The following is a 230,686-nucleotide window of genomic DNA, read 5'->3' on the forward strand; positions in this document are numbered from 1 at the left end:
CTACGAGACCATTCCGGCGCCTTGCGATCGCACGCACCAGACCCCGCGAGGCCCGCCCTCCGGGCGGACGACGCTACTTTCGAAACACGCCCTAGCAGTCCGAGAGGGAGTCGCGCTTCATGTCCGGGGTGCCTGCGGCGCGGCGCGGTGATGGGGGAGTGGCCGACCCGCCACGGGGAGGCCGGAGTGTCAGGGCCGCCGCGATCCCCGTGGCCACCGCCATCACGAGGAAGCCGGTGGAGAACGTGGCCACTTGGGCCGCGAGGCCCAGCAGGAGTGAGCCGAGGCCGGTGCCCGCGTCGAAGCCGATGTTCCAGGCGACGGAGGTGGTGTGTCGGTGCTCCGCGCCCGCGCGGTTGAGCGCCTGCACGAGGGTGACGCTCTGCAGCCCTCCGTACGCCGCGCCCAGCAGCAGAAGTCCGGCCAGCAGGCCGGGGAGGGCCGCTGTACCGGAACGGACGGACCAGGCGACGAGGCCGAGGCCGACGCACGCCGCGAGCAGCAGGCCGAAGTTGAGCGGCCGGGCACTGAACCTGTCCGCCAGGACACCACAGCCCCAGCGGGTCACCGCCGCGGTCGCCGTGAACGTGACCAGCGCCCCGGCGGCCGCCCCCGGCGTGCCGGCGAACTGCGGGGTGAAGGTCAGGATCGCGCCGCCGGCCACGGTCACGAGCAGCAGCAGGATCACCGGCGTCAGGATGCGCCGCAACGTGGCGCCCGCCGCCGTGCGGGGAGCGGAAGGGCCCGGAGCGGGGGTGTCGGCGTGTGCGTCGAGGGCGCGTCCCAGGGCGGGCGCGAAGGGCAGGGCCAGCACGGGGAGGATGCCGCACGCGAGGATCGCGGGCAGGGCGAAGGCCGCGACGAGGGCGGGCGCCGCCGGGGTCAGCACCATCTGCGGCAGCGCGATCGACAGGCCGTACAGGCCGATGGCCGCGCCCTGACGGCCACGCGGGGCAAGCGCCGCCACGGCGGTGGAGCCGCACACCGTCATGATGCCGAAACCCGCTCCGCGCAGCGCCGTGGTGGCCAGGATCGCCCACAGGTTGTCGCTGAGCGCCTGCAGGGGCGCGGGCAGACCGAGCAGCAGGGCGCCGAGCGCGAACGTACGCGCCCACCCCAGCTTGCGGAGCGTGGCTTTGACGCACAGCTGGGAGGCGACCGTCATGGCCATCAGGACGGCGGTGACGAGTCCGGCGCCGAACTCGTCGGCCCCTCCTTCCAGGGCCCACTGGGGGGACACGGGCAGCAGCAGCGCGAACCCCGAGAAGCAGCAGAGCACCACCACCATCAGTGGCGGGACGCCGGGCGAGCGTATGACGGACGGTCTCGTTCCTTCAGCCATGCAGCTCAGTCCTCTTTTCCGTCGGGGTTGGCGGGCCAGAGGACGAGCGTAGTTCCGCGTCAGTGGCGGCGGACCAGGGGGAAGGGCAGGGTCTCGCGGATGGTGCGACCGGTGAGGAACATGACGAGCCGGTCGACGCCGATGCCGAGGCCGCCGGTGGGCGGCATCGCGTATTCGAGGGCGTCGAGGAAGTCCTCGTCCAGCTCCATGGCCTCGGGGTCGCCCCCGGAGGCCAGCAGTGACTGGGCGGTGAGGCGGCGGCGCTGCTCGACCGGGTCGGTCAACTCGCTGTATGCGGTGCCGAGTTCCGTCCCGAAGGCGACGAGGTCCCAGCGTTCGGCGAGTCTGGGGTCGCCGCGGTGCTGCCTGGTCAGCGGCGAGACGTCGGTCGGGAAGTCCTTGTAGAAGGTGGGCAGTTGGGTCTGCTTCTCGACGAGCCGCTCGTACATCTCCAGCACGACGTCCCCGCGGGACTCGTCGGGCGCGCAGGGGACCTGGGCCCGCTCGCAGAGCCGCAGCAACCGCGGCAGCTCGGTGTCCGCGTCGACCGTCTCGCCGAGCGCCTCGGAGATGGCTCCGTACACCGTTTTCACCGGCCAGTGACCCGAGATGTCGTGCTCGATGCCGTCCTTGCGGGCGACGGGCGAGCCGAAGGCGGCGACGGCGGCGCCCTGGATCAGCTCGCGGGTGAGGTCGAGCATCACGTCGTAGTCCGCGTGGGCCTGGTACGCCTCCAGCATCGTGAACTCGGGGTTGTGTTTGTAGGAGACGCCCTCGTTGCGGAAGGTGCGGCCCATCTCGAAGACCTTCTCCAGGCCGCCGACGCAGAGCCGCTTCAGGTAGAGCTCGGGCGCGATGCGCAGGTACAGGTCGAGGTCGTAGGCGTTGATGTGGGTGGTGAAGGGGCGGGCGTTGGCGCCGCCGTGGATCTGCTGCAGCATCGGCGTCTCGACCTCAAGGTAGCCGCGCTCCAACAGGCCCTGGCGCAGCGCCTGCACCGCCACGGACCGGGCGCGTACGACGTCGCGTGTGTCGGGGCTGGTCACGAGGTCGAGGTAGCGGCGCCGGACCTTGGCCTCGGGGTCGGAGAGGCCGTGCCACTTGTCCGGCAGCGGGCGCAGACACTTGCCGGTGAGTCTCCAGTCGGTGACGAAGACGGTGACCTCGCCGCTGTCACTGGCTCCGACCTCGCCGGTGACCGTGAGGTGGTCGCCGATATCGGTGTCGGCCGTGAACGTGTCGATGAGGTCCTGGCCGGCGCGGTCACGGCTGAGCGCGAGCTGCCGGTCGCCCGACCAGTCGCGCAGCACGGCGAAGACGATGCCGCCGAAGTCGCGTACCAGCATCAGTCGGCCCGCGACGGTGACCCGTTCGCCACCGAGGTCGGCGGTCACCTGGTCCAGTGTGTGGGTGTGGGCGAGCCCCGCCACGGGGTAGGGGTCGACGCCCTTCGCGAGGAGCCGGTCGAGCTTGCGGTGACGCAGGCGCACCTGCTCCGGCTGCCGCGAGGACCTGCCGTCCCCGGTCTCGTCCGGGGTCAAGTGCAGGGCCTCGATGGGCGGCAGGTGTCCGGTGGTCGCGGGGGCGGTGACCACGGAGGCGTTGCTGTGGCCCTTGCCCCACAGGCGGCGAAGGGAAGGGACGGAGACGAAGCCCTCGGCGATACCGGAGGCGAGGCTGATCCGGGCGAGGGCGGCCGCGTCCGCGTAACAGATGAAGCGGGGGTACCACTGGGGGCGGAATTTGGCGTTGGAGCGGTACAGACTCTCCAACTGCCACCAGCGGGAGGTGAAGAGGAGCAGTCTGCGCCACAGCCGCAGCACCGGGCCCGCGCCGATCCGCGCGCCTTCCTCGAACGCGGAGCGGAACACCGCGAAGTTGAGCGAGATCCGGCGGATGCCGAACCGGGCGGCGGCCTCGCAGAGTTCGGCGACCATGAACTCGGTGACGCCGTTGGGGGCGCTGCGGTCACGGCGCATCAGGTCCAGGGACACGCCGTCCTTGCCCCAGGGCACGAAGGACAGCAGCGCCAGCAGCCGGCCGTCCGTGCCGAGGGCCTCGACCAGCAGACAGTCACCGTCGAGTGGGTCGCCGAGCCGGTCGAGGGCCATGGAGAATCCGCGTTCGGTCTCGGTGTCCCGCCAGGCGTCCGCCTTGTCGACGACCTCTCGCATCTCCTGTTCGGTGAGGCTGGAGTGGCGGCGGATGCGGCACGTGGCACCGCTGCGGCGCACACGGCCGACCGCTTGCCGGGTGACGCGCATGTCCCGGTGGCCGAGGTCGAATGCGGAGGTGTGCAGGATGGCTTCGTCGCCCAGTTGCAGCGCGCCGAGGCCGGCCCGGGCGAAGGCGGTCGCCCCGTCCTCGGAGGTACCCATCGCCGCGGGGGACCAGCCGAACCTGCGAGCCACGTCCAGCCATGCGGCGATCGCGTGGGGCCAGGCCTCCCGGTCACCGACGGGGTCACCGCTGGCGAGACAGACACCTGCTTCCACGCGGTAGGTGACGGCTGCCTTGCCACTGGGCGAGAACACCACTGCCTTGTCGCGGCGGGTGGCGAAGTAGCCCAGGGAGTCGTGCTCGCCATAGGCGTCGAGCAGGTGACGGAGGCGGGGCTCCTCGTCACCGTGCAGGGCCGCTTCCATGCGCTGCGAGCGGAACAGGACCGCGCAGGCGTTGAGAAGAACCAGGGCACCGAGGAGCCCGAGAAGGAAGGTCAGCGGGCGGGGCGGAGTGCCGTCGTAGTGGCTCGCCGACACCAGTCCGCCACAGACTTTGTCGGCCGCCCAGAGCAGACGCTGACCGGCCCGGAGCGTGCCGGGGAAGACCGCGACGAGCCCCCAGCCGGTGAGGACGGCCACGACGAGTCCGAGCAGCAGGGCCGACAGCGCCCGGCGCAGTGACCCGTGCCGTGTCCTCGCGTAGAACTCGCGGCGAGCCAGGAGCAGCACGACGAGGATGAGCGCGCACACGATCAGCGAGGGAAGCGACTCGGCGAACAGCCCGAAGCAGACACCCAGCACGTCCACCGCGACCAGCAGCGCGAGGTAGACCACGACCAGCCACCAGGCGACCTTCTTGCGGGCCGCGGTCGCACCGGCGAGCAGCAGCAGGAAGGCCGCGTACGCCAGGTTGGCGCTGACCGGGACGGTGAGTGTGTCCAGGAAGCGCGTGACGGGGTGCAGGAGGCGGCGCAGCGGCGCGACGACCGAGATCAGCGCACAGTAGACCGCTACGACGGCGAAGGCGGCGGAGACGGCCCTCGGTACCTTCCGCGTCCACTGTCCGGAGCTGTCACCCTCGGGCGACGCCGTGGTGTGGGGCTCGGTCGAAACACTGGATGCCATGCGGGGTATCCCTTCCGTCCCTTTGGCTGGAATCCCCCGGTTATCTGGAATCCCGGTTAACTCGAATCCCCGTTACCTGGAATCCCCGTCCGTCTCACGTGGCGGCTGCACGGGTGCCTGGTTGTGTTTGCCCGCGAGGAGTTCCTGCACTGCGATCTTCTTTTGGTTGACGGGCGTCCACCACAGGGCCTCCCGCCTACGGGAAGCGATGGCCTTCCGGGAACCCGGGGCATAGCGCGACCGGCCCCACGGAGAATTCGGCCGTGCCAGGCGGATGGCGCCCACAACGAGGAACAGGCCGATGAACACGCCGATCAGGCCGGTCCACAACTTGCCCTTGAGGAGCGTGATCACGGCGAGAGAAGCCTGTAGCAGCCAAAAGACGACTGAGATCGCCATGGACGTGGCGTCGCCAAGGTCGTCTTCTTCGCTGATGATCCCTACCGGGCGGAATCCCAGAAGCATCAGACTGATGGCCGCGACGGCCACGAAGATGGCCTCGACGGAGGCCCGCCCCTCACGCTGCCAGTAGACATCGCGAAGATGCAGGATGAGCGCGAACTCATCGAGCACCAGAGCGGCCCCGATGCCGAAGAGGACGGCCAGAGAGGACTGCACCGCGGTCGAGGGGCTGCGGACGGCAATCAAGCCCGCGCCGCCCAGCAGCATGAACACCACACCGAAGACCACGTGGTGAATGTGGAGGCCGCCCGGCGTCACGTTGCCGGGCCACCACCGCACCTGGGCCCGGATCATGCGCACGCTGAACCGGATGAACCCGAAGGTGACGATGAACGCGGCCAGGAGACAGAACAGCGGGAGCTGCCCCTGGTCGACGATTTCATGCGTGAACCATGATCCCACGGTCGCTCCTCTCGGCCGGCGGCGTGTGCATGGTCATCCGATCCCTTGCCGGTCCGGAACGGCGGCGAAGAGCCGTCGCTCGGGGTCGGGGAAGACGCGCTCCACGTGCTGCTCCAGGCGTTTCCGGTAGCCCGTCACCACCTCGCGCCGGTCGGGCGGAGTGAGGGCCTCCAGGTCCCGCAGGAGGGCCGCGAAGCGTCGCGTCACCTGGGGCGCGGGACCGCAGTGCAGGAGCATCTCCTCGCACCCGAGAGTCACGAGGTCGTCCCACGAGGGAGAGATTTCGACGAGCCGGACGACGCCCGCCTTGTCGCGGTGCTCGATGCTTCCCCACGACGCTTGTACACAGGCGGTGAGAACGACCTGGATGCGGTCGAGTACCTGCACGGCGGTGGTGGGGTCGTTGACCGAGCCGGACAGTGCTCGCAGTCCGATGTCCACGAGCTGCCGAAGTCCGAAGGCCACGTCCTCCACCGAACCTCGTTCGCTGCCGATGCGGATGTGCCGCCGAAAACGTTCCGGTCGGGGAACCGCGACGTGCTCCGTTTCGTGCACCACGAAAAGCGGACTGCCAGGTACGAGATAGTCCCCTGTACGGGCCAGCAACCGCAGTTGGCATTTACTTCTGGCCGCTTCCTTGACCATCGCTTTCCTGTGGAATCCGTTCAGCACGCCTGGGAACGCGGCATGCGGCACCTCGTGTTCCACGACGCGGGTTTCCGCTCGAGAGGACTCTTGTTTCCTGCTCAGTGTCTGGACCAGGCGCACGCTCTTGAGCGTCTCCCACATCAGCAGGTCGATGACCTCGTTCAAGCGCATCAGCCGCAGCGTGTGCTGCACGTATGCGATGAAGGCGAGGACGCAGCAGGTCACCAGCACCATGGTGAAGAAGCCGGACAGAAACGGGACGAATTCGTTCTCCCGTCCCTTCCTGTCCTCGACGTGCAGGGAGAGATAACGAACCACGAGCGTGTAGAAAAACGTTCCCAGAAACAGCGCCAGGGCGGTTTTTGTCACGCGGCTCTGCACGAACAATCGAACTACGCGAGGCGTGAGGTTCTCGGCGGCCATCTGAACGGCCACCAGGGTCAGGGAGAAGACCACGCCGATGAACGTGAGCATGGGCGGCCCGACCGATTCGATGACCGCCCGGCTCGGATCGCGGAACGCCTGAAAATCCGGGTCGCCTGAAAGGCCGGAGGACAGGAACTGGTCGATTTCGGTGGTGACCACTCCCCATACGCCACCCGCGAGAAAACCCAACAGTGGCACGAGCAGGGAGAACCGTGGCACATGCGAAGTCGTATTGAGGCGCCATCTCTGGGGGCGCATCACCCGCCACCTGCCCCTCTCGAAAGCCGGCCGGTTTCCGAAACGTATCGCGGGCAAGATCATGCCGCACATCGGATTGGACGGGGCCCGCTCCGGTACGTCACCGCTACGGAGACCCAGAGGGTCGGGCGGCCCGTCGCACCGACCACACACCGGCCGCGACGATCAACGCGGCGGCCCCCAGTTGCCTCCCGGTCAACTCCTCGTGCAGCAGCGCGAACCCGACGCCGGCCGCCACCGCGGGGCTCAGCGCCAGCAGCACACCAAAGGCACGGGCGTCGATGCGCCGCAGTACGGTCATGTCCAGCGAGTACGGGATCAGCGAGGACAGCAGCGCCACGAGGAGCCCGGTGAACAGGACGGACGGATGGGCCGCCACCCGGCCCCCGTCGGTGACGGCCGTGAGCGGCGTCAGCACGCAGGCGCCCACGGCCAACGCGAGCGTCAGCCCCGTCCAGTCCGGGAACAGGCGCCCGACCCGCCGGCTCAGGACCACGTACGCGGCCCGGCACACCGCGGCGACGCCTCCCAGGAGAAGCCCGGTGGCGGGCAGCGAGGCACCGGGGGTCGCCAGCAGCAGTACGCCCGCCAGCGCGAGCAGTGCCACCACGAGGTGCTCGATCCGGCGGGACAGGGCGATCGACAGGGCCAGCGGGCCGAGCAGTTCGAGGGTCGCGGCCACGCCGATCGGGAGCCGGCTGATGGCCTGGAAGTACGCCACGTTCATGGACGCGAGGATCAGGCCGAGCGCGACGGCCGCGCGCCACTGCGCGGCCGTGATCCCCCGCAGCCGGGGCCGGACGAGCAGCCACATGATCACGGCGGCGAAGAACAGGCGCATACCGGCCACCGCCGTCGGGCCCACGGACGCGTACGCCCCCTTCGCGACCGCCGAACCCACCTGAAGGCTGGCGATCTGCGCGAGCATCAGCACGGGTGCCGTCGCGGCTCCCCGGGGCCGTCCGGGGCGGGAACTCTTCACCGGCACGTCCATTCGAGCCTTCCGCGTCGTCGGCGCCCTTCGCGATCGTTGGCACCCGTCTCGCCCCACGGTGCTGTAATGCCCTTATGCACTTCAACCATTACGGCGGCGAGGCCGCCCGGCTGGCCGCCGACCTGGTCAACCTGACCGAACCACCACGCCCCGAGAGCCTGGAGGCGCTGCTCGCCGCGCACGGTGTCGTGAACCGCGCACTCACCACGGCGCAGGCCGAGTCGGTCTGGGACTGGAGCCGGCGCCTGGCCGTGTGCTTCGGGCGCCAGGACCTCGGAGAGCGCTCCCACGCGGTCAACGCACTGCTCGCTGACGCCTCGACCAGTCCCCGGATCTCCCTGCACGACGGGCGGCCCCACCTGCACTACAGCGCGATCGGCGCCGACGCGGCCGCACACCTCCGCGCCGTCACCGCGGCCGGACTCGCCTACGTCATCTGCTCCGCCGACGCCGACCGGCTTGGCCGCTGCGCACGCCGGAGCTGCGCGCTCGCCTTCGTCGACACCTCCCGGAACGGCCGCCGCACCTACTGCTCGGTGCGCTGCGCCAACAACGACGCCGTGGCCCGGCACCGCGAGCGCGGCCGAACATCTCAGGAGCGCGGCCACGCATCACAAGACAGAACACATTCCTAACACGAGGGGTGTTGTGTTTGAGGGGTCCGCTGTTAGCTTGTCGGGCGACGGCAGGAAGGAAACGCTGTGGCCCCCGACGAACTCCCCAATGGTTCAGCCGAGTTGCTGAGCCCGCAGGCACGCCAGGAGCGCATCCGTGACCGGGTGCTCGAATTGGGCTCGGCCCGGATCGAGGACCTGGCGCGCGAGCTGGGGGTCAGCGTGATGACCATCCACCGCGACCTGGACCGCCTCGCCGACGAGGGATGGCTCCGCAAGACCCGCGGGGCGGCCACGGCCCAGCAGTCCGTGCTCTTCGAGAGCAACGTCCGCTACCGGACGACCCAGCAGGGCGAGGCCAAGAAGGCCCTGGCCACGGCCGCGTTGGAGCACATCGACCGCGGTCAGGCGATCCTCCTGGACGACAGCACCACCTCGCTCGCCCTCGCCCGCGCGCTGCCCGAGAGCGGACCGCTCACCGTCATCACCAACTTCCTCGCCATCGTCAACGCACTGGCGGGCCGGCCCGGTATCGAGCTGATCTCGCTCGGCGGCAGCTACGACCCGCACTACGACGCCTTCCAGGGCATGGCGACCTGCGACCACATCAAACCCCTGCGCGCCGACACCGTGTTCATCTCGACCTCGGCGGTCGCGGACGGACACTGCTACCACCAGTCGCAGGAAGCGATCCTGGTCAAGCGGGCACTCCTGGAGGCGGCCCAGCGGCGGATCCTGCTCGTCGACCACACCAAGTTCCGGAAACGGGCGCTGCATCGGGTCGCCCCGCTCTCCGACTTCGACCTTGTCATCGTCGACGAGCGCATCTCCGGGGTCGAGTTGGAGGCGCTGCGCGAGGACGGAGTGCGTGTGCAGGTCGCCGCGCTGCGCCCGGGATCGCCCGAGTCCTGACACACCTCAACAAGCCGCCAACACCGCGAACCCACCGGATCCATCCCCACACGGATCCGTGTCCCCAACCGCATCTCATCCGCGCAAGAGCCGACTGCCAATGGAGGTAGTAGTGATCAGTGTGCCGAAGCGAATGCAGGCCGTGGTCGTCCACGGGCCCGAGGACTATCGCCTTGAAGAAGTCGATGTCCCCACGCCCGGTCCCGGCGAACTACTGCTGCGGACCGAGGCGGTGGGGGTGTGCGCGAGCGACCTCAAGTGCTACCACGGCGCCCCCAAGTTCTGGGGCGACGAGAACCGCCCGGCCTGGGCGCAGCGCGGCATCATCCCCGGTCACGAGTTCGTCGGCGTGGTGGTGGCGGGTGACGACGCCGCGCTGGCCGCCCAGCGGGTGAGTGTCGGCGACCGCATCGCCTGCGAGCAGATCGTGCCGTGCGAGGAGTGCCGCTACTGTCGGCGCGGTCAGTACTGGATGTGCGGACCGCACGACATGTTCGGCTTCCGCAACCACCACGGAGCCATGGCGCAGTACATGGTGGTTCCGCCGAAGGCCCGCGCCCACAAGGTCTCGCACGACCTGAAGCCGCACCACGCCGCGTACGCCGAGCCGCTCTCCTGCGCGCTGCACGCGGTGGAGCGCGCCGACATCCACTTCGAGGACGTCGTCGTGGTCGCCGGCTGCGGGCCGATCGGCCTGGGCCTCATCGCGGGCGCACGGCAGAAGAACCCGCTCAAGATCATCGCGCTCGACCTGGACGACAACAAGCTCGAACTGGGCCGTCGCACGGGCGCCGACATCGTACTCAACCCCGCCAAGGAAGACGTCGTCGCACGCGTCAAGGAGATGACCGACGGCTACGGCGCCGACGTCTACCTCGAAGGCACCGGCGCGACCCCCGCCGTCTCGCAGCGCCTCAACCTGCTGCGCAAGCTGGGCACTTACGTCGAGTACTCGGTCTTCGGCTCGGACGTCACGGTCGACTGGTCGATCATCTCCGACGACAAGGAACTCGACGTCCGCGGCGCCCACTTGGGCCCGCACTGCTGGCCCGCCGCCATCCGCCTCCTGGAGGAGGGCAAGGTACCGGTCGAGGACATCTGCACCCACCAGTTCGGCCTGCGCGACTTCCAGAAGGCGCTCGACCTGGTCGCCGACACCTCCGGCGCCTCCGTGAAGGTGTCCATCCTGCCCAACTCCGAGGCCGACGCGGTGATCGCGTGAGCGCCGCGGCCACTGGGCCCGCGCAGGCCCACGAGACCCGGCTCGACCGCATGGGCATACCCCACCCGCTGCGCTGGGGGTTCGTCGCCGTCCTGGTCTTCATGACCGGCAACGGCACCGAGTCCAACTTCATCGCCCCGCACATCGAACACGTCCTGGGCAGCACCACCGCCACAGCCAGCACCATCATCTCCATGTACGGCGTGTCCGTACTGGTCGGCAGCTACCTCTCCGGAGCCCTCACCGACCTGTGGGGCCCACGGCGGGTCATGCTGCTCGGCACCGTCGTGTGGGTCGTCTTCGAAGCGCTGTTCCTGGCGGGCCTCGCCGCCGGCAGCATGCCGATGGTCTTCCTGACCTACTTCCTGCGCGGCTTCGGCTACCCGCTGTTCGCCTTCGCCTTCCTGGTGTGGGTGAACCTCGTATCGCCGAAGGAGCGCAACGGCGCCGCGGTCGGCTGGTTCTACGTCATGTTCACCGGCGGACTGCCCACGCTGGGCTCGCTGTTCGCGCTCGGGATGATCCCGGCGTTCGGTGGCTCGACCGGCGGCGAGACCGGCGCCATGGCGGCCTCCACCGCGCTGGTGGTGATCGGTTTCCTGATCGCCCGGTTCGCCGTCAAGGAGCCGCACGGATCGCAGCGGGTGGCCCCGGACGACAAGACCTCCTTCGAAGTCCTGTCCGCAGGACTGCGCCTGACGGCACGTCAGCCCAAGGTCCTGATGGGCTTCCTGGTCCGCCTGATCAACACCGCGCCGCAGTACGGCATGTTCATCATCCTGCCGGGCGTGATCGCGGACGACCGGGGCTGGGGACAGAGCCGCTGGCTCACCATGACCGTCCTCGTCTACGCGACGAACATCCTCGTCAACGCCCTGTTCGGCGCGATCGGCGACCGCTGGGGATGGCGCCGCACCGTGCAGTGGTTCGGTGTGTTCGGTTCCTCCATCGGGCTGCTCGCCTGGTGGTACGTGCCGCAGCTGGTGCCCGCCGGTTCCACCTGGGGTTTCTGGGTGTCCGTCGTCGCGGGCTGTGTGTTCGGCTGCCTGCTCGCCGGGTTCGTACCCATGGGCGCGATCATGCCGGCGCTCGTACCGGCGGAGTTCAAGGGCGCGGCCATGGCCATGTACACCACGGCGGCCGGTGGTGCCTCGTTCCTCGGCTCCGCGGTGGTCGCCGCCGTGCTGTCGGTCGGGCTCGGCAACGCCGGAGTGGTGTGGGCGTTCGTCGTGCTGTACGGCGCGGCCTTCGTGATGGTCTCGTTCCTCAACGTCCCTCAGAGCGAGCCGAGTTCAGAGGACGAGCAGGCCGCGACCGCCATGGCCCGCTGATCCGACCGCGTACGCACGCGACGCACTGATGCTGTTTTGGGAGGTTCCCTCGTGACCAGACTCTTCGACGACCCGGCGAACTTCGCCGAGGACCAACTGGCCGGCTTTCTCGACCTGTACGCGGACCGGTTGCGCGGAGTACCCGGAGGCGTCGTCGCACACCGCGGCGAACGGCCGCAGGTGGCGGTCGTCATCGGCGGCGGCTCCGGCCACTACCCGGCGTTCTGTGGAACGGTCGGCCCCGGCATGGCAGACGGCGCCGTGGTGGGCAACATCTTCACCTCACCGTCGGCGACCCAGGTCTACTCGGTCGCCAAGGCCGCCGACCAGGGCAGGGGAGTGATCCTCAGCTTCGGCAACTACGCCGGAGACGTGCTGAACTTCCAGATCGCCGCCGACCGGCTGTGCGCCGAGGGCATCGACACCCGCGTCGTCATCGTCACCGACGACGTGGCATCCGCGCCGGATGAGGACCAACGCCGGGGCATCGCGGGCGACTTCACGGTCTTCAAGGTCATGGGCGCGGCGGCGGCCGAGGGCCTCGACCTCGACGAGGTGGAACGCCTCGGCCGGGCCGCCAACGCCGCGACGCGCAGCCTCGGCGTCGCCTTCTCCGGCTGTACGTTGCCGGGCGCGGGGGAGCCGCTCTTCGAGGTGCCCGAGGGACACCTGGGCCTCGGCCTCGGCATCCACGGCGAACCGGGCATCGAGGACGTACCGATGCTGAGGGCCGACGAGCTCGCAGCCCTCCTGGTCGAACGCATCCTCCAGGAGACACCTCCCACCGCGGGCCACCGGGTGGGCGCGATCCTCAACGGCCTCGGTGCCACCAAGTACGAGGAACTCTTCCTCCTCTGGGGCCGGGTGTCCGGACGGCTGCGGGAGCGCGGGATCGAGATCGTCGACCCCGAAGTGGGCGAGCTGGTGACCAGCCTCGACATGGGTGGCTGCTCACTCACCCTGATGTGGCTGGACGAGGAACTGGAGCCTCGCTGGCGCGCCGACGCCTACACCCCCGCATACCGCAAGGCACGCGCGCCCCTGTCCGGCCTGCGCGCCACCGACGCTCACAGCGGCACGGCCGCAGTCACCGAGATCCCCCAAGCGTCCCCCGCCGCAAGGGAGTTCGCCGACGGGATCCGCGCCGCCCTGTCGACCATCCACCGCACGATGGTGGCCAACGAGGAGGAGCTTGGCCGGATCGACGCGGTCGCCGGCGACGGCGACCACGGCCGTGGCATGGTCCGCGGCGCCCGGTTCGCCGCGGAGTGTGCCGAGCAGGCGAGCCGCGAGGCCGGCGCCGGATGGCTGCTGCGACAGGCGGGCCAGTCCTGGGCCGAGTACGCGGGCGGCACCTCGGGTGTGCTGTGGGGCGCGGCGCTTGAGGCGTTCGGCCGCACACTGGACGACGTCGCGGACGTCTACACGGCCGCCGACGTAGCCACCGGCGTACGAGCGTTCGCCGACGCCATCGGCGACCTGGGCCGCGCGACGCCCGGCGACAAGACAATGCTGGACGCCCTGCTCCCCTTCGCCGACACACTGCAACACGCGACGGACTCCGGCGCCGACCCGGCCGAGTCCTGGCGCTCGGCGGCCCTGGCCGCGACGGCCGCCGCCGAGGCGACGAAGGACCTGCGCCCCAAGGTGGGCCGGGCCCGCCCGCTCGCGGAACGCAGCGTGGGCACCCCCGACGCGGGAGCGACCTCACTCGCCCTGATCGTGACGGCACTGGCCGAGTCACCGCACACACAAGGACAGCCGCACACACAGGGCCCCGCACACGAACAGAACCGACAAGGAGTGACAACGGCATGACGGACCGGCTGCGTCTGGTCGTCGGCTGCGACGACGCCGGCTTCGAGTACAAGGAACGCATCAAGGCCGATCTCCAGGCCGATGAGCGCGTGTCCGAAGTACTCGACGTCGGCGTGGAGGCCGACGGCACGACCGCCTACCCGCACATCGGCGTGGCCGCGGCCCGCCTCGTCGCCGAGGACCGCGCCGACCGCGCCCTGCTCATCTGCGGCACGGGCCTCGGCGTGGCGATCTCCGCGAACAAGGTCCCCGGCATTCGCGCGGTGACTGCCCACGACGCGTACTCCGTGGAACGCTCGGTGAAGAGCAACAACGCGCAGGTGCTGTGCATGGGCCAGCGCGTGGTCGGCCTGGAACTGGCCCGCAAACTCGCCTCCGAATGGCTGCAACACCGCTTCGACCCGACCAGCTCCTCGGCTGACAAGGTGGCGGCGCTGAGCCGCTATGAGACGGATCTCGGCGGGGTTGGGGCGGAGGGGGTGGGGTTCACGGGGTGTTGAGGCGCTGCCGCCTATGACGTCGACCCGGACAACCTCTCCAGTGAGCGCCCCTTCGTCGCGGTCGACAGCGTGAGGGTGATGACGCAGCCCGCGGCGAGGACCGCGCAGATGAGGGTGAAGACGCCGGTGAAGCGGAGGGAGGCGTACATCGTGCCGATGAGCATGGGGGCGACGATGCCGCCGATCCGGCTGAAGGCGTCCGACGTGGCTGCTGCCATGGAGCGCAGCTGCGTCGGGTAGACCTCCGGGAGGTAGGTGTACAGCGGTGCGTAGAGGCCGTTGAGGAAGAAGCCGAGGAGCAGGCTGAGGACGAGGACCGACAGGTTGGTCTCGGCCTGCGAGACGAGGAAGGCGCAGAGGGTGGACGCGGCGAGGCAGGTCACGATCGACCACTTGCGGTCGGTCCGGTCGGCCAGCCAGGCGGCGGGGTAGTAGCCGAGTACCTGGGCGACCTCGACCAGGAGCGTGTACGTGAAGCTGTCGGTGATGCTCATGCCCCGGTCGAGCAGCATGCTGGGCAGGAACGTCAGGAACCCGTAGTAGGCGAAGCTCGCGACGAAGAACATGCTCCACACCACGATGGTCTGCCGCAGGTACGGTCCGCGCCACAGGCCCGCGAACTGCGCTGCCGCGCCCAGGTCCTCGTCGCGCGCGGCGGTTCCCGGCGGTTCGGGATCGGGCAGGGGCGCGCCGGTACGTGCGCGGACTGTCTCCTCCAGTCTGGTGACGACCGCCTCGGCCTCGTCGTCGCGGCCCTTGAGCAGCAAGTAGCGCGGTGACTCCGGCAGATTGCGCCGCCACCACAGGGCGAGGATCACGGGCAGGCCGACGAGGACCAGGCCCCAGCGCCACCCGTGGTCGACCCGGGCCACGACGAACGTGCCGATCAGCGCGGCCAGTACGTACCCCAGGCCGAAGAACCCGGCGAGGGAACCGACGTACGTGGCGCGTTTTTCGCGGGGTGCGAACTCGGCCAGGTACGGGATCACGATGTTGACGTTGACACCCACGCCCACACCCGCGAGGAAGCGCAGGGCCAGCAGGAACCCGAAGTCGGGGGCGGCGGCCGACAGCAGCGTGCAGCCGCTGTAGAGGACCAGGGACCACAGGAGCAGTGGCTTGCGGCCCACGCGGTTGCCGAGGAGGGCGAGTGACAGGTCGCCCACGAGCGCGCCGGCGAGCGTCGCGCTCGCGATCAGGCCCTGCTCGCTGCCGGTGAGGGCGAACGCCGTGGTGATCAGCGGCAGCAGGAAGGACATGATGCCCAGGTCGAGCCCGTCCAGGGTGGTGCTGAGGCCGCCCTGCGTGAGGATGCGGCCCTGCACCCATGTCATGGGGAGCCGGTCGATGCGGGCGGTCAGCCGGGCGGCGCGTTCGTCCCGGTCGTCCGAGGGTGGCGCGGCTCCGGACGGGTCCGGGCCCTGTGCCGGTTTGCGTGGCATGTTCGCTGTCTGCTCAGATGTCATGGCCCGTCGGCCTTTCGCTCGGAGGGCGGCCCGTCCATTGCCGTGGAGCAGGGGCCGCCCGAGGTGGGCGGGTTGTGGGTCGGGCGGACCGTTGCAGCGGGCCGCCCGACCGTGTGGCTCAACTGCCGTCGCCGCCCTCGAAGACGGTGGAGTAGAGGCGCAGCCAGTTGCCTCCGGCCACCGCGTGCGCCTCCTCGGGTGCGAAGCCGAACTCGACCAGTCGGCCTGCTACTTGGGAGAGGCCGGATGCGTCGGCAAGCCACTCGCCGGTGTCCGTGTCGGAGCCCGGAGACGTACCGAGGTCCGCGCCGCGTTGTTCGCCGCGTGTCCAGCGCCCCTTGCGCATCCACGCGAACTCCGCCGCCCCCGCCTTCGGGCTCAGGTCCGTCCCGATGGCGACGTGCCGCACACCGACGAGGTCGACCGTGCGAGCCACCATCGCGCACCAGTCGTCCAGGGTGCGCGCATAGTGCCCGCAGATGGAGCGGTACGTGGCGAGGCCCACGACACCGTCCCGCGCGGCGAGCGCCTTGAGCGTGGTGTCGTCGGCATTGCGCGGATGGTCGTACAGGGAACGGGGGTTGGCGTGGGTGAGGGCCACCGGGAGCGCGGAGTGCTCGATGGCGTCCCGCCGGGTGCGTTCGCCGGAGTGCGAGAGGTCGACCAGCATCCCGGCCGCGTTCATCTCGCGGACGACCTCGCGGCCGAAGCGGGTGAGCCCCGGGTCCGACTCCTCGTAACATGAGCCGCCGAACTCGGTGTTGTTGTTGTACGTCAGCTGCATCACGCGCAGCCCCATGTCGTGGAAGAGCCGCACGAATCCGAGCCGGCCCTGGAGCGGGCTGGCGTTCTGCGCCCCCAGGAGGATGGCGGTGCGGCCCTGCGCCTTCGCCTCTTCGATGGCGGCGGCGGTGCGAGCGGGGACGACGAGGTCGGCGTTGGCGGCGAGCAGGTCGTGCCAGGCGGCGAGCGCGTCCATGGTCTCGACCGCGTCCTCCCAGAACGCGACCGTGGCCGTCGCGCAGGTGACACCACCGGCGCGTAGTTGGAGGAAGACGTCGCGGTCGTAGGGGCCGCATTGCAGGCCGTCGATGAGGAGTGGTGTGTCGCGGGCGGGGGTCGGCGCGGTGGTGGTCACGAGGCGACCTCCACCGGCTCGTCCTCGCCGACCTCCGCGAGGATCTCGCCGCCGGGGCCGAAGAGGGAGTCACCGGCGTGTGTGCGGGACAGTGCGGTATCCGGGGTCAGCGCGGCCTCGGCCTCGGCGACGTAGCGCTGCCACAGTGCGGCCGCGACCGGCACCCCGTATGTCAGGGCGCGCAGCTCGGCGGCGTCGGGTTCGGGATGTGGGCCGTCGAGGGCGGGCCTCGCGGTGACCGTGGACCCGGTGAGGGTCAGCTCCACGCCGTGGCGGCGGGCCAGGGGTGGCAGGGCGCGGACGGTCCAGTCGTCGCCGGGGGCGGTGAAGGACGCGGAGCCGTCGGTGTGGGCGGTGGCTACGGCGAGGTCGAGGAGGTCGGCGGCCGTGGCGAGCGCGGGTTGCGTGTCGGGGGCGGGGAACTGGGCTGTGGTGCCGTCCAGTTGGGGCCGAAGGTGCCGGGCGCGCAGAGCGGGCAGTGCGTCCAGCAGACCGGCCAGGCCGCCGAGTCCGTGTGTCTCGGCGCCGACGACGATGTCCCGGGTCGCCGCCACGGAACCGAACGGGATCGCGGTGGTCAGCAGCACCCGGCCGGTCATGAGGCGCAGCTCGCGGACCGATACGCGCAGGTGGGAAGGGGTGGAGGTCACGCGTTCTCCTCGGTGCGGGCGGGGGCGGCGGCGGCCGGTCGTGCGGGCAGCGTCCAGTCGTCGTGGGTGTTTCGATGGATGGCATGGCGCGTGGGCGCGCCGTGGAAGAGCAGGCCGAGAACGTTGCGCCCCGCGGAGTCGGCGGTCTTGTCCAGGCCGTGGACCGCCGAGTTGAGGAACCGTACGAGGTGTGCGGGCACGAACGCGTCGTCGGCGATGTTCATGTGCGGGCTGTGCAGGGCCAGATCGGCGAGTCCTTGCACCCGTGCCACGGTGTCCCGGTGCTCGGGACGGCGCACGCAGAACGCTCCCGTGGTCTCGCGCGGATCGGCCGCCCTCAGGTCCGCGTACAGGGCCTGCACCGAACGCGGCACGTTGAGCTGCCAGTCGAGGCCTTCGGCGACCTCCTCGCGCGGCCCGCGTCGGGGCTCCTCCGCGGCGCGGGACTTGTACCAGATGTGACGCAGCGCGCCGGGCGCGGACAGGTCCAGGTCGAGCGCCCAGCGGTAGGCGGTGTCGAGGTACTCCAGGAGGGCCCCGGCCGTCTGCTGCGGCGTGGCGGTGAGTGTCTCGTCGACCCGCTGCGCCTCGACGAGTGGATCCGTGAGGTCCGGCACGCTGTCGATGAGCACACCGGCCAGGGTCTCGACGGCCCGCTCGTCCAACTCCGCGTTCCACAGGGCCCACAGGCGGGGGAGCGCGTCGTCGTCGCCCGGCCGCTCCAGACCGTCCAGGAGGGCAAGGGCCCGGTGCAGGGAGCGGGCGAGTGCGGCCGGCGGGTCGAACTGGTCGTAGACGGTGGGGTCTTGGGCGTGGAAGCGCGCTGTGCGTTCGATGAGCTGTCGTACGGCGGCCAGGTGCGGCGTGCCGCGCCGCGCGTCGAGGGCCTGCGCGAGGGCCTGTTCGCGCAGGCCGAGCAACCGGTCGACGAGCCGGGGGTGGTTGTTGGCGAAGAAGACGAGGCCGAGCGCGGACGCGTTGCCGAGACCCAGACGGCGTCGCAGCTCCGGGTCGAGCGCGGGGGCCTCGGGGTTGCGGTGCCGGGCCAGGTGCTCCGCGAGGTCCGCCGCGAACTCGCGCATCAGGTACGCGGCGAGCATCTGGGCGTGCAGCGGCGCGGCCAGCGGGTGGTTGTCGGGCAGCGCCGCGAAGGAGCGGGTGCCGAAGGTGCCGTTCCCGTCGAGGCCGGTGTTGCGCATCAAGTACCCGACGTCCCAGAGGCGTTGGGCGTCCGGCTGCCGCCCGTCCGCGAGGCTGGAGACGACGTCCTCGAACAGTCGCAGGCTGCGGTTGGAGCGGCACCACACCAAGGTGTGCGCGGTGGCCCGGCCGCCGTACAGCTTCGGCATCTCCCGTTCGGTGTGCGCGAGTTCACTCTCGTCCGCGGTGCCGTCGAAGAGCGCACCCGTCATGTCCCAGTCGGTGCCGACGATGCGGCTGGTACGTCCCTCGAGGCGCGGCCTGAAGGAGAAGGCGACGAAGTCGATGGGTCCGCCCGGCGTCCAGACGCGGTAGCGGGCGCGGCCGCGGGCCTGCTCGTCGATGGCGAACTCGATCCGCTCGACCCGCCACGCCTGCGTCACCATGCGGTTGACCAGGGCGCGGCTCGCGCTGAGCCGGGTGGGCGGGATCTGGGCCAGGCGCTCGGGCCGCAGGAGCTGGTCCGGGAGCCGTCCCGGGAGTCGGTCCGGGGTGCGCCCGGCGGGTTCGACGACGGAAAGGGGCACGTTCATACGCAGTCCTGATCGTGTGTGGGTGGTACGCCCGACGGGCCCGGGGAGTGGGCGGCCGGGAAATGGCTGGGGGAGGGGCTGAGGGGTCAGCCGTGCAGGCCGAGGGCCCCGCTGGTGTCGAGCCGGAGCAGCTGCTCGATCTCGTGGGCGGCCGGTCGCAGCACGGCGAGCGCGTCGGCCGTGGTGATGCGCTCACGTGGTCCGTGCACGCTGAGGGCCGCGACGACCCGGCCGCCGGGGCGGCACAGCGGGACGGCGAGCGCGGCGATGCCGTCCTCGTCGTCGTCGGTGGACGTGGCCCACCGGGTGCCGTTGATGACGGCGAGTTCGTCGGCGTCGGGCAGGGTGACACCCCGGGTGCGCAGCGGCTCCGTGATGTCATTGGCGGACAGTGCCGCGAGCAGCCGTCCGGACGCGCTGGTGGTCAGGCTCAGCCGGTCGCCGAGGAGCAGCGTGGCGTGCAGGGACCGGCCCGGATCGGCGCGCTGGACGACCCGCGCGGTGTCCGTGTCGAGCACGGTGATGCTGACGACCTCGCCCGCCTGCCGCGCGGCGCCCTCGACCAGCGGAGCCGTACGCTCACCGATGCCGGCCTGGCGCAGGGCGGCGTGTCCCAGATGGGCCGGGCGCAGTGTCAACCGGTAGGCGCCGTCCGGGAGTTGCTCCATCCAGCCGGCCACCTCCAGGGTGACCAGCTGGCGGTGTGTCTCGGCCCGCGATGTGCCCATGGCCCGGGCGAGGGACGAGACCCGGACGGGTTCCGTCGCGTCGGCCAGCGAGTCGAGCAGGGCCAGCGCCTTCACGACCGTGGCCAGGGGAGGAGTGGCGGGCCGTGGTGGCCCCGGCGTCGCGGCGCTTGTCACAGTATTCATGACACCGTCTTTCTTTGAGAGACGGCGGGACTTTAGGGAGCGGCCGGGGGTTGCACAAGGGGTTGGCGCATTAATTCCGGATCGGCCGGCGTGTGGGCCCTTCTGGGGCCCGGACGGGCATCCGGGGCATTGTAATTATATTAGGTTAGCCTTGCCTAATATTTACTCATTGAATCGGCAGGGAGACCTCACCCATGTCCTCGTTCAACAGACGTGTCCACCGCACTACGGCGACCGCTGCCGCCCTCGCGGCCTGCACCGCTTTCACGCTGACGGAGTCCGCCGCCGCGGCCGAATCGACGCTCAGGTCCGCGCCGCTCGCCCCCGGCCTCTACCAGTCCGCGTACTCCGAGAGGAACGACGTGCTGTGGGCGACCAGTTCGGTGGGTCAGCCGCCGGCGCCGGTCACGGACTCGCGGTTGGTGCGTCTCGACCCCGGCACGCTGGAGGTGGAGGCGACCCACCCGATGTCCCTCGACGACACCGATGGCACTGTCGAAGCCGCCTACGGCATCGACGTGGACGACGAGCACAACACGGTGTGGGTCACGAACACCCGCAACGACAGCGTCGCTGTATACAGCCAGAGAACGGGCCGCCACCTCGCGACCGTGCCCGGCGTCGCGCACGCCCGCGAGATCGTCGTCGACGAGAAGCGGGACACCGTCTGGGCCACGGCGTTCGGCACCGGTTCCGTCGTCGCCTTCAACACCCGTACGTACAAGGAGACCCGGCGCGTCACCGTCGAGGGGTCGGGCCCGGCGGGCCTCGCGGTGAACGAACGTACCGGAGCGGTCCACGCCACCGACTTCACGCACGACCGCATCATCCAGATCACCCCCGGCTCCTCCGAGCCACGCCTCCTCCCCACAGGAGACGGCCCCTTGTCCATAGCCCTGTCCGCGGACGGTCGCACCGCGTACACCGCCGACCAGGGTGCGGGCGGTGTGTCGGTCGTGGACCTGCGCAAGGGCGCGGTCGTCAGGTCGACAGCCACCGGCGTGGGGGCCAAGTCCCTTGCTGTCGTGGGGCGTTCCGCATGTGTGCTGGTCGTCAACCGGCTCGACGACAGTGTGTCCGTCGTCGACACACGTTCCGGGGCCGTCAAGGAGACGATCAACACCAACGCCCTGCCCAACCACGTCCACATGAGCGACGCGAACACCGCCTACGTCCTGGACAAGTCGGCCGCCGGGCCGAACGGCGAGGATCATGTCAGCCGGATCGACGTGGCCGGCTGACGTCAGCGGCCCGGAAGCGCGCCCGTGCGCTCCGCGTTCGTGCGCTCCGCTTTCGTGTCAGCGCATGGTCGACTCGATGCGTTCGACCTCCTGCTTGGCCTCCACGAGCCCCGCGCCGGTCGCCTCGCGGTAGGCCTTGACGGCCGGGATCTTCTTGCCGTCCCGCAGCAGCTCCCGCACGCGGTCGAGCGGCGGTCCTGCCGCGCCGGCCTCGATGCCCAGGTGCTCGATGACCAGGTCCAGCTTCCGCTCGACGCGGGCGGTCCTGCGGTCGGCGCGGTCGACCTTGCGCTCGATGGTGCCGACCGCGATGAGCACGCCGACCAGGAGAATGAGTATTGCTGCGATGTCCATAACCGGAGATCCTAGGCAACGACCGGTGAGCCTAGGCAACGACCGGCGAGTCCAAGGCGACGCGGATGGCACGAAAGCTACGCGGACACCGCCACGCCGTTGGATCCTGAGGTCATGACCGACCCGACCCAGGACCCCCGTTTCCTCCGGGACCCCTATCCGGCCTACGCGGCCATGCGGGCCACCTGCCCGGTGCAACCCGTACCCGCAGGCACCGGAGGCCGCACCAACTACGTGGTCACCGGCTACCAGGAAGCCAGGGAGGCCCTCCACGACGCCCGGCTCTCGAAGGACACGGCCGCCTTCTTCGCGGGCAAGGAATCGCGGCGACGACTGCACCCCGCGGTCGCGCACACCATGCTCGCCAGCGACCCGCCACGGCACACCCGGCTTCGGCGACTGGTGACGAAGGCGTTCACGACGGGGGCCGTCGCGCAGCTGCGACCGTTCATCGCCCGCGTCACGGAGGAGCTGTTGGACCAGTGGCACGCCGGTGAACCGTTCGACTTCGTGGCAGGCCTGGCGGTGCCGCTCCCGGTCACCGTGATCTGCGAACTGCTCGGAGTCCCGCCGACCGACCGGCCCGACGTGCAGCGCTGGTCGGCGGAGCTCTTCGCGGCGGGGGAGCCCGATGTCATCGACACGGCCTCACGCGCGATGGCGCAGTACATGGCGGACCTGATCGCCGCCAAACGCCTGGACGCCGGAAGCTCCCTCCTGGACCGGCTCATCGCTGCCCGCGACGGCGAGAACCACCTGGATGAACACGAACTCGTCTCCCTGGCGGTCCTGTTGCTCGTGGCAGGACACGAAACCACCACCAACGCCCTCGGCAACGCCCTCCTGGCGCTGCTCCAGCACCCGAACCAACTGGACCGCCTCCGCCGCAATCCGAACGAGATCCCCGCCACCCTGGACGAACTCCTCCGCTTCGACTGTGCGGTGAGCACGTCCACCTTCCGCTTCACCACGGAGACCGTCACACTCGGCGGGACCGACATCCCCGCCGGTGTCCCGGTGTCGGTGGCTCTCGGAGCGGCGAACCGGGACCCGGCACGCTTCCCGGAGCCGGACGAACTCGACCTGGACCGCGACGCCGCAGCCCACCTCGCCTTCGGCCACGGCATCCACCGCTGCGTCGGCGCACCCCTGGCCAAGGCCGAGATGGAGATCGTGCTGCGAGCGGTGCTGGCGCGGTTCTCGGTGCTGCAGCTGGCGGTACCGGCAGACGAGTTGGTGTGGCGACGCACCCGCCTCGTACGCGGATTGTCGTCGCTGCCCCTCGTGGCCTCGGAGGACGCCCGAATCCCGCTGGTGCGGTCCCGCCCCACCCAGTAAGGTCGGGATCTTCGGACGGCGGAGGCCGTCCTGGCCGAACTCGCGACGGTCTTCCACGGAATGACCGCACACCCGGACGAGTCCAACTGCGAGTGTCACTGGGGGAGTGCGGAGGAGCCGTCCCTGCTCAAGACGCCCTGACGTAGAGCTGGATCCGGACCTCCTGAGCCGCACGTGGCAGGCCATCGACTGGACGGATCGCGGGTCGGTGCTGGGCCGCATCCTGCCGCAGTTCGCCCCTGCCCTGGTGGCCGGTCGCGTCGATCCGCTGTTCGGGCTCGAAGAGGCGGGGGCTTCCTTCGCCCGCGGCCGCTGGTGGCGGTGGCCCGCCGAACAGGCCGACGTGGTGAGTGAGTTCCTGCACGCCTGGTGGGTGCAGAGCCTCACGGACCCGGACGCGGCCGTCCCGGCGCACCAGGTTCTGGCGATGTGCGCCGAGACGTCCGGCACGGTCGCCCCCCGGCTCGCCGAGTGGGAGCGGCAGACCGGCCCCCTCAGCGACCAACGGCTCGCGGAGTCCGCGGAGGAGTGGGAGTACGCGCTGTTGGGCGACCAACTCCCCTGGTACGTCAACTGGTACGAGAACGACGAGGGCCGGATGCGCGCCGAGCTGTCGGCCTGGCTCCACGGTCACGCTGGACGCACCCGCACTGGCCGGGGCGTCGCTACTGACACGGCATCAGCCCGGTGATGACGCTGACATCAGCCCCGTGACGTACGCGTCGAGGCGCCTCTCCACGACCCGCGTGGTCAGCTCCGTCCGGCCCGCCTCCCGCCACGGCCGCGCCACCACGTGCACCTCTTCGGAGAACGCGAGGGCGTCCCGCACCCGCCAGTACAGCCGCTCACCCGCATCGGGCGCGAGCACTCCACCGGCCTCCTCGTACGCGTCGGCGAACCGCTGCCCCCACTGCGGGCTGTGCAGCAACGCGAGGTTGGTGCAGCAGTGCGCCACGTCGAGGTCCGTCGGACCCCATGAGGTGCCGGCCCAGTCGACGACGCCGGTGATCCGGGTCAGAGGTGTGTCGAACAGTACGTTGGCGAGGTGGAAGTCCCGGTGCAGGAAGCGCCCTTCGTAGGGCGGCGCGGGCTCCCGGATGAGGTCGATCGCCGCGGCCCATGCGACGGAGTCGGCGCTCTCAGGGACCACGACGGTGTCGGCGGTGGTCAACGCCTCGTACTTCGGGGGCCGTTCGCCGGGACACACCGCGTGAATCGCCACGAGTTGGCGCGCGAGCAGCCGGACCCGTTCGCCCAGCCCTGCGTCGCCGAGCAGCGCACGGCCCGGCAGATGTGTCATCAGGAGCGAGGGGTACTCGCAGTGCGCCGCGGTCGGATCAGCGCCGATCAGCTCGGGCGCCGGTACGTCGGTCGCCCCCGCGAGCACGGCCAGCGCACCGGCCTCCCTGTCCAGCGCCTCCTCGGCACGGTCCACGAAGAACGGGTCCACGTAACTGCGCAGCACGAGATCACGGGTGCCGCCACCGTGCGCGGCGACGGTCAGCCTCCGCATCTCGGCGGTGACACCACCGTGCAACGCTTCGACACGGACGATCCGTTCACCCGCGTCAAGGAACCGCCGCACCCACGCAAGCGTCAACGGCCGGACCGTGGCCGACCTGTCGGCTGCCTCATCGCGATTGATCACCGTGTCACCGCATCATCCGGAAGAGGCCCCGCACAAGCGCATTTCGCGATGGCCGCATCGAGGGCCCGGCGTCGCGTACGCCGAGGAGACGCGGCTCCGGTAAGACGCGCGCCCCCGTAGAAGTGGGGCGCGGCCCCGTGAACGAGGAGCCGCGCCCCACCGCCTCACTTCCCGGCCATCGCGGGGGGCGCCGCGTTCGTGCCCCACGTCGTCGGCTTGTCCGAGAGCTTGACGCCGATCGTGCCGGCGCCGAGCAGGTCCTTGTGGGAGAGCCAGCTCTGGCGCAGCGGGGTGCCCTTGCCCGTGGTCACGGACGAGACGTACTGCAGCTTCGACGCGTCCGCGCCCGGTGCCGAGATGCTGATCTTGCGGCCGTGCGCCGGACGGATCTCGACCTTGTCGAACATCGGGGCCGACAGGACGTACTTCGCCGAGCCGGGCTGGACCTCGAAGACGCCGGCCATGGCGAAGACGAGCAGCGACGACGTGGCGCCGAGGTCGTCGTTGCCGGGCATGCCGTACGGGTCGTCGGTGAACAGCGTCCGCATGGCCCGCAGCACCGAGGAGGTCTTCCACGGGGTGTCGGTCCACGCGTACATCCACGGGGCGTGGAAGTCGGGCTCGTTGTTCGGGTTGAACGCGAAGTTGTTGTGGTAGTCGTACGCGCCCGTCACCCAGGAGTCCTTGGCGGCCTTCGCCGGGTCGCTGAGCACGGTCGGCATGTCGAAGAACTTGTCGAGCCGCTGCTCGGCGGCCTTCTTGCCGCCCATCAGGCCGTACAGGGCCTGCGGGTTCTGCTGCGCGAGCCACTGGTACTGCCAGGCCGTGCCCTCGTGGAAGGCGCCGGACTTGGTCGGGTCGGTGTCACCGGCGGCGCTGCCGTCCGCGTTCCTCGTCACGGGGAACCCGGTGAAGCCCTGCGAAGTGACGTCGGAGTCCCACAGCTTGGTGAAGTTGTCGCAGCGCGAGGCGAGCGTCGCGGCCTTGTCCTTGTGGCCGAGACCGTCCGCCATCGTGGACAGGGCGCAGTCGCCGAGCGCGTACTCGAGCGTGGCGGAGCCCGCCTGGCGGGTGTCGCCGAACTTGTAGCCGGGCAGGTCCTGGTAGCCGACGAAGCCGTTCTTGACGTACGTCGGGTTGCCGTCGCGGCCACGGAAGGTGGACTGGTCGGCGGGGACCTCGTTGACGTTCTTCCAGAGCGCGTCGAAGAGCTCGCGCGAAGTGCGGTGGTCGAGCAGTCCGCGGTTGTAGAGGTCGACGATGAACGGAGTGACGGGGTCGCCGCTCATCACGTTCGTCTCACCGTTGCCGAGGCTCCAGCGTGGCAGCCAGCCGGCGTCCTTGTAGATGCGCAGCAGGGACTTGGCCATGTCGGCGGCCTTGTCCGGGTGCAGCAGCGCGATCAGTTGGTTCTGCGAGCGGTACGTGTCCCACAGCGAGAACATCTGGTAGTACGTGGACGCCGAGCGATGCACCTTGTCGTCGAGGCCGCGATAGCGGTTGTCGACGTCGGATCCGATCGACGGGTGCAGCAGCGAACGGTACAGCGCGCTGTAGTACGTGCGCTGGTCGGCGGTGGAACCACCGGCGACGCGCATCCGGTTCAGCTCGCTCTGCCAGTCGTCGTGCGCTGCGGAGCGGGCCCGGTCGAAGGAACTCGGCTGCTCGGCCCCGCGGTTGAGGCGCGCGCCGTCGACCGAGGTGTACGACATGCCCACCGAAGCGCCGACCTTGTCGCCCTTCGACGGGTCGAACGACAGCCAGGCACCCGCGCGCTTGTCGCCCCGCGAGGCCGCACGCTGGTTCGGGGTGAGGGTGCCGTCGCTCCACGTGCCGAACGTGGAGAACGACCGGTTGAACTTGGCGCTGAAGTAGACCCGGTAGCGCTCCTTGCCGGTCTCCCCGCAGAAGTTGCCGCCCTGGACCCAGCCTTCGACGGTGTTGTCACCGACGACCTTGATGTCTCCGGCGTACGTGCTGCCGTTGCTCTCCCCGGCCTCGATGAGGACGTTCTCCGCGCCCGAACCGCTGGGGAAGGTGTAGCGGTGCTGGCCGGTCCGCTTGGTCGCCGACAGCTCGGCTTTGATGCCGTTGTCGAACTTCACGCCGTAGTAGCCCGGCGAGCGGGTCTCGTTGTCATGGCTGAACTTCGCGCCGTACTGCGCCGGATCGGACGACGTGACGTCGCCGGTGGTCGGCATGAACCGGATGTTGCCCATGGTCTGGCAGCCGACACCCGAGAGGTGCGTGTGGCTGAAGCCGAGGATCTTGTCCTGCGCGTAGTCGTACGAGGCGTACTTGTTCAGCTGTGTGTCGGGGCTCAGCTGGACCATGCCGAAGGGCGTGGTCGCACCGGGGAAGGTGGTTCCGTCGCCGTTGTTGCCGATCGACGTGTCGACCAGGCCGGTCGGGTCGGAGGCGAAGCCGGGCCCCGCCTCCTTGGCACTCGCGACGCCGGGGGTGAGGGACGCGGCGGCCACCGTGGTGACTATGAACGCGGCGGTGAAGGTGCGGCTCAGCGACCGCAGTGGGTTGAGCGACCTCAGCGGTCTGCGTGCGTTCTGCGGGTTCGGTGATGGCGACGCTCTCATCGCGGCCCTCTCGTTAGACAACGTTGTCGACGTGATGCCTGACGATCTTTGTCTTGGGGGAGGGGATTCGTCAATGGATGAAGGTGCGGGGCCTGTTGGGGTCGGTGGGAATGGAGGGCATGCGCTGCGCGCCACGGTCGAGCAGCACACGGACCAGCCGGCGGCGGAGCCGTGGCGAATGCTGGGCGCGGCCGACACGGAGCGGCTGTATGGGACGGAACAGGGCCCCCACCAGTGACAGCGTCTCCTACGGCCCAACTTCTGTGCCGCCTATGGGCGTTCGGCCGCGCCACGCGCGTCCCGGGGTGTGACCCACGTCACGTTACCAACGGTATCTGAAACAGCGTGTCGCAGGTAAATTGCGGGTACCGCGCAGATGAGAACCACGTGTCTGAGTACCGCCGACGCCCCGAGTGGCGTCGAACCCTCCGTCCCTGTCTCTCTCAGGGGCTCACGAGCGAGAGCGAGGACCCTCCGCGATGGAGCAGCAGCACGTCGACGTCCTGGTCATCGGTGCCGGAATATCCGGCATCAGCGCCGCGCGCCATGTCCTGCGCGACAACCCCAGGGCCTCGCTCGTCGTACTCGAGCGCCGTGCCCGCGTGGGCGGCACCTGGGACCTCTTCCGCTACCCCGGCATCCGGTCCGACTCCGACATGCCCACCTTCGGCTTCGGATTCCGGCCCTGGACCGACGCGCGCATCCTCGCCGACGGCGCGCGGATCCGCCAGTACGTGGAGGACGCCGCGTCCGACGCCGGCATCCTGGAGCGCACCCGTTTCGGCCGCCGCGCCATAAGCGCCGACTTCTCGCACGAGAGCGGGCGTTGGACCGTCGAGGTCGAGGACGAGGGCACCGGCGAGCACGAGTCGTACAGTGCCGGCTACGTCGTCGGCGCGACCGGCTATTACGACTACGACAAGCCCTACCGCCCCGAGTTCCCGGGCGAGGTCGACTACCAGGGCACGCTCGTGCACCCCCAGCAGTGGCCCGACGACCTCGACTACGAGGGCAAGCGCATCGTCGTCATCGGCTCCGGCGCCACCGCCATCACCCTGCTGCCCGCGATGGCCGACAAGGCCGCGAGCGTCACCATGCTGCAGCGTTCACCCACGTACGTCCTGGCCCTGCCGGAGGTCGACCCGCTCACCTCCGTCATGAGGAAGCTGCGCGCTCCCGCCCGGCTGACCCACAAGGTCGTCCGGGCCCGCAACATCGCGCTGCAGCGCGGGAGTTACGCCTTCTGCCGCAAGTACCCCCGCCTCGCCCGCAAGGCGCTGCTCGGCCTCGTACGGGCGCAGGCCGGCAAGGGCGTCGACATGCGGCACTTCAGCCCGAACTACAAGCCCTGGGACCAGCGCCTCTGCGTCGTCCCCGGCGGCGATCTGTTCAAGGTGCTCAAGCGCGGCAAGGCGGCCATCGCCACCGACCACATCGACACGTTCACCGCCGACGGCATCCGTCTGAAGTCGGGCGAGGAGCTCAAGGCCGACATCGTCGTCACCGCGACGGGCCTGAGCGTCCGCCTCATGGGCGGCATGGACGTGACCGTCGACGGCGAGCCGGTGGACGTCACGAACCGTGTCCTCTACAAGGCCGTCCTGCTCGAGGGCGTGCCCAACATGTCCCTCGTCATCGGCTACACCAACGCCTCCTGGACCCTGAAGGCGGACCTGGCGGCCGACTACACCGCCCGCCTGCTGGCACACATGCGGCGGCATGGACACGACATCGCCACCCCGGTGGCCTCCGACGCCGACCGCTCCGAGTTCTCCGTCATGGGCGAGGCGCTGACCTCCGGCTACATCGCCCGCGCCGACAAGGTCATGCCGCGCCAGGGCACCCGCGACCCGTGGCGGCTGTGGAACAACTTCTACCGCGACCGCGCCATGCTTCAGAAGGCCCCCATCGACGACAGCCCGCTGCGCTTCGACAAGGCCGGCCGGCCCGCCGATGTCAAGGAACCGACTCGCGCCGCCTGACGGCTCGCTCCACCCCTACCACCGACAATCGAGGACGAAGATGACCCCGAACCTGTCCAGGAAGGTCTACGACGAGCGCCTGCGGACCCTGTCCGAGGGCTCCGTCAACGTCAACTTCAACGCCTTCATCGACATCAAGTGGGACGACCCCGAGTTCGCCGTGGACACCAGCGACACCCGCTGGGTGCTCACCTCCGCGGACGCCCTGGGCGCCCACCCCTGGTACCAGAAGCAGCCGTTGGAGACGCAGATCCGGATCGGGATCTGGCGCTGGGCGGTGATCGCCAAGGTGGGGATGCAGTTCGAGAACCTCCTGATGCGCGGGGCACTCGACTACATCTACCAACTGGGCAACCAGAACCTCGAGTTCAGGTACCTCACCCACGAGATCACCGAAGAGACCCACCACACGCAGATGTTCCAGGAGCTGGTCAACCGCACCGGCGTGGACACCGCGGGCGGCAAGCGCTGGTTCCGTCAACTCAGCCGGGTGCTACCGCTGTTCGGCTCCCTCTACCCCGAGGCGTTCTTCACCGGCATCCTCGCCGGTGAGGAGCCCATCGACCACCTGCAGAAGGGGGCTCTGCGCAGCGGGGAGCCGGTGCACCCACTGCCGCAGCGGATCATGCAGATCCACATCGCCGAGGAAGCCCGGCACATCTCCTTCGCCCACGAGTTCCTGCGGCTGCGCGTCCCGCGCTACGGCAAGGCCCGCCGTGCCGCCCTGTCCGTCCTCTTCCCGCTGATCATGCGGATCCTGTGCGACGTCATCATGATCCCGGACAAGAAGTCCGCCGATCTGGTCGGCATCCCGGACTGGGTGATCAAGGAAGTCTTCTGGAAGTCCGAGGCCGGCCAGAAGATGCTCCAGGAGCTCTTCTCCGACGTGCGGATGCTCGCCCGGGACATCGGCCTGATGAACAAGGTGTCCCGCCCGCTGTGGAGGGCGCTGCACATCGACGGCCGCCCGGCACGCTTCCGCGGCGAGCCCGCACCGCTCACCGACTGACCGCCTCGCAGCCCCGCACCGCTCATCGGCTGATTGCCTCTCAGTCCAGCTCCGCCTTCTGCTGAACGTCCCAACTTCTGCTGAACGCCCGAACGGAGACCAGCCCGCCGTGCCGTACGCCGTCACCCGATCCTGCTGCGCCGACGCCTCCTGCGTGCTGGCTTGTCCGGTCAACTGCATCCACCCCGCGCCCGGCGAGCCTGGATTCGCCACCGCCGAGATGCTGTACGTCGATCCGCAAACCTGCGTGGACTGCGGCGCCTGCACGTCGGCCTGCCCGGTCGACGCGCTCAAGCCGCACACCGCCCTCAGCGAGGCGGAGTTGCCGTTCCTGGAGCTGAACGCCTCCTACTACAAGGACAATCCGCACGACGACCGTGCGCCGATGTACGTCGTCCCAAAGCAACGCACACTCCCTGCGGGCGAGTTGTCCGTCGCCGTCGTCGGCGCCGGCCCCGCCGGGCTCTTCGCCGCCGACGAGTTGCTGCGCCACCCCGGCGTCCGCGTCACCGTCCACGACCGGCTCCCCACCCCGTACGGTCTCGCGCGGGCCGGTGTCGCACCCGACCACCAGGACACCAAGCAGGTCACCGAGCTGTTCCGCACCATCGAGTCGCAGCCCGGCTTCAGCTACCGCCTCGGCGTCGAGGTCGGCACCGACCTCACCCACGCCGACCTGCTGCGCGAGCACCACGCGGTGATCTACGCTGTCGGCGCCTCGACCGACAAACGCCTCGGCATCGAGGGCGAGGATCTGCCCGGAAGTGTCTCGGCAACGGACTTCGTCGCCTGGTACAACGGCCACCCCGACCGCGCGCACGACGACCACCGCCTCGACACCGAACGCGCCGTCGTCATCGGCAACGGCAACGTCGCCCTCGACGTCGCCCGCATCCTCACCGCCGACCCCGACGCACTGGCCCGCACCGACATCTCCGACCGCGCGCTCGCCGCGCTGCGTACGAGCAAGGTGCGCGAGGTCGTCCTCCTCGGCCGCCGGGGACCCGCACAGGCCGCGTTCACCGTGCCCGAACTCCTCGCGCTCTCCGCCCTCAAGGACGTGGACGTGAGCATCGAGGGCTGGCCCGAGGGCCTCGCTCATGACACCAACGACAAGACGCGGCTGCTGGCCGAACTGGCCGCCCGCACACCCGTCGAGGGCCGCCGCCGGATCGTGCTGCGCTTCCTCGCGGGACCGGCCCGGCTCATCGGCGAGGACCGCGTACGCGCCCTGGAGGTCGCTCCGACCAGCCTGCACACCGACGAGGACGGCACCGTGCGGGCCCGGCCCACCGGCGCCACCGAGACCCTGGAGACCGGGCTCGTGCTGCGCTCCGTCGGCTACCGCGCCCGGCCCGTCGCCGGCCTGCCCTTCGATGAGGCCAGCGCGACCGTCCCGCACGGGGCCGGCCGCGTCGAGCCCGGTGTCTACGTCGCGGGCTGGATCAAGCGCGGCCCGACCGGGTTCATCGGCACCAACAAGACCTGCGCCCACGAAACGGTCGAGTCCCTCCTCGACGACTTCGCCGCGGGCCGCCTCCCGCAGCCGGAGCCCGCGGCCACGGCTGCGCCCGACGCCCTGGGCCTGGAGGCATGGCAGGCGATCGACCGCGCGGAACGGTCGGCGGGCAGGTCCCAGGACCGCCCCCGTGTCAAACTCACGGACATCGAGTCCCTGCGGCAGGCGGCGCAGGCCACTCCGGCCATGACGGGCTGACGAACAGTGCTGCCGGTCGCAACACGACCGGCAGCGCCGTCAGGCCCCCTCCACGTCCGCCACGCGTTGCTGCGGCGTCAGCTCCACGCCGAAGTCCCGCAGTGCCGCCTCCAGTACCGCCCAGACCGAGCGGCACAGCATGGCGCGCAACTCGTCCTCGGACAGCTCGCGTTCGGGATCGCGCATCCACTGGTTGACCGCGGTGTCCACGAACCCCACGATGCCGACCGCCACCGAACGGATCGGTGCGCCCTTCAGCCCAAGAGCCGCCAGTACGTCACCGAACCGCTCGCTGAGCATCAGCGCGATGGCCGTCTTCGTGTCCGCCACCAGCGAGCCGTCACCCATCGCGTGCTCGGGGACACCCATGTAGGCGTACAGGCGCGGATGTTGGGTCACCCAGTCCAGATGCGCGCCCACCACGCGGTGCACGGACTCCTCGACGGTGCCTTCGAAGCTGAGCGTGGGTTCCATCCGCTTCACGAACGACTCCACGACCCGCCGGCGGATCAACTCGTCGAACGAAGCACGGTCCTTGAAGTGCCGGTACAGCACGGACCGGGGCAGGCCCACGCGCTCCGCCAGGCGCTGCATCCGGAAGTGCGCGCCCTCGTCCTCGATGAGCGCGACCGCCGCGTCCACCAACTCGACCTGACGCTGTGCCTTGTGCCCGTCCCAGCGGGTGGAGCGTCCATCGATCTGCGGCTCACCGCCGGTTCTCTCCGCCATCCCCACAGGATATCGGCCCGATCCGAACACATAACCAGGGCCACGGCCGAAGTCGCGGATCGGAGGACGATCCGGACTCTTTGGCCCGAACGGCGCGCTTGCGCCACTCCGGCCACCCAGTGTGGAAACGTTCCTTCCGCAAGGTGGCCGCCGCCGGGGACCTTCCGCCCCCCTCCTGGGCCCCGGCGGCGCTTGCGTTCGTGCGGTTTAGTCCGCGGCCTGGAGCTGCGTACGCCCTCGCAGGAATGTGCGCTCCGCGTGTTGCTCCTCGTGGAGGTCGATGCGGCGGGCCTCCAGTAGCTGACTCAGGCTCAGGATGCCTGCCACGCGGTCCGGTTCTTCGCGTGGTGTGACGAGGACGCGGGTGATGTGGTGGGCGGCCATCCGGTTGGCGACCGTACGCAGGGTCTCGTCGGGGTGGGCGATGACAGGCGGCACGGCGAGCGCGTGCAAGGGGCGGGTGTCGTCGGGGGAGACGCGTAGTACCTGGTCCGAGGTGACGACGCCGGACAGTGTGCCGCTGCCGTCGAGAACGGGGAAGAGGCGCTGCGCGGCCACGCCCGACACGTCGCACTCGTCGCGCAGCGTACGAAGCCGGGCCGCGGTCGTGTCGACGCTCGCGTCGGCGTGCAGGGTGAGGACGGACGGCGGGGTGTCGAGCTGGCGCACGAGGTGGACCTCGAGCGGGTCGACGGAGTACTCGCGGGTGAGGTGCAGTCCGCGGCGCGCGATCTTCTCGGTGAGCACGGATCTCTTGAGGATGATCACGGAGAGCAGATACGCCGAGGACGCGGTGATCACCATGGGGACGAGCGCGTTGACCTCATGGGTCAGTTCGAGGCAGAAGACGATGCCGGTGAGCGGGGAGCGCATGACGCCGCCGAGCACACCGGCGAGGGACACCAGGGCCCAGAAACCGGGGCTGACGGCGGGGAAGACGAGTCCCTCCGCGGCCCCGAGCGCCCCTCCGATCATGAACATGGGGGCCAGGACGCCACCTGACGTGCCCGAGCCGAGCGAAAGCCCCCAGATCAGGGTCTTGACCACGAGGATGCCGATGATCAGGCCGACGGTCGCGCGGCCGGTCAGGAGCTGGTCGATCACGTCGTAGCCGACGCCCAGAGCGCGCGGCTCGACCAGACCGCCGAGGCCGATGACGGCGCCTCCGATGGCCGGCCACCACATCCAGTGCAGCGGGATCCGGGCAAACATGTCCTCGGAGAAGTAGACGAGCCAGGTGGCGACCAGGGCGAGGAGACCCGCGCCGATTCCGGCGACGACGCACAGCCCGTACGCGGACAGCGGCAGCCGGTCGGGGACATGGGCCCCCGCGAAGAGTGGAGCGGTGCCGAGGATCGGGCCGCGCACGAGCGTCGCGGTCACGGCGCCGACCGCGACCGGTATGTAGGAGCGCGGGCGCCACTCGAACAGCAGGAGTTCGACGCCGAGCAGGATCGCGGCGAACGGGGCGTTGAACGTGGCGGCCATGCCCGCGGCGGATCCCGCCACCAGCAGGGTCTTGCGTTCGTCGGTGGTCACCCGCAGGAACTGGGCGAGGATCGAGCCGACCGCGCCACCGGTCATGATGATGGGGCCCTCGGCGCCGAACGGGCCGCCCGTCCCGATGGACACCGCTGACGAAACCGGCTTCAGGAAGGCGATCCGGGGCTGGACCCTGCTGCCGCCGACGAGGATCGACTCGATGGCCTCCGGCATCCCGTGCCCGCGGATCTTCTCCGATCCGTAGCGCGCCATCACGCCGATGGCGAGCCCGCCGATGACGGGCATGAACAGGATCAGCCACCAGTGCGTGGTGGTGGCGGGTGTGGTGTCACCGAAGGAGAAGCGGCCGTGGAAGCAGAGGTTGGTGAAGAGGGCGATCAGCTTGAGCAGGCCGACCGCGACGAGCGCCGCCACGGCCCCGACGGGCACGGCCAACGCGGCGATCACCGCCACCCTCGGCATGACGTGGAAGTCACCCAAGTGCGGAATCTTGGAGTGGGCGTGGGGAGTCGGTTGTGCGGCGGCAGGCTCATGGGGAGCTGCGGCGGCTGTGGGCGTGGCCACGGAGCCTCCGTTTTCATGGTGCGTGAGCGGGCAGGGACCTGCCGCCGTGCGGGCGCGCGGGAGCGGCCCGTCGGCTCGTGGCCGGGCGGGGGCAGGGGTGGGCGTCATTGCCCTGGGGAGGAGCGGAAGGTCGAGAGCTTTCGGGTGTGCGCGGGCGAGGAGGTCAGTCAGTCCTCGCGTCGCACACGGGCGGAGTCCACCCGCCCGGGGCGCAGGATGCGCACGTGGTGGCTCTCGCAGGCCGGGCAGCGCGCATCGCTGAGCGGCGACGGTACGCGACGCTCATCGACGTAGTACGTGGCGTGCAGCCTCCCGTAGTCGTCCGTGGCAAGCCGAATGGCGAACTCGGCCTCCCATCCATGACCACAGCTCAGGCAGACGAACGAATATCCTCGATGTACGAGTTCACTGCTCACGGTCATCACTTCCTCGAACCGGCCCCGCCATGCCGATGCGGGACGAGCTACGCCGAGAGTAACATTGCAGACTGCAATGGTGAACATGGGTGATGTGGAGAGAGTGGCAGCGGTGGACGGTCTGACCAGGCGTGACGACGAGACGGAGCACGTCGACGGAGCGGTCCCACAGCGCGTGGACGAGGAGACCAAGGAGGTCACCGAGACCGTGATGGCCGCCTCGCGGCTCCTCGTCGCCCTGTCGGCCCGTGCTCTCGCCTCCGTCGACGCCACGCTGACGCTGCCGCAGCTGCGGACGCTGGTGGTGCTCGACCGCTGCGGGCCGGTCAAACTCGCGGTGCTGGCGGCCACGTTGGGGGTGAATCCCTCGACGGCCCTGCGCATGGTGGACAAGCTGGAGGCCGGCGGCCTGGTCGACCGCAAGGCCAACCCGGCCAACCGCAGAGAGGTCGTCCTCCGGCTCACGCCTTCAGGTGCCTCCCTGGTACGTCAGGTGCTGGACCACCGCCACCAGGAGGTCGCCGCACTCGTCGGCACCCTCCCCGTCGGGGTCCGCGCCGGTCTCGTCGAGGGCCTGCGCGCCCTGACCGAAGCGGCGGACGACCTGGCAGTGGGACCGGGAGGCACGGCGCGGACCGCGGACGGCCTGCCGTCGGAGCCGGGCTTCTGAACCGGCGGGGCGTCGGTGTCCGCGTTGGAGGAGCGCCGCGCGGTCCTCACCCCCCGGTGCCTGCCGTCGCGAGTTTCACCGCGATGCGGTTGCGGGAGCCGATGCCGATGCCGAGTTGAAATGCCGGTCGAACTCGTCCGCCGCCTTTACGTACCGGGCCAGATGCCGGTCACGCGCGGCGCTCTCCTCGCCGGAGGTGGCCAGCTTCTCCGCCCCGTACTCGCGCAGGGTGTACAGCATCCGGTAGCGGGTGGCGCCGTCGGCACCGGTGCCGGGGCCGAACTCGTCCACTCGCTGCGCCATCGACTTGTCGACGAGGTCGATGAGCACCTCCAGCACCTCGTCCGAGCCCAACTCACCGAAACCGCACACCTCTTCGGTGGTCGCGAGGTCGAAGACGTCACCGAAGACGGAGAGCCGCGCCCACAGCCGCTGCTCACGGGCGTCGCACAGGTCGTGGCTCCAGTCGATGGTCGTACGCAGGGTCTGGTGGCGCGGCAGCGAGGTGCGGCGGCCGCCGGTCAGGAGCCGGAAGCGGTCCTCCAGGCGGTCGATGAGCTGGTTCAGCGGCACGGCTCGCAGCCGGACGGTGGCCAGCTCGATGGCGAGCGGCGTGCCGTCCAGGCGGCGGCACAGCCGCACCACGGCTACCCGGCCGGCGTCGGTGACCTCGAAGCCGGGGACGACCGCCGCAGCCCGCTGCTCGAAGAGGCAGACCGCCTCGCCGCCGGCGTCCGACACGCCGAGCGGCGACAGCGGGAAGGTGTGTTCGCCCGGCACATCCAGCGGCTGCCGGCTGGTGGCCAGGACGCGCACGCCGTCGGTCTCGAGCAACAGCACGTCCACGAGCTCGGCGCAGGCGTCCACCAGGTGCTCGCAGGTGTCCAGGACGACGAGTGCGGGCCTCTCCCGCAAGTGGTCGAGCACCACATCCAGTTGGGGACGCCCCGCTGCCTGCTCGGGAAGGTCGAGGCAGGCGGCGAGGGAGTGCGGCGGCAGGCCGGGGTCGCGCAGCGCGGACAGCTCCACCAGGCACACCGGCGTATCGGCCCCGGTGGTGCGGCCCGCGAGCGCGCGCAGTGTGCGGCGGGATGCGCGCAGGTCCATACGAACCGGTGAAGCTCGGCGTAATATCCGTTGCCGCGGTCAGGGTCATGGGCTCATCGACGGTCGTCCAAGTGGTCGGCGATCGCGTCGTGGCACACGTCTTCGGGGTCGACCTGAACGCTCGTGAGCGCGAAGACTCCGCTCTCCTTTTCCTTCTTCTCGCGCGCGGCCATCCACTTGTCGAGCTTCGCGATGCGGGCGTCGCAATCGGCGTGCGTGGGCTTCTCGGCCTGCCGCTCCGGAGCCGAGGGGGCGTTCAGCGCGAAGGTGGCGGCGAGCCCGCCCAGGCACAACACCGCCCACGCGGCGATCAGCACACGGCGGTTCATCGGCTTCGGCACCCCGGCATCCTACGAGGACATTGGCTCTGGTGTGCGAACAGTCGAACAGGATGCGTGGGAATGATGTTCATCGGGGACTATGCCAACGGCACTTCTGACTCCAGATCTAGCTTTGTTCGAGCGCCGTTCCGTGACATGTCGTGCCATCCACACCTGTCGGCCGGGGGCGGCGCGTCTTAGGGGAAGGGGATGGTCGGGGTGGGTCCTGACAGCGGGAGCGAGCGGCGACTCGAGGCAGATGTACGGGGGTTCGTCGTCGACGCGGCCGAGTTGGACGCGGCGGACGATGCGGTGCGGGGGCCGTGCGACGTCACGCTTCTCTACTGCGTGGATGATCCGCTGGTTGTCGAGTTGACCGTGTCGATGGTCGGGCTCCGGGACCAACACTGGGTGGTTTCCAGGGACTTGCTGTCCGACGGCCTGTCCGGCGGGGCGGGCATCGGTGACGTGACGGTGCGCCCTGTCGTCGACCCCGACGGCCCACCCGGTGTGGTGCTGCGGGCCCGTGACGCGGGACGTGCGCTCCACATCCGTATCGGGCACCAGGCCCTGCTGCTCTACCTTGCGCGCAGCCACGCGCTGGTGCCGTTCGGCAGCGAAGTGCAGCCCTCCCGGATCGACAAGGCGATCGAGGGGCTGCTCGCGCGCGGGTGACGGAGTCGGCCGTCATGGTGTGCGTGGTGTACCTGGTGTGGTCAGGTCGCCTGCGCGTACCGTCAGGACATGGACCCCGCCGCCACACCACGCGTTCTGGTCATCGGGCTCGATCCACGTCGAGTGCCAGGCCCGTGGGATCCCGAACCGGTCGTACGGGCCATCGAGGCGGGACTCGTCAAGTTCGCCGAACACGGCGTGGGAGTGGAGACGTGCCTGATCGGCCTTGACGGTACTGACGACGTGGCAGCCGTCGTCGGGAGTGCGCTGCGTGCCCGTGCGTGGGAGTGCGTCACTCTTGGCGGTGGACTACGGCACTCGGACGACGAGACCGAACTCCTCGAGCAGATCGTCAACTTGGTGCGAGAGTACGCGCCCGCCGCGGCCATCGCGTTCAACAGCTCCCCGGACACCACCTACGAGGCCGCCGCCCGCTGGCTCGAGTGAGGTGACACCTTCACCACCTCACCGTCCGGGAACGTGACGGCGACCCCGCCCGCCGCGTCCACGGCGCACGTGATCGCCTCCCGCAGCGCCCGCGGGTGCACCGCGTCGCGGGTGAGAACCACCAGGGTTACGTGGACGGTGGCGCCGCCGGGGTGAGCGAGGGAGCGAAGATACGGGGTCGCCGAGTGGGGGCCGAAGGCGTTCGCCTCCACCTCGCGGGCGACCCCGGCCTCCGTGTCCCAGCCGTGCAGGGCGACCACCGCGCTCGTCAGCCCCGCTTCCGTACGTGCCAGGGACCAGCCGGGGCCCTGGTCGGTGTGCGGCCGCACGGTGTCGGCGACCGCGTGCCCGCCCTCGCGGACGGTGACGTCCGCCGGGGCCTGCACCCGGTGCACGCGCAGTTCCCACGGGCCGTGCAGGACACTCGTCGACTCGATCGGGAACTCGGTGTCACTGTCGGGGAGTTGGGCATGGTGGCGGGATGACGCCCGGCGGCCCTCGCAGGTGAGGGGGTGGATGCGGCGGCGGCGCGACGGCGTGCCGCCGGGGGCGAGCAGCGCTATGTGGTTGTCGACGGTGCGGGACCAGGCGTGCGGGGCGGCCTCGGGGGCGGTCGCGGTGGAGTGGGCGAGCTTGGCGTAGTGCGGGTCGTCGTCGGCCGGCCCTTCGAGCGGGTTGTGGTCACTGCCGTGGTTGACCAGGCGGACGATGCCGTCGTGCGGAGTGCCGTGCAGCAGCCAGCCCGGCGCGGGCAGTGCGGTGTACTGCGTCTCCCGCTCCACGGGCAGGGGGAGCTCAGGGTCGGTCCACACCGGGTGCTCGGCGGGCAGGAGGAGCCCCAGGAAGCCCTTGCTCGACCAGTACGGTGAGGCAGGCCCTGAGTACGGCTGCGTGGTCGGCAGGTGTGTGTCGTACCAGCCCAGCGGCTGGAGTCCCCGCTCGTCCGGTACGCCGCGCTCGGCGAAGTGCCTTGCCGTGCCCGAGGCCAGACGGCGCGTCAGGCCGGGCGCCAGGGGGGTGCAGTCGGCCAGTGCCCCCAGCCACACGGGCGCGGCCGTCGCCATGCGGTACGTCAGGGACCGCCCCTGGTGCACGGGCGCGCCGTCCGCGCCGAAGAACTGCGGGTACGTCTCCAGGAACAGCGAGAGCCGTTCCCGATAGGTCCTCGCGCGGCCGCCGTCGACGTCCGCGCCCGCGATCCTGGCCCACAACAGCGGGTAGAGGTGCAGGGCCCAGCCGTTGTAGTAGTCGAAATTGCGGCCGTCGCCGTCGCTGTACCAGCCGTCGCCGACGTACCAGTCCTCGATCCGGTCGAGTCCGCCGTCGATGTCGCTCTGGCGGTACGGAGCGCCGACCGAGGCGAGGAACTGCTCCGCCACCACCTGGAACAGGCGCCAGTTGTTGTCCCACGTGCGGGCGCCCACGAATCCCGAGAGCCAGTCGACCACCTGTTCCTGGACCCGGCCGTCGAGCCGGTCCCAGATCCAGGGGCGGGTCTCGTGCAGGCCGATCGCGATCGAGGCCGCCTCCACCATCTGCTGGGAGCAGTCCGTGAGTTCGGGCCAGGCCTCCGCATGGTCACGGTCCGTGCCCGTTGTCAGACCCTGCGTATACCTTTCCATCAGGTAGGAGATGGCCGGGTCCTCGGTCCCGTTCCCCGACCCCGCCGTGTCCTTGCCCGCGCCCGCGATCCGGAATGAGGCCAGCAGAAATGTCCGAGCGAAGCCTTCGAGCCCGTCCAGCACCACCCCTGACCAGCTGCCCCGCCCCGGGAGCCGGTACTGCGCGAATCCCGGTGTCGCGTAGGGGACCAGCGCCGCCAACTGGCGGTCGGCGAGGGCCTCCCAGTGGGCCCGGGTCCACCCCGTCAGCGGGGAGCGGACGCGGTCGGTCGGCGGCAGGGAGAGGTACGGGGCGGGCATGGTGGCTCGACGGCTCCTCGGTCGGGTCGGGCTGGGCGGTGGGCTGCTCTACGCGAGGTCGGCGGTGTGCGTATGGCCGTGCGAGCCCGCGACGCGGACCGTGACCACCGGGCGGCGGCCCAGTGTGACCGAGACCGTGTCGTCGGCGCGGACCACGCGCCGTACGGCGAAGGGGAGTTCGACGGACAGGGTGGTCCCGGTGCGTCCGGGGTCGGACACGGCGACGGTGGTGCCGTCGTCCCGGCGACGGACGAGCACGGTGCCCGGGCCGTCCGAGCGCAGCCCGTCGACGGATCCCGCCGCCCAGAAATGCGCGGCGAGCAGCCCGACCCGGGGTGATGCGACGGCCTGGACGGTCGTGCTGTTCGCGAGGACGCGCGCGGGTGTGGAGCGGGACCAGGCGGCGGTGGCGGCGGCCGTCGCGCCCGGCAGCAGGACGTAGGCGTAGGAAGCGGATTCGGGGGAGGGGCCGTGATCGAACCAGAGGGTGGCGTAGCGCCGGGTGACCGGGGTGGTGGAACCGCCGGTGTCCGTGCCGGTGTTGAGGGAGCGCCAGGCGCCGGTGCGTTCCTCGCGCAGTGCGCGCAGGGGGCCGCCGGCCGGAAAGACGTAGCCGCCCGTGCCCTCCAGGTGTGCCCAGCGTGCGTCGATGAGCCGTGCCGACCAGCCCGGTTCGCTGGGCCGCGGGCGGTTGTCGACGGTGAGCAGGGGAGCGCCGTCGGCGTGCAGGTTCCGGTTCTCCACGACGGTCTCGACGGTGCGGCCGTCGCTCGCGGTGATGCCGGAACCCAGCGCGAGGACCGCGTTGTCGAGGAAGAACCACGCCTTCTTGGCGCGCAGCGTCGACCCGTCGGCGATCAGCTCCATCGCCGCCGCCCCGTACCGGAAGTCGAGCACCGCGCCGCCCGCGACCGCGTTCTTCGGGCGGAAGGTGCCGGTCCCGGGCGCGGTGCCGAGGTCGGCCCGTCTGCGGGTGTCCACGGTGGTGCCCGGCAGCCGGTAGGGGTTCACCGTCGGCCAGAAGTCGTCACCGAAGGCGTCGAGGTCGTCGCCGTCGTACAGGTACGTCATGCCGTCGCCGGTGTACCAGCCGTGCAGGTTCTCGCCGTTGCCCGCCTCGTACGCCGCGATGCGCTTGGAGGACAGGGACAGGGCGCACGACCAGCCGGGCCGCCGGTGCACCACACGGTCCATGTCGGCGAACACGTAGTGGCCGGTGAGCCGCTCCGCGGGGCGTACCGCCGTGTCGGCGAGGAGGGCCTTCGCGCGGGCCAGGGCGGGCACGTCGACGAGATGCAGGTACGGGGTGTCCCGGTTGCGCAGGATCCAGCCCTTGACGGTCGAGCGCCAGCGGTCCGCGTACGACTGCGGTGCGCCATCGGCCAGTTGGAGGATGAACGAGGCGGTGGCCGCCCCGTCGGTGTGGTCGCGGGCCCGTTCGCGCGAGATGGCGCGGCCGCGCAGCGCGTCCATCATCACGCCGTCGAAGAGCACGGGCACGAAGGACCGCTCGACCGCCTCGTACAGCACCTTCACGGCCGGGTCGGTGACGGACCACTGCGAGCCGGCGAGCAGCGCGATCAGCTGTCCCGCGCTGCCGAGCAGGACGCCGCCGTAGGTGCCGGTGTAGGCGACCGAGGAGTGCTGGACGAACGAGCCGTCCTCGTAGAAGCCGTCGCCCGAGGTGACGTACTGGAACAGGCTGTTCTTGCCGTCGTCGCGCACGTCCGAGAGCCCGTCGCGGGCCAGCGCGACGGCATCCGGGTCGCCGGCGAGCAGTCCGCGCAGGGCGACGATGACGGCCTTGTCCGCGCGGTTGGCGCCCGTCTCCGCCAGCGTCGGGGAGTTCGTGCGCCGGTCGGCGTCGGGCACGAACGTGGCGACCGTCTTGAGGTACGAGGACAGATCGTCGGCGGGTAGGTGTGCGCGCAGCAGGACACATGTGTCGAGCAGGGCTCGCGGTGCGCCGATCTCCCAGAACCACCAGTTGCCCGATTCGGAGCGGGCGTCGTTGTAGCCGGTGGTGTGCAGAAAACGCAGCGCGTCGAGGATCCCGTCGCGCACGGCGGTGTCGTCGGTGAGGGAGGTACCGGGGCTCGCCCAGGCCGTGGCGATCGTACGCAGCCGGGTGTAGCTCTGGCCGAACATGCCCGGGTCGGAGGCAGGAGCCAGATCGGACCACAGGGCTGTGCGTCCCGTGGAGTGGTCGACGTTGTGCCACCAGTCCGCGGCCTGCTTGTCCAGGGCGGCCAGCGCGGCGGCGACATCGGGGTCGTCCGGGTCGACGTCGCCGCCGGTGAGCTGCTCGGCCGCCCGCGCGAGCAGCGGCCCGTAGGGGTCCTCGGCCGCGGCGGCGGCCACGGCGCCGAGACCGAGGGGAAGCGTCGTCGCCACGGCGCCCGTGCCCATGAGGGCGAGGGTGCGGCGTCTGCTCAGCTGCATGGTCGGTGTTCGCCCTTCGGGTCAGTCGGTCAGTGTCGCCGGGTCGACGGACGGCTTCGGGAGCCCGAGCGCGGCGAGCTCCGCGCGCCCCTGCGCGTCGATCGGCAGCGCCCAGGTGGTGATGAAGAAGTCCGTGAGGTCGCGCCCCGCGATGCGGCTCGCGTAGAGGGCGAGGGCCCGGTAGCGCCCAGCGTCGTCCGAGGAGTCCGACTGCGGGTTCTCCTCGCGCACCAGCCGGTGCAGCCGCGGCCAGAACGAGTCGCCGAAGGCCAGCTCCAGCTGCCGCAGCGGAACCAGCTTCTCGTAGGCCCCGAAGGACTTCTCGTACGTGAGCCCGTCCGTGCCGAACTTGGCGCGGGCCGACTGGAAGGGGTTAAGACCCGTCGCCGCGTCGACGGTCAGCAGATTGGAGGGCTGACCCAGGGCACGCTGCACGGCCAGGGAGTAGACGTTGACGGTGACCTCGGTCATCGCCCCGGGCTTGTAGGCGAACTGCTGATGCAGATGGCCGAGTTCGTGGTATAGGCCCCAGCCGCGGGTGCGCAGCCCCTGCACCGTCGTGGCCCGGTCGAGGTAGGCGCGCGGGAAGCCGTTGTAACCGTGGGTGGCGTACGCGCCGACGCCGGACGGCACCACCGACACCTCGGTGAAGTGGTAGCCGCCCGCCTTGGGCCGGTGCACGGGCTTGGAGCCGTCGAGACCGCTGATCGCGGACTCCGCGTCGATGATCTGCTCAAGGAGGCGCAGCAGCTCCGCGTGGTTCTCTTCGCGGTAGAGGAGGGCGCCTTCACGGGTCAGCGTCACGATCGAGCGCGGGCCGTGCAGTTCCACGACCGGCGCATCGGTCATGGTGGCCAACTGCCGCTGAAAGTCGGCCTCCTCGGTGCTCCCGAGCGTGAACACGGGCATGGGAACGCTGCCGCTCTTGAACGAGGCCGTGGCTCTCTCCCCGGCGCCTTCCAGGGAGAAGTAGACGGGCCCGCCGTGCGGGTCGGTGACCGTGTTGGCGCCCGCCTTGAGCGGGTAGCTCCGCGGAGCCTTCAGCGTGGCGTAGTAGTCCCACCGGCCGATCCACATCGTGGGCAGTACTCCGTCGTGGGGCTGTACGTCCAGGCGCAGCGGGGTGCCCGCGGTGACGTAGCGGCCCGTCGGCTGGAACTCGGAGGCGCGCAGGGCCTGCCCGAGGCGCAGCCGTTCGGCCTCGCCGGAGGGGCGGGCGGTCAGCCGCACGGTCGCGGAGGTGGCGGCCTGCGCGGTGCCCGCGCTGAGGGTGAGGCCGAGGCCGGCGGCGGCTCCGACACCGGCGAGCGCGGTGAGCACCGTGCGCCGTCCGGGCCCGGGGTGCATCTCGGGGCGGTCGGCGGGGGCGTGGTCGAGGGACGTGTCGGCAGGGCGCATGCAGGGACTCCCCAGGGGACGAAGGACGTCGGAAGGATGAGTGGGACGTGGTGCGTGCGAACTGGGTGCGTGCGAACTGGGCGCCAGCATGTAAGCGTTTGCTGCCGTGAGGCAAGGTCTTGGCGAGATTTACTGCTCGTTACTACGCCAAGTGGCCCCGAAACAAGCAGAATCGAGCAGATGGGTGGGGTGGCCCGGTGTGCCGGCCCGCGCGGCTCAGGGCCGGCGGCGGCCCCCGCGCTCGCGCGGAGCCGCCGCGGGAGGTGCCACGGAGTCGCGGACCACGATGTGCGTGCCCAGGCGCAGCGCTCCGGTCGTGGGGGCGCGCCAGTCGTCCTCGTCCCCGCCGTTCAGGGCGACCCGCACGGCCTGCCGGCCCATCTCCTCCAGCGGGATGCGGACCGTCGTCAGGCGTGGCCGCAATTCCTGGGCGACCGGGATGTCGTCGTAGCCGACGAGCGACACGTCCTGCGGCACGCGGAGCCCGGCCTCTTCCAGCGCCTGCGCCGCGCCCGCCGCGACGATGTCGTTGGCCGCGAAGACTGCCGTGAACTCCGGCCCGTCCCGCAGCAGTTCACTCATGCGCCGGTAGCCGAAGGACCGGCCGAAGGCGCCCGGCTGCTCCAGCTCGGGGACGCGGTCGATGCCGCGCAGTTCGAGCGCGCGCCGGTGGCCGGCCAGCCGGTCGCGCGCCGTCGACAGGGCGGGCGGGCCGCCCAGGTAGAGGATCCGCCGGTGCCCTTGGGTGATCAGGTGATCGGTGATGGCGAACGCGCCGCCCTCGTTGTCGTACTCCACGTCCACGGTGGGCACCCCTGCGCCGAGCGAGGGGCGCCCGCACAGCACGAGCTTCGCACCGTCCGCCGCCAACTCGTGGGCCCTACGGGAGAGTTCCTCCTGATATTCGGGGTCGTCGACGCTCCCGCCGACCAGCACCACCGCGTCCGCCCGCCGCTCGTGCATCAGCTCGATGAAGGCCAGCTCGCGCTGCGGATCGCCCTGCGTGCAGCACACAAGGCACAGTCGATTGCCCGCGGTCGCCTCGCGTTCGACGCCGCGTGCGATGTACGCGTAGAACGGGTCGATCAGTTCGCTCACGATGATGCCGACGGTGCGCCCGGAACTGCCGGCGAGGGCGCGGGCATGGGCGTTGGCCACGTAACCCAGTTCGCGCGCCGCCGCCTCGACGCGCTCGCGCGTGGCGGCGGCCACCGGGTAGTTGCGGTTCATCACGCGGGAGACCGTGGCGGTGGAGACACCGGCGCGCTTGGCGACGTCGACCACCGTCGCGCGGCGCTGCTCACGGTGACCGGAGCCGCCGGGCGCCGTCGATCGTTGCCGGGCCATTCGGCCCACCCCCTGGTGATCCTGCCGTGCCGTTCCTGCTCCGCCCGCCCCAGAGCTTATGCCGTGCGGGGTGGGCCCGGTCACGCGATGTGCTCCAAGTCGTCGAGGCGGACCGGGTGGTCGAGCGGGGCGCCGTGCGCGTACCGCGTGAGCTCGTCGACGGCGAGCGCGCCGAGCCGGCCCACCTCGTTGCCCTGGGCGCCCGCCATGTGTGGCGTGATGAGGACGTTGGGCAGGTCCCACAGCGGGTGGTCGGCGGGCAGCGGCTCCGGGTCCGTCACATCGAGCACGGCGTCGATCCGCCCGCTGACCAGATGCTCCACCATGGCTTCCGTGTCCACGAGGGGCCCGCGCGCCGTGTTGACCAGCAGGGTGCCCGGCCGCAGCAGGTCCAGGCGGCGGGCGTCGAGCAGTTGCCGGGTCTCATCGGTGTCGGGCGCGTGCAGGGTGACCACGTCGCTCGTGGTGAGCAGGGTGTCCAGGTCGGTGCGGGTGACACCGAGCAGGACGGCCTCGGTGTCCTCGATGTACGGGTCGTACAGGAGGACCTCGACGTCGAGCGTGCGCAGCAGCCGCACCACCCGGCGGCCGACGTGCGAGGCGCCGACGACGCCGACGGTGAGGCCGCGGGTGCCGAGCCAGTGGTGCCGGTCGAGGTCGGCGTCGGTGCGGTGGGTGCGCCGTGTACGGAAGAGATGCGCGAGCGGGAAGGTCCGCTTGGCGCCCATGATGATCGCCGCGAGGGTGAACTCGGCGACCGGCACGGCATTGGCGGCGGCGGCCGACGACACGGCGATACCGCGCTCGTAGGCCTCCCGCCCCAAGAAGGGCTTGACGGTGCCGGCCGCGTGGATGACCGCGCGCAGCCGGGGGGCCCCGTCGAGCACGGTGGTGTCGATGGGCGGGCAGCCCCAGCCGGTGAGCAGCACCTCGCACTCGGCGAGCGCGGAGCGCGCCTGCGGGCTGGTGAACTCGCGCAGGACGTGCGGCGGCCGGATGTCGGCCGTGTCCTCGAGCCGGACCCGCACGGCGGGAGGGAAGACGTCGTCGACGACCGATGAGTGCATCGCCAGAACCGTACGGGGCCGCCGTGGGGGCGGTGTGGTGTCGGTGGCCGCGGCCTCGGCCCCGGTCGACACCTCGTCAGTGGTACGCACCCTGCCTCCGGACAGTAAACGTGTTCTATCAGATGACCGAACGCTAAGGACACCGTCGTGGGACCGTCAACCCAAAGATCCGCCTCAATCGGTGAGTTGGCAGGTCACAGCCTCAAATCCCGTTCAGAAAAGTCATGTTGGAGGGCCACCACCGTGCAGGGCTTGCCCGCATCTCTTGACGACAGGGTTAAACGCTTACTAACTTGCCGCCGCAGTAACGCAGTTCTTGCGCCACCCGGCCGAACAGGACCGCCCCATGACTGCTACCGCGCCACTCTCAGTACCCCGCACCCTCCGCAGAACCCTGTGGCAGCGCGTCAAGCGCGACAAGGTGATGCTGCTGCTCTGCCTGCCCGGCTTCCTGTACTTCGTGGTGTTCCACTACGTGCCGCTGCTCGGCTACATGGTGGCGTTCCAGGACTACCAGCCCTACCTGGGCTACATGCACAGCGCCTGGACGGGCTTCGCCAACTTCGCGAGCGCCTTCGCCGACCCCGACTTCTGGTCGGCCACAGGCAACACGCTGAAGATCGCCCTGGTTCAACTGGTCCTGTTCTTCCCCGTGCCGATCGGGCTCGCGCTGCTGCTCAGCAGCATCGTCAGCGACAAGCTGCGGCGCTTCGTGCAGAGCGTCGTGTACCTGCCGCACTTCATCGGCTGGGTCATCATCGTCTCGATCTTCCAGCAGATCCTCGGTGGCGCCGGGGTGGTCCCGGACCTGCTGGAAGCGGTCGGCCTGCCGCACTACGACATGATGACCGACCCGAACGCGTTCCCCTGGCTGCTCGCGCTGCAGGTCATGTGGAAGGACGCCGGCTGGGGCACCATCATCATCCTCGCCGCCCTGCTCAACATCGACCGAGGCCTGTACGAGGCGGCCGCCATGGACGGCGCCGCGCGATGGCGCCGGTTCTGGCACGTGACGCTGCCCGGCCTCGCCCCGGTCCTCGTGCTGCTGCTGATCCTCAACCTCGGCAACATTCTGACCGTCGGCTTTGAACAGATCCTTTTGCAGCGTGACGCCGTCGGCCCCGGCGCCGGCGAAGTGCTCGATACGTATGTCTACTTCCACGGCATCAAGGACAACCAGTGGGGCACCGCGGCCGCCGTCGGCCTGGTGAAGGCGGTCATCGGCACGGCCCTGGTCATCGGCGCCAACAAGTTCGCCCACCGGCTCGGACACGAAGGGGTGTACAGAGGTGCTGACCGCTGAGACGACCGCCGTGCGGACGCGCCGCAAGGCCGCGCCCGCGACACAGAGCACCGGGGACGGCGAACTCCGCCCGTCGGGTGCCCGACCGCCCTGGATGGAGCGACCCACCAGAGCGGGTCTCTTCCTCAAGGGCCTCGCCCTGGTCGTGGTCGTGGCCCTCGTCGCGTACCCGCTGCTCGGTGTGATCGGGACGAGCTTCGCCTCGCAGACCGACATCATCCACGCCAACGGGTTGGTCCTGTGGCCCGACCACCCCAACCTCGACGCCTACCGCACCGCCTTCACCGGAGGCCGGGTCACCCGCGCCCTGTTCGTGAGCGTCGCGGTCACCCTCGCGGGCACCGCGTGCAGCCTGCTCGCCACCATCGGCATGGCGTACGGGCTGTCGCGGCGCGGCATCGTCGGCGGCCGCTTCCTGCTGATGACGGCCCTGTTCACGATGCTGTTCAACGCGGGCGTCATCCCCAACTTCCTGCTGGTCAAGGAGCTCGGCCTCTACAACACCTTCGCCGCCCTGGTCCTGCCGACCATGGTCAGCGCCTTCAACCTCGTGGTGATGCGGGCGTTCTTCATGAACCTGCCGGAGGAGCTGTACGACGCCGCGAAGGTCGACGGCGCGGGCGACTTTCGCACCCTGACACGCGTGGTGCTGCCGCTGTCGAAGGCCGTCATCGCCGTCGTCGGCCTCTTCTACGCGGTCGCCTACTGGAACGCGTACTTCAACGCCCTGCTCTACCTCGGCGACAACGACAAGTGGCCGCTGCCCATGGTGCTGCGCACCTTCATCCTCCAGGGGCAGAACCTCGACACCGCCGCGGCCGGTGAGGCGATAGCCCCGCAGCAGGCCGTGCAGATGGCCGTGCTCGTGATCGCGGTCGTGCCGATCCTGCTCGTCTACCCGTTCCTCCAGCGCTACTTCACCAAGGGCGTCCTCACCGGCGCCGTCAAGGGCTGAGACGCCCCGGGGCCCCGCACACCGGCCGCCACCCCCCGACTTCCCGTGTGCCCCTTCACGTTGAGGAGACTTCGCATGCCCGGCACCACGACCATGAACCGCCGCACCTTGCTCCGCTGGGGTGCGGGCGCCGGGCTCGGCGTCGCCGCCGCGCCCCTGCTCGCCGCGTGCGGCGACGGCGGCACGGCCGCCAAGGCGGAGGCCAAGAGCGGCAAGCTGCTGCCGGCCACGGCGATGCGCAACATCGGCATCGAGGCCGACCTGCCCGGCACTGCCGCGGGCGTCCCCGCCGCGTTCCTGAAGTACCCCACCGAGTTGGCCCGGGCCACCAAGGGCACCCCGCTCAAGGGGGCCAAGAAGATCACGGCGGTCACCGAGACCTTCGCCCCGCTGCCCCCGGACCGCGGCAAGAACGTCGCCTGGCGGGAGATCGAGAAGCTGCTGGGCGCCAAGGTCGACTTCACGGCGGTACCGGCCGACGACTATCCGGCGAAGTTCTCCACGATGGTCGCCGGTGACCAGCTGCCCGACATCTTCATGTACCCGGAGACCGGCGGCGTCGACAACAAGGCGGCCTTCCTCGCCTCCACCTGCGCGGACCTCACCCCGTACCTCGCCGGTGGCAAGGTCAAGGAGTACCCCAACCTGGCGGCGATCCCCGAATACGCGTGGCAGGAGGCCATCTTCGGAGGCAAGCTCTACGGCATCCCGATCGCCCGCTCCGGCAGTGGCGGCGCCGGGTTCTACCGCGCGGACCTGTTCAAGCAGGCGGGAGTGTCCAGCCTCGACGAGATCGACAGCCTGGAGCGGCTCGTCGAGCTGGCCAAGGAGCTGACCGACACCAAGAAGAAGCAGTACTTCTTCACCGGCGGCAGCATGAATCTGCTCGCCCAGTCGGCCGGCGCCCAGTACTTCTGGACGCACGACACCAAGTCCGGCACGTGGACGTACCAGTTGGAGGACGAGGCCTACCGGCACGCCATCGAGACCGCCGCCAAGCTGTACAAGGCGGGCTGCTTCTACCCCGGCACCGTACAGATGTCGGGCGCTCAAAAGGCCCAGTACACCGACCTGTTCAAGAACGGCAAGGCCGCGTACGTGTACGACGGCATGCCCTCCTACCTCACCACCGGCACCGGATACGTCGACGCCATGTCCGCCATCGACAAGTCCTTCGACGTCCGCCCGATGGTGCCGGTCGGCAAGGACGCGGTCGCCTGGAGTGACAACCCCTCACTGGAGAACTGCCACATCACCAAGGCGAGCCGGAGCCGCGTCGAGGAGATCCTGCGCCTCGCCGACTTCGCCGCCGCACCCTTCGGCTCGCTCGAATACACGCTCATGAACTACGGCGTCGAGGGCACCGACTACAAGCGCGACAAGCACGGCACCCCCGTCCTCACCAAGCAGGGCACGCAGGACGTCACCGTGCCCTGGACGAAGCTGGCCTCGGCCGCCCCCGCGTTCTTCAGCGCCACACACCCCGAAGCGGCCCGCTACGCCCACGAGGCGTACACGAAGATCATTCCGATGCTGGCCGAGGACCCCACGCGGGGCTACACCTCGCCCACCTGGGACTCCAAGGGCCTCGGCAGCCTCTACACGATGCACCTCGACGGTGTGAAGGACCTCGTCACCGGGCGAAAGCCCCTCTCGTCGTACGACGACCTGGTGAAGAAGTGGCGCAAGGCGGGCGGCGACACGTGCCGCGCCGAGTTCAAGCAGGCGGCCGAGCAGAACGGGAAGAAGGGGTCCAAGTGAGCGCCGGCAGACGCACGTTCCTTACCGCAGCGGCCGGTGCGGCGGTCGCCGTCCCGTTGCTCGGCGCCCCGGCGCACGCCGCCGGCTTCGACCCCCGGCCCGGCTCCGACGGTGTCGGCGACCCACTGTTCCCGACGCTCGGAAACGGCGGATACCAGGTCGACCACTACGACCTCACCTTCGACTTCACCCCGGACACCTACGACTTCACGGCCGCGGTGACCCTGCACGCCCGGGCCACCCACGACCTGGCGGCCTTCAACCTCGACACCGACGGACACACCATCGACTCCGTCTCCGTCGAAGGACGGCAGGCGCGCACGGCCCTCTCCCTCGGCCAGTCCGGCCAGGAACTGACCGTCACCCCGGCCGCCCCGCTCCACAAGGGCACCCCGTTCACGACCACAGTCCGCTACCACGGCAACGGCAAGGCACCACGCGCTGGGCTCACCGGCTGGCGCTTCGGGACGGACGGCGGATTCGCCTCGGCCGTGCAGTCCTCGCGCGCGGACACCTTCCTGCCGTGCAACGACACCCCGTCGGACAAGGCCACCTGGGCCTTCCACATCACCGCGCCCAAGGACTACGTCGCCGCGGCCAACGGAGAGCTGACCGGCAAGGACCACCGAGGGGACGGCTCCACTGTGTGGCACTTCGCGCTGCGCGAGCGGATGCCCACCGAGCTGCTCGGTATCGCCGTCGTCAAGGGCACGTACCTGTACGGCAGTTCGCACGCTGGGCTGCCTCTGCGGCACATCGTCCCGCAAGGGCGCGAGGACTTCTACGCGCCGATCGTCGCCCGCACCCCGGACCACCTCGCCTGGCTGGAGGCGAAGTTCGGCCGGTACCCCTTCTCCGTCTACGGCGTGCACATCTACGACGGGTACACCGACGCCCTCGAGAACACGACGCTCACCCTGATGGGCACCAACTGGTTCAAGGACGACGCGGCCGGTCACCCCACGTACGAGAACACCATGGTCCACGAGTTGACCCACCAGTGGTTCGGCGACAGTGTCACCCCGCACGACTGGCAGCAGGCCTGGCTCAACGAGGGGCCCGCGGTGTACTACGCCGCCCTCTACAGCGAGGAGCGCGGCTGGTCCCGGATGGCCGACAAGATGAAGACCACGTACGACAAGTTGGATGCGATCCGCGCGAGCGACGGGCCTCCGGGGCTGCCGAAGGCGCTCGGCGGCACCAACATCTATGACGGTGGGGCGCTCGTGCTGTATGCGCTTCGGCTCCATGTGGGGCAGAGCAAGTTCGACCGGGTGATGGGGTTGTGGCCGCGGCGCTTCCGGGGGCGGACCGTCACGAGTGAGGACTTCATACGGCATGCCGTCGATGTGACGGGGGAGCGGGGTGTCGACCCGTTCCTGCGGGACTGGTTGTTCGGGGCGAAGAATCCGCCGATGCCTACGGGCGTTTGACCCGTGGTGGGTTCAGCCCAGCCCTCGTCGACGTCACGGGGCTCCGCCCCGGACCCCGCTCCTCAATCGCCGGAGGGGCTGGATTGTGCACAACAGTCCTATAGGAAGGTTCCGTATGAGATCCGGTATCCGCTCGACCCGTACCGCCGCCACGGTGTTCATGTCCGCCGTCGCCCTCTCGCTCGCCCTCCTGCCGGCGGCCCAGGCGGGAGCCGCCGACCCGGCGGTCCTGCACGCCGCGCCCCACGGCTCCGGTTCCGTGTGCACCCGCGTCGCCCCCTGCTCGCTCGACGGCGCCCGTGATGCCGCGCGGGCCGTCGCCGGTCGGAGTGTTCGCGTGGAACTGGCGGGTGGCACCTACGCGTTGAGCCGACCGCTCGACCTCGACGGCAAGGACTCCGGTGTCACGTGGGCCGCCGCCCCCGGCGCCCGGCCCGTGCTCTCCGGAGGCCGCGCGGTCACCGGCTGGTCCGCCAATGCCGACGGCACCTGGACGGCGCCGGTCCCGGAAGGTGTCACCCCGCGACAGCTCTTCGTCGACGGCGTACGTGCCGTCCGCGCGCGCGGCGACTCCTGCGCCGCCTCCGTGTGCGACGCCACCAAGACGGGCATGACCGGCGCCCAACGCACCGGCATCGACCAGTGGGAGCGGCCCACCGACGCCGAGGCCGTCATCCGGGTGCGCTGGCGCAACTACCACTGCCGGATCACCTCCGTCAGCGGTGACGACATGACGTTCGCCCAGCCCTGTTGGACCAACTCCTCCTCCGGCACCGGCCGCACCGGCCCCTCCTGGGACTCCACCACCGTCGACTCCGGCCGCTACACGAAGGTGTCCTACTTCGAGAACGCCCGCGAACTCCTCGACAAGCCGGGCGAGTTCGTGTGGGACTCGGCCGCGCGGACGGTCACGTACCTGCCGCGCGAGGGGGAGAACCCGCGCCGTTTCCAGGCGGTCACCCCCGCCACGGAAGGGCTCGTGAACCTCGACGGCGCCCAAGACATCCGCCTCACCGGCATCGGGTTCGCTTACTCCGCCTACCGGCAGCCCGACACCGACGAGGGCTACGCGGGCACCCAGGCCGGGCTGACACTCACCGGTGCCACCGGGCCCGTGGACCACGCCGGCCGTCACTACACCAAGCCCGCCGCCGCGCTCACCGTCCGCGGGGGCCGGGACGTGGTCGTCGACGACGCCTCGTTCACCCGGCTCGGCGGCGCTGGTGTGATCTTCGAGCGGGGTACCCAGGACTCGACCCTCACCCGCTCCCGCTTCACCGATCTGTCCTCCGGCGCCGCCTACATAGGTGACACGGAACCCCGGCCGTCGGCCGAACTCACCGGAGCCCGCAACACGGTGTCGTACAACACCGTCCGGCACGCCGGCGTGGAGTACACGGACGCCGTAGGCATCTGGGCGGGCTACGAGGCGGGCACCGCCATCGACCACAACACCCTCGACGACCTGCCCTACTCCGGCATCTCCGTCGGCTGGGGCTGGAACCAGCCCGAGGTCCAGAAGTCCGTCCTGCGCGACAACCGCATCACGAACAACCGGATCACCAACGCCATGCGCGTCGCGTACGACCAGCACGACGGCGGCGCCATCTACACGCAGGGCGCCCAGCCCGGCACCGTGATCTCCGGGAACTACCTCAACCGCAGCGCGTACGGGAACACCGAGCGCGACGGCAACGGCATCTACCTCGACGAGCAGTCCAGCCACATCACCGTCACCCGCAACGTCCTCACCCGGCTCGGCTACAAGTGGGTCTCCAACTGGGCGGACTACGGCATCGACAACCACGCCACCGGCAACTGGACCGACACCGACGCCCTCGCCCTCGCCGGCACCGGTTCGACCATGACCGACAACCACACCAAGCTCGACCGACTGCCGGCCGAGGCGCTGAAGGTGGCCGGTTCCGCCGGGGCGGATCCCCACGGCAAGGTCGAACAGCTGCGCCGCGACCTCGCCCGCACCGGCACCGCCACCCAGTCCTCCACGGACGGCACCGCCACCGCGGCGCGCGCGATCGACGGTGACACCTCGACCGACACCCGCACCCAGTCCGAGCCGGGCGCCTGGTGGCAGGTCGACCTCGGCGCCCTCCGGCACGTCGGCCAGGTCGAGGTCTGGAACGACGCGTCGACGACAACAGGCGACTTCGACGTCCAGCTCGCCAGGTCTGCCGACTTCTCCGACGCGACGACCGCACACATCACCGGCAAGGCCCTCCGTCCCACCGTCCTCGACACCAACGACGAAGCACGCTACGTACGCATCAAACTGGAGGGCACCGGCTCGGTCGGCCTGAGCCATGTGCTGGTGCACCCCTGACGGGATTCCCCCTCACCTCGTGGGTGGTCGGCCGCGCCGCCGCAGCCGACCACCCACGCAACCCGAACACTTAGGCTCGACCCATGGACCTCAAGGAATGGCCGCCGAACGGGACTTCGGCATGACCGAACAGCGCCCCGTCCAGCCGCTCAACTTCGTCGTCGTCCTCACCGACGACCAGGGGCGCTGGGCCATGCCGCACCGGATGCCCGAGCTGCACATGCCGCACCTCGCCCGCCTCATGGACGACGCCGTGGAGTTGGACCAGTTCTACTGCGCGTCCCCGGTCTGTTCCCCGGCCCGCGCGTCCCTGATGACCGGGCGGATGCCCTCCGCGCACGGCGTGCACGACTGGCTCGTCGGTGAGCGCCATCCGGACGCCAAGCCCGACCACTACCTCGCCGGACAGCCCACCACACCGGAGGTCCTCGCCGACGCCGGCTACGCGTGCATGATGAGCGGCAAGTGGCATGTCGGCCACTCCCAACGGCCGGCTCCCGGTTTCACCGACTGGTACGCGCACCGCTACGGGGGAGGGCCGTATTACGACGCCCCCGTCTGGTCACCCGACGGCGAGCCCATGGCCCAAGAGGGCTACCTCACCCACGCCATCACCGACAGCGCCGTCCGCTTCCTCCGCGAGCGGGACCGCGACCGCCCCTTCTACCTCCAGGTCAACTACACGGCCCCGCACGACCCGTGGATCGACAACCACCCGCGCCAATACCTCGACCGATACGCCGACTGCGACTTCCCCTCCGTGCCTCGCGAACCACGGCACCCCTGGACGAAGCCCCGACGGCGCGCCTTCCAGGCCGCGTTCGACGACCCGGCCGCGAGCCTCGCCGGCTACTGCGCCTCGCTCAGCGCGGTCGACGACGGCCTCGCCGACCTGCGCGCCGAGCTGGAGGCCCAAGGCGTATGGGAATCAACGGTGTTGCTGTTCACCGCCGACAACGGTTTCTCCTGCGGACACCACGGCCTGTGGGGCAAGGGCAACGGCACCTTCCCCCTGAACTTCTGGGACAACTCCGTGCGTGTCCCCGCCGTCGTACGCGTCCCGGACGGTATCCGCGGCGTGAGTGACCGCCTGATCAGCGCGGCGTCCTGGCACGCCACCGTGTGCGAACTCGCAGGAGTCCGCCCGCCGGACGACCGGTGGGGAGTCAGCGAGTCGTTCGCCGACCTACTGCGCGGACGCCCCGCGTCGCGGCCGGAGACGGTCGTCGTCCTCGCCGAGTACGGCCAGGGCCGCATGATCACCGACGGCCGCTGGAAACTCGTCGTACGCTCCGAAGGCCCCGGCGAGCTCTACGACCACGCCGACGACCCGGACGAACGCACCAACCTCTTCGGCACGCCCACCGCCCGCGGCACCCGGCACGACCTCACGTCCGCGCTGCACGACTGGTTCGCCCACCACGAACGCGCGGGCATGTCCGCCTACCACCACCGGGTCACCGGACACGGCCAGGTGCATCCGATGTCCCGGGGACGCGACGACGAGGCCACATACGTACAGAGCGACGCCCCCTGAGCCCACCCCGCCTGTCAGAACTTCAGCGGTCCCGCTGAACCGGCCCCGCTGAACCGGCCTCGGACCCGCCCGAGAGCTCCCACGCCCCGATGTCCTGGTAGCGCCTCGGCGTGGACGCGGTCCCGGGCATGCTGGCGACCAGGTGGAGACGGTGCGCGCGCCAGTGCCGACCGGTGAACGCGTCGAGCGCGGCGGCCGCCTCCGGGACGGACGTCGTGTCGTGGCGGCGGGCGCGCGCCAACGTCAGGTGCGGACGGAGCGGACGCTCGGGGAAGTCGACCCCGCAGGCCCTGACCTGCTTCCGGACCGCGTCGGACAGCAGATGCAGATCGTCGAGGTCACCCTCCACGCCGGTCCACAACACCCGATCGTCGAAGTGGCCACCGCCGCGCAGCGCCAGCTCGGGGGAGGGCTGTACGGCCGCGATGTCGGCCAGCGGCCGCAGGAGCCGCTGGACCGCTGCCGCTGACTGCTCGCCGAGGAACGCCAGCGTGATGTGCCAGTCCTCGATGCGGTTCTGCCGCAGGCGGGGGTGGGCGGCGTGGACCGGGCGCAGGGCGAGCGCCAGTTCCTCTTTCGCGTCGTCGGGCGGGGCGAGGGCGATGAACGCGCGCAGGGTGGCGGCGGACTCGGTCGGATCGGTCACGTGTGCTCCAGGATCTCGACGTACCCGTCCGCCCCGTGCACACGGACCTGCTGGCCGTCCCGGATCAGCCGAGTGGCCCCGTCCACACCCACGACCGCCGGCAGACCGTACTCCCGGGCGATCACCGCGCCGTGCGTCATCAGCCCTCCCACCTCCGTGACAAGCCCCGCGACCGCCACGAAGAGCGGCGACCAACTGGGATCCGTATAGGCCGTGACCAGGATGTCACCCGCCTCCAGATCGGCCTGCGCCATGTCGAGGACGACGCGGGCCCGGCCCTCGACCGTCCCGGCGGACACCGGCAGACCGATCAGCGCGCCGTCCGGGACGTCCTCGCGCCGATACGTTCCCCGGACGGCCTCGCCGTCCGAGGTGAGCACGCGCGGCGGGGTGAGCGACTGATGTGTACGGAAATCGTCCTTGCGGCGCTGGATGAGTTGGCGGTCCACCCGGTGCGAGCACGCGACGTCATGAAGCTCCTGGAACGTCAGGTAGCAGACGTCCTCGATGTCATCGAGCACACCCGCCCGTACCAGCCGCCCCGCCTCCTCCCACAACGCCCGCTTGTAGACGAAGTACCGGCGGATGATGCCGTACTTGGGGTACTCGCGGTAGCCGATGAAGGTGCGGACGCGCTCGATCATCCGCCGGGTCTCGTCGGCCTTCATGTCCCCGTCCACAGGCAGGGCGCGCAGGCGTGACAGCACGTCCGATTCCTTTCGGTGTGCCTTCTCGAGGCCCTCCTCGAACTGCCGCTCCGCCGCGCCAGGTTGGAAGTTCCGTACGTTGTCGAGGATCACCGGCACGAGCGTGGTGGGGCGTTCGCTCCAGCGCGGCCGCGTGATGTCGATCTCGCCGACGCAGCGCATGCCGTACCGGCCCAGGTAGCCCTCGACGGCGTCGCGCGCCTCGGGTCCGCCTGCGCGCTTCGCCAGCTCGTCCAGGAAGGTGTCGTCCGAGAGCCGCCCGGCGTCCTGGAGGAAGGCCACCACCTCCGGCAGCGGACGGATCAGGTCCGCGACGTCGAGCAGCGCGAGACCCATCTCCGAGGTGATGTTGCCGGGCGCGGACAGCGTGAGCGTGTCAGCGGCGTTCTTCTCGCCCAGCCACTCGTACAGCTTGTCGTTGAGCCACCACGTGGCCTCCATGCCCGCCATGATCGCCTGCATGCTCAGCCGGTCGCCGAGGGCCCGCTTGTGCTCCTCGAAGGCATCGAGCAGGAAGTCGAACAGGGCAGGACCGGTCTTCGTACGGATGTCGCGCTCCAGGGCCGCGATGGACTCCTGGCTCCGCTCGGTCAGCCCGGTGACGACGGCCGGGTCGGTCTCGATGGGGGCGGGCGGACCGCCGCCGTCGGCCGGTGGTGTGGCGGGGGCCGGGTCCGGGAGCGTCGGGACGAAGTCGCCGCGGTCGAGGACGGTTTCGAGGGCGTCCCTGATAAGCGGATCGCCTCGTCCGACCATGCCGAGGAGACCCGCGCGGGCCGTGGGCGTGGCAAGGCGTTTGGTGGCGTCGACGAACAGCCGCCCACCGGCCTCGTGCATCGGCGCCATCGCCGTCAACTGCCATACGGAGATGCCCAGCGGCCGCATCGCGTCGGTCATCATCTGCTGATGGCCGACGGAGAGGTAGACGTGGTTGTCCTCGTCGTCGCGCTCGGGGACCGGGAACAGCGTCGTGATCGGCCGGCTCTGCACGATGTGGAACTCGGCGCGGCCACCGGCATCGGTGGCGGCCTCTGTCAGGCACCATTCGATGTCCTGCGGCCTCCCGAAGTGTGCCTCGACGCGGCGCCCGAGCTCGACGAGCCGGACGACCTGCGCATCGGTCAGCGCCGGCTGCGTCTGCCGCTCCGCGTCGACCGTCACCTGCTCCGTGCCACCGTCCGGGAGCGCGTACACGGCACGCAGCTTGGCGGCGATGGTCCGCTCGACGACCTCGCCGCCGCGCACCCGGAAGACGTCCGGGTTCACCAGGCCGGAGACAAGGGCCTCGCCGAGGCCGAAGCCGGCGTCCACGGTGGCGACCTTGCGGTTGCCCGTGACGGGGTCGGCCGTGAACAGGACGCCGGACGATTCCGGGCGCACCATCCGCTGCACGACGACGGCCATGTCGACCGTACGGTGGTCGATGCCGGCCCGCTGACGGTAGGTCACGGCCCGCTCGGAGAACAGCGAGGCCCAGCACCGGCTGACGTGCTGAAGGATCGACTCCGGCCCGACGATGTTCAGGTACGTGTCCTGCTGGCCGGCGAAGGAGGCCGTCGGCAGGTCCTCCGCGGTGGCGCTGGAGCGGACGGCGCAGGGGGCCCGCTCACCCAGGTCGCGGAGCGCGCCACCGATCTCGGCCGCGAGCCCGTCCGGAACACCGATCCCCTCGACGATTCGGCGGAGTTCCGCGCTGAGCGCCCGGATCGCCTCCCGGTCGTCCGGATCCGTACGCGCCAGCTGATCGAGCCGCTCGTCGAGCGACAGCGTGTCCGCCATGACCCGCCGAAAGGCATCCGTCGTCACACAGAAGCCGGCCGGGACCCGGACGCCCTCGATCCGCGCGAGCCCGCCCAGCTGTGCGCCCTTGCCGCCGACGAGCGCGACCTGCGTCTCATCGACCTCCCGAAGCCCCACTACGTACCGCTCGCTCACTGCGCTGCCTCCCTGGCGGCCGTCCGCCCACGTATTACGTATGACGCATGACGGATCACCGATCACGAACTATGGATTATGACTCCAGGGCTGCTCGGCGCAGGTGCCCGGCGAGCGCCTCTGCGGCCGGCGAGGCCGCGCCGTCCTTGGCTCCCCACGCCAGCAGATGGCGCCTGCGAGCCCACGGGTCCTGCAACGCGCATACGTCGAGGGGGTGGCGCGGGTCGATGGCGCGCCGCGGCACGACGGCGAGGCCGGCGCCCGCGGCGGCGAGGGAGACGAGGACGTTCAGGTCGGCGACGGTGGTGCGGTGGCGCACCACGGGGGCGTGCGGCCCGAGCCGCTTCTCGATCCAGCGGCGCAGCGAGGAGCCGGCGTCGAGGCCGACGAGCGGGTGCTCGGCGACCTCGCTGTACGTCAGTGCGGTCCGCCCGTCGAGGACTCCTCCGGCCTGGCCGATCACGACGAGGGAGTCGTCGCCCAGGGGTTCCATGTGCAGGCCGCTGTCGCCGGCCTCGTCGTCGATGACGACCCCGAGGTCCGCCTCGCCGTCGGCGAGCCTGCGTACGGTCCGTGGTGTGCGGCTCTCGGACACGGTGACGTCGGTGTCCGGATGGGCGCGCAGGAACGGGACGAGGGCCTGCGGCACGAGCCGGTGCATCGCCGATCCGCCGCCCAGCAGGGTGAGTTGGGCGTGCGGGGACCGGGTGTAGCTCGCGACGGCGCTGTCGAGGCGTGCGGTCCTGTCGAGCACGTCGCGCGCGTGGCGGGCCAGCGTCGCCCCCGCGGGAGTGGGCCGTACGCCCCGGCGGCCGCGGATCAGCAGTGTCACCTCGGCGTGGTGCTCTAGGGAGCGCACCCGGGCGCTGGCCGAGGGCAGGCTCAGGTGCATGCGCCGGGCGCCCGCCGTGATCGAGCCCTCCGTGACGATGTGAAGGAAGAGCCGCAGGCCGTCCAAGTCGTAGCGCACCGGCACATCCTAGGACACGCTCTCAGCAGCAGCCTAAGGAACAGACGTAGGCTGGGAACGTCGATTCCGCATTGTGGAGCCGCTTGTCCACGGGTGATGCTCTGCGGGTGATGGAGCCTCTTCTTGTCCTGCTGGCCGGCGTCGCCGCCGGAGCCCTGAATGCCATCGGCGGTGGCGGAACCTTCGTGGCGCTGCCCGCACTCGTCGCCGTCGGCCTGCCGCCGGTGGTCGCGAACGCGGTGTCACGCGTCGCCCTCGTACCGGGCGCAGTCACCAGCGCGTGGGTCTACCGACGCGAACTCGCCCCGGTGGGAACGACGTCCACCAAGGCGCTGACGGTGATCAGTGTGCTGGGTGGCGCTGTCGGCGCGACCCTTCTCCTCGTGCTCCCCGCGTCCTCCTTCGACGCCGCCGTGCCCTGGCTGCTCGCGTTCGCGACGGTGGTCCTCGCCTTCGGGCGGCACCTGTCGAGTGCGTTGACCCGTGCGCTGGGCCGCCCGGTCGGCATGAGTGGGGGCGCCGTCCTGATCGGTCAGTTCTTCCTCGGTGTGTACGGCGGTTACTTCGGCGGAGCCGTAGGCATCCTGATGCTGGCGCTGTGGGGCATCGGCTTCGGCCTCGATGCCGCGGCCGGCAATCCGATGCGGGTGACCCAGCTCGCGGCCATGTACCTCAGCGCGACCGTGCTCTTCCTCCTGGCCTCGGACGCGCTGACCGCGCCGCTCCTCCTCACGGCCATGCTGGTCGGTGCGGTGGTCGGCGGTTTCGCCGGCGCCCACCTGGCGCGCCGCCTGTCGGCCCGACTGCTGCGGGGCGTCCTGCTGACGACGGCGGTGGTCACGACCGTGCTGTATTTCCTGCGCGGCTGACCAAGCGGGCAGGCGGGGCAGGGGGTGCCTTATGGCGGTCCCGTCCGCAGTTCGATAGAAACGGTAACCATGGAACCCCGCCCCACCGGCTACACCCCCGCGGCGTACGGCGCCGTCACCGTGCTCGTCGGCGCCTGCAACGGGGCCTACCCGTACGGTAATTCGCTGCTCGTGCGCGGTACGATCGCCTCGCTGGTCGTCGACCCCTCGCTGTCGCTCGTCGACGACGCGCCTCCCGCGGACCTGGTCCTCGTGAGCCACGCCCACGAGGACCACATCGCGGGCCTCGGACGCTACGACGTGCCGGTGCACGTGCACCACGGCGACCTCGACGCGCTGCGCTCGCGCGCGGCCCTCGTCTCCGCGCTCGGACTGCCCCCGGACTCGGTCGACGCCGTCGACGCGGCGATGCGGGACGAGTTCCACGTCGAAGGCCGCCCGGATGCGCAGGCGTTCAAGGACGGCGCCGTGTTCGACCTGGGCGGGCGGACGGTGACCGTGGTCCACCTGCCCGGACACACCGCGGGCCACAGCGGCTTCCTGGTCGAACCCGACGGCTTCCTGTTCGTCGCGGACATCGACCTGACGTCGTTCGGCCCGTACTACGGCGACGTCGGCAGCAGCCTCGTCGACTTCGAGGTGTCGATGCGGCGCTGCGCGGACATCGACGCCCGCTGGTACGGCACCGCCCACCAGAAGGGTGTGATCGAGGGAGCGGCCGAGTTCCGCCGCCGGCTCGACGCCTATGCCGGCGTGGTGGAGAGGCGGGACACCGAACTGCTGGCCTTCCTGGGCGAACCGCACACACCGGACGAGATCGCCGACCACCGGCTCGTGTACCGGCCGCATGTGGAGGGCGCGCACATCCGGGCCGTGGAACTGCGCACGGCGCGGCGGCACTTGGACCGGCTGATGGGGCAGGGCCGGGTCGAGGAAGTGGCGGCCGGGCGCTTCCGCGCCGCGTAGTGACGCGGCGCGGAGGGGAGTTCTCGTCGCCCCACGGACTCAGACCAGCGCCGCGACCAGCACGGCGAACGAGGCGACGATGACGGCGACGCGGACGTAGTGGTAGCGGTCCCAGCGGCTCATCTGCTCCTTCCAGTCCGCGGGCCGGTTCTCGGCGGTCCACGTCTTGCCCTGGTTGTTGATCGGGACGAGCAGCAGGAGCGACATGACCACGCTGACGACCAGCAGCCCGCCTGCGACGACGACGAGGCGCGCGCCGTCGTGGTGCCACCCGGCGACGGCCCAGATCGCGATGAGGACGAGCGATCCGATGTACCAGAACGGCATGACGGCGCCCAGCATCCGGCCCCCGTGGGAGCGGGCCCGCTGATTGGCGTCGTCGGGGAGGCCGCTGAAGATCGGGTTCATGACGAAGGCGACGGAGAACTCCACCCCCACCATCACGCCGAGAACCACGGTGGTGAAGACCTCAAGTGCGTTGAGCATGACGATCCCTCCGGCAATATCTAGCGGCGCTAGATGGTGAGGCAACGCTAGTACTGCTGCCGCTCGATTGTCTAGCAGTGCTAGGATCGAATCATGTCGGTACAGGAACGCAAGGAGCGCGAACGTGCGAGCCGCGAGCGCCTCATCGTGGCCACGGCCCGTGAACTCGCCGAGCAGCAGGGCTGGGACGCGGTCACCACCCGCAAGCTGGCCGAGCGCATCGAGTACAGCCAGCCCGTCCTCTACAGCCACTTCCGCGGCAAACGGGAGATCATCGGCGCCGTCGCCCTCGAGGGAGCCGCCGACATGGCCGTGACGCTGTGGGCCGCGACCGCCGCCGCGGACGGCCCGCGCGCCCGGGTCGCCGCCCTCGCCCACGCCTACCTCGACTTCGCCGAGCGGAACCCGGCGGTCTACGACGCCCTGTTCCAGCTCGACGGCGGTCTGGCGTTCGCCCAGGAGGAAACGCCCGAGCCTCTCAAGGACGCCTTCGCCGCGCTACTGGAGACACTCTCCGAGGTCGCCGGCGACGACGTCCACCCGGGGCTTTTCACCGAGGTGTTCTGGGCCGCCCTGCACGGACTCGCGACCCTGGGCAGGGCGGGCCGGCTGCCATCGGAGTACGTCGAGCAGAGGGTGGGGCTACTGGTGGACCGGCTCGCCGTGCTCTGACGGCTCGGCGAACCACGTGCCCGCCGTGTGAAGACGGCCGGGGAGTCCGGTGCAGTTCGTCAACTCGGCGCCGCGTGGCAGAACATGGCGGATCGCGGCTCGTTACGTCCAGTGGAGTCGGCTGCGGTACCTGTCGCGTGATGAGCGTACGGGGGAGTGCACACCCCGCAGCCGGCCTCTTCCCCTCGGGCCGGCCCCGCTTCCTCGAACCAGCGGGGTCGGCCACCCCCTCCCCGAAGTGCCTCGATTCAGCGGGTCAGCGGGTCGTCACCCAGCGTGCTCCGCGGCGCCGGGGCCGCGGTGATCGTCCGGTACGCGGCCCGGGCGTGGGTCACGCGGGCCCACAGGGTGCCGACGAGGGTGGCGGTCAGGAGGCAGGTCAGCCAGAGCGTGTCGCGGTGGCCGATCCAGCTGAGGGTGCCCGCCGGCGGAATCGCGAAGCCGTTGAGGAACAGCCAGCACAGCACGGCGGTGCCGGGCGCCGCGGTGAATCTGGCGCAGAAGCCGAGGCCCGCGGCGAGCAGCGCGAGCGCGGTGAGCGCGAGCCAGGGGCGGCCCGGTCCGAGCAGTATGTTGATGAGCGCCACGAGCAGCAGGGCGGTACCGCCGGTCAGCGCCCACACCAGCGGAGTGGCCACGGGCCGGGGTATGGGACGCGGTTCGGTACTCTCGATGGACACCCACTTGATCACGCGCACGCTTCCTTCCCGTCGGCTTCGGAGGCCGGGGTCGTATTCTCCCTCACCGGTCTTCGCGCCCGGAAGTCCCGGGCAGGTTGGTCGAAATGACGCGGTATGCGCGATTTGTTCAGGTCGGGTGGCCGTGCGCGCAGGCCCACACCGTCCGGAATCCGGATGCCACTGGTCAAGGGGTTTACGTGCGCGTAACACTTACCCTGTCCCACGCACGGCAATGGCGCCGCGCGCTCATCGAACGACCGGACCCGAGCGAGCCGCACCCGCAGGGAGATGGCGACTGCCGAGCCCGAAAGGCTTTCAGTGACGACGCGATCCAACACGCAGGACATCCTCGACAACCTCCTTGCCGAGATCGAAAAGCGGAACCCCGCGCAGCCCGAGTTCCACCAGGCCGTGCACGAGGTCCTCGAGACCCTCGCCCCGGTGCTCCAGGCCCGCCCCGAGTACGCCGAGGCCGCCCTCGTGGAGCGGCTGTGCGAGCCCGAGCGGCAGGTCATGTTCCGGGTGCCGTGGCAGGACGACCGCGGCCGGGTGCACGTCAACCGCGGGTTCCGCGTCGAGTTCAACAGCGCGCTCGGCCCGTACAAGGGCGGCCTGCGCTTCCACTCCTCGGTCAACCTCGGTGTCATCAAGTTCCTGGGCTTCGAGCAGATCTTCAAGAACGCGCTGACCGGTCTCGGTATCGGCGGCGGCAAGGGCGGCAGCGACTTCGACCCGCACGGGCGCAGCGACGCCGAGGTCATGCGGTTCTGCCAGTCCTTCATGACGGAGCTGTACCGGCACATCGGCGAGCACACCGACGTCCCCGCGGGCGACATCGGCGTGGGCGGCCGCGAGATCGGCTATCTCTTCGGTCAGTACCGGCGCATCACCAACCGCTGGGAGTCCGTCCTCACGGGCAAGGGGCAGGGCTGGGGCGGCTCGCTGATCCGCCCGGAGGCGACCGGGTACGGCAACGTCCTGTTCGCCGAGGCCATGCTGCGCGAGCGCGGCGAGGACCTGGAGGGGCAGACGGTCGTCGTGTCGGGCTCCGGCAATGTCGCCATCTACACCATCGACAAGCTGCACGCCCTCGGTGCGAACCCGGTCACCTGCTCGGACTCCTCCGGGTACGTCGTGGACGAGAAGGGCATCGACCTCGAACTGCTCCAGCAGATCAAGGAAGTTGAGCGCGGCCGGGTCGACGTGTACGCCGAACGCCGCGGCGCCTCCGCCCGGTTCGTGCCCGGCGGAAGCGTCTGGGACGTCGCCGGTGACGTGGCACTGCCGTCGGCCACCCAGAACGAACTGGACGAGAACGCCGCCGCCACCCTCATCCGCAACGGTGTCAAGGCGGTGTCCGAGGGCGCGAACATGCCGACGACGCCCGAGGCCGTGCACCTGCTCCAGAAGGCGGGCGTCGCCTTCGGCCCCGGCAAGGCGGCCAACGCCGGCGGCGTCGCCGTCAGCGCGCTGGAGATGGCGCAGAACCACGCCCGTACGTCGTGGTCCGCGCAGCGGGTCGAGGACGAGCTGGCGGGCATCATGAAGGACATCCATGACACCTGCCACGAGACCGCCGAGCGCTACGGCGCCCCCGGCGACTATGTGACGGGCGCGAACATCGCGGGCTTCGAGCGCGTCGCCGACGCGATGCTGGCGCAGGGCGTCATCTGAGCCCGTTGGCCGTTTGGCCTCTCGGGACGAAGGCGGTCACCCGCTTTCGTCCCGCGAGGCCTGCGCCGCCTCGTCCCACGGGGCCTCCATCGCGTCGAGCGCGCTGATCGCGGCCCGGACCCGCAGCGCGTCCGGGCCCGCCGTGACGTCGAGCCCCGTGATCTCGGCGGCCCGGCGCAGCCGATAGTCGACCGTGTTGGGGTGCACGCACAGCGCGTGCGCGGCGTGGCGGCGGCTGAGCCCGCAGCGCAGGTACGTACGCACCGTCTCCAGCAGTTCGGGGCGTCCCGCCAACGGCCGCATCAGGTACGCAAGTTCGTCCCGCGCGGGACCCGGACGCATCAACTGGTACTCGAGAAGCACGTCCGGGAGCCGGTACATCCCCGGAGGGCGCTCCGAGGCCGCCGCCACCCGGCGGACCTCCTTGGCGAGGGCCACCGCGGCGGGCACACCGGCCGGGGCGGCGGACGCCGCGCCCGCCATGATGTCGACCCCGGCGACCCTTCGCATGTGCGCGACCGCGTCCGCCAGCCGCTTCCACTCCTCGTGCGAGACATCATCGGGCGCCGTACGGCACGGGACCAGCGCCAGACCGCCGTGACCTGACAGCGCGGACAGGACCGTGCCGTCGACATGGCGGTCCAACTCCACCCGCAGGCGCCGCAGTTTGCGCCTCCCCGCGATGACCGGACTCACCCCGTCGAGCGCCTCGTCGGGGTGGGCGCCGATGGCGAGGTCGAGGACCAGGAAGCAGGGCGGGACGTCGAGACCCCAGCGGGCCGCGGCGCCCTGCACATCCGTTCCCTCGACCAGCGCCGTCAGCAGGTCCTGGCGTGCGGACTGTTCCTCGCCCAGGACCGCCTGACGCTCGGCGGTGTACCCCGCGACCACGGTCACCGTCATGCGTTCCAGGAACTCGAGGACCAGCGTCGTGGCGGTCCGTACGTGTTCCAGATCGCCCGCCGTGGCATGGCGCAGCATCTGCTGCAGGCACTCCTGCGCGCCGATGTGGTACGCCCGCAGCACCGCGTCGACGGGCACGCCCTCCTCAGCGCGTTTGGCAGCCGACTGACGCAGCGCCAGAAGCCTTCCCTCGTCCGGGAGTCGGCTCGTACGCAGCATCGTCGCGAAGGAGGCTATGCACTGCTCGACGACCCGCTGGATCTCGCCGCGGAGCTGCTCTCGCGGCATGGTGTCGTACACCGGCACCCGGTCGACGAGGCGGTCCAGGACACGCCCGGTCAGCTGCGGCAGCGCCTCGCTCAGGCGCTGGTGCAGGAGAACGCCGTCAAAGGACAGCGGCGCCGACGAGCCGGTCATGTCGCCTCCCCACGGACCCCGAAGTTACCTACGCGTAGCGGCACCCAAGATCGCTGTCCGTGGGAGGGGTGTCAAGAGCGGGTCCAGGGGCTGGGTGGGTTCTCCGGGAGGCGCGCCGCTTTGTGACGGCTCACAATCGGCGCTGTTGATGTCTGGACGTCAGCCGGGGTCGCCGGCGCGTTCGGTGCACCAGTCTTCCTCGGGACATCAGAAAGGCAGGACACACATGTCTGTGACCGATCCGCCCACGCGCACGTCGAGGACCTCCAAGGGCCTGGCAGCCGCGGCGCTCTGTGCTTCCGCCGTCCTCACCCTCTCGGCCGCGCCACCCGCACACGCCGACGACGCGCCCAAGCTTCCCGAAGGCGGGGTGGCCCAGGCCCTGACGAACTACGCGACCTCGCCGGGGGCCGTCGCGGGCGCCAACGACTGGTCGTGCAGACCGAGCGCCGCACACCCCGACCCGGTCGTCCTGCTGCCCGGCACGTTCTTCAACATCGGTGCCAACTTCGTGAAGGCCGCGCCCCGCCTGAAGAACGCGGGCTACTGCGTCTACGCCATGAACTACGGCTTCACCGCCCTGTCCGCCGGACGGGTCGGCGGGCTCGGCCCGAACCGTGAGTCGGCGGCCCAGCTCGACGCGTTCGTGGACAGGACGCTCGCCTCGACGGGCGCGAAGAAGGTGGACATCGTCGGTCACTCGCTCGGCGGAAACGTCCCGATGTGGTGGATGAAGAAGATGGGCGGCGCCAAGAAGGTCGGCAAGTACGTCGGCTGGGCGCCGAGTTCACACGGCACGAACCTCAACGGCATCACCGATCTCGGCAACGCGCTGCACCTGATGGGCTTCCTGACCGGCCTGTCGAAGGTCGGTCAGTTCCCCGGTGTGATCGAGCAGACGAACACCTCCGAGTACACCCGCGAGATGTGGGCGGACGGCGACACCGTCCCGGACGGGCCGCACTACACGGTCGTCATGACGAAGTACGACACCGTTGTCACGCCGTACGCCTCCCAGGCGCTCAAGGGCAAGGACGTCGACAACGTGGTCCTTCAGGACGCCTGCCCCGGCGACCGCGCCGGGCACATGGGGCTGTTCAACGACAGCCCGACGCTCCAGATCACCATGAACGCCCTCGCCGACGGCCCCGCGGACTTCAAGCCCTCCTGCCGGGACTACGGGCTGCAGTTCCTCTGACCCGCGACACCGCGCGCGGGCGTCGCGTCATCCGGACAGCCCCGGGATGACCGGGGACGGGGCGGCCTGCCCGGTGCGCAGGGCCGTGAGAAGGGAGCGCAGGGCGGCGTGGGCCTGCGGTGCGCAGGTGGCGGAGTCGGCGTCGGACACCGCGCGGTGGGCGCGTGTCCAGGCTCTGGCGGTACGGCCGTTGTGGTGGTCGACGAGGGCGAGGGCGTAGCGGGCGCGCATGCTGGACCACACGTCGTCACGGAGTCCGGGCTGGGCGAGGGCGGCGAGGGCCGCGCGGTGTGCGGTGCGCGGCTCGGTGTCCCGCCGGGCGCAGGCGAGGGCCGCGAGGTAGACGGCGCGGCCCGGCCCGCCGGTGGTGTGGTCGGGCGTGAGGACACAGGCCTGTTCGAAGAGGTCGACCGCCTGCCGGGGGTCGCCGAGGGTGAGGGCGACGAGGCCGTGGACGTGGGCGATGCGGGCCAGCAGGGTGTCGTCGCCGTCGAGGACGGCACCGGGCCAGATCCGGTCGAGCAGGGTGAGGGCCGTGTCCGGGTCGGTGCGCGCGGAGAGCCAGGCGGCGAGCCAGGCCGCGGGGGCCGCTGACGGGTGGTCCTCGGGGCAGCGGGCCAGGAGCTGGAGGAGGTAGCGCAGCCCGGCCGTGCCGTGGCCCGTGACCCACCAGAACCACAGCCGGGTGGCGGTCTCCAGGGCGGCGACGACGGCCTCGGGACGGGGGTCGGTCAGCGCGTACCGCAGGACGGCGTTGAGGTTGTGCTGCTCGTCGGTCAGCAGGCGTACCGCCTGGGTCTGATGTCCGTGCTCCCACAGGTGTTCCGCGAGGTGGACGGTCCTTCGGCAATGCCCGGCCCGGCGTTCGACGGCGATGTCCAGCTCGCCGGCCTCGGTGAGCCGGCGCTCGCCGAACTCCCGTACGGCCGGGGGCATCCGATAGCGCGGTTCGGCGGGGCCGTGCGGGTCGTTCTCGTGCTGGAGCAGGCCGAGCGAGGCCAGTTGGGTCAGTAGGCCCGGCACCTGGGGCGGGGCGATCTCGCCGCCGGCGCACAGCAGGACGGCGGCCGCCTCGCCGAAAGGACCCGCCAGAATGCTGGCGCGACTCCACACCATCCGCATCCACGGGGAGCACAGCGTGTGGACGGAGCCGATGGCCTCCTCGACGGACCGGTGCCGCCGCAGGTGCGGCCGGGGGCTGTGCAGCCAGGACTGCCCGTGCTCCACGAGTTCGGCCAGGTCGTGCAGGGAGTACGACCTCAGCTGGGCGGCGGCGAGTTCGACCGCCAGGGGCAGTCCGTCGAGGGTACGGCAGATGGCCTGGACGCGTTCGAGGGTGGCCGGATCGCGGTGCCGCAGCGCGCCACCGGCCGTGGCCAGGAACAGTCGCGCGGCGGGCGAGGGGGAGCCGTCGTCCGCCGACTCGGTGCCGAGCGGGCCGAGCCGCAGCACCGCTTCGTCGCCGAGCCCGAGGGGGCGGCGGGCGGTGACCAGGACCTGGAGCGTCGGGTGGTGCAGGAGATGTCGCTGGACCACTCCGACGCACTCGTCGTGGACCGGGTCGATGTCGTCCAGGAACAGCAGGACCCGAGGGGCCGTCCGCCGCCTCGCGGGCGGGCCGTCCGGCGAGATCGGGGTGCCGAGCAGCGCCTGCCGCACGGCGTCCCTGAAGGCCCCCGGCCGACCGGCCGCCTCCGGCCAGGACACCCGCGCCACCTGTCGCCGGGACAGCCGGGCCCGCTGCGCGGCGACATCGCTCAGCAGGCTCTTGCCGACCCCGACCGGGCCGGCGACCGTGACCAGCCGGTGGCCCGCCAACAGGCTTCGCAGCTGGGTCAGTTCCGTCTCCCGCCCGATGAGGGAGTCGTCGGCCCTGCTGTCCGCGACGAGCTTGAGAAGCGTGCCGACCTCGCCCGCTTGCTTGCGCACCTTGTGTCCTTTGCGGCCTCGATGAATGGAACGAAGGGGTGGTGAGCGAAGATCAGCAGAATCGTTACTGTCGGCAACTCCCGGCAGCTTCAACGCCGGTGGCGCGCGCCGGTAGTGCGCGTGGGCGCAGGCGTACCCGCAGGGCAGACAAATCGGATGCACCCGATGACGAACTCCACGGAAAAACCCCACCAGGAACACTTTACGCACACATTCACCTACAGGACCTCCATATTGGGGCGCCCCCTCCGTGCGGACGCCCGTGAGCGTCCGGTCATGACACCGTATTCACTGCGTATACATGCCAAATCCGCGTTTGCGGTGGTTGGTTGCGTCGGCCGGCGCAGCAAATGCGTGTCTCATAGCGGCAATTGGTGCGCCACCTGTTGCCCCAGCGGCTCCAGCGCCTTAGCGTTCTGGCACTCAACCGCTTGAGTTCAGGGCAGTTGGGTTTCGGGCCGTTCCGTTCGGGGCGGCCTGCCGGTAGGCGTGGCAGGAGATTCCATGCGCCGTACTCCCTCCAGACGCTCGACCCTGAAGGACATCGCCGAAGAGGCGAGGGTGTCCGAGTCCGCCGTGTCCCTGGCGCTCAACGGGCGGCCCGGTGTCTCGCCGACGACCCGGCAGCGGGTGCGCGAGGTCGCCGACCGGCTCGGGTGGCAACCGAGCGCGGCGGCACGGGCGTTGAACGGGGACAGTACCGCCACGGTGGGGCTCGTCCTGGCCCGCCCCGCGCATGCCCTGGGCGCGGAGTTCTTCTTCCTGCAGCTGGTGTCCGGGATCCAGGAGGCGCTCGCCGGGCGGGGCATCGGGCTGCTGTTCCTGGTGGTCCCCGACGTGGACGCCGAATGTGCGGCCTACCGTCGCTGGTGGGCCGAGCGACGGGTGGACGGTGTGCTCGTCGTCGACCCGAGGGGCGGCGACCCGCGTCCCGCGCTGCTCGACGAGCTCGGCCTGCCCGCCGCGTTCATCGGATCCGTGCCGGGGAGCGAGGGCGGCGCGGCGTACCCGGGCATCTCCAGCGTGTGGGCCTCGGACACCCGGGCGATGGCCGGCATCGTCCAGCATCTGCACGGCCTCGGACACCGCCGCATCGCGCACGTCGCGGGACTGCCCCATCTCGCCCACACCCAGCAGCGGATCGGCTCCCTGCGGGACGAGACGGAGCGGCTCGGCCTCGACCCCGCCGACGTACGCAGCATCCCCACCGACTACTCGCGGCAGCAGGGCGTCGCCGCCACCCGACAGCTGCTCGACACACATGCGCCGCGGCCCACGGCGATCGTCTACGACACCGACGTGCTGGCCGTCGCCGGGCTCGGCGTCGCCGCCTCGCTCGGCATCGAGGTGCCGGGGGCGCTGACGCTCGTCGCCTGGGACGAGTCCGTGCTCACGGGCTCCACCCATCCGCCGCTGTCCGCCCTTGTCCGTGACACCCCGGCCTTCGGGCGGCACGCCGCCGAGGAGTTGCTGGCGCTGATCGACGGGGGGCCCGCGCGCACCGTCGAGGACGAGACCCCGCGGCTCGTCCCACGCGGCAGCAGCGGCCCGGCCCCCACCGACCGCGGCCGAAACCCCACCGGGCGTGCCCCGACCGGTCGCGCCCCCACCGACCGGGGCCCCACCCCCGGCTGAGTCACCTACCACGGCTGATCCACGCACCACGGCGCCGCACCACTGCGCTCTGACAACGATGTCGAACCTTCTGCCGCTTCACCCCACCCCCCCCCGCGCGATGTCCCCGCCCCCGACACCCCTCCGGAGAGCCTCCGATGAACCCGAAGCTCCGTGTGACCTCGAACCCCCGCCCTGCCACCGCGCGTATCGGTGTCCGCGTCGCCGCCGTCGGCGCCGCGGTGCTCTCGCTCGCCCTGTCCGGCTGTTCGGCCGCGCCGTCCCCGGCGGGCGGCTCCGCCGGTGGTGGCGCGCTCACCACGAACCTCGGTTTCGCGGGGACCACCATCAACCGCAACTTCAACCCGTTCGCCCTCAAGCCGACGCAGGGCACCTTCGGGTTCCAGTACGAGGCGCTCTTCGACTTCAACATCCTCGAAGGCGGCAAGTTCACACCCTGGCTGGCCAAGAAGTACGAGTGGGCCGACGGCGGCAAGAAGATCACCATCCACCTCGACGAGCGGGCCAACTGGAGCGACGGCTCCAAGCTCACCGCCCAGGACGTCGTGTTCACCCTGAACTACGTGAAGAAGAACAAGCTGCCCCCGACCTGGGCCTTCGCCTTCAGCAAAGCATCCGCACCGGACGCGCACACCGTCCAGATCACCTTCGACGAGCCCGCCTACTCCAAGATCGACAGGATCGGCGGAACCACCCCCGTGCCCGAGAAGATCTGGAAGAAGAAGGACGGCGCGAAGGACACCAACCCGAACCCGGTCGGCTCGGGCCCGTACACGCTGAAGCAGTACACCCCGCAGCAGCTCACCTTCGAGGCCCGCGACAACTACTGGAAGCAGAAGAACGTCCCGGTCAAGACCGTGAAGGCGCCCATCATCACGCAGGCGTCCGAGGTGCCCAAGCTGCTCAGCGGGGAACTCGACTGGAGCGGCGGCGTCGTGCCCGACGTCAAGAAGCAGTACATCGACAAGGACCCCAAGAACCACCACGCCTGGTACCCCACCTACGGCGGCCAGTTCCTGTTCTTCAACCACACCAGGAAGCCGTTCGACGACGTCCACGTCCGCAAGGGCCTGTCGCTCGCCGTCGACCGCAGCCAGCTCTTGAACGTCACCAACCCGGGGATGTTCAACACCCTCAACCTCACGGGCCTCGACTCGAAGACCCAGGGCAAGTGGATCGCCGACGAGTACAAGGACGCAGAGCAGCCCAAGGCCGAACTCTCCAAGGCGATCGCCGAGTTCAAGAAGGCCGGCTACACGAGGAAGAACGGCAAGCTGGTCGACGGCAGTGGCAAGCAGCTCAGCTTCTCCATCATGGAGGTGCAGGAGTGGGGCGACGCCGTGCAGTTCGACAAGGTTGTCGCCTCGCAACTGAAGAAGGCGGGCGTCGACGTCAACGTGAGGCCGGTCGCGGCGGCGCAGATCGATGCCAAGCGCAAGGACGGTGACTTCGACGTCACGATCGGCGGCGGGGTCTACTACTCCACGCCGTACAACTTCTTCGAGGACATGCTCTCCAGCGACAACGCGGGCATCTGGACCAACTACGGCCACTACAAGAGCAAGAGGGCCGACGCGCTGCTCAAGGAGATGGCGAGTGCCAACGACGACGCGAGTGTCAAGAAGTACGCGGCGAAGTTCGAGAAGATCATGGTCGAGGACGTGCCGGCCGCCCCGCTGATCACGATCGGCGTCTCCTCCGAGTACAACAGCAAGAACTGGACCGGCTGGCCGAGCGAGAAGAAGCCCTACGCCCAGCCCGCACCGTGGGGCGGCGGCGTCGACGCCATGAGCATCCTGCTCAACCTGCGCCCGGCGAAGGGCTGACCGGCATGGCCACCGCACCCGTCCTCACCCCCGCCACGGCACAGGCCCCGCCACCCGCCCGGCGCACGGCGGCCGGCCGGTTCGGCGCCGCCCGCTACTTCCTGCGGCGCCTCGGCTTCTACATCGGCGCTGCCGCCGTCGCCGTCACCCTCAACTTCCTCATCCCACGCGTCATGCCGGGCGACCCCGCCTCCGCGCTCATCTCCCAGATGCAGCAGAAGCAGAACCTGTCCGCCGACCAAGTGACGAGCATCTACCGGCTGTTCGGCGCGCCCGGCGCACCGCTGTGGGACCAGTACGTCACCTACCTCGGCCAGATCGTCCACTTCGACTTCGGCGCGTCCGTCGCCTACTACCCGACGCCCGTGTGGGAAGTGATCCGCTCCGGCCTGCCCTGGACGATCGGACTCGTCGGCCTGACCGCCGTGATCGCGTTCGTCATCGGCACCTCGATGGGCGTCCTCGCGGGCTCCCGCGTCGGGTCGCGCTTCGACTCCTTCATCACGCCCGCCTCGATGTTCCTCGGCGCGCTGCCGTTCTTCTGGGTCGCGCTGCTGCTGGTCATGGCGTTCGGTGTGCAGCTCAACTGGCTGCCGATCAGCGGCGCGTACGACGGTGACATGGCGGTCGCGTTCAACGGACCATTCCTGATGAGCGTCCTGGAGCACGGCATCCTGCCCGCCGTGACGATGGTCGTCGCCTCGTTCGGCGGCTGGCTCGTCGGCATGCGCAACATGATGGTGACGACCGTCTCCGAGGACTACGTGCTCCTCGCCCGCGCCAAGGGCCTGTCCAAGGCCCGCGTGATGTTCCAGTACGCGGCCCGCAACGCGGTCCTGCCCAGCGTCGCCGGCTTCGCGCTCACCATCGGCTCCGCCGTCAGCGGCCAGATCCTCGTGGAGATCGTCTTCTCCTACCCCGGGGTGGGCTACCTGCTCTACCAGGCCGTATCCAGCGTCGACTACCCGCTGATGCAGGCCCTGTTCCTGATCGTCTCGCTCACCGTGCTCGCCGCGAACTTCGTCGCGGACTCGGTGTACGGACTGATCGACCCGCGCGCGAGGGAGACCCGCTCATGACCAAGTCGGTACGCGCCGGGCGGCTGCCGAAGCTGCCCGGGAACGTCAAGGTCCGCGTCGGGATCGCGATCATCGTGTTCTTCGCCCTGGTCGCGGTGTTCGGCCCGTTCGTCGTGGAGAACCTGATGGGGCTCAGCCCCGACGGCGTCGACACCAGCGGCGCCATGCAACCGCCCTCCGGGGCACACCTGCTGGGCACCACGGCCAACGGCGAGGACATCTTCGCGCAGCTCGTCGTCGGCAGCCGCGTCTCGCTGCTCGTCGGGCTCGTCGCGGGTGTCATCACCACGGTGCTCTCGGTCCTGGTCGGCGTCGCGGGCGGCTATCTCGGCGGCCGTGCCGACTCGCTCCTGACCGTCGCCACCAACATCTTCCTCGTCATCCCCGGCATGCCGCTGCTCATCATCGTGGCGAGCTATGTGCAGGGGCGCGGCGGCTGGCTCACTGTGGCCCTCGTCATCGGCCTCACCGCGTGGCCGTGGGCCGCGCGGCAGAAGCGGGCGCAGACACTGTCGCTGCGGCACCGGGACTTCGTGGCCGCCGCCGAGATGACAGGCGAGAGCCGCTGGGGTGTCATCACCCGCGAACTCATCCCGTCCCTCGCGCCGTTGATCTCCGTCAGCTTCCTCGGCGCGGTCGTCGGCTCGATGTTCGCGGACGCGGGCCTCTCCTTCATGGGCCTCGGCAACATCAACATCACCAGCTGGGGCTCGATGCTGTACTGGGCTCAGAACGGCTCCGCGCTCACCCGCGGCGCCTGGTGGTGGTTCATCCCGCCGGGCGCGTGCATCGCCCTGGTCGGGGTCGCCGCCGGACTCATCAACTTCGGCATCGACGAGGTGTCCAACCCCCGCCTGCGCAAGCCCTCCAAGCAGGTACGCATGCTGGCCCGCGCGGCCCGCCTACGCACGGCCGACGCCCCCGTACCCGCCCAGGCCACGCCCGTGAAGGAGGCCACCTCATGAGTGGGACGCTTGGCACACCCTTGCTCACCGTTCGCGATCTGCACGTCGACTACTTCGACCAGGAGAACCCGGTGCACGCCGTCCGCGGCGTCGACCTCACGCTGCGCCGCGGCGAGACCCTCGGCATCGTCGGCGAGAGCGGTTGCGGAAAGTCCACCCTGGTCACCGCCATGACCCGCCTGGAGCGGCCACCGGCCGTCACCACCGGCGGCTCCGTGATCCTGCACGGCCACGACGGCGCCGACAACACCGACATCCTCCGCCTGACCGAGCGTCAACTGGCCGCGCTCCGCTGGGAGAAGGTCGCCATCGTCTTCCAGAGCGCGATGAACGCCCTCAACCCCGTGCTCCGCCTCGGCAGCCAGTTCGCCGACGTGCTGCGCAAGCAGCGTGGTTTGTCGAAGAAGGAGGCCTGGGAACGGGCAGGGGAGCTGCTCGGCATGGTCGGCATCCCCGCCGACCGACTGCGCTCCTACGCGCACGAACTGTCCGGCGGCATGCGCCAGCGAGCCACCATCGCCCTCGCGCTCGCCTGCGAACCCGACCTCGTCGTCATGGACGAGCCGACGACCGCGGTCGACGTCGTCATGCAGCGCCAGATCCTGCGCCAAGTAGCGCGCTTGAAGCGCGATTTGGGGTTCTCGGTCGTCTTCATCACCCACGACCTGTCGCTGCTCATCGAGATCGCCGACCGGATCGCCGTGATGTACGCGGGCAAGATCGTGGAAACCGGGCCGCCGCGCCGCCTCTACGAGGACCCGCAGCACCCCTACACCACCGCCCTGCGCGGCGCCTTCCCTCCGCTGCACGGCGAACGCCGCGAGATCACCGGCATCCCCGGCTCCCCGCCCGGCCTTCGCACCCCGCCGCCGGGATGCTCCTTCCACCCGCGCTGCGCCCAGCGGCTGAACGCCTGCGACCGCGAGGAGCCGGTCCTGCTTCAGCTCGGCGACGCGGGCGACGTCGCCTGCCACCTCCACCGGCACCCCGCCACGACGACACCGGAAGCCGAGGCCAGCCATGCCCGCACCTGACACCACCCTTCCGGTCCTCGAGGCCCGCGAGGTCGTCAAGCGCTTCCCGATGCACGGTCCCGGCGGCCACGGCAAGGAGGTCAAGGCCGTTGAGTCGACCTCGCTCGCCCTGCACAAGGGCCGCATCACCGCGCTCGTCGGCGAGTCCGGCAGCGGAAAGTCGACGCTCGCCCGGATGCTCGCGCTCGCCTACCCGCCCACCGAGGGCGAGATCCGGCTCGACGGCGACGTAGTCAAGAAGGCCCGCACGGCGAAGGCGAAGCGCGCGTACTACCGCCAGGTCCAGATGATCTTCCAGGACCCGTTCTCCTCGCTCAGCCCGGTCCACAAGATCCGCTACATCCTCAGCCGCCCCCTCAAGCTGCACGGCCTCGCATCCGGCGCCGAGGACACGGAGCGGCAGATCCTCCAGCTCCTCGAACGCGTCAACCTCACACCGGCCGACCAGTTCATCGACAAGTTCCCCTATGAGCTCTCCGGCGGCCAGCGCCAGCGCATTGCCATCGCCCGCGCGCTCGCCGCCCGCCCCAAGGTGCTCCTCGGCGACGAGCCGATCTCCATGCTGGACGTCTCCATCCGCCTGGACATCCTCAACCTGCTCGGAAAGCTCCGCGACGACGAGGGCCTGGCGATCCTCTACATCACCCACGACATCGCCAGCGCACGCTACTTCGCCGACGAGATCAAGGTCCTGTACGCAGGCCAGCTCGTCGAGTCCGGACCGGGTGACGAACTCGTGGCGAACCCCCAACACCCGTACACCAAACTCCTGTTGGAGTCGGCTCCCGACCCCGACCGCGGCGGCTTCCTCGACGAGCCGGACGTAGCCGACTCCACCGACGACGAGACCCTCGGTGAACCCCCGAGCCTCGTCGACCCGCCCTCCGGCTGCCGCTTCCGCACCCGCTGCCCCGTGGCCAAACCGGTGTGCGCCACGGCCTTCCCGGCCAGGACCCACGTCGACGACACCCACTGGGTGCACTGCTGGGCGCAGGACGAGCAGTACGCCTGAACCCGGCCCCGGACCACCCGAAAGGACCCGCGTTGCTATCGGAGGCCCCCATCCCACCGACCCCCATCCCACCGACACCGCACCAACTCGCCTGGCAGCGCGCCAACATCGGCGCCTTCTTCCACTTCGGCATCAACACCTTCCACGGGCAGGAGTGGAGCGACGGCACCCTCCCGGCGTCGTCCTTCGACCCCACCGACCTCGACGCCGAGCAGTGGGTCGAGGTCGCCCGCACGGCCGGCGCCCGCTACGCGATCATCACCGCGAAACACCACGACGGCTTCTGCCTCTGGCCGACGAGGACCACCGACTACTCCGTCGCCTCCTCGCCGTGGAAGGACGGGCAGGGCGACGTCGTCGGCGAACTGGCGACGGCCTGCCGGGCGGCCGGGCTCGGCTTCGGCGTGTACCTCTCCCCGTGGGACCGGCACGCGCCCGAGTACGCAGACCCGGCCGCGTACACCAAGCTCTACACAGAGCAGATCCGCGAGCTGTGCACCTGGTACGGGCCGCTGATGGAGCTGTGGTTCGACGGGGCCGGATCGGACGGGTACGCGTACGACTGGGCCGCCATCATGGCCGAAGTCCGCAAGCATCAGCCGGACGCCATGGTGTTCAACATGGGTGACCCGACGATCCGCTGGGTGGGCAACGAGGACGGGCTCGCGGCCGACCCCGTCGAGTACGTCGTCGACCACACCCAGATGAGCAACTACACGGTCGTCACCGCCGAGTTCGCCGAGGCGCTCTACCTGCCGCCCGAGTGTGACGTGTCGATCCGGCGCGGCTGGTTCTGGCACCCCGACGACGAGCCCAAGTCCCTGGAGCACCTGCTCGCCATCCACTACCGCTCCGTGGGCCTCGGGGCGAACCTCCTGCTCAACCTGCCGCCCGACACACGCGGCCGGATCCCTGACGCCGATGCCGCGCGGGTGGCGGAGTTCGGTGCCGAGGTGGCGCGCCGATTCGGGACACCGGCTGCCACCGCCGAGCTGACACGCGGGGACACCTGGACGGCTTCGTTCGGGGAACCGGTCACCTTCGACCACATCCGGCTGCGCGAAGATCTCACCGGCGGGCAGCGCGTCGTACGCCATGTGGTGCGGGCCGGTGACCGGGTCCTGGCCGAAGCGCTGAGCGTGGGCGCCGGACGCATCCACCTCACCGAGCCGGTTACGGCGGCCGAACTGGCCGTCGAAGTCGATGGTGACGGCGCGGTGTTGGAGTCCGTCGAGGTCTTCGAGACGGGGGTACGGGAGCTGCCGCAGGTTCCCGAGGGATATCGCGCGCCGACGGATCGGCCGGACGCATGAGAGGGCACGGAATCGTGGAACTGACGGGTGAGGGCTGGACGCTGCGAGGTACCGATGGCATCGAGGTACCGGCGGTCGTACCGGGATGCGCACACACCGACCTGATGCGGGCCGGAGTCATCGCCGACCCGTTCCTCGGCACGAACGAGGCGCAGGCGCAGTGGGTCGGGCTCGCCGACTGGGAGTACAGCAGACGGTTCGACCTGGCCGTCCGGCCCGACGGCTCGCGCGTGCACCTCGTCTTCGACGGGCTCCAGACGATCGCGACGATCCTCGTCAACGGCACGGAGGTCGGTAACACCCGTAATATGCACCGCCGTTACCGCTTCGACGTGACCGACGCCGTACGCCCCGGGGCCAATGAGCTGGCCGTGCGCTTCGCCTCGTCCGCGCGGGCCATGGTAGAGGCGGCTGGTGACGACCCGCTGCCGTACGACTGGACGTATCCGTACAACGAACTGCGCACGATGGCCTGCGAGGGCGGCTGGGACTGGGGTCCCACGCTCGTCACCGCCGGGATCTGGCGGGACGTACGGCTTGAGGTGTGGGACACGGCCCGCGCGGACGTCGATGTCACCACGACCCTGGACGAGGACCTGCGACGCGGAACACTCGCCGTGGGGCTCGACGTGGAGGGCGGCCCGTGCGCGGCCGAGGTGAGCGTCGCGGGGCACACGGAACGTTTCACGATTGACTCAACGGGCCCTAGCAGGCTGGCTGTTGACCTCCCGAACCCGAGCCTCTGGTGGCCGCGCGGTTACGGCGCGCCCACCCAGTACGACGCGACCGTGCGACTGCTGGACGAGGGCGGCTCGGTCCTCCAGGAGACCCACCACCGCGTCGGCTTCCGGCACATCTCCATCGACACGACGCCCGACGAGCACGGCCGCGCGTTCACACTGCGGGTCAACGGCCGACCGGTGTTCTGCAAGGGCGCCAACTGGATCCCCGACGACCTCTTCGTCTCCCGCCTCACCCCCGCCCGCTACGAGACCCGCGTCGACCAGGCCTGCGCCGCCAACATGAACACCCTGCGCGTGTGGGGCGGCGGCATCTACGAGGACGAGGCCTTCTACGCGGCGTGCGACGAGCGCGGCGTCCTGGTCTGGCAGGACTTCATGTTCGCGTGCGCCGCCTACCCCGAGGAGGAGCCGCTGCGCTCGGAGGTCGCGGCCGAGGCCGACGACGTCGTACGCCGCCTCGCGGCCCACCCGAGCGTCGTCGTCTGGAACGGCGCCAATGAGAACGTGCTCGGACACGAGGACTGGGGCTGGCAAACGCAGATCCGGGACCGCACCTGGGGCGAGGGCTACTACCGCGAGCTGCTCCCGGCCGCCGTCGAGGCCCACGCGCCCGGCGCCGTGTACGTCGTCAACAGCCCCGTGGCGAGCGAGCCCGGTGTTCACCCGCAGGTCCCCGGCGACGGCCCGACCCACCTCTGGGACACCTGGAACCTCCTCGACTACGCCCACTACCGCGACCAGATCCCGCGCTTCGCCGCCGAGTTCGGCTGGCAGGCCCCGGCCACCCGGGCCACCCTGACCGAGGCGCTCGGCACCCTGCCCGGCCGCCCCGACGACCCGGCCCTCCTCGCACACCAGAAACAACCCGGCGGCGAGCGTCACCTCGTGGACCGCCTGAAGGCCCGCTTCCCCGACCCGGACCACATCGCCACGGACACCGATGGCTGGCACCTGGCGACCAGCCTCAACCAGGCCCACGCCCTGCGCACCGCCGTCGAGCACTTCCGCTCCTGGTGGCCGCGCACGGCCGGGGCGCTGATCTGGCAGCTCAACGACGTGTGGCCCGCCCTGTCATGGTCCCTGATCGACCACGGCGGCCGCCCCAAGCCCGCCTGGTACGCGGTGCGCGGCGCCTTCGCAGACCGCCTCGTCACGCTTCAACCGAGGGAAGCGGGCCTCAGTGCGGTCCTCGTCAACGACACGGACGAGCCGTGGACTGGCGAACTCGCACTGCGCCGTGTCCATGTACGCGACGGTGAAGTCGCCCGTACGACAAGGGAGTTCACCGTGCCGCCGCGCAGGGTCCTCACCATCCCCGCCGGGCCACAGATCACCCAGGCGCGTCGGCGCCGCGAGGAACTGGTGGTCGCGGACACCGCGGGAGCCGACCGCGCCGTCCACGTCTTCGTACGCGACGACGGCGTTCGCTGGCCCACCCCCGACGTCAAGTACTCCGTCGAGTGGAAGGAGGACCACGCGCTCGTGCGCCTCACCGCGGAAGTCGCGATCGGTGACCTCATCGTCGAGGCCCCCGGCATGCGCGCGGACACAGCACTCCTCACGCTGCTGCCGGGGGAGACCGGGACGGTCGTACTGCGCCCGGAACGTGCCGGAACCCCGCTGCCCAAGGACGAGGAGGTCACCCTGCACACCCGGAACGACTTCTTCGCGACGTGAGGTTGTGAGGTTGTGCGGGCCTCACCCGTTCACATGCCGCCCGAGCGCCCCGATGAAGTCACGGAAGTACGCCCGGGTCACGCGGGCGTCCGGCACCATGTCGTACGCGTGGAACGCCCCCGGATACACGTGCAGTTCGGTCGGGACCCCGGCGCGGATCAGGCGTGTGGCGTACGTGACGTCCTCCTCCAGGAACAGGTCGAGCGCGCCGACGCTCAGGTAGGTCGGCGGCAGGCCCGCGACCGACTCGACGCGGGCCGCGGCGGCGTACGGCGAGACATCACCCTCGCCGGGCTCGTGGCCGAGGAGGGAGGCCCAGCCGAAGCGGTTGTCGGCCGGGGTCCAGATGAACTCGCCCGCGTGCGGGTGGGCGTCGACCGTGCTGGAGGTACGGTCGTCGAGCATCGGGTAGACGAGGAGCTGGAACGAGACGGGTATCTCGCCGCGGTCGCGGGCCAGGAGCGTGAGGGCGGCGGCGAGTCCGCCGCCCGCGCTCGCGCCACCGATCACGATCCGGTCGGGGTCGACGCCCAGGTCGGCGGCGTGGGCGTGCACCCAGCGCAGCGCGGCGTAGCAGTCGTGCACCGGTCCCGGCGCCGGGGTCTCCGGGGCGAGCCGGTAGTCGACCGAGACGATCTGGATCCCGGTCTCCGTGGCGATCCGGCGGCAGAGGATCTCGTCGGCGTCCGCCGCGCCGAGTACGTAGCCGCCGCCGTGGATCCACACGAGAGCGGCGGTGGTGGTGGCTGACGCGGGGCGGGCCTTGGGCTCGTAGTGGAGGACGCGCACCTCGGGGTCGCCGGTCTCGAAGCCCGGTACCCACCGCTCGGTCGTGGTGATGTCCGGGTGGAGCGCCTGCGGATCGGGCGCGTCCGGTACAGGCGCCCGCCCGGCCTCGCGGGCCAGTGGCAGCGTGTCCGGGCCGAGGCCGAGCGGCGGGAACACGTCCAGGAGTGGTGCGATCTCCGGGTCGACCAGGTGGCGGGTGCCGGCCGGACGGGGGTGTGCGGCGCGGGTGAGGGCGAAGCCGCGGTAACCGTCCTCGGCGACCTCGTCGCAGATGTCACGGTAGGGGCCGACCCCGCCGACGTACGGCATGAAGATCCGGGGCTTTCCGGGGATGTTGGCGCCCATGTACCAAGACGCGGCCCGCGGGTACAGGGTCTGCTGCGCCACCTCGTTGACGTGGTCCACCCACTTGTCCTGGGCGTCGCGCTCGGCCTCGAACCGCACGACGCCGGTCCGACGCGCGTGGTCGATCGAGTCGGTGATCCAGTCCACGTGCTGCTCGATGGAGACGATCATGTTGCTGAGGACGGACGGACTGCCCGGCGCCGTGATCATGAACAGGTTCGGGAACCCGGCCGAGGCGACCCCGAGATACGTGCGCGGACCGGCGGCCCACTCCTCGCGCAGCGCGGCACCGTCGAGCCCGCGGATGTCGATCGCGTCGAGCGGCCCCGTCATGGCGTCGTATCCGGTGGCGAACACGATGGCGTCCACGGTGTGATCGACGCCGCCGACCCGCAGTCCGTGGGGTGTGATGCGCTCGATCCGCTGGTCGTGCAGGCTCACCAGGGTCACGTTGTCGCGGTTGTACGTCGCGTAGTAGTCGGTGTCGACGCAGATGCGTTTGGTGCCGATGGGGTGGTTGGTGGGGCAGAGGAGTTCGGCGACGGCCGGGTCCTCGACGACGGCGCGGATGCGGTCGCGTACATAGTCGGCGGAGACGTCGTTGGCCGATGCGTCGATCCCGGTGTCCTCGAAGGCGCCCATGAAGGAGGTGCCGCCGAAGGCCCAGCGCTGGTCGAGCTCGGCGGTGCGGCGGGCCTCGTCGAGGTCGAGGGCGTTGCCGAGCGGCGGCGGGACGACGACTCCGGAGGCAGAGGCGCGGGCCTCGGCGCGCAGCTCGCGGTAGCCGGCCTTCACGCGACGCTGTTCGTCGGGCTCGAGCGGCCTGTTGTGCGCCGGGACGGAGAAGTTCGGGGTGCGCTGGAAGACGGTGACGTGCGCGGCCTGCTCGGCGATCACCGGGATGGCCTGGATGCCGGAGGACCCGGTGCCGATGACGGCGACGTGCCGCCCGCTGAAGTCCACGCCCTCGTGCGGCCAGCGACCGGTGTGGAACGTGGGCCCGGTGAAGGAGTCGAGCCCCGCGAAGTCCGGCACACGGGAGGCTGACAGGCAGCCGACGGCGGTGACGAGGTACGCCGCGCTCGCCCGCCGCCCGTCCTCCAGCGTCACGGTCCAGGTGTCGGACCCCGCGTCGTAGTCGGCGCCCCGCACCGAGGTGTTGAACTCGATGTCCCCGCGCAGGTCGAAGCGGTCGGCTACATGCTCGGCGTAGCGGAGGATCTCGGGCTGGGACGGGTAGCGCTCGGTCCACTCCCACTCCTGCTGAAGTTCCTCGGAGAAGGAGTACGAGTAGAACATCGACTCGACGTCGCACCGGGCGCCGGGATACCGGTTCCAGTACCAGGTGCCGCCGACGCCGTCGCCACGCTCGTAGACCCGTACCCGCAGGCCGAGTCCGTCGCGGAGCCGGTGCAGGAGGTACATGCCGGCGAACCCGGCACCGATCACGATGGCGTCGTACTGGTCGGTCTCGGGGGCCTGCGGGATCTGCTCGGTCTGCGGGGCCTGCTCGGTCTGCGGCATGGGCGTCACCACTCCTTCCCCGGCGGCGGGGCCGGGCTCGGTCGGGCCGATCATCAGCAGCATCACCAGCGCGTGCGAGGCACGTCATTGGGCAGGTGGCTCGGTTGACGCGCCATCTGTCCCGCCTGCCGTGCCATCGGCCCGAAAGAGGTCCCCGGACTCCTGAAGCCGCCGCAGCACCAGGGCCAGGAAGAGCCGGGTGCGGCCGTACGGTTCGGTGAAGCTGAACCCGAGGTAGCGCTGGGCGCGTTCGACCCGGTACGCGACCGAGTTGTGGTGCCGGTGCAGCAGGCGGGCGGCCTTGCGCACGGAGTCGGTGGCGGCGACCGCTTCGAGGCAGACCAGCATGTCGTCCCCGTGGTCCTCGGCCAGCCGGCCGAGCTGCCGCACATCGGCTACCGGGGCGATCTGCTCGGCGCTCAACGTCTCGGCGAGCAGCGCGTACCCGCCGAGCCCCGCCGCGTCGACGAGCATCGCCTCCTCCACCGCGTACGGTCCACGCGCCCGCGTGCTGGGGCGGGCGAACCGCAGCGCGGTCCTTGCCAATTGCCATGCCTGTGGCGCGTCCGCGGCGGCGCAGGGCCCGGCGTACGCCGCGCGGGCCCCGACCGGCACACCGGGAACGTCGCCGGGGTCGAGCTCCTTCGCAACCACCAACTCGGCGGCGCCGACGGTGGCGTGGAGCACGACGGGCGTCAGGCCCCGCAGCCCGTCGACGAAGGCCCCGGCCGCCCCTGTCAGCGCGAACACCGTCACGACGGACGTTTCGCCGATCCCGAACCGCAGCCACGTACGGGCCCGCTCCGCCGCGTCCACGTCGGCATCGACAACGGACCGGAGCGCGACGCCTTCGTCTACGGGATTGGCCGCCGGACCCCGCCCCAGCAGGGCGACCTTCGCCGCGATCCCGAGCCGACGCAGCAGCAGCGCGGTCTCGGCACCGGTCAGCGACAGGCCGTCGGCGTCGACCCAGACCTGCCCGGTGCCGGGCAACTCGCGCGTCACCGGCCGACCGGGAACGGCCTGGTCGGGCGGAGGCCCATGGGGAGCCGCCGTCCAGACCTCGCCCTGCACGGTACGGAATCCCACGGCGCGCCCGAGGGCGCAGGCGGTGCGGTCCACGAGAACGTCCAGGTTCGCGTCGGACTCGGCCAGCTCGTCGATGAGCCGCAGGATCGCCTCGAGGTCGAGCGTGTGCGACACGGCGCCCCCTACTCCTTCACCGCCCCGCTCAACATCCCCTCGATGAACTTCCGCTGCAAGGCCACGTACACGACCACCACCGGCAGGGCGATCAGCACCGACGCCGCCGCCAGCAGTGTCGTGTCCGCGCTCTGCTGGCCCTGGAAGAAGGCCAGGCCCAGGGGGACCGTGCGCAGGGACTCGTCGCTGATCATGACCAGGGCCATCAGGAACTCGTTCCACGTCCACATGAACGTGATCACGATGAGCGTGGTGATGGCCGGGCGGCCCATCGGGACGAGGATGCGCCACAGCGTGGTCCACGATCCCGCGCCGTCGACGCGTGCCGCCTCGATGACCGAGCGGGTGCTGTTCCTGAAGTACGTCCGCATCCAGAACACACCGAACGCCAGGGACTGCGCGGTCTGGGGCAGGATCAGCGCCCAGTAGGTGTCCGTGAGGTGGAAGTACCGCAGGTCGAAGTAGAGCGGGACGACCAGCGCTTCCTGGGGGAGCGTGAGGCCGAGGACGAACAGGTAGAAGAGGAGCGTCGAACCGGGGAAGCGCATCGTGCCGAAGGCGTACGCGGCCAGGATGGACAGGACGGTGGCCGCCGTGACCACCGCCAGTGTCACCAGGAGCGAGTTGCCGAGGTACGTGCCGAAGTGGGCGCGCTGCCACGCCTGTTGGAAGTTGGACCAGTGGACGGTGTCCGGCAGTGTGAAGCCGCCGCCCACCGCGTCGGGGGAGGAGAACGCGGTGGAGAGGATGCCGACGACCGGGGTCAGCGCCAGGGCCGCGAAGAGCGCCAGGATCGCGTACGTGGCCGTGCGTTCGATGCGGGAGGTCATGTGCGGCGCCCTTCGACGAGACGGGAGACCGTGACGGTCAGGGCGAAGATGAGCACGGTGAGTGCCACGCCGATGGCGGCCGCCGAACCGACCTCGTTCAGCTCGAAGGCGCGGTGGTAGACCTCGTAGGCCGGAACGGAGGTGGCGTTGCCGGGGCCGCCGCCCGTGGTGATGTAGATGAGGTCGAAGTTGCGCAGGCCCGCGATGATCGTGAGGGTCAGGGCGACCGAGATCTCGCCCCGCAGAGCGGGCAGCGTCACCGCGAAGAACTCCCGCACCGCGCCCGCCCCGTCGAGCCGCGCAGCCTCGTACAGCTCGCGCGGGATGCGCTGCGCTCCGGCGAGGAAGAGGACCATGCACAGGCCGGTCATGACCCAGGTGCCGACGACGCCCACGGCGGGCAGCGCCCATGTGTCGTCGCCCAGCCACGGGCGGGCCAGGCTGTCGAGGCCGACGCCCCGCAGCACGTCGTTGAGCAGCCCGTCGGGCGCCAGGATCGAGCGCCAGGCCACACCGACGACCACCATGGCCAGGACCTGCGGCAGGAACAGCACCGTACGGAAGAAGGTCAGTCCGCGGACCCGGATCCGGGACATCGTCGCCGCCAGCAGCAGGCCGATGGCCACCGGCAGCGCCGCGTAGAACAGCAGCAGTACCAGCGCGTGGCCGAACGGGGCGCGCAGGGTCGGGTCCGTGAAGAGTGCCGAGTAGTTGTCCAGGCCCGCCGACGTGGCCCGGGTCAGTCCGTCCCAGTGCAGGAAGGACAGGCCGACCGCCTGGCCGAAGGGGTAGAGGAGGAACAGGCCGTAGACCGCCAGCGCGGGCAGGACGTACAGGTAGCCGATGGAGCGGGGTTCGCCGGGAGCCCGGTTCGACGCATGAACACTTTTGGTCACGAGCCCGACGCTCCCGAACTGCCCTTGCCACGCTGTTTGTTGATGAACGGCGCGTAGTCGGCCTGGAGTTTGCGCGCGAAGTCCCGCGGTGAGGTCTTGCCCGCGATGAGGTCCTGGAGGGCCGCGGAGCTCGTGTCGTAGAACGTGGGCGTCGCGTAGTCCAGGTACGGGACCAGGCCGTCCGCCGACGTCAACTGGCGCCATCCGTCGACCATTTGACTGTCCGGTGACTCCGGGTCGAGGGCGGCGGCCGCCTTTCCGGGGACCGCCGGCAGCACGCCGTTCTCCGTCATCACGTCCGCCGCGTGCTCGCTGGTGATGAAGTCCAGGTACGCGGCCGCGACGTCGGGGTGCGCGGAGCGCGCGGTGACCGACCAGGCCAGGCCCTGGCCGCCCGTGGTGACCGGCTTGCCGCCCTCGGTGGGCGGTGGCGGGGGCATGACGCCGAGGTCGTCGCCGAGCTTCTTCTTCAGGTCGGCCAGCATCCACGTACCGGTGATCGTGTACGCGCCCTGCCCGGCCATGAACTTCTTGTTGGCGTCGTCGTAGCCGAGCCCGTTGGCGTCCTTGGGGAGATAGCCGCGGTCCAGCCAGTCGGTCAGCGTGGTGGCCGCCTTCGTCGTACGGGAGCCGGTGAAGCCGTCGCCGGTCCCGAGGACGGTGTCGCGGGCCCGCTCGGCGCCCTGCTGGTCCTGGAGCATGCCGAAGGTGTGGATCGCGGGCCACTTGTCGAGGTTGCCGAACTGGATCGGGAGCTCGCCCGCCTTCTTGAGCTTCGCGAGGCCGTCGACGAACTCCGGCCAGGTGCGCGGAGGTTGGAGGTCGGCCGCCTTCAGGACCTTCTTGTTGTAGTAGAGACCCACGAACTCGCCGGTCTGCGAGATCCCGTACAGACGGCCGGTGCCGAAGCGGCGGGACGTGCCCGGCTCCGCCACGGAGACCCGGTTGAGGTTGAGGAGCGTCGCCGGGTAGCGGGTGTTCCACTCGTAGATGCCTGCGTAGTTGTCGAGCGGTGTGAGCAGGCCCGCCTCGACGAACGCCACCATGTCCGGGTAGCCCTGGTTGGCCTGCACGACATCGGGCGGGTTGTTGCCGGACAGGGCCAGCTTGAGCGTCGTCTTGAGGTCGTCGAAGCTCCGCGAGACCCGCTTGATCGTGACGTTCGGGTACTTCCGCTGGAACTCCTTGTTGAGCTGTTCGATCTCGGCGTTGGTGCCGCCGCGGGTCTCCTGGTCCCACACGTGCAGCGTCACGTTCCCGGCCTTTGCGGGGTCGGGTATGCCGTTGCCGCCGCCCGGCGCGGCGCTGCCGGTCACGGCGCCCGAACCGTCGGTGCCCGGTGTGCAGCCCGCGGCGCCGACGGCGAGGGTGGCCGCGAGCACCGACCTGCGCGTGAATCTTGAGCTCATGGTGGTGTCTCCTACGCGGCGCGGAAGCCCAGGGTCGGCGTGGCCCGGCGGCGGGCCACCTCGTGCAGGCGGGCGGGGACGAGGTCGTGCAGGAAGCCGTAGTGGCGGGCCAGTTCTGAGGCGGCGGCGTCGCCCGCCTTGGCTCGTACGGTCAACTCGCCCCACCAGGCGGCCACTTCCACCCAGCCCGGAGCCGACAGCGAACCGCCGAAGTGCTGCACGGACAGGGCGGCTGTGAGGTTGGCGAAGGCCAGGCGGTCGGCGAGCGGCCACCCGGCGAGGGTGCCGGTCACGAACCCGGCCATGAACACGTCGCCCGCGCCGGTCGGATCGAGCGCCTCCACGCGCAGGCCCGGTACGTCGGCGTGCTCCCCGGTGAGCGAGTCGACGGCGACCGCGCCCTCGGGGCCCTTGGTGACCACGGCGATCGGCACGAGGTCGGCCAGCCTGGCCACCGCGTCCTGCGGGGTGTCGGTGCGCGTGTAGTGCAGCGCCTCGGTGGCGTTGGGCAGGAAGGCGTGGGCGTACGGGAGTCCGGTCAGTGTCGCGGTGTCCCAGCGGCCCGACTCGTCCCAGCCGACATCGGCGAAGATCCGGGCGCCCTGGTCGTGCGCCTGCCGCAACCAGGCGTCCTCGCGGTCGGGTTCGAGCGAGGCCACTCCGGCGCGGGCGCGCGGCACGGTGTGCTCCAGCGGGGGCGCCGGGTGCTCGTGCGTGACCATGGTGCGCTCGCCGTCGTACGCCATGGAGACGGTGAGCGGCGAGTGCCAGCCGGGGAGGCGCTGCGAGTGGGTGAGGTCGACGCGCTCGACATCGGCCAGCGACTCCCAGCAGTAGTCGCCGTACAGATCGGTGCCGAACGTGGCTGCCAGCGTCGTGCGCAGGCCCAGGCGGGCGAGCGCGGTCGCCATGTTGGCGATGCCGCCGGGGCTGGAGCCCATGCCGCGGGCCCAGTTCTCGGTGCCGATGCGCGGGGCGCCGTCGAGCCCGGTGAAGACCAGGTCCATGAAGACGGTTCCCGTGAGGAACACGTCGTGCTCGGGGTCGCCGGTGGCACGCACCTCCGCCAGCGGATCGATGCAGTCGCACACCGCCCTGCTTGGACTCACCGTCGTACCCTCCCTGTTCGCGGCCGTCGGCCGATTCAACGCGACGATGATCGATACCATGCACTTCCGGCCAGGCAGTTGCAAGAAGTTGCTCACCTTTGCGCGGGCTCTCCCTCTGTGTATGACTCCGCGTATGACGAAGGGGCGTCCGCCCTCCGGCCGTGCGGCGGGAGGGCGAACGCCCCTGTCTTCAGGCTCCGGTCTAGGGCGGGTTTCGAAAGTCCCGTCTGCCTCGCGGGGTCTGGCACGCACGCTCGCGGCGTTGCCGAAATGCCCTAGTAGCTCCGCTACGAGACCATTCCGGCGCCTTGCGATCGCACGCACCAGACCCCGCGAGGCCCGCCCTCCGGGCGGACGACGCTACTTTCGAAACACGCCCTAGCTCAGCGTCTTGAGCGCCGCCGCGTCGTACGGCTTCAGCTCGTCGAGGCGTCCGGCGAGGACCTTCGCCGCCCACTGCGGGTCCTGGAGCAGGGCGCGGCCGACCGCGACCATGTCGAACTCGTCGCGCTCCAGGCTGTCGAGCAGGTCGTCGATGCCCTTGAGGGGGGAGCCCTCGCCCGCGAAGCCGCGGAGGAAGTCGCCGTCGAGACCGACGGAGCCGACGGTGATGGTCGGCTTGCCGGTGAGCTTCTTGGTCCAGCCCGCCAGGTTCAGGTCGGAGCCGTCGAACTCCGGGCGCCAGTAGCGGCGGGTGGAGGCGTGGAAGACATCGACACCGGCCGCCGACAGCGGGGCGAGGACGGCCTCCAGCTCCTCGGGGGTCTCGGCGAGCCGCGCGCGGTACGCCTCCTGCTTCCACTGCGAGTAGCGGAAGATGATCGGGAACTCGGCGGACACCCGCTCGCGGATCGCGGCCACGACCTCGGCGGCGAACTTCGTACGGGCCACGGCGTCGCCGCCGTAGGCGTCGTCACGACGGTTGGTGCCCGACCACAGGAACTGGTCCAGCAGATAGCCGTGCGCGCCGTGCACCTCGACGCCGTCGAGACCGATCCGCTCCGCGTCCGCGGCGGCCTGCGCGAAGGCGCCGATGACATCGTCCAGGTCACCCCGGGTCATGGCCCGGCCCTCGCCCTCGGTGCCGTCCACGCGGATCCCGGAGGGGCCGACGGGCTCGGCGTCCGCGAAGGGCGGCTGCCCCGCCTTGCGCACCATGCCGATGTGCCACAGCTGCGGAACGATCGTGCCGCCCGCCGCGTGCACGTCCTCGGCGACCTTCGCCCAGCCGGCCAGCTGCTCCTCGCCGTGGAAGCGCGGCACCCGGTCGCTGTCACCGGCCGAGTCGTGACCCACGTAGGTGCCCTCGGTGATGATCAGGCCGACGCCCGCGGCGGCCCGGCGCGCGTAGTACGAGCGCACATCCTCACCGGGGATGCCGTCCGGCGAGAACATGCGGGTCATCGGAGCCATCGCGATGCGGTTCGGCACGGTCAGGCCGTTCAGCGTGATGGGGCGGGAGAGTATCTCGGCGGCGCGGGACGTGGGGTCGGCCACGGGGTGCTCCTCAAAAGTACGGACATACGCGATTACGGGCGTACGGGTCATCGGTACCGGTCGGCTGTGCGGCGCTGCACAAACGGCGATCTTCGGTGGCAACCGCGTCACCTCCTGCGCGCATTCCGCGAGCGGGCCCCGGCCCGGTGTGATCCGGGCCACGGACGGCGAGCGGACCTGCCTCTCACCTGCGCCGATCACTCCCGTAACGTCCGTGGACGGGGCCGGTCTCCCCCCTCCCGGCCTCGTAGAGGGAGTGAGACTGGTGCGTACGGTCGGCACGAGTGTGGTGGTCGTCGGAGCGGGTCCCGCCGGGCTGACGCTCGGTGTGTTGTTGCGGCGTCGCGGGATCGACTGTGTGGTGGTCGACAAGTTCACGCGGGAGCAGTTGCCGGCGCGGTCGCGGGCCGGGTTCCTGGAACGGCGGACCGTGCAACTGCTCGACCGGCACGGGCTTTCCACCCGGCTGCGCGCGGAGGGCCTCGCGCACACGCGCTGTGAGATACACGCAGAGGGCGAGCGGGGCACCGTGGACTACGAGGCGTGGTGCGGCGACGCGCGCGGGCGTACGTCGACATCGTCCGATGCGAGAAACTGGCGGCATGGAATTCCTCTGCTACCACCGGGACCGCAAAGGCTCCCTGACGTTGCGTCATGAAATGGTGCAGGAGCACTGGTCCTACATGGACCGGTTCGCGAAGGGGATGATCGCCCGCGGGCCGACGTTCGCGGACGACGGCGAGACACTCACCGGAAGCGTGCACATCGTCGACCTGCCGGACGCCGCGGCGGCCCGCGCGTTCGCCTTCGACGAGCCCGGCTACCAGGCGGGCGCCTACCGGGACGTGCTCCTGCGGCGCTGGCGCAATGTGCTGGGGCGCACCATGTGGGACTTCCCCGGCGGCCGGACCGGCGGCAACCGCTACCTCGTGCTCGGCCTCGGCGCGGCCCCCGCCACCGTCGACGTGCCGGCCGACGAGCCGGGCGTGACCTGCGACCGGGACGAACTCATCGCATGCGGACCGCTGTTGTCCGACGACGGCACCGTCTGGCTGGGTACGGCAGCGCTGCTCCGGGCGCCGGACGTGGCCACGGCTCGCGGGGTCCTCACGCCCGGCCGGTACGCCGACATCGAGGTGCACAACTGGGAGTTCGGTGGGCGGCAGTGATCGCGGTCTTCCGCCGCGTCGATCTCAAGGGCTAAAGTCGCGGCGCGTACCGGGGCGAACCCCTGAGAACACCGAGAAAGGCGACGCCCGTGTCCGCACCGAACATCGTCCTCATCTGTGTTGACCAGTGGCGCGGCGACTGCCTCTCCGCCGCGGGACACCCCCACGTACGCACCCCGCACCTTGACCAACTCGCCGCCTCCGGAACGCATTTCACGTCCGCCTATTCCGCAACGCCCACCTGCATCCCGGCCCGCGCCGCCCTGTTCACAGGCCAGTCCCAGGAGCGCCACGGCCGCGTCGGATACGTCGAGGGGGTGCCGTTCGAGACCGCCCACCCGGTCACCCTCGCGGGCGAGTTGCGGCGCGGCGGATACCAGACGCAGGCCATCGGCAAGATGCACGTGTGGCCCGAACGGGCACGCGCCGGGTTCGATGACGTCGTCCTGCATGACGGGTTCCTGCACCACGCCCGCCGTGAGGGGCGCCGCAACTTCGCCTTCTTCGACGACTACGTGCCGTGGCTGCGCCGCCAGCCGGGCGTGAGTCCCGACGCCGAGTACAGCGACCACGGGGCGGGCTGCAACTCCGTCGTCGCCCGCCCCTGGGACAGGGCGGAACATCTGCACCCGACGAACTGGGTCGCCACGCAGACCACCGAATGGCTCTACCGCCGCGACCCCTCTCGGCCGTTCTTCCTCTACCTGTCCTTCCACCGGCCGCACCCGCCGTACGACCCGCCCGCCTGGGCCTTCGACGAATACCTCCAACTCCCGCCGTACGAACCCGTGGTGGGTGACTGGACGGACGACTTCGCCGGACACCGCAAGGACGGTGACCACGAAGCCTTCGTGGCGAGCATGGATGCCCGGACGCTGCATCGCGCGAGGGCCGGCTACTACGGGCACATGGCCCACATCGACCTCCAGATCCACCGGATCCGGATGGCCCTGGAGGACTTCGGCCTGCGCGACGACACGGTCATCGCGTTCACCTCGGACCACGGCGAGATGCTCGGTGAACACCACCTGTTCCGCAAGGGCTTCGGCTACGAGGGTGCGGCCCGCGTCCCCCTGCTCTTCGGCGGACTGCCGGACGGGTACGCGGCCGGGAACGTCGCCGACGAGGTGGTCGAGCTCCGCGACATCATGCCGACCCTGCTCGACCTGGCGGGGCTCCCGGTCCCCGACACGTGCGACGGACGCAGCCTCGTACCGCTGCTGCGCGGCGAACAGCCCGATGTCTGGCGGCCGTTGCTGCATGGTGAGCACGTGCTCCTCGGGCAGTCCCTGCAGTGGGTGACCGACGGACGCACCAAGTTCCTGTGGATGTCGGGCGACGGCCACGAGCAGCTCTTCGACCTCGCCGCCGATCCGCACGAACAGCACAACCTGGTGGCCGATCTGGCTGCGGAGGACCTGCTGCACACCTGGCGCGGACACCTGATCCAGGCGCTGACGGGACGTGAGGAGGGCTTCGTCGAGGACGGCCGACTCGTCACCGGACGCCCTGTGGTGGCCATGCTGCGGCCTGCCCGCGAACGCGTCGAGAATTCAAGCCCCGCCGGCGATTGAGGCGCGGGGTATGGGGCAGAGCCCCGGCCTTACCCCGCTCGGCGCCGCCCCCGCACCTCCCGCGGTGACGCGCCCAGTTCCCGGCGGCACGTCTTGTTGAACGCCTGGAGGTCCGGGATGCCCACCGTGGCCGCGACCGCGGTGATCGCGAGGGTCGAGGACTGCAGCAGGTGCCGGGCACGCTCCATCCGGCGCCGGCGGATCCACGCCACCACGGTGTCTCCCGTGTCGGCGCGGAACAGCCGGGTCAGATGGCCGGGGGAGACGCCCGCCGCGGCGGCGATCCCCGGGACCGTCAGCGCAGTCGCGAGGGACCGCTCGATGTGCTCCATCGCCGCCGCAAGCGCCGGGTGGGGTTGGCCGGTCCGCTCGGGCGTGCCCAGTTGGGTGGTGTGCCACAGCACCGTCCACACCTCGGCGGCGGCCCGGGCCCGCGCCAGCGGCATCGCCGCCACGGCGCTCCCCAGCAGCGTTCCGAGCAGCGCCGCCTGCGCGCCCGCGTCCTGCATCACCGGCACCCGGCGCAGCCCCTGCGGATCCCGTCCCGGCAGCCGGAAGTGCGCGTACAGGTGCTCGCTGCGCCGTGACGCGTACCGGAAATGGGCCTCGGTGTCCGGCCGGATCAGGCTGATGTGTCCCGGCCGGATGGGGTGCCGGTGGGCATCGACCGTCAGCTCGCCCGCGTAACTGTAGAGGTGCAGTTGCCACAGGTCGGGCAGCCGGAAGGACTCGCTCAGCGCCTGCCCGCCGTGCACGCCGACGCCCGCGCTGACCACCTCGGGCGGCTGGTCCAACGGCAACGCGACGCTCTCGATCATGCCGGGAAAATACCAGTAGAGGCCTGATACAGCCCACGACGAACGGCCATCGGCTGCCTACGTTTGCCTCATGCCAACCAGTGAGCAGTTGCTGAGCTCCGTACAGATGGCGCGCTTCGTCGCCCACGGATCACTGCGCCTCGACGCGGTCGTCCCGAAGGAATTGAACGACCAGGCCGTCGATGTCTTCGACGCCGGGATTCCGGCCGCGCCGTACGGCACGCCCGTCCCGAAGGCTTACCCGGACGACTCCTTCGCCCGCCACCTCCTCGACCTGCCTGCCGTGGCAGGGGCGTTGAAGAGTCTGGTGGGTCCGGATCCGACCGTCGACCATCACGCCGTGCATGTGCGCGAGGCCAAGGACGGCACCGCCCAGCCCTTGCACGGGGACGCCATCATCGACGTGCGGCCGGACGCCTTCGACGTCCAACTCATGTACTACCCGCAGGATGTGACGCTCGACATGGGTGGCACGCTCAGCGTTCCGGGCAGCCACCTGCGGCACACCAACGAGACCGACACCGGCCGCTACCAGAATCTGCGCGGTCAGAACCGGCTGACCTGCGATGCCGGCACCGTCCTCCTCATGCACCACGGCATCTGGCACGGCGGGCGCCGCAACGACAGTCACATCCGGCGCTACATGTTCAAGATCCGGTTCAACCCGACCGTGCCGCAGGTGCGCCTGTGGGACACCACCGACCTCGACGACCCGGCCGTCGGCGACGAGCTCCGCCACGTCTTCCCCTGGTACGAGCCCGCCACCGGACGCCTGGAGATCCACAACCGGATCCGGCTGTGGCGCGCGCTGACCGGCGACGACACCTTCGACCTCGACCACTGGGTGACCCGGGTCTCCAACCGTCCCACTATCGGGAGCCACGCATGAGACAGCAGGTACTCGTCCTCTACCTCGCCAACTCGGCGCTCGACGCCAAGGTGGTCGGCTGGGCCCGCTACGACGGCACCGGGACCACCGACCACACCACTGGCGACAGCGACGACCCGCCGTACGAGACGGGCCTCGAAGCCCTCCTCGACGGCTGGCGCCTCTTCCAGGCCGCGCAGCTGCTCCCGCCGCATCCGGGCCACGAGTACGACACGTCGTACCTGAAGCACGAGTTCTTCTTCGAGAAGCTGCAAACGACACCCTGAGGCATGGGCCTACGTGCCTACGCCTTCGGTGACTCCTGCCCCGGCTCCCGCGGGGGCGGAGTCACCGTCTCGCCCTGGATGACCTGGGGCGGCGTCCGGGGCTGGTCGTGCGCCGGGTCGTCCTGCTCCTTCAGGGCCTTCGCCTCGGCCTTGAGGATGCGGGCCGACTTGCCCGCGCTGCGGGTCAGTTCCGGCAGTTTCTTCACGCCGATCACGACGGCGATCACGATCAGGACGATGGCGATCTCGCTGAGTCCGAACATGGTCAGTCCTCGCCACCTTCGTCGTCGCCCTCGTCCTCGTCCTCGAAGAAGTCCCCGACCTCGTCGACGATTTCGGCGGCCACCATGCCGCCGACCACACCCACCGCGAGCCCCGCGGCGCCGACCGCCACCGCCGTGCCCAGGCCGGGCCCGGAGCGGTGTCCGCCGTCGTGCCCGTACGAGGCATGGGTGTCGTAGGCCGAGTGGTGCTCGACCAACTGCCGTACCCAGCCGTCGACGACCGCGTTCCAGTCCAGGCGTCCGACCTCGTCGTGCGCCACGGTGAAGCGGGTGAGCGCGTCGTGGCCGCCGGAGAAGGGGCCGCCGCGCTTGTCGGCCTCCAGGACCACCTCCGTGCCGCCCGGCGTGGCGAGGAAGGTCAGCTCGATCTCCTTGATGGCGTGCGCGTACCGCGGCGAGGGCGCCAGCTCGATCTCCTGGTAGAAGGGGAGTTGCTGGCCGGTGCCGCCGATGTGTCCGTACTCCAGGTCCGCCGACGTGAAGCCGAAGCCGAGCTGCCCGAACGCCTCGAGGATCGCCTCCTGTACGGGGAGGGGGCCGACGGCGAGCTGGTCGAGGTCGCCCTTGTCCTTGGCGCCGGCGACGGAGAGTTCGGTGCGCACGCCGAGCGCGATGCCGAGCGGTTGCCCGTTCAGCTCGGTGATCGGCGTCTCCCACGGCAGCGTCACCGTGAACGGGACGCTGTGCTCGGCGCCCGCGACGAGCCGGAAGCCGCCGCCGACCACGAACCGGTCGAACACCACGGTGCCGTGGCCCTCGCCCTCGTCATGCTCCGCCTCGGCCCGGGCGACGAGCTCCAGGGTGATGTGCTCGATCTCGAAGTCGCCGCTGCCGCCCTGGAGATGGACCCGGCCGGAGACGGTGCCGCCGGGGGCGGTGGTCCAGTCGGGCAGCACTGTGTCGACGGTGGGCCCGCCCACGCCGAGCGAGCCGAGCAGTCGTTTGAACACCATCGAGGCGTGAACTCCCTTGTGGGCGTAGGAGATGTTCTACAGGAGTGTAGAAGTATATCCGTGAGGCGGAACTTTCCCGGACCTTCGCCAGTTTCTACAGTGCTGTAGAAGTGAGTGCTGATGAAGGCAGTGCTGCAGATGTTCGGGCACGTGAATAGCGCGGCACGAGATCACAACCTGAGGAGTACCCGTGGCCCTGTGGGACCGCATCAAGGATTCCGCGTCGACGATGCAGACGCAGTTGGTGGCGAAGAAGAGCGACCTGAAGTCCGGGGCCTTCCGGGACGCCTCCATGGCGATGTGCGCACTGGTGGCCGCGGCCGACGGCACCATTGACGCCTCGGAGCGCCGCCGCGTCGCGCAGCTGATCATGAGCAATGAGGTGTTGCAGAACTTCGACGCCACGGACCTCCAGAAGCGCTTCGAGACGAACCTCGACAAGCTGACGGCCGACTTCGACTTCGGCAAGGTCAGCGTGTTGCAGGAGGTCGCCAAGGCGAAGAAGAAGGAGGCCGAGGCGCGCGCCGTGATCCAGATCGGCATCGTCATCGGCGGCGCGGACGGCGACTTCGACCAGACCGAGCGGGGCGTCGTGCGCGAGGCGTGCCAGATGCTCGGCCTGGCCCCGACCGAGTTCGACCTCTAGGGCCTGTATTGGGTCGATGGGCCCGTCAGAGCGGGGTCGCCGCGTGCAGCGTCGCCGCCAGGGTGAGCGCGGAGTTGGCGGACGACATGGCGGAGGCCGCTGTGCCGAAGCCCGCCGTCCACGTGGCGAGCCCCACGGGCGTGAACGCCGTGGCCCGGCCCTGCTCGCCGGGCGGCGGCGCGAGCAGCGCGGCGACGCGGCGGGGCAGCGGGCCTGGAGCGGCGAACGCCGCGAAGAGCGGTTCGCGCGCCCCGCCCGAGGACAGGGCCGCCTTGCCGATGGCGCGGGCGACCACCTTGCGGTCGCCGACCTGCGCGGCCGCCTCCTCGTCGGCCCACCGCTCGGCCGTGTACGCGACGGCCGAACTCAGCGGGCGCAGAAAGGGGTTGGCGCGGGCGGCGAGGCGCACGGTCAGCAGCAGCCGGTGGTGGCGGGCCGTCAAATGGGCCCGCTCGTGAGCGAACAGGGCCCGCCGCTCCGCGGGCGCGAGCCGGTCGAGCAACGCGGTGCTGACGACGATCCGGCCGTGGGCGTGATCGCTACTGGGACCGCGACCGTGCGCGTGGCCGCGACCGTGACCGTGAGCGTGACCGCCACCGAGACCAAGGCCGAGACCGAGACCGAGACCGGGGCCGCGACCGTGCGTGTGACCGGGACTGGGACTGGGACCGGGGCCGCGACCGGTACCGCCGCTGGTGCCCCGACCCCCGCCGGGCAGCGCGTACGCGTACGCCTGTGTGTCGGGCAGCACCGCGACCTGCGCGGCGGGCAGTCCGGCGAGCGCGGCATGGGCGCGGCGGCGCACCGCGAAGTGGCGCCAGAGCGTGCGGGCGCAGGCGGCGACGACGGAGAGTAGCGCCGGGATGGCCGCCTTGCCCACGATCTCGTCCTGCGGCACGGCGGCCCGTACCTCGGGATCCGACCAGCCGTCCGGCAGCGGGTTGCCCGGCAACTGTGCGGTGCCGACCACCATCAGCAGGGCCAGGCACACCGTGCTGCACACCGCCATCACGGCGGCCACGCAGGTAAGGAGCCGGGTCGCGGTGCGCGGATGCAGCCGGTGCGCGGCGAGCCGGGCCACCGGCCAGGCCGTCAGCGGCAGCACGAGGGGCAGGAAGACGAAGATGCCCACGGCTCAGTCCGCGCCTTTCTCGTCGCCCGCCGCCGTCCCCTCGTCCCCGGTGGTTCCCTCCGCGCGCCGCAGCAGATCCCGCAGCAGCCGCTCGTCGCCCTCGGGCAGTGAGGTGACGAAGCTGGCCAGGACGGCCTCCCGGTCCACCTCGCCGTCCAGCACCTTGCGCATCTTGAACGCGGCGAGCCCGGCCTCGTCGGCCACGGGCGTCCACACGAACGAGCGCCCCTCGCGCCGCCGGGTGACCGCGTCCTTGGCCTGGAGCCGCGCCAGGATCGTCACCACCGTGGTGTACGCGAGGTCGCCGCCCATCCGGTCGCGCACCCACCCGGCGCTCACCGGATCCTCGGCCGTGCGCAGCGCGGCCAGGACCTGTGCCTCCAGCTCGCCCTGGGCGCGTCGTGGGGTGCTGTGGCGGGACGTCGTCACCGGCTCCTCCTGGTGGCTGGGTGTGAGGGCCAGTCCATCATCCCTGTTCGCCCCCGGAGGTCCGAAGGCCCGACGGCAGGCGCGGTGGCGACGCGTACAGGCCCGACGGAGAGTGGTCGGGAACGGCGGCGCCGGGCCGTGCGTTGTCGTCATGAAGGCAGAGAGCAAGTAAAGTGCGAAGGAGTAGCCCGTTGTCCGCCAGACCGACGGACCCAGCGGGGCACAGTCCCCGACCACCCCGTCCCTTGATCGGTGAGCACGGCACGCGGCGAGGTGGTGGCACATGCTGAGTGCCGTGCTCGGCCTCCTCGCGGTCCTTGTGCTGACCGCGGGGACCGGCTACTTCGTGGCCCAGGAATTCGCGTACGTCGCGGCGGACCGGCTCGCGCTCGCCCGTGACGCCGACGCGGGCGACAAGAGGGCGGCCAAGGCCCTCAAGGTCCTCGGGCGGCTGTCCTTCATGCTGTCCGGTGCCCAGCTCGGCATCACGGTCACCGGCCTGGTCGTCGGCTTCCTCGCCGAACCGTCCGTCTCGACCCTGCTGCGCCCGGTACTGAACGGCATCGGCCTGCCGGACGCCGCGGTGACCGGCATCTCGGTGGTCCTCGCGTTCGTCGTGGCCACCGTCGTCCAGATGGTGTTGGGCGAGCTGGCCCCGAAGAACCTCGCCCTCGCCGTCCCCGAACGCCTGGCCAAGTCCCTCGCCGGCTCCACCCTCGGCTACCTGAAGGTCGTCGGCCCCCTCGTGCACCTCTTCGACAGCGCCGCGAACAAGCTGCTGCGCAAGGTCGGCATCGAACCTGTCGAGGAACTGCACCACGGCGCCACCCTGGAGGAACTCAGCCACCTCATCGGCGAATCCCACCAGCAGGGCGAGCTGCCCCGCGAGACCGCCACCCTCCTCGACCACGCCCTGGAGTTCAACGAGCGGACCCTGGACCAGGTGATGGTGCCGCGCGCCGACGCGATCTTCGTCCGCAAGGAGGCCACGGCCGCCGACGCGATCGAGCTGATCGCCAAGCACGGCCACTCCAACTACCCGGTCATGGGGGACCACCCCGACGACGTCACCGGCGTCCTCGGCGTGCGCGAACTGATGCGGCTCCAGCAGTCCGCGTACGCGAACACCCCGGCCGGGACCGCGGCCCGCCGCCCCCTCCTGCTGCCGGACACACTTCAGCTCCCCGCAGCCGTCGACCGGATGCGCGAGGCCGACGACGAGTTCGCGGTCGTCCTCGACGAGCACGGCGGCGTCGCGGGTGTCGTCACGTACGAGGACATCGCCGAGGAACTCGTTGGCGACATCGCGGACGAGACCGACCGCGAGACACAGCTGGCGGTCCAGGACCCGGACGGAACCGGCTGGGTGATCGACGCGGGCCGCCGCATCGACGAGATCGCCGAGGCCACCGGAGTCGAGCTGCCCGAGGACGAGGGCTACGACACCGTGGCAGGCCTGATCGTGGACCGGCTCGGCCGCTTTCCGGCCATCGGCGATCGCGTCACGATCGGCCTGGGCGACGACGGCGAGCACGCAGTCATCGACGTCCGCACCCTCGACCGCCACGTACCCGAACTCGTCCACCTGACCCGCGAACCCGCCACCGCGGACATCGAGGAGGAGCCGCGCCCATGAGCTTCCCCATGGCCCTCTTCATCACGGTCCTGCTGTTGATCGGCAGCGGATTCTTCGTAGCCGCCGAGTTCGCGCTGGTCGCCGCCAAGCGGCACCGCATGGAGCAGGCGGTCGCGTCCGGCGCCCGCGGCGCCAAGGCGGCGCTCGCCGGCATGCGCGAACTGTCGCTGATGCTCGCCGGCGCCCAACTGGGCATCACTATCTGCACGTTGGGTCTCGGTTCGATCTCCAAACCTGCCATCTCGCACGAGCTGGACCCGCTGCTGCACAGTTGGGGCCTGCCCAGCGGCCTCAGTTACGGCGTCTCCTTCGCCTTCGCGATGATCGTCGTGGTGTTCCTGCACATGATCGTCGGCGAGATGGCACCCAAGTCCTGGGCCATCGCCCACCCCGAACGCTCGGCGATGCTCCTTGCCCCGCCGTTCCGTGCCGTGGTCAAGGCGGTCCGCCCGCTGATCCGGGTCCTCAACAAGGTCAGCAATGCGCTGGTACGGATGTGCCGTGTCACCCCGCGCGACGAACTCGCCGAGGTCCACAACCGGGAGCAACTCACGCACCTCGTCGCGGAGTCCGAGCGGCTCGGCCTGATCAGCAAGGACGACTCGGAGCTGATCACCAGCTCGCTGGTCGAACCCCTCACCCCCGTCGGCGACCTCCAGACCCCCGCCGCGCGGATCACCTCCGTCCCGGCGGACGCGGACCTCGACGCGATCCTCGCCACGGCGTCGGCCCGCGACCGCAGCCGCCTCCTCGTACGGGCCGGGGACAGGGTCGTCGGCTCCGTGCACGCGCGCGACGCCCTGATCGCCCGCAGCCGGGGGCGGGCCACCACCGCGGGTGAACTCGCGCGCCCGGTACCGGAGTTGCTCGCCTCCGACACGGTCGGCCAGGCCATCGAGCAACTCCGCCTCCGCCGGGCCTCGTTGGCCGTCGTCCGCGACGACACCGGCCGGCTGACCGGCCTCGTCGCCCTCGACGACCTGCTGGCCCGGCTCACCCACCCGCAGGCGGCCGCCTGAGCGCTGCGGCGTGACGCTCAACCGTCGCCGGGGGGACTGCGTCCCTCATGCCGGGGAACACGTGAATCGACATTCGACAGCTGTGTCGAAACGTCGAAGTGTCGGATCAAGGAGGCAGACAGGCATGGAGATCTCCGGCATCTTCACCGCGATCGTCATCGGCGTCGTGATCGGCGTGCTGGGACGGCTGGCCATTCCAGGCCGTCAACGCATCGGCATCCTTTGGACGCTCCTGGTCGGCATCGCCGCGGCACTCGTCGGAACCGGTCTCGCCGGCGCCTTCGATGTCGCCGAGACCGACGGCGTCGACTGGATCGAACTCGCCATGCAGATCGGCCTCGCCGCGGTCGGTGTCGCGGGCGTGGAGAGGCTCAAGGGGCGGCGCTGAACATCGGGGACGCGTGAGGAGGGAGCAACCTAGGTAAGCGGCAACGCAGTTGATCGGCCGCGCCCAGGTTGTTCCTCGTCCCAATGCGCATGTTCAAAGGAGCCTGCCGTCATGTCCGAGTCCGCACCCCGCGATCCCGCCGCCGACCCGCTGCGGACGGGTGTCTCCCACTCCGCCCGGATCTGGAACTACTGGCTGGGCGGCAATGACCACTACGCCGTCGACGCCGAGGTCGGCGGGCAGATCCTCTCCTTCGTGCCGGAGCTGCCCCGCTCGGCCGTCGCCGACCGGCGTTTCCTGGCCCGCGCGGTGCGCTACTTGGCAGCCGAGGCGGGCATCCGGCAGTTCCTGGACATCGGCACCGGCCTGCCCGTCGCGAACAACACCCACGAGGTCGCGCAGGGCGTCGACCCGAGCTGCCGGATCGTCTACGTCGACAAGGACCCGGTCGTCCTCCACCACGCCCAAGCCCTCCTCACCAGTACGCCTGAGGGGGCCACGAACTACATCGAGGCGGACGCGCGCGACCCGGAGGCGATCCTGCGGGGCGCCGCGGCCACCCTGGACCTCGAACAGCCGGTCGCGATCACCATGCTCGGCGTCCTCAACTTCGTCATGGACACCGAGGAAGCGGTCGACATCGTGCGCCGCCTCCTCGACGCCGTCCCGCCCGGCAGCCACCTCGTCGTCTCGCACCCCACCACCGAGGTCGACGGCGAGGCCATGCGGGCCGCGGTCGACCACTGGAACAGCCAGGGATCCGCTCCCATGACACTGCGCGACCGCAAGGACCTCGCGCGCGTCTTCAGCGGCGTCGAACTCCTCCCTCCGGGCATCGTCTCCTGCTCCCGGTGGCGCCCCGAACCCGTAGACGGGGACGCGGACGGCGACGGGGATGTCGAGGTCACCCATTTCGCGGGCGTCGGCGTCAAGCGCCGCTGAGGCGTCCTCACACTCTACGTAGGTGTGGCGCTACGTCGACGAAACGTAGCGTGATTCGGCTACTCTGGCACAACGCCCAGCGGAGGAGCCCGGATTGACCAGGCCGACCGGATCGGGGAGCGCGCGCTCCCTCCTGCTCACCGTGCTCGGTGAGTACGTGCTGCCACGGGACGCCCCCGTCTGGACCTCGACGCTGTTGCGCGTGATGGACGGTCTCGGTGTCGAGGAGAAGGCGGCCCGCCAGGCGCTGAACCGGCTGTCGGCGAGCGGCATCGTCACCGCCGAGCGGTCCGGGCGGCGGGTGCGCTGGGCGCTGACCGAGCACGGCAGGACGCTGCTGAGCGAGGGCGCGGAGCGCATCTACTCCTTCGGGCGGGCGCGGTCGAGCTGGGACGGCCGCTGGCTGGTGCTGCTCGTCAGCGTCCCGGAGTCGAAGCGCGAACTGCGCCACCGGCTGCGCACCCGGCTGACGTGGGTGGGTCTCGGCAGCCCCGCGCCGGGCCTGTGGGTGGGCCCGCACACCGCACGCGAGGCGGAGGCCAAGCAGGTTGTGGAGGAGCTGGGTCTCGGCCCGGACGTGTCGTCGTTCTGCGGGCCCTTCGCGGGGATCGGCTCCGAGCGGGACATGGTGGAACAGGCGTGGCGGCTCGGCGACCTGGCCACGGAGTACGACGAGTTCGTGCGCGCCTTCGCCGGGATGCGCTCCGAACCCGGAGCGGACACGCTCCTGGCCCAGGTCCGCCTCGTCGACGCCTGGCGCCGCTTCCCGGCCCTCGACCCGCAGTTGCCCCTGGAGTTGCTGCCCCCGCACTGGATCGGCGTGCGCGCCGCGAACCTCTTCACCGAGCTGCACGAGAGCTGGCACGGGGCCGCGCAGGATGAGTGGGACCGGCTGACCGCCCCGCTCACCCCTCCGGCTTGAGCCGGTACACCTGCGCCGCGTTCCCCGCCAGGACCAGGCCCGTGGTCGTCTCGTCCGGGCACAGGGCCGCCACCGCGCGGGCGTTTCGCGCGATGCCCGGGACGCCCGGCCAGTCGGTGCCGAAGATCATGCGGCGGGTGAGGCGGGCCCAGTCGTGCTTGCCGTAGTACGTGTGCAGGCGGGACGGCGGGAGGCCGGAGAGCTCGATCCAGACCCGTTCGTTCGAGAGCGCCATGAAGGCCGCCGCGTCGTACCACCAGCCGCGCCCGCCGTGCGCGAGCGCCACGTCCAGGCGCCGGAAGTCGCGCAGCACATCGTCCAGGAACAGCGGGTCGGCGTACTTGTTGAGGGCGCCGGGGAACGTGCTCGTGCCGCAGTGCACGACCAGCGGGATGCCGGCCGACTGGCAGAGTTCGTACGCCGGGTAGAGGCGCCGGTCGTTGGCGGCGATGCCCGCGTGCACGGGATGCAGCTTGCAGGCGACCGCGCCCAGGTCGAGCTGGCGCTGGAGCTCCTCCTCGATCGGGTAGTGCAGATGCGGGTTGATGTTGGCGATCGGCTTGGTCCTCGACGGGTCGTAGGCCGTGATCGGCAGCAGGTCCTCGATCGGCTGGATTCCGGTCGCCCGCGGGCTGTACTCGGACAGCAGCAGCGCGATGTCGACGCCCTCGGAGACGAGATGGCGGTGGAACGCCTCCGGGTCGACCGTGTCGCCGTCGTAGATGCGGGCGAGGAGATCGTGGTCGGCGACACCCTGGGTCCACTCCTCGTACGTGGGTTTCAGCGTGGACAGGCGCGCCGGGTGCAGGTGGACGTCGATCAGCGGGTGGCCGTCCAGCATCAGGTCTCCTCGTGCTGTTCTCGGGAAGCGGTCACGTCGTCGGCCGCGCGGGCCCGCAGCTCCACGCGGCGGATCTTGCCGGTGGCGGTCGTCGGCAGCGCCTCGGTGAACAGCACGTGCCGGGGCCGTTTGAACGAGGGCAGCCCGGTGCGGCAGTACGCGATGAGTTCCCCTGCGGTGGGCTGCTGCCCGGGTGATGTGACGACGTACGCGACCGGCTTCTCCAGGCCGTCCGTGTCGGTCGCCGCGACGACCGCGGCCTGGGCGACGGCGGGGTGTTCCAGCAGCCGCGCCTCGACCTCGGCGGGGGACACCCAGATGCCACCGGCCTTGAGCATGTCCCCGGTGCGGCCGAGACACGTGAAGTAGCCGTCCTCGTCGCGTACGTAGGTGTCTCCGGTGCGCAGCCACTCGCCGCGGAACACCTGGCGGGACTCGTCGTAGCGCGACCAGTAGCCGGTGGCGACGGAGCGGCCGCGCACATGCAGCGTGCCCGGTGTGCCGGTCGGTGTCTCGCGGTCGTCCTCGTCGAGGACGCGCAGTTCGTAGCCGGGCACCGGGCGGCCCGTCGTGCCCGGCCGGATCGCTCCCGGCGCGTTCGACAGGAAGATGTGCAGTGTCTCGGTCATGCCGATGCCGTCGATGATGTCGACGCCGAAGCGTTCGCTCCAGCGGTGCTGGAGTGCGGCGGGCAGCGGCTCGCCCGCGGAGGCCGCGAGCCTGACACCGGCGAGCGCGTCGCCGGGCAGATCGGCGTGCAGCATGTTGGCGAAGAACGTCGGGCCTGCGAAGAACAGCGTCGCGCCGAACTCCCGGGCCCGCGAGGCCAGCAACTCCGGGCGCACAGGCTCCGGTTCGAGCACCGTCGCCGCCCCCGCCGCGAGCGGGAACAGCAACGAGTTGCCCAGGCCGTACGCGAAGAACGCCTTGGCCGCCGACAGACACCGGTCACCGGGGCGGATGCCGAGGACCCGGGTCGCGTACGTCTCGCAGACCTCGGCGACGGCGCCGTGCCGGTGCATCGCGGCCTTGGGGGAGCCAGTGGTGCCGGAGGTGTAGAGCCAGAAGCCGGGGGAGTCGGCCGTGGTGGCGTACACACCGGTGTCCGGCTCCGCCTCGGCCAACTCCCGCAGCCGGTGCACCGGGAGGTCGCCTGTGAACGTGACATCGGGCCCGGCGAGCAGCCCGCGCAGCTCCGGGGCGTCCGGCACCGCCTTGTCGGCCACCGCCGCGTACGCGGAACCGACGGCCAGGAACGTCGTCCGCGCGTCCCGCAGCAGCTCGGCGAGGTCGCCCGCATGCAGCATCGTCGACACCGGCACCGGTATCGCGCCGACCCGCAGTGCGGCGAGGAAGACGGTGACGAAGTCGGGGGAGTCGGCCATGAACAGCATCACGCGCTGCTCGGGCCGCAGGCCGATCGCGCGCAGGCCGCCCGCCGTGCGGCACACCCGGTCGTGCAGTTCGGCGTAGGTGAGGTCACCCGCGGGGCCGGTGAGGGCGGGGCGGGCGCCGTCCCCGTGGTGGAGCCGGCGGTCGAGCAGATAACGGCACGCGTTGAAGGGTTCGCTCATCGTCGGCTCCCCGGTCATCGGCTTCGGGCGTCCTCAGGTCAGGTGCACGTACGCGTAGTCGAACGGCTTGCCGTTGATGCCCTGACGTGGCGGGGAGATCCAGGAGGCGATCCGGCCGGGCTCGTGCACGGGCCGCATCAGCGAGCGGATGTACGTCTTGTCCACCTCGGTCGGCAGCCAGGCACCCTTGCCCTCCTCCCACGCGTCGGGGTTGAGGACCGTGCCGTCGGGCGCCGTCTCGACCGCCGCGAAGGCGCCGACCTGCCGGTTGAACGCGATGTGCGGCAGATACAGCCGCCGGTCGATACCCGCCTCGTCCAGCAGTCGGTTCCAGCGGTTCAGGCCGCTGTGGCAGTCGCGGATGTACTCGCGGCGCAGATCGGTGTTGAGGCCCACGAGCGCCGCGACCTCCCGCTGCCCGATCGCGCCCTCGACCAGCGCGTCGACCAGGAACGAGTCATCGGTCAGCGTGTGGTCGTCCTTGCGGCGCTCCTCGCCCCAGCGGCCCTTGAGGCCCGTGGTGTAGTAGTTGGCCACATTCGTCGACGTCTCCGAGCCGAACAGGTCGAGCGAGACCGAGTAGTGGAAGTTGATGTACTTCTGGACGACGTCGAGCGGGATGCCACCGGAGGCCGTCACGTCGTCGGTGTCGTGCTCGCGCATCAACTCGGCCGTACGCAGCACCACCCGGTCGATACCGGTGGTGCCGACGAACATGTGGTGTGCCTCTTCCTTCAGCATGAACTCACATGTGCGCGACAGCGGGTCGAAGGCCGACTCCTTGAGCGTGCCCAGCTGGTACTTGCCGTCGCGGTCCGTGAAGTACGTGAACATGAAGAAGGACAGCCAGTCGGGCGTCTCCTCGTTGAACGCGCCCAGGATGCGCGGCGATTCGTCGCTGCCGGAGTTTCGGTGCAGCAACTGCTCGGCCTCCTCGCGACCCTCCCGGCCGAAGTAGGCGTGCAGCAGATACACCATCGCCCACAGGTGCCGGCCCTCCTCCACGTTCACCTGGAAGAGATTGCGCAGGTCGTAGAGGCTGGGCGCGGTGGCACCCAGATTGCGCTGCTGCTCGACGCTGGCCGGTTCGGTATCACCCTGGATGACGATGAGGCGCTGCAGATCGGCCCGGTACTCGCCGGGCACCTGCTGCCAGGCCGGCTCGCCACGATGTGCGCCGAAGGCGATACGGCGGTCGGGTTTCGGCTCGGCGAGGAACACACCCCAGCGGTAGTCGCGCATGGCTACGTGCCCGAACTGCGCCCAGCCGTCCCGTCCGACGTCGACCGCGGTGCGCAGATACACGTCGTCCATAGGGAGCGTGGGGCCCATGGAGTCCCACCAGGTGAGGAAGTTGGGCTGCCAGGACTCCAGCGCCCGCTGGAGCCTGCGGTCCTCGTGCAGGTCCACGTTGTTGGGAATCTTGTCCGTGTAGTCGGCGGTGAGCGCCATCGTCACACCCGCTTCCGGTCGAATTCGGCGCGCTGTCCTGTGCCGTACCTGCGCAGAGCCCCTTCCGGGCCCGAGGCGTTGGGACGGTTGAAGATCCAGTTCTGCCAGGCGGTGAGGCGCCCGAAAATCTTGGTTTCCAGTGTCTCGGGGCCCGCGAAGCGCAGATTGGCCTCAAGGCCCGTGAGGGCGTCCGGGCTGAACCCGGCCCGCTCCTCCAGCGAGATCCGCACCTCCTCGTCCCAGTCGATGTCGTCGGGGGCGAAGGTGACCAGGCCGAGCCGCTCGGCCTCCGCGGCTTCCAGCGGTCGGCCCGCTGCCTCCTGCGCCGCGGCCAACGCGGGAGCGTCCCCGAGGAAACGGGTCTCGAGCCGGCTGAGCCCGTTGCTCATGGCGAGTGCGCCGAGGTTCATCGGGCCGACGACGAGTGCGGCGGGTTCGGCGTCCGGGTCGATCTCCTCGAAGACACCGGCCAGTTGGAAGGAACGGTCGGCCGCGAGCACGGTCTCCAGGAGCGTCCCGGCGAAGCAACTGCCGGGCTCGATCAGGGCGATGAGGCTGCGGCTGCTCAGGTCGAGGCGCTTCAGTGTGCGCTTGAGATAGAGCGTGATCTCACGGGCGAGCCAGTCGTCGCGGTGGGCGTGCAGCAGTGCGTCGTGGTCGAGGACGCGGGAGGCGTCGCCCCGGCTTCGTAGGACCCAGGTGCCCAACTCCGGTTCGTTCGTACGCAGATCGAGGACGAGGTCGTCGAGCTCGCGGGCCAGGGCGAGCGGCCAGCTGGCGTCGCCCTGCCGGTGCAGGGCGGCGAGGTCGGTCGGCGCGTCCTCCCGCGGGCCGTCGAGCGTGATGTCCACGGTGCGGCGGGCGTGGTCGAGGGCCGCGTGCACGTACCGGTACTCGACCCGGTCCTCGGTGCGGTTCTTCTCCAGTGGGGTGAGACGGACGCCCTGGGACTCTCCGGCCGGGCGGTCGGAGTGGGCGGCGGCCTCGGTCGCGCGGGCAGCGATGGTGTGCTCCCACTCCCTGCGCGGCACGGCCTCGTCGACCAGGCGCCACCGCACGGCCCGCTTCCCGCCCACGCCCTCCGGCTTGGTCGCGAAGTAGTCGGCGCGGTCGCGTCGTACATGCCGCTTGTCGACGAGCCGGGTCAGACCGCCCGTACCCGGCAGCACCCCGAGCAGCGGCAGCTCGGGCAGGGACACGGCCGACGAGCGGTCGTCGACGAGCAGGATCCGCTCGCAGGCGAGCGCCAGCTCGTAACCGCCGCCCGAGGCCGTGCCGTTGAGGGCGGCCAGGTAGGTCTGGCCCGAGTGTGCGGAGGCGTCCTCGATGGCGCCGCGCGTCTCGTTCGTGAACTTGCAGAAGTTCACCTTCCACGCGTGACTCGATCCGGCCAGCATCCGGATGTTCGCCCCGGCGCAGAACACCTTCTCCTTGCCGCTCGTCACCACCACCGCACGCACCTCGGGGTGCTCGAAGCGCAGCCGCTGCACGGCGTCGTAGAGCTCGATGTCGACGCCGAGGTCGTAGGAGTTGAGCTTGAGTTCGTAGCCGGGAACGAGGCCGCCCTGTTCCGCCACGTCCATGGTGAGCGTGGCGACGGCCTCGTCGACCTTCAGCGACCAGTGACGATAGTGCGTCGGGGCGGTCCGGAACTCAACGCGCATGGCAGTCCCCTTGTCCTCGGATGAGCCCTCGGATGACACAACACTCCACGCTCTTCTGGAGCAGCGTCAATATCCCGTAGCACGTTTCCTGGGACCTGGTCAGGGGCCGGGCGGGGTCTGGACGGGCGGCCGGAGGCGAAAGGTATGGTCGCGACCATGACGGCCTACAAGACGGTGAACCCCGCGACCGGCGAGACCCTCGAGGAATTCCCCGAGGCGACCGCGAAGCAGATCGAGACGGCACTGGCCGACTCCCATGCGGCATACCAGAGTTGGCGGACCTCGCCCGTCGAGACCCGCTCCGCGGTGCTGCGCCGCGTCGGCGAGATCTACCAGGAGCGCAAGGACGAGCTGGCCCGCATCATCAGCCTGGAGATGGGCAAGCCGCTCGCCCAGGCCAAGGGCGAGGTCGACATCGTCACCAGCATCTACGAGTACTACGCCACCCAGGGCCCCGGCTTCCTCGCCGACGAGGAGCTCTCGGTGAGCGGCGGCGGCACCGCCACCGTGCGCACCGCCCCGCTGGGTTCGCTGCTCGGGATCATGCCGTGGAACTACCCGTACTACCAGGTGGCCCGGTTCGCCGCGCCGAACCTGATGCTCGGCAACACGATCCTGCTCAAGCACGCCCCCAGCTGCCCGCAGGCGGCCCTCGCGATGGAGCAGATCTTCGTCGACGCCGGCCTGCCGAGCGGCGCGTACCTCAACGTCTTCGCCACCAACGACCAGGTCGCCGACATCATCGCCGACCCGCGCAACCAGGGTGTCTCGCTGACCGGCAGCGAGCGCGCCGGTTCGGCCGTCGCCGAGATCGCGGGCCGCAACCTCAAGAAGTGCGTCCTCGAGCTGGGCGGCTCCGACGCGTTCATCCTCCTGGACACCGAGGACGTCGCGAAGACGGCCCGCAAGGCGGCGGGCGGCCGGCTCGGCAACGCGGGGCAGGCCTGCAACTCGCCGAAGCGCTTCCTCGTCCAGGAGGGCCTCTACGAGGACTTCGTGCGCGAACTGACCGCGAATGTCGGCGCGGTGCAGTCCGGCGACCCGCTGGAGCCCGACACCAAGTTCGGCCCGCTGTCCTCGCGCGCGGCCGCAGACCAGCTCCTCGAGCAGATCAAGGACGCGGTCGACAAGGGCGCCACGCTGCACACCGGCGGCGCCCGCGGCGAGGGCCCGGGCGCGTACGTCCAGCCGACCGTGCTGACCGGCATCACGCCCGAGATGCGCGCCTACACCGAGGAGCTGTTCGGCCCCGTCGCCGTCGTCTACCCGGTGGCCGACGAGGACGCCGCCGTCGAGCTGGCCAACAGCTCGCCGTACGGGCTCGGCGGCGCCGTGTGGAGCGGCGACATCGAGCGCGCCAAGCGGGTCGCCGACCAGCTCGACACCGGCATGGTGTGGATCAACGGCTTCGCGGGCACCCAGGCGGACCTGCCCTTCGGCGGCGTCAAGCGCTCGGGCATCGGCCGTGAGCTGGGCAAGTACGGCATGGCGGAGTTCGCGAACAAGAAGCTGATCCGCGTCCAGGGCTGACAGGGCTGATCACGGACCGGCCGTACGCCCGCCCCCGCGTGTCAGGGGCGGGCGTACGGCCGGGACGCTATTTCCGGCGGCGGAGGAACAGCCACACCCGTGTGGCCATGAGGCCGAGGATCACCACGGCCGCCGTGATCTGCAGCCAGCGCGGGATCGCGTCGAGCCGGGGCAGGAACAGGGCGAGCGGTGTCATGGTCACCACGCCTCCTCATGTGCGACATTTCGGCATCCAGGCCGCGAATGTACCAAGCCCGCCTCCGGCGGGTTCCCGTCCCGCGGCCAACGGTCCCCGCTTGCGACGGCGCACACACGTAACGTGTGGTCCGGCGAGTAGGAGACGTACGTGGGAGAGGCCCGCACCCCGATGGTGAACGAATCTGTCGATCCGGACGTGGACCTGCGTGTTCCCGTCCCGCGCAAGGCCGTGTGGCGAGGGCAGGGGCCCGTCGTCGCCGTGGTCTCGCTCGGCGGGGCGGTCGGCGCGTCCGCCCGTTACGGGGCGTCCCTGCTGTGGCCCACCGCGGCCGGCGCCTTCCCCTGGACGACGCTCGTCGTCAACGCGATCGGCTGCGCCGTCATCGGCGTCTTCATGGTCGTCATCACGGACGTGTGGGCAGCCCACCGCCTCGTCCGGCCGTTCTTCGGCACCGGCGTCCTCGGCGGCTTCACGACCTTCTCCACGTACGCCGTGGACATCAGGAACCTGATCGACGGAGGCCACCCGCGCACCGCCCTGGGCTACCTCGCCCTGACGGTGTGCATGGCGCTCGCGTCGGTGTGGACCGCGGCGCACCTGACCCGCCGCGCCATCGAATGGAGGCAGCGGTGACAACCGACGACCGGGTCCGCCTGAGCGGCACCGCCCTGCGTGTCACGATCTTCATCGGCGAGAACGACACCTGGCACCACAAGCCCGTCTACGCCGAGATCGTGCATCGCGCGCACGCCGCGGGACTCGCGGGGGCCTCGGTCTTCCGCGGCATCGAGGGCTTCGGCGCGTCCTCCCTCATCCACACCAGCCGGCTCCTCTCGCTGAGCGAGGACCTGCCGGTGGTCATCGTCATCGTCGACACCGAGGAGCGGATCCGCGCCTTCCTGCCGGGGATCGACGAGCTCGTCACCGAGGGCCTGGTGATCCTCGACGACTGCGAGGTCATCCGGTACGTGGGCCGCGAGGCGAAGGACGGGGACGAGGCGTGAGCTGGCTTTTGGTGGTCGTGGGCGCGATGGTCGGCGCCCCGCTGCGCTATCTCACCGACCGCACCGTCCAGTCCCGGCACGACACCGTCTTCCCCTGGGGCACGTTCGCCGTCAATGTGACGGGCTGCCTGATCCTCGGCCTGGTCACCGGCGCCGTCGCGGCGGGCGGCGCCTCGTCGCAAGTGCAGCTGCTGCTCGGCACCGGCCTGTGCGGGGCGTTGACGACGTACTCCACGTTCTCGTACGAGACGCTGCGCCTGGCCGAGGACGGGGCGCGCTTCTACGCTGCCGCCAACGTCGCCGGCAGCGTCGCGGCCGGACTCGGCGCCGCCTTCGCGGGCGCGGCGCTCGCGACCGCCATCTGGGCATGAGGAAACGGAACGACCAACGTCACGGCAGACACCGGCTGTTGGGGGGCGGACCCCTCAAGCCCCGCCGACGATCGCGGCTGCTCCCCTTAGGCTCCGCCGACGATGCGGCTGAACCCTTTAAGCCCCCGGCGATTAAGGCTGCTCCCCTTGAGCCCCACCGACGATCGCGGCAGCTCCTCTTAGGCCCCCCGGCGATTGAGGCTGCGCCACTTAAGCCCCCCGGCGATCGCGGCTGCGCCACCTAAGCCCCTCCGGCGATTGAGGAGCGGGGTATGGGGCAGAGCCCCAAGCCCAGCCCCGGCTACCCGGCGAGCGCCCGAGAGCCGGACGTACTCAGGCGGCGACGGCCAGCCGCCGCACAGGGTCCGGGTACGACCGGTGCGGAGCCACAACGCCCCCATCGGGCCGCAGCTCACCCGTGTCGTCGAAGACGATCGTGCCGTCGCAGCACAGGCTCCAGCCCTGCTCAGGGTGCGCGGCGACGACGTGCTCGCGATTCGGGCACGTGGGGCGGTGGAAACACATGGCGAACCTCCGGGTCGGCCGGAGGGGCGGTCCTGGAGGGCTGCCCCCATGTGTCGACGATGCGCCCGCCGCGCCCCGCGAACCAGGGCAGGGCGCCGAATGTGACAGCTCCCGGACACTCCCGGAACCGTTCCACGACCGCCGCCCGAGACCGCTCGCGTAAGAGACGCGTCAAGGGCGCACAGAGCGGCGTATGGGAGCCGTCAACGAGCCTCGAAACCCGCCCTGACCGGGGGTTTCCTCTCAGTGTCAGTTCCGAATCACGACTTTCACCCAGGGAGCTCACGATGGCCGACCTGGCCTTCGTCGTCACCACGATCGCGGTATTCGCGCTGGTGGCACTCGTCGCCAAGGGGGTGACCAAGCTGTGACCGCCGAGAACATCGTCGGCCTCGTCGTGGCCGTCGCCCTCCTGGGCTATCTCGTCCTCGCCCTCATCTACCCCGAGAGGTTCTGAGTACAGATATGAGCCCCGAACTCGCCGGAGTGCTCCAGCTGCTCGCGCTCATAGCGGCGCTTGCACTGGCGTACCGCCCGCTCGGCGACTACATGGCCCGGGTCTACTCCTCCGGGAAGCACCTCCGGGTCGAGAAGTGGATCTACAAGGGCATCGGCGCCAACCCGGACGCCGGGATGCGCTGGACCGCCTACCTGCGCGGCGTCCTCGCCTTCTCCGCCATGAGCGTCCTGTTCCTGTACCTGATGCAGCGGATCCAGGGCAGCCTGCCGGGCTCGCTCGGCTTCAAGTCGATCGACCCGGACCAGGCGTTCAACACGGCGGCGTCCTTCGTCGCCAACACCAACTGGCAGTCGTACTACGGCGAGCAGGCCATGGGCCACGTCGTACAGACCGCCGGACTGGCCGTACAGAACTTCGTCTCGGCGGCCGTGGGGATCGCCGTCGCGGTCGCCCTCGTGCGCGGCTTCGCCCGCTCCCGCACCGGTGAACTCGGCAACTTCTGGTCCGACCTGGTGCGCGGTGTCGTCCGGATCCTCATCCCGATCTCCATCGTTGGCGCGCTGATCCTGGTCGCCTGTGGTGCCATCCAGAACTTCTCCGGCATTCACTCGGTCGGTCAGTTCATGGGTGGATCGCAGCAGTGGAACGGCGGCGCCGTCGCCTCCCAGGAAGTCATCAAGGAGCTGGGCACCAACGGCGGTGGCTACTTCAACGCCAACTCGGCCCACCCCTTCGAGAACCCCACCGCGTTCTCGAACCTCTTCGAGGTCTTCCTGATCCTCGTCATCCCGTTCGCGCTGACCCGTACCTTCGGCACCATGGTGGGCTCGGTGAAGCAGGGCTACGCGATCCTCGCCACGATGGTGACCATCTGGGTCGGCTTCATCGCCCTGATGATGTGGACCGAGTTCGCCCACCACGGCCCGGCCCTCCAGGCCGCGGGCGGCGCGATGGAGGGCAAGGAGACCCGCTTCGGCATCGCCGGATCGGCGATCTTCTCGGTCTCCACGACGCTCACCTCGACCGGCGCCGTGAACTCCTTCCACTCCTCCAACACCGGCCTCGGCGGCGGCCTCAACCTGCTCGGCATGCAGCTCGGCGAGATCGCGCCGGGCGGCACCGGATCCGGCCTCTACGGCATGCTCGTCATGGCGATCATCGCGGTGTTCATCGCCGGCCTGATGGTGGGCCGCACCCCCGAGTACCTCGGCAAGAAGATCGGCACCCGCGAGATCAAGTTCGCGGCCTGCTACATCCTCATCACACCGGCTCTCGTCCTCGTCTTCACCTCGGTGTCGATGGCGCTGCCGACCCCGCCGAACTCGATGCTCAACTCCGGCGCGCACGGCTTCTCCGAGATCCTGTACGCGTACACGTCCGGCGCCAACAACAACGGTTCCGCCTTCGCGGGCCTGTCCGCCGACACCCAGTGGTTCAACACCACGATCGGCCTCGCGATGCTGCTCGGCCGCTTCCTGCCGATGGTGTTCGTGCTCGCGCTCGCCGGTTCGCTGGCCGAGCAGCAGCCGATCCCGGCCACCGCGGGGACCCTGCGCACCAACAAGCCGCTCTTCACCGGCCTGTTGGTCGGCACGCTCCTGATCATCACCGGCCTGACGTACTTCCCTGCGCTGGCGCTCGGCCCGCTCGCGGAAGGGCTCGCGTCATGACCGTACGTACCGAACGTTCCGAGGATTCCTCACGTTCCGAGAATTTTGAGGACACGATGTCCACTGCCACACCCACCAGGGCGCCCCACCAGGACGTGCCCACCGGGCACAAGCCCGGCGGCGGCAAGGTCGGCGGGGGCCTGTTCGACCCCAAGCAGCTGCTGAGGTCGCTGCCCGACGCCTGCCGCAAGCTGCACCCGCGGATCATGGTCAAGTCACCCGTGATGTTCGTGGTGCTGATCGGGTCCGTGCTGACGACGGTGTTCTCCTGCCTGCACCCGTCCGACTGGTTCGGCTGGACCATCAGCGCCTGGCTCTGGCTGACGGTGATCTTCGCGAACCTGGCGGAGGCCGTCGCCGAGGGCCGCGGCAAGGCGCAGGCCGACACACTGCGCAAGGCGAAGACCGACACCGTGGCACGGCGCCTGGCGGGGGACCGCGAGGAGCAGGTTGCCGGGACGCAGCTGACCATTGGTGACCTCGTCGTCTGCGAGGCCGGTGACATCATCCCCGGCGACGGTGACGTGGTCGACGGCGTGGCCTCCGTCGACGAATCCGCCATCACCGGCGAATCCGCCCCGGTCATCCGCGAGTCCGGCGGCGACCGGTGCGCGGTCACCGGCGGTACGAAGGTCCTCTCCGACCGCATCGTCGTCAAGATCACGACGAAGCCCGGCGAGACGTTCATCGACCGCATGATCAACCTGGTCGAGGGCGCCGCCCGGCAGAAGACACCCAACGAGATCGCGCTCAACATCCTGCTGGCCTCGCTGACCATCGTCTTCCTGCTGGCCGTTGCCACACTGCCGCCGTTCGCCGACTACGCGGGCAAGCACCTCAGCATGGTCGTGCTCGTCGCCCTGTTGGTGTGTCTGATCCCGACCACCATCGGCGCGCTGCTCTCCGCGATCGGCATCGCGGGTATGGACCGGCTCGTGCAGCGCAACGTACTGGCCATGTCCGGCCGGGCCGTCGAGGCGGCGGGCGATGTGTCCACGCTGCTGCTCGACAAGACAGGCACCATCACCCTCGGCAACCGCCAGGCCGCCGAGTTCGTGCCCGTACGCGGCACCGTCGAGGCCGAGGTCGCGGACGCCGCGCAACTCTCGTCGCTGTCCGACGAGACACCTGAAGGCCGCTCCGTCGTGGTTCTCGCCAAGGAGAAGTACGGGCTGCGCGAGCGGCACCAGGGTGAGCTGACGGGCGCCGAGTGGATCGAGTTCACCGCCCAGACACGCATGTCGGGTGTCGACGTGGACGGGCGCAAGATCCGCAAGGGGGCGGCCGGTTCGGTCATCGCCTGGGTCAAGGAACGTGGGGGCGAGGTCGCCGAGGATGCGCAGGAACTCACCGACGCCATTTCGCAGGCTGGTGGCACGCCGCTCCTTGTGGCTCTGGAGGACGCTGAGGGCGCCCGCGTCCTCGGTGTCATCCACCTCAAGGACGTCGTCAAGGACGGCATGCGCGAGCGCTTCGTCGAGCTGCGCCGCATGGGCATCAAGACCGTGATGATCACGGGTGACAACCCGCTGACCGCCAAGGCGATCGCCGAGGAGGCGGGCGTCGACGACTTCCTCGCGGAGGCCACGCCCGAGGACAAGATGGCCCTCATCAAGCGGGAGCAGGCGGGCGGCAAGCTCGTCGCGATGACCGGTGACGGCACCAACGACGCGCCCGCCCTCGCGCAGGCAGACGTGGGTGTCGCGATGAACACCGGTACGTCGGCCGCCAAGGAGGCCGGCAACATGGTCGACCTCGACTCGAACCCGACGAAGCTCATCGAGATCGTCGAGATCGGCAAGCAACTCCTCATCACCCGGGGCGCGTTGACGACCTTCTCGATCGCCAACGACGTCGCGAAGTACTTCGCGATCATCCCGGCGCTCTTCGCGGCGGTCTATCCCGGCCTGGACAAGCTCAACATCATGAACCTGTCCAGCCCCGACTCCGCGATCCTCTCCGCGGTCATCTTCAACGCGATCATCATCATCGCGCTGGTGCCGCTCGCCCTGAAGGGCGTCCAGTACCGGCCGGTGAGTGCGGACAAGCTGCTGCGCCGCAACCTCGGGATCTACGGGCTCGGCGGGCTGGTCGCACCCTTCATCGGCATCAAGATCATCGACCTTCTCATCTCTCTCATCCCCGGAATCGGCTGAGGCACTGTCATGAACAACTCGGTAGCAAACACGGGCCGGTTGCTGTGGGCGGGGCTGCGCGCCCTGATCGTTCTGACGATCGTCTGCGGCGTGATCTACCCGCTCGCCGTCACCGGCATCGCCCAGGCCGCCTTCCACGACAAGGCCAACGGCTCGGAGGTCAGCGCCGACGGCAAGGTCGTCGGCTCCTCCCTCATCGGCCAGAAGTACCTCACCAAGGACGGCAAGCCGGACCTGAAGTGGTTCCAGCCGCGGCCCTCCAACGGCCTCGGCGAGAACAGTGTGAACACTCAGTACAAGCTGATCCTCTCGGGCGCCACCAACCTCTCCGGTGACAACAAGGAGCTCGTGAAGCAGGTCGAGGCCGCCCAGGCCGCCGTCGTCAAGGACAACTCCACGGCGACGTACGAGGTGAAGGCATCGGGCATCCCGGCCGACGCCGTCACCTCCTCGGGATCGGGCCTCGACCCGGCGATATCCCCCGCCTACGCCGACCTCCAGGTGCACCGGATCGCGGAGCGCCACCACCTCTCCGTCGAGCGGGTCCAGAAGCTCGTCGACACGCACAAGGACGGCAGGGACCTCGGATTCATGGGGGAGCCGCGGGTCAACGTCCTCGAACTCAACGTCGCATTGCAGCAGTTGACCCGCTGAGCGGCCGCATTGCCCCCGCCGTCACAACTGGCCGGGAATGATGAGGATGACCCAGGTCGCGAGCGGGGTGATCAGGGTCATGCTCAGGCCCCACGTCATCAGCCGTCGGAAGACGGTGTCCCGCATCTCTTCCGGTGCGCTGGCCACGGTCAGCGCACCGCTGGTGGAGAACGGTGAGGAGTCCACCACGGAGGACGAGATCGCCAGGGCGCTGATCATCCCGATCGCGCCGATCTCGCCCCCGGCGAGGAACGGGACGGCCAGCGGAATGAGGGCGCCGAGGATGCCGGTGGTGGACGCGAATGCGGACACCACGCCGCCGATCACGCAGATCAGCAGCGCCGACACCAGGGGAGTGCCGAGGTCGCTGACGCTCTCGCCGGCCCACTTGATGGTGCCCATCTTGTCCATCAGGCTGACGTACATCACGATGCCGCAGACCAGCAGGACCGTGGGCCAGGCGCAGCGCTCGACCGCTCCCTTCGCGGAGGCGGGGGAGACGAGGCACAGGACGGCCGAGACGACGAAGGCCATCAGGCCCACGTCGAGGTCGAAGGCGAGCGAGCCGACGGCCAGGCTGATGACCCCGAGGACGGTGAGCGCGCGGACGGGGGTGAGGCGGTGGACCTCTTCCCCGGTGCCGGTGCCGGTGCCGGTGCCGGTGGCCGTCCGGGCGGGTGCGCGAACTCCCGTGGCAGCGGCGGCCGTTGCGGTACCGGTGCCATCACCCCCGCGCGCCGGGGGCACCCCGCCGTCCGCGGAGGGAGTGGGGGCGGGCACCGTCGCCAGGCCGCCTTCGACCGGTTCCCCGGTGAGGGGCTCCGCCCGCCGGCCCAGCAGCTTGCGACCGCCGAACAGGAAGAAGACGACCACGCTCAGCGCCAGATTGAAGAGGAACGAGGTCAGGAAGAGCATGCCCTCGCTGCCGGGCAGGTCCTCCCGCTGCACCACGCCGTTGGTGATGGTGCCGAAGATGCTGATCGGCGAGAAGCCGCCCGCGCTGGCACCGTTGATGATGAGCAGGCCCATCAGGACCGGGTTGATCTTGTGGCGCACGGCGAAGCCCATGCCGATGGGTGCCATGATGCCCACCGCGCCGGGGACGACCGCGCCGGAGGCCGTCAGTGCCCCCGTGATCAGAAACATCACCCACGGGATGAGGGCGATTCTGCCGCGCACGGCACGGGTCGAGGCCTGCACGAGCCAGTCCACGGTGCCGTTGTTCTTGGCGATCGCGAACAGCAGAGTGACGCCGACGAGCACCACGAACAGATCGCCGGGGAAACCGGCGAACAGCTCATCCGCCGACTCCCCGGCGACGGCGGTGCCGACGACGAACGCGGCGACGATGGCGATGACGCCCATGTGCACCTTGGAGAAGGTTGCAATGACGAACACGAGCACAAGACCGATGATGGAGATGACTTGATCTGACACGAGGCTTCCTCGCCTTCGGTCGGTGGCCACCACACATTCAGGACGTTCCGGAATCCGGAATCTGGGTTTCGGGTTGGGGCGAGAGTATGGAAGCCGCCTGATGACTCGTCAAGACACCTTGCGCATCAGGAGATTCGGCCCGCACATCAGGAGATTCGGGCGCTGATGGTCCGCGCCGCCTCCTGCACCAGGTCACCGAAGGTGGCGGCCGTGCCCTCGGTCATCCGGCTCGTCGGTACATTGACGCTCACACTCGCCACCGGCAGGCCCCCGGCCCCGAGCACGGCCGCGGCCACCGCCGAGACATCCGCGCGCCACTCGCCCGAGTTCGTCGCGTAGCCGCGCGCCCTGATCTCCCGTACTTCCGCGAGGAGTTGCTCCCGGTCGGTGACGGTGGTGCCGGTGTAGCGCGGCAGCCCCTCGTCAAGGTAGCGCGCGACCGCGTTGTCGGGGTCGGCGGCGAGTACCGCCTTGCCGTTGGCCGAGGCGTGCATCGGCAGATCCTGGCCGAGCGGCAGGATGATGCGCACGGCCTTGCTCGTCTGAAGCCGCTCGACCAGCAGCACCCGCCCGCCCTCGCGGACCGCCAAGTGCACTGTCTCGTCGGTCCGTTGGCGCAGCTCCTCCATCACGGGCAGCGCGGCGTCGCGCAGCCCCAGCTCGTCGGTGGCGTGCCGCCCGACGTGCAGCGCCTTGGTGGTCACCACCCAGCGGGTCGGGGTTCCTTCGGCGGGGCGGATCCAGCCCGTGGTGTGCAGCGTGACGAGCGAACGCTGGACGGAGCTCTTCGGCAGGGCGAGGGCCCTGGCCAGGTCGGCGACGCCGACGGGCTGGAGGGCCGCCACTTCCTCCAGCGCCCGCAGGGTGTTGGCCACGTTCTGCATCATCGCGAGTCCTCACGCATCCGTTGATCTCGGTCGACGGCCCGTACGCGTGATCCCAGCCATCGACGCATACGCCGAATCCCAACCCGCGACCCGTACGCGGCCGTTGACGCGTCGGTGACGGGAAGCCTACGCTCCATGTGCCGCTTCACGGTACGGCGTACCATCTCACGGCACAACATTCTTGAGGAGTCGACCGCATGACGCTCCGCACCGGCCGCCACTTCCTGCAGATCCCCGGCCCCACGAACGTCCCCGACCGGGTCCTGCGCGCCATGGCGGCGCCCACGATCGACCACCGCGGACCGGAGTTCGCCGAGCTGACGAAGCGTCTGCTAGCCGCCTTGAAGCCGGTGTTCGGCACGGCAGGGCCCGTCGTCGTCTACCCCGCCTCGGGCACCGGCGCCTGGGAGGCCGCGCTGGTCAACACGCTCAGCCCTGGCGACCGGGTGCTGTCCTTCGAGACCGGGCACTTCGCGGCGCTCTGGCGCGAGATGGCGCGCGGCCTCGGCCTGGACGCCGACACCGACGCGATCCCCGGCGACTGGCGGCACGGCGCGGACCCGGAGACGCTCGCCGAGCGGCTCGCCGCTGACACCGACCACCGCATCAAGGCGGTCTGCGTCGTCCACAACGAGACATCGACCGGTGTCACGAGCCGCATCCCCGAACTGCGCGCGGCGATCGACGCCGCGGGACACCCCGCGCTGCTGCTCGTCGACACCATCTCCTCACTCGGCTCCATCGACTACCGGCACGACGAGTGGGGCGTCGATGTCACCGTCGCAGGCTCGCAGAAGGGGCTGATGCTGCCACCCGGCCTCAGCTTCAACGCCGTGAGCGACAAGGCCCTCGCCGCCTCCCGGGCCGCCCGGCTCCCCGCCTCCTTCTGGCGCTGGCAGCCGGTCATCGACGCCAACGCCAAGGGCGCCTTCCCGTACACCCCGGCCACCAACCTCCTCTACGGCCTCGACGAGGCGCTGCGCATGCTGGACGAGGAGGGCCTGGAGAACGTCTTCGTCCGGCACGCCCGCCATGCCGCCGCCACCCGCGCCGCGGTGCGGGGCTGGGGTCTTGAGGTGCTGTGCGCCGACGATCGCGAGCACTCCGGCTCGCTCACCGCCGTCCTGATGCCCGAGGGGCACGACGCCGACAAGCTTCGGAAGGTCATCCTGGAGCGCTTCGACATGTCACTCGGCTCGGGGCTCGGAAAGCTCGCCGGCAGTGTCTTCCGCATCGGCCACCTCGGCAACTTCAACGACCTGACCCTCGCGGGCACCCTCTCCGGAGTGCAGATGGGCCTCGAACTCGCCGGAGTGCCCGTCCAACGGGGCGGCCTCGAAGCGGCGTTGGACGTGCTGCGGTGACGGCCCCCAGTGAGGCCCGCAGCGAGGCCCGCACCGCCGCCCGCGACCTCGAGGCCGCACTGCGCCGCGATCTCGACGGCGAGGTCGCCTTCGACGACTACACCCGGCACCTGTTCTCCCGCGACGCCAGCATGTACGCGATCGAACCGCAGGGCGTCGTCTTCCCCCGCCACGCCGACGACGTGCGGGCCGCGGTCGCGGCCGCCGCCGAACACGGTGTGCCGCTCGTGCCCCGGGGCGCCGGGACCAGCCTGGCCGGGCAGACGGTGGGCCCCGGCCTCGTCCTCGACCTCTCCCGGCACATGCACCGCATCATCGAACTCGACGCCGACGCACGCACCGCGCTCGTCGAACCCGGCGTCGTCCAGGACGAGTTGAACCGGGCCGCCGCACCACACGGCCTGATGTTCGGCCCCGACACCTCGACCAGCAACCGCGCCACCATCGGCGGCATGGCCGGCAACAACTCGGCGGGCAGTGGCTCGATCCGCTACGGCATGACCATCGACCACGTACGGGAGCTGGACGTCGTCCTCTCGGACGGCAGCACGGCCCGGCTCGCCCCCGTCGACGAGGAAGAGCGCGCCCGCCGCGCCGGTCTCGACACCTTGGAGGGGCGGCTCTACCGCGAGCTTCCGAAGATCGTGGACGCCCACGCCGCCTCGATCGCCACGGACTTCCCGGCGTACTGGCGACGCTCCGGCGGCTACCGCCTGGACCGGCTCGCCGACCGGACCGGCGATGCCCCCTTCGACCTCGCGAAGTTCGTCGTCGGCTCGGAGGGCACCCTCGTCGTCGCCACCCGCGCCCTGGTCGACCTCGTCCCCAAACCGGCCCGGACGGTCATCGCCGTCGGCCACTTCACCTCCGTCGCCGGTGCCATCGAGGCCACCGAGGACGCGCTCGCCTTCGACCCGTCGGCCGTCGAGATGATGGACCGGACGATCCTCGACCTGTCCCGGCAGAAGATCGAGTACGCCTCACTGGGCAACATCCTCGAAGGCGACCCGGAGGCCCTGCTCTTCGTCAGCTTCACCGGCGACGACGTAGCCGAACTCACCGACCACCTAAAGGAGTTGACGGCCCTCTGGAAGCGCCACGGCCACGGCTACCACACCCTCCAGGCCGTCACTCCCGCCCAGCAGTCCGGGCTGCTCAAGGTCCGCAAGTCCAGCCTCGGACTGTTGATGGCCGCGAGCGAGGGTACCCGGCGCCCGCTGGCCTTCATCGAGGACACCGCGGTCGACCCGCGACACCTCGCCGCGTACACCCGCCGCTTCAAACAGGTCCTGGACCGGCACGACCTCAACGCCGGTTTCTACGGTCACTGTTCGGTGGGCTGTCTGCACATCAGGCCCTTCGTCGACGTCGCCGATCCCGCCCAGGTGAAGACGATGCGGGCGGTCGCCGAGGAGATCAAGGAGCTGGTACGCGAGTACGGCGGCGTCAACTCCAGCGAGCACGGCGACGGCCTCGCCCGCAGCGAGTTCAACCGCGAGCTCTACGGCAACGACCTGTACGAGGCGATGCGCGAGGTCAAGGGCCTCTTCGACCCGGAGAACCAGCTGAACCCCGGCAAGATCGTCGACGCCCCGGCGATGACCGAACACCTCCGCGACGCGGCGCTGCCGCCCGCGCCACCGCTGCGTACCCACCTCGACTTCGAGGTCGTCGGAGGCAGTGACATGCGAGGCGCCGCCGACCGGTGCATGAACATCGGCCTGTGCCGCAAGAGCGAATCGGGCGCCATGTGCCCCTCGTACATGGTGACCCGCCACGAACACGACTCGACACGAGGCCGCGCCAACGCCCTCGTCAAGGCGCTCTCCGAGCCCGACCCGAGGGCGGCGCTCGGCGACGAGGGGCTGCACGAGGTCCTCGACCTGTGCCTGATGTGCAAGGCGTGCAAGAGCGAGTGCCCCCTCGGCGTCGACATGGCCACGCTCAAGGCCGAGACCCTGGCCCACCATCACGAGCAGCACGGAACGCCGCTCCGCTCGCGGGTCTTCGGTGCCATCCGTCGCCTGAACCGGCTGGGTTCGGCGACCGCGCCGATCTCCAACCTCCCTTTGCCGAGACGGCTGTTGGAGCGCTGGCTCGGCATCGCGAGCGCCCGGCCGCTGCCCGTGTTCGCCCGCCGCAACCTCGTGACATGGTTCCGGCGCAGGCCGGCCACGGTGGCGGGCAGCCAGGGCACCGTCACCCTCCTCGCCGACTCCTTCACCACGTACACCGACCCGGACGTCGGCCGAGCCGCCGTCGAACTTCTCGAACGGGCAGGCTGGCACGTGCAGTTGGAGAGCGGAGGCTGCTGCGGCCGCGCCGCCTTCTCGAAGGGTCTCCTCGACCAAGCGAAGGCACAGGCCGGCGATCTGGTGCACCGCCTCGCGGACTCGGGGGACGGCCCCATCGTCGGCTGCGAACCCTCCTGCCTGCTGACCCTGCGCGACGAACATCACGCCCTGCTGCCCGGAGACCCGGCCGTCACCGACGTATCCGGGCGCGTAAAGCAATTGGAAGAGCTGCTCACCGAGGCCATCGACGACGGCCGGCTCCCACTGCGGGACGACACAGGACCCGCGGGCCGCCGCATCCTCTTCCACGGCCACTGCCACCAGAAGGCCGAGGTCGGCACCGCCGCCACCGTCGAGCTGCTGAAGCGCATCCCGGGTGCCGAGGTCGTCGAACTCGATGCCGGATGCTGCGGAATGGCGGGCTCCTTCGGCTTCGAGGCCGAGCACTACGACACCTCCATGGCGGTCGGCGAGGACCGGCTCTTCCCGGCGGTCAGGGCCGAACCGAAAGACACCGTGCTCGCCGCGACCGGTGTCTCCTGCCGCCAGCAGATCCACCACGGCACGGAGCGCACGGCGGTGCACCCGCTCCAGCTGATCCGGGAGGCGTTGCGATGACCGGCACCGCAGGCGCGTTGGACGGCGTCCGCGTCCTCGACCTCACCCAGGTCATGGCGGGCCCGTACTGCACGATGCTCCTCGCCGACCTCGGCGCCGATGTCATCAAGATCGAGTCACCGGACGGCGGCGACCAGACCCGCACCTCCATGGGCACACCCCGGCCCGGCAGTGACCCCCCCGCCTTCCATGCCCTCAATCGCAACAAGCGCAGCGTCACCCTCAATCTGCGCACCGACGCCGACCGCGCGGAGTTCTTCCGGCTGCTCGCCGACGCGGACGTCGTCGTGGAGAACTTCCGGCCCGGTGTCACCGAACGCCTCGGCGTCGGCTACGAGGCCGTCCGCGAGGTGCGGCCCGACATCATCTACGCGTCGATCTCCGGCTTCGGCCAGTACGGCCCGTACGCCGACCGGCCCGGCTACGACCTCATCGCGCAGGGCATGGCGGGCGCCGTCAGTGTCACCGGAGACCCGGACGGACCACCGGTCAAGTGCGGGCTTCCGGTGGGCGACCTCGGCGCGGGCATGCTCTGCGCGCTGAGTATCGCCGCCGCGCACGTGCACCGGCTGCGTACGGGGGAGGGCCAGTACCTCGAAACGTCGCTCTACGAAGCGGTGTTGGCGATGTCGGTGTGGGAGTCGGTCGAGTACTTCGCCGCAGGCGAGCCCCCGCGGCGCCTCGGCTCCGCGCACCGCATGTCCGCGCCCTACCAGGTCGTCCGCACCAAGGACGGCCACGCCACTATCGCCGCCAACAACCAGCGGCTGTGGCTGCGGCTGTGCGAGGCGCTCGACCTCCAACACCTCGCGGACGACAAGCGGTTCGCCACCAACACCGACCGGATGGGCCACCGCGCGGAACTGATCGCCCTCCTCGAAGGCCGGCTCGCGGCTACCAGCACCGAGGAGTGCGTGGCCCAACTCCTCGACGCGGGCGTCCCCGCGGGCCCGATCCTCGACTACGGGCAGATCCTCGACCACGACCCGCACGCGCGGGCCCGCGGCATGGTCGAGGAGTACGACCACCCGGTCGACGGCCGCAGCCGCGTCGTCGGCTTCCCGGTGAAACTCGCCCGCACCCCGGCGACGTTGCGCCGCCACCCACCGGTCCTCGGCGAGCACAACGGAGAACTCCTCGGAAGGGAACAGGAGTTGATGTCAGGCGACAACGAGAGCAGCGGCTCCGTCACCTGGACCCGCCACGCGGTCCCCGGCACCGACACCTACGCAGCCCACCTCACCCTCGCCAACCCGGACCGGCGCAACGCACTGACCCTGCGCATGTACGACCAACTGGAGCGCGCCTGCCGGGAGATCGACGCCGACCCCGACATCCGGCTGACGGTGCTGCGAGGGGCGGGCGGGCGTGCGTTCGCGGCCGGCACCGACATCCGCGAGTTCCGGGACTTCGCGAGCGGCGAGGACGGTGTCGCGTACGAGCGCCGTGTCGGCCTCGCCGTCGACCGGCTCGCGGGGATGCGGATGCCGGTCGTCGCCGCGGTCGAAGGCCCGGCGGTCGGTGCGGGCAGCGCGCTCGCGAGCTGCTGCGACGTGGTGCTGTGCACCCCGGACGCGGTCTTCGGCGCCCCCATCGGCCGCACGCTCGGCAACTGCCTCGCCCCCGCCGTGATCTCCCGCCTCTACGCGGGACTCGGCCGCGCCCGCACCCTGCGCTCCCTCCTCGCCGCCCGCCTGATCACGGCGACGGAGGCGTACGCGTCCGGATTCGTGGCGGACATCGTCGACCCGGCCGACCTGGACGAACGCCTCGCGGAACTCACGGCGGACATCGCCCGCTGCGCACCGCTCACCCTGGCCGCCCTCAAGGAGGCGGACCGCCGCGTCCTCGCCGCCTCCGCGCCCGGCCCCGCCGGGGACCTGTACGCCCGCGTGTACGGCAGCCGCGACTTCGGGGAGGGTGTGACGGCGTTCCTGGAGAAGCGGAAGCCGGAGTGGGAGGGGCGGTAGGGCTGCCGGGGCCCGGGGTCGTCACGAGCGCGTCAGTAACGCCGCCCTCGTCGTCAGCGTCCCGTCAGGACGGGCCGGGGGCGAAGGAGAGCGGCCTAGCGTCCCTGGTGAACCACCATCCCCGGACTCTCCAGGAGACACCCCATGGCACAACCCGTGAGCGACGAAGACCCGGAACCCTCCGAACGGTTCCCGGCCGGGCCCCTCTACGTTCCGGTCCGACCGGGCCCGCTGGGGTACGCCGCGAGGCTGTTCCGCACCCCGCTCGGTGACCGCACGGCAGTCGGCTTCACCTCCGCGGGTGCGCTGACCGCCACCCTCGGCGCAAGCCAACCGTGGGTCAGGCTGGCCGAGCCCGCCCTGCGCGACATGACCGCGCCGCTCGGCGCCCGCACCGTCACGGTGGACCCACAACCTCGGCACGGCGTTGTCGTACTCGATGGGTCGAGGAGGGCGACGACACGATGACCACCCTTCACGAATCCGCCGCCATGACACCCCCCGAGGACCTGTCGGTGTGGCCGAGCTCCGCCGCTGAACGGCGCCCCGGCGACACGACCGTCGGAGGTGTGTCGCTCGCGGAGGTCGCGGGCCTCCACGGCACACCCGTGTACGTCCTCGACGAGGGTGAGGTACGCCAGCGCTGCCGCACCTACCGCGACGCCTTCCCGGAGGCCGAAGTCCACTACGCCGCCAAGGCGTTCCTGTGCCGCGCCATGGCGCACTGGGTGTCGGACGAGGGCCTCGGACTCGACGTCTGCTCCGCCGGAGAGCTGGAACTCGCCGTCGCCGCGGGTTTCCCCGCTGACAGGATCGTCCTGCACGGCAACGCCAAGACACCGCACGACCTGCGACGCGCCCTGGGGTACGGCGTCGGCCGCATCGTCATCGACAGCCCCTCCGAGATCGCCCGGATCGCCGCGGCGGTCGGCCCCGAAGGACACCAGCGGGTGATGGTCCGCGTGGTTCCCGGCATCAGCGCGGGCGGCCACGACAACATCCGCACCGGCACCGAGGACCAGAAGTTCGGCCTGTCCATCAGCGACGGCTACGCCCAGCACGCCATCGCCCGCATCCTCGACCAGCCACAACTCGAACTCACCGGCCTGCACTGTCACTTGGGCTCCCAGATCACCGACGTCAAGCCGTACCTGGCGGCGGTCCGCCGCATGGTGGGCCTGATGGCCCGCCTCAAGGAGCAGCACGGCCGCACGCTCCGCGAGCTGGACCTCGGCGGCGGCCACGGCATCGCCTACCGCCCCGGCGAGCCCGTCATGGACCTCACCCGCCTGGCCCGCAAGGTCCGCGCCGAGCTGACCGAGGCGTGCGCGGCGGCCGGGCTCACCGTGCCGCGCCTGATCATCGAGCCGGGCCGGGCCGTCGTGGGACCCGCCGGGGTCGCCCTGTACCGGGTCGTGTCCGTCAAGCACACCGCGGGCCGCACCTTCGTCGCGGTCGACGGCGGCATGAGCGACAACCCGCGGCCCGCGCTGTACGGCGTGCGCTACGCGCCCCGCCTGGTCGGCCGCCGGGGCAGCGAGGCGCTCGCCCCGGTCACCGTCGTCGGCCGGCACTGCGAGGCCGGTGACGTGCTCGCCCCCGATGCCTGGCTGCCCGACGACGTGCGTGCGGGCGACCTGATCGCGGTGCCGGTGGCCGGTGCCTACCACCTGTCGATGGCCTCCGGCTACAACGCGGTCGGCCGGCCGCCGGTGGTCGCCGTCCGCGACGGGCGCGCACGACTCCTCGTACGCCGCGAGTCGTTGGAGGACATCCACCGCAGGGACGTGGGCCTGTAGAACCGATCCCGCTACGCAACCGGTCATGGGGGCGCGTAGCAGCATCAGGCCCGCGCCTCAGTCCTCCCACTGCTTGCGCACCGCCGCCGGGGACCCGGTCACCAGCGTGTCCGGTGGTACGTCCTTGGTGACAACGGCGCCGGCGCCGACCACGGCACCGCGGCCGATCGTGACACCGGGCAGCACCGTCACCGATGCGCCGAGCCATGCGTTGGCCTCGATCGTGACGGGTGCCCGGGTGTAGTACTCGGGGCGCTCGGACGCGCGGATCGGATGGTTGGCGGAGATCAGATTGGTCTTCGGCCCGATCAGCACACCGTCGCCGATGCGGATGCCGCCCTGGTCGAAGAAGGTGCAACCCTGGTTCACGAAGGAGTGCTCGCCGAACTCGATGCGGAGTCCGAAGTCCGTGTAGAAGGGCGGATAGACGGTCGCGGATTCGGGCAGCGGCTTGCCGAAAATCTCGGAGAGCAGAGCCGCGCGTGCGGTCTTGTCGTCGAAGGGGAGGACGTTCAGCCGCGACGTCAGCGTGGTGACGTACTCGATGCGCTCGGCGACGCGGGCGAACTCGGGTGTCTGGACGTAGAGGCGATCCTGATCAGGCATGACCGTTATCCAAGCCATCAGGGAACGCCGGGATCAAACAACGAACAGGGCGAGCAGGCACAACGGTTGGTTGTGTGCGCAGGTACTTCGCGTGGCCACGCCGTGAGGTTCGCGGATCGTCTTCCTCTCCGCGCCGCCCGGCACGAGCGCGACCTCGCGGCCGTCACCGATCAGTGGAAGATGCCGCTGTAGGCGTTCAGTGCCGGCTGGCCTCCCAGGTGGGCGTAGAGGACGTTCGAGTCCTTGGGGATGTCTCCGTCGCGTACGAGGTCGATGAGTCCGGCCATCGACTTGCCCTCGTACACCGGGTCGAGGAGCACGCCCTCCAGCTCGCCGGTCAACCGGATCGCGTCGACGGTGGAATCGACCGGGATGCCGTAGCGGTCACCGGCCCAGCCCTCCAGGACGGTGATCTCGTTCTCGCGCAACTCGCGGCCCAGGCCGATGAGTTCGGCGGTGCCGCGCGCGATTTTCGCCACCTGCGCGCGGGTCTCGTCGATCTTCGCCGAGGCGTCGATGCCGATCACACGGCGTGGTCGGTCCTGCCCCGCGAACCCGGCGACCATGCCCGCGTGCGTACTGCCGGTGACGCTGCACACCACGATCGTGTCGAAGAAGACGCCCAACTCGCGTTCCTGCTGCCCCACTTCGTATGCCCAGTTCGCGAAGCCGAGGCCGCCGAGCGGATGGTCGGAGGCGCCGGCGGGGATCGCGTACGGGGTGCCGCCCGCAGCGCGGACGTCCTCCAGGGCCTGCTGCCAGCTGTCCTTGAAGCCGATGCCGAACCCGGCGTCGACAAGACGTACGTCGGCGCCCATGATCCGGGACAGCAGGATGTTGCCGACCTTGTCGTTGACCGCGTCCGGCCAGTCCACCCAGCTCTCCTGCACCAGTACGGCCTTCAGGCCCAACTTGGCTGCGACCGCAGCCACTTGCCGGGTGTGGTTGGACTGCACGCCGCCGATGCTGACCAGCGTGTCCGCGCCCTGGGCGAGCGCGTCGGGGATCAGAAACTCCAGTTTGCGGGTCTTGTTGCCGCCGAAGGCGAGCCCGGCGTTGCAGTCCTCCCGTTTCGCCCAGACGCGCGGGCCGCCGAGGTGCTTGCTGAGCCGGTCCAGTGGGTGCACGGGGCTGGGGCCGAACAAAAGGGGGTGGCGCGCGAAGTCGTTCACGGACATGGGGACTCCTTGCGTGGGCGGGCCCGTCGGGCGCTGGTCATCGGGGGTGCGGGGCGCGGCGGCGCAGCACGTACAGGCTGGTCAGGCTCGCCACTGCGGCGAACGCCACCCAGTAGGCGGGGGCCGCGGACTGCCCGGTCGTGTCGAGCAGCCAGGCCGTGATCATCGGGGTGAAGCCGCCGAATACGGTGACGCCGATGTTGTACCCCACCGCCATCCCGGTCGCGCGGGTCTCCGCCGGGAAGATGCCTGCCATGAGAGCGCCCATGGGACCGTAATAGCAGCCCTTGAAGAGTGCCATCACCATGACGACGCCGATCAGCATCGCCAGCGAGGGCGCGGTCACGAGGAGCGCGAACATCGGGTAGATCAGCAGCAGCACCGCGCCCGCCGCCGGCACCATGATCGCGATCTGTCCCACCCGGACCTCGTCCAGCACCCCGTGGCCCTCCCCTCGACCGACACCACGAGCCGCCTGCTCCTGGAGGCCTCGGCCGCCGCACACCAGCTCACGGTGGAGGGCGTCTTCGAGTGCATCACCGTGGACGCGCTCCTGCGTTTCGTACGCGCCAGCAGCGCGGTCACCCTCGCCAGCCGCGTCACCCTGGGCCCGTCCGACCGCCGCGCGCCGGCCGCCGTTCCCCTGGAGGAGAAGGAGTTCCGCCGGCGCACACTCCAGGTCCAGTGCCGCGCGGGCCGCGAACTGGCTCCTGCCGCCGCGGAGTCCATGGACCGGGTCATTGATGCGCTGGGGCATCGGGCGGTGTGAGACCGGGGCACGCCGATCACGCTCGTGGCGGTCATGCTCGTGCCGACAGCAAGACGCCGTGGGCGGGGCAAACATCTGCCCCGCCCACGGCGGTGTGCTCACTCAACCAGCGGTGACCGTCAGTCCCCGTGGCCGAGCGCGACATCCAGGTCGCTCGGGTTGCCGTTGCCGGCCACCGTGATCGGCTTCGACACCGGCGGGTAGCCGCTGGCGATCACCGTGTAGGCGGCGCCGGACAGGCCGGCGAAGGCGTACGCGCCGTCGTCACCGGTGATGTGCACCGCGACCACGTTGCCCGCCTGGTCGAGGAGGGTGACGCGGGCGTCGTTGACGGGGCTGCCGTCGGTGCCCCGGACCGTGCCGGTCAGGGTCGCCGCGGAGCGCAGTACGGCGTCCTGCCGGGTGGCGGTGCCGCCGGCGACCTGGGCCTGACTCGCGTAGGGCTGGAAGCCCTCCGCGCTGGCGGTGAAGGTGTAGGCGCCGGGCGGCAGTTGGGGCAGCGAGTAGCCGCCGTCGGTGTCGGTGAGCGCCGAGCCGACGGTCTCGCCGCGCTCGTCGGTGGTGATGACGAGTGCGCCGGGGACGGGGGCCGAGTCGGATTCCGTACTTACGGTGCCGTAGAGGCCACCGTCGCCGCTGAGGACGAGGTCGAAGCCGACCGGTCCGTCCGCGCGGAGCGCGAGGGTGGCGACCCGCGGGTCGCGGCCGGGCGCCGAGCCGACGAGGACGTAGCCGTCACCGTCGGCGGAGGGGGCGGACACGGCGTAGCTGCCGTCGGATGCGGCGGTGCCGCGGCCGATCTGGGCGCCGGTCCGGTCGATGAGAGTGACCACGGCGCCCGTCAGGGGAGCACCCTGTCCGTCGAGGATCCGGCCGTGCACGCCCGCGCCCTCCACCACGGGAGCGGTGGCGACGGCGGCGATGGGCGCGGTCGCGCCCACGGCCTCGGCAGCGACCTCGGCCGCCTCGGAGGACTCGACCTTCTGCTGTGCGTGTGCCAGCGGACGGCCCGCGCGGTACATCAGGACCGACACGATGAGACCGGCCACGAAGAACCCGGCAGCCCACCAGTAGGCGGTCGCGTAGCTGTGTACGGAGGCCTCGGCCTGAGCGGCCTTCGAGGCACCGTGGTCGGCGATGTAGTTCGTGGCGGCCGTCGCGGCCATGGTGCTGAACAGCGCCGTACCGATCGAGCCACCGACCTGCTGCATCGTGTTGACGGTCGCGGCGGCGACGCCCTGGTCCTTGGGGGCGACCCCGAGGGTGGCGAGGCTCATCGCGGGCGGCATCACGAGGCCGATACCGACACCGATCATGATCAGCGGCGGCAGCACGTGCGAGGCGTAGCTGCTGGTCACGTCGAGCGCGGTGAGCCAGACCAGACCGCCCGCGGTGAGACCCATGCCGACCGGGACGACCGGCTTGGGGCCGAGCTTCGGGATCAGCGCCATGGTGGCGAGCTGCGCGGTGATCATCAGCGAGAGGATCATCGGCAGGAAGGCGACACCCGTCTCCATCGGGCTCTTGCCGAGGATCAGCTGCAAGTAGTACGTCAGGAACAGGAAGATCCCGAACATGCCCGCGCCGGTGATGAACACGCTCACGTAGGACGCGGCGCGGTTGCGGTCCGCGAGGACGCGCAGCGGCAGCAGCGGGTGCTTGGCCCGGGTCTGCCAGAAGATGAAGAGCGCGAGCAGGACGACGCCCGCGGCCAGGAAGACCCAGCACATCCAGTTGCCCCAGCTGTGCGTCTCGGCGTTGGAGAAGCCGAAGACGATGCTGAAGAGGCCGGCCGCGACGAGCAGGGTGCCCAGCAGGTCGAGCTTCGGACGCGGGCCGGGAGCCGGCTTGCGGACGAAGACGACCGCGCCGATGACCGCGACCGCGGCGATGACCAGGTTGACGTAGAGCGTCCAGCGCCAGTCGAGGTGCTCGGTGAGGAAGCCGCCGAGCAGCATGCCGATGGCACCGCCGGAACCGGCGATGGCACCGAAGATGCCGAACGCCTTGGCGCGTTCCTTCGGCTCGGTGAACGTCGTGGTCAGCAGCGCCATCGCGGTCGGCGCGAGGATCGCGCCGAACACACCCTGCAGGGCGCGGCCCGCGACGAGCATCGAGAACCCGGTGGCGGCGCCGGCGAGGGCGGACGAACCCGCGAACCCGACGAGGCCGATGATCAGCGTGTTCTTGCGTCCGAAGAGGTCGGACAGCTTGCCGCCGAGCAGCAGGAGGCTGCCGAAGGCGAGCGAGTAGGCGGTGACGACCCACTGGCGGCCGTCGTCGGAGAAGCCGAGGTCCGCCTGGGCGGACGGCAGGGCGATGTTCACGATGGTGGCGTCGAGCACCACCATCAGCTGGGCGAGGCCGATGACGGCCAGGACCCACCAGCGGTGGGGCACGTGGTGCGCGGCCGGAGCGCCTGGCGGCTGTGCGGACGAGGCCGCGGCCGGACGCTCGCGCGCGTCGAGCGGGGTGGGCATTACGTGGTCCTTCAGGTCTGTCGGGAGCCGGAGGCCGGGAGGGGCCGGAGGCGGTCAGGCGTGCAGCAGCAAGGGGAGGACGACGGTGTCCACGTAGCGCTGGATGTACTCGGTGTCGGCCTGCTGCCGCTCGAGGAGCGGCCGGGAGAAGACGGAACCGAGGAACATGTGCGGAAGGAAACCGCAGGCGGGCTCGGAGCGGTCGATCTCGCCGCGCTCCGCGGCCCGCGCGAGCATCGCCTCGAACAGGTCGAGCTCGGGCTGGACGAGCGCCTCGTGCACGGCGTCCGCGAGATCCGCGTCCTTGCGGATGGCGAGCGAGATGCCGCGTACCAGGTCGAGGTCCTTGCGGGCCTCGCCGACCCGCTGCGCGAGCGCGTGCAGATCGCCCCTCAGGGACCCGGTGTCCAGGTCGTCGAGGGAGAACGGCCGCATCTCGCGCAGCGCCTCGGACACGAGCCGGGGCTTGCTGCCCCACTGCCGGTAGAGCGTGGCCTTGCTGCACCGCGACTTGGCGGCGACGGCGTCGAGCGTCATCGTCTCGTAGCCGACGTCGCGGACGAGGTCCAGGGTGCGGCCGTAGAGCTCGCGCTCCCGCTCGGGAGTGAGCCGGGTGCGGCGCTTTCGGCGCGTGAGCGGTTCGGGCAGCCCCATGGATTCCTTGCCTGACGGTGGTGCGCGGATCCGCTCGCGGTCTGTCGTACGCGGATAAGCGATCCGAAACGGTTTCGTACCGCTAAAGGTACGCCCCCTTTTCAGCGAAACGCAAACGTTTCGCTGCGCGTCACATTCAGGACACCTCGGCGAGGTCTGCCCGGTGATGCTCAACGCGCATCGCAAGATGCGAAATCGGTGTTGGACGTGCATCAGCGGCAGCTCATAGCGTCACGCCAGACCAGTGACGCAGGCCATACGGGAGTTGGCCGGCCCCTGGTACGTCTGTCGCACACCTCAGTTCGGGAGCACCACCGCTATGACCGCCTACACGCCTGCCGACCTTGGTCGACGACTCGGCTCGGGCCTGCTGTCCTTCCCCGTGACCCACTTCCGGGGCGAGGACCACCCCGCCTCCTTCGACTTCGACGAGGACGCCTACCGGGAGCACGTCGGCCGCCTGGGCGCGTACGACGTGGCCGGACTCTTCGCGGCGGGCGGTACCGGCGAGTTCTTCTCGCTGACCGTGGCCGAGGTCGAGCGTGTCGTCGCCGCCGCCGTGGCCGCCGCGCCCGAGGGCACCCCGATCCTGGCCCCGGTCGGCTACGGCACCGCGACCGCCGTCGAGATGGCGAAGGCCGCCGAGCGCGCGGGCGCCGACGGCATCCTGCTCTTCCCGCCCTACCTCACCGAGGCCCCGCAGGACGGACTCGCCGCACACGTCGAAACGGTCTGCGCGGCGACGAACCTCGGCGTCATCATCTACAGCCGCGCCAACGCCGTATACGGGGCCGACACCGTGGCCCGCGTCGCCGAGTCCTGCCCGAACCTGATCGGCTACAAGGACGGCGTCGGCGACATCGACGCCATGACCCGCATCTACACGAAGCTCGGCGACCGCCTCAGCTACATCGGCGGCCTGCCCACCGCCGAAATGTACGCGCTGCCGTACCTCGAACTCGGCGTCACCACCTACTCGTCGGCGATCTTCAACTTCGTCCCCGAGTTCGCGCTCTCCTTCTACGAGGACGTCCGCGCCCGCCGCCACGACCAAGTGCTGCGCAAACTCGACGAGTTCGTCCTCCCGTACACGGAGATCCGCAACCGCAAGGCGGGTTACGCGGTCAGCATCGTCAAGGCGGGACTCACCGCCACCGGCCACCCCGCGGGCCCGGTCCGGCCGCCGCTGACCGACCTCGAACCGGATGAGCTCGACACACTCACCGCGCTGATCAAGGGCATCAACCTCTGAAAGGTCTCACCGTCCATGAGCACCAAGGCCGTTCCCCCCGCCGCCACCCCCGTCGTCGCCTCCATGCGGGTCGTCCCGGTCGCAGGCCAGGACAGCATGCTGCTGAACCTGAGCGGCGCCCACGCCCCCTACTTCACCCGCAACCTCGTCATCCTCACCGACTCGGACGGCCGCACCGGCGTGGGTGAGGTCCCCGGCGGCGAGCCCATCCGCACCACCCTCGAAGAGGCGAGCGACCTCGTCGTCGGCCGGCCCGTCGGTGACCCGCAGGCCGTGCTGCGCGCGATACGCGAGCGGTTCGGCGACCGGGACGCGGGCGGGCGCGGCGCGCAGACCTTCGACCTGCGCGTCACCGTGCACGCGGTCACCGCCGTCGAGGCCGCGCTGCTCGACCTGCTTGGCCAGTACCTGAACGTGCCGGTCGCCGCACTCCTCGGCGAGGGCGTGCAGCGCACGTCCGTCCCCGTACTCGGCTACCTCTTCTACGTCGGTGACCGCCGCCGCACCGACCTCCCGTACCGCGACGAGTCCGACGCCAAGGACAACTGGGAGCGGCTGCGCAGCGAGGAAGCACTCACCCCCGAGGCCGTCGTCGCGCTCGCCGAGGCGGCCCAAGAACGGTACGGATTCCAGGACTTCAAGCTCAAGGGCGGTGTGCTCGACGGCTGGGCCGAGGCCGAGGCGGTCACCGCGCTCGCCGAGCGGTTCCCCGAGGCCCGCATCACCCTCGACCCCAACGGCGGCTGGCTCCTCAAGGACGCCATCGAGATCGGCCGCTCGCTCCGTGACGTCCTCGCCTACGCCGAGGACCCCTGCGGCGCCGAGGGCGGCTACTCGGGCCGCGAGGTGATGGCGGAGTTCCGCCGCGCCACCGGCCTCAAGACCGCCACCAACATGATCGCCACGGACTGGCGGCAGTTGGGCCACGCCATCAAGACCGACGCCGTCGACATCCCCCTCGCGGACCCGCACTTCTGGACCATGAACGGTTCCGTGCGCGTCGCCCAGCTCTGCGATGCCTGGGGCCTGACCTGGGGCTCGCACTCCAACAACCACTTCGACGTGTCCCTCGCGATGTTCACCCACGTCGCCGCCGCCGCGCCCGGTGCCATCACCGCGATCGACACCCACTGGATCTGGCAGGACGGCCAGCGCCTCACGCGCGAGCCGCTGCCCATCGAGGGCGGCGCCATCGCACTCCCCGAACGCCCGGGCCTGGGCGTCGAGTTGGACATGGACGAGGTGGAGGCCGCCCACCAGCGCTACCTCTCCCTCGGCCTCGGCAGCCGGGACGACGCCGCCGGCATGCAGTACCTGATCCCCGGCTGGACCTTCGACGCCAAGCGCCCCGCGCTCGTGCGCTGACCCTTCGCCCCCCCGACGGCGCGACGCACCCGCAGCGTCGCGCCGCGCCCCGCCACACCCGAAAACGGGCCCTCGCGCCCCGCATTCTCAGCCCCCATGTCTTGATCTGCGTTCTGCCCCCGTACGTGCCGTCACTTCGAAGGGGAAGTGATCATGCCAATGCTCGTCGTGGCGCTCAGTGTTGTGGCGCTGCTGTTCCTGATGACCAAGGTGAAGCTCAACGGCTTCATAGCCCTGCTGCTCGTCGCGGTGGTCGTCGCCATCGTCCAGGGCATCAGCCTGCCCGAGATCTCCGATGTCCTGGAGACCGGCATCGGCGATCAACTCTCCGGGACCTTGCCGGTCATCGGCCTAGGGGCCATGGTCGGCCGCGTCATGGGTGACGCGGGAGCGGCCCAGCGCATCGCCACCAAGCTGACCAAGGCCTTCGGCGACCGCTGGGTGCAGGTGGCGATGGTCGTCACCGCGATGCTCATCGGTGTCACCATGTTCTACGAGGTTGCCTTCGTCATCATCGTCCCGGTGGCGTTCACCCTGGTCCGTGTCACCCGGCAGAACCTGCTGTGGATCGGCCTGCCGATGTCCATCGCGCTCTCCACGATGCACAGCTTCCTGCCGCCGCACCCCGGCCCCACCGCCGTCGCCGAGATGTTCGACGCCTCCGTCGGCAAGACGCTCTTCGTCGGCCTGTTCATCGCCGTCCCGGCCGGCGCCCTGATCGCCCTGGCCTGGCCCCGCCTCCCGTTCGTCCGCCGGATGAACCCCTCGATCCCCAAGGGCCTGGTCACCGAGCGCGTCTTCGAGGACGACGAGATGCCCGCCCTCGGCTGGTCGCTCGCCGTCGCCCTGCTCCCGGTCGTCCTCATCGCCGGCGCGGCGATCGCCGAGATGTCCCTCGACGACCACGCCCCGGGCATGGGCGTCATCAAATTCGTCGGTTCCCCCGAGTTCGCGCTGCTGCTGACGCTGCTGCTCGCCATCTACGTCTTCGGCCCCCGCATCGGCCGCTCGCTGAAGGACATCGCCACGTCCTGCGGCGACGCCGCCAAGTCCATGGCCATGATCATGCTGGTGATCGCGGCGGGCGGCGCGTACAAGAACGTCCTCGTCGAGGGCGGCATCTCGGACTACATCAAGGACACCACCGAGCACTGGTCGATCTCCCCGCTGCTGCTCGCCTGGCTGATCGCCGCGATCCTGCGCATCGCGCTCGGCTCGGCCACGGTCGCGGTGTCGACGGCGGCCGGCATCGTGGCCCCGATGGTGGCCGGCAGCGGTTCGTCCCCGGAGCTGATGGTGCTCGCCGTCTCCTGCGGCTCGATCGCCTTCTCCCACGTCAACGACCCCGGCTTCTGGATGTTCAAGGAGTACTTCAACCTCTCGGTCCTCGACGCGATCAAGGCGCGCACCTCCTATACGACGGTGCTGGCGCTGTTGGGCCTCGGTGGGGTCATGGCGCTCAATGCCGTGATGTGAGGATCCGGCGGTCTTTTGTAACAGCCATGTAGGAGTGCGGGGTCGGCAGGAACGGTTCACCCGTCGGTCGGGGTCTTAGAGACCAGTAACGCTCGCCCCACCGAGCGGACAAGCACCACCGACCACGGAGGAGCCCCGACCATGCGCGCTCAGAAGACCACCCTCGCCGCCCTGGCCCTCGTCGCCGGCCTCTCGCTCACGGCCTGCCAGGGCAATGAGGACTCCGCCGCGGGCACGGACGACTCCGGTTCCTCCGCCTCGTCGTCGTCCTCGGCCTCGAACTCCGACGGCGGTGGCGACGCGCAGGAGGGCGCGGACGACAACGCCACGAACACCGGGGACGGTTCGTCCGCCACCGGTTCGTCCGACGCAGGCTCGTCCGCCACCGGTTCGGCGGACCCTGCCGAGGGCAGTGGCGGCGGGCAGATCAACACCGGGCCCTGCAAGACCGCGAACCTCACGTTCGGCACCGCCCACGGCATGGGCGAGGGCGACCTCATGGTCACCATGAAGAACACCAGCGACGCCTGCTCCCTCAAGGGCTTCCCGGGCGTCGACCTCAAGGCGGACAACGGCCCCGGCGGCATCAGCGCCGACCGCAGCGACCGCACGGCCCCGGCCGTCGTCCTCAAGAACGGCGACGAGACCCGCTTCACGCTGCACACCCCGCGCAACGACACCGGCGGCTCGGGCCTCGACATCGTCAGCATCGTCGTCACCCCGCCGAACGAGACCCACTCCAAGACCCTGCCGGTCTCCCTCAACCTGCCGGTCAGCGACTCCACCGAGTCGAACGTGACCGTGGACCCGGTCGGCTCCGGCAAGCAGTGATCGACCGGGGTCCGCGTACCGGTACAAAGCGGAACTTGGGTTTCCCTTTGCTGTTTCTTTACTGATAGGGAACTCCGGATCACCCCGCACGTCCCGCACTGACCGAGGTGCCTGCCCCACCCCGGAGTCCTCGTGTCCTACTCGCCGTGGCCGCTGCTCAGCGACGCAGGTCTCATCGCCGCGCTGCTGATCGCCGTCGTGTTCGCCCGCCTCGCCCTCACCGACGGCCTCGGCCTGAAGGGCTTCGGCGCGGCGGCCGCGCTCGGCACCGCTTTCGAGGCGAACGGCTGGGAGGGCGCGAGCTCGCTCGGCTTCACCTCGGCCACCGTGGGGATGCTCGTCGGTGTCGTCGGCGGCATCATCCTGTGCAACTGGGGCGCGCGGCGCGGCCACACCAGCAGCGTCGGCCGCTTCGAGACGCTCCCCGAGGAGCCGCGCACCGGCCTCGTGCGCGACAAGGACGAGCGTCACCCCACCGGCAACGCGACCACCTCGCCCGCTTCCATCGAACCCCTCGGCTTCCAGATCGCGGTCATCGCCGCGCTCGCCGCCGCCGCGTACGGCGTCTCCGAGTGGATCACCGGGATGTTCCCCTCGCTGATGCTCCCGGTCTTCGCGCTCGCCCTTGTCCTCGGCCTGCTCCTGCGCGCCGTCGTGGCCCGCACCAAGGCCTGGGCCGTCGGCGGCGCGTGGGCCGCGGTCGGTGTGCTCGCGCTCGTCCTGCCGTGGCTCGCCGGATGGGCGCCGCGCGGCAAGGCGAAGGAGGCCGCCGCGCCGGCCCGGGAGAGCGCGGGGGTCTGACGCCGCCACCATCGAGAACGCCCCGGGCACACACGCCCGGGGCGTTCTTCGTGCGCACCCCTGGACGGGGTTCCCTGAATCATCCGATGATTGCGGGGCATCGCAAAGCGCTCCACTTCCGCCCCAACGGCCCCCGGAGACGCCCCAGATGACCGAGACCGGAAGCTCCCCCTCCCCATCGCCCGCCCCGTTCCCCCTGCGCACCAAGCTCCTCCCGCCACCCGCCGTACGGGAGCTGCCCGCACCGCCCGCGAAGACCTGGCGCATCATCGGCCCCGGCATCGTGGCCGCCGGAGTCGGGGTGTCATCGGGCGAGTTCATCCTCTGGCCCTACATCGCCACGCAGGCCGGCCTCGTCTTCCTCTGGGGCGCCGTGGTGGGCGTGGTCACCCAGTGGTTCCTCAACATGGAGATCGAGCGCTACACCCTCGCCACCGGCGAGACCGCCGTGACCGGCTTCAACCGTTACTGGCGGCACTGGGGCCTGGTCATGGTGGTGTTCACCTACGCGGCCAACCTCTGGCCGGGCTGGGCCACCAGCTCGGCGACGATGCTCAGTTACGTGTTCGGCGGCAAACCCGCCTACATCGGCATCGGTCTCCTTGTCTTCATCGGCCTGATCCTCACCCTCGCGCCCGTCGTCTACAACGCGCTGGAGAAACTGCTCGGCGTCAAGATCCTCGTCATCGGCGGCTTCTTCGTCCTCGCCCTGATCCTCGCGGTCACCGCCACCACGGTGGGCGATCTGCCGACGGCCGTCACCGACGCGACGTTCCCCTCCGAACTCGGCGTCGCCGTCCTCATGGGCGCCCTCGCCTACGCGGGCGCGGGCGGTGGGCAGAACCTCGTGCAGAGCAACTGGATCCGCGACAAGGGCTTCGGCATGGGCCACTACGTGCCGCGCCTGGTCAGTCCGGTCACCGGCAAGGAAGAGGCCGCGGACCCCGTCGTCGGCTACGTCTTCCAGCTCAACGAGACGAACATGGCCCGCTGGCGCCGCTGGTGGCGCTTCGCCAACGTCGAGCAGGCCCTCACCTTCGTACTCGTCACCGTCGTGACCATCGTGATGTCTTCGCTGCTGGCGCACTCGACGCTGTTCGGGACCGGCGGCCTCGAGAACAACGTCGGTTTCATCCAGAAGGAGGGTCAGGTCCTCCAGGAGCGCGTCGGCGACTGGTTCGGCGTGTTCTTCTGGCTGGTCGGCGCGTTCTCCCTGTTCAGCGCGGCCACCGGGATCATCGACTACACCAGCCGGATGGCGGCCGACGTCCTCAAGTCGACCTATCTGCGCGGCAGCCGGACGAGTGAGTCACGGATGTACGCGCGCTTCGTATGGGCGGTCATCGCCGTCGGCGCGATCGTGCTGCTCTCCGGGCTCGACCAGCCGCTCGTCCTGCTCGTCATCTCGGCGTGCGTGTCCGGGCTGATGATGTTCGTGTACTCGATTCTGCTCCTCGTCATGAACCGCACCGCGCTGCCGAACCCCCTGAAGGTGCGGGGCATCCGTGTGGCCGCGCTGGTGTGGGCGGTGGTGCTCTTCGGTGTGCTGTCCGTGCTGACGGTGCGGCAGCAGTTGACGGACCTGTTCGGCTGAACCCAGTCACCCAGTCACCTACTTACGGACCTACGTACAGGAGTGGACATACATGACGGATGGTCACGCAGCCCGCCGCAGCCAGGCCTGGTTCGGTGCCGCCGGACGCGGCGGCATGGTGTACCGGTCGTGGATGCGCAACCAGGGCTTCGGGCCCGAGGTGTTCGACGGGCGGCCGGTGATCGGCATCGCCGTGTCCGCCTCCGAACTCGCCCCCTGCAACGCCCACTTGACGCGCGTCGCCGAGGCGGTGAAGCGCGGGGTGTGGCAGGCCGGTGGCTTCCCGCTCGAATTCCCCACCATGGCCACCGGCGAGACACTGATGCGGCCCACCGCCATGCTGTACCGCAACCTCATGGCCATGGAGGTCGAGGAGCTGATCCGTGCCAACCCCCTGGACGGCGTGGTGCTGCTTTCCGGCTGCGACAAGACGACACCGGCCATGCTCATGGGCGCCGCGAGCGTCGACCTGCCCGCCGTCATGGTGACGGGCGGGCCGATGCTCAACGGCAAGTTCCAGGGCCGCGACGTCGGTTCGGGCACGGCGGTGTGGCAGATGGAGGCCGAGGTCAAGGCCGGGCGGATGACCGAGGAGGAGTGCTTCTTCGCCGAGGGCTGCATGGCCCGCTCCAACGGCCACTGCATGACGATGGGCACGGCCTCCACCATGGCGTGCATGGCGGAGACCCTCGGCATGCAACTGCCGGGCTCCGCGACCTGGCCCGCGGTCGACATGCGCCGTTACGAGACCGGGCAGGCGGCAGGCCGCCGCATCGTGGACATGGTGGACGAGGACCTGCGCCCCTCCCGCATCCTCACCCGCGAGGCCTTCGAGAACGCGATCCGTACGAACGCGGCGATCGGCGGATCCACCAACGCCATCATCCACCTGACGGCGCTCGCGGGCCGGGTCGGCGTCGACCTCGACACCGAGGACTTCGACCAACTCGCTCGCGACGTACCGACCTTGCTCAATCTGATGCCCTCCGGCCAGTACCTCATGGAGGACTTCTGCTACGCGGGCGGGCTCCCCGCCGTCCACCACGAGCTGGTACGTGCAGGGCTGTTGGACGGCGAGCAGCTCACCGTCACGGGGCGCAGCATTGCCGAGAACGTGGCGGACGCGGAGCGCATCGGCGACGAGGTGATCACGGGGGTGCTCGACCCGTTCCAGCCCGCGGGCACGGGGACGGCGGTCCTGCGCGGCAACCTCTGCCCCGACGGCGCGGTCATCAAGCAGTCCGCGGCCTCGCCCCACCTGCTCACGCACTCCGGCGTCGCCCGCGTGTTCGACTCCCCGGAGGCCTATCACGCGGTGTGCGACGACCCGGACCTGGACGTCGACGAGAACACCGTGCTCGTCATCCGCGGCGCGGGCCCGAAGGGCTACCCCGGCATGCCCGAGGTCTCGAACGTTCCGCTGCCCACCAAGCTACTGAAGGCCGGTGTCACCGACATGGTGCGCGTCTGTGACGGCCGGATGAGCGGCACGGGATACGGCACCGTCGTCCTCCACGTGGCACCGGAGGCGGCGGTCGGCGGCCCCCTGGCCCTCGTACGCGACGGGGACACCATCACACTGGACGTCCCGAAGCGTTCGCTGCAACTGGAGGTGGAGGACGCGGAGTTGGAACGCCGTCGCACGGCGTGGCAGGCGCCCGAGCCGCGCCACGCCAGTGGCTACGCGTGGCTGTACACGCAGCATGTCGAGGGCGCCGACCGGGGCGCGGACTTCGACTTCCTGCGGGGCTGTCGCGGCAGCGCCGTGCCGCGCGACTCGCACTGAGGCGGGTGTGGGTAGCCTCGGGGGCATGGCCAACATCAATTTCAGTTCTCGTGTCGGCGTCTGGTGGACCAGTGACCGGTGGCCGATCAACGACGTTGTCGCCCGAGCCCGTGAGATCGAGAACCTCGGCTACGCCTCGCTGTTCTACGGCGAGGCCGGAGGCAAGGAGACCTTCACGCAGGCCGCCGCCCTACTGGGCGGCACCGAACGCCTGGTGGTCGGCACCGGAATCGCCAACATCCACGCCCGCAGCGCCCCGGCGAGCGAAGCCGGCGCCCGTACGCTCGGCGCGCTGCACCCGGGCCGCTTCGTGCTCGGGCTCGGCGTGAGCCACGCGCCGCTGGTGGAGCACAGCTACGCCGGTTCCTACAACAAGCCGCTGGCCACCATGCGGGAGTACCTGAGGACCATGGACGCGGTGCCGGACGCCGTGGAGCCGGGTGGGCAGCGCCCGGCACGGCTGCTCGCCGCCCTGGGCCCGAAGATGATCGAGCTGTCCGGCAATGCGGCCGACGGCGCGCACCCGTACCTGGTGACCCCGGAGCAGACCGCGTCCACCCGCGAGCAGCTGGGCCCTGACAAGTGGGTGGTCAGCGAGCAGGGCGTCGCGCTCACCACGGACCGGGAGACCGGCCTGCGGCGTGCGCACCAGCACCTGGACATGTACTCGCGGCTGCCCAACTACCGCAATTCCTGGCTGCGTCAGGGCTTCGACGAGTCCGACGTGGTCGTCGGAGGCTCGGACAAGCTGGCCGAGGCCATGGTGGCCATGGGCGACGCGGAGGCGGTCGCCGCGCGCGTGAAGGCACACCTGGACGCGGGCGCCGACCAGGTGGTCGTGCAGGTCCTCGGCGACGACCCCTCCGCCGACCCACTGCCCGCGCTGCGGGAGCTCGCCCCGGCTCTCGGCCTGTAGGTCACCCGAGGCACCACGGGTCAGACTCAGCAGTGTGTGCGTGCCACGCATTATTTCGTAGTAAGAAATATTGCGCGGCGCGCACTCTTTGCTACTCTGGTGCCATGAGCGGATTGAGGGAGCGGAAGAAGGAAGCCACACGGGTGGCGCTGAGCTGGGCAGCGATCAGGCTCACGGTCGAGCGCGGGCTCGATGACGTCCGGGTCGAGGACATCGCCGAAGCGGTCGGTGTCTCGCCGCGCACCTTCAACAACTACTTCTCCAGCAAGGCGGAGGCGATCGCCTTCCGTCACCTCCAGCGCTCCCTGCGGTTGGCCGCCGAAGTGCGGTCCGCGCCGGACAGTGAGCCGTTGTGGGAGGTCATCTCCCAAGCGGTGCTCCGGCAGTTGGAGCCGGGATCCGAGGTGCGGGACATGCCGCCGCAGGCGCCGGCCGACTGGGCGGCAGGGCTCCGGGTGATGGTGGCGGAACCGGCCCTGCAGGCCGAGATGCTGCGCGCGGGCAAGATCGCGGAGAGCGAACTCGCCGCGGCGATCGCCTACCGCACGGGCACGTCCGTCGACACCGACCTCTACCCACGCCTGGTGGCCGCGAGTGTGACCGCCGCCAACGGCGCAGCGATCGACCTGTTCCTGCACGGCGATGCGGAGGAGTCGACGTCGATGGAGGCGCTGCTGAAGTCGGCCCTCACGATGCTGGCCGCAGGGCTACCGACCCCTTAAAGCCTTCCCGTTAAAGCCTTAGGAGGCATGTCATGTTCGACGTGATCATCGCGGGTGGCGGCCCCAACGGGCTGATGCTGGCGTGTGAGTTGGCGCTGGCCGGGGTCCGCCCGGTCGTCATCGAGCGGCTCACCGGACCGAAGACGGAACCCCGGGCGAACGGACTGGTGGGCCAGGTGGTGCGGATGCTGGACCGGCGCGGTCTGTACGCCCGGATCAGCGGGTCCGACGAACCCGTCAGGCCCGTGCCCCGCTACATGTTCGGCGCGTTCCCCCTGGAACTCCACCGGCTGGAGAACAACCCGGTCGGCATCCTCCCCGCACCACAAGCGCGGATCGAGGAGGTCCTCGCCGAACGCGCCGCCGAACTCGGGGTCGACCTGCGCATGGGCCAGGAAGTCACCGACGTCCACCAGGACGCCGACTCTGTCCGGGTGACGCTGTCGACCGGGGAGCACCTCACGTCCCGCTACCTGGTGGCGGCCGACGGAGGGCGCAGCACCGTGCGCCGCCTGGCCGGCATCGGCTTCCCCGGAGTCACCAACGACGACTTCGTGTCACGCTCCGCGAACGTGACCGTGCGCGAAGAAGATCTGGGCACGCAAGGCGAGTTGATCGTCCCCGGCTACGGGACGCTGCCGCCCACGATGTACGTCCGCACCGAGCGCGGCACCATCGTCTACGCCAGGCTGCCCGGCCGCCCCGCGAGCATCCACACCACGGAGGTCGAGTCACCGGACGACGACCGGTCCGCGCCGATGACCTTCCAGGAACTGCTCGACAGCGCCGAACGCGTCCTGGGCGCACCCCTGCCCGTCCTCCCGCCGGAGGGCGAAGGGCCGCACCTGCTGCGCCGCCTCGTCGGCGGCAACACACGGCTCGCGGACCGCTACCGCGAAGGGCGGATCCTGCTGCTCGGGGACGCGGCCCACGTGCACTCGGCGATCGGCGGCCCCGGCCTCAACCTGGGCCTTCAGGACGCCGTCAACCTCGGCTGGAAGCTGGCCGCCACGGTGCGCCGGTGGGCGCCCGAGGGTCTCCTCGACACCTATGACGAGGAGCGCCGCCCCGTCGCCGAACGCGTCGTGGACTCGACCCTCGCCCAGTCGGCGCTGCTGCGCCCCGGCCCGGAGGTCACCGCGCTGCGGACCGTCTTCGGTGAGCTGCTGACCACGACCGCGGGCACGGAACGCATAGCCCACCTCATCGCGGGCACCACCGAGGGCTTCGCCCCCGACCTCACCATCCACACCACCACGGGCACGCACCGACTGGCCGAACTGACCGCCACCGCCCGCCCGTTGCTCCTGGACCTCGGCGGCGGCTTCGCCGATGTGGCGAAGCCCTGGCGCGACCGGGTCGACGTCATCACCGGCACGGCGGATGGTACCGAGGCGACGGGACTGCTGCTGCGCCCCGACACCCATATCGCCTGGACCGGCCACGGCCACGGCACGGACGACGCGAGCGGACTGGAGGCGGCGCTGCACCAGTGGTTCGGCGCACCGTAGAGGGAGGGCGCGGGGGTGTCACCTGTCGCCGGGCCGCCGGACGGCGCGGCGAGCGAGCGGGCTGTCCACCGTCTCGACCAGCCAGTCGAGTTCGGCCCGGCCGACGCACACATGGTTGGTCAGCACGCCCACCCCGTCGATCGCCGTCTCCACCAGGTCGCCCGCGTGCAGGGTGAAGTCGATCTCCGGCACGATGCCGGTCCCGGTGGACAGCACCGCGCCGTCGGGGAACGGCTGGCACCGCCACAGGTACGTAGCCAGTTCCTCGGGCGAGCGGTGGAACGCGGCCGTCGAGACCGTTCCCCGGAACGCGGCGACCCAGCCCCTCCAAACAGTCAGCGAGATCTTCAGCGCCTGCGGGGAATCGACCTCCCACACCGGGACGATCCCGGAGGACACCGCCGCGCTCCCGGCGTAGATCTTCGCCTGCGGCAGATAGAGCGGGTTCTCGCCCTCGATGGAGCGCGAGCTGACATCGTCCACGATCACGTAACCGACCGTCTCGGCCGCCTGGTTGAGCACCACGCCGAGCTCCGGCTCCGGCACGTTCAGCTCGGAGTCGTCCCGCACTGCGATCGGTTCACCGTCGGTTACCAGGCGCCACGGCAGCGCCTTCAGGAACAGCTCCGGCCGCTCGGCATCGTAGATCCGCTCGTACACCGACTGCTCGGTACTCTCCTCGACGCGTGCCTCGCGCGAACGCTCATACGTCACGCCGGCCGCCCACAACTCCATCAGCCCATCCATCGGCGGCAGCAGAAGCACGTCACCCTCGTCGACGTCGGGCTGCGGCCGTGCAGCCGTCGTCTCCACCAACTCCCGCAGCCCTTCGACCGGCAGCCGCAACAGGTCGGCGACGCGGGGCGCCCCCTCGAAGCGGCGGATCGCACCGGATGCGTCGGCGATCCCTGTCCTCACGGTCCCGGTGTCATCGGCGAAGCGGACGATGCGCGTCATGCGGGGGTCCTTCCCTTGGGGGTGCGGGTTCGGTGAGTGTGCTTCCCTGATGGGTGCGCGGTCAGTCGGGTGCCGGGCCGCTCGTCGACTCACGGACCTGGAGCGAGGTGCGCAGCACCACCGTCTGTAGCGGTTTCGCGGTCCCCGCGATGCGCTCCTGCAGCAGCTGCGCGGCCGCGAAACCCAGCTCGTACGAAGGGAGTTGGACCGAGCTGAGGGGCGGTGTCACCAGTTCCGGCCAGGGCACGTCGCCGAACGAGAGCAGTCCGGTGCCCGGCGGTTCGAGCCCGGCCTCGCGCAGCGCCGCGAGCGCGCCCACGGTCATGAGGTTGTTGGCCACGAACACGGCGTCCGGCGGCTCGGGCAGGGCGAGCAGCCGCTCCATCGCGGCGCGCCCGCCGTCCACCCGGAAGTCACCGTGCACGACGTACTCGGGAGGCGGATCGGCCGGCTGCCCGGAGTCGCCCAGGTGGTCGCGCAGCACCGCCCGGTACCCGGCGAGGCGTTCGTCGGACGTGGAGGCGCCCTCGGGGCCCGCGATGCAGGCGATACGGCGGTAGCCACGGGCCAGCAGATGCTCGGTGGCCTCCTCGCCGCCGTGCCGGTTGTCCATCATCACGGCGTCGACGGAGGCACCGCGCGGGCGCCGGTCGACCGCGACGACCGGGGTGCCCCGGTCGGCGAGCGCGGACAGGTCGGTGCGGTGGCGGGAGGCGGCGGCGACTATCACCCCGGCCATCTGCTCGGCCGCGGCCACCTCCAGATAGCGGTGCTCCTTGTTCACGTCCTCGTCGGTATTGCACAGCACCACCGACAGGTTGGTCTCCTGCGCCGCGTCCTCGACGCCGCGGGCGAGTGCGGTGAAGAACGGGTTGCCGATGTCCGGGATGATCAGGCCGATCACGGAGGCGCGTTGCATCCGCAGGGAGCGGGCGACCCGGTTGGGTGCGAAGCCGAGCACGGCCGCGGCGGCGCGCACGGTCGCGGCGCGCTCCGCGGTGACCCGGCCGCCGTTGAAGACCCGCGACACGGTGGCGGGGGAGACCCCGGCCTCGCGCGCCACGTCGTAGATCGTCGCCACAGTGCTCTCACTCAACCTCTCGTCCAGGCAGGGGAGTCGGCCCCGCGATCCGTGCTGTGCCGGTGCTGAGTCCGGCGCCGCCGTCATTCTCCGCTCGACCAACTCCCGTTCCCACGTGAACTCTTGACAGCATCTGGCGGGAAACCTACGTTCCCGTGAAACGGATTTCAAGATGTTCGGCCGCGACCCGCAGCGGGTGCGGATTCCTCAGCACGGCATTCCGGACATTGACGGAGAGAACCTCCGCGATATCACGCGAAATCGATTTCAAACGATGGAGCTTCGATGAGCATCGCCCCCGGCCTGAACGGCCTCGCCCGCACCACCAGTGCGGTCACCCGCTCGATCAGCGCGGAGAACTACACGGGCGCCAAGGGCGCGGGCGGCATGGCGACCGAGGGCACCGGTGCGCGGGCGGCGAGCAGGCTCGGCCGCGGCTGGAAGATCTCTCCGAGTATCGACATCGCGGCGGGCGAGACCGTGGAACTGGCCGACATCGAAGGACCCGGCACGATCACCCACATCTGGTGCACCACGGCCCCGCACACCGCCTGGCGCCAGACGCTGCTGCGCTTCTACTGGGAGGGCGAGGGCACCCCGGCCGTCGAGGTCCCGCTCGGCGACTTCTTCTGCAACGGCTGGAACGTCTTCAGCCAGGTCAGCTCCATCCCCGTGGCCGCCAACCCGAACGGCGGGCTCAACGCGTACTGGCCGATGCCGTTCCGCCGGGCGGCCCGGATCACGCTGGAGAACCTGGCCCCCGAGCAGCTCACGCTCTACTACCAGGTCGACTACGAACTGGGCGATGTCGCCGAAGACGCCGCCTACTTCCACGCCCAGTGGCGGCGCAGCAACCCGGTCACGGCGGGCACCGACCACACCCTCGTCGAAGGCGTCGAGGGCAAGGGCCAGTACGTCGGCACGTACCTCGCCTGGGCCGTCAACAGTCCCGGCTGGTGGGGCGAGGGCGAGCTGAAGTTCTTCCTGGACGGCGACGACGAGTGGCCGACCATCTGTGGCACCGGCACCGAGGACTACTTCGGCGGCGCCTGGAACTTCGACGTCCCCGGCCAGGGCTACACCGCGTTCACCACCCCGTACCTCGGCCTCAACCAGATCCTGAAGCCGGACGGGCTCTACGACAGCCAGCAGCGGTTCGGGATGTACCGATGGCACGTCCTCGACCCGATCCGCTTCCAGGACGACCTGAGCGTCACGGTGCAGTGCCTTGGCATCGGCCGCGGCCAGGGCAACGGCCTGCGGCACCGCTACCGGGCCAACCACGACGACATCGCGTCGACGTCCCTCTTCTACCTGGACCGCCCCGCGGGCTCGGGCCTGCCGCCCACCCCGGACCTGCTCGACCTCGAGGTCGACACACACATGTGACCGGACCGCGCGCCCGGCCCCCCTTCACAGGCAGGCACGTACCCACACCCACCAAGAGAGACGGGAGCACGCCATGCTCCAGCACGGCAAAGGCGCCGTGACGCCGTCCCGCCGCCGCTTCCTCGGCGCCGCCGCCGGGCTCGCGGCGGCCGGCGCCGCCGCACCGCTGCTCAGCGGGTGCGGCGGACCGGCCAGTGCCGACGGGCGCACGCTCAAGTTCTGGTACTTCTACGACGCCCACTCGCCCGAACCGGCGGACCGGGCACGCGCGAAGTGGTTCCAGGACCTCGTGAGGGACTGGAACGCCGGTCACAACATCAAGATCGAGCTGTACTACGTGCCCGGCGACAGCTACCAGGGCTCGAAGATGGTCACGGCCTTCGCCTCCGAGGCGGGCCCCGACATCTTCCTGCTCAGTCCCGGCGACTTCCTGCGCTACTACAACGGCGGCATCCTCGCCGACCTCACCCCGCACCTGGACAAGGGAGTCGTCGAGGACTACGGCGACAGCCTCGACAGCCGCATGGTCGACGGCAAGGTCTACGCCCTGCCGATGGAGGTCGAGCCACTGGCCATGTACTACAACGTCCCCGTCTGGGAGAAGGCGGGACTGTCCGAGGGAGACATCCCGACGACCTGGGACGCCATGCTCGACGCCGGAGACAAGCTGCGCGCCAAGGCCGGCGCGGGCCTCGTCCTCCAGACCGACCCCGGCTACTACCAGAATTTCACCTGGTACCCGTGGATGTGGCAGGGCGGCGGCGAGGTCGTCGACGAGCACGGGCGGGTCGGCTTCGACTCCAAGGCCGCACGGCAGGCGCTCGGGCTGTGGCAGGACGCCGTCCGGGCGGGTATCGCGCCGCGCACCATGCCAGCCGCCGACGACCCGATCACCGCCTTCACCTCCCATCTCGCGGGCATGTGGCAGAGCGGCATCTGGGAGATCTCCGGGTTCCGGACGTCCGCGCCCAAGCAGAAGTACGGCGTCTTCAAACTGCCGCTGCCCAGCGGCGGCAAGTACACGACGATCCTCGGCGGTTGGTCCTTCTGCGCCAGCACCCAGGGCAGCAACCCCGAGGCCGCGGCGGAGTTCTGCGCCTGGGCACTCGGCGGGATGAACGACGAGTCGATCGGGCGGACCGTCGACTGGTGCACCGGCTCCAAGTCCGACATCTCGCCCCGCACTTCGGCCCTGGAACGGGCGGCCGACAACGGCGGCTACGACTTCTGGGCGATGAAGAAGTTCAAGGAAGAGATCTTCCCCGGCGGCCGCGCCGAACCCCGCTACCCACCCGTGGTCTACAAGGCGGTCTCGGACGCCATCCAGGCCACGATGCTGGCCGGCAAGGGCGTGGCGGGCGAGACGGACCGGGCCGCTCAGAGCATCGAGGCCTTCATGCAGAGCTACCAGGGGGCGAGCCTGATATGACGAGCGTCGCGTCAGAGACGACAGAAAGGGCGCCGGTACCAGCGCCTGCCGGGGCCGCACCGCCCGCGGGCCGTCGCATGTCCCGGGCCCGCAGGGAGTGGCTGGCCGCCGCGCTGTTCCTGCTGCCCGACGGCATCGGGCTCGGCGTCTTCGTCGTGCTGCCCATGTTCCTGTCGATCGCGCTGAGCTTCTTCCAGGTCTCGGGCTTCGGCAGCTACGAGTGGGTGGGCCTCGGCAACTACGAGCGGATGCTGCACGATCCGTACTTCTGGTCCTCGATCGGGGTGACCGCGAAGTACGTGGTGATCCTCGTGCCCACCCTCTTCTGTGTCAGCCTCGCGCTCGGCGTGCTGATGAAGCAGAAGCTGCCGGGCATGGCCGCCTACCGCACGGCGTTCTTCCTGCCGCACATGCTCAGCCTGGTCGTCGTCGGCCTGCTGTGGAAGTTCATGCTCGACGAACAGACGGGCGTGGTGAACAAGGCCGGCGGCGCCCTCGGCATGAACCCGCTGTCCTGGCTGGGCGACCCCGACCTCGCGCTGTACGCCGTCATCGCCGTGACCGTCTGGTACATGATGGGCTACTACATGATCATTTTCCTGGCAGGTCTCAACGAGATCCCCCAGGAGCTGTACGAGGCGGCGAAGCTCGACGGGGCGGGAGCCTGGACGGCCTTCCGGCGGATCACCTGGCCGCTGCTGCGGCCGACCAGCTTCTTCGTGCTGATCATGACCACCGTCGCGGCCATCACCGGAACCTTCGACCTGGTCTTCGTGCTGACCTCCGGCGGCCCGGCCAACGGCACCGCGGTGGCGATGTTCTACATCTACCAACAGGCCTTCGTGTTCGGCGAGTACGGGTACGCCGCGGCTCTCGGCTCCTTCCTGGTGTTGATCATGGTCGCCCTCTCCGGACTGATCTTCAAGGTGACCAAGGGCGGGAGGTTCGACGATGAGCAGTGACACCGCGACCCTGGTGAGGACGCCCCGCACCGCGGCCGGCGCCTCCCGGAGTCGGTTCGGTCCCCGCGCCGGACTGGTCGCCCTGGCGATCGTGCTGGCCGCCGTGAGCATCTTCCCGGTGCTGTGGATGCTCACCGCCTCCGTGAAGACCCGCGCCACGGTCACTGACGGCAAGTTGATCCCGACGGACCTGACGTGGGACAACTTCGCCTACGTCTTCACCGAAGTGCCCTTCGCGCGCTGGCTGTTCAACAGCTTCATCACGGCGGCGGTGATCACGGTGGTGGCTCTGCTCATCCACTCGATGGCCGCCTACGCGCTTGCGCGGCTCAAGTTCCCCGGCCGGGACGGCATCTTCGTGGTGATCTTCTCGACGCTGCTGATCACCGCACCCGTCATCCTGATCCCGCTGTTCATTGTCGTCCGCACGCTGGGAATGCTCGACAGCTACGCGGCCCTGATCGTCCCACCGCTGTTCAACGCCTTCGGGATCTTCCTGCTCCGCCAGTTCTACCTCGGCATCCCGAAGGAACTGGAGGAGGCGGCGATCGTCGACGGCTGCGGATACTGGCGCGTGTACTGGAACGTCATCCTGCCGCTGTCCCGGCCGATCCTCTCCGCGCTTTCGGTGTTCTTCTTCCTCGCGAACTGGAACGCGTTCGCCTGGCCGCTGGTCGCCACCAACAGCGAGGCTCTGACGGTCACCCAGGTGGGCATCGCCTCGTTCAGCACCCAGTACGGCGCGAACTGGAACTACGTACTGGCCGCCGCGGTGGTGGCGGTCGTCCCCATGCTCGCCCTCTTCCTCGTCTTCCAGCGCCAGATGGTCGAATCGATTAAGACCTCCGGCCTGAAGTAGCACCAGAAAGGGTGGCCACCATGCCCCAGTCAGCAGTCATCGGCGTGGACATCGGCACGTCCAGTAGCAAGGGAATCCTCGTCGCCCTCGACGGCACCGTGCTGCACACCGCCGTCCGCGAGCACACCGTCGACCGCCCCGCCCCAGGGCACGTGGAGATGGCGGGCGAGGTGTGGTGGGACGAGTTCGTCGCCCTCGCCCACGAGTTGACCTCCGCCCAGGACACGGACGTGGTCGCCGTCGGCGTCAGCGGCATGGGGCCCTGCGTGCTGCTCACCGACGCCGATGACACGCCGCTGCGGCCCGCGATCCTGTACGGCGTCGACACCCGCTCCGTCGTCCAGATCGAGCGCCTTGAAAGGGAGTTGGGGGCGGAGGAGATCGCTCACCGGTGCGGGTCACGGCTCACGTCGCAGGCGGCGGGCGCCAAGGTGGCGTGGGTCGTCGACGAGGAACCGGAGCTGTTCGCCCGCGCCCGCCGCCTCTACATGCCCAGCTCCTGGCTCGCCCGCAAGCTCACTGGCGCCTACGTCCTCGACCACCACTCCGCCAGCCAGAGCACCCCGCTCTACGACACCCTGACCCGCGACTGGTACGCACCGTGGGCCGAGCGGATCGCGCCCGGACTCGAACTCCCGCCGCTGTGCTGGTCCGGCGAGGCGGCCGGCACGGTCACCGCCGAGGCCGCCCGCGCCACCGGCCTGCCGGTCGGCATTCCCGTCACCACCGGAACCGTCGACGCCTGGGCCGAGGCGCTCAGCGTCGGGGCGCACGGCGTCGGAGACCTGATGCTCATGTACGGCACGACGATGTTCCTCGTGCACACCGTGCCCGACCTGTTGCGCGACCCGGCGCTGTGGAGCACGGTCGGCGCGCTGCCCGACACCCGCAACCTCGCCGGAGGCATGGCCACCTCCGGAGCCGTCACCGGCTGGTTGCGCGACCTGTTCGGCGACGTCGACTACCCCGAACTCCTGGGCCTCGCCGAGAAGTCGGGGCCAGGCGCGAACGGCCTGCTGATGCTGCCGTACTTCGCGGGGGAGCGCACCCCCGTCGACGACCCGCGCGCCCGTGGTGTCATCGCCGGACTGACCCTCGGCCACACACGCGGCGACCTGTACCGGTCCGCGCTGGAGGCCACCGCATTCGGTGTGCGGCACAACATCGAGGCGCTGGAGGCCGCGGGCGGTGACATCCGCCGCGTCGTCGCCGTCGGGGGCGGTACGCAGGGGCGGCTGTGGACGCAGATCGTCTCCGATGTCACCGGCCGCACGCAGGAGGTGCGGACGACGTCCGCCGGTGCGTCTTACGGAGGGGCACTGCTCGCCGCGCAACTCGTCACGGACGACGCCCGCATCGACGACTGGAACCCCGTCGCCGAACGGATCGTCCCGCGCCCCGAGGTGACGTCCCGTTACGACGAGCTGTACGCGCTGTACCGCGACCTCTACCCGGCGTCGGCCGACGTGGCGCATGCCCTGGCCGACCTCCAGACCCGCTGAGTCACCGCGTGCTCAACTCACCGCTGTGGCCGAGCCCTCCCGCTCGACCTCCTTCCGCAGCGCCGACCTGCGCCGCCCGAACGCCAGATACAGTGCGGCCGCCAGGGCCAGCCAGGCCAGGAACAACGTCCAGGTCAGTCCCGGCAGTTGGTAGGCGAGGTAGGCGCAGGAGGCGGCGGTGAGGATCGGCACCACCGGGTAGAGCGGGACCCGGAAGGGGCGCGGGGCGTCGGGGGCGATGCGGCGCAGCACCATGACCGCCGCGGCCACCGCCACGAAGGCGATCAGCGTGCCCATGCTGGTCAGGTCGGCCAACTCCTGGAGCGGGACGAACCCCGCAAGGGCCGCGACCGCGACGCCCACGATCCACGAGTTGGCCGCGGGGGTGTGCCGCTTGCGGTCCACCCGGCGGAAGACCTGCGGGACCAGTCCGTCCCGCGCCATCGAGAAGAGAATGCGGGTCTGCCCGTAGAGGGTGACGAGGACGACGCTGAAGATGGAGACGACCGCGCCCGCGGACAGCACGAGGGCGGCGGTGCCGGAGCCGGTGACCGATGTGAGGATCGACGCGAGCACCGCCTCACCGGCCGCCTCCTGGCGCGCGAACGCCGCCTCCGGCTGCGCGCCGATGCCGGCGACCGCGATCAGGATGTAGAGCGTCGTCACCACGACGAGCGTCAGCAGGAGGGCCAGCGGGATGGTGCGGCGTGGGTTGCGGACCTCCTCGCCCGCCGTGGAGACCGTGTCGAACCCGACGTAGGAGAAGAACACCGCGGAGGCGGCCGCCGTGATGCCGCCGATGCCGTGCGGCGCGAAATCGGTGAAGCGGTCGGCCCGAAAGGCGGTGAACGCCACCACCGCGAACATCACGAGGACGCCCAGCTTCACGCACACCAGGACCGAGTTGACCAGGACGGACTCGCGCGTGCCGCGGGCGAGCAACGCCGTGCACGCGAGGACGACCACGATGGCCGGGATGTTCACCAGGCCACCCGCGCCCGGCGGTTGGCTGATCACGGCGGGCAGCGTGACACCGAACAGCGCGTCCGAGACCTCGCTGAGGTACTGGCCCCAGCTGACCGCGACCGTCGACACCGCCACCCCGTACTCCAGGACCAGACACCAGGCCACCAGATACGCGATGCCCTCACCCAGCGAGGCGTACGCGTACGAGTAGGTGCTGCCCGCCACCGGGATGGCCCCGGCCAACTCCACGTAGCAGAGCGCCGCGAGGGCGGCGACGGTGCCCGCGATGACGAACGACAGCACGACTCCGGGTCCGGCCGTGGGCACACTGGTGCCGAGGACGAAGAAGATGCCGGTGCCGAGCACGGAGCTGATCCCGAGCAGTGTGAGCCGTCCCAGCCCCATGGTGCGTTGCAGGCGGGGGCCGTCGTGTGCCGTGCCCTCGGCGTCGGCGACGATGCTGTCCAGAGGTTTGCGGCGGCACAGCTGGGTGGCCACAGGGCCCATGGGTCCTCCTGTACGACGAGTGACGCGGTCGGTGAGGATGCGGATCCTTCGGGACGGGCGGCCCCCGCACATTGGCTGATCGGCACAAGTGCCGCACGGGGCGTTGGCCGATGTCACAACCCGCTGCCGGTGGCGTCGTCCGAGCATGGTGGGCGCATCCCCGCGGATCCCCCGCGACGCAGACGTGAAGGAGACCAGCCGTGCCCCTCGACCTCGCCGCCGACGTCGTCGCACTCACCGAGGTGCTGGTCGACACGCCCTCCGAGAGCGGCGCCGAGGGCCCGCTCGCCGACGCCGTCGAGGAGGCGTTGCGCGCGCTGCCGGGCCTGGACGTCGAGCGCGTCGGCGACTCCGTCGTCGCCCGCACCGACCTCGGCCACCCCGAGCGGGTCGTCCTCGCCGGACACCTCGACACCGTCCCGGCGGCCGGCAACCTCCCGGCGCGCCGTGACGGCGAGCGGTTGTACGGGCTCGGCGCCTGCGACATGAAGGGCGGTGTGGCCGTCGCGCTGAAGCTGGCCGCCGCCGCGTCGGGCGCGCGCGAATCGATGAACCGTGACGTGACCTTCGCCTTCTATGAGTGCGAGGAGATCGCCGGCGACCGCAACGGCCTCGCCGTGATCGCCGCGCGCAGGCCCCAACTCCTCGACGGCGACCTGGCGTTGCTCCTCGAACCCTCCGACGGCGGCGTGGAAGCGGGCTGCCAGGGCTTCCTCCTCGCCGACATCGTCGTGCCGGGGCAGCGGGCCCACACCGCGCGCGCCTGGATGGGCAGCAACGCCGCACACCTCGCGGGCGAGGTCCTCACCCGGCTCCACGCGCACGTCCCCGAACGGATCACGATCGACGGCCTGGAGTACCGCGAGGGCCTCAACGCCGTCGCCGTACGCGCCGGGGTGTCGTCCAACGTCGTGCCCGACGAGTGCGTGGTCACGGTCAACCTCCGCTTCGCGCCCAGCCGTTCACCCGAGGAGGCGGAGGCGTACCTGCGCGGGATCTTCCCGGAGTACGAGCTGCGGGTCACGGAGGTCGAGCCGGGCGCGCTGCCGGGGCTCGACCGGCCCCTGGCGGCCGGACTCGTCAAGGCCCTGGGTGTCGAACCGCGGCCGAAGCTCGGCTGGACCGACGTGGCACGCTTCGCGTCGCTCGGCGTCCCCGCACTGAACTGCGGGCCCGGCGACCCGCAACTGGCACATACACCGGGGGAGTTCGTGGAAACGGCGGAGGTGCGGGCGTGTGAGGAACGGCTGCGTGACTGGCTGCTGTCCCGGGGTTCAGCCGCGTAGCCCCGCCAACGTACGCAACTGGACCCACAGCACAAGCCGCTCGTCCGGGGCGTCGAGGTCGATGCCGAGCTGCCGCTGCACTTTGCGCAGGCGGTAGCGGCAGGTGTTCGGGTGGACGACCAGACGCTCCGCCGCGCGTCCGGCGTCGCAGCCCGCGTCCAGCCAGCAGATGAGCGTACGGGCGTACTCGGTACCGTGCTCGGCGTCGTGAGCGAGGACGTCCTGCCACGGGCCGACCGCCTGGTCCCTACGGCCCGCAAGGAACTCGCCGAGCACGAGCAGCGAGGTCCGCGCCCGCACCTGCCCGGCGTCCGCGACCTGCCCGGCGCCGAGCACCCGCAGCACCAGATCGGCGTCGTCGCGCGAGTCCCGGACCCCGGCGACGCCCGGCACCGCGTGCCCGAGCCCGGCCCGCACGGAGATCCGCAGCGCCTCCTCCGCGCGCCGCACGATGTCCTCCGCGATCCGCAGATGCCGGTCGGCGGCGTGGTCGGCGGCCCCGACCACCGGCAGCAGCGCGTACACCACGCCGTCGAGCAGGACGCAGGCGTGCTGCCCGTAGCGGGTCTGGCACTGGAGGCGTACGAGGTCGAGCAGGCGCAGTGCCGCCTGTCCGCCGTCCTGCGCGGTCGCCGCGCCCGCGAGGGCGAACGCCGCGGCCCGCACCGGGGCGTCGGGCGCGAGGCCGAGGCGGTGCGCGGCCGCGGCCGGTTCGATGGAGCCGTCGAGCAGGCGGCGCAGCAGGTCGCTGCTCAGGTGCCGGGCCAGCTCGTCGGCGGCCCGCGCCCGCAGCAGCAGCATCGCGGCGGCCGAGGCGCCCTGGCGCAGCGCGTCCTCGGCGTCGGCAGCCAGGCTCCCCGTGTCCACCGCCCAGATCGAGCCGAGCAGCTCGCCTCCGGCGCGCACGGTGGTGGCGAGGCGCGGCAGCTCGTCGGCGGTCACCCCGGGGAGTTCCAGCGGGCCCTCGGCGGCGTACAGGAGGCGGTAGTCGTCGTCGTTCTCCGGGCTGCCGGGGACCTGGCGGCCGAGGATGCCCTGCCGTCTGGTCTCGTCGACCTGCTGGCCGGGGACGGTCGAGTACGCGAGGATCTGGCGGCCGAGGTCCTCGACGGCTATCGCCCCGCCGACGGCCGCCGCGACGGCGTTGGCCAGCGCGAACAGATCACCCGGCAGCGCGTCCTCGCCCAGCGGCGCCGTCCGTGCGCCGTGCGCCCCGACGACGGACGACAGGAGCTGGAAGACCTGGTGCCAGGCGGCGTCCCGGTCCGCCCCGAGCAGCGCCGCACCCGCCGCCTCGGCGTCCGGCACCGCCCGCGACCCGTCGCCGCGCACCACGACGCCCGCCATCCCGGCCCGCCCGGCCTCGCGCACCAGCGGCCCGGCCTCGCCCGCGCGCACGCCGACGGCGAGGAGCAGTGCGCCCGGCGCGCGCTCCGGCAGAGGGGCGTGCGGGTCGTGCAGCAGCACCTCGGTGACGGGGGCGCCAAGGCCGTGCGGCGCGCTGAGCAGGCGCAGCGTGGAGCCGCCGAGCGCGTCGAGGAGGTTTCCCAGGGTGCAGGTGTCCATGTCCATGGGTGAACCTTTCGCCGACGGCGGGAGCGGGGGATTGTCCGATCGCAACAGGCTAGACGCCGATGATTGGCCTCCACCACAAGGCCCTCTCCATGGTCCGCCTTGAGACTCGTGCCATGAACGATCTGACGACCTCGACCGTCGACGACGTGGCAGGACTGCGGGCGGTTGCCGACTTCCTCGCCGACGTGTGGCAGATGCCCCGCGACGCCCCGCCCTTCCACACCGATGTGCTGCACAGCGTCGCCCACGCGGGCGGCGCCGTGCACGCGGCCTGGTCGGGAGGCGCCGTGGTCGGTGCATCGGTCGCGGTGTTCGGCCCGCCGGCCGAGCGGGACGTGTACTCGCTGGCCGCCGCGGCGGCCGTCTCCGACCGCGGCACGGGCCTCGCCGTCAAGCAGGCCCAGCGCGCGTGGGCCCTCGAACGCGGGGCGCGCACCATGCGCTGGACCTTCGACCCGCTCGTCGCCAGGAACGCCCGCTTCAACCTGGTCAAGCTCGGCGCGGTCGCCAGCGAGTACCAGGTCGACTTCTACGGGCCGATGGACGACGGCATCAACAACGGCGACGAGACCGACCGCCTCACCGCCCTGTGGGACCTGACGGACTCCCCCGTTCACGCCCCGGACCCCACCGAGGGCCGCGCCGAGGCCGCCGTGACCGCGAACGCCCCCGACGGCGGACCGCTCGCCGCCCGCGACGCGACCCGGCTGTGGTGCCGCGTCCCCGAGGACATCGTCGCGCTGCGCGCCAGTGACCCCGACACCGCGCTGCGCTGGCGGCACGCCGTGCGGGACGTGTTCACCTCGGCGTACGCGGAGGGCATGCGGGCGACCGCGATGTCCCGCGACGGCTGGTACCTGCTCACCCACCTCGCAGACCGCACCCACCTCACCGTCCCGGCCGCCCAGGAGGACCAGGCATGAAGATCGAGCGCGTAGAGCTGCTGCACATCGCGATTCCGCTGGTCAAGCCGTTCCGTACCTCGTTCGGCAGCGTCGACAGCAAGGACGCCTTCCTGCTGCACGTGGTGACCGACGAGGCCGAGGGCTGGTCCGAGTTCGCCGGCGACCCCGACCCGCTGTACTGCTCCGAGTTCATCGCGGGCGCCGAGATCGTCATCCGCGACTTCCTGCTGCCGCGCGTCAAGGCCCTGCCCGAGCCGCGCGCGGCGGCCGCCGGGGCGGCGATGGAACCGGTCAAGGGCAACGAGCTGGCGAAGGCCGCCCTGGAGACCGCGCTGCTCGACGCCGAACTGCGGGCCTACGGAATGCCGCTGGCGACCTACCTGGGCTCCACCACCGGGCAGCGGGTGCCCGCAGGTGTCTCCGTCGGCATCAAGAACTCCATCCCGGAACTCCTCGACGACGTCGAGGAGTATCTCGCCGAGGGCTACGTCCGGATCAAGCTGAAGATCGAGCCCGGCTGGGACCTGGAGCCGCTGCGCGCGGTGCGCGAGCGCTTCGGCGACACGCTGCCGCTCCAGGTGGACGCCAATACCGCGTACACCCTCGCCGACGCCGAACACCTGCGGAAACTCGACGAGTTCGGGCTGCTGCTCATCGAGGAGCCGCTCACCGAGAACGACCTGCGCGCCCACGCCCGCCTTCAGGAACGCATCAACACCCCTGTCTGCCTGGACGAGTCGATCCACAGCGCGCGGGACGCCGCCACCGCCATCGCCATGGAGGCCTGCCGGATCATCAACGTCAAGCCGGCCCGCGTCGGCGGCTACCTGGAGGCCCGCCGCATCCACGACGTGGCGGTCGCCAACGGTGTGCCGGTGTGGTGCGGCGGCATGCTGGAGACGGGCATAGGCCGGGCCCCCAACCTGGCCCTCGCCGCGCTGCCCGGCTTCACCCTGCCCGGCGACACCTCGGCCTCCAGCCGCTACTACGCCGAGGACATCACCGAGCCGTTCGTGCTCGACAAGGACGGCTGCCTGACGGTGCCGTCGGGCCCCGGCATCGGCATCGACCCGCTGCTGGACACCCTTGCGCGCTTCACCACCGCCACGCACGTGCTGTAGGCGGGGCTCGTATACGGCTCCGGTCCGGCGTTCGGGGCCGTCCTTCCTGGGTAGCGGCCTGAAGGGCATCACCGGGTGCGGGCCGCGCCAGGGCCGCCGGTGGCGCGAACTGTCGGACGACAAGGGAGACTTGGGTGTCAGAGAGTCAGGACCGGATCAAGCGGGCGCACGGCCTCGATGGGATCCCCGACCGCATCGACACGTACTACGGAGACTGGGCGGCCTCGTACGACGAGGATCTGCGGACCACCGAATACCGGGGCCCGCACGAGATCGGCGAGCTCTTCGGCGCCATGGCGGGCGACCGTCCCGGAGCCGTCGGGGCCGGGTCCGTGGTCCTCGACGCGGGCTGCGGGACCGGCCTCGTCGGCGCGGAGCTGTCGCGGCGCGGTGTCTCGGTGATCGACGGCTTCGACCTCAGCGAAGGCATGGTGACCGAGGCCCGCAAGACCGGCGTCTACCGTTCGCTCACCCCGGGCGTGGACATGAACCAGGGCCTGGTGGAGTTCGCCGACGACAGCTACGACGTCGTCGTGTCGTGCGGGGTGTTCACGCTGGGACACGTTCCCCCGCCCGCCCTGCGCGGCCTGCTGCGGGTCACCAGGCCCGGCGGCCTCGTCCTGATGAGCACCTTCTCGAAGTACCTCGCGGGCTCGGACTTCGTCGCGTACGTGCAGGGGCAGGCGGACGTCGGTGCCCTCAAGGTCGTCGAGCGGCGGCGCGACGTGCCGTACACGGCGGAGGGTCCGGCGGACTACTGGGCGCTCGAGGTGCTGCGCTGACGGATCCGTGCGGCGGGTTCCCGCCGGTGGGGCCGCTGTCGGTGCGCTGTCGGTGGCGGTCGGTGGTCTGTAGGTGATCTGTCGTGGGCCGCAGGGAGATTGGTGCACGTCGGCGTCGCGCAACAGCGGCGCCGGTCGCGGGCACCACGCCCTGCGGCCCACGCACGATCCGGAAGGACCCTCATGACACACGACGTCACGATCATCGGCGCCGGTCTCGGCGGCCTCGCTCTCGCCCGCGTCCTGCACCTCCACGGCATACCCGCCACCGTGCACGAGGCGGAGGCCTCCCCGGCCGACCGCGCGCAGGGCGGCCTGCTCGACATCCACGACTACAACGGTCAGCTCGCCATCGAGGCCGCAGGCCTGATGGAGGAGTTCCGCGGCCTCGTCCTGGAGGGCCACGAGGCCATGCGGGTCCTCGACCCGGACGGCTCGCTCCTGTACGAGCAGGCCGACGACGGAACGGGCGGCCGCCCCGAGGTCTACCGCGGTGAACTGCGGCAGATCCTCCTCGACTCCCTCCCGCCCGGCACCGTCCGCTGGGGCCACAAGGTCACCGGCGCCCGCGCCCTCGGCGAAGGACGCCACGAGGTGACCTTCGCGGACGGCACCGCCACCGTCACCGGCCTGCTGGTCGGAGCGGACGGCGCCTGGTCACGGATCCGGCCGCTGCTCACCCCGGCCACCCCCGAGTACAGCGGCAAGTCGGTCGTCGAGACCTACGTGTACGACGCCGACACCCGGCATCCGGCCACGGCGAAGGCGGTAGGCGACGGGATGATGATCTCGTTCAAGCCCGGCCGTGAGCTCTTCGCCCACCGGGAGCGGGCCGGCACCCTGCACGCCTACATCGGTATCGCCGAGCCCACGGAGTGGTTCGACGCCATCGACTTCACCGACGCCGCCGCGGTCACCGCGCGGATCGCGGAGGAGTACGAGGGCTGGGCGCCGGAGCTCACCGCGCTGATCACCGAGGCCGACGGCACGCCGGTGCTGCGTCCGCTGTTCACCTTGCCGGTCGGCAACCGCTGGGAGCGGGTCCCGGGCGTCACCCTGCTGGGCGACGCCGCCCACCTCGCGCCCCCGAACGGCGAGGGCGCCAACCTGGCGATGCTCGACGGCGCCGAACTCGGCAAGGCGCTGGCCGCGCACCAGGAGGACGTCGAGGCCGCGCTGAGCGCCTACGAGGAGACCATGTTCGTCCGCACGGCAGAGACCCACGGGCCCGACCTCGACGACCACGCGATGCGGGAAATGCTCGACGAACTGACCCGGCAGAAGCAGTCTGGCTGAGGGGCTCGGCTTGTCCGGTGTTCCCCGTGCGGGGGCGGTGCGGACGCCGAATAATGCGGGGGACCGGGGCGCAGCGTGGCGCCCCACACGGAAAGGAATGACCCGTGGCTTCTCGCCTCAACCCGTACATCGCCTTCAACGGGGACGCCCGTCAGGCCATGGAGTTCTACAAGGAGGTGTTCGGCGGCGAGCTCGCCCTGAACACCTTCGGCTCCGCCGGTGGCGGCGGGGCGCCCGCCGACTTCGCCGACAAGATCATGCACGCCCTCCTGGAGACGCCGGACGGGTTCATGATCATGGGCTCGGACACCCCGCCCGGAATGGACCACACCGCGGGCACCAACATCTCGGTCAGCGTGAGCGGCGACGACGCCCGGGCGCTGCGCGGCTACTGGGAGAAACTGTCCGCCGACGGCACGGTCGGCGTGCCGCTGGAGAAGCAGATGTGGGGCGACGAGTTCGGCATGTGCACCGACCGCTTCGGCATCAACTGGATGGTCAACATCAGCGGCCAGTAGCCCGCACACGGTCCGCCCGGCACGGTCCAGGGGGCGCTGGGCCGTGCCGGGCAGTCTGGGGGAGCGCCGTCAGGTGGCGGTGTGCCGCCTGCGTCGCAGGGTGAGGTACGTGCCGGTGGCGCCCGTGGCGAGCAGCGCGGCCACCCCGAGGCTCACCGGGAGCACCGGGAAGCCGTCGGTCGACGCGGCCGTGTTCTCCATCGGCGGGCCCGGCGTGATGTGTGTCGTGACGGGGGCGACGCTCTTGGCGGGGCCCTCGGACTTCACCGAGCCGTCCGCGTTCAGCAGCAGCTGTCTGTTGTTGGGGTGCTTGAAGTCGAACATGCCGGACAGCGGGCCCGCGGTGGCGTCGAAGGAGTGGTCGCCGATCCTGCCGGTGTGCCAGTTGTCCTCGATGAACCGGATGATCGACGCCTGGTCGGTCATGGTGTGGTCGACCTTGTTGACCCTGCTGTACGGGGAGATCACGAGCAGCGGCTGCCGAGTGCCGGGCCCGCAGCGGTCCTGGTAACCCCCGGCCGCCGCCGGGCCGTTCTGGCAGGCGGGGGAGTCGGTGGCCTTGCCGTTGGAGCCGACGGTGGTGTCCTTCGAACCGTTGCGCGGCGGGATGTAGGCGTGGTCGTACCAGCCGTCCGAGTCGTCGTACGCGACGACGATCGCGGTCGACTTCCACTGCGGTGAGCTCTGCACCGCGTTGATCTGGTTCACCAGGAAGTGCTGCTCGTCGACCGGGTCGGAGTAGCCGGCGTGCCCGTCCTGGTACGCGCTCGCCTTGACGAAGCTGACGGCCGGGAGATGGCCCGACTTCGCGGCGGCCGAGAAGTCGGTCAGGTCGTAATTGTGATTGGCGCGCCCGGCGTGGCCGATCTCCGCGACGCTCGTGGGCGCGAGGTGGTGCGGGTTCGCCGTCGATTTGTAGTAGGCGAACGGGTTGTGGTGCGGGCTGTAGTCAAGTGTGGCCGCGCCGCCGACGTTGGCGTGCGCGTCCTCGCACGTGGCGTACGAGCCGTCCTCGCCGTTCCACGCACTGCTCGGCCGGAAGCCGCCCTGGAACCAACCCCAGGGAACTTTGCGGTTGTTGAGAAGGTCGCCGATGTTCTTTCCCCGCATGGTGGCGAGCGCGTTCTCGGAGGTGTGGTTCTTGTCGGAGCAGTCGTCGTAGGACGGGTCCGGGTCATTGATCATCGTGCCGACGCCGTCCGCGTCCGGCGACTGGACCGCGGTCTTGTCCGGCGTATCGGTCTGCTTCGGGTTCTCGGTGCTGGAGGCCGGGTCGGTGGAGATGACTCCGTGCGTGTTCCCGGAGGCCAGGTTGATGGCGCCGGGCGTCGAGGGGCCGTAGTTCGAGCCGTAGGAGCGGTCGCTCAGGGAGTAGTGCTGGGCGTAGTTCCACAGCGCGGTGACGGTGTTGCCGTCGAAGTAGTCCATCACCAGGCCCGGTTCGCCGAACAGGCCGCCGCTGCACTTGTCGACCTCGGTGTTCTGCACGAACTTGTCGGCCTTGCCGCCGTTGTACGCGTACTGCTCGGGCCCGTAGGAATGGTTCTGGTCGCAGGTCACCGCGTGGTCGGGCGTCAGCCGCTTCGGGGTGTATTGGTTGGGGTTCTTCTTCAGCAGGCCCGCGTGCGCGAGGGTGTCGATGTTCTTCGGCGTGCCCTTGGCCGGCGTGAACTTCGTGCCGTCGGTGTTCGCGGCCTTCGGGTACGTCGCGAAGTAGTGGTCGAAGGAGTTGTTCTCGTCGAAGAGTACGACCACGTGCTTGATCGGGGTGGCGGTGCCGGCGTCGCCGGTGGCGGCCCAGGTGGGCGATGCCCCGCCGAAGAAGGTGAGCGCGGCGGCGCCCGCGAGCGCGCCCGCGGTGCGAATCGCCGTGCGTCTGGCTGAGGTACGTGCCTTGCTGGGCATGCGGGTTCAACCTCCGGCCTCAACTGCAGTGACCCCCAGTGAACATGGCGCGTACATGTAAACGGTCGGCCTTGACCACATGTTGACCGCCTGTGAGCCGAACCTTTCCTCTTGGGTTCGGTCCGGGGTCAGGAAAGGAGTACGCGGCCGTACCAGTCGTCCGTATCGCGCACGCCCGGCAGCGCGAAGAAGTAGCCGCCGCCGAACGGGGAGATGTAGTCGGTGAGCGGTTCGCCCGCGAGCCGCTTCTGCACCGTCTCGAACTGCCGCCGCACGTCGTGCTGGTAGCAGCAGAACAGCAGGCCCATGTCGAGATTGCCGTTGGCGTCCGTGCCCCGGTCGTAGTTGTACGCGCGGCGCAGGATCCGCTGGCCCGCGGTGTGGGGCGTGCGGGGGTTGGCGAGGCGGATGTGCGCGTCCAGCGGGATGACGTCACCCTTGGGGTCGTCGACGAACTTCGGTGTGTCGTGCTCCGCGTCGCCGTCCAGCGGCGCGCCCGACGCACGGGAACGGCCGAACATCCGCTCCTGCTCGCTGAGCGAGACCCGGTCCCAGAACTCGACCAACATCCGTATGAGCCGCACCACTTGGTAGCTGCCGCCGACGGCCCACTTCGGCTCGTCACTGTCCTTGCCGACCCACACCAGGCGGTCCATCGCGCGGGCGTCGGCGGTGTCCGGGTTGGCGGTGCCGTCCTTGAACCCCAGCAGATTGCGCGGCGTCCCCGAGGGGCGCGGCGGGCTGGTGAAGCCGTCCATGCGCCAGCGCACCTGGAGCGCGCCGCGCGTGTGCCGCGCGATGTCGCGCAGCGCGTGCAGCACCGTGTCCCGGTCATCGGCGTGCAGTTGCAGGCTCAGGTCACCGTGGCACCAGTCGGCCGCGAGGTCGTCGTCCGGGAAGGTGGGCATCGCGGTGAGCCGGCGCGGCCTGCGCCTGCCGAGCCCGAACCGGCCGTCGAACAGCGACGCCCCGACGCCTACGGTCACCGCCAGCGTCCCGCCCGGCAGCCGCTCGCCGAGCACCCCCGAGTCCGCGGGCGGCGCCGTGATCCCAGCGGGCTCCGGGGTCCCGCCCGCCGAGAGGAACCGGCAGCGGTCGGTCAACGTCCTTAGCGCGTCAGCGAGTTCGGCCCGACCGTCGGCGGTGACATCGAGGGAGACGAAGGCGGTGGCCCGGCGCTGCGCCGCGACGACGGACGCCTGCCGGGCACCGTGGAACGCGGCGACGGGCGGTGCGACCGGGACGCCGACCGGCCCCTCGCCAGGCCCCTCGACCGGGGGTGCGGCCCCACCCGCGGTGAGCCCGACCCCGGCGAGCGCGGCACCCCGCAGCAGGCCGCGCCGCCCGACACCACCCGCCCCGCTCATACCGTCCGCCGCGGATCGCACAGCGTCGCCACCGAGGCGAGGCGCTCGACGAGGTCGCCGAACCGGGCGTCGAGGTGCTCGCGCCGCGCGCGGCTCAGCTGCTCCAACGGCGGCCAGTCACCGTCGTGGCGCAGCGCGTCGAGGCTCTCTCCGGCCAGCTTCACGTCCCGCTCCAGCGACGGGAGATGGGCGTATCGCCGTGCCAGTATCGGATGCAGGCGGGAGAGGACCTCGCGGGTGCCGTCCACGTTGGCGCGGGCCGTGGCGAGATTGCTGCCGCTGCCGAAGTCCGTACGCCCTGTCAGCTCGAACTGCACCGTGTTCTCCAGGATCTCGTGCGCCCGCAGGCCCAGTTGAGCCGGGTCCATCCGGGTCTGCGCCCAGTCCTCGCGCAGCGTGGTGACTGCCTTCAGCAGCGCGGCCGTCGGAGCGCGCAGTTCGTGGTCCGACTGCCCGTGCCACAGGCCGTACTCGACGCGGTGGAAGCCGGTGAAGCCCTTGTCGCCGGTGCCGCCCGGCAGCCCGGCATCCGTGCCGTTGATCCGACCGTCGGCGTCGCCGAACGCGTCGTAGGCCGCGCCCATCCGCTCGTACTGGAGGTGGGCGGGCAGCCATGCCGTGCGGGCCGCGTCGAGGTCGTCCCGGTCGACGGCGTCGCGCAGGGTCCGCGTCAGCCGGACCACCTTGCCGAGCCCGTCGCCGACCCACTTCTGGTAGGCGATCGCCCGCGGGATCAGGTCGTGCGTGGTGACCGGCGCGGCGGCCGGCCCCGAACGCCCCTCGTGGATACGGACGATGGGGCCGGTGACGGCGTCCGCGTCCTCGGGCAGACACGTGAACGCGTACGCGCCCCTGCCGAGCCGCACCGTCAACTCCCGTGTCGTGCCCGGCCCGATGTCCTCCATCTCGCCGTACACGACGTGGCTGCGCGGATTCTCCAGGAACACCTCGGCGGAGGCGGCGGTCGTGTTGTGCAGTGCGAAGACCTGCACGCCCGGCGCGGGCTCGTCCCAGCCCTCGCCGCAACGGCTCCCGGAGACCTCGACCAGTGTGCGCCGCGGTGTGCCGGAGGGCCCGGTGTCGTCGTGCGGACGCTGCGTGAGTGCGATGACATTCGCCACCAGCAGGCAGAGCAGAACGACGAGTACACCCGTGATCAGCCACCGTTGTCCGCGCCGCCACCCAGGGCGGGGCATCGGCATCCGGGCCTCCAGGGGTCGTACGGTGCGGGACGGCCCGATGCTAGGTTGCGCTCCGCACGCGAACAGCAGTCCACCGAAAATCATGACCAAGAGTTGACACGGGCTCCTCATCTCGCCCGCCCCTACGGAGCTTTACGCACGCCATGGCGCGTGTCGCGGCGTGTGATTGACTGGCTCGCATGGCGCCGCCCCTGTCTCTGTCCCCGCTCTCGTCAGCCCGGTCATGACCGCGGAGCCGATGCCTGCCACGCGTCCCCGCAACCGCAGGCAGCTGATCGTCGAGGCGGCCGGGCGACTCTTCAGCGAGCGCGGCTACCACGCGGCGTCCATGGAGGAGATCGCCTCGGGCGTGGGCATCACCGCGGCGGCCCTGTACCGGCACTTCCCGAACAAGTACGCGCTGTTCTCCGAGTGCGCGCACGCCATGGCGGACGGGCTCGTCGCGACGCTCGACGGGCTGCCGCCCGATGCGGACACCGCGGAGCTGCTCACGGCCCTCGTCCGGATCACTGTGAAGTGCCGGGCGGAGGGCGGTGTGTACCGGTGGGAGGCCCGGTACCTCAACCGCGAGGACCGTCGACTGCTCCGGGGCAAATTTGCACGCGTCGTCGGGCGGGTGACCGAAGCGGTGCGCCGCGAACACCCGTGGGAGCGCGCGGAGTTGCGGGTCGTGGCGGCGCTCGGCGCGATCGGGTCGATCACCATGCACCGCACGTCCATCGCCCAACGCCGAGCCGAGGAGCTGCTGTTGACGTGCGCGCTCCGTCTGGTCGCGGCGGGCCCCGCGCCGACCGCGCCCGTCAAGGAGTGCTCCATCGAACTCCCGGCACTTCCGGTTGCGCGCTCGCGGCGCGCGGAGATCCTCGCGGCCGCTGTCCCACTGTTCGCGCGCGACGGGTTCGCCAACGTCACGAACGGCCAGATCGCCGAGGCGGTGGGCCTGGCCCCGTCCGCGCTCTACCGCCACTACCCGGGCAAGGTCGACATCCTGGCAGCGGCCTGTCTGCAGGCGGCGGAACTGCTGGCCCAGGCGGTGGACCAGAACCTGGAGGGGACGGCAGACCCGTACGAGGCGGTGGCGGCGCTGGCGGCCACGTATGTGGCCTACAGCTTCGAGCACACCGCGCTGACGAGCGTCGCGGAGGCCGAGTTCGTCGGCCTTCCGGCAGAGCTGCAGCGACCCTTGACCCTGGCGCAGCGCGAGCACATCGCCGTATGGGAAAGGCAGTTGAGGTCGGCCCGCCCCGAACTCGACCCGCGTCAGGCCCGCGTCCTTGTGCACGCCGGGTTCGGTGTCGTGGTCGAGGCCGGGCGGCGCATGCGGTGGCGGGACAGCGTCGAGCACCGGGCCACGGTGGCGGGGCTCGTGGTGCGGGCGCTGGGACTCTGAGCGGAGAGCCTCAACGCCCGCGCGAGGGGTGTCAGTCCTGTCGGTTGTGCGTGGGGATCACGATGGGTGTGGTCTGTCCGGACTCGCCCTTGTTCAGGAACGCCATGGCCAGCGCGCGGACGAACTGGTCGAACATGTAGAACGCGCTGGGCGCGACCGGGTTCAGTCCTTCACGGAAGAGGATGAAGGCCGGCCACACGGTGCGGATCAGGGTCGCCGAGGCGTAGTCGCGCTTGAGTCCCAGCCAGTCGCCGATCTCGTTGCTGAGGACGTAGCGCACGAACTCGTTGAGGAATCCGCGCGTGACACCGAGGTCGATCTGGGCGGTCAACCCGAGGAGATCCTCGGCGAGTTCGATGCCCTCGGTGGTGGGGGAGAGGATGGGCGTGAGCACCTGCGCCGACTGCTTGTCGGCCTCGGCCCACGACTTGGGGATGTACTCCGTGCGCACGCCGAGCAGGTGCAGGGCGACCTGCCAGCTGTGCAGGAAGGCCTCCTGATCCTCGGCCGGGAACGGGACCTTCCACTCGAGCAGCTTCCTGCGCACGAACGTGCCGAGGCTGTGGAAGGTGACGAGGATGTCGGCGTTGCTGATCGGGATCTTCTGGTCAGCGACCGCGGACCAGTGCGGGGACTGCGGCAGCATGTGCCGCACCGCGGCGTGCACCAGGCGCGTCTTGTTGGCGGTGACGATGAACTGGCCCTCGGGCTCGAAGCCCTTCAGCTCGGCCAGGTCGTAGCCGAATGTGAACGTCTTGGCCGCGCGGTCCTGCATGTCGGCGCCGCCCGCGGACCAGTAGACACTCTTCGCCTCGCGCGGGATCACGGTGCTCATGATCCCGCTGCCGAGCCCGTAGAGCAGGAACAGATAGGTGTCCTTGCGCCGGTTGAAGTCGGCGGCGCGGGCCAGCTTCTTCGGATCCGCCCAGGAGGGGAGCTTGTTGACCCCCTGAAGGTATGTGGTGAGCTCGGCCGGCAGGCCGCTGGGCAGCGGGTCGCCGTTGTTCACCCACGACGCCATCGCCTTGTTGACGGCCGGGACCTGACCGCTGGTGATGACCTTGGCCATCAGCGGGTCGATGTCGTCGTCCCACACGTACTCGGGATCGGCGCCCGCCCCGGAACCCGCGACCGAGCCGGTCGGCGACCAGGCCCACGCGTCGGTGGCGGTGCCCGTCGCGCCCACGAGTCCCAGCGCGGCGCCGAGCGACAGGATGTTTCTGCGGCTCAGATGTGTCATTGACTTACTCGCCTTCCTGGTTGGCCAGGCGGTTCAACAGGCCAGAAGATGCTGGGTGTTGGGGTCTCCGCCATGCTTCAATTCTTGTTCCAGGATGTGATTTTCGATTAACATAGCGAGGCGCGCGGTCATCGACAAGAGCGAGGAGAGCCCACATGGTCACGGATCAGGCGGACGAACGGTGGAAGGCCCTCCGCGCGGTGGACGGGCTGGTGGACCCGGCGGAACTCGACGCCCTGTGGGTCGACTTGGAGACGGTGGAGGCGGCCTCGCTCATCGGCTCCTGGCGCGGCTTCGCCTTCCTGACCGGCCACCCCATCGAGAAGGTGCTGGCCGCCGGCCGCTGGCACGGCAAGCGGTTCGACGCGCTCGACGACGCGAAGCCGCTGATCTGCCGCGCCGAGGACGGCAGCCTCTACTCCGACACCACGTCGGGCCGTGGCGAGGCCAGCTTGTGGAACGTCGAGTTCCGTGGCGAGGTGACCGCCACGATGGTGTACGACGGGATGCCCGTACTCGACCACTTCAAGCGGGTCGACGACACCACGCTCATGGGCGTGATGAACGGCAAGCCCGGCGTCGTGCTCGCGGACGGCCGGCACTTCTACTTCGGCCTGGAACGCGAAGCCCTGGACCGGGCATGAACCGGACCGTGTATGAACGGAACCGTGCGTGAAGGGTCGGCTGCCGATGGACGATCTGGTGACGACGTACGGTCTTGCCGCTCAGGCGCGATGGTCCACCGGGACGTGCCCCCGCGCGCGTCCGTCGTCGTCCAGCAGGCGGCCCATCCGCTTCGCCGTCAGCAGGGTGACATCACGGCGCAGGATCCGGGCACCGGCCAGCCGGGAGCCGAGGCGCACCTCGAAGCCGGCGGCGTCGCTCAGCGAGCGTGCCCACGTCGACACCAGCAGGTTGGCCTCGCCGGTCACCGCCATGCACAGCCGGACACCGGGCAGCGCGGCCACCAGGTGTCCCGCCGCGTCCAGTTCGGCGGAGGGCACGGCGACCCGGTACGTGCTGATGACCGGTCGGCCCGCCGCCAGGTGGGACACGTCGCAGCGGATCCTGACCTGGCCCGAGGCCAGCATCCGGGCAAGCCGGCGGCGGACGGTGGCCTCGCTGGTACCGGTGTCCCGGGCGAGTTCGCTGTAGGGGCGGCGGGCGTCGCGGGACAGGGCACCGAGCAGTGCACGGTCGGCGTCGCCGTGCTGCGGGGCCGCCGACCCGGCCGACACGGCGGACGCCAGGCGGGAGCGCTGCCCGCGGTCGAGCGCGTGCACCTTCCAGTCCGCGCCTTCCCGGTAACTGTGCAGCACCACGGAGAGCCGGACGTCGCGTACGCCCGGCAGCCCGGCGAGCGGGCCGTCGGCGAAGCGCGTCAGGGCCGCCGTACCGGAGCAGGACAGCGTGAGGAAGAGGGCGCCGTCGCTACCCGTGCTGCCGCCCCCGGTGGTGCGCTCGACGCTGGCCACGCGCGGGTCCGCGCATGCCGCCTCCGTGGCGGCGGCCAGGCTGCCGGGGGCAACGGCCACATCGGCGAAGGCCATGCAGAGGCGCTGCCCCCGCCCGTGCCGCTCCCACGCCTCGTAGGCGGTGCTCCAGGCGAGCCCGGAGGCGCGCAACCGGTCCCAACGGCGGGCGGCGGTGGTGGCGTCGATGCCGAGAACCGCGCCGATCCTCGACCAGGGGGCACGGGGGCTGGTCTGCAGGGCGTCGACGAGCGCCATGTCCGTCTCGTCGAGGTCGTACACGTCGGCCGTGGCGGAGTCGCACATGTCGGAATCCGGGGAGACGGAATCCTGCGCCTGTAGGGCGATGGATTCCGGCATCGGTGCGGGGGCGGATGGCATGGCGACCATTGTGGGGCCACTCGTACTCACCCGTGCGGCGGCCCCCGGCACAGCGGCGGACGCCCGCCGCACGGATGTGCGCGCCTGCCCGGACGTGGACCCGTTCGCAGGTCAAGGCGTGCGCGCCCACTCCCCGTCGCGACACACCGTGGAGCCGCCGTGAGCGCCACCAGTACATCGACCGACGCACCCGCCGGGCAGCCCGGACCCGACGAGGGCCGGGTCCGGCTCGACCGGGCCGCGAAGACGACCGTCGGCCTGCTGTTCCTGGCCTGGATCGTCGACTACATCGACCGGCTCGTGATCAACCTCGCGCTGCCGCACATCGGCATCGAGTTCGGCATCGACCGGACCCAGCAGGGCATGGTCCTCTCCGCGTTCTTCCTCGCCTACGCCGCGTGCCAGATCCCCGGCGGGCTGCTCGCCGACCGGTTCGGATCCAAGCGGATCCTGCTGTGGGCGATGCTCGTCTGGTCGGTGTTCACGGCGCTGACCGGGACCGCCTGGTCGTTCGCCGCGCTCGTCGCGATCCGCGTGCTGTTCGGCGCCGGGCAGGGCGTCTTCCCGGCCGCCGCGATGAAGGCCGTCGCCGAACGCACCGGACCCCGCGAGCGGATGACGGCGAGCGGCTGGATCTCCTCGTCCAACTCCTTCGGCGCGGTCGTCGCGCCGCTGATCGCGGGACCCGTCATCGCCCTGTGGGGCTGGCGCATGTCGTTCTACGCCGTCGCGGGACTCGGCGTCGCGACCTTCGTCCTCGTGCAACTCCTGCTGCCCCCGGCGCGGTCGACCGCGCGGACCGAGGCCGCCGAGGGCGGCGGCGGAACGCGTGCGCTGCTCGCCACCCCGGCGATGTGGCTGTACGTCGGGATGCTGTTCGGCTACGGCATGCTCGCCTGGGGCCTCAACTCCTGGGTGCCGTCCTACCTGCAGACCGAGCGCGGGCTCTCGCTGGAGAGTTCGGGCCTGCTCACCGCGCTGCCCGCGCTCTTCGGCGGCCTGGCCATGATTCTCAGCGGCTGGTGCGCGGACAGGCTGAAGGGCCGACCCGCGCTGCTCGTCGCGCCGTCCATGACCGTCGCCGGCGTCGCGGTGCTCGCGATGACGCAGGCCGAAGGCCTGGTCGCGTTCGAGACGCTGCTGTGTGTCGCCTTCGCCGCCTGCACGTTCTGCTTCACGCCGATCTTCGCGGTGCCGCTGCGGACGCTGTCGACCCGGCTGAGTGGCGCCGCCTCCGGAATGATCAACTTCGGTGGCCAGTCCGCGGGCATCCTGGTGCCGATGCTGATGGGATATCTCGCGGACACCTACTCGTTCACCGTCGCCTTCGCCGTCCTCGCCCTCGGCGCGGCACTCACCGCCGGCCTCGCACTGATCGCCCCGCAGACCTCCGATGCCCTGCGCTCCCGGCTCGGCCCGGCCGTCCGGGACTGACCACTTCTGCCCAATTCCGCCTCAGCGAAGGAGCTTTGCCGCATGACTTCCGCTACGTCCCCCGCCTGCCCGGTCGACCCCGCCCGCCTCGCGTTGCCCGCCGGCACCACCGCCGACGAGGGACTGCCGCAGCTGCTGCCGGCCCTGGGCGAGCTCTACCGGGACCTGCACGCCCACCCCGAGCTGTCGATGCACGAGACCCGTACCGCCGCCATCATCGCAACCGTGCTGCGCGCCCAGGGCTGGGAAGTCGCCGAGCACGTCGGCACGACCGGCGTCGTCGGCACACTCACCAACGGCGAGGGCCCCACGGTCCTGCTCCGCGCCGACACCGACGGGCTGCCGCTGGCCGAGGACACGGGCCTGCCCTACGCCTCGACCGACACCGCGACAGGGCCCGACGGCCACGAGGTGCCGGTGATGCACGGCTGCGGCCACGACCACCACGTCACCGCGCTGCTCGGCGCGACCGCCCTGTACGCGGCGGACCGCACGTCCTGGCGCGGCACACTGCTCGCCGTCTTCCAGCCCGGCGAGGAGATCGCGGCGGGCGCACAGGCCATGGTCGACGACGGCTTCGCGGACCGCTTCCCGCGCCCGGACGTCTGCCTGGGCCAGCACGTCAGCCCGCTGCCCACCGGCACGGTGGCGCTGCGCCCCGGCACGACCATGTCGGCCGCGGACAGCTTCCGCATCCGCCTGTTCGGCTCCGGGGGACACGGCTCCCAGCCCGAGCTGACGGTCGACCCGATCGTGCTCGGCGCACACGTGGTGACCCGCCTGCAGACGGTGGTGTCCCGCGAGATCGCCGCCCAGGACGCGGTCGTGGTGACGGTCGGCTCGTTCCGGGCGGGTCACAAGGAGAACATCATCCCGGACAGCGCCGAACTCAAGGTCAACGTCCGGACCTTCGACCCCGAGGTACGCGAGCGGGTCCTCGCCGCGATCAAGCGGATCGTCCGCGGCGAGGCCGAGACCGCCGGCGCCCCGCGCGAGCCGGAGTTCGAACCGCTCAACGCCTTCCCGCTCACCGTCAACGACGACGAAGCCACCGAACGCGCCCGCGCCGCCCTGCTGACGGTCTACGGCGAGGAGGGCGCGCAGCACATGGCACGCCCGCTCTCCGGCAGCGAGGACTTCGGCGTCTTCGGCACGACCCTCGACTGCCCTTCGGTGTTCTGGATGTGGGGCAGCCTCGACCCCAAGCTCTACGAGGGCGAGGACCCGACGCGGGCGCGTCCGGGCATCCCGGGCAACCACTCGCCGCGCTTCGGCCCGCAGGCCGAGCCGGTCATCGAGTACGGGGTGCGCGGTCTGCGCGCGGTGGCCGCCGAGTTCAACGGCCCGCAGGGCTGATCGTGCGCCGGGCTGACCGCGTGCCGGGCGCGGCCGGCCCGGTGCGTGTCAGGGCTCGATCTTCTCCAGGTCCTCGAGCAGGCCCGGGTGGGTCGGCTGCCAGCCGAGAGTGGCGCGGGTGTGGGCGCTGCTCGACGGCTGGTCGGTCGCGAAGATCGGCCCGAGCGGACCGAAGCTCTCCTCCGGCACGGACTCGGACGGGATGCCGAGCCGCCGCCCGATGACCGCGGTGATGTCCCGTACGGCATCGCCCTCGTCAGCGACGGCGTGCCATGCCGTACCGGCGGGAGCCTTCTCCAGGGCGAGCCGGAACAGGACGGCGGCGTCGAGTGCGTGGACGGCCGGCCAGCGCTGCGTGCCGTCCCCGGGGTAGCCGGCGACGCCGGTCTGGCGGGCGATCTGGGTGAGCAGTCCGGCGAACCCGCCGTCGCCCTCGTTGTGCACGGTGCGCGGCAGCCGGATCGCCGAGCTGCGCACACCGCGCGAGGCGAGGCCGAGGGCGCGCTGCACCGACACGCTGCGCCCGCCGACGGGCCCGTCCGTGGGCAGCGGATCCTCCTCGGTCGAGGCCCGCCCCGCCGCATGGGGCGTGCCAGACACGGTGACGAGCGGCCGGTCCGTACCGACGAGGGCGTCACCGAGCGTCTCGAGCGCGGCGCCCTCCTCGGCCACCGCACGAGCGAGCGCCTCCGGCGAGCTGAAGTCGTTGCTGAACGCGAGGTGGACGACGCCGTCCGCCTGCTGCGCGCCGGTGCGCAGCACATCGAGATCGGTGAGACCGCCGCGCACCACCTCCGCGCCGGCCGCCGTGGCCTTATCCGCTGAGGCGTCGGAACGGGCGAGGGCGGTGACCGCATGACCTGCGGCGAGCAGTTCCGCGACGACGGCCGAGCCGATCAGGCCCGTACCGCCGGTGATGAAGACGCGCATGGCGGACTCCAAGGTGCGAGGGGATTGGTGATGCGACATGTGTCGCATCACCAACCACGCTACACCCAGTGATGCGACATGTGTCGCATCACTTAGGATGGTCGTATGCCGAGATGGAAGCCGGATGCCCGGCAGCGCCTGGTCGTGGCGGCGCTGAGCCTGTTCGCCGAGCAGGGCTACGACGACACGACGGTCGCCCAGATCGCCGAGCGCGCGGGCCTCACCCGCAGCACGTTCCACCGGCACTTCGCCGACAAGCGGGAGATCCTCACGGCGGGCCAGAAGACCCTCAGTCGCCTGCTGGCCGAGGGCATCTCCGAAGCTCCCGCCGACGCGACGCCGATCGCGACCGTCGCGGCCGGCCTTGAACGCGCGTGCGGAGAGATGACCTCCTTCAACCGCGAGCTGGGCCCGCTGCTGCACGCGGCGATCGAGGCGAACGAGGAACTCCAGGAGCGCAACGCGCTGAAGAGCATCGGCATGGCCGCCGCCATGGTCGAGGCCCTGCGCCCGCGCGGCGTCCCGGAACCCACGGCGCAGGTCGCCGCGGAGCTCGGCGTACTCGCCTTCAAGCTCGGCTTCACCGAATGGGCGGACCCTGCCCGCGACGAGGTCCCCGGCGACCTGGCGCCTCTCGTACTGGCCGCACTCGACGAACTGCGTGCGGCGGCGACGGGGCTTCGCTAGCGGCTCCACGGTTTCGTCGGTGGTGGCTCGGCCGCTCCGTCGGTGGCTCCGCTGTTTCGTCAGACCGGGCTAGTAAAGTTCCTGGCAGCAAGCCCAGTTGAACCGGACGACGCTGCTGAGAGGGAGCCCGTGAGGATCGAACTTCCGCCGGAGCCGGTGCATTTCGTGAACCGTCACGACGAGCGGGAGCGGGCGCTGCGCGCGGTGGAGGACTGGCGGGGCCGGTCCCGGCCGCTGGTGATGTCGCTGAGCGGCCCGGCCGGACTCGGCAAGTCGGAGCTCGCGTACGTCATCGCCCGCACGGTCCGCGACCGGTACCCCGACGGCGTCCTCACGGTGGACCTCGACGACTTCCGGCTCGACGGAGTGCTCGACCCCGGCGACGTGCTCACGCAACTACTGCAGTCCCTGAACGTCGAAACCGCGCTGGTGGCACGGCAGTTCAAGGCGCGGTGCAAGCAGTACTGGACCATGACGGCGGACCTGAAGCTGGTGCTGATCGTCGACAACGTCCGCTACGCGTCCGAGCTGGTCCCGCTGCTCCCGGCCTCCGGCGAAAGCCTCGTCATCGTCGCGAGCCACGGGCCCCTGTACGACCTGGAGGACGGCGCGGCGATCGGCATGCCGCTGCAACCGCTGACGGAACAGGCGGCGAGCGAACTCCTCGATCTGATCGTCCGCGACGACCGGCTCGCCACCGACCCGGCGGCCGTGCGCGCACTCATCGGTCTCTGCGACGGCCTGCCTACCGCCCTGCACGTCGCGGGCCGCTGGATCCGCTCCCGCCGACTGCGGCCACTGCCGCGACTGATCGACGAACTGCGCGGCGAGTGGGGCGAGAAGGGTGTGCCCGGGGTCGAGCGGGTGTGGGACACGGCGTACGACGCCCTGTCCGACGTCGCGGCGCGCCTGTACCGGCTGCTGCCCCACCACCCCGGTGCCACCTTCACACCCGACTCGGCCACCGCCCTGCTCGGCCTCGGCGCCGAGGCCTGCGAGGAAGCCCTCGAAGAACTGGACCGCGCCGGAGTCCTGGACCTGCGTGCCCGCGACGGACGCATGAGGCTCCCCGGCCCCCTCCACGCGCACGCCCTGCGCAGATCGCGCCGCGACGCGACGGCGGGCGAGGTGCGGGAGGCCGGGGTCCGGGTGCTGCGCTGGTACGTGCGCCAGGCCCAGCGGGCCGACCTGATCGCGGCCGGCCCCCGCCTGGTCGTGACGGACCGCGTCGAGCCTCTGCCCGACGCCCCGGATACGCCCCTCCCGGACGCCGCCACGGGCGCCACCAAGTGGCTCTTCGCCGAACGACACACCTTGTTCGCCTGCGTACGCCTCGCTCACGCCCTCGGCATGGACGCCGAAACAGTGGCCCTGTCGGAGCCGCTGTGGACGTACGCGCTGGACCACCCGGGGCAGCCCGAGACCGTCGACGCGCTGAAGCTGGCGCGCGACGCGGCGGTCCGCGACGGCGGGAGCGCCGCGTGGCTGGTGCGCACCCGATGCCAACTCGCCCGTCAGCTTTGGGAGATGGCGGAGTACGCGGCGGCAGCGGACGAGCTCGACGCGGCGACGTCGGCCGCCCGCCTGCTCGGTGGCACAGCGTCGGAGCGTAAACTCGCCGCCTCCGTCGTGGAGTTCCAGGGCGCGCTGAAGAGCGCGCAGGGCAACTGGGCGGAAGCCACCAGGGACTTCGAAGCATCCCGCGACGTACACCGTGCGATCCCGAACTCGTATGGCGTGATGCTCCAGACCTACCGCATGGGCGAGGCCCAGGCACACCTCGGCGCCACGGAGACCGCGCACCGCCTGCTCACCGAGGCGCACGACGCCGCACGCGAGCTGGGGCGTGAGCGCATGACGCGCCGTACGGGCTTCGCACTGGCGGGCGTGCTCGCCCAACTCGGCCAAAGGGCGGAGGCTCAGCGCCTGTACGAGGCATCGCTGGTGAGCGCGAGAGACCGGGAATCCGGGTTCGACGAGGCCCGTGTGCACGACGCCCTCGCGGACCTGGCGGCTGCGGACGGTCGGCCCGCGGAGGAGGAGGGCCACCGGCGGTCGGCACACGAGATCCGTCGGCGCAACGGACTGGCCTAGATCTCCTGTTGGGCCTCGGCGGATGTCGCGGGCCGCAGCCGGACGGGGAACGCGCGCTCGCCGATCACGCAGGTCAGCGTGGTCGCGGTGGCGGGCGTGGCCGTGGTGGTGGTCCTGGTCAGCCACGCGTGCGCGGCCGACACCGCGGCGGCCGGATCCACGCGCGCGACGAGACCGTCCTCGTCGTGGACGAAGGGCTCGGCTTCGAGGACGTACGGCCGCGCGTGCCCGCGAACCCGCAGCAGACAGCCCCTTGTGGGCAGGATGGTGGCGGCCGTCCGGCACCCCGGCCACTCGGACAGGGCCTGCTGCGCCCACCCGTCGAAGGTTCGACCGAGGGTTGCCGCGTCGGCGGGTCCGGCCTGAGCCTGCCGGTACAAGAGGCCTGCGGAGCGTACGAGTTGCTCGCTCGCCGCTCCATGTTCCACGGCGAGGTGATGTCCCGGCGATCCCGCCCCGGCGGGGTGCCGGGCGATGACGACACCGGTCTCGGTGAACTCGGCGTGCACATCGAAGGCGGAGGGTGTCCGGCTCGGCGGGCCGGGAAGCGGCAGAGGGGCGGCGGTGGGGGAGTGGAGTGCCGGCGGGGTGAGGTCGAGCAGGGTGTAGAGCTCGTCGCGCAGCCGCCGCAGGGCGCCGTGCTGGTGAGTGAACGCGGCCCGTGCGGCCTCGGCGGCGCACCCCGGACGATACGCCCGCAGGGCCTTCGGTAGGTCTTCCGACGGGCCCAACTCCGGTACCCCGCCAAGAAGTACGTCCATGGGGCTGCCCGGAAGCAGCTCGTCGCCGCCCCGGCAGGTGGCGACGACGGGCCGGTCCTCGGCGGCGGCGTAGTACAGGGCCGCCGAACCGTGGTCGGTGACCAGGGCGTCCGCCGCGACCAGGACCGACGCCCACTCGTCGTGAGGTTGCGGCAGCAGCATCCCGGCCGCGAGAGCCGGTTCGAGCCGCTGCCTCAGCTCGAACGCACCGAGCCGACTCCACTCGTTGGGGTGCACGATGAGCGCCAACTGGTACTCGTCGTAGGGAAGTTGTGCGGCGAGGCGCGCCGGTAGGCCCGGGTGGCGTTGGATCAGTGACTCGGGTCCCCAGGTGGAAGCGAGCGCGACGAGCGTGCGTGGCCCCGTGCCCAGTGCGGCCCGGTAGTGGTCACGGTGGGTGCGCGAGGCGAGGACGCGCTCCAGCGTGGGATCGCCGACGACCTTCGCGCTCCTCGCGGCCTGCGGGGCCACCTTCGTGAGGCGGGTGAGCTGGTCGGGGTGGGCCAGGGCGTGCAGGGCGACCGGCGCGGAGCCCTCCGGGCGGCTCAGGTACACCGGGTCGAGGCCGGACGCGGAGTCGGCCGAACCCTCGTACGGAATGGTCTTGTTGAACCCGGCCCCGTGCGGCAGCAGAACGTGCGGCCCCCGCAGCCGTCCCAGGTCGCCCTTCGGGCTGGCGGCGATGACCAGGTCGTACGCCCGTGAACAGGCCTCGCTCCACGGCACGGTGCGCGCGCCCACCCGCTCGATGGCGGCCAGCGCGTCGGCACCGAAGTCCGAGCCCGGGACGAGGGTGAAGCAACGGGTGACACGGTCGTCGCCCGCGAGAGCGGGAAGCACGTCGAGGAGCCGGTAGAGCGCTACGGCCGACCGCGCGGCGAGAAGCACGGTCCGCTGCGGTTCACCATGGACGCCCCGGCCGCCCCTGTCGCCTGTCGCCCGTCGCCCGTCGCCCGTCGCCCGTAAATTGTCAATTCTAGTGGGGGCGGGGTGTCTGCGATGTCGTTTTCGCAGATGGGGCCTGGTTCTTGTGCGTCGTCCGGCGACATGATCCGATCCTACCTTCGGGTGTTCGGAGCGAGCCGGGCGCGGGAGCCGGGGAAGGTGTGTCGGGGGATGAGTGACTGGGGAGTGGCGTTGATCGCCGCGGGGTCGGCGATCGCGGGCAGCGTCGTCACGGGCTGGTACGGCCGCTCGGCCGGCATCCGCCAGGCCGAGGCGGCGCGGCACTCCGGCGACCGGCAGGCCGACGCGCTGCTCACCTCGGTCCGCATGACACTCGGCGCCGACGAACAGCGCGCCGCCCGTGAGGCGCGGCGCGCGACGTACGCGGAGTTCCTGGCGGCAGCCGAGAGCGGCATCGTCGCCGAGCGCACGGGTCTCGGCACGGCGGAGGACGAGCCGCGCCTGTACCGGGCGTCGAGCGCGGTGGCCCTGGAGGGGCCGTCGCCGGTCGCCGAGGCGGCGGTCGCCGTCGTCGAGGCGCTGCGCCGCCATGACACGCAGGACGACCTGCGGCGCGCGAAGGACGCGTTCATCGCTGCCGCGCGGGAGGATCTGAACGGCTGAGGGGGAACGCCGTGTTCGGGCCTCTCTCTCGGCCCGTCGACGAAGGAGCTGATGGCCGTGCTGCGGGACGAGAGCCGGGGCGCCCCTCACCGCAGCGCGTCCACCCCACCCTCCACGCACACCCGCAGCGCCGACGGACGCACCGCGTCCATGTGCACCCGGTTGACGGCGATCGCGCGGCGCCGTGCCGCGGCTTCCGGCTCGCCGGTGTTGGCATTGACGTCGAAGCGGGGGAAGTTGCTCGAGGAGATGTCCAGACGGATGCGGTGGCCCGCGGCGAAGCGGTTCGCCGTGTCCGGGGCCGTCACCTCGATCTCGTACACCTCACCAGGAACCAGCGGTTCGGGCTTCTCGAAGGAACGGTGGAAGCGGCAGCGGAAGATGCCGTCGGTGAGGTTCATGGCGAAGCCGTGCGGATAGTCCGGGTTCGGCGGGTACTGGTCGATCAGCTTCACGGTGAAGTCGGTGTCGGGTGCGGAGGACGACACGTACAGCCGCACCGAGACCAGGCCTGCGAGCACCACATCCCGCTCCAGCGGGGGTGTGAGGACGCTGATGACATCGGGGCGCGCGTCGAGCGGGAGGTAGGGCTCACGGGCGCCGAACGTCCGGGCGTCCGGGGCGTTCTGGTCGTACGCGCCGCCGGTCATGACCGGTTCCCCCGACGTCACCTGCCCGCCCATGGTCGGCACGGGTTCCCGCGGGTCGAAGTCGTAGGCCACCGATGCCTCGGCCTCGGTGGGCGGGGCGGGGGAGAGGGCGCCGTCGGCGCGCAGGTACAGGGAGACCGGGCGGGTTCCTGACGGTGGCCAGCTGGTGTCCGTGCGCCACTCGCCGCCGTGCCGCATCCGCCCCGCCGCGTCCCGGTGACCGTCTCCGCCGCCCATCAGGAAGTACCGCACCGTCGGGAAGCCGCCCGCGTCGGCGCGTCCGAGCGCGGCGTCGAACCACCTTCTGCGGAACGCGAGATACGACTCGTCCAGGTTCCCCGACAGCGTCGCGGCGGGACCGAAGTCGACGTCCCCCGCGAACGTCTCGCAGCGGTGGCCATGCGTCCACGGACCCATCACCAGGTACGCGGGGGCCTTCTTGCGCGCCCGCAGTTCCGTGAAGTTCTCGATGGTGGACCGGACATAAGGGTCGTACCAACTGCCCATGTGCAGGCTCGGGACGTCGGGGAAGCGGTCGTAGGAACCGCGGCCGTAGAGCGCGGGGTTGCGGTAGTAGTCACCGAAGGCGTCCTCGCGCCACTGCTCCAGCAGGAAGTCCTCGTACGCGGGCAGATGTCTCAAAGGGGAGGAACCCGAGCGCCACGGCATCGAGGTGAACCAGCCCTCGACATCGATCCGCCGCATCTCCTCCGCCAGCACCGGGTCGGCCGCCGCCTCGGGGCTGTTCGCGCCGTGCCGCAGCGCCCACGTGGCCTGCTTCAGCTCGAAGGCGCCGCCCATCCGCATGCCCGCCTCGTACGCCGACGCGAAGCCGCCCGAGTCCTGGAACATGGCCGCGAGCCCGGCCGGGGCCTCGGCCGCCGCGGCGGCCTGGACGTGCGCCGAGTAGGACACCCCGGTCATCACCACTCTGCCGTCGCACCACGGCTGCGTCCGTATCCACTCCACGGTGTCGGCGCCGTCCGGGCCCTCCCCGAGGTACTTCACGAACGTCCCCTCCGACTCCCCGCGCCCACGGCAGTCCTGCCGTACGACGTGGTATCCGGCGTCCGTGAAGTGCCGTGCGATGTCCTCGGGCCGTGGCACCGGGGCGTCGTGCCGGTCCTGGTCCGAGCCGCGCTGCTCGCGTTTGCCGTACGGGGTCCGCTCCAGCAGCACCGGCAGCGGCGCGGGTCCGGGCTCGGGGCCGGCGGTGTAGAGGTCCGCGGCGAGGTGTGTCCCGTCGCGCATGGGGACGGTCAGGGGCCTGCGCCACAGTGTGCCGTCGGTGTGCAGCGGGTGGGGGGCGCGGGGGGCTTCGAGGGCGTCTTGCGAGGTCACGGCCGCAACCGTAGGCCGCGACCGACGCGCGGTGGATCACTTGCCGCAATCACGTCAACTGTTCCGTCAGGCCGTGACGCCGTGCGCATCCCCTTCGTACTGTGTGCCCGCCGCCCTGCCGAACTCAGAGGTCAGGACAGGTGCGGCCCTGTGCGCCCGCACGGCGCGTCCCCCTTCGATCCCAGGAGATTCCATGAGCGCGACCGCCCGCCGTGAGGCGCGACCCGAGCGCCCGCCCACCGGGGGCGGTGGCTCGCGGCTGCTCGACTTCATCGAGCGTGCGGGCAATGCGCTGCCGCACCCGTTCTGGCTCTTCTGGATCATGGCGGGCGTCGTCGCGGTCGTCAGCTGGGCGCTCGCCGCGGCCGGGACGCAGGTCGCCGACCCGTCCAAGGACGGCACCATCGCCGTCCGCAGCGCGATATCCGGCGACGCCGTCCGCGACCTCGTCAACGGCGCGGTGGACAACTTCGTCACCTTCGGCCCGCTCGGCACGGTACTCGTGGTGATGCTGGGCGTCGCCGTCGCCGAACGGGCCGGCCTCTTCGAGGCGTTGGCGCGACGCATGCTGTCCAACGTGTCCCCGCGCTGGGTCACGCTCGGCGTCGCCCTGTGCGGTGTGCTGTGCAAGTTCCTGTCGGACTCCGCGTACGTGGTGCTGATTCCGCTCGGTGCCATGGCCTTTCGAGCCGTCGGCCGCTCGCCCATGCTCGGCATGATCGTGGCCTTCGTGTCGATCAACGCCGCGGGCGACGCCAACCCGCTGATCACCTCCAGCGACGTGCTCTACGCCTCCGTCGCCACCGAGGCCGCACACCTGGTGGACGCCGACTTCGTCGTGCGGGCCACCGACAACGTGTACTTCTCCACGACCTCGGCTTTCGTCCTGGCCTGCACGGTCGCCTTCGTCACCGAAAAGGTGCTCACCAAGCGCGAGCATCTGCTCGTGCCGGACGCGGACCTGGAGGAGAAGGCCCGACAGACCGTCATCACCGCCGGAATCGACGACGCCACCGAGGTCCGCGCCCTCGAGCGCACCGGCCTGGCCGCGCTCGGCTACGCCGTCCTCCTCATCGCCGCGATGCTCCCGGCCGGCTCCCCGCTGCGCGGCAAGGGCGGCTCCATCGTCGAGTCGACCCTCCTCAACAGTGTGTCCGTCTTCGTCGCCGTGTTCTTCATCCTCATCGGCTACGTGTTCGGCCGGGCGACCGGCCGCATCGAGAGCAGTCGCGACGTGCCCGCCCTCATGGCCGAGGGAGTCCGTGACATCGCCCCGCTGCTCGTCCTCTTCCTCGCCGTCTCGCAGTTCCTCGCCCTGTTCCAGTGGACGAACATCGCCACTGTGCTCGCCGTGAAGGGGGCCGACTTCATCGAGCATCTGGGCGTGCCCACCCTCGTCCTCTTCCTCCTGCTGCTCATCGCGATCTCCCTGATCAACCTGCTGATCACCAGTGGCTCCGCCCTCTGGTCGCTGGTCGCCCCCGCTCTCATCCCGATGATGATGCTGCTCGGCACCAGCCCCGCCACCACCATGGCGCTCTACCGGATCGCCGACTCGTGCACCAACTCGATCAGCCCGATGGGCACCACCTTCGCCCTCGCCGTCGGCTATCTGCAGACACTGCGACGCAAGGCGGGCATCGGCACGCTGGTCTCCTTCACGCTGCCCGTCGCGATGGCGATGCTCGTGGTCTGGGTCGTCCTCTTCTTCGCCTGGTACCTGCTCGGCATACCGCTGGGGCCGGGCGCAGCGGTCCGATGACACGGGCGGATCTTCGTACCCTGATGTGGTGAGCATCATCATCGACGTCGGAGGACTCGGCCCCGCGGACATCGCGGCCGGGTCCTCCGCGCTGTCCGAACTCATGGCGAGCCTGCACATCCTCGCCGAACCCGAGCACCACCCCGAGGCCGCCGACTGGACCGCTCGCGCCGCAGCGGTGGACCCGGCACTCCGTGACGAGCTCGGCGTCTTCGCCCCGCTATGGGCGCGCTTCCGCTGCCGCCTCTTCTACCCTCGTAGGCTGCCCGTCGCGGCGGGTCTCCCGGAGGAACTGGCGGTCATCGAGGGCCTCTCCCGCACGGAATTCCTGGGCCTCGTCGCTCCCGGTGTGCTCGGTGCCACCTCCCGGCCCGCGCTCGGCGCCCACGAACTGTGCGCAGGCACGGAGACCGCCGAGGAGTACGTACGCCAGTGCCGGCGGCGCTCGCACTCCAGAGGCGACCTGGCCGCCGAACTGGTCGCGGATCCGGCGGCGTTCCGTGACCGGCTCCTCGCGGCCCTGCGCGCCGCCGATGCCGCGTTCTTCGCGGACGACTGGCGCACCCTGCGTCCCGTGCTCGACGACCACGTCCGCGAGGTTCGGCGCAGGCTCGCCCGGCGCCGCCCGCCTGCCGACGTGCTGACCGAACTGCTCCCCACCGCGTCGCGTGTCGGGCCGGGAGCCCGTATCCGGCTCGACAAGCTGCAGATCGACGAGGTGGTCGTCGGGCGGCGCCCACTCGTCCTCGTACCGTCGGTCCGTGTCTGGCCGCACCTCGTCGTCAAGGACGAGGACCCGTCCTGCGTCGTCGTCCAGTACGCCGTCCGCGGCGCGGTGCCTTCCGGTCCCGGCCAACTCTCCCTGCGCGCGCTGCACGACCGGCTCACGGCACTCGCCTCGCCCGGTCGGATGGAGCTGTGCCGGCACCTCCTCGGCGAGCCGATCACCACCTCCGAACTGGCCACGCGCTTGGGTTCCACCGAGCCCCAGGTCTCCCGCACTCTGCGTCAACTCCGCGAGGCGGGGCTGGTTCGCTCGACCCGCGACGGCAAACTCGTCCGCCATCGGTTGGCGACGGACGTCGTGCGGGCGTTGGGGGACGATGTGCTGGCGACGGTGATGCGGTGACGCTGCGCGGGGCCGGTGTGTGGGTGCTCGAGCGCGGACGTCAGGTGGCGGCGGATGGCGCCGAGGCCGCGGGGCTCTGCCCCGGACCTCGCGCCTCAATTGCCGGCGGGGCTTGAAATGGGCCCACGCGACTCAATCGCCGGCGGGGCTTGAATCGGCCCGGAACCCGGTGAACTCCGCGATACCCCGCGCCCCGTTCCCGCCGTTTGCCGCGCTCATGAACAGGCCCACGTCCTGTGCGGCGGAGGCCGCGCCCGTGGGGGTTGCCGTGCCGACCGTGGTCCATGTGGTGCCGTCGGGGCTGAACTCGCCCTTGTAGGCTGTGCCTTGGCGGGTGAGGCGGAGGTGGACCGGGGCCGTCACCGAGTTGCCCGCCGTCGCGACGGAGTCGAGGTGGCCGTTGCCGTCGGTGTCCCAGGACAGTGCGCAGCCGTTGGACGGAGTGATCGCGAGGTTGACGTATCCCGAACTTCCCTTCGTGGTGAGGTCGTTGCGTACGATCAGGCCCGCGCGCGCCCAGCCGCCCGTGCGGTCCTGGGCGGTGACCCGGACCGAGGCGGAGGACCCGTCCGGCAGGGCCCACGGGCGGTAGATCGCGCCGAACTCGTCCGTGCCTCCCCACAAGTCGGCTCCGCCGCCCTCGATGGCGAAGGTGTCGCCGGACTGGCCGAACACCGCGTCGTTGAACGACACCGTCCGGTACGGGTCCTTGACCCCGGTGCCGGTGAGGAGCCGGACCGCGTCGACCGCCGCGCCGCGCGCCGTGCCCATCCGGTACGTGGCGTCGGCGCGGACTTGGAGCACGAGTCCGTCCGCCGCGTCGCCCGTCAGAGAGACCGTGAAGCGTGCGGTGAAGGTGTCGCCGGGGGACACCGAGGCCGCGGCCACCTTGCCCTCCGCGCGGGCGGTCAGGCACTCGGGCAGGTCGAGCGAGAGGATCACGTCCCGCGCCGCCGCGAGGCCGTTGCGGTTGGTGAACGTGACAGAGATGGTGGTCGGCTTGTCCGTGGAGACGGCGGCGTGTGCGGCGGAGGCGGTCAGCGTGGCCTGGTGTGCGGCGCCCGCGAGGGTGTCGTGGATCCGGCGCGCGAGCCGCTCGACCGACCCCGAGGGGCGCCGCGGGTACGGCTCGTGCCCCTGTGCCCATGCGTCGTCCATCGCGAACCAGTCGATCTCGGCGGGTTCCCGCTCCTCGGTGAGTGCGGTTGCCAGTTCGGCGAAGTACCGGCGCCAGCGCGGGAGGTAGAGGCCGGAGACGAGGCCCGACCACTCCCGGTTGGCGTAGTCGCGCAGCCCTTCGTCGCTGCCGGCCCGGCCGCCCCAGGTCGTGAGGATCGACCGGGCGTCGTACTCCAGCCGGTCCTGTTCCGCGCGATCGGCACCCCAGGCGCGGGCCTCGGCGAGCCACCGGCCCAGCAGATGCTGCTCCGATGTGGCCAGTACGTCGTCGAGGAGCTTCATCCAGGCGAGCCACGTCCGCGTCAGCTTCCCGAACAGCGCCGCGTCGCGCACCTCGTACGCCGCGCTGATCTGCGGCAGCAGCACCCGGCTGCGGTTGGCGAGCACCTGCCGGGCGACGTCGAGCAGGTCGTACCGGTAGGCGGAGCTCTTCCGCAACTCCGGTCCTACATTGAGGAGTTCGGTCAGTGCCCGGTCGAAGGCCGCGGTGTCGTAGCGCTCCGACTGTGGGCTCCATGCCGCGGCCGACTGTACGTCCAGCGCCGGGCGGGCCGCGAACAGGCCGTCGGGTGCCTCGCTCCAGGAGTCGGTTCGGCGCATCCCGTATGCCGTTTCGCGCAACACCCGCCAGGCCGCGGCCGCGTGGCGGTCGGCGCCGCCGTAGCGGGACGCGGCCCACCGGCCGAACCAGTCGTCGAGCTCGATGCTGCCCGCTGTCCAGGCCAGGTCGCCGAGGAGTGCGAGCGCCGCGGGGTTGTTGTCGGCGCCCTCCGGCATCGCGGCGATCCCGGAGAGCCTGCTGCCGTCCTTGTCCCGCCAGCGCGGGTAACTCTCCACCCAGTCGGGCATGTTGGCGCCGAGCGCGGTGTGCCCGCCGAAGTTCCAGATACTGCCGTACGTGTACGGGGTGTCGCCCCAGTCGCTCTCCCGATCGGTCACCGTGGCGTACCGGTCGGAGAGGCCGTCGACGATGAGCATCCGGTCGCGGTCGACGGCGTCGAGGATCTCGCGGCGCGGATTGGTCTGCCAGCCGAGGATCGCCCACACGGCCTCGGGGTGGGCCGTGCGCAGGGTCTTCTCCACGGCGTGCGCGGCCTCGCCGACCGGCACGTCGCCGGGCAGGCCGCCCTCGTGCAGCAGGTCCATCTTGTACATGGAGGTGCCGCCGAGCCGTGTGTCGAGCCGGGCGTAGAACTCGGCGCCCACCTCGGTGAAGGCCTGGGTGCGCGGGTCGAGCCAGTCGGGACGCTTGAAGCCGCTCCAGGTGCCCTGGGGGACGACCTTCGCCCCGTCGACCCGCGCGGGGAAGCCGTCGGGCACGGTACCGAACCAGCCCGGCAGCACCGCCGTCATTCCCAACTCCCGCACCCGGTCGGCGATTTTGCGCCCGAGGTCGGCGCGCCGCTCCAGCAGGCGGCGGCTGATGGGGCCACCGAAACCGGACATGTTCTGCAACAGCCACCACGGTTGGTGTGCCGGCGCCGGGATCCAGGCCAGCAGCTCGGCCTCGGTGTACCCGAACCGTCGGAGCGTGTCGAAGTAGGCGGCCTCCACGCCGGTCGTCACCAGGACCTCGTTGAAGCCGTGCAGCGCGAGGACGTCCAGCTCGCGCTGCCAGGCGTCCCAGTCGCGGTAGGGGCCGGTGTAGCCGTCGTTGGTGTCGTTCAGGGCGAACCGGTGGGAGACGTTCGCCGAGGCCGTCAACTCACCACTCGGCGCGGGCAGTTGGCCCGTCAGGTTCAGCTGCTCGCCGTTCCAGGTGACGGAGGCGTGTGCGACATCGCGTAGATAACGGTGCAGACCCGCGAGGAGGACGGCCGGGGTCGACCCCTCGACGACGATGCGCCCGCGCGTGCCGGAGACCCGGAACCGGTCCGCCGCGCGCCCGCCGCTCGAGGGGCGGAAGGTGACCTGGTCGTGGTGGCGCGGCAACAGCCGGCGCAGCGCCGCGTCGGCGGGATCGGTGTCGAAGCCCTCGCTGTCGCCGGTGGCGGCGAAGGCGGGTGCGCCCGGCGTGGGCAGGGCGGCGGTGACGCCCAGCACGAGAGCCGTGCTCGACAGCAGGCGTCTGCGGCTCAGGCGGGGGCGGTTCGGGTGCTGCGGTGTGGGTCCTGTCACGAGGTCAACTCCCGAATGACGGCCGCCCTGGCCTGCTCGATGTCGGTGACGTCCTTGGTGCGGCCGTCGAGGTTCCTGGTGGCGAGGTCGAGGGCGGCTTTCAATGCGTCGCTGTCACCGCCGCTTCCGGTGTCCGCGAGCTTGTCCCGCAACTGCGCGATCAGCTCGAAGTCCTCGATGCCTTCTCTGAGTTGCTCCCACCGGATGCTCGACATCGGACCGTTGTCCCCCGGGTAGACGAGATACTCGTCGCCCTGGGTGAAGAGGTGCACCGGCTCCTTGAACGGGTCGGAGGTCCAGCTGTTCCACGACCAGCGCAGCAGCCCGTCGAGCTGTCGCCGGGCCGAGATCCACGGCAGCATCCGGGCCTCGACCGCGGGGGAGTAGGAGAAGGTGTTCGGGTGGTCCGGCACCCCGTACACGTAGTACGTGGTGATCTTGCCGGCCTTGCGGCGCTCCGCGATCTTCTCGGGTGTCATCTTGTCGATGCCGCCCCAGTCGACGGAGAGGTTCGAGGCGAGGGGCTCCGTGCTGATGGAACCGGCGACCGAGATGCGCCGGTCGAAGGCGGGCGCGACCTCGTGCACGAAGTCCCGTACGACCTTCATGGTCTCGACGGGCCGCTCGTCGAAGGACAGCCACGTGTGGTCGAGGCGCCCCGTGTCCCGCAGATGGTCCTCGAACTCCCGCAGAAAGGCACCCCACGCCTCGCGCCAGCGCTCGCCGCCCAACTCGACGTTCTCGTACGCCTTTTTGCCGGTGCGGGAGTCGACGTACGTCAGGTGTTCCTTGTCCTGGAAGGCCAGCATGGAGAACGCGCCGATGTCCGGGCCGAGCCCGGCCCGCTCGGCGGCGGTGACGTACTTGTCCCAGCGGTCGAAGTCGAAGCGGAACCGGTCGCCGTCCCAACTCCAGCCGACCATGCTGGAGTACGGGGTCGCCGTCTGCGACTTCGGTTCGCCCAGCGGCCACGGGTAGTGCCAGGGGTTCTCGACGACGGTGGTGTTGATGACCTTCTGTCCGCGGCTCGCCAGGTCCCGGTTGTACGTGTCGATGAGCTTCCAGTGCCGCGCCGACCACGGCGCGACGTGGTGCGCCTCGGCGATGGTGTCCGGCTGCGCCCAGACGTCCAGGAAGAACCGGTAGTCGGCCGGATCGGGCAGGGCCACGTCCGCGACCTCGATGGTCAGCGGGTAGCTGCTCTGGGTCTTCCCGTTCGCGGTGACGGCGACGGTCCCCTTGTACGTGCCGGCCGGAGTGTCCTTGGGGATGCGGAAGGTGAACCACAACGGCTGTGCGGCATACGCGGGTACGTCGACGGCCGAACGCTCCTCGAGCGCGTCGCCCACGACGTCCGGGTTGCGGTCGCCGGACACCTCGGTGGGGGAGCTCACCTGGTCGATGGTGGCGGACCAGTCCAGCTCCGACTTGGAGCGCTGCACGGGCACATATTTCACGAACCGCACCTGGGCGCGCCGGGCCGCGTCCCCGCCGAGCCGAACGCCCTTCGGGCCGGTCAGTTCACCGACGCGGGCCGAGACGCCGCGCAGTGGTGTCCCCGAAGCGATGGCGAGTTGGGCGGAGACCTGCTCGCCCCGCACCGCCGAAAGCTTCAGCTCCTTGGTGTCCTTGCCCTCGATCGCCTTCATCGGATACCTCGGTACCCGTACCTCCGCCGAGTTCGCGAACGCCCCGGTGGGCACCCATGTGACGGTGTCCCGGGTGCCCATCGCGTCGGCGACCTTCGCGGTGAGCCAGGTGGTGGTGGGCTTCTCCCGCGGATCGGAGCCGGATTCGGGCCCGCCGCTCGTGGCGAGCACCGTCGTGCTGGCGGCGACGAGCAGTCCGACGACGAAGCCCGCGATGAGGGAAGGGGGTTGGGCCCCACGCCGTCCCGGTCTTCGGGGTGAGATTCTTCGGGGTGAAATGTGCACGTATCATGTCCTTTGTTCGTTATGGAACCCGGACTGATTGCTGTCAATGTGCAATAGCGTGCTTGATTCGCCCCATGTTTGAGCACAAAACGTCAACGTGTCAACGGAAAAGCACTCGACCGACGGTGAAGATGCCGACCGTCGCCAGGTAAGGACACACGAGTCATGAGCACCACTCCCGAGGTCACCCTGAACAACGGCGTGACCATGCCGCAGCTCGGCTTCGGCGTCTTCCAGGTCCCCGATGACGAGGCGCACGCCGCGGTCACGAGCGCCCTGGAGGCCGGCTACCGCAGCATCGACACGGCGGCCCTGTACGAGAACGAAAAGGGCACCGGGCGCGCGATCGCCGACTTCGGTCTGGCCCGCGAGGATGTCTTCGTCACCACGAAGCTGTGGAACACGGAGCAGGGCCGGGACAACGCGCTCCGCGCGTTCGACGCCTCCCTTGAGCGGCTCGGCATGGACTACGTCGACCTGTACCTGATCCACTGGCCGGTGCCGTCGCGCGACAAGTACGTCGAGACGTGGCAGGCGTTCGAGGAGATCCTCGCCGGCGGCCGGGCCCGCGCCATCGGCGTCTCCAACTTCCTGCCGGAGCACCTGGACCGGCTCGCCGCCGAGACGTCCGTCGGCCCGGCCGTCAACCAGATCGAGCTGCACCCGCGCCTCCAGCAGAGCGAGCTGCGCGCGTACGACGCGGAGCACGGCATCGCGACGGAGGCGTGGTCCCCGCTGGGCCGAGGCAACGGCGTCCTGGACGACGAGATCGTCACCGCGCTCGCCCGCAAGCACGAGCGCAGCCCCGCGCAGATCGTGCTGCGCTGGCACCTCCAGCTCGGCAACGTCGTCATCCCGAAGTCGGTGACCCCGGCCCGCGTCCGCGAGAACATCGCCGTATTCGACTTCGAGCTGGCCGCGGACGACATGGCCGCGCTCGCTGGTCTGGAAACGGGTGAGCGCGTGGGCCCGGACCCGGCCGTCCTCGGGTCCTGACGTAGCCGGAGCCGCCGGGTCTCACCGACCGTGCGGTCGCCCCTCCCACAGCTCGAGCTCCCAGCCCAGCTGCGGTGAGCCGGTGAGGGTAACGATGCCCGTGTTGGTCAGCGGGTGGGCGGCGACGAACGCGACGTCCACGTTGCCCGCCCGCGCGGCCGTCCACGTCCGGATCACGGCGCCGTGGCTGACCATGGCCACGGTGTCCGCGCCCGTCCGGGCCGCCTCGGCGACCACGGCGTCGAAGCGGCCGAGCGTCTCCTCGCCGCTCTCGCCGCCGGGCATCCGCAGCGCGGTGTCGCCGGAGGACCAGGCGAAAGCGGTGTTGAGGTACTTCTGGGCGGACTCGTCGTCGCCGCGCATCTCCAGGTCACCGGCCGCGATCTCCCGGATCCCGTCCCGGACCACGACGTCGAGGCCGGTCGCCCGCGACAGGGGCTCGGCGGTGAGCTGCGTGCGGACGAGGGTGGAGGCGTACAGGGCGTCGATCCGCTCGTCGGCCAGCGTCCGGGGGAGCGCCGCAGCCTGCTCGAGGCCGAGCGGGGTCAGGCCGGGGCCCGGCGCCGCGGAGTCCAGGAGCCGCTTGAGGTTGGACGGGGTCTGGCCGTGACGTATGAGCAGCAGACGCATGCGGGGGAACCTCCACGAGACGAACGGGACACGTGTGTCCACTGTGACATCCGTGGAGGAAATCGGTGGTCAGGGCAGCTTTGTCAGTGGTCGGGCCAGGTTTCTCGAGTGGTCAGGCCAGCTTTTCCAGCAGCTTGGCCGCGAGCGGGCCGGCGGAGGCCGGATTCTGCCCGGTGACCAGGGTGCGGTCGACGATTACGTGGGGCGCCCACGGCTCACCGACCCGGACATTCACACCGGCCTCGGTCAGCCGGTCCTGGAGCAGCCACCGCGCCTTGTCGGCGAAGCCTGCCTGGGCCTCCTCGACGTTGGTGAACGCGGCGACGTCGTAGCCGGCGAACGCGTTGCTGCCGTCGGCCTTCGTGGCGGCGAGTATCGCGGCGGGCGCGTGGCAGACGACACCGAGCGGCTTGCCGGACTCCAGGGTGCGGGTGAGCAGAGCGCCGGATTCGGTGTCGGAGGAGAGGTCCTCCATCGGGCCGTGGCCGCCGGGGTAGAAGACGGCCGCGTAGTCGTCCAGGTTCACCTCCTCCAGCTTGATGGGGGAGCGCAGCTCGGCGTTCGAGGACACGGCGGCGGCCATCCGCACGGCGTTCTCCTGGCCGTCGTTGAACTCGGGCGCGAGGCTGCCCGCGTCGACCGTCGGGACGACGCCGCCCGGCGTGGCCACGACCACCTCGTACCCCGCCGTCTTGAACGCGTCGTACGGGGCGATGGCCTCCTCGGCCCAGAAGCCGGTGGGGTGCTGGGTGCCGTCGGCCAGGGTCCAGTGGTCGGCGCCGGTCACCACGAAAAGGATCTTCGACATGGGGTGCTCATCTCCGCGGGAATCGTCGGTAAACGTCGGGAATCACCGGGTCGGTGATGTCTTGATGTCTACGAACGTAGGGCCGGGGGCCGCGGCGGACCAGCGGTGGGCTACCGTGCCCGCGTGGCAGAGCGGATCCAGGCGGTGGAGCGGGCGGCGCTGGTCCTGCGGCTGCTCGCGTCCGGGCCCCGGCCGTTCGGGGTGACGGAGCTGGCCCGCGCGATGGGGCTGCCCCAGGAGTCCCTGCACGGGATTCTCGGCACGCTGGTCGCGGCGGGCCTGGTGGAACGGGACCCGGCCACGGCCAAGTACCGGATCGGTGCCTCGCTGCTCCACCTGAGCAACGGCGACCTCGACACGAACGAGCTGCGCGCCCGCTCCCTGCACAGCGCCGACACCCTCGCCGCACGCAGCGGCGAATCGGTCTGGATCGCCACCCCGCACGACGGTGCGGCCCTTGTCGTCCACCACGTCTTCCGCCCCGACGACAGCGCCCAAGTCCTGCGTATGGGCGCGCACTTGCCGCTGCACGCCTCGGCCGTGGGCAAGACGCTGCTCGCCTTCGACCACGACCTGGACATACCCGAGAAGCTTCCGGCCCGCACCGGCCGCAGCCTCACCGAACACGCCGCCCTGGCCGCCGAGTTGTACGAGATACGCCACCGCGGCTGGGCCGCCTCCGTCGACGAACACGAGGACGGCAAGGCCGCGATCGGCGCCCCGCTCCGCGACGCCTCGGGCCGAACGGTCGGCGCGATCAGCATCGCCGGCCCCACCCACCGCCTCACCGAAGCCGGCCACGCCCGGGCGGACCTCGCGGCGCAGGTCACGGACGCGGCGGGCGAGATCGGCAGAGCGCTGGCGCGCTGAGCGGGTCGAGCGGTCTCAGGGCACGAGCACGATCCGGCCGAAGGCCTCACCGTTGTCCATCAACTGGTGCGCACGCACGGTCTCTTCCAGAGGGAGTACCGCGTGCACCACCGGGTCCAGGGCGAGGTCTCCCGCGAACAGCTCGGTGCGCAGGGCGCGTTGGTCGGCCGCGGGCACGGTGTCGGCGCTGAAGGTGGCGAACGACAACGACTTCTGGAACGCCGCCGCCATGTGTGCGACGAGGTCCGCGGGCGGCGGCCCCGCGATCACGCCGATCGCCACCAGGCGGCCGTTTGGGTTGAGACGGTCGAGGAACGTGGGCATGTCCGGTCCGCCGATGATGTCGATGACGACGTCGTAGCCCTCCGGCGCGTCCTCGTCGGTGGAGGCCCCGGCGCGGTCCAGTACGTGGGTCGCGCCCAGCTTGCGCAGGCGATCGCCGCGCTCGGCCGACGACGTCGTGACCGCCACCGCGCTCGCCCCGCCGCGCGCCGCGAGCTGCACCGTAGGGATCCCGAGGCTGCCTGCCGCGCCGCGTACGAGGATGGACTCACCGGGAGCGAAGTGGGCGTGGCGAAGGGCGAAGTGCGCGACCACGGCGGAGGTGCCGAGCGTCACCGCGTCGGCGCCGGACCGGTCCGCGGGCAGCGGGAGGACCGCGTCCACGGCGGCTACGGCCTGCTCGGCGTAGCCGCCGCCCGTGCCGGTGAACGCCCATACGCGCCGGCCCACCCACGAGGCGTCCACACCGGAGCCGACCGCGGTCACGGTGCCCGCCACCTCGCTGCCCGGCACGTGGCCCTCCCGGAACAGGCCGTACGCGGCGAGGGCGCCGCTGCGGATCAGGGCGTCGACCCCGCCGACGCCAATGGCCTCGGTGGCGACCAGCACCTGCCCGGCGGCGGGGACAGGGGCGGGCAGGTCGACGACCGCCATGCCTTCGGGGCGCCCGAATTCCTTGATCGCGATGGCCTTCACGGTGACTCCTCAGTGTCTGCGGGTGAGGCCTTCGGACGCTAGCGGACGCCCCCGTCCGTTTGAGTAAAGTGAGAGAGGTGACCGAACGATTGCCTCAGACGCTGCGCTCCGACGCCCTCGACAACCGCGAGCGGATCCTCGACGCGGCACGGGCCGTGTTCGCCTCCGAAGGCCTGAACGTGCCGATGCGGGAGATCGCCCGCCGCGCCGAGGTCGGCCCCGCCACCCTCTACCGCCGTTTCCCGACCAAGCAGGAGCTGGTCACGGAGGCCTTCACGGAGGAGATGCAGGTGTGCCGCAGGCTCGTCGACGAAGGGCTCGCCGACCCGGATCCGTGGCACGGCTTCCGCCACGTGGTCGAGGAGACCTGCGCGATGCACGCCCGCGACCGAGGGTTCACCGAAGCCTTCGTGTCGGCCTTCCCCAAGGCCCTGGACTTCGCCGAGAACCGCGCGTACACGTTGAAGGCCATCGCCGAGATCGCCCGCCGCGCCAAGGACGCAGGACATCTGCGCCCCGACTTCGTCCTGGACGACCTGATCCTGATGATCATGGCCAACCGAGGCATCCAGGCCGGATCACCCGCCGCCCGCGTCGCCGCCTCCCGCCGCTTCGCCGCCTTCGTGATCGAGGCCTTCGCGGCGTCCCCGGTCAGGCGCGGCGAACTCCCGCCGGTGGCGCGACTGGCGCCACTGCTGACAGTGCAGGCAGAAGCTTCCCAGGCTCCGATGTGCGGGGTCCGGACCGACGGCCGGTCGTAAGACCCGGGCCGGCGGCCGGTCAGCGCGTCGGCGGTGCGAACTCGGGCTGGTCGATGAAGCGCAGCCAGCTGCCGTCCGGCTGGCGGCGGACGACCTGGGCGCGGGCACCGGTGCCGTCCTTCGGCGGTGTCGACGTCAGAGCGATGTCGCCGCTGATGAGGGTGGGCAGCGGCTGTTCCGGTTCGAAGCGGGGGCGGTTCGCCAGCACCTTCGCCCACAGCTCGCGGATCGCCTCCCGACCGACCGTCTCCTGGCCGGGCGGGTAGGCCAGCACCGCGTCCGCTTCGTAGAGCGCGGCGACGCCGGCCGCGTCGCCCGCGTTGGAGCGCTCGACGAACAGGCGGGTGATGTCCTCGGGACGCATGGCCTTCTCGTACGCGGACTCCGGCATGGTTCCTCCTGGTGTCGGTTCCGGGCTTGGTGCTTTCAGCTTCGGCGTGCGACGGTGAGAAGTCCAACAGATGGTTTTGCTAAAAACTAGAAACTGTAGTTGTGGTCACGGTGTGGACGTGGAGGGCGTGTCATGGAGCTGAGGCAGCTCGAGTACTTCGTCGCGGTCGCCGAGGAGCGGAACTTCACGCGCGCCGCCGAACGCGTACACATCAGCCAGTCCGGCGTCAGCGCGCAGATCCGGCAGCTGGAGCGCGAGCTCGGGGCGGAGCTCTTCGACCGCTCGTCCCGCACCGTCACGCTCACCGTCGCGGGCAAGGCCGCGCTCGAACACGCCCGCTCCACCCTCGCCGCGGCCGGCACGGTCGGCCGGGCTGTGGCCGAGGTGTCCGAACTGGTCAGGGGGCGGCTCGCCGTCGGCATGGTCATCGGCTGCACCATCACGCCGCTGTTCGACGCCCTCGCCGCGTTCCACGACGCGCACCCGGGAGTCGAGCTCTCGCTGCTCGAGGACGGCTCCGACCGGCTCGTCGAGGGGGTGCGCGCGGGCGAGGTCGACCTGGCGCTCATCGGCGCCGCGCACACCACCCCCGACGGCCTCGACGCGCTGACCATCGTCGACGAACGGCTCGTCGTGGCGGTCCCGGCCGGGCACCCGCTGGCGAAGCAACGGCGCGTCGCACTCAGGGACTTGATGGACCACCCGATCGTCTGCATGCCGCCCGGCACCGGCCTGCGTACGGTCCTCGACCGGGCCTGCACCGCGCAGGGGCTGCACCCCACGATCGCGCTGGAGGCGAGCGCGGCGGACTCCATCGCCGCGCTCGCCGACCGCGGCCTCGGCGTCGCCGTCCTGAGCGAGTCGATGGCCGCCGGTCACCGCGAGCGGCTCAATGCCCGCACCATCGACGACGTCGACGCACCGGCGCTGCTCGCCCTGGTCTGGAAGCGGGCGCACAACCCGGCGCTGCGTGAGCTGCTGGAGCACGCTCGGCGGGCGTTCGCATCGGCGTGACGCCCAGCCGGCCGTGCGTCACAGCTCACCGTACTCGCCGACCCGCTTCCCCGCGACCCACGTCTGCAGCACCTTCGTCTGCCACACCGCCCGGCCTGACGGCAGGTCGAAGGGGTCGGTGTCGGTGAGGACGAAGTCGCCCCACTTGCCCGGCTCCAGCGTGCCGAGGGCATGTTCCTGGTGTGCCGCGTGTGCGGGTTCCACCGTGTACGAACGCAGCGCCTCCACCGGCGTCATGGCCTGCTCCGGGTACCAGCCGCCGGCCGGCTTCCCGTCCCGGTCGGTGCGGGTGGTGGCGGCGTGCAGACCGTCGAAGGGGTTCTCGGACGAGACGGGGAAGTCCGAACCGGAGGGCAGGTGCGTGCCCTGGTCGATGAGGGTGCGCCAGGCGTAGGCGCCCTTGATGCGCTCGGCACCGATCCGGTCCTCGGCCATGTTCATGTCGTCGGTGGCGTGCACCGGCTGCATCGACGCGATGATGCCGAGCCTGCGCAGCCGCGGGATGTCCTCGGGCGAGAGCACCTGTACGTGCTCGATACGGTGCCGCATCCCGGCGTCGCCGACGCGCCGGAACGTCTGCTCGTACGCGTCCAGGACAACGCGGTTGCCGCGGTCGCCGATGGCGTGCACCGCCGACTGGTAGCCGCCGCGCACCACTTGCTCGACGCGGCGCCGCAACTCCTCCGGCTCCACCTGCAACAGCCCGCTGGTGTCCGGGTCGTCGGCGTACGGTGCGAGAAGCGCGGCGCCGTGGCTGCCGAGCGCGCCGTCGATGTACTGCTTGACGGTGCGGATGCGGATCATGTCGTCGGCGTAGGAGTCGGTGCGTGCGTCGGCGCCGATGTCGGTGAACGCCTGGTAGGAGAGGAAGGCGTTCACGCGGATCGTCAGCGCGCCCTCGTCCGCGAGTTGACGCAGCACGACGACACCGCTCGCGTCCGTGCCGGCATCCGACACGGACGTCATGCCGACGCTGCCGAGTTGCTTCTGCGCGGCGAGCGCACGGGCCCGTACGTCCTCCAGCGTGGGCTCGGGCAGCTTGTCCTCCACGAGTGACTGCGCGGCGTCGATGAGGACTCCGGTCGGGTTGCCGGCGCCGTCGCGCACGATGCGGCCACCGTCGGGATCGGGGGTGTCCGCGGTGACCCCCACGGCTTTCAGCGCCGCCGAGTTGGCGACACCGGCGTGCCCGTCCACGCGGCCGAGCCACACCGGCCGGTCGTCGACGACCGCGTCCAGATCGGTGGCGTTGGGCAGCCGGCCGAGCCCCCACACGACCTCGTTCCAGCCGCGGCCGAGGATCCACGCGTCGTCGGGGTGCGCGGTGTCGTACGCGGCGAGCCGGTCCATCGCCTCCTCCAGGGAACGGGTCCCGACGAGGTTCAGCTCGACGGCGAGGGCGCCGAGCCCCCACAAGTGCCCGTGCGCGTCGTGCAGTCCGGGCAGCAGGACGCAGCCGCGGCCGTCGAGGCGGCGTATGCCCTTGGGGGACGCGCCGATGTCGAGCGCGGCGACACGCCCCTCGGGGGTGAGCAGCAGCCGGGAGAATCTGCGCAGCTTGCCGCGCGAGAGTGTGTAGCCGCGCACGTTGTCGACGAGCAGGGGACCCGGCCTTTCGGCCTTCGCCGGCCGGGAAGCGGCGGCGGCCGACCCGGCGAACGCACCGGACACGGCCACCGCGGCGGCCCCGGCACCCGCAAGTTGCAGGAACCGCGCGCGGCTCATGCGGGGCGTACGCGGTGTGGGACAGCAGGACTCACACATTCGACGTCTCCCTACAACAAGGTTTGCGGCCTGGAGAGTTGGCCACAAGATGATCGAATCGAATCACGCACCGAAGCTAAGCAGTCACTGCCTGGTGGTCAAGATCCCCTACGCTTCCGATTGGGCGGCCTTGCGAGACGGCCCTTGCGGGAACGGGAGCGGCACATGAAGTTCAGGACCTACGTGGAACCGCCGGAGCCGATGCACGGCCTGGAGGTCCCTCCGGAGCTCGTGGACGAGCTCGGCGGCGGCAAACCGCCCCCGGTGGTCATCACGGTCAACGGACACACCTGGCGCAGCAGAGTCGCCATCATGCGTGGCCGCTGTCTGCGTAGGGCCGGTCGTTTGGATCGCGCCCCGGCGGAGCGCCGCAAGTAGGTGCATGTGGCAGGCGATTCGTCCTAGGCTGGTGTCATGGGGGATACCAGGGTTGTTCCTGAACGCCGAAGGCTGGGGCGGAGCCTGACATGGACCGGCTTCCTGCTCCTGTTCGTCACGTTGCTGGTGTATGCGATCCATGCGCAGAGCACAGGGTCCTGGGCCCCCTGGGACACGGACTCCGCGAGGAAGTCGGAGCCGCATGCGACCGCTCCTCCGGTGCCCACGGACGATTCGTCCGACGGCTCTTCCATGCGTCCGACCGGCGGGGCGTCGGCGACGCCTGGCCCGTCGGAGTCGCCCTCCAGTGGGGCCCCGGCCGGTCAGGAACCTCCCGCACCACCGGCCTACGAGGCCCCCGCGGAGCCGACCGCGAGCTCCAACAGCACTGCGGAGATCATCAAGGCGGTCGCCTACCTGATCGGTGCGGTGGGTGGCGTGGCGTCGACGCTCCTGGGTCAGATCATGCTCATGCGGGGACGTCGTCAGGAGGCGACGTCCGAACCTGCCACGTCCGTGCGCACCCCGCAGTGATGCTCACCAGGGACTGATCGGACGAACGCCGATACGTCTGCCGTCCTCGTCCAGCAGGTGGCCCATGCGCTTGACGGTGTGCAGACCAACGATGCGGTCGGTGACCTCCAGGGTCGGAAGTCGCGCGCCCAGGGCGGTCTCGCGGCGCTGGATGTCACTGAGGTCGCGCACCCACAGGGTGGCGAAGACGTTCGTCCGTCCGGTGACCGCGGCGACGAGACGGCACTCGGGCAGTGCGGCGAGGGCGCGGTGGACGGCGGCGATGTCCCGGGCCGGGACGCGGCCGAGCAGTGAGACCGGGAGCGGCCGCCCCGCGAGCGCGTTCGCCATGTCGCAGCGGAAGGTGAGGACACCCGAGTCGGTCAGCCGGTGCAGGCGGCGGCGCACGGTGGCGGGACTTGTGTCGGTGTGTTGGGCGAGCGCCGCGAGGCCGAGGCGGCCGTCGCCGACCAGGGCTTCGAGCAACCCCCGCTCCACCGCGTCGAGTTCGACGGACGGCGTGGGTTCGGACGGGCGCGCGCCGGTCCGGCCCAGCGCGGTGACCTGCGCCGGGTCCAGCGAGCGGAGCCGCCAGCGACTGCCCTCCACGTAGAGGGACGTGGCGAAGAGGCAGTCGACGGAGGTGACATCGGGCAGCGGCTCCAGGTGTGTCGTCACGAACCGGGTGAGCGCGGGCAGATCGGGGGCGAGCACGTCGATGAGCAGATCGGCGCTGCCGGGCCCGGTGAGTTCGATGGTCACGGCCTCGGCCCGCTCGCACAGCTGCTGAGCGACCCGTGCGCGCGTGCCGGGCCTGCAGCGGACCAGGACGAACGCCGTGCAGCGCGTGCGTGAGAACTCCCGCCCCGGCGCCGCGTACACCCAGGCGAGCCCTTCCTCGATCAGCCGCTCCCAGCGGCGGGCGAGGGTGCTCGCGGTGACGCCCAGCGGTGCCGCGAGTTCGGTCCAGGAGGCGCGGGGGCGCAGCTGGAGGGCGTTGACGAGTGCGAGGTCCAGCTCGCTCGTGGTGACCGTTTCTCGCATCGCGCATCCCCTCGCTGCTCGTTTCCGAAGAATCCGCGGCCCGTCGCGACCGCAGCCCGCACAGTAGCCACCGCATTCGATTCCGGCCAGCTTCGATTCCGGCCGGTCATGAGAAGGGCGTCTCCTATGGGCACAGGTGCGGGCACACACGGATCAGTGGTGGGAACCGGCCGCGGCATGCTCGGCGCGATGGCGGTCGTCGTCGTGTTCAGCGGCGTCGTCCAGGGCTATCTCACCCCGCTCCTACCGGAGTTGGGGCGGCGGCTTGGTATCGACGGAGTGGCCCAGAACAACCTCTATCTGCTGTCGCAGTGCGCGTTCGCGGTGCTCACCCCACTGCTCTCGCGCCTCGGCGACCTGTACGGGCACCGGCGGCTGCTGCGGGTGGCGCTCACGATGGTCGCGGCCGGCTCGCTGCTGATGGCGCTGTGGCCGACGGTGGTGACGCTCGCCCTCGGGATGGTGCTGCAAGGAGCGGTGGTCGGATTCTTCCCGCTGCTCGCGGGGATCCTGCGCTCCCGAGCCCCCGGGCGCGGCCGCACCGGGATGTCGCTCCTCGTCGGCGCCCTCCTGATCGCCATCGGAGTGGGCGGCCTCGTGGCGGGCGCCCTCAGCGAGCGGCATGCCGAGACAGGACTGTGGGCGGCGGTACCGGTCGCGGTGCTCGCCATGGCCGCGGGCCTCGTACTGCCGGACAGCGACGGGGAGTTCGGCGGCCGGTTCCACTACGGGGCGGCGGCGCTGCTGACCATCGGCCTCGTCGCGCTGGTCCTGGTGCTCGCGCAGGGCGGTACGTGGGGATGGACCTCGGCGAGCTCCCTGGGAACGGGCGCCCTCGCGGTGGTGGTGTTCCTCGCCTGGGTGACCGTGGAGCGCCGCGCGGACCAGCCGCTGGTGAGCATCCGCATGCTGCGGGACCGGCGGCTCGCGGCGGTCAGCGCGCACACGTTCTGCGCCGCCTTCGGGTGCATCGGCTTCCTCGGTGCCAACGCCCTCTTCCTCGGCGCGGACCCGGACGCTGTCGGGTACGGCATGGGGCTCGGCCCGCAGTCCATCGCGACGGTGTCCCTGGCCATGGTGGTGCTGGGCTTCGTCGGCTCCACGGCCACCCCGCGCCTGGCCCGCCGTATCGGCGACCGCGCCGTCCTGGTCGCCGGGGGCGCCCTCGTCGGGCTCGGCTTCCTGGGCATGATCCTCTTCCACGCCACGCTCCCGCAGTACGTCGCATCGGCGCTCGTCGTCGGCCTCGCCACCGGTGTCTTCGAGTCGATCACGCGGACCCTGTCGGCGGAGATCGTGCCCGAGCGGCAGACCGCGCTCGCCGTCGGCATCAACGAACTCGCGCTGTCGCTGGGCGCGGCGATCGGCGCCGCCGTACTCGGCGGCCTCTTCTCCGCACACCAACTCGGCGGCCACATCGCGCTCTCCGGCTATCTGTGGGGCTGGGGCACCTGCGCCGCGGTCGCGCTGCTCGGCGGGGCGCTCGCACTGCTGTACGGAGGCGGCGCCACGGCCGAGAAGGTCGTACGCACGGACACGAAGGAGGCACTCGCATGAGGGCACCGTCCTCCCTGCACGACGAGGTGACACAGGCGGTCCAGGCCTGGCGCGAACGGCTCATCGCGCTGAGCCACAGCCTGCACGCCGAACCCGAGACCGCCCTCGAGGAACACCGCTCGGCCACGAAGATCGCCGAATCCCTCGACGATGCCGGCTTCACGGTCACCCGCCCCCTCGACTCGCTGCCCACCGCGCTCGACGCGACGTACGGCAGCGGTGAGCTGGTGCTCGCCTTCTGCGCCGAGTACGACGCGCTGCCCGGCATCGGCCACGCCTGCGGGCACAACGTGAACGGCGCGGCGGCGGTCGGCGCGGCACTCGGGCTCGCGGCCGTCGCCGACCGGCTCGGCGTCACCGTACGGCTCATCGGCACCCCCGCCGAAGAGGACATCGGCGGCAAGGTGCTGCTCATCGACGCGGGTGTCTTCGACGACGTGGCAGCGGCACTCATGGCACACGCTGCACCGGAGGACACCGTCGGAGCCTCCTCCCTCGCGATCGGCGCCTGGGACATCACCTACCGGGGCCGGCCCGCCCACGCGGCCCTCGCGCCGTGGGAGGGCGTCAACGCGCTCGACGCGCTGACCGTTGCCCAGACCGCGATCGGCGTGCTGCGCCAGCAACTGCCGCCGGGCTCCCTGGTCCACGGCATCGTCACCGACGGCGGCCGGGCCCCGAACGTCATTCCCGACACCGCCGCGGCCCGCTACGAGGTACGGGCCCCCACCATCGAACAGCTCACGGCGGTCAAGCGCCGGGTCCGCGCGTGCTTCGAGGCGGGCGCCCTCGCCACCGGCGCCCAGCTCGAACTCGTCCCGCACGGCCGGGACTTCGAGGACCTGCGCCAGGACCCGTTCCTGACCGAGGCCTACGCTTCTGCAGCCCGCTGCCTCGGCCGCACCCCGCTGTCCCGGCACGGCGCCACCACCGCGTCCACCGACATGGGCAACGTCTCCCGCCTCCTGCCCGCGATCCACCCCACCATCGGCTACGACACCGCGGGCGCGAGCCAGCACACGGTCGAGTTCACGGCACACGGCACCACCCCCGGCGCAGACCTCGCCGTGACCGACGCGGCGGCGGCGCTGGCCCTGGCGGCCATGGCCGCGGCAACGGACGAGGGACAGCGGAGCCGGCTGCTGGCCGGTGTCGAGCGGCGTAGGGCCCACCGGCAGGACGCGCCCGGCCCCGCCTGAACGGGGCCAGGTACACACGCACGACACACTGCCGCAACAAACCCTCGCGGAACGACACTTCGGCGCCGTCCGACATTCGAGCGCGGCTTGACGAAACGGCCCCGCGGACGGCTCAATTGGTCCATGACTGCCCAGCGCTTGGTCTCGCGTGACCACATCGACTTCGGTCGGGTGTGGTCCGCGGCGTGTTGCGCCTGACGCGGCAGCGGGCCCTCTGACCGGCCCTTTCTCTCGGTGACCCTCTTGTGGGTCGAGCTCTGACGCCTCGCGCGCGCCGCCACCACCTCGCATCCCACGACGTTCCCGCGTCGTCACCCACGCATCGATCCGTTCTCCTGACGGTTTGTCAACTCTGCCTGTGCGCAGGGCTGTTCCGGCATGCCCGCGTACGGACGCCGCTGCCTCGAAAGGCCCACCCCATGCCCGTGGAATTCCTCGGCATCGCCGCCACCAACGACGGCTCCGAAACCACCCCCCGTTCCGGCGCCGCCTTCGACAAGGAGTACACACTCCGGCTCGCCCGCGCCCATGAGGACCACGACTGGGACCGGGTGCTGTTCGCGTACGGCTCCGGATCGCCCGACCCGGCACCGGCAGCCGCCTACATCGCGAGCCACCTCGACCGACTGCAGATCCTGCTCGCCCACCGGCCCAACGTCTCGTACCCCACCTTCGCCGCCAAGACCTTCGCCACCCTCGACCGGATCAGCGACGGCCGGCTCACCGTCCACTTCATCACCGGCGGCAACGACCAGGAGCAGGGCCGCGAGGGCGACACCCTCACCAAGGATGAGCGCTACAGCCGCACCCGCGAGTACATCCAGCTCGTCAAGAAGATCTGGACCACCCACGAGCCGTTCGACCACGAAGGCGAGCACTACCGCTTCCGCGACTTCGTCAGCGATGTCTTCCCGGTCCAACAGCCGCGCCCCGGCGTCTCGTTCGGAGGATCCTCGCCTGCCGCGTACGCCGCCGGGGGCGCGGAAGCCGACATCTACTGCCTGTGGGGCGAGCCGCTGGCGAAGACCGCCGAGCAGATCGAGACGGTGAAGGCCGCCGCGAAGGCCGCGGGCCGTACCGACGTCCCGCGCATCCAGGTCGCCTTCCGCCCGATCATCGCGCCGACCGAGGAGCTGGCCTGGGAGAAGGCGCACCGCACGGTCGGCGCGATCAAGGCCCGCAAGGAGCGGGGCGAGCGCATCGGCAGGCGCCACCACGGGCAGTCGGAGCCCCAAAACACCGGCTCCCAGCGGCTCATCGCCATCGCCGAGGCGGGGGAGCGCTACGACCGTGCGCTGTGGACCCCGACGGCCGCCGCGACCGGCGGCGCGGGCAACTCCAACGCCCTCGTCGGCACCCCGGAGACCGTCGCCGAGGCACTCCTCGACTATTACGACCTCGGCGTCGACATCCTCTCCGCGCGCGGCTACGACCTGCTGGACGACGCGATCGACTTTGGCCGGTACGTGATCCCCATCGTGCGAGAGGAAGTCGCCAAGCGCGACGCCGAGCTGAATAAAGCCCCTGCGGCGATTGAGCAGCGGGGCCCGGGGCAGAGCCCCGAGACCGCAACCACGGCGGTGGGCGTATGACCTCCCTGGCTCAACCACCGGCACCACACGAGGACTTGACGGTCGTTCACGTCCCTGTCTCCGACCCGCGCGTCGCACCCCTGCTGCGCGAACTCGGCGACGAGTACTCGACCCGCTACGGCAAGGACGCCCACGCCGAGATCGCCCGCTACCCCGACGAGGAGTTCACGCCCGCCCATGGCGGACTGCTGCTCCTCGTCCTCGAGAGCGGTGAGGCCGTAGCGGGCGGCGCGTTCCGCCGCTACGACGCCGACACCGCCGAGCTCAAGCGGATCTGGACACACTCCGCCCACCGGCGGCGCGGGCTCGCCCGCCGCGTCGTCGACGAGCTGGAACGCGAGGCGGGCGAGCGCGGCTACCGGCGGATCTACCTCACCACCGGACCCCGCCAGCCCGAGGCCCGCGGCCTGTACCTGGCCACCGGATACACGCCGCTCTTCGACACCGGAGCCGACCCGGAGTCCATCGGCCCGCTGCCGTTCGAGAAGGACCTCCCCGGCGCCGCGCCCACCGCACCGGACGACCCTGCCTCCCTCAAAGTGGTCCCCATCCGGCACTACGCCCGCTGGGTCGCGGCCGCCGCCGTGCTCGTCGTCGTCGCCCAGTTCGCGCACGGTCTGTTGACCAACCCCGTATGGGAATGGGACGTCTTCCGCGACTATGTGCTGTCCGAGACGATCGTGCAGGCCGTCTGGGTGACACTCCAACTCACCGCCTACGCCACGGTGTTGGGGTTCCTGCTCGGTACGGCGCTTGCCTTCATGCGGCTTTCGCGGAGCCCGGTGCTGCAGACCGTGGCCTGGACGTACATCTGGATCTTCCGGTCCATCCCGATGATCGTCCAGCTCGTCTTCTGGTTCAATCTCAGCGCGCTCTACAAGGAGTTGGGCCTCGGAATCCCCTTCGGCCCGGTCTTCTGGTCCGTCGACAGCAACAGCCTCATCGGCACCATCGGCGCCGCCGTCATCGGCCTGACCCTGCACCAGGCCGCGTACGCCGCGGAGATCGTGCGCGGTGGCGTCATCTCCGTCGACCGGGGCCAGTTGGAGGCCGCCGCAGCCCTCGGCATCCCGCGCCTGCGGCAGGCCCGCCGGATCGTGCTGCCGCAGGCCATGCGCGCCATCCTGCCCACGGCAGGCAACGAGATCATCGGTCTGCTCAAGGGCACATCGGTGGTCTACGTGATGTCCATCGGCGAACTCTTCTACCAGGCCCAGGTCATCTACGGCCGCAACGGCCGCGTGATCCCGCTGCTCCTGGTCGCCACCGCCTGGTACGTGCTCCTGACCTCGCTCCTCTCCATCGTCCAGCACTACGTGGAACGCCGATACGCCCGGGGCACCGCCCCGAAGACCGTCCGGGGTACCGCCCCGAAGACCCTCCGGGCCCTGGGAGGCCGACGATGAGCAAGCCCATGGTGGACATCCAGGACGTCCACAAGAGTTTCGGCCCGCTGGAGGTGCTGCGCGGCGTCGACCTGCGCGTGCAGGCCGGTGAGGTCACCGTGATCCTCGGCCCGTCCGGCTCGGGGAAGTCCACGCTGCTGCGCACCATCAACCACCTGGAGAAGGTGAACAGCGGCTGGATCAGCATCGACGGCGAACTCATCGGCTACCGCCGCTCGGGCGACAAGCTGCACGAGCTGCGGGAGAAGGACGTCCTGAAGCAGCGCACGAACATCGGGTTCGTCTTCCAGGACTTCAACCTCTTCCCGCACCTGACCGTCCTCGACAACCTGATTGAGGCCCCCGTCTCCGCCCTGCGCCGCCCGCGCAAGGACGCCGAGGACGCCGCACGAGCACTGCTCGAACGCGTGGGGCTCGGCGACCGGGCCGACGCCTACCCGCGCCAGCTCTCCGGCGGCCAGCAACAGCGCGTCGCCATCGCCCGCGCACTCGCCCTCGAACCCAAGGTGCTGCTCTTCGACGAGCCCACATCGGCGCTCGACCCGGAACTGGTGGGCGAAGTCCTCGATGTCATCAAGGACTTGGCGAGCACAGGCACCACGATGATCGTCGTCACCCACGAGATCGGCTTCGCCCGCGAGGTCGCCGACACCGTGGTGTTCATGGACGCCGGTGTCGTCGTGGAGCAGGGCACCCCCGAGGCCGTCCTCGACGCCCCGCAGCAGGAACGCACCCGTGCCTTCCTCTCCAAGGTCCTGTGACTCATGGCCCTGTGACCCAAGGCCTTGTGATCCCAGGTCCTGTGATCGGCCTCCACCCCCTGTCGTACGCAAGGAGTACCACCACCGTGCCCACCACACTCGTTCGTCGCCGCACCACCACCGCGGCCGCGCTCTCGCTCTCGGCCTCCCTGCTCCTCGCCGCCTGCAGCAACCCCTCCGACGGCGGCACGACCGAGGTCGCGGACGGCTCGGGTGCCAAGGCGAAGATCAACCTCAGCCCCGAACAGCACCGAGTCACCACCGGCAAGGTCGAATCCATAGCCGAAGAGGTACCCCAGCGGATCCGCAAAAGAGGAACCCTGGAAGTCATCGGCTCCTCCAGCTCCGCAGCGCCGCTCGGCTTCCACGCCACGGACAACAAGACGGTCATCGGCGTCGAGCCGGACCTCGCGCACCTCGTCGCCGACGTCCTCGGCCTCAAGGTGCACCGCACCACCGCCTCCTGGGAGAACATCTTCGTCGGCCTCGACAGCGGGAAGTACGACGTGGGGCTGAGCAACATCACGGTCACCGAGGACCGCAAGGAGAAGTACGACTTCGCCACCTACCGCAAGGACAACCTCGGCTTCGAGGCGAAGAAGGGCAGCGGCCTGAAGGTCACCGGGCCGAAGGACGTGGCGGGCAAGACGGTCGCCGTCGGCAGCGGCACCAACCAGGAGAAGCTGCTCATCGAGTGGAGCAAGGCGAACGTCAAGGCGGGCCGCAAGCCGGTCGACATCAAGTACTACCAGAACGACGCCGACACCTATCTCGCCCTGCAGTCCGGCCGCATCGACATCTACCTCGGCCCCAACCCGACCGCCGCCTATCACGCGGCGAGCAGCGGAAAGACCGAGGTCATCGGCACGTACTCGGGCGCCGGCGCCAAGCTCCAGGGCCTCATCGCCGCCACCACCAAGAAGGACAGCGGGCTCGTGAAGCCGCTCGCGGACGCGCTCGACCATGTCATCGAGGACGGAAGTTACGCGAAGGTCCTCAAGCGCTGGGGGCTGTCCGACGAGGCCGTGACCAAGTCGAGGATCAACCCGCCCGGACTGCCGAAGACCGGCAAGTAGTCACTCCTGTCGGCTCTTACAGAAAGGCACCCCTCGTGTCTCCATCTCCCTCCCTGCATCTCGCCGTCGCCCTCGACGGCACCGGTTGGCACCCCGCCTCCTGGCGTGAGCAAGTGTCCCGGCCGCGCGAGCTGTTCACCGCCGCCTACTGGGCCGAGCTCGTCGCCGAGGCCGAGCGGGGCCTGCTCGACTTCGTCACCATCGAGGACGGGCTCGGACCGCAGTCCAGCCACTTCCTCGATCCGGACGAGCGCACCGATCAGGTCCGCGGCCGGCTGGACGCCGTACTGATCGCCTCGCGCATCGCGCCGCTGACCCGGCACATCGGCCTGGTCCCGACAGCCGTGGTCACGCACACCGAGCCGTTCCACCTCTCCAAGGCGATCGCCACCCTCGACTACGTCAGCGAGGGCCGCGCCGGAGTCCGCGTGCAGGTCAACGCCCGCCCGAACGAAGCCGCCCACTTCGGCCGCCGCACCATCGACCGCATCGACGCCTACAACAGCCCGGGCGCAAGGGAGTTGGTGACTGAACTCTTCGACGAGGCCGCCGATTACGTCGAGGTCGTGCGGCGGCTCTGGGACAGCTGGGAGGACGGCGCAGAGATCCGGGACGCCGCCACCGGCCGCTTCATCGACCGGGACAAGCTGCACTACGTCGACTTCCGGAGCAGCTACTTCAGCGTCCGCGGCCCCTCCATCACACCCCGGCCGCCGCAGGGCCAGCCGCTCGTCACCGCCCTCGCGCACGACACCGTCCCGTACCGCCTGGTGGCCCGCGCCACCGACGTCGGATACGTCACCCCGCACGACGCCGGGCAGGCCCGCGCCATCGTGGACCGGATCCGCGTCGAGCAGGACGCGGCCGGGCGGTCCGTCGAGCCCCTGCACGTCTTCGGTGACCTCGTGGTGTTCCTCGACGAGGCCCCCGCCGTCGCCACAGCCCGCCGGGACCGGCTCGACGCGCTCGACGGAGCGCCGTACGAGAGCGATGCCCGGATCTTCGCGGGCACGCCCGTCCAACTGGCCGACCTGCTCCAGGAGTTGCACGGCGCCGGGCTCACAGGGTTCCGGCTGCGGCCCGCCGTCGTGGGGCACGACCTGCCGGCCATCACCCGGGGCCTCGTCCCCGAACTCCAGCGCCGCGGCTTCTTCCGCCGCGCGTACGAGGCCGACACCTTGCGCGGCCTCCTCGGCCTCGACCGCCCCACCAACCGCTATGCCGCCGCGTGAGCCGGAAGGAACACCCATGACCAAGCCGCTGAAGCAGATCCATCTGGCCGCGCATTTCCCCGGCGTCAACAACACCACCGTGTGGAGCGACCCGCGGGCCGGAAGTCACATCGAGTTCAGCTCCTTCGCCCACTTCGCGCGGACCGCGGAACGCGCCAAGTTCGACTTCCTGTTCCTCGCCGAGGGGCTGCGCCTGCGTGAACAGGGCGGAGAGATCTACGACTTGGACGTCGTCGGCCGCCCCGACACCTTCACCGTCCTCGCCGCGCTCGCCGCCGTCACCGACCGCATCGGGCTGACCGGCACCATCAACTCGACCTTCAACGAGCCCTACGAGGTGGCCCGCCAGTTCGCGAGCCTCGACCACCTCTCCGGCGGCCGCTCCGCGTGGAACGTCGTCACCTCCTGGGACGCCTTCACCGGCGAGAACTTCCGCCGCGGAGGCTTCCTCCCACAGCGCGAACGGTACTCACGCGCCCGGGAGTTCCTCGCCACCGCAAACGAGCTCCTCGACTCCTGGCACGACGACGAGCTCCTCGCCGACCAGGAGACCGGCGCCTTCCTGCGCGACGCCAAAGCCGGCTCCTTCGTGCACACCGGCCAACACTTCGACATCCACGGACAGTTCAACGTCCCGCGCTCCCCACAGGGCCGCCCTGTCGTCTTCCAGGCCGGGGACTCCGACGAGGGTCGCGAGTTCGCCGCCGCCGAGGCCGACGCCATCTTCAGCCGGCACGGCACCCTCGAAGCGGGCCGCGACTTCTACGCCGACGTGAAGTCCCGCGTCGCCAAGTACGGCCGTACGTCGGACCAGTTGCTCATCCTGCCCTCCGCCACCTTCGCCCTCGCCGACACCGACGCGGAGGCTGAGGAACTCGCCCGCGAGGTGCGCCGCCACCAGGTCAGCGGGGCCACCGCGCTCAAGCACCTGGAGTTCGTCTGGAACCGGGACCTGTCCTCGTACGACCCGGAGGGCCCGCTTCCCGACATCGACCCGGACATCGGTGACACACACATCGCGGAGGGCCGCGCCCAGGTCCGCATGTACCGGGACCCGCTGGCCACCGCCCGCGAGTGGCGCGAGCTCGCCGCCGCCAACAAGTGGTCCATCCGCGACCTCGTCATCCACACCGGCAACCGCCAGAACTTCGTCGGCTCCCCGGCCACCATCGCCAAAACCATCAACGACTACGTCCAGGCCGACGCCGCCGACGGCTTCATCCTCGTCCCGCACATCACCCCGACGGGCCTCGACGAGTTCGCCGACACGGTGGTCCCGCTCCTCCAGGAACAGGGCGTCTTCCGTACCGAGTACGAGGGCACCACCCTGCGCGACCACCTCGGCCTGGCCCACCCCGACGACGCCACCGCGACCACCGAGGAGTTCTCCCGTGTCTGACATCCCCCTCGCCGTCCTCGACCTGGTCCCGGTGGCGTCCGGCTCGACCGCGGGCGACGCCCTGCGCAACTCCATCGACCTCGCCCAGCAGGCCGAACGGTTCGGCTACGCCCGCTACTGGTTCGCCGAGCACCACCTCAACCCCGGCGTCGCCGGCACCTCGCCCGCCGTCGTCCTCGCGCTGACCGCGTCCGCCACCGAGTCCATCCGGCTCGGCTCCGGCGCGGTACAGCTGGGCCACCGCACCGCGCTGTCCACCGTGGAGGAGTTCGGGCTCCTCGACGCGCTGCATCCCGGGCGCATCGATCTGGGCCTCGGCCGCTCCGGTGGACGGCCGCCCACGCAGTCCGCGGCGCCGAAGCCCACCGCGACCCCGGTCGTCGACGGCGCCGCCCCCAACGGCCTCGTCATCCCGCCCCGCTACTCCTTCGAGCACCTCCTCGGCTCGCCCCGCGTCGCGCTGCAACGCAAGCTTCTCCAGCAGCCGGGCGCACAGGCGCAGGACTACGCCGAGCAGATCGACGACATCCTCGCCCTGTTCGCAGGTGCCTACATATCCCCCGACGGGGTCGAGGCACACGTCGTACCGGGGGAGGGCGCCGACGTCGACGTGTGGATCCTCGGCAGCAGCGGCGGCGAGAGCGCCGAGGTCGCGGGCGCGCGCGGACTGCCGTTCGCCGCGAACTACCACGTCAGCCCCGCCACTGTCCTGGAAGCGGTGGAGGGTTACCGGTCCTTCTTCCAGCCCTCCGACGCCCTCGACAAGCCGTACGTCAGTGTCTCCGCCGACGTCGTCGTCGCCGAGGACGACGCCACCGCCCGCGAACTCGCCACCGGCTACGGCCTGTGGGTGCGCAGCATCCGCAACGCCGAGGGAGCCATCGACTTCCCGACGCCGGACGAGGCCCGCGAGTACGCCTGGAGTGAGGCCGACCGCGCGCTCGTGCAGGACCGCCTGGACACTCGGTTCGTCGGTTCGCCGCCCACGGTGGCCCGCCGCCTCGCCCAGCTCCAGGAGGCCACCGGGGCCGACGAGCTGCTCATCACGACGATCACCCACGACCACGCCGACCGGGTCCGCTCCTACGAGCTGCTGGCCGAGGAGTGGAAGCGCTCTTGACGCGGAGTCCACACGGCCACACACTCCTCTAAGGGAATCCTAGTGAAACGGTAGGGAATGATGGACGGAGCGGCGCGCGACCTCGGCAGCCCGGCTGTCCGCGCCGCCGTCGGGGCACTGCCCCGGCTCACGTCCCGCCGTCACATCGATCTCGCGCGGGTGTGCAGCGCGGCGGGTTCTCCCCACGGCGGCAGCCAACTCGCCGCCCACGCCTGACACTTCGTACGTCTGCCCGTACGCCCGTGATCGAGCACCCCCAGGGAGACGCATGTCCGCATCGGCCCCGTCCGCCGTGCCCACCTTCCGGAGCAGGATCGGCTGCGACGCGCGCAGCGGCTACTACGCCGCCCCGCACCGCTACCGCCTCCACCTGTCGCCGTCCTGCCCGCACTGTCTACAGATCGCCGTCACCCATAGCCTGCTCCACCTCGACGACACCCTCCCCGTGACCCTGCTGTCCACCGTGCCCGACGCACCTGGCGGCGGGCACCGGGCCCTGGTCCCCTTGTACGAGGCCACGTCCCACCAGTACCCCGGGCCGGCCCTGGTGCCGGTGCTCAGCGACGAGTGGACCGGGCGGATCGTCAGCACCCACCCCGGAGACATCCTGCGCGACCTCGCCCGGCACTTCGGCGAGCACGGCCCCGAACTCCTCCCACGCGGCGCCGAGAACGCGATCGACGCGGTGGGCCGGCTGTGCGAGCGGGGCATCACCGCATCCGCCCGGCGCGGCGACGACACCGGCCTCGCCACCCTGCTGCGCGCGCTGAACGTCCTCGAACGGCGGCTCGCGGGCCGGGAGTTCGTACTGGGCGGCCAACTCACCCTCGCCGACGTGCGGTTGTGGTCGACGCTGATGCACCCCGGTACCGCACACCGGACGACCGGCCACCCCAGGCTCACGGCGTACCTGCGACGCCTCTCCGAGCACCCCGCCTTCACACCGCACCTCGCGCGCTACTTCTCCGCGCTCACTCCGTCCAGCCCCGCCGGCGATTGAGGCGCGGGGTCCGGGGCAGAGCCCCGCGCCCGCAACCACGGCGACCCGGTCACCTCACCCGCAACGCCACAGCCACCAACGCCGCATCCGCCGGCCTCCGCAGATCCCGCCCGGTCAACTCGTAGAACCGGTTGAAGCGATGCTGCACCGTATTGCGATGGCAGTACAGCACGTCGGCCGTGTCCGCGATGGACCCCGAGCCGGCCAAATGAACCCGCACGGTGTGCAGCAGCCGGTCCGCCTCCGTGCGCGTGACACCGGGACCGCGCAACGCCCCCAGCACGTCCGCGGCCAGGTCACGCCCGAAGTCACCGGCACGGTGCGCGAGGACGTCCAGCCAGCTGTCCTCCAGGAGCCGTGGCGAGCGCGTGTCCGCGGGCAGCACCTGCGCCGTCGCCACCGCGAGCACCGTGGCCCGCGGCACGGCGGCGAGCCCGGCCGCCTGCGGAGCCACCCCGCACGGCGAGTCCTGCAACTGGTCCAGGAGGTACGGGCGGGTGATCCGGCCGCTGAGCTGCACCACCAGGACCGCGTCCCCGCCGACCATCTGCTGCTGCACAGCGGCCCCCGCCCCGCGCAGCGCGAGGCCCGCACGGTGCAGGCCGGGCCCGGCCGCCGCCGATGACGCCGCGCACAGGAACCGGCCGTCGTCCGCGAACCCCAGGGCGCGGCCCGCGTCACGTACGACGGTCGGGTTGCGGCCCTCGGTCTCCAGGAGCCGGGCGAACCACATGCGCCGCTCGTCCTCCTCGCGGCGCCCCATCTCCAGGACCGTGCGCTGGTACGCCGTCATGATCCCGGTGACATGCCGCTCGACCGCCTCCCACACGTGGTACGCCGAGCCCGCCAGATCGGCCATGTCCTCCGGCCGCGCCCGGTTCACGAGCGCCTGCCACACCACCCGGAAGTCGAGGCGCGCCGCCTCCAGGAGCGCGTCGAGCGGGACGCCCTGCCGGGCGCGCTCCTCGCCCACCCGCCGTGAGACGTCCGTGACGTGCGGCGGCACCGGAAGCCGCGCCACCGTGCGCAGCAGTAGTTCGAAGGCCTGCCAGGCCGAGTCGCGGAACTGGACGTCCGGCACCTGGGTCGCGTACGCCGTGCGCACCGGGCCGACCATCCCCAGCCACTCGCCGATCAGGTCGTCCACATTGTCCAGGCACTGCCCGGCGAGTTCCGCGATGCGCGGCGAGGTCGGGGGCAGGCCGGGGCGGCCCCCACCTTCGGAATTGTGCATGTGACCAATTCTCGGTGATGCGAGAGGGATGTTTCAACGTTGGTTCTGTGCCCGATGTCGAGGATCCTGGTGCGATCCCTGGGCGAAGCGTCCGGGGCCCGCCGACCAGGAGGGCCATCCGACCGTGCACTTGACCCCTCGTGAACAGGAACGGCTCCAGCTGTTCACCGTCGCCGAACTCGCGCGCAGGCGCCGCGCGCGCGGACGCCGACTCAACGCCCCCGAGGCCATCGCCCTGATCTGCGACGAGATCCTGGAGGCCGCCTGGGACGGGCTGAGCCTGGACGAGGTGATCGAGACGGCGGAGCGGGTGCTCACCGTCGACGACGTGCTCGACGGGGTCGCCGACATCGTGACGACCGTGCAGGTGGAGGCGTTGTTCCCGAGCGGGACCTCGCTGGTCGCCGTCGACCGGCCGATCGGCCCCGCCAGTGCCGAGGGTCCGGGCGCCGTGCGCACTGCCGAGGCACCACCCGTCGAGATCAACGTGGGCCGCCCGCGCACCACCCTCACCCTCCGCAACACTGGCGACCGCGTCGTCTACGTCTCCTCGCACTACCCGCTGCACGAGGTCAACCAGGCGCTGGAACTCGACCGCGAGACCGCCCGCGGGCTGCGCCTCGACATCGCCGCCGGCACCGCCCTCGCCTTCGAACCCGGCGAAGAGCGCGAAGTCGTCGTCATCCCCGCCAGCAGTAGGAACCTGGCCGACCGCAAGACCCGTACGACCGAGGAGCGCGCATGACCAGCGTCGACCGCCGCACGTACCACGCCCTGTACGGGCCCACGACCGGCGACCGGATCCGGCTCGGCGACACCTGCCTGTGGGTGGAGGTCGAGGCCGACGACGGCACCCCGGGCGACGAACTCCTCGGCGGCTGCGGCAAGACGGTCCGCGACGGACTCCTCGCCTCGCCGCGCTCCGACCGGGACTCCGCCCTCGACATGGTGGTCGCCGGTGTCGTCCTCATGGACCCCGTGCTCGGTGTGCGCAAGACCGACATCGGCATCAAGGACGGCCGGATCGTCTCCGTCGGTGGCGTCGGCAACCCGGACGTGATGGACGTCGAGTACGCCATCGACTCGCACACCTCCGTGGTGCCGGGCGAGGGGCTCATCGCCACGCCCGGCGTCGTCGACAGTCACGTACACCTGTCCTCGCCCGAGGTCGCGCCCGCCGCGCTGTCCGCCGGAGTCACCACGCTCGTCGGCATGGGCCTCGGCGGCGTCTGGGAGATCGGCTGCAACCCCACCCACAACCTGCATACGCTGATGAGCGCCTGGCAGGACACCCCGCTCAACATCGCCTTCCTGGCCCGCGGTTCGTCCAGTTCACGGGCGCTGCTCGACGAGATCACCCTCGCCGGGGCCGGCGGCTTCAAGATCCACGAGGACTTCGGGGCGACCCCGCGCATCATCGACACCTGCCTCGACACCGCCGAACAGGCGGACCTCCCTGTCGCGCTGCACACCGACTCCATGAACGAGTCCGGGTACCTGAGGGACACCCTCGGCGCCACGCGCGGCCGCACCGTGCACGCGTACCACGTGGAGGGCGGCGGCGGTCACCCCGACCTCCTGGAGATCCTCTCCGAGCCGAACATCCTGCCCTCGTCGACGACACCCACCGTGCCGTACACCCCGAACACGGTCGGCGAGCTGTTCCCGATGACGATGACCGTGCACCGGCAGAACCACGCCTCCGCGAGCGATGTCGCCATCTCCAAGGGCCGGATCCGCGAGCACGCCATCGCCGCCGAGAACGCGCTGCACGACCTCGGCGCCATCTCCATCGTCAACTCCGACTCCATGGGCATGGGCCGGATCGCCGAGACCGTGCGCAGGACGTGGCAGCTCGCCCACGTCCAGGCGCTCGCGAACGGCGGCGGGGGAGTGGAACGACCCGACAACGTACGGGCGTTGCGCTATCTTGCGAAGATCACGCTGAACCCGGCCATCGCGCACGGTCTCGCCCACGAGGTCGGCACCGTGCAGGCCGGGCGGATGGCGGACCTGGTGCTGTGGGACCCCAAGTGGTTCGGCAGCAAGCCGGAGTTGGTCATCAAGTCCGGGTTCGTGGCGTGGGGCAACACGGGCTCGGGCTCGGGGTCGACCCGGCTCACCCAACCCCGTTCCTACAAGCCCTACTTCGGGTCGCTGGGTGCCGCGCCCGCCCGGCTCGCCAAGGTCTTCGTCGCCGAGGCCGCGCTCAACGACCGCGCCGCGCGGGCCGCGCTGCCGAAGGGGCTCACGTACGCCCCGATCCGTGACAGCCGCGGTCTGACCCGTGCCGACATGCTGCACAACACGGCGACGCCCCGGGTCGTGGTGCCGCGCGAGCCGGCACCGGTTCTCGTCGACGGGGTCGAGACGGGCACTCCGGCCGCCACCGAGCTGCCGCTCGCGCAGCTGCACCACTTCGCCTGATTTTCCCGCACACCCGCACGCCACGGTCACCCTTCCGCTCCGGCCACCCAGGCCGCCCCTCCCCAGGAGACCCCGTGAGCACAACCGTGAAGCCCCCGCTCAAGGACATCAGAAGGCTGTTGTTCGCCGCGTTCAGTGGCACCGCCCTGGAGTGGTACGACTACTTCCTCTACGGCACCGCCGCCGCGCTCGTCTTCAACAAGCTGTTCTTCACCGAACTGAGCGCGGCCGCGGGCACCCTCGCCTCCTTCGGTACGTTCGCCGTCGGCTTCGTGGCCCGCCCCATCGGCGCCGCCATCTTCGGTCACATCGGCGACCGTTACGGGCGCAAGGTGTCCCTCATCATCACCGTCGTCATGATGGGCGCCACCACCGGCTGCATCGGCCTGCTGCCCTCGTACGGCAGCATCGGCATCTGGGCGCCGATCCTGCTCACCGTCCTCCGCTTCGTCCAGGGCATCTCCGTCGGCGGCGAGTGGTCGGGCGCGATGCTGCTCACGCTCGAACACACCCCGAAGGAAAAGCACGGCAGTTACTCCTCCGTACCCCAACTCGGCTCACCGGTCGGCACGTTGATGTCCAGCGGTGCCTTCGCCCTCGTCGGCATGCTGCCCGACGACGCCTTCTACTCCTGGGGCTGGCGCCTGCCGTTCCTCGCCGCGTTCCCGCTGCTCGGCTTCGCGCTCTACATGCGCGTACGCATCGAGGAGTCCCCGGTCTTCCGCGCCATGCAGGAGGACGCGGAGCGCAACGGGCCGCCGCCCGCGCCGCTCGTCGAGGCGTTCCGCCGGACGTGGGGCCGCATGATCGTCGGCATCGGGGCCGCGCTCCTCGGCGTCGGGGGCTTCTTCCTCATGACCACGTTCATCATCAGCTACGGAACCGGCGAACTCGGCATCGACAAACAGACGATGCTCAACGCCACCGTCGTCGGCGCCGTCGTCGAGATCGTGGTCATCATCGCCGGCGGACGACTCGCCGACCGCATCGGCTCCTGGAAGGTGTGCGCCATCGGCGCCGCCGTCACCATGGTGGCCGCGTTCCCCGCCTTCTGGCTCGTCGACACCAAGCAGACACCGCTGGTGTACCTCGGCGTCGCGCTCGGCATCGGCGCGCTCTCCATCCCGTACGGCCCGATCGGCGCGGTCGTCACCTCGCTGTTCCCGGAGGAGTTCCGCTACAGCGCGGTCGCCATGTCGTACAACCTCGCCGGCGTCCTCGGGGGCTTCATCCCGCTCATCGCGGCCTCGGTCACCGGCGCCGCGGGCGGCGCCTCGTGGGGCGCCGCACTGCTCCTCGTCGTCGTGGCCGCCTGCACTGTCGCCGGGTCCGTAGCGGCCGGTACGGTGCTGCGCCGGCACGGCTCCCTTCCCTCCAGTGACACCCCGAACGCAAAGGTTCCCGCATGACCGCGCACTCTCCCGCCCGCACCGGCGGCCAGGTCCTCGTCGACCAACTCCGGGCCCACGACGTCGACACCGTCTACGGTGTGCCCGGCGAGAGCTACCTCGCCGTCCTCGACGCCCTGTACGACGCGCCGGTCCGCATGGTGGTGTGCCGCCACGAAGGCGGCGCCGGGTACATGGCCGAGGCATCCGGCAAACTCACCGGGCGCCCCGGCGTGTGCTTCACGACGCGGGGACCCGGCGCCACCAACGCCCTTGTCGCGCTGCACACCGCCCACCAGGACGCCACCCCGCTGGTCCTCTTCGTCGGCCTGGTGCCGCGCGACCACACCGACCGGCACGCGTTCCAGGAGCTGGACCTGCGGGGCACGTTCGGCACCAACGCCAAGCTCGTCGAGACGATCGACGACGCGGCCCGCGTCCCCGAGTACGTGGCCCGCGCCTTCGCCGTCGCGAGCAGCGGCAGGCCGGGGCCCGTGGTCCTCGGACTTCCGGAGGACATGCTGACGGACGTCGTCGAGGTGGCCGACGCCACGCCGCTGCCGGTGCCGCAAGGCGGTGTATCGGCTGAGGAACTCACCGTACTGGAGGGCCTGTTGGCGTCGGCCGAGCGGCCCGTGGTGCTGCTCGGCGGCAGCCGCTGGACGGGCCGGGCACGCGCCGATGTACGCGCCTGGGCCGAGGCATGGTCGCTGCCTGTCGCCGTGGACTTCCGCTGCCAGGACCTGATGGACAACGAGGCCGACGTCTACGTGGGCAACCTCGGCTACGGGCGTGCCAAGGCGCTCGCCGAACGGGTGCGTGAGGCGGACCTGCTGGTGAGCATCGGAGCCGCACCCGGGGACGTCACCACGGACGGTTACCGGGCGCTGCCCACGGTCGGCGGCGACGAGGCGGGTCCGCGACTGGTGCAGGTGCTTCCCGAGGCGCAGCCGCCCGGCGTCGTCCACCGCGCCGAACTCACCCTGCTCGCCAGCCCCGAGGCGTTCGGCACCGCGATACGCACCCAGCGCCCCGCCGCGCCTGTGCCCTGGGCGGAGCGCACCAAGCAGGCCAGGTCCGAGCACCTGGCCGCCCGCACCCCGGAGCCGGACGGCGATCCGCTCGACCTCGGCGAGGTCTTCGCCCACCTCGACGACCGGCTCCCGGGCGACACGATCGTCACGTTCGGCGCGGGCAACCACGCCATCTGGGCCCAGCGGTTCCTCACGTACCGCGACGGCATGCGCCAACTCGGCCCGCGCAACGGCTCGATGGGGTACGGCGTCCCCGCCGCCGTGTCGGCCGCCATCGCGCACCCGGACCGCCGCATCGTCTCAGTGGCGGGTGACGGCTGCTTCCTGATGAACGGTCAGGAACTCGCCACCGCCGTGGCCGAGGGCGCGGCCCCGCTGATCCTCGTCCTGGACAACGCCCAGTACGGCACGATCCGCGTGCACCAGGAGCGGGAGTATCCCGGCCGGGTGAGCGGCACGGCCCTCGGCAACCCGGACTTCGCCGCGTACGCCCGTGCCTTCGGCGCCCACGGCGAGACGGTCACCACGACCGAGGAGTTCGCACCGGCCCTGGACCGCGCGCTGGCATGCGGCCGCGCGGCCATCATCCACCTCAAGGTGACGGAGGGGCGGCTGTCTCCCGGCGTCACCGTCACCTCGCTCCGTGAGAGGGGACGCGCCCAGGGCTGAGGCTCAGGGGCTCAGGGGCGCAGATGGATCAGGCCCGCATCCGTGGGCCTGAATCCGCACGCCTCGAAGTAGAAGTCGCGGAGTTCGGGCCCGAAGTCGACGTGGAGCCACTCGCAGCCCGACTCCCGCGCACTGGACGCCGCGAGGCGCACGACCGCCGAGCCGATGCCGCGATGCTGGTGCGTGCCCCGGGTCTTGGTGTCGATCAGGAAGGCGTGGTCGCCGCCGTCCCACGCCACGTTCACGAAGCCGACGAGGAGCCCGCCCGTGTCGCGGGCCGTCACCCAGCCGAGGCTGTATTTCTGGATTTTGGTCCACCAGCCGGCGATGTCGTTTCCGCCGTGGGACCGGACCAGGTCGACCATCTCCTCGTCGGAGACGGGATCGCGCCACGTGCAGGTGATCGCTTCGCTCATGGGGCTCCACCCTGGCACAGGGAGTGATCCGCGACACTAACGAAACGGTTTCGTTTCATCTCGGTGGCGGGTTAGTCTGCCGACGTACGAAACCGTTTCGTTCGGCACAGCAATGTTCGGCACAGCAATGATGGGGGAGTAGCGCGTGAGTGGGACCGGCACCGTGCGGCGCAGACGTATGACGGCGGAGCGCGAGGCCGAGTTGTACGACGCCGTGCTAGGGCTGCTGCGTGAAGTCGGTTACGACGCGCTGACCATGGACGCCGTCGCGGCCCGCACGCACTCGAGCAAGGCCACGCTCTACCGCCAGTGGGGCGGCAAGGCCGCGCTCGTCGTCAAGGCCATGCGACACCACAAGCCGGTCGACATCGCCGCCATCGACACCGGAACGCTGCGTGGGGACCTCCTCACGCTGGCCCGGCGTCAGGACGACTGCTCGGTCGAGGAGTCGACCGCCCTGATGCGGGGACTCGCGATGGCGATGCACAGCGATCCCGATCTGCTGCGCGCCTTCCGGGAGCTGCTGATCGAACCCGAGCTGGAGGAGCTGGACCAGGTCCTCCAGAGAGCCGTCGCCCGGGGCGAGATCCGCCAGGACAACCCGGCGATGGACTTCACGCTGCACATGATGGTCGGCGCCATGGCGACCCGCGGTGTGATCGACGAACTGCCGCCCACCCAGGAGTACCTCATCTCATACATCGACGCAGTGGTACTCCCCGCCCTCTGCGCCTGATCCCCCCCCACACACATCACCGACTCTCCCCGTACCTGACGCCACCGCTCACCGTCGTCGGGCCGAAGTCCCCTGCCCAGCACCACATACGACCTGACCGGGAGTACGCCCTCGTGGCTCGATTCCTCTACAAAATGGGCCGATTCGCCTATCGGCGACGGTACTTCGTCGCTCTCTTCTGGGTGGTGGTCCTCGCCGCCGTGGGTGTCGGCGCCTCCCAGGCCCCCACGGCCGCATCCTCCTCCTTCTCGATCCCGGGCACCGAGGCCCAGAAGGCCTTCGACCTACTGGAACAACGTTTCCCTGGCGGCAGCGCCGACGGCGCCACCGCGCGCGTCGTGTTCAAGGCGCCGGACGGCGAGAGGATCACCTCGGCCGCCAACCAGAACGTGGTGCGCGACACCGTCAAGGAACTCGGCGCCGGTTCCGAGGTCCAGAGCGCGACCGACCCCTTCAAGTCCAAGTCGGTCAGCCGCGACGGCGAGATCGCCTACACGCAGGTGGCGTACAAGGTCTCCGGCATGGAGCTGGAGGACTCCTCGCGCGACGCGCTGGAGGACGCCGCGCAGGATGCCCGTGACGAGGGACTCACTGTGGAGGTCGGCGGCGACGCGCTGCAGGCCGTGCCCGAGACGGGGTCCACCGAGGTCATCGGCGTCGTGGTCGCCGCCGTCGTCCTCGTGATCACCCTGGGCTCGCTGATCGCGGCCGGACTCCCGCTCCTCACCGCGCTGTTCGGTGTCGGCATCGGTGTCTCCGCCATCACCGCACTCGCCAAGCCGCTGGAGCTGGACTCCACGACGTCGACGCTCGCGATGATGATCGGTCTCGCGGTCGGCATCGACTACGCGCTGTTCATCGTCACCCGCTACCGGGCCGAACTGGCCGAGGGGCGTGAACGTGAGGAAGCAGCCGGGCGGGCCGTCGGTACCGCCGGGTCCGCCGTCGTCTTCGCAGGACTGACCGTCGTCATCGCCCTCGTCGGCCTCGCCGTCGTGAACATCCCGATGCTGACGAAGATGGGCTTCGCCGCCGCGGGCACCGTCGTCGTGGCCGTCCTCGTCGCGCTGACCCTGATCCCCGCCCTGCTCGGCATCGCCCGGCGCCGGGTGCGCCCCGCCGGGGCCAAGAGCAGGCGCAAGGAGCGCAAGGCCCAGCGCACCGCGCAGGAACAGGAACAGGAACAGGGACAGGGACACGGCCACGTCCACGGCGAGCACGCCGAGCCCAAGCCCGCTCTGGGCACCCGCTGGGCGCGCCTCGTCGTGAAGCACCCGGTCGCCGTGCTGCTGCTCGGTGTGATCGCCCTGGGCACGGCCGCCGTACCGGCGATGGACCTCGAACTCGGCCTGCCCGACGACGGTTCGCAGCCCACCGACACCACCCAGCGCAAGGCGTACGACCTGCTCTCCGAGGGCTTCGGCCCCGGCTTCAACGGGCCGCTGATGGTCGTCGTCGACGCCAAGGGCAGCGAAACGCCGAAGACCGCCGTCGGTGATGTCACCAAGACCATCAAGGGACTCGACGACGTCGCCGTGGTGACACCGGCGACGTTCAACAAGTCCGGTGACACCGCGATGCTCAGCGTGGTCCCGAAGTCGAAGCCGACCTCGACGGACACCGAGGACCTGGTGCACAACATCCGCGACGCGGGTGAAGGACTCAAGGCAGACTCGGGCGCCGAGCTGATGGTCACCGGCTCCACGGCGATGAACATCGACGTGTCGCAGAAGCTCAACGACGCGCTGCTGCCGTACCTCGCACTCGTCGTCGGTCTCGCCTTCCTGCTCCTGATCGTCGTCTTCCGCTCGATCCTGGTGCCGTTGAAGGCCGCACTCGGCTTCCTGCTGTCGGTCCTCGCCGCGCTCGGCGCCGTCGTCGCCGTCTTCCAGTGGGGCTGGCTCGCCGACCTCATGGGCATCGAGGAGACCGGGCCCGTGATGTCGATGATGCCCATCTTCATGGTGGGTGTCGTCTTCGGCCTCGCGATGGACTACGAGGTGTTCCTCGTGACGCGGATGCGCGAGGCCTACGTCCACGGGGAGACGGCCAAGGAGGCGATCGTCACCGGGTTCCGGTACAGCGCCCGTGTGGTCACGGCGGCCGCGGTCATCATGATGGCCGTGTTCGCGGGCTTCATCGGCTCGACCGAATCCATGATCAAGATGATCGGTTTCGGACTCGCCATCGCTGTCTTCTTCGACGCGTTCATCGTGCGCATGGCGATCGTCCCTGCGGTCCTCGCGCTCATGGGACGCGGCGCCTGGTGGCTGCCCAAGTGGCTGGACCGCGCACTGCCCAACGTCGACGTCGAGGGCGAGGGCCTGCGCGAGCTCGACGAGGCCCGCACGGCGCGGCCCGCCGACGAGGTGCCCCACGGCGCCGTTCCGCACCCGACCGAGCCGGAGCGCGAGCTCGTGACGGCCTCGGTCGGCGCGCAGGGCGCGGCGCAGCCGCAGAAGCACCTGGCGACAGCGTCCGCCGCGGAAACCGGCGGCGGCGCAGGGTCGTTCACCCCGAACGGCAACGGCATCCTCGGCGCCGTCCGCACCGGCGGCGGCGAGGCCGTGGCGCACGCCGCCATCACCCTGATCTCGACCGGCGGCCGGCAGATCAGCCGCTCCGTCACCGACTTCGGCGGCGCCTACAGCCTCGACGTACCCGGCGCGGGAACCTACGTGCTGATCGTCGCGGCCGACGGGCACCAGCCGCAGGCCTCGACGGTCACCGTGGACGGGGAACTCCTCTCCCACGACATCGTGCTCACCGGTACCGGCGGCCTCGCGGGCCTTGTGCGCGAGTCCGGCGGCCGGCCGGTGCCCGAGGCGCTGGTCGTCGTCACCGATGTCCGCGGCGAGGTCGTGGCGACCGCGCGCACCGGACTGCACGGCGACTTCGCCTGCGGCGGCCTGGTGAACGGCATGTTCACGCTCGCCGTCAACGCGCCGGGCTTCAGGCCCACGGCGCAGCAGGTGGAGACCGGCGCGCAGGGCGTGACCCGGGTCGAGCTCGTGCTCGGCGTCGGCAAGCGGGTGCAGGGCGTGGTCCGGGCCGGCACGGAGGACGGCCTGTTGGCCGACGCGCGGGTCACCCTGGTCGACGCGGCGGGCAATGTGATCGCCACGACGACGACCGGGTCGGACGGCGCGTACGCCTTCACCGACCTCGACGCGGGCGACTACTCGGTCATCGCCACGGGGTACCCGCCGGCCGCGCAGACGCTGCGGGTGGGCGACACCGAGCCGGGCGATCTCGACATCAGGCTGAGCCACCCGGAGGCGTAACTCCCTTACGTCAGCGGTCCAGGGGCGGCGCCCACCGAAGCAGGTGGGCGCCGCCCCTACTGATGCGCAGTACAGCAGTACGGGCCCGTCGCCTCCCCGGATGTGGGAGCGTGGCGATGATCAATATCTCGAACTCCCCGCAAGAGAGAGCACGTTGGCGATGGACCTGGATACCCGCCGGAGACGGACGGCACTGTTCCTCTTCTTCCTCATACCCGGCCTGTCGATGTCGTCATGGGTGACCCGGACTCCCGACGTACGGGACCAACTCGGCGCGTCGACCGCACAGATGGGGCTCATCCTCTTCGGGCTCTCCGTCGGCTCGATGATCGGCATCCTGTGCTCGGGAACGCTCGTCAGCCGGTTCGGATCCCGTCCCGTCATGGGCGTGGCGACGGTGCTGATCACCTGCAGCATGGCGGTCATCGGCCTCGGCGCGATGGCGTCCTCCGCACCCCTCGTCACCGCGGGACTGCTTCTCTTCGGCGCCGGAATGGGCGGGGGAGAGGTCGCCATCAACATCGACGGCGCCGAGGTGGAACGGATCACCGCGCGCACGATCCTGCCGACGCTGCACGGCTTCTTCAGCCTGGGGACGGTCCTCGGGGCGGCGGTCGGCATCCTGTGCACGGCGGTCGACTTCCCCGTGCAGTGGCACCTGATCGCCGTCGCCGTGGTCACCACCGCCATGTTCGGCTACGCGATCCGGGCCATCCCCACCGGCGTCGGCAGAGCGACGGGCGGCTCGCACACGGAAGGGCCCGCGGGCGGCGCGTCCAAGGCGAAGGTGTGGCGGGACCGGCAGCTGCTCCTCCTCGGAGGCATCATCCTCGCGATGGCGCTCGCCGAAGGAGCCGCGAACGACTGGCTGCCGCTGCTCATGGTCGACGGCCACGACATGGACGCCGCGCTCGGCTCCGCCGTCTACACCGGCTTCGCCGCCGCGATGACGATCGGCCGGTTCGTCGGGGGGTTCTTCATCGACCGGCTCGGCCGCAAGCCCGTCGTGCGGGCCAGCGCCGTGTCGGCGACGCTCGGCATCGCCCTGGTCGTCTTCTCCGACTCCGCCGTCCTCGCCAGTGCGGCCGTGCTGTTCTGGGGGCTCGGCGCCTCGCTCGGCTTCCCCGTCGCGCTCTCGGCGGCCGGTGACTCTGGCGAGAACCCGGCGGCGCGGGTGAGCCTCGTGGCGATGCTCGGCTACGTCGCGTTCCTCGTCGGACCGCCGTGCCTCGGCTTCCTCGGGGACCACTACGGGCTGCGGACGGCCATGGTGGTCGTGCTCGCCTTCACCACGGTGGCCGTCTTCCTCGCCCCGGCGGTGGGGGCCCGCTCCCCGGCGAAGGTCGCCTCGCGGACCGATGCCGAGCGGTCGCGGCAGCACTGCGAGTGACCGCGGTGGGCCCCGCCCGTGGAGGCGGGGCCCGGTGCGGCTACGGCCCGCGACTTCGGCCGGATCCGTCAGGCAGGCGTTACGGCAGTGTGTGGCCCGCCGCCCTGAACAGCCGGTACCACTCCTCGCGGGTCAGCGGGATGTCCGAGCCGGCCGCCGACTCGGCGACCCGCCCGGGGTTGGTGGTGCCGAGCACGACCTGCATGTCGGCCGGGTGCCGGGTGATCCAGGCGACCGCGATGCCGGTCGGTGTCACCTCGTACTTCGCGGCCAGCTCGTCCAGCGCGGTGTTCAGCTCCGCGTAGTTCTCGCGGTCGCCGATGAAGACACCGTCGAAGAAGCCCTTCTGGAACGGCGACCAGGCCTGCAGGGTCATCTTGTTGAGCCGCGAGTAGTCGAGCAGCCCGTTGTCCCGGCTCACCGACTGGTCGAGCCCCGCCATGTTCGCGGCGACACCCTGGGCGATCAACGGGGCGTGCGTGATGCTCAGTTGGACCTGGTTGGCTACCAGCGGCTGACGCACCGCCGACTTCAGCAGCTCGACCTGGCCGGGCGTGTGGTTGGAGACACCGAAGTTCACGACCTTGCCCGCCGCGTGCAGCTCGTCGAAGGCCGCCGCGACCTCCTCCGGCTCGACGAGGGTGTCGGGGCGGTGCAGGAGCAGCATGTCGAGGTAGTCGGTGCGCAGGGCCGCGAGTGACTCGTCGACGGTGCGCAGGATGTGCTCACGCGAGAAGTCGAAGAAGCCGGGCCGGATGCCGACCTTGCTCTGGATGACGATCGACTCGCGCTCCGCGGTGCTCAGCGTGACCGCCTGCCCGAAGCGTTCCTCGCAGGCGTGCCGCGTGGGCCCGTAGATGTCGGCGTGGTCGAAGCTGTTGATCCCGGCGTCGCGGGCGCTGTCGTAGAGGGCGCGGATGTCCTTGTCGCCCATCTCGGCGATGCGCATGAGACCCAGGACGACGTTCGAGGACGGCGCCTTGGCACCGGGGAAGGAGATCGATTTCATGGAGCCATCCTCGCAGAGCCGGTCAGGACTCGTCGGGATCCGAAAGCGCGTACAGCTTCGGCAGGTTGACCACGATGGCCTCCTGCGTGCTGCGGGCGATGACGACCACGGCCTCGTCGGACGGGTCGGGGTTCTCCTCGCGGTGCGGCACGTAGGGCGGGACGAAGATGTAGTCGCCGGGCGAGGTGCGCAGCCTGATCTCCTCCTCGCCGGCGCCCGAGTCGTCGAGGAACACGAACTCCGGGTGCCCGCTCACCACGTAGATCGCTGTCTCGGACTCGCCGTGGTGGTGGTCGGAGGACGCGGTCGACGGGGCGACATGGGTCTGGCCCATCCACAGCTTCTCGGACCCCACCGTGTTCCCGCTGACGGCGGCGAAGCGCCGCATGCCGCCGCTCTGCGCGGTGTCGCCGTCCAGGGCACCGGCGCGGACATGGTGCAGCCGCGAACGCAGGGGAGCGGAGGCGGAGTTCGGGGCGTCGTGGAGATGGGGGTGGAAGCCCTCACCGGGTGTCGTCAACGGCTCGGTCATGGTGGCGACGCTAGAGCGGCGACAGAAAAGATGTCAAGAGGTGTCCATTGGCTCTCACCTGCGGCAATGTTCCCGCAATGTTCGGGCCGGTATGCGCCCGGACCTTGCCCTGCGGCGGTCTTCGGGCATCATGTGGCCATGCATATCTCCGCGAAGGCGGACTACGCCACGCGTGCGCTCCTCGAGCTTGCCCGCGCCCCCGAACGCCCGCTCACCTGCGAGGCCATCGCCGATGCCCAGGGCATTCCCTTCCGGTTCCTGAAATCGGTGGTGGGCGAGCTGCGCAGGGCCGGCCTTGTGCGCAGCCAGCGCGGCTGCGTGGGCGGGTACTGGCTGGGTGTGCCGGCCGACGCGATCACGCTGCTCGATGTCACCCGCGCCGTCGACGGCGAGCTGATCACCCTGCGCGGCGACCCTCTGTCCGGGCTCGGCTACGCCGGAGCCGCGCGAGGGTTGCCGGAGGTGTGGCGGCGGATCGAGTCGGACGCCGCCGCGGTGCTGGGCGGAGTGACGGTGGCGGCGCTGCTGAAAAAGGCCGAGGTCGAGGACGGGGCTGAGTCCGTCGCCGCGAAGGGCGCCGCGTGAGGGGCGATCCGGTGACGCGGCAGCTCGAAGTCGTCGAGTACACCGACCCGTTGTGTCCCTGGTCCTGGGGCTCCGAGCCGACCTTCCGCAGGCTGCGCCAGGCGCTGGCGGGGCAGGTCCGCTGGCGTCGCGTGTACTGCATCCTCTTCGACGACGACGATGACCCGGCCCCCGACCCGGCCGCGGAGACCGCCTGGTACGCGCGCTACATCGAGGAGGTCGGCGCGCACACCGGCGCCCCGTACGCCGCCCGTCTGAGCCGGGTCGCGGTGAGCTCCTGGCCCGCGTCCCTGGTGGCAAAGGCGGCGGAGGCGCAGGGGGAGGAGTCGGCCGCGTGGGCGCTGCGCCGCTTGCGCGAGACGGTCTTCGTCCTGGGGGAGCCCGCCGACACGCTCGACCTCGCCCTGAGCGCCGTACGCGACGTCCCCGGACTCGACCCCGACCGGCTGCGCAGTGACGCCACATCAAATCCCGTACGGGAGGCGGTCGTTGCCGATCGCGCCGAGGCCCGGCGACCGGTGGCAGAGGTGCTCGCGCCGTCGCCCGGTGACTCGCCGCACCCCGGCGGGGCGAAGGAGACGGACGACGGTACGGGGCTGCGGTACGCCCTGCCCACGGTGCTGGTGTGCGGGGAGGCGGGGCAGCGGGCGGTGCCGGGGTGGCGGCCGTACCGCGAGTACGTCGCGGCCGTGGAGGAGCTGAGCCCCGGACTGATCGCACCAGTGCGAGGGCTGCCCGCCGATGAGGCGCTGCGCCGCCACCGCACGCTGACAGAACCCGAGCGGACGGCCCTGGTGCACGGGCCCTGGCCGCCCCCGGACGCGGTCCGTGCCGATACCGCGAACGGCCCGCTGTGGCTCTGCCCGAGTGAGGCCGAGGTGCATCCGGCGACACGCCCCAGCGGCAATTCCGGTCCGCTGTCAGTGCGTTGACCAGCGACATCGACGCGTCCCGCGTAATGAGACACCAATTGGTGTCCATTGACAGCCGGGTATCGGGCGGGTCAGGATGTGCAGCATGCTGACGACGCACCCCGGCGTGGTGTGCCGCTACGTGGACCTGCGGCGCACGTGTAGCGCACTCTGTCGCTGACCCTCTCCGCCTCCATGTAGCTTCCAGCGTGCCCGAACCCCGTCCTGCGGATGCCTCGGGCGCTGATTCCTGACGGCCGGCTCCTCGAGCCGCTCATCCGTCATGCCTCCTTCACCACGTTCCGCCCTGCCCACCGGCGTGCCCCCGCGCATTCCGTGGGGTGGCTGCGCGTGCCTTGTCCTTCGCTCCTCCGCGCTGCCCTCGAAGCGCGGGAGCCGTCGCAGAGAGACACTCATGTCCGGACGCCCCATGCCCAGAACGCGCCGACGAACCCTGAAGGCCGCCGCCCCGGCCGCCGGGGCCGCCCTCCTCCTCGTCTCCACCCTCAGCGGATGCGGCGGCGACAGCGCCTCGGCGGCGGGCGGAGGCGGAACCCTGAAGTGGACGTCCACCTACTTCCCGACCCACTGGGACCCGGTGGTCGGCGGCAGCGGCGCCCAGTTCCGTGAACTCTCCATGGTCTACGCCTCGTTGACCCGCACCGACGAGAAGGGCGACGCGGTCCCCGACCTCGCCAAGAGCTGGGACTACAACAAGCGCGGCGACCGGATCACGTTCCACCTGCGCCCGGGACAGAAGTTCAGCGACGGAGAACCCGTCGACGGGGCCGCGGTCAAGGCGGCGATCGAGCGGGCCAAGAAGCAGAAGAACTCCGCCCTCTTCGGTGATCTCACGTCGATCGAGTCGGTGCGCGCGAAGGGGCTCGACGCGATCGTCGAACTCACGCAAGTCGACTACCAGATACCGCAGTTGCTCGGCCAGCGCGTCCTCCAGATAGCCAGCCCCAAGGCGGCCAGGTCGCCGGCGAAGCTCGACCAACAGCCCGTCGGCGCAGGACCGTTCACCGTCACCCAGCTCGTCCCCGGCACCAAGGCCGTCCTGAAGAAGAACCCGAAGTACTGGGACGCCAAGAACATCCACATCGACCAGGTCGAACTGACCTCGGCGCCCGACGCCTCCACCGTCGTCTCCGGACTGCAGACCGGCGTCTACAACTT

Annotated in this window: 197 protein-coding genes and 2 pseudogenes (1 of these 199 cut by a window edge); 120 read left to right on the forward strand and 79 right to left on the reverse strand. The window is 70.6% G+C overall.

Annotation, left to right across the window (positions count from 1 at the left end):
- Positions 1-91: 91 nt before the first annotated feature.
- From ACWD2L_RS09825 to ACWD2L_RS09845, 5 genes are all read right to left on the reverse strand, one after another.
- The gene (locus ACWD2L_RS09825) at positions 92-1,342 is read right to left on the reverse strand and encodes an MFS transporter (RefSeq protein WP_451188196.1); all 1,251 of its coding nucleotides are present in this window, start codon (positions 1,340-1,342) and stop codon (positions 92-94) included.
- Positions 1,343-1,401: 59 nt separating this feature from the next.
- Entirely contained in the window at positions 1,402-4,689 is a 3,288-nt protein-coding gene (gene lysX / locus ACWD2L_RS09830; RefSeq protein ID WP_451188199.1) for a bifunctional lysylphosphatidylglycerol synthetase/lysine--tRNA ligase LysX, read from the reverse strand.
- Between the two features lie 72 nt (positions 4,690-4,761).
- Positions 4,762-5,553: a hypothetical protein gene (locus tag ACWD2L_RS09835; RefSeq protein ID WP_451188202.1), complete on the reverse strand. Its 792-nt coding sequence runs from the start codon at positions 5,551-5,553 to the stop codon at positions 4,762-4,764.
- 33 nt (positions 5,554-5,586) lie between these two features.
- The gene (locus tag ACWD2L_RS09840) at positions 5,587-6,957 is read right to left on the reverse strand and encodes a DUF2254 domain-containing protein (RefSeq protein WP_451188205.1); all 1,371 of its coding nucleotides are present in this window, start codon (positions 6,955-6,957) and stop codon (positions 5,587-5,589) included.
- 34 nt (positions 6,958-6,991) lie between these two features.
- On the reverse strand, positions 6,992-7,867 hold the full coding sequence (locus tag ACWD2L_RS09845; protein WP_451188208.1) for an EamA family transporter: 876 nt from the start codon (positions 7,865-7,867) through the stop codon (positions 6,992-6,994).
- Positions 7,868-7,953: 86 nt separating this feature from the next.
- Between ACWD2L_RS09845 and ACWD2L_RS09850 the strand changes: the two genes are divergently transcribed.
- The 6 genes from ACWD2L_RS09850 (at position 7,954) to ACWD2L_RS09875 (ending at position 14,276) form a co-directional block, all read left to right on the forward strand.
- Positions 7,954-8,514 carry a CGNR zinc finger domain-containing protein gene (locus ACWD2L_RS09850; RefSeq protein WP_451188211.1) on the forward strand — a complete coding sequence of 187 codons (561 nt, stop codon included), beginning with the start codon at positions 7,954-7,956 and terminating at the stop codon, positions 8,512-8,514.
- A gap of 66 nt (positions 8,515-8,580) precedes the next feature.
- The gene (locus tag ACWD2L_RS09855; RefSeq protein WP_451188214.1) at positions 8,581-9,405 is read left to right on the forward strand and encodes a DeoR/GlpR family DNA-binding transcription regulator; all 825 of its coding nucleotides are present in this window, start codon (positions 8,581-8,583) and stop codon (positions 9,403-9,405) included.
- Between the two features lie 112 nt (positions 9,406-9,517).
- A complete protein-coding gene (locus tag ACWD2L_RS09860) occupies positions 9,518-10,627 on the forward strand; it encodes an alcohol dehydrogenase catalytic domain-containing protein (RefSeq protein ID WP_451188216.1) in 1,110 nt (369 codons plus the stop codon).
- A complete protein-coding gene (locus ACWD2L_RS09865; protein WP_451188219.1) occupies positions 10,624-11,958 on the forward strand; it encodes an MFS transporter in 1,335 nt (444 codons plus the stop codon). The genes ACWD2L_RS09860 and ACWD2L_RS09865 overlap by 4 nt, the downstream gene beginning before the upstream one ends.
- Positions 11,959-12,009: 51 nt before the next feature.
- Positions 12,010-13,776: a dihydroxyacetone kinase family protein gene (locus ACWD2L_RS09870; RefSeq protein ID WP_451188222.1), complete on the forward strand. Its 1,767-nt coding sequence runs from the start codon at positions 12,010-12,012 to the stop codon at positions 13,774-13,776.
- Entirely contained in the window at positions 13,773-14,276 is a 504-nt protein-coding gene (locus ACWD2L_RS09875; RefSeq protein WP_451188225.1) for a ribose-5-phosphate isomerase, read from the forward strand. The genes ACWD2L_RS09870 and ACWD2L_RS09875 overlap by 4 nt, the downstream gene beginning before the upstream one ends.
- Before the next feature lie 11 nt (positions 14,277-14,287).
- Here ACWD2L_RS09875 and ACWD2L_RS09880 read toward each other — a convergent pair whose 3' ends face one another.
- The 5 genes from ACWD2L_RS09880 to ACWD2L_RS09900 form a co-directional block, all read right to left on the reverse strand.
- Positions 14,288-15,718, reverse strand: a complete 1,431-nt coding sequence (locus ACWD2L_RS09880; RefSeq protein ID WP_451188228.1) for an MFS transporter — start codon at positions 15,716-15,718, stop codon at positions 14,288-14,290.
- 142 nt (positions 15,719-15,860) lie between these two features.
- Positions 15,861-16,880, reverse strand: coding sequence for a dipeptidase (locus tag ACWD2L_RS09885; RefSeq protein WP_451188231.1), 1,020 nt, complete (start codon positions 16,878-16,880; stop codon positions 15,861-15,863).
- Positions 16,877-17,530 carry a hypothetical protein gene (locus ACWD2L_RS09890; protein WP_451188234.1) on the reverse strand — a complete coding sequence of 218 codons (654 nt, stop codon included), beginning with the start codon at positions 17,528-17,530 and terminating at the stop codon, positions 16,877-16,879. The genes ACWD2L_RS09885 and ACWD2L_RS09890 overlap by 4 nt, the downstream gene beginning before the upstream one ends.
- Entirely contained in the window at positions 17,527-19,263 is a 1,737-nt protein-coding gene (locus ACWD2L_RS09895) for a hypothetical protein (RefSeq protein WP_451188237.1), read from the reverse strand. Before ACWD2L_RS09895 ends, ACWD2L_RS09890 begins: the two co-directional genes overlap by 4 nt.
- Before the next feature lie 86 nt (positions 19,264-19,349).
- Positions 19,350-20,135: an IclR family transcriptional regulator gene (locus ACWD2L_RS09900; protein WP_451188240.1), complete on the reverse strand. Its 786-nt coding sequence runs from the start codon at positions 20,133-20,135 to the stop codon at positions 19,350-19,352.
- A gap of 194 nt (positions 20,136-20,329) precedes the next feature.
- On the opposite strand from ACWD2L_RS09900, the gene ACWD2L_RS09905 reads away from it, so the two are divergent.
- On the forward strand, positions 20,330-21,376 hold the full coding sequence (locus ACWD2L_RS09905) for a YncE family protein (protein ID WP_451188243.1): 1,047 nt from the start codon (positions 20,330-20,332) through the stop codon (positions 21,374-21,376).
- 57 nt (positions 21,377-21,433) lie between these two features.
- Here ACWD2L_RS09905 and ACWD2L_RS09910 read toward each other — a convergent pair whose 3' ends face one another.
- Positions 21,434-21,730, reverse strand: a complete 297-nt coding sequence (locus tag ACWD2L_RS09910; RefSeq protein WP_451188246.1) for a hypothetical protein — start codon at positions 21,728-21,730, stop codon at positions 21,434-21,436.
- A gap of 114 nt (positions 21,731-21,844) precedes the next feature.
- Between ACWD2L_RS09910 and ACWD2L_RS09915 the strand changes: the two genes are divergently transcribed.
- Together ACWD2L_RS09915 and ACWD2L_RS09920 are read left to right on the forward strand one after the other, a co-directional pair.
- Positions 21,845-23,068 (forward strand): cytochrome P450 family protein, encoded by a 1,224-nt coding sequence (locus ACWD2L_RS09915; protein ID WP_451188249.1) that lies wholly within the window; start codon positions 21,845-21,847, stop codon positions 23,066-23,068.
- 208 nt (positions 23,069-23,276) lie between these two features.
- Entirely contained in the window at positions 23,277-23,759 is a 483-nt protein-coding gene (locus ACWD2L_RS09920; protein WP_451188252.1) for a hypothetical protein, read from the forward strand.
- On the opposite strand, the gene ACWD2L_RS09925 is transcribed toward ACWD2L_RS09920, so the two are convergent.
- Together ACWD2L_RS09925 and ACWD2L_RS09930 are read right to left on the reverse strand one after the other, a co-directional pair.
- Positions 23,748-24,653, reverse strand: coding sequence for a phosphotransferase family protein (locus tag ACWD2L_RS09925; protein ID WP_451188255.1), 906 nt, complete (start codon positions 24,651-24,653; stop codon positions 23,748-23,750). The genes ACWD2L_RS09920 and ACWD2L_RS09925 overlap by 12 nt on opposite strands.
- 227 nt (positions 24,654-24,880) lie before the next feature.
- The gene (locus ACWD2L_RS09930) at positions 24,881-27,196 is read right to left on the reverse strand and encodes a GH92 family glycosyl hydrolase (protein WP_451188258.1); all 2,316 of its coding nucleotides are present in this window, start codon (positions 27,194-27,196) and stop codon (positions 24,881-24,883) included.
- Between the two features lie 10 nt (positions 27,197-27,206).
- Here ACWD2L_RS09930 and ACWD2L_RS09935 point away from each other — a divergent pair, with 10 nt between their 5' ends.
- The 4 genes from ACWD2L_RS09935 to ACWD2L_RS09950 all read left to right on the forward strand — a co-directional run bounded on the left by ACWD2L_RS09935 (position 27,207) and on the right by ACWD2L_RS09950 (position 32,015).
- Complete coding sequence (locus ACWD2L_RS09935) at positions 27,207-27,545, forward strand: hypothetical protein (RefSeq protein WP_451188261.1); 339 nt, start codon at positions 27,207-27,209, stop codon at positions 27,543-27,545.
- A gap of 241 nt (positions 27,546-27,786) precedes the next feature.
- On the forward strand, positions 27,787-29,289 hold the full coding sequence (locus ACWD2L_RS09940; protein ID WP_451188263.1) for a flavin-containing monooxygenase: 1,503 nt from the start codon (positions 27,787-27,789) through the stop codon (positions 29,287-29,289).
- A gap of 40 nt (positions 29,290-29,329) precedes the next feature.
- A complete protein-coding gene (locus ACWD2L_RS09945) occupies positions 29,330-30,298 on the forward strand; it encodes an AurF N-oxygenase family protein (RefSeq protein ID WP_451188266.1) in 969 nt (322 codons plus the stop codon).
- Positions 30,299-30,407: 109 nt separating this feature from the next.
- Entirely contained in the window at positions 30,408-32,015 is a 1,608-nt protein-coding gene (locus ACWD2L_RS09950; protein ID WP_451188269.1) for an FAD-dependent oxidoreductase, read from the forward strand.
- A 39-nt stretch (positions 32,016-32,054) separates the two neighbouring features.
- On the opposite strand, the gene ACWD2L_RS09955 is transcribed toward ACWD2L_RS09950, so the two are convergent.
- The 3 genes from ACWD2L_RS09955 to ACWD2L_RS09965 all read right to left on the reverse strand — a co-directional run bounded on the left by ACWD2L_RS09955 (position 32,055) and on the right by ACWD2L_RS09965 (position 35,233).
- Positions 32,055-32,744: a TetR/AcrR family transcriptional regulator gene (locus ACWD2L_RS09955; protein WP_451188272.1), complete on the reverse strand. Its 690-nt coding sequence runs from the start codon at positions 32,742-32,744 to the stop codon at positions 32,055-32,057.
- Positions 32,745-32,951: 207 nt separating this feature from the next.
- Positions 32,952-34,811, reverse strand: a complete 1,860-nt coding sequence (locus ACWD2L_RS09960; RefSeq protein ID WP_451188275.1) for a chloride channel protein — start codon at positions 34,809-34,811, stop codon at positions 32,952-32,954.
- A gap of 167 nt (positions 34,812-34,978) precedes the next feature.
- On the reverse strand, positions 34,979-35,233 hold the full coding sequence (locus tag ACWD2L_RS09965; protein ID WP_451188278.1) for a hypothetical protein: 255 nt from the start codon (positions 35,231-35,233) through the stop codon (positions 34,979-34,981).
- Between the two features lie 205 nt (positions 35,234-35,438).
- Here ACWD2L_RS09965 and ACWD2L_RS09970 point away from each other — a divergent pair, with 205 nt between their 5' ends.
- Complete coding sequence (locus ACWD2L_RS09970) at positions 35,439-35,897, forward strand: MarR family winged helix-turn-helix transcriptional regulator (RefSeq protein ID WP_451189366.1); 459 nt, start codon at positions 35,439-35,441, stop codon at positions 35,895-35,897.
- 75 nt (positions 35,898-35,972) lie between these two features.
- Here ACWD2L_RS09970 and ACWD2L_RS09975 read toward each other — a convergent pair whose 3' ends face one another.
- Both ACWD2L_RS09975 and ACWD2L_RS09980 read right to left on the reverse strand, forming a co-directional pair.
- Positions 35,973-37,004 (reverse strand): ATP-binding protein, encoded by a 1,032-nt coding sequence (locus ACWD2L_RS09975; protein ID WP_451188280.1) that lies wholly within the window; start codon positions 37,002-37,004, stop codon positions 35,973-35,975.
- Positions 37,005-37,057: 53 nt separating this feature from the next.
- On the reverse strand, positions 37,058-37,345 hold the full coding sequence (locus ACWD2L_RS09980; protein WP_451188283.1) for a hypothetical protein: 288 nt from the start codon (positions 37,343-37,345) through the stop codon (positions 37,058-37,060).
- A 198-nt stretch (positions 37,346-37,543) separates the two neighbouring features.
- Here ACWD2L_RS09980 and ACWD2L_RS09985 point away from each other — a divergent pair, with 198 nt between their 5' ends.
- Together ACWD2L_RS09985 and ACWD2L_RS09990 are read left to right on the forward strand one after the other, a co-directional pair.
- The gene (locus ACWD2L_RS09985; RefSeq protein WP_451188285.1) at positions 37,544-37,999 is read left to right on the forward strand and encodes an SsgA family sporulation/cell division regulator; all 456 of its coding nucleotides are present in this window, start codon (positions 37,544-37,546) and stop codon (positions 37,997-37,999) included.
- A 69-nt stretch (positions 38,000-38,068) separates the two neighbouring features.
- Positions 38,069-38,446: a hypothetical protein gene (locus tag ACWD2L_RS09990; RefSeq protein ID WP_451188288.1), complete on the forward strand. Its 378-nt coding sequence runs from the start codon at positions 38,069-38,071 to the stop codon at positions 38,444-38,446.
- On the opposite strand, the gene ACWD2L_RS09995 is transcribed toward ACWD2L_RS09990, so the two are convergent.
- The 5 genes from ACWD2L_RS09995 to ACWD2L_RS10015 all read right to left on the reverse strand — a co-directional run bounded on the left by ACWD2L_RS09995 (position 38,416) and on the right by ACWD2L_RS10015 (position 46,622).
- Complete coding sequence (locus ACWD2L_RS09995; RefSeq protein WP_451188291.1) at positions 38,416-40,368, reverse strand: DUF2264 domain-containing protein; 1,953 nt, start codon at positions 40,366-40,368, stop codon at positions 38,416-38,418. The two genes, ACWD2L_RS09990 and ACWD2L_RS09995, sit on opposite strands and share 31 nt — an antisense overlap.
- Positions 40,369-40,416: 48 nt before the next feature.
- Complete coding sequence (locus ACWD2L_RS10000) at positions 40,417-42,810, reverse strand: polysaccharide lyase 8 family protein (protein ID WP_451188294.1); 2,394 nt, start codon at positions 42,808-42,810, stop codon at positions 40,417-40,419.
- A gap of 21 nt (positions 42,811-42,831) precedes the next feature.
- Complete coding sequence (locus ACWD2L_RS10005) at positions 42,832-44,208, reverse strand: M60 family metallopeptidase (RefSeq protein WP_451188297.1); 1,377 nt, start codon at positions 44,206-44,208, stop codon at positions 42,832-42,834.
- A 216-nt stretch (positions 44,209-44,424) separates the two neighbouring features.
- Positions 44,425-45,555 (reverse strand): LacI family DNA-binding transcriptional regulator, encoded by a 1,131-nt coding sequence (locus ACWD2L_RS10010; protein ID WP_451188300.1) that lies wholly within the window; start codon positions 45,553-45,555, stop codon positions 44,425-44,427.
- A gap of 80 nt (positions 45,556-45,635) precedes the next feature.
- On the reverse strand, positions 45,636-46,622 hold the full coding sequence (locus tag ACWD2L_RS10015) for a hydroxyacid dehydrogenase (RefSeq protein ID WP_451189369.1): 987 nt from the start codon (positions 46,620-46,622) through the stop codon (positions 45,636-45,638).
- Between the two features lie 346 nt (positions 46,623-46,968).
- Here ACWD2L_RS10015 and ACWD2L_RS10020 point away from each other — a divergent pair, with 346 nt between their 5' ends.
- The 6 genes from ACWD2L_RS10020 (at position 46,969) to ACWD2L_RS10045 (ending at position 55,952) form a co-directional block, all read left to right on the forward strand.
- Positions 46,969-47,925 (forward strand): ABC transporter permease, encoded by a 957-nt coding sequence (locus tag ACWD2L_RS10020; protein WP_451188303.1) that lies wholly within the window; start codon positions 46,969-46,971, stop codon positions 47,923-47,925.
- A gap of 94 nt (positions 47,926-48,019) precedes the next feature.
- On the forward strand, positions 48,020-48,880 hold the full coding sequence (locus ACWD2L_RS10025) for a carbohydrate ABC transporter permease (protein WP_451189372.1): 861 nt from the start codon (positions 48,020-48,022) through the stop codon (positions 48,878-48,880).
- A gap of 75 nt (positions 48,881-48,955) precedes the next feature.
- The gene (locus tag ACWD2L_RS10030) at positions 48,956-50,641 is read left to right on the forward strand and encodes an extracellular solute-binding protein (RefSeq protein WP_451188306.1); all 1,686 of its coding nucleotides are present in this window, start codon (positions 48,956-48,958) and stop codon (positions 50,639-50,641) included.
- Positions 50,638-52,074, forward strand: a complete 1,437-nt coding sequence (locus tag ACWD2L_RS10035) for a M1 family metallopeptidase (RefSeq protein ID WP_451188309.1) — start codon at positions 50,638-50,640, stop codon at positions 52,072-52,074. Before ACWD2L_RS10030 ends, ACWD2L_RS10035 begins: the two co-directional genes overlap by 4 nt.
- Positions 52,075-52,189: 115 nt before the next feature.
- A complete protein-coding gene (locus tag ACWD2L_RS10040; RefSeq protein ID WP_451188312.1) occupies positions 52,190-54,415 on the forward strand; it encodes a galactose-binding domain-containing protein in 2,226 nt (741 codons plus the stop codon).
- Positions 54,416-54,512: 97 nt separating this feature from the next.
- Positions 54,513-55,952, forward strand: a complete 1,440-nt coding sequence (locus ACWD2L_RS10045) for a sulfatase-like hydrolase/transferase (protein WP_451188315.1) — start codon at positions 54,513-54,515, stop codon at positions 55,950-55,952.
- Between the two features lie 22 nt (positions 55,953-55,974).
- Here ACWD2L_RS10045 and thpR read toward each other — a convergent pair whose 3' ends face one another.
- The 3 genes from thpR to ACWD2L_RS10060 form a co-directional block, all read right to left on the reverse strand.
- On the reverse strand, positions 55,975-56,598 hold the full coding sequence (thpR, locus tag ACWD2L_RS10050; protein WP_451188318.1) for an RNA 2',3'-cyclic phosphodiesterase: 624 nt from the start codon (positions 56,596-56,598) through the stop codon (positions 55,975-55,977).
- Complete coding sequence (gene rph, locus ACWD2L_RS10055; RefSeq protein ID WP_451188321.1) at positions 56,595-59,240, reverse strand: rifamycin-inactivating phosphotransferase; 2,646 nt, start codon at positions 59,238-59,240, stop codon at positions 56,595-56,597. Before rph ends, thpR begins: the two co-directional genes overlap by 4 nt.
- 76 nt (positions 59,241-59,316) lie before the next feature.
- Positions 59,317-60,210: a LysR family transcriptional regulator gene (locus ACWD2L_RS10060; protein ID WP_451188324.1), complete on the reverse strand. Its 894-nt coding sequence runs from the start codon at positions 60,208-60,210 to the stop codon at positions 59,317-59,319.
- A 107-nt stretch (positions 60,211-60,317) separates the two neighbouring features.
- Between ACWD2L_RS10060 and ACWD2L_RS10065 the strand changes: the two genes are divergently transcribed.
- Both ACWD2L_RS10065 and ACWD2L_RS10070 read left to right on the forward strand, forming a co-directional pair.
- Positions 60,318-61,079, forward strand: a complete 762-nt coding sequence (locus ACWD2L_RS10065; protein ID WP_451188327.1) for a sulfite exporter TauE/SafE family protein — start codon at positions 60,318-60,320, stop codon at positions 61,077-61,079.
- Between the two features lie 69 nt (positions 61,080-61,148).
- A complete protein-coding gene (locus ACWD2L_RS10070; protein ID WP_451188330.1) occupies positions 61,149-62,045 on the forward strand; it encodes an MBL fold metallo-hydrolase in 897 nt (298 codons plus the stop codon).
- Positions 62,046-62,084: 39 nt separating this feature from the next.
- On the opposite strand, the gene ACWD2L_RS10075 is transcribed toward ACWD2L_RS10070, so the two are convergent.
- The gene (locus tag ACWD2L_RS10075; RefSeq protein ID WP_451188333.1) at positions 62,085-62,531 is read right to left on the reverse strand and encodes an anthrone oxygenase family protein; all 447 of its coding nucleotides are present in this window, start codon (positions 62,529-62,531) and stop codon (positions 62,085-62,087) included.
- 93 nt (positions 62,532-62,624) lie between these two features.
- On the opposite strand from ACWD2L_RS10075, the gene ACWD2L_RS10080 reads away from it, so the two are divergent.
- Positions 62,625-63,203 carry a TetR/AcrR family transcriptional regulator gene (locus ACWD2L_RS10080; RefSeq protein WP_451188336.1) on the forward strand — a complete coding sequence of 193 codons (579 nt, stop codon included), beginning with the start codon at positions 62,625-62,627 and terminating at the stop codon, positions 63,201-63,203.
- A 248-nt stretch (positions 63,204-63,451) separates the two neighbouring features.
- On the opposite strand, the gene ACWD2L_RS10085 is transcribed toward ACWD2L_RS10080, so the two are convergent.
- A complete protein-coding gene (locus tag ACWD2L_RS10085) occupies positions 63,452-63,895 on the reverse strand; it encodes a hypothetical protein (RefSeq protein WP_451188338.1) in 444 nt (147 codons plus the stop codon).
- Between the two features lie 276 nt (positions 63,896-64,171).
- Here ACWD2L_RS10085 and gdhA point away from each other — a divergent pair, with 276 nt between their 5' ends.
- On the forward strand, positions 64,172-65,557 hold the full coding sequence (gene gdhA, locus ACWD2L_RS10090) for an NADP-specific glutamate dehydrogenase (protein ID WP_451188340.1): 1,386 nt from the start codon (positions 64,172-64,174) through the stop codon (positions 65,555-65,557).
- 36 nt (positions 65,558-65,593) lie between these two features.
- Here gdhA and ACWD2L_RS10095 read toward each other — a convergent pair whose 3' ends face one another.
- Positions 65,594-66,877, reverse strand: coding sequence for a PucR family transcriptional regulator (locus ACWD2L_RS10095; protein ID WP_451188343.1), 1,284 nt, complete (start codon positions 66,875-66,877; stop codon positions 65,594-65,596).
- Between the two features lie 226 nt (positions 66,878-67,103).
- Here ACWD2L_RS10095 and ACWD2L_RS10100 point away from each other — a divergent pair, with 226 nt between their 5' ends.
- On the forward strand, positions 67,104-68,075 hold the full coding sequence (locus ACWD2L_RS10100) for an esterase/lipase family protein (RefSeq protein WP_451188345.1): 972 nt from the start codon (positions 67,104-67,106) through the stop codon (positions 68,073-68,075).
- A 27-nt stretch (positions 68,076-68,102) separates the two neighbouring features.
- Here ACWD2L_RS10100 and ACWD2L_RS10105 read toward each other — a convergent pair whose 3' ends face one another.
- Positions 68,103-70,004: an ATP-binding protein gene (locus tag ACWD2L_RS10105; RefSeq protein ID WP_451188348.1), complete on the reverse strand. Its 1,902-nt coding sequence runs from the start codon at positions 70,002-70,004 to the stop codon at positions 68,103-68,105.
- A gap of 504 nt (positions 70,005-70,508) precedes the next feature.
- Between ACWD2L_RS10105 and ACWD2L_RS10110 the strand changes: the two genes are divergently transcribed.
- The 8 genes from ACWD2L_RS10110 (at position 70,509) to ACWD2L_RS10145 (ending at position 81,288) form a co-directional block, all read left to right on the forward strand.
- Entirely contained in the window at positions 70,509-71,639 is a 1,131-nt protein-coding gene (locus tag ACWD2L_RS10110; protein WP_451188351.1) for a LacI family DNA-binding transcriptional regulator, read from the forward strand.
- Positions 71,640-71,776: 137 nt separating this feature from the next.
- Positions 71,777-73,465 carry an ABC transporter substrate-binding protein gene (locus ACWD2L_RS10115; protein WP_451188353.1) on the forward strand — a complete coding sequence of 563 codons (1,689 nt, stop codon included), beginning with the start codon at positions 71,777-71,779 and terminating at the stop codon, positions 73,463-73,465.
- A gap of 5 nt (positions 73,466-73,470) precedes the next feature.
- A complete protein-coding gene (locus ACWD2L_RS10120) occupies positions 73,471-74,544 on the forward strand; it encodes an ABC transporter permease (protein ID WP_451188360.1) in 1,074 nt (357 codons plus the stop codon).
- Positions 74,541-75,509, forward strand: a complete 969-nt coding sequence (locus ACWD2L_RS10125) for an ABC transporter permease (protein ID WP_451188363.1) — start codon at positions 74,541-74,543, stop codon at positions 75,507-75,509. The genes ACWD2L_RS10120 and ACWD2L_RS10125 overlap by 4 nt, the downstream gene beginning before the upstream one ends.
- Positions 75,506-76,543 carry an ABC transporter ATP-binding protein gene (locus ACWD2L_RS10130; protein ID WP_451188366.1) on the forward strand — a complete coding sequence of 346 codons (1,038 nt, stop codon included), beginning with the start codon at positions 75,506-75,508 and terminating at the stop codon, positions 76,541-76,543. Before ACWD2L_RS10125 ends, ACWD2L_RS10130 begins: the two co-directional genes overlap by 4 nt.
- Complete coding sequence (locus ACWD2L_RS10135; RefSeq protein WP_451188369.1) at positions 76,530-77,555, forward strand: ABC transporter ATP-binding protein; 1,026 nt, start codon at positions 76,530-76,532, stop codon at positions 77,553-77,555. Before ACWD2L_RS10130 ends, ACWD2L_RS10135 begins: the two co-directional genes overlap by 14 nt.
- 32 nt (positions 77,556-77,587) lie before the next feature.
- Entirely contained in the window at positions 77,588-78,868 is a 1,281-nt protein-coding gene (locus tag ACWD2L_RS10140) for an alpha-L-fucosidase (protein ID WP_451188372.1), read from the forward strand.
- Positions 78,865-81,288, forward strand: coding sequence for a glycoside hydrolase family 2 protein (locus tag ACWD2L_RS10145; protein ID WP_451188374.1), 2,424 nt, complete (start codon positions 78,865-78,867; stop codon positions 81,286-81,288). The genes ACWD2L_RS10140 and ACWD2L_RS10145 overlap by 4 nt, the downstream gene beginning before the upstream one ends.
- Positions 81,289-81,309: 21 nt before the next feature.
- Here ACWD2L_RS10145 and ACWD2L_RS10150 read toward each other — a convergent pair whose 3' ends face one another.
- The 7 genes from ACWD2L_RS10150 to ACWD2L_RS10180 all read right to left on the reverse strand — a co-directional run bounded on the left by ACWD2L_RS10150 (position 81,310) and on the right by ACWD2L_RS10180 (position 90,941).
- Positions 81,310-83,946 (reverse strand): flavin-containing monooxygenase, encoded by a 2,637-nt coding sequence (locus ACWD2L_RS10150; RefSeq protein ID WP_451188377.1) that lies wholly within the window; start codon positions 83,944-83,946, stop codon positions 81,310-81,312.
- Positions 83,947-84,030: 84 nt separating this feature from the next.
- Entirely contained in the window at positions 84,031-85,149 is a 1,119-nt protein-coding gene (locus tag ACWD2L_RS10155; RefSeq protein WP_451188379.1) for a helix-turn-helix domain-containing protein, read from the reverse strand.
- Between the two features lie 8 nt (positions 85,150-85,157).
- The gene (locus ACWD2L_RS10160; RefSeq protein WP_451188382.1) at positions 85,158-85,979 is read right to left on the reverse strand and encodes a carbohydrate ABC transporter permease; all 822 of its coding nucleotides are present in this window, start codon (positions 85,977-85,979) and stop codon (positions 85,158-85,160) included.
- Positions 85,976-86,875 (reverse strand): carbohydrate ABC transporter permease, encoded by a 900-nt coding sequence (locus ACWD2L_RS10165; RefSeq protein ID WP_451188384.1) that lies wholly within the window; start codon positions 86,873-86,875, stop codon positions 85,976-85,978. Before ACWD2L_RS10165 ends, ACWD2L_RS10160 begins: the two co-directional genes overlap by 4 nt.
- Positions 86,872-88,284, reverse strand: coding sequence for an extracellular solute-binding protein (locus ACWD2L_RS10170; protein WP_451188387.1), 1,413 nt, complete (start codon positions 88,282-88,284; stop codon positions 86,872-86,874). Before ACWD2L_RS10170 ends, ACWD2L_RS10165 begins: the two co-directional genes overlap by 4 nt.
- 11 nt (positions 88,285-88,295) lie before the next feature.
- Entirely contained in the window at positions 88,296-89,393 is a 1,098-nt protein-coding gene (locus ACWD2L_RS10175; protein ID WP_451188389.1) for a carbohydrate kinase family protein, read from the reverse strand.
- Between the two features lie 378 nt (positions 89,394-89,771).
- Positions 89,772-90,941 (reverse strand): NADH:flavin oxidoreductase, encoded by a 1,170-nt coding sequence (locus ACWD2L_RS10180; protein ID WP_451188392.1) that lies wholly within the window; start codon positions 90,939-90,941, stop codon positions 89,772-89,774.
- Between ACWD2L_RS10180 and ACWD2L_RS10185 the strand changes: the two genes are divergently transcribed.
- The 3 genes from ACWD2L_RS10185 (at position 90,844) to ACWD2L_RS10195 (ending at position 93,633) form a co-directional block, all read left to right on the forward strand.
- On the forward strand, positions 90,844-91,548 hold the full coding sequence (locus ACWD2L_RS10185; protein WP_451188394.1) for an FAD-dependent monooxygenase: 705 nt from the start codon (positions 90,844-90,846) through the stop codon (positions 91,546-91,548). The two genes, ACWD2L_RS10180 and ACWD2L_RS10185, sit on opposite strands and share 98 nt — an antisense overlap.
- Positions 91,493-92,059 carry a YciI family protein gene (locus ACWD2L_RS10190; protein ID WP_451188397.1) on the forward strand — a complete coding sequence of 189 codons (567 nt, stop codon included), beginning with the start codon at positions 91,493-91,495 and terminating at the stop codon, positions 92,057-92,059. Before ACWD2L_RS10185 ends, ACWD2L_RS10190 begins: the two co-directional genes overlap by 56 nt.
- Before the next feature lie 89 nt (positions 92,060-92,148).
- On the forward strand, positions 92,149-93,633 hold the full coding sequence (locus ACWD2L_RS10195) for an arylsulfatase (RefSeq protein ID WP_451188400.1): 1,485 nt from the start codon (positions 92,149-92,151) through the stop codon (positions 93,631-93,633).
- Between the two features lie 29 nt (positions 93,634-93,662).
- On the opposite strand, the gene ACWD2L_RS10200 is transcribed toward ACWD2L_RS10195, so the two are convergent.
- The gene (locus tag ACWD2L_RS10200) at positions 93,663-94,451 is read right to left on the reverse strand and encodes a helix-turn-helix domain-containing protein (RefSeq protein WP_451188403.1); all 789 of its coding nucleotides are present in this window, start codon (positions 94,449-94,451) and stop codon (positions 93,663-93,665) included.
- Between the two features lie 70 nt (positions 94,452-94,521).
- On the opposite strand from ACWD2L_RS10200, the gene ACWD2L_RS10205 reads away from it, so the two are divergent.
- The gene (locus tag ACWD2L_RS10205) at positions 94,522-95,340 is read left to right on the forward strand and encodes a phytanoyl-CoA dioxygenase family protein (protein WP_451188406.1); all 819 of its coding nucleotides are present in this window, start codon (positions 94,522-94,524) and stop codon (positions 95,338-95,340) included.
- Entirely contained in the window at positions 95,337-95,606 is a 270-nt protein-coding gene (locus ACWD2L_RS10210; RefSeq protein ID WP_451188409.1) for a hypothetical protein, read from the forward strand. The genes ACWD2L_RS10205 and ACWD2L_RS10210 overlap by 4 nt, the downstream gene beginning before the upstream one ends.
- Positions 95,607-95,623: 17 nt before the next feature.
- On the opposite strand, the gene ACWD2L_RS10215 is transcribed toward ACWD2L_RS10210, so the two are convergent.
- Positions 95,624-95,869, reverse strand: a complete 246-nt coding sequence (locus tag ACWD2L_RS10215; protein ID WP_451188412.1) for a twin-arginine translocase TatA/TatE family subunit — start codon at positions 95,867-95,869, stop codon at positions 95,624-95,626.
- Between the two features lie 2 nt (positions 95,870-95,871).
- Positions 95,872-96,843, reverse strand: a complete 972-nt coding sequence (locus tag ACWD2L_RS10220) for a sporulation protein (RefSeq protein WP_451188415.1) — start codon at positions 96,841-96,843, stop codon at positions 95,872-95,874.
- Between the two features lie 190 nt (positions 96,844-97,033).
- Here ACWD2L_RS10220 and ACWD2L_RS10225 point away from each other — a divergent pair, with 190 nt between their 5' ends.
- The gene (locus ACWD2L_RS10225) at positions 97,034-97,489 is read left to right on the forward strand and encodes a tellurite resistance TerB family protein (protein ID WP_451188418.1); all 456 of its coding nucleotides are present in this window, start codon (positions 97,034-97,036) and stop codon (positions 97,487-97,489) included.
- Positions 97,490-97,514: 25 nt separating this feature from the next.
- Here the strand turns inward: ACWD2L_RS10225 and ACWD2L_RS10230 are convergent, their stop codons facing one another.
- Together ACWD2L_RS10230 and ACWD2L_RS10235 are read right to left on the reverse strand one after the other, a co-directional pair.
- Positions 97,515-98,621, reverse strand: a complete 1,107-nt coding sequence (locus ACWD2L_RS10230) for a M56 family metallopeptidase (protein ID WP_451188421.1) — start codon at positions 98,619-98,621, stop codon at positions 97,515-97,517.
- Between the two features lie 3 nt (positions 98,622-98,624).
- Entirely contained in the window at positions 98,625-99,050 is a 426-nt protein-coding gene (locus ACWD2L_RS10235; protein ID WP_451188424.1) for a BlaI/MecI/CopY family transcriptional regulator, read from the reverse strand.
- 286 nt (positions 99,051-99,336) lie between these two features.
- Here ACWD2L_RS10235 and ACWD2L_RS10240 point away from each other — a divergent pair, with 286 nt between their 5' ends.
- The 5 genes from ACWD2L_RS10240 (at position 99,337) to ACWD2L_RS10260 (ending at position 103,957) form a co-directional block, all read left to right on the forward strand.
- Entirely contained in the window at positions 99,337-100,686 is a 1,350-nt protein-coding gene (locus tag ACWD2L_RS10240) for a hemolysin family protein (protein WP_451189375.1), read from the forward strand.
- The gene (locus ACWD2L_RS10245; protein ID WP_451188427.1) at positions 100,683-101,705 is read left to right on the forward strand and encodes a hemolysin family protein; all 1,023 of its coding nucleotides are present in this window, start codon (positions 100,683-100,685) and stop codon (positions 101,703-101,705) included. Before ACWD2L_RS10240 ends, ACWD2L_RS10245 begins: the two co-directional genes overlap by 4 nt.
- Before the next feature lie 124 nt (positions 101,706-101,829).
- Positions 101,830-102,093: a GlsB/YeaQ/YmgE family stress response membrane protein gene (locus ACWD2L_RS10250; protein ID WP_451188430.1), complete on the forward strand. Its 264-nt coding sequence runs from the start codon at positions 101,830-101,832 to the stop codon at positions 102,091-102,093.
- Between the two features lie 111 nt (positions 102,094-102,204).
- On the forward strand, positions 102,205-103,035 hold the full coding sequence (locus tag ACWD2L_RS10255) for an SAM-dependent methyltransferase (protein ID WP_451188432.1): 831 nt from the start codon (positions 102,205-102,207) through the stop codon (positions 103,033-103,035).
- Positions 103,036-103,129: 94 nt separating this feature from the next.
- Positions 103,130-103,957, forward strand: coding sequence for a PaaX family transcriptional regulator (locus tag ACWD2L_RS10260; protein WP_451188435.1), 828 nt, complete (start codon positions 103,130-103,132; stop codon positions 103,955-103,957).
- Here the strand turns inward: ACWD2L_RS10260 and ACWD2L_RS10265 are convergent.
- Genes ACWD2L_RS10265 through boxC form a run of 4 tightly spaced genes read right to left on the reverse strand, consistent with a single transcriptional unit; the run spans position 103,941 to position 109,488 of the window.
- On the reverse strand, positions 103,941-104,798 hold the full coding sequence (locus ACWD2L_RS10265; protein WP_451188437.1) for an amidohydrolase family protein: 858 nt from the start codon (positions 104,796-104,798) through the stop codon (positions 103,941-103,943). The genes ACWD2L_RS10260 and ACWD2L_RS10265 overlap by 17 nt on opposite strands.
- Positions 104,798-106,372, reverse strand: coding sequence for a benzoate-CoA ligase family protein (locus ACWD2L_RS10270; RefSeq protein ID WP_451188440.1), 1,575 nt, complete (start codon positions 106,370-106,372; stop codon positions 104,798-104,800). Before ACWD2L_RS10270 ends, ACWD2L_RS10265 begins: the two co-directional genes overlap by 1 nt.
- Positions 106,373-106,405: 33 nt before the next feature.
- Positions 106,406-107,824 (reverse strand): benzoyl-CoA 2,3-epoxidase subunit BoxB, encoded by a 1,419-nt coding sequence (gene boxB / locus ACWD2L_RS10275; protein ID WP_451188443.1) that lies wholly within the window; start codon positions 107,822-107,824, stop codon positions 106,406-106,408.
- Between the two features lie 2 nt (positions 107,825-107,826).
- Positions 107,827-109,488: a 2,3-epoxybenzoyl-CoA dihydrolase gene (boxC, locus tag ACWD2L_RS10280; protein WP_451188446.1), complete on the reverse strand. Its 1,662-nt coding sequence runs from the start codon at positions 109,486-109,488 to the stop codon at positions 107,827-107,829.
- A gap of 156 nt (positions 109,489-109,644) precedes the next feature.
- Here boxC and ACWD2L_RS10285 point away from each other — a divergent pair, with 156 nt between their 5' ends.
- Positions 109,645-111,018, forward strand: a complete 1,374-nt coding sequence (locus tag ACWD2L_RS10285) for an NAD-dependent succinate-semialdehyde dehydrogenase (RefSeq protein ID WP_451188448.1) — start codon at positions 109,645-109,647, stop codon at positions 111,016-111,018.
- Positions 111,019-111,085: 67 nt separating this feature from the next.
- On the opposite strand, the gene ACWD2L_RS10290 is transcribed toward ACWD2L_RS10285, so the two are convergent.
- Positions 111,086-111,220 (reverse strand): hypothetical protein, encoded by a 135-nt coding sequence (locus ACWD2L_RS10290; RefSeq protein ID WP_451188451.1) that lies wholly within the window; start codon positions 111,218-111,220, stop codon positions 111,086-111,088.
- Between the two features lie 165 nt (positions 111,221-111,385).
- On the opposite strand from ACWD2L_RS10290, the gene crcB (ACWD2L_RS10295) reads away from it, so the two are divergent.
- Genes crcB (ACWD2L_RS10295) through crcB (ACWD2L_RS10305) form a run of 3 tightly spaced genes read left to right on the forward strand, consistent with a single transcriptional unit; the run spans position 111,386 to position 112,592 of the window.
- Positions 111,386-111,850 (forward strand): fluoride efflux transporter CrcB, encoded by a 465-nt coding sequence (gene crcB, locus ACWD2L_RS10295; protein ID WP_451188454.1) that lies wholly within the window; start codon positions 111,386-111,388, stop codon positions 111,848-111,850.
- Positions 111,835-112,221, forward strand: coding sequence for a DUF190 domain-containing protein (locus ACWD2L_RS10300; RefSeq protein WP_451188457.1), 387 nt, complete (start codon positions 111,835-111,837; stop codon positions 112,219-112,221). Before crcB (ACWD2L_RS10295) ends, ACWD2L_RS10300 begins: the two co-directional genes overlap by 16 nt.
- Positions 112,218-112,592, forward strand: coding sequence for a fluoride efflux transporter CrcB (crcB, locus tag ACWD2L_RS10305; RefSeq protein WP_451188460.1), 375 nt, complete (start codon positions 112,218-112,220; stop codon positions 112,590-112,592). The genes ACWD2L_RS10300 and crcB (ACWD2L_RS10305) overlap by 4 nt, the downstream gene beginning before the upstream one ends.
- 333 nt (positions 112,593-112,925) lie before the next feature.
- On the opposite strand, the gene ACWD2L_RS10310 is transcribed toward crcB (ACWD2L_RS10305), so the two are convergent.
- The gene (locus ACWD2L_RS10310) at positions 112,926-113,117 is read right to left on the reverse strand and encodes a DUF5999 family protein (RefSeq protein WP_451188463.1); all 192 of its coding nucleotides are present in this window, start codon (positions 113,115-113,117) and stop codon (positions 112,926-112,928) included.
- A gap of 367 nt (positions 113,118-113,484) precedes the next feature.
- Here ACWD2L_RS10310 and kdpF point away from each other — a divergent pair, with 367 nt between their 5' ends.
- The 4 genes from kdpF to ACWD2L_RS10330 are packed head-to-tail and all read left to right on the forward strand — an operon-like array spanning position 113,485 to position 118,057.
- Entirely contained in the window at positions 113,485-113,574 is a 90-nt protein-coding gene (gene kdpF, locus ACWD2L_RS10315; RefSeq protein WP_018533641.1) for a K(+)-transporting ATPase subunit F, read from the forward strand.
- Positions 113,575-113,582: 8 nt separating this feature from the next.
- Complete coding sequence (gene kdpA / locus ACWD2L_RS10320; protein WP_451188467.1) at positions 113,583-115,247, forward strand: potassium-transporting ATPase subunit KdpA; 1,665 nt, start codon at positions 113,583-113,585, stop codon at positions 115,245-115,247.
- Between the two features lie 56 nt (positions 115,248-115,303).
- Positions 115,304-117,403 (forward strand): potassium-transporting ATPase subunit KdpB, encoded by a 2,100-nt coding sequence (gene kdpB / locus ACWD2L_RS10325; RefSeq protein ID WP_451188470.1) that lies wholly within the window; start codon positions 115,304-115,306, stop codon positions 117,401-117,403.
- Between the two features lie 9 nt (positions 117,404-117,412).
- Positions 117,413-118,057, forward strand: a complete 645-nt coding sequence (locus ACWD2L_RS10330) for a potassium-transporting ATPase subunit C (protein WP_451188473.1) — start codon at positions 117,413-117,415, stop codon at positions 118,055-118,057.
- 21 nt (positions 118,058-118,078) lie between these two features.
- On the opposite strand, the gene ACWD2L_RS10335 is transcribed toward ACWD2L_RS10330, so the two are convergent.
- Complete coding sequence (locus ACWD2L_RS10335; RefSeq protein ID WP_451188475.1) at positions 118,079-119,494, reverse strand: SLC13 family permease; 1,416 nt, start codon at positions 119,492-119,494, stop codon at positions 118,079-118,081.
- Positions 119,495-119,640: 146 nt separating this feature from the next.
- Positions 119,641-120,381 (reverse strand): IclR family transcriptional regulator, encoded by a 741-nt coding sequence (locus ACWD2L_RS10340; RefSeq protein WP_451188477.1) that lies wholly within the window; start codon positions 120,379-120,381, stop codon positions 119,641-119,643.
- Between the two features lie 197 nt (positions 120,382-120,578).
- Between ACWD2L_RS10340 and ACWD2L_RS10345 the strand changes: the two genes are divergently transcribed.
- The 5 genes from ACWD2L_RS10345 to lysA all read left to right on the forward strand — a co-directional run bounded on the left by ACWD2L_RS10345 (position 120,579) and on the right by lysA (position 128,426).
- Positions 120,579-121,745, forward strand: coding sequence for a pyridoxal-phosphate-dependent aminotransferase family protein (locus ACWD2L_RS10345; protein WP_451188480.1), 1,167 nt, complete (start codon positions 120,579-120,581; stop codon positions 121,743-121,745).
- On the forward strand, positions 121,742-124,657 hold the full coding sequence (locus ACWD2L_RS10350; RefSeq protein WP_451188482.1) for an FAD-binding and (Fe-S)-binding domain-containing protein: 2,916 nt from the start codon (positions 121,742-121,744) through the stop codon (positions 124,655-124,657). The genes ACWD2L_RS10345 and ACWD2L_RS10350 overlap by 4 nt, the downstream gene beginning before the upstream one ends.
- On the forward strand, positions 124,654-126,627 hold the full coding sequence (locus ACWD2L_RS10355; protein WP_451188484.1) for an enoyl-CoA hydratase: 1,974 nt from the start codon (positions 124,654-124,656) through the stop codon (positions 126,625-126,627). The genes ACWD2L_RS10350 and ACWD2L_RS10355 overlap by 4 nt, the downstream gene beginning before the upstream one ends.
- Before the next feature lie 144 nt (positions 126,628-126,771).
- Complete coding sequence (locus ACWD2L_RS10360) at positions 126,772-127,095, forward strand: SAV_915 family protein (protein ID WP_451188486.1); 324 nt, start codon at positions 126,772-126,774, stop codon at positions 127,093-127,095.
- Complete coding sequence (gene lysA / locus ACWD2L_RS10365) at positions 127,092-128,426, forward strand: diaminopimelate decarboxylase (protein WP_451188489.1); 1,335 nt, start codon at positions 127,092-127,094, stop codon at positions 128,424-128,426. The genes ACWD2L_RS10360 and lysA overlap by 4 nt, the downstream gene beginning before the upstream one ends.
- A gap of 57 nt (positions 128,427-128,483) precedes the next feature.
- Here the strand turns inward: lysA and ACWD2L_RS10370 are convergent, their stop codons facing one another.
- The 3 genes from ACWD2L_RS10370 to ACWD2L_RS10380 form a co-directional block, all read right to left on the reverse strand.
- Complete coding sequence (locus tag ACWD2L_RS10370) at positions 128,484-129,032, reverse strand: DapH/DapD/GlmU-related protein (RefSeq protein WP_451188492.1); 549 nt, start codon at positions 129,030-129,032, stop codon at positions 128,484-128,486.
- Between the two features lie 170 nt (positions 129,033-129,202).
- Entirely contained in the window at positions 129,203-130,210 is a 1,008-nt protein-coding gene (locus ACWD2L_RS10375; protein ID WP_451188495.1) for a 1-aminocyclopropane-1-carboxylate deaminase, read from the reverse strand.
- Between the two features lie 37 nt (positions 130,211-130,247).
- On the reverse strand, positions 130,248-130,649 hold the full coding sequence (locus ACWD2L_RS10380) for a hypothetical protein (RefSeq protein ID WP_451188498.1): 402 nt from the start codon (positions 130,647-130,649) through the stop codon (positions 130,248-130,250).
- Between the two features lie 3 nt (positions 130,650-130,652).
- On the opposite strand from ACWD2L_RS10380, the gene ACWD2L_RS10385 reads away from it, so the two are divergent.
- On the forward strand, positions 130,653-130,979 hold the full coding sequence (locus ACWD2L_RS10385) for a LysR substrate-binding domain-containing protein (protein ID WP_451188501.1): 327 nt from the start codon (positions 130,653-130,655) through the stop codon (positions 130,977-130,979).
- Positions 130,980-131,098: 119 nt separating this feature from the next.
- Here the strand turns inward: ACWD2L_RS10385 and ACWD2L_RS10390 are convergent, their stop codons facing one another.
- On the reverse strand, positions 131,099-133,459 hold the full coding sequence (locus ACWD2L_RS10390) for an MFS transporter (protein WP_451188504.1): 2,361 nt from the start codon (positions 133,457-133,459) through the stop codon (positions 131,099-131,101).
- A gap of 54 nt (positions 133,460-133,513) precedes the next feature.
- Positions 133,514-134,113: a TetR/AcrR family transcriptional regulator C-terminal ligand-binding domain-containing protein gene (locus ACWD2L_RS10395; RefSeq protein ID WP_451188507.1), complete on the reverse strand. Its 600-nt coding sequence runs from the start codon at positions 134,111-134,113 to the stop codon at positions 133,514-133,516.
- Positions 134,114-134,432: 319 nt separating this feature from the next.
- Between ACWD2L_RS10395 and kdgD the strand changes: the two genes are divergently transcribed.
- The 10 genes from kdgD to ACWD2L_RS10445 all read left to right on the forward strand — a co-directional run bounded on the left by kdgD (position 134,433) and on the right by ACWD2L_RS10445 (position 146,367).
- Positions 134,433-135,365, forward strand: a complete 933-nt coding sequence (kdgD, locus tag ACWD2L_RS10400; RefSeq protein WP_451188510.1) for a 5-dehydro-4-deoxyglucarate dehydratase — start codon at positions 134,433-134,435, stop codon at positions 135,363-135,365.
- 15 nt (positions 135,366-135,380) lie between these two features.
- Positions 135,381-136,730: a glucarate dehydratase gene (gene gudD / locus ACWD2L_RS10405; RefSeq protein ID WP_451188513.1), complete on the forward strand. Its 1,350-nt coding sequence runs from the start codon at positions 135,381-135,383 to the stop codon at positions 136,728-136,730.
- Positions 136,731-136,883: 153 nt separating this feature from the next.
- On the forward strand, positions 136,884-138,206 hold the full coding sequence (locus ACWD2L_RS10410; RefSeq protein ID WP_451188516.1) for a GntT/GntP/DsdX family permease: 1,323 nt from the start codon (positions 136,884-136,886) through the stop codon (positions 138,204-138,206).
- 141 nt (positions 138,207-138,347) lie between these two features.
- The gene (locus tag ACWD2L_RS10415; RefSeq protein WP_451188518.1) at positions 138,348-139,037 is read left to right on the forward strand and encodes a DUF4232 domain-containing protein; all 690 of its coding nucleotides are present in this window, start codon (positions 138,348-138,350) and stop codon (positions 139,035-139,037) included.
- Between the two features lie 132 nt (positions 139,038-139,169).
- Complete coding sequence (locus tag ACWD2L_RS10420; protein ID WP_451188520.1) at positions 139,170-139,838, forward strand: sodium/glutamate symporter; 669 nt, start codon at positions 139,170-139,172, stop codon at positions 139,836-139,838.
- Between the two features lie 148 nt (positions 139,839-139,986).
- Entirely contained in the window at positions 139,987-141,432 is a 1,446-nt protein-coding gene (locus ACWD2L_RS10425; protein WP_451188523.1) for an Nramp family divalent metal transporter, read from the forward strand.
- 52 nt (positions 141,433-141,484) lie between these two features.
- Positions 141,485-143,218, forward strand: coding sequence for an IlvD/Edd family dehydratase (locus tag ACWD2L_RS10430; protein WP_451188526.1), 1,734 nt, complete (start codon positions 141,485-141,487; stop codon positions 143,216-143,218).
- A 25-nt stretch (positions 143,219-143,243) separates the two neighbouring features.
- Positions 143,244-144,134, forward strand: coding sequence for an LLM class F420-dependent oxidoreductase (locus ACWD2L_RS10435; protein ID WP_451188529.1), 891 nt, complete (start codon positions 143,244-143,246; stop codon positions 144,132-144,134).
- Positions 144,135-144,238: 104 nt separating this feature from the next.
- Entirely contained in the window at positions 144,239-144,856 is a 618-nt protein-coding gene (locus ACWD2L_RS10440; RefSeq protein ID WP_451188531.1) for a TetR/AcrR family transcriptional regulator, read from the forward strand.
- A gap of 32 nt (positions 144,857-144,888) precedes the next feature.
- Complete coding sequence (locus ACWD2L_RS10445) at positions 144,889-146,367, forward strand: FAD-dependent monooxygenase (RefSeq protein ID WP_451188533.1); 1,479 nt, start codon at positions 144,889-144,891, stop codon at positions 146,365-146,367.
- An 18-nt stretch (positions 146,368-146,385) separates the two neighbouring features.
- Here ACWD2L_RS10445 and ACWD2L_RS10450 read toward each other — a convergent pair whose 3' ends face one another.
- Positions 146,386-147,324 carry a fumarylacetoacetate hydrolase family protein gene (locus ACWD2L_RS10450; RefSeq protein WP_451188535.1) on the reverse strand — a complete coding sequence of 313 codons (939 nt, stop codon included), beginning with the start codon at positions 147,322-147,324 and terminating at the stop codon, positions 146,386-146,388.
- A 61-nt stretch (positions 147,325-147,385) separates the two neighbouring features.
- The gene (locus ACWD2L_RS10455) at positions 147,386-148,405 is read right to left on the reverse strand and encodes a LacI family DNA-binding transcriptional regulator (protein WP_451189378.1); all 1,020 of its coding nucleotides are present in this window, start codon (positions 148,403-148,405) and stop codon (positions 147,386-147,388) included.
- Between the two features lie 285 nt (positions 148,406-148,690).
- Between ACWD2L_RS10455 and ACWD2L_RS10460 the strand changes: the two genes are divergently transcribed.
- From ACWD2L_RS10460 to ACWD2L_RS10480, 5 genes are all read left to right on the forward strand, one after another.
- Entirely contained in the window at positions 148,691-149,794 is a 1,104-nt protein-coding gene (locus ACWD2L_RS10460; RefSeq protein ID WP_451188537.1) for a glycoside hydrolase family 172 protein, read from the forward strand.
- A 73-nt stretch (positions 149,795-149,867) separates the two neighbouring features.
- Entirely contained in the window at positions 149,868-151,223 is a 1,356-nt protein-coding gene (locus ACWD2L_RS10465; RefSeq protein WP_451188539.1) for an ABC transporter substrate-binding protein, read from the forward strand.
- A gap of 77 nt (positions 151,224-151,300) precedes the next feature.
- A complete protein-coding gene (locus tag ACWD2L_RS10470) occupies positions 151,301-152,185 on the forward strand; it encodes a carbohydrate ABC transporter permease (protein ID WP_403845881.1) in 885 nt (294 codons plus the stop codon).
- On the forward strand, positions 152,175-153,044 hold the full coding sequence (locus tag ACWD2L_RS10475; protein ID WP_451188542.1) for a carbohydrate ABC transporter permease: 870 nt from the start codon (positions 152,175-152,177) through the stop codon (positions 153,042-153,044). The genes ACWD2L_RS10470 and ACWD2L_RS10475 overlap by 11 nt, the downstream gene beginning before the upstream one ends.
- A gap of 20 nt (positions 153,045-153,064) precedes the next feature.
- Positions 153,065-154,546, forward strand: a complete 1,482-nt coding sequence (locus tag ACWD2L_RS10480) for an FGGY-family carbohydrate kinase (RefSeq protein WP_451188545.1) — start codon at positions 153,065-153,067, stop codon at positions 154,544-154,546.
- A gap of 12 nt (positions 154,547-154,558) precedes the next feature.
- On the opposite strand, the gene ACWD2L_RS10485 is transcribed toward ACWD2L_RS10480, so the two are convergent.
- A complete protein-coding gene (locus ACWD2L_RS10485) occupies positions 154,559-156,019 on the reverse strand; it encodes an APC family permease (RefSeq protein ID WP_451188548.1) in 1,461 nt (486 codons plus the stop codon).
- Between the two features lie 200 nt (positions 156,020-156,219).
- Between ACWD2L_RS10485 and dapE the strand changes: the two genes are divergently transcribed.
- Positions 156,220-157,305: a succinyl-diaminopimelate desuccinylase gene (gene dapE / locus ACWD2L_RS10490; protein WP_451188551.1), complete on the forward strand. Its 1,086-nt coding sequence runs from the start codon at positions 156,220-156,222 to the stop codon at positions 157,303-157,305.
- On the opposite strand, the gene ACWD2L_RS10495 is transcribed toward dapE, so the two are convergent.
- Entirely contained in the window at positions 157,294-158,877 is a 1,584-nt protein-coding gene (locus ACWD2L_RS10495; RefSeq protein ID WP_451188553.1) for a PucR family transcriptional regulator, read from the reverse strand. The two genes, dapE and ACWD2L_RS10495, sit on opposite strands and share 12 nt — an antisense overlap.
- A gap of 116 nt (positions 158,878-158,993) precedes the next feature.
- Here ACWD2L_RS10495 and ACWD2L_RS10500 point away from each other — a divergent pair, with 116 nt between their 5' ends.
- From ACWD2L_RS10500 to ACWD2L_RS10520, 5 genes are all read left to right on the forward strand, one after another.
- Complete coding sequence (locus tag ACWD2L_RS10500) at positions 158,994-159,803, forward strand: chorismate synthase (RefSeq protein ID WP_451188556.1); 810 nt, start codon at positions 158,994-158,996, stop codon at positions 159,801-159,803.
- Positions 159,800-160,906 (forward strand): o-succinylbenzoate synthase, encoded by a 1,107-nt coding sequence (menC, locus tag ACWD2L_RS10505; protein ID WP_451188559.1) that lies wholly within the window; start codon positions 159,800-159,802, stop codon positions 160,904-160,906. The genes ACWD2L_RS10500 and menC overlap by 4 nt, the downstream gene beginning before the upstream one ends.
- Before the next feature lie 134 nt (positions 160,907-161,040).
- Positions 161,041-161,688: a class I SAM-dependent DNA methyltransferase gene (locus ACWD2L_RS10510; RefSeq protein ID WP_451188562.1), complete on the forward strand. Its 648-nt coding sequence runs from the start codon at positions 161,041-161,043 to the stop codon at positions 161,686-161,688.
- Positions 161,689-161,871: 183 nt separating this feature from the next.
- Positions 161,872-162,984: an FAD-dependent oxidoreductase gene (locus ACWD2L_RS10515; protein WP_451188565.1), complete on the forward strand. Its 1,113-nt coding sequence runs from the start codon at positions 161,872-161,874 to the stop codon at positions 162,982-162,984.
- Positions 162,985-163,088: 104 nt separating this feature from the next.
- Complete coding sequence (locus ACWD2L_RS10520) at positions 163,089-163,502, forward strand: VOC family protein (protein ID WP_451188568.1); 414 nt, start codon at positions 163,089-163,091, stop codon at positions 163,500-163,502.
- Positions 163,503-163,571: 69 nt separating this feature from the next.
- Here ACWD2L_RS10520 and ACWD2L_RS10525 read toward each other — a convergent pair whose 3' ends face one another.
- The 3 genes from ACWD2L_RS10525 to ACWD2L_RS10535 form a co-directional block, all read right to left on the reverse strand.
- A complete protein-coding gene (locus ACWD2L_RS10525) occupies positions 163,572-165,407 on the reverse strand; it encodes a phospholipase C (protein ID WP_451188571.1) in 1,836 nt (611 codons plus the stop codon).
- 128 nt (positions 165,408-165,535) lie between these two features.
- Positions 165,536-166,774 (reverse strand): iron uptake transporter deferrochelatase/peroxidase subunit, encoded by a 1,239-nt coding sequence (efeB, locus tag ACWD2L_RS10530; protein ID WP_451188574.1) that lies wholly within the window; start codon positions 166,772-166,774, stop codon positions 165,536-165,538.
- The gene (locus ACWD2L_RS10535; protein ID WP_451188577.1) at positions 166,771-167,970 is read right to left on the reverse strand and encodes an EfeM/EfeO family lipoprotein; all 1,200 of its coding nucleotides are present in this window, start codon (positions 167,968-167,970) and stop codon (positions 166,771-166,773) included. The genes efeB and ACWD2L_RS10535 overlap by 4 nt, the downstream gene beginning before the upstream one ends.
- A gap of 229 nt (positions 167,971-168,199) precedes the next feature.
- Here ACWD2L_RS10535 and ACWD2L_RS10540 point away from each other — a divergent pair, with 229 nt between their 5' ends.
- The gene (locus ACWD2L_RS10540; protein WP_451188580.1) at positions 168,200-169,366 is read left to right on the forward strand and encodes a TetR/AcrR family transcriptional regulator; all 1,167 of its coding nucleotides are present in this window, start codon (positions 168,200-168,202) and stop codon (positions 169,364-169,366) included.
- Between the two features lie 31 nt (positions 169,367-169,397).
- On the opposite strand, the gene ACWD2L_RS10545 is transcribed toward ACWD2L_RS10540, so the two are convergent.
- Positions 169,398-170,606: an oxygenase MpaB family protein gene (locus ACWD2L_RS10545; RefSeq protein ID WP_451188583.1), complete on the reverse strand. Its 1,209-nt coding sequence runs from the start codon at positions 170,604-170,606 to the stop codon at positions 169,398-169,400.
- A 155-nt stretch (positions 170,607-170,761) separates the two neighbouring features.
- Here ACWD2L_RS10545 and ACWD2L_RS10550 point away from each other — a divergent pair, with 155 nt between their 5' ends.
- On the forward strand, positions 170,762-171,250 hold the full coding sequence (locus tag ACWD2L_RS10550; RefSeq protein ID WP_451188585.1) for a DUF4334 domain-containing protein: 489 nt from the start codon (positions 170,762-170,764) through the stop codon (positions 171,248-171,250).
- An 81-nt stretch (positions 171,251-171,331) separates the two neighbouring features.
- On the opposite strand, the gene ACWD2L_RS10555 is transcribed toward ACWD2L_RS10550, so the two are convergent.
- Positions 171,332-172,459, reverse strand: coding sequence for an Lrp/AsnC family transcriptional regulator (locus ACWD2L_RS10555; RefSeq protein WP_451188588.1), 1,128 nt, complete (start codon positions 172,457-172,459; stop codon positions 171,332-171,334).
- Here ACWD2L_RS10555 and ACWD2L_RS10560 point away from each other — a divergent pair.
- From ACWD2L_RS10560 to ACWD2L_RS10570, 3 genes are read left to right on the forward strand one after another with little or no spacing between them, the layout of a single operon-like run.
- A complete protein-coding gene (locus tag ACWD2L_RS10560) occupies positions 172,458-172,622 on the forward strand; it encodes a hypothetical protein (RefSeq protein WP_451188591.1) in 165 nt (54 codons plus the stop codon). The two genes, ACWD2L_RS10555 and ACWD2L_RS10560, sit on opposite strands and share 2 nt — an antisense overlap.
- The gene (locus ACWD2L_RS10565) at positions 172,619-173,893 is read left to right on the forward strand and encodes an MFS transporter (protein WP_451188594.1); all 1,275 of its coding nucleotides are present in this window, start codon (positions 172,619-172,621) and stop codon (positions 173,891-173,893) included. The genes ACWD2L_RS10560 and ACWD2L_RS10565 overlap by 4 nt, the downstream gene beginning before the upstream one ends.
- 42 nt (positions 173,894-173,935) lie before the next feature.
- Positions 173,936-175,249: an amidohydrolase gene (locus tag ACWD2L_RS10570; protein WP_451188597.1), complete on the forward strand. Its 1,314-nt coding sequence runs from the start codon at positions 173,936-173,938 to the stop codon at positions 175,247-175,249.
- A 48-nt stretch (positions 175,250-175,297) separates the two neighbouring features.
- On the opposite strand, the gene ACWD2L_RS10575 is transcribed toward ACWD2L_RS10570, so the two are convergent.
- The gene (locus ACWD2L_RS10575) at positions 175,298-176,179 is read right to left on the reverse strand and encodes an SDR family oxidoreductase (protein WP_451188600.1); all 882 of its coding nucleotides are present in this window, start codon (positions 176,177-176,179) and stop codon (positions 175,298-175,300) included.
- 105 nt (positions 176,180-176,284) lie between these two features.
- On the opposite strand from ACWD2L_RS10575, the gene ACWD2L_RS10580 reads away from it, so the two are divergent.
- Together ACWD2L_RS10580 and ACWD2L_RS10585 are read left to right on the forward strand one after the other, a co-directional pair.
- Positions 176,285-176,866, forward strand: coding sequence for a TetR/AcrR family transcriptional regulator (locus tag ACWD2L_RS10580; protein WP_451188603.1), 582 nt, complete (start codon positions 176,285-176,287; stop codon positions 176,864-176,866).
- Positions 176,867-176,995: 129 nt separating this feature from the next.
- Positions 176,996-178,960: a hypothetical protein gene (locus ACWD2L_RS10585; RefSeq protein WP_451188606.1), complete on the forward strand. Its 1,965-nt coding sequence runs from the start codon at positions 176,996-176,998 to the stop codon at positions 178,958-178,960.
- On the opposite strand, the gene ACWD2L_RS10590 is transcribed toward ACWD2L_RS10585, so the two are convergent.
- On the reverse strand, positions 178,957-180,609 hold the full coding sequence (locus ACWD2L_RS10590) for a translation initiation factor 2 (RefSeq protein ID WP_451188609.1): 1,653 nt from the start codon (positions 180,607-180,609) through the stop codon (positions 178,957-178,959). The two genes, ACWD2L_RS10585 and ACWD2L_RS10590, sit on opposite strands and share 4 nt — an antisense overlap.
- Before the next feature lie 228 nt (positions 180,610-180,837).
- Between ACWD2L_RS10590 and ACWD2L_RS10595 the strand changes: the two genes are divergently transcribed.
- The gene (locus tag ACWD2L_RS10595) at positions 180,838-181,290 is read left to right on the forward strand and encodes a hypothetical protein (protein WP_451188612.1); all 453 of its coding nucleotides are present in this window, start codon (positions 180,838-180,840) and stop codon (positions 181,288-181,290) included.
- Between the two features lie 86 nt (positions 181,291-181,376).
- Here ACWD2L_RS10595 and ACWD2L_RS10600 read toward each other — a convergent pair whose 3' ends face one another.
- A complete protein-coding gene (locus ACWD2L_RS10600; protein ID WP_451188615.1) occupies positions 181,377-183,281 on the reverse strand; it encodes a CocE/NonD family hydrolase in 1,905 nt (634 codons plus the stop codon).
- A gap of 193 nt (positions 183,282-183,474) precedes the next feature.
- Between ACWD2L_RS10600 and ACWD2L_RS10605 the strand changes: the two genes are divergently transcribed.
- Together ACWD2L_RS10605 and ACWD2L_RS10610 are read left to right on the forward strand one after the other, a co-directional pair.
- Positions 183,475-185,043, forward strand: a complete 1,569-nt coding sequence (locus ACWD2L_RS10605; RefSeq protein ID WP_451188618.1) for an AbgT family transporter — start codon at positions 183,475-183,477, stop codon at positions 185,041-185,043.
- Positions 185,044-185,071: 28 nt separating this feature from the next.
- Positions 185,072-186,172, forward strand: coding sequence for a DUF5937 family protein (locus tag ACWD2L_RS10610; RefSeq protein WP_451188621.1), 1,101 nt, complete (start codon positions 185,072-185,074; stop codon positions 186,170-186,172).
- Positions 186,173-186,304: 132 nt separating this feature from the next.
- Here the strand turns inward: ACWD2L_RS10610 and ACWD2L_RS10615 are convergent, their stop codons facing one another.
- On the reverse strand, positions 186,305-189,469 hold the full coding sequence (locus tag ACWD2L_RS10615; protein WP_451188624.1) for an alpha-N-acetylglucosaminidase: 3,165 nt from the start codon (positions 189,467-189,469) through the stop codon (positions 186,305-186,307).
- The gene (locus tag ACWD2L_RS10620; RefSeq protein ID WP_451188627.1) at positions 189,466-191,403 is read right to left on the reverse strand and encodes a glycoside hydrolase domain-containing protein; all 1,938 of its coding nucleotides are present in this window, start codon (positions 191,401-191,403) and stop codon (positions 189,466-189,468) included. The genes ACWD2L_RS10615 and ACWD2L_RS10620 overlap by 4 nt, the downstream gene beginning before the upstream one ends.
- 165 nt (positions 191,404-191,568) lie before the next feature.
- Here ACWD2L_RS10620 and ACWD2L_RS10625 point away from each other — a divergent pair, with 165 nt between their 5' ends.
- Entirely contained in the window at positions 191,569-192,399 is an 831-nt protein-coding gene (locus ACWD2L_RS10625; protein WP_451188630.1) for an aldo/keto reductase, read from the forward strand.
- 21 nt (positions 192,400-192,420) lie between these two features.
- Here ACWD2L_RS10625 and ACWD2L_RS10630 read toward each other — a convergent pair whose 3' ends face one another.
- Together ACWD2L_RS10630 and ACWD2L_RS10635 are read right to left on the reverse strand one after the other, a co-directional pair.
- Positions 192,421-193,029, reverse strand: coding sequence for a histidine phosphatase family protein (locus ACWD2L_RS10630; RefSeq protein WP_451188633.1), 609 nt, complete (start codon positions 193,027-193,029; stop codon positions 192,421-192,423).
- 112 nt (positions 193,030-193,141) lie between these two features.
- A complete protein-coding gene (locus tag ACWD2L_RS10635; protein WP_451188636.1) occupies positions 193,142-193,837 on the reverse strand; it encodes a type 1 glutamine amidotransferase domain-containing protein in 696 nt (231 codons plus the stop codon).
- Between the two features lie 123 nt (positions 193,838-193,960).
- Here ACWD2L_RS10635 and ACWD2L_RS10640 point away from each other — a divergent pair, with 123 nt between their 5' ends.
- On the forward strand, positions 193,961-194,707 hold the full coding sequence (locus tag ACWD2L_RS10640) for an IclR family transcriptional regulator (protein ID WP_451188639.1): 747 nt from the start codon (positions 193,961-193,963) through the stop codon (positions 194,705-194,707).
- A 15-nt stretch (positions 194,708-194,722) separates the two neighbouring features.
- Here ACWD2L_RS10640 and ACWD2L_RS10645 read toward each other — a convergent pair whose 3' ends face one another.
- Positions 194,723-195,685, reverse strand: a complete 963-nt coding sequence (locus tag ACWD2L_RS10645) for a zinc-binding dehydrogenase (RefSeq protein ID WP_451188642.1) — start codon at positions 195,683-195,685, stop codon at positions 194,723-194,725.
- 77 nt (positions 195,686-195,762) lie between these two features.
- Between ACWD2L_RS10645 and ACWD2L_RS10650 the strand changes: the two genes are divergently transcribed.
- A complete protein-coding gene (locus tag ACWD2L_RS10650) occupies positions 195,763-196,446 on the forward strand; it encodes a TetR/AcrR family transcriptional regulator (RefSeq protein ID WP_451188645.1) in 684 nt (227 codons plus the stop codon).
- Between the two features lie 19 nt (positions 196,447-196,465).
- On the opposite strand, the gene ACWD2L_RS10655 is transcribed toward ACWD2L_RS10650, so the two are convergent.
- Entirely contained in the window at positions 196,466-196,837 is a 372-nt protein-coding gene (locus tag ACWD2L_RS10655) for a YybH family protein (protein WP_451188648.1), read from the reverse strand.
- A gap of 132 nt (positions 196,838-196,969) precedes the next feature.
- On the opposite strand from ACWD2L_RS10655, the gene ACWD2L_RS10660 reads away from it, so the two are divergent.
- Entirely contained in the window at positions 196,970-197,851 is an 882-nt protein-coding gene (locus ACWD2L_RS10660; RefSeq protein WP_451188650.1) for a LysR family transcriptional regulator, read from the forward strand.
- An 18-nt stretch (positions 197,852-197,869) separates the two neighbouring features.
- On the opposite strand, the gene ACWD2L_RS10665 is transcribed toward ACWD2L_RS10660, so the two are convergent.
- Positions 197,870-199,576, reverse strand: coding sequence for an amidohydrolase (locus tag ACWD2L_RS10665; RefSeq protein WP_451188653.1), 1,707 nt, complete (start codon positions 199,574-199,576; stop codon positions 197,870-197,872).
- A gap of 204 nt (positions 199,577-199,780) precedes the next feature.
- Here ACWD2L_RS10665 and ACWD2L_RS10670 point away from each other — a divergent pair, with 204 nt between their 5' ends.
- Positions 199,781-199,993 (forward strand): DUF1905 domain-containing protein, encoded by a 213-nt coding sequence (locus ACWD2L_RS10670; protein ID WP_451188656.1) that lies wholly within the window; start codon positions 199,781-199,783, stop codon positions 199,991-199,993.
- 36 nt (positions 199,994-200,029) lie between these two features.
- Complete coding sequence (locus ACWD2L_RS10675; RefSeq protein WP_451188658.1) at positions 200,030-200,527, forward strand: hypothetical protein; 498 nt, start codon at positions 200,030-200,032, stop codon at positions 200,525-200,527.
- 3 nt (positions 200,528-200,530) lie between these two features.
- Here ACWD2L_RS10675 and ACWD2L_RS10680 read toward each other — a convergent pair whose 3' ends face one another.
- Positions 200,531-201,550: an Lrp/AsnC family transcriptional regulator gene (locus ACWD2L_RS10680; protein WP_451188661.1), complete on the reverse strand. Its 1,020-nt coding sequence runs from the start codon at positions 201,548-201,550 to the stop codon at positions 200,531-200,533.
- Positions 201,551-201,709: 159 nt separating this feature from the next.
- Here ACWD2L_RS10680 and ACWD2L_RS10685 point away from each other — a divergent pair, with 159 nt between their 5' ends.
- The 12 genes and pseudogenes from ACWD2L_RS10685 (at position 201,710) to ACWD2L_RS10740 (ending at position 213,892) form a co-directional block, all read left to right on the forward strand.
- The gene (locus ACWD2L_RS10685) at positions 201,710-203,107 is read left to right on the forward strand and encodes an MFS transporter (RefSeq protein WP_451188664.1); all 1,398 of its coding nucleotides are present in this window, start codon (positions 201,710-201,712) and stop codon (positions 203,105-203,107) included.
- A complete protein-coding gene (locus tag ACWD2L_RS10690; RefSeq protein WP_451188667.1) occupies positions 203,104-204,306 on the forward strand; it encodes an amidohydrolase in 1,203 nt (400 codons plus the stop codon). Before ACWD2L_RS10685 ends, ACWD2L_RS10690 begins: the two co-directional genes overlap by 4 nt.
- Positions 204,307-204,725: 419 nt before the next feature.
- The gene (locus ACWD2L_RS10695) at positions 204,726-205,898 is read left to right on the forward strand and encodes an LLM class flavin-dependent oxidoreductase (protein WP_451188670.1); all 1,173 of its coding nucleotides are present in this window, start codon (positions 204,726-204,728) and stop codon (positions 205,896-205,898) included.
- Positions 205,895-206,275 (forward strand): annotated as a pseudogene (locus ACWD2L_RS10700) (GNAT family N-acetyltransferase); the annotation flags it as partial. The gene ACWD2L_RS10695 and the pseudogene ACWD2L_RS10700, both read left to right, overlap by 4 nt.
- A gap of 96 nt (positions 206,276-206,371) precedes the next feature.
- Positions 206,372-207,304, forward strand: coding sequence for an amino acid ABC transporter permease (locus ACWD2L_RS10705; protein ID WP_451189380.1), 933 nt, complete (start codon positions 206,372-206,374; stop codon positions 207,302-207,304).
- Positions 207,301-208,065 (forward strand): amino acid ABC transporter ATP-binding protein, encoded by a 765-nt coding sequence (locus ACWD2L_RS10710; protein ID WP_451188672.1) that lies wholly within the window; start codon positions 207,301-207,303, stop codon positions 208,063-208,065. Before ACWD2L_RS10705 ends, ACWD2L_RS10710 begins: the two co-directional genes overlap by 4 nt.
- An 86-nt stretch (positions 208,066-208,151) precedes the next feature.
- Complete coding sequence (locus ACWD2L_RS10715; RefSeq protein WP_451188675.1) at positions 208,152-209,141, forward strand: ABC transporter substrate-binding protein; 990 nt, start codon at positions 208,152-208,154, stop codon at positions 209,139-209,141.
- A 35-nt stretch (positions 209,142-209,176) separates the two neighbouring features.
- Positions 209,177-210,373: an LLM class flavin-dependent oxidoreductase gene (locus ACWD2L_RS10720; RefSeq protein WP_451188678.1), complete on the forward strand. Its 1,197-nt coding sequence runs from the start codon at positions 209,177-209,179 to the stop codon at positions 210,371-210,373.
- A gap of 16 nt (positions 210,374-210,389) precedes the next feature.
- Positions 210,390-211,772 carry an NtaA/DmoA family FMN-dependent monooxygenase gene (locus ACWD2L_RS10725; protein WP_451188681.1) on the forward strand — a complete coding sequence of 461 codons (1,383 nt, stop codon included), beginning with the start codon at positions 210,390-210,392 and terminating at the stop codon, positions 211,770-211,772.
- Positions 211,765-212,892: an LLM class flavin-dependent oxidoreductase gene (locus ACWD2L_RS10730; protein ID WP_451188684.1), complete on the forward strand. Its 1,128-nt coding sequence runs from the start codon at positions 211,765-211,767 to the stop codon at positions 212,890-212,892. The genes ACWD2L_RS10725 and ACWD2L_RS10730 overlap by 8 nt, the downstream gene beginning before the upstream one ends.
- Positions 212,893-212,952: 60 nt before the next feature.
- Complete coding sequence (locus ACWD2L_RS10735; protein ID WP_451188687.1) at positions 212,953-213,108, forward strand: hypothetical protein; 156 nt, start codon at positions 212,953-212,955, stop codon at positions 213,106-213,108.
- A 52-nt stretch (positions 213,109-213,160) separates the two neighbouring features.
- Positions 213,161-213,892 (forward strand): glutathione S-transferase C-terminal domain-containing protein, encoded by a 732-nt coding sequence (locus tag ACWD2L_RS10740; protein ID WP_451188690.1) that lies wholly within the window; start codon positions 213,161-213,163, stop codon positions 213,890-213,892.
- 49 nt (positions 213,893-213,941) lie between these two features.
- On the opposite strand, the gene ACWD2L_RS10745 is transcribed toward ACWD2L_RS10740, so the two are convergent.
- A complete protein-coding gene (locus tag ACWD2L_RS10745) occupies positions 213,942-215,126 on the reverse strand; it encodes a PucR family transcriptional regulator (RefSeq protein ID WP_451188693.1) in 1,185 nt (394 codons plus the stop codon).
- Between the two features lie 124 nt (positions 215,127-215,250).
- Between ACWD2L_RS10745 and ureA the strand changes: the two genes are divergently transcribed.
- The 4 genes from ureA (at position 215,251) to ACWD2L_RS10765 (ending at position 220,644) form a co-directional block, all read left to right on the forward strand.
- Complete coding sequence (gene ureA / locus ACWD2L_RS10750; protein ID WP_451188696.1) at positions 215,251-215,871, forward strand: urease subunit gamma; 621 nt, start codon at positions 215,251-215,253, stop codon at positions 215,869-215,871.
- A complete protein-coding gene (locus ACWD2L_RS10755) occupies positions 215,868-217,553 on the forward strand; it encodes an urease subunit alpha (RefSeq protein ID WP_451188698.1) in 1,686 nt (561 codons plus the stop codon). The genes ureA and ACWD2L_RS10755 overlap by 4 nt, the downstream gene beginning before the upstream one ends.
- Before the next feature lie 74 nt (positions 217,554-217,627).
- Positions 217,628-218,962, forward strand: a complete 1,335-nt coding sequence (locus ACWD2L_RS10760) for an MFS transporter (RefSeq protein WP_451188701.1) — start codon at positions 217,628-217,630, stop codon at positions 218,960-218,962.
- Positions 218,959-220,644: a thiamine pyrophosphate-dependent enzyme gene (locus ACWD2L_RS10765; RefSeq protein ID WP_451188704.1), complete on the forward strand. Its 1,686-nt coding sequence runs from the start codon at positions 218,959-218,961 to the stop codon at positions 220,642-220,644. The genes ACWD2L_RS10760 and ACWD2L_RS10765 overlap by 4 nt, the downstream gene beginning before the upstream one ends.
- 11 nt (positions 220,645-220,655) lie before the next feature.
- Here the strand turns inward: ACWD2L_RS10765 and ACWD2L_RS10770 are convergent, their stop codons facing one another.
- Positions 220,656-221,060 carry a GNAT family N-acetyltransferase gene (locus tag ACWD2L_RS10770; RefSeq protein ID WP_451188707.1) on the reverse strand — a complete coding sequence of 135 codons (405 nt, stop codon included), beginning with the start codon at positions 221,058-221,060 and terminating at the stop codon, positions 220,656-220,658.
- A gap of 178 nt (positions 221,061-221,238) precedes the next feature.
- Here ACWD2L_RS10770 and ACWD2L_RS10775 point away from each other — a divergent pair, with 178 nt between their 5' ends.
- The 4 genes and pseudogenes from ACWD2L_RS10775 to ACWD2L_RS10790 all read left to right on the forward strand — a co-directional run bounded on the left by ACWD2L_RS10775 (position 221,239) and on the right by ACWD2L_RS10790 (position 226,470).
- Positions 221,239-221,796, forward strand: a complete 558-nt coding sequence (locus ACWD2L_RS10775; protein WP_451189384.1) for a TetR/AcrR family transcriptional regulator — start codon at positions 221,239-221,241, stop codon at positions 221,794-221,796.
- A 113-nt stretch (positions 221,797-221,909) separates the two neighbouring features.
- A pseudogene (locus tag ACWD2L_RS10780) lies at positions 221,910-224,162 on the forward strand (MMPL family transporter); the annotation flags it as partial.
- 51 nt (positions 224,163-224,213) lie between these two features.
- The gene (locus ACWD2L_RS10785; RefSeq protein WP_451189387.1) at positions 224,214-225,080 is read left to right on the forward strand and encodes an MSCRAMM family protein; all 867 of its coding nucleotides are present in this window, start codon (positions 224,214-224,216) and stop codon (positions 225,078-225,080) included.
- A gap of 160 nt (positions 225,081-225,240) precedes the next feature.
- A complete protein-coding gene (locus ACWD2L_RS10790; protein ID WP_451188709.1) occupies positions 225,241-226,470 on the forward strand; it encodes an MFS transporter in 1,230 nt (409 codons plus the stop codon).
- 79 nt (positions 226,471-226,549) lie between these two features.
- Here ACWD2L_RS10790 and ACWD2L_RS10795 read toward each other — a convergent pair whose 3' ends face one another.
- Both ACWD2L_RS10795 and ACWD2L_RS10800 read right to left on the reverse strand, forming a co-directional pair.
- Entirely contained in the window at positions 226,550-227,479 is a 930-nt protein-coding gene (locus ACWD2L_RS10795; RefSeq protein WP_451188713.1) for an aldo/keto reductase, read from the reverse strand.
- Between the two features lie 22 nt (positions 227,480-227,501).
- The gene (locus ACWD2L_RS10800; RefSeq protein WP_451188716.1) at positions 227,502-228,011 is read right to left on the reverse strand and encodes a cupin domain-containing protein; all 510 of its coding nucleotides are present in this window, start codon (positions 228,009-228,011) and stop codon (positions 227,502-227,504) included.
- Positions 228,012-228,149: 138 nt separating this feature from the next.
- Here ACWD2L_RS10800 and ACWD2L_RS10805 point away from each other — a divergent pair, with 138 nt between their 5' ends.
- From ACWD2L_RS10805 to ACWD2L_RS10815, 3 genes are all read left to right on the forward strand, one after another.
- A complete protein-coding gene (locus ACWD2L_RS10805) occupies positions 228,150-228,596 on the forward strand; it encodes an RrF2 family transcriptional regulator (protein WP_451188719.1) in 447 nt (148 codons plus the stop codon).
- Complete coding sequence (locus tag ACWD2L_RS10810) at positions 228,593-229,528, forward strand: DsbA family oxidoreductase (RefSeq protein WP_451188722.1); 936 nt, start codon at positions 228,593-228,595, stop codon at positions 229,526-229,528. The genes ACWD2L_RS10805 and ACWD2L_RS10810 overlap by 4 nt, the downstream gene beginning before the upstream one ends.
- Positions 229,529-229,937: 409 nt before the next feature.
- Positions 229,938-230,686, forward strand: the 5' end (the start) of a protein-coding gene (locus ACWD2L_RS10815) for an ABC transporter substrate-binding protein (protein ID WP_451188725.1). The gene runs 787 nt beyond the window's last position; only the first 749 of its 1,536 coding nucleotides appear in the window; the start codon lies at positions 229,938-229,940; its stop codon lies beyond the right edge, outside the window.

The organism is Streptomyces sp. NPDC002754, assembly GCF_053592315.1.

Excerpts from the sequence above, each read along its gene's own strand:
- ACWD2L_RS10430 (WP_451188526.1), top strand. The coding sequence starts at position 141,485 with ATGACGGATGGTCACGCAGCCCGCCGCAGCCAGGCCTGGTTCGGTGCC.
- ACWD2L_RS10110 (WP_451188351.1), top strand. The coding sequence starts at position 70,509 with ATGCGCCGTACTCCCTCCAGACGCTCGACCCTGAAGGACATCGCCGAA.
- ACWD2L_RS10145 (WP_451188374.1), top strand. The coding sequence starts at position 78,865 with ATGAGAGGGCACGGAATCGTGGAACTGACGGGTGAGGGCTGGACGCTG.
- ACWD2L_RS10670 (WP_451188656.1), top strand. The coding sequence starts at position 199,781 with ATGAAGTTCAGGACCTACGTGGAACCGCCGGAGCCGATGCACGGCCTG.
- ACWD2L_RS09840 (WP_451188205.1), bottom strand. The coding sequence starts at position 6,957 with ATGTGCGGCATGATCTTGCCCGCGATACGTTTCGGAAACCGGCCGGCT.
- ACWD2L_RS10480 (WP_451188545.1), top strand. The coding sequence starts at position 153,065 with ATGCCCCAGTCAGCAGTCATCGGCGTGGACATCGGCACGTCCAGTAGC.
- kdpA (WP_451188467.1), top strand. The coding sequence starts at position 113,583 with ATGAGCCCCGAACTCGCCGGAGTGCTCCAGCTGCTCGCGCTCATAGCG.
- ACWD2L_RS10725 (WP_451188681.1), top strand. The coding sequence starts at position 210,390 with ATGACCAAGCCGCTGAAGCAGATCCATCTGGCCGCGCATTTCCCCGGC.
- ACWD2L_RS10010 (WP_451188300.1), bottom strand. The coding sequence starts at position 45,555 with ATGGCCCGGCAACGATCGACGGCGCCCGGCGGCTCCGGTCACCGTGAG.
- ACWD2L_RS10745 (WP_451188693.1), bottom strand. The coding sequence starts at position 215,126 with ATGCACAATTCCGAAGGTGGGGGCCGCCCCGGCCTGCCCCCGACCTCG.
- ACWD2L_RS10265 (WP_451188437.1), bottom strand. The coding sequence starts at position 104,798 with ATGCTGGACGGCCACCCGCTGATCGACGTCCACCTGCACCCGGCGCGC.
- ACWD2L_RS10695 (WP_451188670.1), top strand. The coding sequence starts at position 204,726 with ATGCCCGTGGAATTCCTCGGCATCGCCGCCACCAACGACGGCTCCGAA.
- ACWD2L_RS09880 (WP_451188228.1), bottom strand. The coding sequence starts at position 15,718 with ATGCCACGCAAACCGGCACAGGGCCCGGACCCGTCCGGAGCCGCGCCA.
- ACWD2L_RS10135 (WP_451188369.1), top strand. The coding sequence starts at position 76,530 with ATGCCCGCACCTGACACCACCCTTCCGGTCCTCGAGGCCCGCGAGGTC.
- ACWD2L_RS10575 (WP_451188600.1), bottom strand. The coding sequence starts at position 176,179 with ATGCGCGTCTTCATCACCGGCGGTACGGGCCTGATCGGCTCGGCCGTC.
- ACWD2L_RS10465 (WP_451188539.1), top strand. The coding sequence starts at position 149,868 with ATGCTCCAGCACGGCAAAGGCGCCGTGACGCCGTCCCGCCGCCGCTTC.
- ACWD2L_RS10470 (WP_403845881.1), top strand. The coding sequence starts at position 151,301 with ATGTCCCGGGCCCGCAGGGAGTGGCTGGCCGCCGCGCTGTTCCTGCTG.
- ACWD2L_RS10120 (WP_451188360.1), top strand. The coding sequence starts at position 73,471 with ATGGCCACCGCACCCGTCCTCACCCCCGCCACGGCACAGGCCCCGCCA.
- ACWD2L_RS10805 (WP_451188719.1), top strand. The coding sequence starts at position 228,150 with ATGCATATCTCCGCGAAGGCGGACTACGCCACGCGTGCGCTCCTCGAG.
- kdgD (WP_451188510.1), top strand. The coding sequence starts at position 134,433 with ATGACCGCCTACACGCCTGCCGACCTTGGTCGACGACTCGGCTCGGGC.
- ACWD2L_RS10395 (WP_451188507.1), bottom strand. The coding sequence starts at position 134,113 with ATGGGGCTGCCCGAACCGCTCACGCGCCGAAAGCGCCGCACCCGGCTC.
- ACWD2L_RS10115 (WP_451188353.1), top strand. The coding sequence starts at position 71,777 with ATGAACCCGAAGCTCCGTGTGACCTCGAACCCCCGCCCTGCCACCGCG.
- ACWD2L_RS10535 (WP_451188577.1), bottom strand. The coding sequence starts at position 167,970 with ATGCCCCGCCCTGGGTGGCGGCGCGGACAACGGTGGCTGATCACGGGT.
- ACWD2L_RS10795 (WP_451188713.1), bottom strand. The coding sequence starts at position 227,479 with ATGAAATCGATCTCCTTCCCCGGTGCCAAGGCGCCGTCCTCGAACGTC.
- ACWD2L_RS09940 (WP_451188263.1), top strand. The coding sequence starts at position 27,787 with ATGGAGCAGCAGCACGTCGACGTCCTGGTCATCGGTGCCGGAATATCC.
- ACWD2L_RS10045 (WP_451188315.1), top strand. The coding sequence starts at position 54,513 with ATGGCCGCCGAACGGGACTTCGGCATGACCGAACAGCGCCCCGTCCAG.
- ACWD2L_RS10710 (WP_451188672.1), top strand. The coding sequence starts at position 207,301 with ATGAGCAAGCCCATGGTGGACATCCAGGACGTCCACAAGAGTTTCGGC.
- ACWD2L_RS10205 (WP_451188406.1), top strand. The coding sequence starts at position 94,522 with ATGCCAACCAGTGAGCAGTTGCTGAGCTCCGTACAGATGGCGCGCTTC.
- ACWD2L_RS10005 (WP_451188297.1), bottom strand. The coding sequence starts at position 44,208 with ATGCGCCCTGCCGACACGTCCCTCGACCACGCCCCCGCCGACCGCCCC.
- ACWD2L_RS09945 (WP_451188266.1), top strand. The coding sequence starts at position 29,330 with ATGACCCCGAACCTGTCCAGGAAGGTCTACGACGAGCGCCTGCGGACC.
- ACWD2L_RS10375 (WP_451188495.1), bottom strand. The coding sequence starts at position 130,210 with ATGTCCGTGAACGACTTCGCGCGCCACCCCCTTTTGTTCGGCCCCAGC.
- ACWD2L_RS09970 (WP_451189366.1), top strand. The coding sequence starts at position 35,439 with ATGGCCGCCTCGCGGCTCCTCGTCGCCCTGTCGGCCCGTGCTCTCGCC.
- ACWD2L_RS10270 (WP_451188440.1), bottom strand. The coding sequence starts at position 106,372 with ATGAGCGAACCCTTCAACGCGTGCCGTTATCTGCTCGACCGCCGGCTC.
- ACWD2L_RS10630 (WP_451188633.1), bottom strand. The coding sequence starts at position 193,029 with ATGCGTCTGCTGCTCATACGTCACGGCCAGACCCCGTCCAACCTCAAG.
- ACWD2L_RS10580 (WP_451188603.1), top strand. The coding sequence starts at position 176,285 with ATGCCGAGATGGAAGCCGGATGCCCGGCAGCGCCTGGTCGTGGCGGCG.
- ACWD2L_RS10475 (WP_451188542.1), top strand. The coding sequence starts at position 152,175 with ATGAGCAGTGACACCGCGACCCTGGTGAGGACGCCCCGCACCGCGGCC.
- ACWD2L_RS10255 (WP_451188432.1), top strand. The coding sequence starts at position 102,205 with ATGTCCGAGTCCGCACCCCGCGATCCCGCCGCCGACCCGCTGCGGACG.
- ACWD2L_RS09915 (WP_451188249.1), top strand. The coding sequence starts at position 21,845 with ATGACCGACCCGACCCAGGACCCCCGTTTCCTCCGGGACCCCTATCCG.
- kdpB (WP_451188470.1), top strand. The coding sequence starts at position 115,304 with ATGTCCACTGCCACACCCACCAGGGCGCCCCACCAGGACGTGCCCACC.
- ACWD2L_RS10660 (WP_451188650.1), top strand. The coding sequence starts at position 196,970 with ATGGAGCTGAGGCAGCTCGAGTACTTCGTCGCGGTCGCCGAGGAGCGG.
- boxC (WP_451188446.1), bottom strand. The coding sequence starts at position 109,488 with ATGCGCGTTGAGTTCCGGACCGCCCCGACGCACTATCGTCACTGGTCG.
- ACWD2L_RS10635 (WP_451188636.1), bottom strand. The coding sequence starts at position 193,837 with ATGTCGAAGATCCTTTTCGTGGTGACCGGCGCCGACCACTGGACCCTG.
- ACWD2L_RS09955 (WP_451188272.1), bottom strand. The coding sequence starts at position 32,744 with ATGGCGGAGAGAACCGGCGGTGAGCCGCAGATCGATGGACGCTCCACC.
- ACWD2L_RS09900 (WP_451188240.1), bottom strand. The coding sequence starts at position 20,135 with ATGAATACTGTGACAAGCGCCGCGACGCCGGGGCCACCACGGCCCGCC.
- ACWD2L_RS10775 (WP_451189384.1), top strand. The coding sequence starts at position 221,239 with ATGACGGCGGAGCGCGAGGCCGAGTTGTACGACGCCGTGCTAGGGCTG.
- ACWD2L_RS10605 (WP_451188618.1), top strand. The coding sequence starts at position 183,475 with ATGAGCGCGACCGCCCGCCGTGAGGCGCGACCCGAGCGCCCGCCCACC.
- ACWD2L_RS10190 (WP_451188397.1), top strand. The coding sequence starts at position 91,493 with ATGGAATTCCTCTGCTACCACCGGGACCGCAAAGGCTCCCTGACGTTG.
- ACWD2L_RS10355 (WP_451188484.1), top strand. The coding sequence starts at position 124,654 with ATGACCGGCACCGCAGGCGCGTTGGACGGCGTCCGCGTCCTCGACCTC.
- ACWD2L_RS10250 (WP_451188430.1), top strand. The coding sequence starts at position 101,830 with ATGGAGATCTCCGGCATCTTCACCGCGATCGTCATCGGCGTCGTGATC.
- menC (WP_451188559.1), top strand. The coding sequence starts at position 159,800 with ATGAAGATCGAGCGCGTAGAGCTGCTGCACATCGCGATTCCGCTGGTC.
- ACWD2L_RS10485 (WP_451188548.1), bottom strand. The coding sequence starts at position 156,019 with ATGGGCCCTGTGGCCACCCAGCTGTGCCGCCGCAAACCTCTGGACAGC.
- lysX (WP_451188199.1), bottom strand. The coding sequence starts at position 4,689 with ATGGCATCCAGTGTTTCGACCGAGCCCCACACCACGGCGTCGCCCGAG.
- ACWD2L_RS10735 (WP_451188687.1), top strand. The coding sequence starts at position 212,953 with ATGGACGGAGCGGCGCGCGACCTCGGCAGCCCGGCTGTCCGCGCCGCC.
- ACWD2L_RS10800 (WP_451188716.1), bottom strand. The coding sequence starts at position 228,011 with ATGACCGAGCCGTTGACGACACCCGGTGAGGGCTTCCACCCCCATCTC.
- ACWD2L_RS10500 (WP_451188556.1), top strand. The coding sequence starts at position 158,994 with ATGAACGATCTGACGACCTCGACCGTCGACGACGTGGCAGGACTGCGG.
- ACWD2L_RS10095 (WP_451188343.1), bottom strand. The coding sequence starts at position 66,877 with ATGACCGGCTCGTCGGCGCCGCTGTCCTTTGACGGCGTTCTCCTGCAC.
- ACWD2L_RS10790 (WP_451188709.1), top strand. The coding sequence starts at position 225,241 with ATGGACCTGGATACCCGCCGGAGACGGACGGCACTGTTCCTCTTCTTC.
- ACWD2L_RS09875 (WP_451188225.1), top strand. The coding sequence starts at position 13,773 with ATGACGGACCGGCTGCGTCTGGTCGTCGGCTGCGACGACGCCGGCTTC.
- ACWD2L_RS10415 (WP_451188518.1), top strand. The coding sequence starts at position 138,348 with ATGCGCGCTCAGAAGACCACCCTCGCCGCCCTGGCCCTCGTCGCCGGC.
- ACWD2L_RS10185 (WP_451188394.1), top strand. The coding sequence starts at position 90,844 with ATGGGGCGGGAGAGTATCTCGGCGGCGCGGGACGTGGGGTCGGCCACG.
- gudD (WP_451188513.1), top strand. The coding sequence starts at position 135,381 with ATGAGCACCAAGGCCGTTCCCCCCGCCGCCACCCCCGTCGTCGCCTCC.
- ACWD2L_RS10370 (WP_451188492.1), bottom strand. The coding sequence starts at position 129,032 with ATGCCTGATCAGGATCGCCTCTACGTCCAGACACCCGAGTTCGCCCGC.
- ACWD2L_RS10460 (WP_451188537.1), top strand. The coding sequence starts at position 148,691 with ATGAGCATCGCCCCCGGCCTGAACGGCCTCGCCCGCACCACCAGTGCG.
- crcB (WP_451188454.1), top strand. The coding sequence starts at position 111,386 with ATGGTGAACGAATCTGTCGATCCGGACGTGGACCTGCGTGTTCCCGTC.
- ACWD2L_RS10015 (WP_451189369.1), bottom strand. The coding sequence starts at position 46,622 with ATGCACTCATCGGTCGTCGACGACGTCTTCCCTCCCGCCGTGCGGGTC.
- ACWD2L_RS10020 (WP_451188303.1), top strand. The coding sequence starts at position 46,969 with ATGACTGCTACCGCGCCACTCTCAGTACCCCGCACCCTCCGCAGAACC.
- ACWD2L_RS10435 (WP_451188529.1), top strand. The coding sequence starts at position 143,244 with ATGGCCAACATCAATTTCAGTTCTCGTGTCGGCGTCTGGTGGACCAGT.
- ACWD2L_RS10450 (WP_451188535.1), bottom strand. The coding sequence starts at position 147,324 with ATGACGCGCATCGTCCGCTTCGCCGATGACACCGGGACCGTGAGGACA.
- ACWD2L_RS10360 (WP_451188486.1), top strand. The coding sequence starts at position 126,772 with ATGGCACAACCCGTGAGCGACGAAGACCCGGAACCCTCCGAACGGTTC.
- ACWD2L_RS10655 (WP_451188648.1), bottom strand. The coding sequence starts at position 196,837 with ATGCCGGAGTCCGCGTACGAGAAGGCCATGCGTCCCGAGGACATCACC.
- ACWD2L_RS10125 (WP_451188363.1), top strand. The coding sequence starts at position 74,541 with ATGACCAAGTCGGTACGCGCCGGGCGGCTGCCGAAGCTGCCCGGGAAC.
- ACWD2L_RS10160 (WP_451188382.1), bottom strand. The coding sequence starts at position 85,979 with ATGACCTCCCGCATCGAACGCACGGCCACGTACGCGATCCTGGCGCTC.
- ACWD2L_RS10765 (WP_451188704.1), top strand. The coding sequence starts at position 218,959 with ATGACCGCGCACTCTCCCGCCCGCACCGGCGGCCAGGTCCTCGTCGAC.
- ACWD2L_RS10200 (WP_451188403.1), bottom strand. The coding sequence starts at position 94,451 with ATGATCGAGAGCGTCGCGTTGCCGTTGGACCAGCCGCCCGAGGTGGTC.
- ACWD2L_RS10425 (WP_451188523.1), top strand. The coding sequence starts at position 139,987 with ATGACCGAGACCGGAAGCTCCCCCTCCCCATCGCCCGCCCCGTTCCCC.
- ACWD2L_RS10245 (WP_451188427.1), top strand. The coding sequence starts at position 100,683 with ATGAGCTTCCCCATGGCCCTCTTCATCACGGTCCTGCTGTTGATCGGC.
- ACWD2L_RS10560 (WP_451188591.1), top strand. The coding sequence starts at position 172,458 with ATGGCGACCATTGTGGGGCCACTCGTACTCACCCGTGCGGCGGCCCCC.
- ACWD2L_RS09995 (WP_451188291.1), bottom strand. The coding sequence starts at position 40,368 with ATGCCCGCCCCGTACCTCTCCCTGCCGCCGACCGACCGCGTCCGCTCC.
- ACWD2L_RS10445 (WP_451188533.1), top strand. The coding sequence starts at position 144,889 with ATGTTCGACGTGATCATCGCGGGTGGCGGCCCCAACGGGCTGATGCTG.
- efeB (WP_451188574.1), bottom strand. The coding sequence starts at position 166,774 with ATGAGCGGGGCGGGTGGTGTCGGGCGGCGCGGCCTGCTGCGGGGTGCC.
- ACWD2L_RS10285 (WP_451188448.1), top strand. The coding sequence starts at position 109,645 with ATGACGGCCTACAAGACGGTGAACCCCGCGACCGGCGAGACCCTCGAG.
- ACWD2L_RS10550 (WP_451188585.1), top strand. The coding sequence starts at position 170,762 with ATGGTCACGGATCAGGCGGACGAACGGTGGAAGGCCCTCCGCGCGGTG.
- ACWD2L_RS10170 (WP_451188387.1), bottom strand. The coding sequence starts at position 88,284 with ATGAGCTCAAGATTCACGCGCAGGTCGGTGCTCGCGGCCACCCTCGCC.
- ACWD2L_RS09935 (WP_451188261.1), top strand. The coding sequence starts at position 27,207 with ATGAACGCGGCGGTGAAGGTGCGGCTCAGCGACCGCAGTGGGTTGAGC.
- ACWD2L_RS10440 (WP_451188531.1), top strand. The coding sequence starts at position 144,239 with ATGAGCGGATTGAGGGAGCGGAAGAAGGAAGCCACACGGGTGGCGCTG.
- ACWD2L_RS10150 (WP_451188377.1), bottom strand. The coding sequence starts at position 83,946 with ATGCCGCAGACCGAGCAGGCCCCGCAGACCGAGCAGATCCCGCAGGCC.
- ACWD2L_RS10545 (WP_451188583.1), bottom strand. The coding sequence starts at position 170,606 with ATGACACATCTGAGCCGCAGAAACATCCTGTCGCTCGGCGCCGCGCTG.
- boxB (WP_451188443.1), bottom strand. The coding sequence starts at position 107,824 with ATGGCGCTCACCGCCGACTACACGGACAAGATTCCCAACAACGTGGAC.
- ACWD2L_RS10000 (WP_451188294.1), bottom strand. The coding sequence starts at position 42,810 with ATGCAGCTGAGCAGACGCCGCACCCTCGCCCTCATGGGCACGGGCGCC.
- ACWD2L_RS10030 (WP_451188306.1), top strand. The coding sequence starts at position 48,956 with ATGCCCGGCACCACGACCATGAACCGCCGCACCTTGCTCCGCTGGGGT.
- ACWD2L_RS10080 (WP_451188336.1), top strand. The coding sequence starts at position 62,625 with ATGTCGGTACAGGAACGCAAGGAGCGCGAACGTGCGAGCCGCGAGCGC.
- ACWD2L_RS10220 (WP_451188415.1), bottom strand. The coding sequence starts at position 96,843 with ATGGTGTTCAAACGACTGCTCGGCTCGCTCGGCGTGGGCGGGCCCACC.
- lysA (WP_451188489.1), top strand. The coding sequence starts at position 127,092 with ATGACCACCCTTCACGAATCCGCCGCCATGACACCCCCCGAGGACCTG.
- gdhA (WP_451188340.1), top strand. The coding sequence starts at position 64,172 with ATGGCGACTGCCGAGCCCGAAAGGCTTTCAGTGACGACGCGATCCAAC.
- ACWD2L_RS10525 (WP_451188571.1), bottom strand. The coding sequence starts at position 165,407 with ATGCCCAGCAAGGCACGTACCTCAGCCAGACGCACGGCGATTCGCACC.
- ACWD2L_RS10755 (WP_451188698.1), top strand. The coding sequence starts at position 215,868 with ATGACCAGCGTCGACCGCCGCACGTACCACGCCCTGTACGGGCCCACG.
- ACWD2L_RS10330 (WP_451188473.1), top strand. The coding sequence starts at position 117,413 with ATGAACAACTCGGTAGCAAACACGGGCCGGTTGCTGTGGGCGGGGCTG.
- ACWD2L_RS10040 (WP_451188312.1), top strand. The coding sequence starts at position 52,190 with ATGAGATCCGGTATCCGCTCGACCCGTACCGCCGCCACGGTGTTCATG.
- ACWD2L_RS09990 (WP_451188288.1), top strand. The coding sequence starts at position 38,069 with ATGGACCCCGCCGCCACACCACGCGTTCTGGTCATCGGGCTCGATCCA.
- ACWD2L_RS10075 (WP_451188333.1), bottom strand. The coding sequence starts at position 62,531 with ATGCTCAACGCACTTGAGGTCTTCACCACCGTGGTTCTCGGCGTGATG.
- ACWD2L_RS10515 (WP_451188565.1), top strand. The coding sequence starts at position 161,872 with ATGACACACGACGTCACGATCATCGGCGCCGGTCTCGGCGGCCTCGCT.
- ACWD2L_RS10680 (WP_451188661.1), bottom strand. The coding sequence starts at position 201,550 with ATGCGAGAAACGGTCACCACGAGCGAGCTGGACCTCGCACTCGTCAAC.
- ACWD2L_RS10595 (WP_451188612.1), top strand. The coding sequence starts at position 180,838 with ATGAGTGACTGGGGAGTGGCGTTGATCGCCGCGGGGTCGGCGATCGCG.
- ACWD2L_RS10130 (WP_451188366.1), top strand. The coding sequence starts at position 75,506 with ATGAGTGGGACGCTTGGCACACCCTTGCTCACCGTTCGCGATCTGCAC.
- ACWD2L_RS09965 (WP_451188278.1), bottom strand. The coding sequence starts at position 35,233 with ATGACCGTGAGCAGTGAACTCGTACATCGAGGATATTCGTTCGTCTGC.
- ACWD2L_RS10310 (WP_451188463.1), bottom strand. The coding sequence starts at position 113,117 with ATGTGTTTCCACCGCCCCACGTGCCCGAATCGCGAGCACGTCGTCGCC.
- ACWD2L_RS10215 (WP_451188412.1), bottom strand. The coding sequence starts at position 95,869 with ATGTTCGGACTCAGCGAGATCGCCATCGTCCTGATCGTGATCGCCGTC.
- ACWD2L_RS10410 (WP_451188516.1), top strand. The coding sequence starts at position 136,884 with ATGCCAATGCTCGTCGTGGCGCTCAGTGTTGTGGCGCTGCTGTTCCTG.
- ACWD2L_RS09975 (WP_451188280.1), bottom strand. The coding sequence starts at position 37,004 with ATGGACCTGCGCGCATCCCGCCGCACACTGCGCGCGCTCGCGGGCCGC.
- ACWD2L_RS10690 (WP_451188667.1), top strand. The coding sequence starts at position 203,104 with ATGAGGGCACCGTCCTCCCTGCACGACGAGGTGACACAGGCGGTCCAG.
- ACWD2L_RS10210 (WP_451188409.1), top strand. The coding sequence starts at position 95,337 with ATGAGACAGCAGGTACTCGTCCTCTACCTCGCCAACTCGGCGCTCGAC.
- ACWD2L_RS10495 (WP_451188553.1), bottom strand. The coding sequence starts at position 158,877 with ATGGACATGGACACCTGCACCCTGGGAAACCTCCTCGACGCGCTCGGC.
- ACWD2L_RS10025 (WP_451189372.1), top strand. The coding sequence starts at position 48,020 with ATGGAGCGACCCACCAGAGCGGGTCTCTTCCTCAAGGGCCTCGCCCTG.
- ACWD2L_RS09905 (WP_451188243.1), top strand. The coding sequence starts at position 20,330 with ATGTCCTCGTTCAACAGACGTGTCCACCGCACTACGGCGACCGCTGCC.
- ACWD2L_RS10180 (WP_451188392.1), bottom strand. The coding sequence starts at position 90,941 with ATGACCCGTACGCCCGTAATCGCGTATGTCCGTACTTTTGAGGAGCAC.
- ACWD2L_RS09825 (WP_451188196.1), bottom strand. The coding sequence starts at position 1,342 with ATGGCTGAAGGAACGAGACCGTCCGTCATACGCTCGCCCGGCGTCCCG.
- ACWD2L_RS10555 (WP_451188588.1), bottom strand. The coding sequence starts at position 172,459 with ATGCCATCCGCCCCCGCACCGATGCCGGAATCCATCGCCCTACAGGCG.
- ACWD2L_RS10100 (WP_451188345.1), top strand. The coding sequence starts at position 67,104 with ATGTCTGTGACCGATCCGCCCACGCGCACGTCGAGGACCTCCAAGGGC.
- ACWD2L_RS10770 (WP_451188707.1), bottom strand. The coding sequence starts at position 221,060 with ATGAGCGAAGCGATCACCTGCACGTGGCGCGATCCCGTCTCCGACGAG.
- ACWD2L_RS10390 (WP_451188504.1), bottom strand. The coding sequence starts at position 133,459 with ATGCCCACCCCGCTCGACGCGCGCGAGCGTCCGGCCGCGGCCTCGTCC.
- ACWD2L_RS10625 (WP_451188630.1), top strand. The coding sequence starts at position 191,569 with ATGAGCACCACTCCCGAGGTCACCCTGAACAACGGCGTGACCATGCCG.
- ACWD2L_RS10570 (WP_451188597.1), top strand. The coding sequence starts at position 173,936 with ATGACTTCCGCTACGTCCCCCGCCTGCCCGGTCGACCCCGCCCGCCTC.
- ACWD2L_RS10675 (WP_451188658.1), top strand. The coding sequence starts at position 200,030 with ATGGGGGATACCAGGGTTGTTCCTGAACGCCGAAGGCTGGGGCGGAGC.
- ACWD2L_RS10070 (WP_451188330.1), top strand. The coding sequence starts at position 61,149 with ATGGAACCCCGCCCCACCGGCTACACCCCCGCGGCGTACGGCGCCGTC.
- ACWD2L_RS10540 (WP_451188580.1), top strand. The coding sequence starts at position 168,200 with ATGACCGCGGAGCCGATGCCTGCCACGCGTCCCCGCAACCGCAGGCAG.
- ACWD2L_RS10740 (WP_451188690.1), top strand. The coding sequence starts at position 213,161 with ATGTCCGCATCGGCCCCGTCCGCCGTGCCCACCTTCCGGAGCAGGATC.
- ACWD2L_RS09895 (WP_451188237.1), bottom strand. The coding sequence starts at position 19,263 with ATGAACGTGCCCCTTTCCGTCGTCGAACCCGCCGGGCGCACCCCGGAC.
- ACWD2L_RS10345 (WP_451188480.1), top strand. The coding sequence starts at position 120,579 with ATGACGCTCCGCACCGGCCGCCACTTCCTGCAGATCCCCGGCCCCACG.
- ACWD2L_RS09910 (WP_451188246.1), bottom strand. The coding sequence starts at position 21,730 with ATGGACATCGCAGCAATACTCATTCTCCTGGTCGGCGTGCTCATCGCG.
- ACWD2L_RS10300 (WP_451188457.1), top strand. The coding sequence starts at position 111,835 with ATGGAGGCAGCGGTGACAACCGACGACCGGGTCCGCCTGAGCGGCACC.
- ACWD2L_RS09850 (WP_451188211.1), top strand. The coding sequence starts at position 7,954 with ATGCACTTCAACCATTACGGCGGCGAGGCCGCCCGGCTGGCCGCCGAC.
- ACWD2L_RS10340 (WP_451188477.1), bottom strand. The coding sequence starts at position 120,381 with ATGATGCAGAACGTGGCCAACACCCTGCGGGCGCTGGAGGAAGTGGCG.
- ACWD2L_RS10665 (WP_451188653.1), bottom strand. The coding sequence starts at position 199,576 with ATGAGCCGCGCGCGGTTCCTGCAACTTGCGGGTGCCGGGGCCGCCGCG.